211 protein-coding genes, 2 tRNA genes, 3 rRNA genes and 4 pseudogenes (2 of these 220 cut by a window edge) are annotated in these 229,745 nt (G+C 72.9%); 131 read left to right on the top strand and 89 right to left on the bottom strand.

All coding sequences use genetic code 11. The features are described 5' to 3' along the window. A protein-coding gene (locus tag FB558_RS01600; protein WP_142047417.1) for a shikimate dehydrogenase crosses the window boundary here: on the bottom strand, positions 1-794 show its 5' portion. 28 nt of this gene lie to the left of the window's left edge; only the first 794 of its 822 coding nucleotides appear in the window; its start codon is at positions 792-794; the stop codon falls past the left edge of the window. 71 nt (positions 795-865) lie between these two features. On the opposite strand from FB558_RS01600, the gene dprE2 reads away from it, so the two are divergent. Continuing rightward, positions 866-1,603 carry a decaprenylphospho-beta-D-erythro-pentofuranosid-2-ulose 2-reductase gene (dprE2, locus tag FB558_RS01595; protein ID WP_142047415.1) on the top strand — a complete coding sequence of 246 codons (738 nt, stop codon included), beginning with the start codon at positions 866-868 and terminating at the stop codon, positions 1,601-1,603. Between the two features lie 22 nt (positions 1,604-1,625). Here the strand turns inward: dprE2 and FB558_RS01590 are convergent, their stop codons facing one another. Both FB558_RS01590 and FB558_RS01585 read right to left on the bottom strand, forming a co-directional pair. Beyond that, positions 1,626-2,741 (bottom strand): GNAT family N-acetyltransferase, encoded by a 1,116-nt coding sequence (locus FB558_RS01590; protein ID WP_170231152.1) that lies wholly within the window; start codon positions 2,739-2,741, stop codon positions 1,626-1,628. A gap of 100 nt (positions 2,742-2,841) precedes the next feature. Beyond that, positions 2,842-3,324 (bottom strand): DUF309 domain-containing protein, encoded by a 483-nt coding sequence (locus FB558_RS01585; protein WP_142047411.1) that lies wholly within the window; start codon positions 3,322-3,324, stop codon positions 2,842-2,844. 48 nt (positions 3,325-3,372) lie between these two features. Between FB558_RS01585 and FB558_RS01580 the strand changes: the two genes are divergently transcribed. Both FB558_RS01580 and rnhA read left to right on the top strand, forming a co-directional pair. Further along, positions 3,373-4,494, top strand: a complete 1,122-nt coding sequence (locus FB558_RS01580; RefSeq protein WP_142053529.1) for a dipeptidase — start codon at positions 3,373-3,375, stop codon at positions 4,492-4,494. A 23-nt stretch (positions 4,495-4,517) separates the two neighbouring features. Next, positions 4,518-4,970 carry a ribonuclease HI gene (gene rnhA, locus FB558_RS01575; protein WP_142047408.1) on the top strand — a complete coding sequence of 151 codons (453 nt, stop codon included), beginning with the start codon at positions 4,518-4,520 and terminating at the stop codon, positions 4,968-4,970. A 74-nt stretch (positions 4,971-5,044) separates the two neighbouring features. Here rnhA and FB558_RS01570 read toward each other — a convergent pair whose 3' ends face one another. From FB558_RS01570 to FB558_RS01555, 4 genes are all read right to left on the bottom strand, one after another. After that, positions 5,045-5,587, bottom strand: coding sequence for a dihydrofolate reductase family protein (locus tag FB558_RS01570; protein ID WP_142047406.1), 543 nt, complete (start codon positions 5,585-5,587; stop codon positions 5,045-5,047). A 62-nt stretch (positions 5,588-5,649) separates the two neighbouring features. Then, the gene (locus FB558_RS01565; RefSeq protein WP_246106198.1) at positions 5,650-6,687 is read right to left on the bottom strand and encodes a sigma-70 family RNA polymerase sigma factor; all 1,038 of its coding nucleotides are present in this window, start codon (positions 6,685-6,687) and stop codon (positions 5,650-5,652) included. Between the two features lie 10 nt (positions 6,688-6,697). Then, positions 6,698-7,396, bottom strand: a complete 699-nt coding sequence (locus FB558_RS01560; RefSeq protein ID WP_142047404.1) for a response regulator — start codon at positions 7,394-7,396, stop codon at positions 6,698-6,700. Continuing rightward, positions 7,393-8,160 (bottom strand): sensor histidine kinase, encoded by a 768-nt coding sequence (locus FB558_RS01555; protein WP_246106197.1) that lies wholly within the window; start codon positions 8,158-8,160, stop codon positions 7,393-7,395. The genes FB558_RS01560 and FB558_RS01555 overlap by 4 nt, the downstream gene beginning before the upstream one ends. Before the next feature lie 204 nt (positions 8,161-8,364). On the opposite strand from FB558_RS01555, the gene FB558_RS01550 reads away from it, so the two are divergent. The 3 genes from FB558_RS01550 to FB558_RS01540 are packed head-to-tail and all read left to right on the top strand — an operon-like array spanning position 8,365 to position 12,913. Beyond that, a complete protein-coding gene (locus FB558_RS01550) occupies positions 8,365-9,402 on the top strand; it encodes an alpha/beta hydrolase fold domain-containing protein (RefSeq protein ID WP_142053525.1) in 1,038 nt (345 codons plus the stop codon). Continuing rightward, positions 9,399-11,204, top strand: a complete 1,806-nt coding sequence (locus FB558_RS01545; protein WP_142047400.1) for an ABC transporter ATP-binding protein — start codon at positions 9,399-9,401, stop codon at positions 11,202-11,204. The genes FB558_RS01550 and FB558_RS01545 overlap by 4 nt, the downstream gene beginning before the upstream one ends. Before the next feature lie 5 nt (positions 11,205-11,209). Continuing rightward, positions 11,210-12,913 (top strand): ABC transporter ATP-binding protein, encoded by a 1,704-nt coding sequence (locus FB558_RS01540; RefSeq protein ID WP_246106470.1) that lies wholly within the window; start codon positions 11,210-11,212, stop codon positions 12,911-12,913. Between the two features lie 5 nt (positions 12,914-12,918). Here the strand turns inward: FB558_RS01540 and FB558_RS01535 are convergent, their stop codons facing one another. From FB558_RS01535 to FB558_RS01525, 3 genes are all read right to left on the bottom strand, one after another. Beyond that, positions 12,919-13,536, bottom strand: coding sequence for an FMN reductase (locus tag FB558_RS01535; protein ID WP_142047396.1), 618 nt, complete (start codon positions 13,534-13,536; stop codon positions 12,919-12,921). Continuing rightward, positions 13,533-14,624, bottom strand: coding sequence for an LLM class flavin-dependent oxidoreductase (locus tag FB558_RS01530; protein ID WP_142053523.1), 1,092 nt, complete (start codon positions 14,622-14,624; stop codon positions 13,533-13,535). The genes FB558_RS01535 and FB558_RS01530 overlap by 4 nt, the downstream gene beginning before the upstream one ends. Before the next feature lie 69 nt (positions 14,625-14,693). After that, positions 14,694-15,479, bottom strand: coding sequence for an AraC family transcriptional regulator (locus tag FB558_RS01525; RefSeq protein WP_170231151.1), 786 nt, complete (start codon positions 15,477-15,479; stop codon positions 14,694-14,696). 83 nt (positions 15,480-15,562) lie between these two features. Between FB558_RS01525 and FB558_RS01520 the strand changes: the two genes are divergently transcribed. Then, positions 15,563-16,390: an NAD(P)H-binding protein gene (locus FB558_RS01520; RefSeq protein WP_142047392.1), complete on the top strand. Its 828-nt coding sequence runs from the start codon at positions 15,563-15,565 to the stop codon at positions 16,388-16,390. A gap of 359 nt (positions 16,391-16,749) precedes the next feature. Here FB558_RS01520 and FB558_RS43770 read toward each other — a convergent pair whose 3' ends face one another. Together FB558_RS43770 and FB558_RS01510 are read right to left on the bottom strand one after the other, a co-directional pair. Beyond that, positions 16,750-17,025, bottom strand: a complete 276-nt coding sequence (locus FB558_RS43770) for a helix-turn-helix domain-containing protein (protein ID WP_211365964.1) — start codon at positions 17,023-17,025, stop codon at positions 16,750-16,752. Between the two features lie 51 nt (positions 17,026-17,076). Beyond that, positions 17,077-17,150, bottom strand: a tRNA-Leu gene (locus FB558_RS01510). 131 nt (positions 17,151-17,281) lie between these two features. On the opposite strand from FB558_RS01510, the gene FB558_RS01505 reads away from it, so the two are divergent. From FB558_RS01505 to FB558_RS01480, 6 genes are all read left to right on the top strand, one after another. Next, positions 17,282-17,914, top strand: a complete 633-nt coding sequence (locus FB558_RS01505) for an ANTAR domain-containing response regulator (RefSeq protein ID WP_142047390.1) — start codon at positions 17,282-17,284, stop codon at positions 17,912-17,914. A 186-nt stretch (positions 17,915-18,100) separates the two neighbouring features. Continuing rightward, complete coding sequence (locus tag FB558_RS01500; protein WP_142047388.1) at positions 18,101-19,342, top strand: branched-chain amino acid ABC transporter substrate-binding protein; 1,242 nt, start codon at positions 18,101-18,103, stop codon at positions 19,340-19,342. A gap of 79 nt (positions 19,343-19,421) precedes the next feature. After that, a complete protein-coding gene (locus FB558_RS01495) occupies positions 19,422-20,351 on the top strand; it encodes a branched-chain amino acid ABC transporter permease (protein ID WP_246106196.1) in 930 nt (309 codons plus the stop codon). After that, positions 20,348-22,126, top strand: coding sequence for a branched-chain amino acid ABC transporter permease (locus FB558_RS01490; protein WP_142047386.1), 1,779 nt, complete (start codon positions 20,348-20,350; stop codon positions 22,124-22,126). Before FB558_RS01495 ends, FB558_RS01490 begins: the two co-directional genes overlap by 4 nt. Further along, on the top strand, positions 22,126-22,965 hold the full coding sequence (locus FB558_RS01485; RefSeq protein WP_142047384.1) for an ABC transporter ATP-binding protein: 840 nt from the start codon (positions 22,126-22,128) through the stop codon (positions 22,963-22,965). The genes FB558_RS01490 and FB558_RS01485 overlap by 1 nt, the downstream gene beginning before the upstream one ends. Further along, positions 22,965-23,687, top strand: coding sequence for an ABC transporter ATP-binding protein (locus FB558_RS01480; RefSeq protein WP_246106195.1), 723 nt, complete (start codon positions 22,965-22,967; stop codon positions 23,685-23,687). The genes FB558_RS01485 and FB558_RS01480 overlap by 1 nt, the downstream gene beginning before the upstream one ends. A gap of 192 nt (positions 23,688-23,879) precedes the next feature. Here FB558_RS01480 and FB558_RS01475 read toward each other — a convergent pair whose 3' ends face one another. The 3 genes from FB558_RS01475 to FB558_RS01465 all read right to left on the bottom strand — a co-directional run bounded on the left by FB558_RS01475 (position 23,880) and on the right by FB558_RS01465 (position 27,512). After that, positions 23,880-24,242, bottom strand: a complete 363-nt coding sequence (locus FB558_RS01475; protein ID WP_142053516.1) for a hotdog fold thioesterase — start codon at positions 24,240-24,242, stop codon at positions 23,880-23,882. Between the two features lie 222 nt (positions 24,243-24,464). Continuing rightward, on the bottom strand, positions 24,465-25,589 hold the full coding sequence (locus FB558_RS01470) for a winged helix DNA-binding domain-containing protein (protein WP_170231150.1): 1,125 nt from the start codon (positions 25,587-25,589) through the stop codon (positions 24,465-24,467). A 1,044-nt stretch (positions 25,590-26,633) separates the two neighbouring features. After that, the gene (locus FB558_RS01465) at positions 26,634-27,512 is read right to left on the bottom strand and encodes a class I SAM-dependent methyltransferase (RefSeq protein WP_142047380.1); all 879 of its coding nucleotides are present in this window, start codon (positions 27,510-27,512) and stop codon (positions 26,634-26,636) included. A 194-nt stretch (positions 27,513-27,706) separates the two neighbouring features. On the opposite strand from FB558_RS01465, the gene rpsA reads away from it, so the two are divergent. The 5 genes from rpsA to FB558_RS01440 all read left to right on the top strand — a co-directional run bounded on the left by rpsA (position 27,707) and on the right by FB558_RS01440 (position 32,793). After that, positions 27,707-29,179 carry a 30S ribosomal protein S1 gene (gene rpsA, locus FB558_RS01460; RefSeq protein ID WP_142047378.1) on the top strand — a complete coding sequence of 491 codons (1,473 nt, stop codon included), beginning with the start codon at positions 27,707-27,709 and terminating at the stop codon, positions 29,177-29,179. 147 nt (positions 29,180-29,326) lie between these two features. Next, entirely contained in the window at positions 29,327-30,022 is a 696-nt protein-coding gene (locus FB558_RS01455) for a hypothetical protein (protein WP_142047376.1), read from the top strand. Between the two features lie 17 nt (positions 30,023-30,039). Further along, on the top strand, positions 30,040-31,215 hold the full coding sequence (gene coaE / locus FB558_RS01450; protein WP_142047374.1) for a dephospho-CoA kinase: 1,176 nt from the start codon (positions 30,040-30,042) through the stop codon (positions 31,213-31,215). A gap of 100 nt (positions 31,216-31,315) precedes the next feature. Next, positions 31,316-32,083, top strand: coding sequence for an RNA polymerase sigma factor (locus FB558_RS01445; protein WP_170231149.1), 768 nt, complete (start codon positions 31,316-31,318; stop codon positions 32,081-32,083). Further along, entirely contained in the window at positions 32,080-32,793 is a 714-nt protein-coding gene (locus tag FB558_RS01440; protein ID WP_142047370.1) for a hypothetical protein, read from the top strand. Before FB558_RS01445 ends, FB558_RS01440 begins: the two co-directional genes overlap by 4 nt. Position 32,794: 1 nt before the next feature. Here the strand turns inward: FB558_RS01440 and FB558_RS01435 are convergent, their stop codons facing one another. Further along, the gene (locus tag FB558_RS01435) at positions 32,795-33,313 is read right to left on the bottom strand and encodes a ribonuclease FAU-1 family protein (RefSeq protein ID WP_142047368.1); all 519 of its coding nucleotides are present in this window, start codon (positions 33,311-33,313) and stop codon (positions 32,795-32,797) included. 82 nt (positions 33,314-33,395) lie between these two features. Between FB558_RS01435 and uvrB the strand changes: the two genes are divergently transcribed. The 3 genes from uvrB (at position 33,396) to FB558_RS01420 (ending at position 37,411) form a co-directional block, all read left to right on the top strand. Further along, positions 33,396-35,576 (top strand): excinuclease ABC subunit UvrB, encoded by a 2,181-nt coding sequence (uvrB, locus tag FB558_RS01430; protein WP_281288545.1) that lies wholly within the window; start codon positions 33,396-33,398, stop codon positions 35,574-35,576. Between the two features lie 116 nt (positions 35,577-35,692). After that, positions 35,693-36,970 (top strand): glycosyltransferase family 87 protein, encoded by a 1,278-nt coding sequence (locus tag FB558_RS01425; RefSeq protein WP_142047366.1) that lies wholly within the window; start codon positions 35,693-35,695, stop codon positions 36,968-36,970. 48 nt (positions 36,971-37,018) lie between these two features. Then, positions 37,019-37,411, top strand: coding sequence for a VOC family protein (locus FB558_RS01420; protein WP_142047364.1), 393 nt, complete (start codon positions 37,019-37,021; stop codon positions 37,409-37,411). 16 nt (positions 37,412-37,427) lie between these two features. On the opposite strand, the gene FB558_RS01415 is transcribed toward FB558_RS01420, so the two are convergent. Continuing rightward, positions 37,428-38,339, bottom strand: a complete 912-nt coding sequence (locus FB558_RS01415) for a LysR family transcriptional regulator (protein WP_142047362.1) — start codon at positions 38,337-38,339, stop codon at positions 37,428-37,430. A 71-nt stretch (positions 38,340-38,410) separates the two neighbouring features. Here FB558_RS01415 and FB558_RS01410 point away from each other — a divergent pair, with 71 nt between their 5' ends. Beyond that, positions 38,411-39,307: an EamA family transporter gene (locus tag FB558_RS01410; protein ID WP_142047360.1), complete on the top strand. Its 897-nt coding sequence runs from the start codon at positions 38,411-38,413 to the stop codon at positions 39,305-39,307. Here the strand turns inward: FB558_RS01410 and FB558_RS01405 are convergent. Genes FB558_RS01405 through FB558_RS01395 form a run of 3 tightly spaced genes read right to left on the bottom strand, consistent with a single transcriptional unit; the run spans position 39,297 to position 43,336 of the window. Further along, complete coding sequence (locus tag FB558_RS01405) at positions 39,297-40,220, bottom strand: ABC transporter permease (protein ID WP_142047358.1); 924 nt, start codon at positions 40,218-40,220, stop codon at positions 39,297-39,299. The genes FB558_RS01410 and FB558_RS01405 overlap by 11 nt on opposite strands. After that, positions 40,217-42,979, bottom strand: a complete 2,763-nt coding sequence (locus FB558_RS01400) for an alpha/beta fold hydrolase (RefSeq protein ID WP_142047356.1) — start codon at positions 42,977-42,979, stop codon at positions 40,217-40,219. Before FB558_RS01400 ends, FB558_RS01405 begins: the two co-directional genes overlap by 4 nt. 45 nt (positions 42,980-43,024) lie before the next feature. After that, positions 43,025-43,336: an antibiotic biosynthesis monooxygenase family protein gene (locus tag FB558_RS01395; protein ID WP_142047354.1), complete on the bottom strand. Its 312-nt coding sequence runs from the start codon at positions 43,334-43,336 to the stop codon at positions 43,025-43,027. Positions 43,337-43,387: 51 nt separating this feature from the next. Here FB558_RS01395 and FB558_RS01390 point away from each other — a divergent pair, with 51 nt between their 5' ends. Next, positions 43,388-43,780 carry a cupin domain-containing protein gene (locus FB558_RS01390; RefSeq protein WP_142047352.1) on the top strand — a complete coding sequence of 131 codons (393 nt, stop codon included), beginning with the start codon at positions 43,388-43,390 and terminating at the stop codon, positions 43,778-43,780. A gap of 62 nt (positions 43,781-43,842) precedes the next feature. On the opposite strand, the gene ligD is transcribed toward FB558_RS01390, so the two are convergent. The 3 genes from ligD to FB558_RS01375 all read right to left on the bottom strand — a co-directional run bounded on the left by ligD (position 43,843) and on the right by FB558_RS01375 (position 45,762). Beyond that, entirely contained in the window at positions 43,843-44,808 is a 966-nt protein-coding gene (ligD, locus tag FB558_RS01385; protein WP_142047350.1) for a non-homologous end-joining DNA ligase, read from the bottom strand. A gap of 82 nt (positions 44,809-44,890) precedes the next feature. Beyond that, complete coding sequence (locus tag FB558_RS01380; RefSeq protein WP_142047348.1) at positions 44,891-45,391, bottom strand: metallophosphoesterase family protein; 501 nt, start codon at positions 45,389-45,391, stop codon at positions 44,891-44,893. Then, positions 45,388-45,762 (bottom strand): FKBP-type peptidyl-prolyl cis-trans isomerase, encoded by a 375-nt coding sequence (locus tag FB558_RS01375; protein WP_142047346.1) that lies wholly within the window; start codon positions 45,760-45,762, stop codon positions 45,388-45,390. Before FB558_RS01375 ends, FB558_RS01380 begins: the two co-directional genes overlap by 4 nt. A gap of 67 nt (positions 45,763-45,829) precedes the next feature. Here FB558_RS01375 and FB558_RS01370 point away from each other — a divergent pair, with 67 nt between their 5' ends. Continuing rightward, positions 45,830-47,326, top strand: coding sequence for an MFS transporter (locus tag FB558_RS01370; RefSeq protein ID WP_425467960.1), 1,497 nt, complete (start codon positions 45,830-45,832; stop codon positions 47,324-47,326). A gap of 50 nt (positions 47,327-47,376) precedes the next feature. On the opposite strand, the gene FB558_RS01365 is transcribed toward FB558_RS01370, so the two are convergent. Further along, entirely contained in the window at positions 47,377-49,449 is a 2,073-nt protein-coding gene (locus FB558_RS01365) for a S9 family peptidase (protein WP_142047344.1), read from the bottom strand. A 26-nt stretch (positions 49,450-49,475) separates the two neighbouring features. After that, complete coding sequence (locus FB558_RS01360) at positions 49,476-50,672, bottom strand: LCP family protein (protein ID WP_170231148.1); 1,197 nt, start codon at positions 50,670-50,672, stop codon at positions 49,476-49,478. Between the two features lie 224 nt (positions 50,673-50,896). On the opposite strand from FB558_RS01360, the gene FB558_RS01355 reads away from it, so the two are divergent. From FB558_RS01355 to FB558_RS01335, 5 genes are read left to right on the top strand one after another with little or no spacing between them, the layout of a single operon-like run. Then, positions 50,897-51,499, top strand: a complete 603-nt coding sequence (locus FB558_RS01355) for a DUF4178 domain-containing protein (RefSeq protein WP_142047340.1) — start codon at positions 50,897-50,899, stop codon at positions 51,497-51,499. Beyond that, positions 51,496-52,005, top strand: a complete 510-nt coding sequence (locus FB558_RS01350; protein WP_142047338.1) for a DUF2617 family protein — start codon at positions 51,496-51,498, stop codon at positions 52,003-52,005. The genes FB558_RS01355 and FB558_RS01350 overlap by 4 nt, the downstream gene beginning before the upstream one ends. After that, entirely contained in the window at positions 52,002-52,403 is a 402-nt protein-coding gene (locus FB558_RS01345) for a DUF4247 domain-containing protein (protein ID WP_211365959.1), read from the top strand. The genes FB558_RS01350 and FB558_RS01345 overlap by 4 nt, the downstream gene beginning before the upstream one ends. A gap of 31 nt (positions 52,404-52,434) precedes the next feature. Further along, a complete protein-coding gene (locus FB558_RS01340) occupies positions 52,435-52,908 on the top strand; it encodes a DUF350 domain-containing protein (RefSeq protein WP_142047334.1) in 474 nt (157 codons plus the stop codon). Between the two features lie 10 nt (positions 52,909-52,918). Beyond that, entirely contained in the window at positions 52,919-54,484 is a 1,566-nt protein-coding gene (locus FB558_RS01335; RefSeq protein ID WP_142047332.1) for a polyamine aminopropyltransferase, read from the top strand. 12 nt (positions 54,485-54,496) lie between these two features. On the opposite strand, the gene FB558_RS01330 is transcribed toward FB558_RS01335, so the two are convergent. Together FB558_RS01330 and FB558_RS01325 are read right to left on the bottom strand one after the other, a co-directional pair. Further along, a complete protein-coding gene (locus FB558_RS01330; protein ID WP_142047330.1) occupies positions 54,497-55,414 on the bottom strand; it encodes a dihydrodipicolinate synthase family protein in 918 nt (305 codons plus the stop codon). Between the two features lie 6 nt (positions 55,415-55,420). Then, complete coding sequence (locus FB558_RS01325) at positions 55,421-56,581, bottom strand: mandelate racemase/muconate lactonizing enzyme family protein (RefSeq protein WP_142047328.1); 1,161 nt, start codon at positions 56,579-56,581, stop codon at positions 55,421-55,423. Positions 56,582-56,673: 92 nt separating this feature from the next. Here FB558_RS01325 and FB558_RS01320 point away from each other — a divergent pair, with 92 nt between their 5' ends. From FB558_RS01320 to FB558_RS01300, 5 genes are read left to right on the top strand one after another with little or no spacing between them, the layout of a single operon-like run. Continuing rightward, a complete protein-coding gene (locus FB558_RS01320) occupies positions 56,674-57,480 on the top strand; it encodes an IclR family transcriptional regulator (RefSeq protein ID WP_142047326.1) in 807 nt (268 codons plus the stop codon). Then, a complete protein-coding gene (locus FB558_RS01315) occupies positions 57,477-58,742 on the top strand; it encodes an ABC transporter substrate-binding protein (protein ID WP_142047324.1) in 1,266 nt (421 codons plus the stop codon). Before FB558_RS01320 ends, FB558_RS01315 begins: the two co-directional genes overlap by 4 nt. Next, positions 58,732-59,679, top strand: a complete 948-nt coding sequence (locus FB558_RS01310; protein ID WP_142047322.1) for a carbohydrate ABC transporter permease — start codon at positions 58,732-58,734, stop codon at positions 59,677-59,679. Before FB558_RS01315 ends, FB558_RS01310 begins: the two co-directional genes overlap by 11 nt. After that, entirely contained in the window at positions 59,679-60,536 is an 858-nt protein-coding gene (locus tag FB558_RS01305; RefSeq protein WP_142047320.1) for a carbohydrate ABC transporter permease, read from the top strand. The genes FB558_RS01310 and FB558_RS01305 overlap by 1 nt, the downstream gene beginning before the upstream one ends. Before the next feature lie 44 nt (positions 60,537-60,580). After that, the gene (locus FB558_RS01300) at positions 60,581-61,366 is read left to right on the top strand and encodes an SDR family oxidoreductase (RefSeq protein ID WP_142047318.1); all 786 of its coding nucleotides are present in this window, start codon (positions 60,581-60,583) and stop codon (positions 61,364-61,366) included. A 28-nt stretch (positions 61,367-61,394) separates the two neighbouring features. On the opposite strand, the gene FB558_RS01295 is transcribed toward FB558_RS01300, so the two are convergent. After that, positions 61,395-61,619 (bottom strand): hypothetical protein, encoded by a 225-nt coding sequence (locus FB558_RS01295; protein ID WP_142047316.1) that lies wholly within the window; start codon positions 61,617-61,619, stop codon positions 61,395-61,397. A 485-nt stretch (positions 61,620-62,104) separates the two neighbouring features. Here FB558_RS01295 and FB558_RS01290 point away from each other — a divergent pair, with 485 nt between their 5' ends. Beyond that, positions 62,105-63,568, top strand: coding sequence for an HNH endonuclease signature motif containing protein (locus tag FB558_RS01290; RefSeq protein WP_170231146.1), 1,464 nt, complete (start codon positions 62,105-62,107; stop codon positions 63,566-63,568). Here FB558_RS01290 and FB558_RS01285 read toward each other — a convergent pair whose 3' ends face one another. Beyond that, on the bottom strand, positions 63,569-63,985 hold the full coding sequence (locus tag FB558_RS01285) for a RidA family protein (RefSeq protein WP_142047312.1): 417 nt from the start codon (positions 63,983-63,985) through the stop codon (positions 63,569-63,571). A gap of 40 nt (positions 63,986-64,025) precedes the next feature. Between FB558_RS01285 and FB558_RS01280 the strand changes: the two genes are divergently transcribed. Then, the gene (locus FB558_RS01280; protein ID WP_211365956.1) at positions 64,026-64,637 is read left to right on the top strand and encodes a TetR/AcrR family transcriptional regulator; all 612 of its coding nucleotides are present in this window, start codon (positions 64,026-64,028) and stop codon (positions 64,635-64,637) included. A 22-nt stretch (positions 64,638-64,659) separates the two neighbouring features. Here FB558_RS01280 and FB558_RS01275 read toward each other — a convergent pair whose 3' ends face one another. The 3 genes from FB558_RS01275 to FB558_RS01265 all read right to left on the bottom strand — a co-directional run bounded on the left by FB558_RS01275 (position 64,660) and on the right by FB558_RS01265 (position 67,133). After that, positions 64,660-65,001 carry a cupin domain-containing protein gene (locus FB558_RS01275; protein WP_142047308.1) on the bottom strand — a complete coding sequence of 114 codons (342 nt, stop codon included), beginning with the start codon at positions 64,999-65,001 and terminating at the stop codon, positions 64,660-64,662. Positions 65,002-65,025: 24 nt separating this feature from the next. Continuing rightward, the gene (locus FB558_RS01270; RefSeq protein ID WP_142047306.1) at positions 65,026-65,298 is read right to left on the bottom strand and encodes a hypothetical protein; all 273 of its coding nucleotides are present in this window, start codon (positions 65,296-65,298) and stop codon (positions 65,026-65,028) included. Between the two features lie 341 nt (positions 65,299-65,639). After that, complete coding sequence (locus FB558_RS01265; RefSeq protein ID WP_246106469.1) at positions 65,640-67,133, bottom strand: potassium/proton antiporter; 1,494 nt, start codon at positions 67,131-67,133, stop codon at positions 65,640-65,642. 589 nt (positions 67,134-67,722) lie between these two features. Here FB558_RS01265 and FB558_RS01260 point away from each other — a divergent pair. The 3 genes from FB558_RS01260 to FB558_RS01250 all read left to right on the top strand — a co-directional run bounded on the left by FB558_RS01260 (position 67,723) and on the right by FB558_RS01250 (position 69,204). After that, entirely contained in the window at positions 67,723-68,217 is a 495-nt protein-coding gene (locus FB558_RS01260; protein WP_170231145.1) for an SPFH domain-containing protein, read from the top strand. 180 nt (positions 68,218-68,397) lie between these two features. After that, positions 68,398-68,901 (top strand): hypothetical protein, encoded by a 504-nt coding sequence (locus FB558_RS01255; RefSeq protein ID WP_142047300.1) that lies wholly within the window; start codon positions 68,398-68,400, stop codon positions 68,899-68,901. A gap of 12 nt (positions 68,902-68,913) precedes the next feature. Next, positions 68,914-69,204, top strand: a complete 291-nt coding sequence (locus FB558_RS01250; protein WP_142047298.1) for a DUF3040 domain-containing protein — start codon at positions 68,914-68,916, stop codon at positions 69,202-69,204. 124 nt (positions 69,205-69,328) lie between these two features. Here the strand turns inward: FB558_RS01250 and FB558_RS01245 are convergent, their stop codons facing one another. After that, complete coding sequence (locus FB558_RS01245) at positions 69,329-70,003, bottom strand: MBL fold metallo-hydrolase (protein ID WP_142047296.1); 675 nt, start codon at positions 70,001-70,003, stop codon at positions 69,329-69,331. Between the two features lie 150 nt (positions 70,004-70,153). Here FB558_RS01245 and FB558_RS01240 point away from each other — a divergent pair, with 150 nt between their 5' ends. From FB558_RS01240 to FB558_RS01215, 6 genes are all read left to right on the top strand, one after another. Next, positions 70,154-71,380: an ABC transporter substrate-binding protein gene (locus FB558_RS01240; RefSeq protein ID WP_142047294.1), complete on the top strand. Its 1,227-nt coding sequence runs from the start codon at positions 70,154-70,156 to the stop codon at positions 71,378-71,380. A gap of 5 nt (positions 71,381-71,385) precedes the next feature. Further along, the gene (locus FB558_RS01235) at positions 71,386-72,249 is read left to right on the top strand and encodes a branched-chain amino acid ABC transporter permease (RefSeq protein WP_142047292.1); all 864 of its coding nucleotides are present in this window, start codon (positions 71,386-71,388) and stop codon (positions 72,247-72,249) included. Beyond that, positions 72,246-73,229: a branched-chain amino acid ABC transporter permease gene (locus tag FB558_RS01230; RefSeq protein WP_142047290.1), complete on the top strand. Its 984-nt coding sequence runs from the start codon at positions 72,246-72,248 to the stop codon at positions 73,227-73,229. Before FB558_RS01235 ends, FB558_RS01230 begins: the two co-directional genes overlap by 4 nt. Next, positions 73,226-73,984 (top strand): ABC transporter ATP-binding protein, encoded by a 759-nt coding sequence (locus tag FB558_RS01225; protein ID WP_211365953.1) that lies wholly within the window; start codon positions 73,226-73,228, stop codon positions 73,982-73,984. The genes FB558_RS01230 and FB558_RS01225 overlap by 4 nt, the downstream gene beginning before the upstream one ends. Next, entirely contained in the window at positions 73,981-74,706 is a 726-nt protein-coding gene (locus FB558_RS01220; RefSeq protein WP_142047288.1) for an ABC transporter ATP-binding protein, read from the top strand. Before FB558_RS01225 ends, FB558_RS01220 begins: the two co-directional genes overlap by 4 nt. A gap of 74 nt (positions 74,707-74,780) precedes the next feature. Next, positions 74,781-76,121 carry a PP2C family protein-serine/threonine phosphatase gene (locus FB558_RS01215; protein WP_142047286.1) on the top strand — a complete coding sequence of 447 codons (1,341 nt, stop codon included), beginning with the start codon at positions 74,781-74,783 and terminating at the stop codon, positions 76,119-76,121. A gap of 12 nt (positions 76,122-76,133) precedes the next feature. Here FB558_RS01215 and FB558_RS01210 read toward each other — a convergent pair whose 3' ends face one another. Continuing rightward, positions 76,134-76,994, bottom strand: a complete 861-nt coding sequence (locus FB558_RS01210; RefSeq protein ID WP_142047284.1) for an EamA family transporter — start codon at positions 76,992-76,994, stop codon at positions 76,134-76,136. Positions 76,995-77,068: 74 nt separating this feature from the next. Here FB558_RS01210 and FB558_RS01205 point away from each other — a divergent pair, with 74 nt between their 5' ends. Further along, positions 77,069-78,028 (top strand): LysR family transcriptional regulator, encoded by a 960-nt coding sequence (locus FB558_RS01205; RefSeq protein ID WP_142047282.1) that lies wholly within the window; start codon positions 77,069-77,071, stop codon positions 78,026-78,028. Positions 78,029-78,034: 6 nt separating this feature from the next. Here FB558_RS01205 and FB558_RS01200 read toward each other — a convergent pair whose 3' ends face one another. Next, a complete protein-coding gene (locus FB558_RS01200; RefSeq protein WP_170231144.1) occupies positions 78,035-78,445 on the bottom strand; it encodes an OsmC family protein in 411 nt (136 codons plus the stop codon). Between the two features lie 55 nt (positions 78,446-78,500). On the opposite strand from FB558_RS01200, the gene FB558_RS01195 reads away from it, so the two are divergent. Together FB558_RS01195 and uvrA are read left to right on the top strand one after the other, a co-directional pair. Then, on the top strand, positions 78,501-79,754 hold the full coding sequence (locus FB558_RS01195; RefSeq protein WP_246106193.1) for an alpha/beta fold hydrolase: 1,254 nt from the start codon (positions 78,501-78,503) through the stop codon (positions 79,752-79,754). Between the two features lie 476 nt (positions 79,755-80,230). Next, positions 80,231-83,143 (top strand): excinuclease ABC subunit UvrA, encoded by a 2,913-nt coding sequence (uvrA, locus tag FB558_RS01190; RefSeq protein ID WP_142047276.1) that lies wholly within the window; start codon positions 80,231-80,233, stop codon positions 83,141-83,143. Between the two features lie 53 nt (positions 83,144-83,196). Here the strand turns inward: uvrA and FB558_RS01185 are convergent, their stop codons facing one another. The 7 genes from FB558_RS01185 to FB558_RS01155 form a co-directional block, all read right to left on the bottom strand. Continuing rightward, positions 83,197-84,174, bottom strand: coding sequence for an aldo/keto reductase (locus tag FB558_RS01185; protein WP_281288544.1), 978 nt, complete (start codon positions 84,172-84,174; stop codon positions 83,197-83,199). A gap of 46 nt (positions 84,175-84,220) precedes the next feature. After that, entirely contained in the window at positions 84,221-84,649 is a 429-nt protein-coding gene (locus tag FB558_RS01180) for a MerR family transcriptional regulator (protein WP_142047274.1), read from the bottom strand. Between the two features lie 42 nt (positions 84,650-84,691). After that, positions 84,692-85,894, bottom strand: coding sequence for a cytochrome P450 (locus FB558_RS01175; protein WP_142047272.1), 1,203 nt, complete (start codon positions 85,892-85,894; stop codon positions 84,692-84,694). A gap of 19 nt (positions 85,895-85,913) precedes the next feature. Continuing rightward, positions 85,914-86,684 (bottom strand): ABC transporter permease, encoded by a 771-nt coding sequence (locus FB558_RS01170; protein WP_142047270.1) that lies wholly within the window; start codon positions 86,682-86,684, stop codon positions 85,914-85,916. Then, entirely contained in the window at positions 86,681-87,625 is a 945-nt protein-coding gene (locus FB558_RS01165) for an ATP-binding cassette domain-containing protein (RefSeq protein ID WP_142047268.1), read from the bottom strand. Before FB558_RS01165 ends, FB558_RS01170 begins: the two co-directional genes overlap by 4 nt. 11 nt (positions 87,626-87,636) lie before the next feature. After that, complete coding sequence (locus FB558_RS01160) at positions 87,637-88,497, bottom strand: DUF4097 family beta strand repeat-containing protein (RefSeq protein ID WP_142047266.1); 861 nt, start codon at positions 88,495-88,497, stop codon at positions 87,637-87,639. 65 nt (positions 88,498-88,562) lie between these two features. Then, positions 88,563-89,099 (bottom strand): hypothetical protein, encoded by a 537-nt coding sequence (locus FB558_RS01155; RefSeq protein ID WP_142047264.1) that lies wholly within the window; start codon positions 89,097-89,099, stop codon positions 88,563-88,565. A 400-nt stretch (positions 89,100-89,499) separates the two neighbouring features. On the opposite strand from FB558_RS01155, the gene infC reads away from it, so the two are divergent. From infC to FB558_RS01135, 4 genes are all read left to right on the top strand, one after another. Then, the gene (gene infC, locus FB558_RS01150; protein ID WP_246106468.1) at positions 89,500-90,075 is read left to right on the top strand and encodes a translation initiation factor IF-3; all 576 of its coding nucleotides are present in this window, start codon (positions 89,500-89,502) and stop codon (positions 90,073-90,075) included. 74 nt (positions 90,076-90,149) lie between these two features. Continuing rightward, positions 90,150-90,344, top strand: coding sequence for a 50S ribosomal protein L35 (gene rpmI, locus FB558_RS01145; RefSeq protein WP_142047262.1), 195 nt, complete (start codon positions 90,150-90,152; stop codon positions 90,342-90,344). A gap of 50 nt (positions 90,345-90,394) precedes the next feature. Then, entirely contained in the window at positions 90,395-90,772 is a 378-nt protein-coding gene (gene rplT, locus FB558_RS01140; RefSeq protein ID WP_142047260.1) for a 50S ribosomal protein L20, read from the top strand. Further along, the gene (locus FB558_RS01135; RefSeq protein WP_142053505.1) at positions 90,769-91,605 is read left to right on the top strand and encodes a TrmH family RNA methyltransferase; all 837 of its coding nucleotides are present in this window, start codon (positions 90,769-90,771) and stop codon (positions 91,603-91,605) included. The genes rplT and FB558_RS01135 overlap by 4 nt, the downstream gene beginning before the upstream one ends. 5 nt (positions 91,606-91,610) lie before the next feature. Here FB558_RS01135 and FB558_RS01130 read toward each other — a convergent pair whose 3' ends face one another. After that, complete coding sequence (locus tag FB558_RS01130) at positions 91,611-93,257, bottom strand: LuxR C-terminal-related transcriptional regulator (protein WP_142047258.1); 1,647 nt, start codon at positions 93,255-93,257, stop codon at positions 91,611-91,613. Positions 93,258-93,374: 117 nt separating this feature from the next. Between FB558_RS01130 and FB558_RS01125 the strand changes: the two genes are divergently transcribed. From FB558_RS01125 to pheT, 4 genes are all read left to right on the top strand, one after another. Beyond that, positions 93,375-94,250 carry a class I SAM-dependent methyltransferase gene (locus FB558_RS01125; RefSeq protein WP_170231143.1) on the top strand — a complete coding sequence of 292 codons (876 nt, stop codon included), beginning with the start codon at positions 93,375-93,377 and terminating at the stop codon, positions 94,248-94,250. Between the two features lie 14 nt (positions 94,251-94,264). Then, on the top strand, positions 94,265-94,720 hold the full coding sequence (locus FB558_RS01120; RefSeq protein ID WP_142047254.1) for a hypothetical protein: 456 nt from the start codon (positions 94,265-94,267) through the stop codon (positions 94,718-94,720). A 133-nt stretch (positions 94,721-94,853) separates the two neighbouring features. Beyond that, complete coding sequence (gene pheS / locus FB558_RS01115; protein ID WP_142047252.1) at positions 94,854-95,924, top strand: phenylalanine--tRNA ligase subunit alpha; 1,071 nt, start codon at positions 94,854-94,856, stop codon at positions 95,922-95,924. Positions 95,925-95,946: 22 nt separating this feature from the next. Then, entirely contained in the window at positions 95,947-98,460 is a 2,514-nt protein-coding gene (gene pheT / locus FB558_RS01110) for a phenylalanine--tRNA ligase subunit beta (protein WP_142047250.1), read from the top strand. Positions 98,461-98,553: 93 nt separating this feature from the next. On the opposite strand, the gene FB558_RS01105 is transcribed toward pheT, so the two are convergent. Both FB558_RS01105 and FB558_RS01100 read right to left on the bottom strand, forming a co-directional pair. After that, positions 98,554-99,141, bottom strand: coding sequence for a hypothetical protein (locus FB558_RS01105; protein WP_142047248.1), 588 nt, complete (start codon positions 99,139-99,141; stop codon positions 98,554-98,556). A gap of 130 nt (positions 99,142-99,271) precedes the next feature. Continuing rightward, positions 99,272-99,955 (bottom strand): DNA alkylation repair protein, encoded by a 684-nt coding sequence (locus FB558_RS01100; RefSeq protein WP_142047246.1) that lies wholly within the window; start codon positions 99,953-99,955, stop codon positions 99,272-99,274. A 106-nt stretch (positions 99,956-100,061) separates the two neighbouring features. Between FB558_RS01100 and FB558_RS45620 the strand changes: the two genes are divergently transcribed. Continuing rightward, positions 100,062-100,223: a DUF7715 family protein gene (locus tag FB558_RS45620; RefSeq protein ID WP_425468012.1), complete on the top strand. Its 162-nt coding sequence runs from the start codon at positions 100,062-100,064 to the stop codon at positions 100,221-100,223. Positions 100,224-100,226: 3 nt separating this feature from the next. Here FB558_RS45620 and FB558_RS01095 read toward each other — a convergent pair whose 3' ends face one another. Next, positions 100,227-101,186 carry a helix-turn-helix transcriptional regulator gene (locus tag FB558_RS01095; protein ID WP_142047244.1) on the bottom strand — a complete coding sequence of 320 codons (960 nt, stop codon included), beginning with the start codon at positions 101,184-101,186 and terminating at the stop codon, positions 100,227-100,229. 83 nt (positions 101,187-101,269) lie between these two features. On the opposite strand from FB558_RS01095, the gene FB558_RS01090 reads away from it, so the two are divergent. The 16 genes from FB558_RS01090 (at position 101,270) to rrf (ending at position 120,366) form a co-directional block, all read left to right on the top strand. After that, entirely contained in the window at positions 101,270-101,830 is a 561-nt protein-coding gene (locus tag FB558_RS01090) for a DinB family protein (protein ID WP_142047242.1), read from the top strand. A 160-nt stretch (positions 101,831-101,990) separates the two neighbouring features. Continuing rightward, complete coding sequence (argC, locus tag FB558_RS01085; protein ID WP_142047240.1) at positions 101,991-103,010, top strand: N-acetyl-gamma-glutamyl-phosphate reductase; 1,020 nt, start codon at positions 101,991-101,993, stop codon at positions 103,008-103,010. Continuing rightward, positions 103,007-104,197, top strand: coding sequence for a bifunctional glutamate N-acetyltransferase/amino-acid acetyltransferase ArgJ (gene argJ, locus FB558_RS01080; protein ID WP_246106192.1), 1,191 nt, complete (start codon positions 103,007-103,009; stop codon positions 104,195-104,197). The genes argC and argJ overlap by 4 nt, the downstream gene beginning before the upstream one ends. Further along, complete coding sequence (gene argB, locus FB558_RS01075; RefSeq protein ID WP_142047238.1) at positions 104,181-105,074, top strand: acetylglutamate kinase; 894 nt, start codon at positions 104,181-104,183, stop codon at positions 105,072-105,074. The genes argJ and argB overlap by 17 nt, the downstream gene beginning before the upstream one ends. Continuing rightward, on the top strand, positions 105,071-106,240 hold the full coding sequence (locus FB558_RS01070) for an acetylornithine transaminase (protein ID WP_142047236.1): 1,170 nt from the start codon (positions 105,071-105,073) through the stop codon (positions 106,238-106,240). The genes argB and FB558_RS01070 overlap by 4 nt, the downstream gene beginning before the upstream one ends. Next, positions 106,233-107,156: an ornithine carbamoyltransferase gene (argF, locus tag FB558_RS01065; RefSeq protein ID WP_142047234.1), complete on the top strand. Its 924-nt coding sequence runs from the start codon at positions 106,233-106,235 to the stop codon at positions 107,154-107,156. The genes FB558_RS01070 and argF overlap by 8 nt, the downstream gene beginning before the upstream one ends. Next, positions 107,135-107,608, top strand: coding sequence for an arginine repressor (locus FB558_RS01060; protein ID WP_142047232.1), 474 nt, complete (start codon positions 107,135-107,137; stop codon positions 107,606-107,608). Before argF ends, FB558_RS01060 begins: the two co-directional genes overlap by 22 nt. Before the next feature lie 32 nt (positions 107,609-107,640). Then, positions 107,641-109,074 carry an argininosuccinate synthase gene (gene argG, locus FB558_RS01055; protein ID WP_142047230.1) on the top strand — a complete coding sequence of 478 codons (1,434 nt, stop codon included), beginning with the start codon at positions 107,641-107,643 and terminating at the stop codon, positions 109,072-109,074. Continuing rightward, on the top strand, positions 109,074-110,495 hold the full coding sequence (gene argH / locus FB558_RS01050; protein ID WP_142047228.1) for an argininosuccinate lyase: 1,422 nt from the start codon (positions 109,074-109,076) through the stop codon (positions 110,493-110,495). Before argG ends, argH begins: the two co-directional genes overlap by 1 nt. Then, a complete protein-coding gene (locus FB558_RS01045) occupies positions 110,492-111,766 on the top strand; it encodes an aspartate aminotransferase type Ic (RefSeq protein WP_142047226.1) in 1,275 nt (424 codons plus the stop codon). Before argH ends, FB558_RS01045 begins: the two co-directional genes overlap by 4 nt. Beyond that, entirely contained in the window at positions 111,763-112,398 is a 636-nt protein-coding gene (locus FB558_RS01040) for a DNA-3-methyladenine glycosylase (protein WP_142047224.1), read from the top strand. Before FB558_RS01045 ends, FB558_RS01040 begins: the two co-directional genes overlap by 4 nt. A 19-nt stretch (positions 112,399-112,417) precedes the next feature. Next, the gene (locus FB558_RS01035) at positions 112,418-113,416 is read left to right on the top strand and encodes an ABC transporter substrate-binding protein (RefSeq protein ID WP_142047222.1); all 999 of its coding nucleotides are present in this window, start codon (positions 112,418-112,420) and stop codon (positions 113,414-113,416) included. 47 nt (positions 113,417-113,463) lie between these two features. Next, complete coding sequence (tyrS, locus tag FB558_RS01030; RefSeq protein ID WP_142047219.1) at positions 113,464-114,735, top strand: tyrosine--tRNA ligase; 1,272 nt, start codon at positions 113,464-113,466, stop codon at positions 114,733-114,735. A 502-nt stretch (positions 114,736-115,237) separates the two neighbouring features. Continuing rightward, a 16S ribosomal RNA gene (locus FB558_RS01025) occupies positions 115,238-116,758 on the top strand. A 298-nt stretch (positions 116,759-117,056) separates the two neighbouring features. Next, a 23S ribosomal RNA gene (locus FB558_RS01020) occupies positions 117,057-120,172 on the top strand. A gap of 77 nt (positions 120,173-120,249) precedes the next feature. Then, positions 120,250-120,366: ribosomal RNA gene (gene rrf, locus FB558_RS01015) — 5S ribosomal RNA — on the top strand. Together the 16S, 23S and 5S rRNA genes form the textbook arrangement of a ribosomal RNA operon. 55 nt (positions 120,367-120,421) lie before the next feature. Here the strand turns inward: rrf and FB558_RS01010 are convergent. Next, complete coding sequence (locus tag FB558_RS01010) at positions 120,422-121,894, bottom strand: hypothetical protein (protein ID WP_142047217.1); 1,473 nt, start codon at positions 121,892-121,894, stop codon at positions 120,422-120,424. Between FB558_RS01010 and FB558_RS43765 the strand changes: the two genes are divergently transcribed. The 10 genes from FB558_RS43765 to FB558_RS00960 all read left to right on the top strand — a co-directional run bounded on the left by FB558_RS43765 (position 121,814) and on the right by FB558_RS00960 (position 132,793). Further along, positions 121,814-123,199, top strand: a complete 1,386-nt coding sequence (locus FB558_RS43765; RefSeq protein WP_211365947.1) for a hypothetical protein — start codon at positions 121,814-121,816, stop codon at positions 123,197-123,199. The genes FB558_RS01010 and FB558_RS43765 overlap by 81 nt on opposite strands. Beyond that, positions 123,196-124,317, top strand: a complete 1,122-nt coding sequence (locus tag FB558_RS01000) for an HAD-IIA family hydrolase (RefSeq protein WP_142047215.1) — start codon at positions 123,196-123,198, stop codon at positions 124,315-124,317. The genes FB558_RS43765 and FB558_RS01000 overlap by 4 nt, the downstream gene beginning before the upstream one ends. Beyond that, positions 124,314-124,496, top strand: a complete 183-nt coding sequence (locus tag FB558_RS00995; protein ID WP_142047213.1) for a hypothetical protein — start codon at positions 124,314-124,316, stop codon at positions 124,494-124,496. The genes FB558_RS01000 and FB558_RS00995 overlap by 4 nt, the downstream gene beginning before the upstream one ends. A 5-nt stretch (positions 124,497-124,501) precedes the next feature. Then, complete coding sequence (locus tag FB558_RS00990) at positions 124,502-125,299, top strand: TlyA family RNA methyltransferase (RefSeq protein WP_142047211.1); 798 nt, start codon at positions 124,502-124,504, stop codon at positions 125,297-125,299. Then, the gene (locus FB558_RS00985) at positions 125,296-126,213 is read left to right on the top strand and encodes an NAD kinase (protein ID WP_142047209.1); all 918 of its coding nucleotides are present in this window, start codon (positions 125,296-125,298) and stop codon (positions 126,211-126,213) included. Before FB558_RS00990 ends, FB558_RS00985 begins: the two co-directional genes overlap by 4 nt. 65 nt (positions 126,214-126,278) lie before the next feature. Then, positions 126,279-128,108 (top strand): DNA repair protein RecN, encoded by a 1,830-nt coding sequence (gene recN / locus FB558_RS00980; RefSeq protein ID WP_142047207.1) that lies wholly within the window; start codon positions 126,279-126,281, stop codon positions 128,106-128,108. Between the two features lie 159 nt (positions 128,109-128,267). Continuing rightward, positions 128,268-129,452: a putative cytokinetic ring protein SteA gene (steA, locus tag FB558_RS00975; RefSeq protein ID WP_142047205.1), complete on the top strand. Its 1,185-nt coding sequence runs from the start codon at positions 128,268-128,270 to the stop codon at positions 129,450-129,452. Next, positions 129,449-130,384, top strand: a complete 936-nt coding sequence (locus FB558_RS00970; RefSeq protein ID WP_142047203.1) for a copper transporter — start codon at positions 129,449-129,451, stop codon at positions 130,382-130,384. Before steA ends, FB558_RS00970 begins: the two co-directional genes overlap by 4 nt. A 70-nt stretch (positions 130,385-130,454) precedes the next feature. Next, positions 130,455-132,170 (top strand): CTP synthase, encoded by a 1,716-nt coding sequence (locus FB558_RS00965; protein WP_142047201.1) that lies wholly within the window; start codon positions 130,455-130,457, stop codon positions 132,168-132,170. 59 nt (positions 132,171-132,229) lie between these two features. Then, complete coding sequence (locus FB558_RS00960; protein WP_142053501.1) at positions 132,230-132,793, top strand: NUDIX domain-containing protein; 564 nt, start codon at positions 132,230-132,232, stop codon at positions 132,791-132,793. Positions 132,794-132,799: 6 nt separating this feature from the next. Here FB558_RS00960 and FB558_RS00955 read toward each other — a convergent pair whose 3' ends face one another. Genes FB558_RS00955 through FB558_RS00925 form a run of 7 tightly spaced genes read right to left on the bottom strand, consistent with a single transcriptional unit; the run spans position 132,800 to position 141,048 of the window. After that, positions 132,800-133,351, bottom strand: a complete 552-nt coding sequence (locus tag FB558_RS00955) for a DUF1707 domain-containing protein (RefSeq protein ID WP_246106191.1) — start codon at positions 133,349-133,351, stop codon at positions 132,800-132,802. Between the two features lie 34 nt (positions 133,352-133,385). Next, positions 133,386-134,864, bottom strand: coding sequence for a PucR family transcriptional regulator (locus FB558_RS00950; protein ID WP_142047199.1), 1,479 nt, complete (start codon positions 134,862-134,864; stop codon positions 133,386-133,388). Continuing rightward, positions 134,861-135,934, bottom strand: a complete 1,074-nt coding sequence (locus FB558_RS00945) for a DUF917 domain-containing protein (protein WP_142047197.1) — start codon at positions 135,932-135,934, stop codon at positions 134,861-134,863. The genes FB558_RS00950 and FB558_RS00945 overlap by 4 nt, the downstream gene beginning before the upstream one ends. A 14-nt stretch (positions 135,935-135,948) precedes the next feature. Then, positions 135,949-137,052 (bottom strand): S-methyl thiohydantoin desulfurase family protein, encoded by a 1,104-nt coding sequence (locus FB558_RS00940; protein WP_142047194.1) that lies wholly within the window; start codon positions 137,050-137,052, stop codon positions 135,949-135,951. After that, positions 137,049-138,134, bottom strand: coding sequence for an S-methyl thiohydantoin desulfurase family protein (locus FB558_RS00935; protein WP_142047192.1), 1,086 nt, complete (start codon positions 138,132-138,134; stop codon positions 137,049-137,051). Before FB558_RS00935 ends, FB558_RS00940 begins: the two co-directional genes overlap by 4 nt. Then, positions 138,131-139,702, bottom strand: coding sequence for a hydantoinase/oxoprolinase N-terminal domain-containing protein (locus FB558_RS00930; RefSeq protein WP_142047190.1), 1,572 nt, complete (start codon positions 139,700-139,702; stop codon positions 138,131-138,133). The genes FB558_RS00935 and FB558_RS00930 overlap by 4 nt, the downstream gene beginning before the upstream one ends. After that, the gene (locus tag FB558_RS00925; protein WP_142047188.1) at positions 139,702-141,048 is read right to left on the bottom strand and encodes a purine-cytosine permease family protein; all 1,347 of its coding nucleotides are present in this window, start codon (positions 141,046-141,048) and stop codon (positions 139,702-139,704) included. The genes FB558_RS00930 and FB558_RS00925 overlap by 1 nt, the downstream gene beginning before the upstream one ends. A 148-nt stretch (positions 141,049-141,196) precedes the next feature. Between FB558_RS00925 and FB558_RS00920 the strand changes: the two genes are divergently transcribed. The 16 genes from FB558_RS00920 (at position 141,197) to FB558_RS00845 (ending at position 156,112) form a co-directional block, all read left to right on the top strand. After that, entirely contained in the window at positions 141,197-142,183 is a 987-nt protein-coding gene (locus FB558_RS00920) for an LLM class F420-dependent oxidoreductase (protein ID WP_142053497.1), read from the top strand. Positions 142,184-142,371: 188 nt separating this feature from the next. Further along, complete coding sequence (locus tag FB558_RS00915) at positions 142,372-143,433, top strand: DctP family TRAP transporter solute-binding subunit (RefSeq protein WP_142047186.1); 1,062 nt, start codon at positions 142,372-142,374, stop codon at positions 143,431-143,433. A gap of 60 nt (positions 143,434-143,493) precedes the next feature. Further along, a complete protein-coding gene (locus FB558_RS00910; protein ID WP_142047184.1) occupies positions 143,494-144,108 on the top strand; it encodes a TRAP transporter small permease in 615 nt (204 codons plus the stop codon). Beyond that, positions 144,105-145,394, top strand: a complete 1,290-nt coding sequence (locus FB558_RS00905) for a TRAP transporter large permease (protein ID WP_142047181.1) — start codon at positions 144,105-144,107, stop codon at positions 145,392-145,394. Before FB558_RS00910 ends, FB558_RS00905 begins: the two co-directional genes overlap by 4 nt. Before the next feature lie 133 nt (positions 145,395-145,527). Further along, on the top strand, positions 145,528-146,466 hold the full coding sequence (gene xerD, locus FB558_RS00900) for a site-specific tyrosine recombinase XerD (protein ID WP_142047179.1): 939 nt from the start codon (positions 145,528-145,530) through the stop codon (positions 146,464-146,466). 220 nt (positions 146,467-146,686) lie between these two features. Continuing rightward, positions 146,687-147,631: a ParA family protein gene (locus FB558_RS00895; protein WP_142047177.1), complete on the top strand. Its 945-nt coding sequence runs from the start codon at positions 146,687-146,689 to the stop codon at positions 147,629-147,631. A 25-nt stretch (positions 147,632-147,656) separates the two neighbouring features. Beyond that, positions 147,657-148,478 carry a segregation and condensation protein A gene (locus tag FB558_RS00890; protein ID WP_142047175.1) on the top strand — a complete coding sequence of 274 codons (822 nt, stop codon included), beginning with the start codon at positions 147,657-147,659 and terminating at the stop codon, positions 148,476-148,478. Then, entirely contained in the window at positions 148,471-149,121 is a 651-nt protein-coding gene (gene scpB, locus FB558_RS00885; protein ID WP_142047173.1) for an SMC-Scp complex subunit ScpB, read from the top strand. The genes FB558_RS00890 and scpB overlap by 8 nt, the downstream gene beginning before the upstream one ends. A 22-nt stretch (positions 149,122-149,143) precedes the next feature. Then, entirely contained in the window at positions 149,144-149,920 is a 777-nt protein-coding gene (locus tag FB558_RS00880) for a pseudouridine synthase (RefSeq protein WP_142047171.1), read from the top strand. Between the two features lie 191 nt (positions 149,921-150,111). Beyond that, positions 150,112-150,786 carry a (d)CMP kinase gene (cmk, locus tag FB558_RS00875; protein WP_142053496.1) on the top strand — a complete coding sequence of 225 codons (675 nt, stop codon included), beginning with the start codon at positions 150,112-150,114 and terminating at the stop codon, positions 150,784-150,786. Continuing rightward, on the top strand, positions 150,783-151,436 hold the full coding sequence (locus FB558_RS00870) for a lysophospholipid acyltransferase family protein (protein ID WP_246106190.1): 654 nt from the start codon (positions 150,783-150,785) through the stop codon (positions 151,434-151,436). Before cmk ends, FB558_RS00870 begins: the two co-directional genes overlap by 4 nt. 38 nt (positions 151,437-151,474) lie before the next feature. Continuing rightward, complete coding sequence (gene der / locus FB558_RS00865) at positions 151,475-152,881, top strand: ribosome biogenesis GTPase Der (protein WP_170231316.1); 1,407 nt, start codon at positions 151,475-151,477, stop codon at positions 152,879-152,881. 26 nt (positions 152,882-152,907) lie between these two features. Beyond that, positions 152,908-153,570 (top strand): response regulator, encoded by a 663-nt coding sequence (locus FB558_RS00860; RefSeq protein WP_281288543.1) that lies wholly within the window; start codon positions 152,908-152,910, stop codon positions 153,568-153,570. 5 nt (positions 153,571-153,575) lie between these two features. Continuing rightward, positions 153,576-154,688: a sensor histidine kinase gene (locus FB558_RS00855; RefSeq protein WP_142053489.1), complete on the top strand. Its 1,113-nt coding sequence runs from the start codon at positions 153,576-153,578 to the stop codon at positions 154,686-154,688. 93 nt (positions 154,689-154,781) lie between these two features. Then, complete coding sequence (locus FB558_RS00850; protein WP_142047169.1) at positions 154,782-155,822, top strand: alpha/beta fold hydrolase; 1,041 nt, start codon at positions 154,782-154,784, stop codon at positions 155,820-155,822. A gap of 216 nt (positions 155,823-156,038) precedes the next feature. Continuing rightward, positions 156,039-156,112, top strand: a tRNA-Pro gene (locus FB558_RS00845). A gap of 780 nt (positions 156,113-156,892) precedes the next feature. On the opposite strand, the gene FB558_RS00840 is transcribed toward FB558_RS00845, so the two are convergent. From FB558_RS00840 to FB558_RS00830, 3 genes are all read right to left on the bottom strand, one after another. After that, complete coding sequence (locus FB558_RS00840) at positions 156,893-157,963, bottom strand: site-specific integrase (RefSeq protein ID WP_246106189.1); 1,071 nt, start codon at positions 157,961-157,963, stop codon at positions 156,893-156,895. A gap of 86 nt (positions 157,964-158,049) precedes the next feature. Then, the gene (locus FB558_RS00835; RefSeq protein WP_142047165.1) at positions 158,050-158,298 is read right to left on the bottom strand and encodes a helix-turn-helix domain-containing protein; all 249 of its coding nucleotides are present in this window, start codon (positions 158,296-158,298) and stop codon (positions 158,050-158,052) included. Between the two features lie 705 nt (positions 158,299-159,003). After that, positions 159,004-159,819 (bottom strand): DNA/RNA non-specific endonuclease, encoded by an 816-nt coding sequence (locus tag FB558_RS00830; protein WP_211365944.1) that lies wholly within the window; start codon positions 159,817-159,819, stop codon positions 159,004-159,006. Positions 159,820-160,572: 753 nt separating this feature from the next. Here FB558_RS00830 and FB558_RS00825 point away from each other — a divergent pair. Further along, complete coding sequence (locus tag FB558_RS00825) at positions 160,573-160,917, top strand: STAS domain-containing protein (protein WP_170231142.1); 345 nt, start codon at positions 160,573-160,575, stop codon at positions 160,915-160,917. Here FB558_RS00825 and FB558_RS00820 read toward each other — a convergent pair. From FB558_RS00820 to FB558_RS00805, 4 genes are all read right to left on the bottom strand, one after another. Beyond that, positions 160,914-161,243, bottom strand: coding sequence for a helix-turn-helix transcriptional regulator (locus FB558_RS00820; RefSeq protein WP_142047161.1), 330 nt, complete (start codon positions 161,241-161,243; stop codon positions 160,914-160,916). The two genes, FB558_RS00825 and FB558_RS00820, sit on opposite strands and share 4 nt — an antisense overlap. Beyond that, a complete protein-coding gene (locus tag FB558_RS00815) occupies positions 161,219-161,872 on the bottom strand; it encodes a cupin domain-containing protein (protein ID WP_170231141.1) in 654 nt (217 codons plus the stop codon). Before FB558_RS00815 ends, FB558_RS00820 begins: the two co-directional genes overlap by 25 nt. Positions 161,873-161,940: 68 nt before the next feature. Further along, a complete protein-coding gene (locus FB558_RS00810; protein WP_246106188.1) occupies positions 161,941-163,263 on the bottom strand; it encodes a hypothetical protein in 1,323 nt (440 codons plus the stop codon). A 387-nt stretch (positions 163,264-163,650) separates the two neighbouring features. Beyond that, positions 163,651-164,220 carry a PadR family transcriptional regulator gene (locus tag FB558_RS00805; protein WP_246106187.1) on the bottom strand — a complete coding sequence of 190 codons (570 nt, stop codon included), beginning with the start codon at positions 164,218-164,220 and terminating at the stop codon, positions 163,651-163,653. A 124-nt stretch (positions 164,221-164,344) separates the two neighbouring features. Between FB558_RS00805 and FB558_RS00800 the strand changes: the two genes are divergently transcribed. From FB558_RS00800 to FB558_RS00720, 18 genes and pseudogenes are all read left to right on the top strand, one after another. Beyond that, on the top strand, positions 164,345-165,880 hold the full coding sequence (locus tag FB558_RS00800) for a class I adenylate-forming enzyme family protein (protein ID WP_142047157.1): 1,536 nt from the start codon (positions 164,345-164,347) through the stop codon (positions 165,878-165,880). Further along, on the top strand, positions 165,873-168,317 hold the full coding sequence (locus FB558_RS00795; RefSeq protein WP_142047155.1) for a xanthine dehydrogenase family protein molybdopterin-binding subunit: 2,445 nt from the start codon (positions 165,873-165,875) through the stop codon (positions 168,315-168,317). Before FB558_RS00800 ends, FB558_RS00795 begins: the two co-directional genes overlap by 8 nt. Next, positions 168,298-169,077 (top strand): enoyl-CoA hydratase/isomerase family protein, encoded by a 780-nt coding sequence (locus tag FB558_RS00790; protein WP_142047153.1) that lies wholly within the window; start codon positions 168,298-168,300, stop codon positions 169,075-169,077. The genes FB558_RS00795 and FB558_RS00790 overlap by 20 nt, the downstream gene beginning before the upstream one ends. 1 nt (position 169,078) lies before the next feature. Next, on the top strand, positions 169,079-169,954 hold the full coding sequence (locus FB558_RS00785) for an FAD binding domain-containing protein (protein WP_142047151.1): 876 nt from the start codon (positions 169,079-169,081) through the stop codon (positions 169,952-169,954). After that, the gene (locus FB558_RS00780) at positions 169,951-171,168 is read left to right on the top strand and encodes a xanthine dehydrogenase family Fe-S subunit (RefSeq protein WP_142047149.1); all 1,218 of its coding nucleotides are present in this window, start codon (positions 169,951-169,953) and stop codon (positions 171,166-171,168) included. Before FB558_RS00785 ends, FB558_RS00780 begins: the two co-directional genes overlap by 4 nt. A gap of 9 nt (positions 171,169-171,177) precedes the next feature. Next, positions 171,178-172,062 carry a LysR family transcriptional regulator gene (locus tag FB558_RS00775; RefSeq protein ID WP_142047147.1) on the top strand — a complete coding sequence of 295 codons (885 nt, stop codon included), beginning with the start codon at positions 171,178-171,180 and terminating at the stop codon, positions 172,060-172,062. Positions 172,063-172,307: 245 nt separating this feature from the next. Next, positions 172,308-173,375, top strand: a complete 1,068-nt coding sequence (locus tag FB558_RS00770; RefSeq protein ID WP_246106186.1) for a cytochrome P450 — start codon at positions 172,308-172,310, stop codon at positions 173,373-173,375. A gap of 35 nt (positions 173,376-173,410) precedes the next feature. Then, a pseudogene (locus FB558_RS00765) lies at positions 173,411-174,502 on the top strand (MFS transporter); the annotation flags it as partial. Positions 174,503-174,774: 272 nt separating this feature from the next. Beyond that, positions 174,775-175,542: an SDR family NAD(P)-dependent oxidoreductase gene (locus tag FB558_RS00760; RefSeq protein ID WP_142047145.1), complete on the top strand. Its 768-nt coding sequence runs from the start codon at positions 174,775-174,777 to the stop codon at positions 175,540-175,542. Further along, positions 175,539-176,945, top strand: coding sequence for a sodium:solute symporter family protein (locus tag FB558_RS00755; RefSeq protein WP_142047143.1), 1,407 nt, complete (start codon positions 175,539-175,541; stop codon positions 176,943-176,945). Before FB558_RS00760 ends, FB558_RS00755 begins: the two co-directional genes overlap by 4 nt. After that, the gene (locus tag FB558_RS00750; protein WP_142047141.1) at positions 176,942-178,327 is read left to right on the top strand and encodes a UbiD family decarboxylase; all 1,386 of its coding nucleotides are present in this window, start codon (positions 176,942-176,944) and stop codon (positions 178,325-178,327) included. The genes FB558_RS00755 and FB558_RS00750 overlap by 4 nt, the downstream gene beginning before the upstream one ends. Continuing rightward, positions 178,320-178,904, top strand: coding sequence for a UbiX family flavin prenyltransferase (locus tag FB558_RS00745; RefSeq protein ID WP_211365939.1), 585 nt, complete (start codon positions 178,320-178,322; stop codon positions 178,902-178,904). Before FB558_RS00750 ends, FB558_RS00745 begins: the two co-directional genes overlap by 8 nt. Beyond that, the gene (locus tag FB558_RS00740; RefSeq protein WP_142047138.1) at positions 178,901-179,521 is read left to right on the top strand and encodes a VOC family protein; all 621 of its coding nucleotides are present in this window, start codon (positions 178,901-178,903) and stop codon (positions 179,519-179,521) included. The genes FB558_RS00745 and FB558_RS00740 overlap by 4 nt, the downstream gene beginning before the upstream one ends. Positions 179,522-179,538: 17 nt before the next feature. Further along, positions 179,539-180,516 (top strand): LLM class flavin-dependent oxidoreductase, encoded by a 978-nt coding sequence (locus tag FB558_RS00735; protein ID WP_142047136.1) that lies wholly within the window; start codon positions 179,539-179,541, stop codon positions 180,514-180,516. A 591-nt stretch (positions 180,517-181,107) separates the two neighbouring features. Next, positions 181,108-182,046, top strand: a pseudogene (gene ltrA, locus FB558_RS44300) (group II intron reverse transcriptase/maturase); the annotation flags it as partial. A 21-nt stretch (positions 182,047-182,067) separates the two neighbouring features. After that, the gene (locus FB558_RS44295) at positions 182,068-182,469 is read left to right on the top strand and encodes a group II intron maturase-specific domain-containing protein (RefSeq protein ID WP_281288607.1); all 402 of its coding nucleotides are present in this window, start codon (positions 182,068-182,070) and stop codon (positions 182,467-182,469) included. A gap of 301 nt (positions 182,470-182,770) precedes the next feature. Then, a pseudogene (locus FB558_RS00725) lies at positions 182,771-184,027 on the top strand (IS701 family transposase). 539 nt (positions 184,028-184,566) lie between these two features. Further along, positions 184,567-185,631, top strand: coding sequence for an IS630 family transposase (locus tag FB558_RS00720; protein WP_246106185.1), 1,065 nt, complete (start codon positions 184,567-184,569; stop codon positions 185,629-185,631). 183 nt (positions 185,632-185,814) lie between these two features. Here FB558_RS00720 and FB558_RS00715 read toward each other — a convergent pair whose 3' ends face one another. From FB558_RS00715 to FB558_RS00665, 11 genes are read right to left on the bottom strand one after another with little or no spacing between them, the layout of a single operon-like run. Continuing rightward, positions 185,815-186,639: a maleate cis-trans isomerase family protein gene (locus FB558_RS00715; RefSeq protein ID WP_142047132.1), complete on the bottom strand. Its 825-nt coding sequence runs from the start codon at positions 186,637-186,639 to the stop codon at positions 185,815-185,817. Next, on the bottom strand, positions 186,639-189,083 hold the full coding sequence (locus FB558_RS00710) for a xanthine dehydrogenase family protein molybdopterin-binding subunit (RefSeq protein WP_142047130.1): 2,445 nt from the start codon (positions 189,081-189,083) through the stop codon (positions 186,639-186,641). The genes FB558_RS00715 and FB558_RS00710 overlap by 1 nt, the downstream gene beginning before the upstream one ends. Beyond that, positions 189,080-189,634 (bottom strand): (2Fe-2S)-binding protein, encoded by a 555-nt coding sequence (locus FB558_RS00705; RefSeq protein WP_142047128.1) that lies wholly within the window; start codon positions 189,632-189,634, stop codon positions 189,080-189,082. The genes FB558_RS00710 and FB558_RS00705 overlap by 4 nt, the downstream gene beginning before the upstream one ends. Continuing rightward, entirely contained in the window at positions 189,631-190,662 is a 1,032-nt protein-coding gene (locus FB558_RS00700; protein ID WP_142047126.1) for a 2,5-dihydroxypyridine 5,6-dioxygenase NicX family protein, read from the bottom strand. Before FB558_RS00700 ends, FB558_RS00705 begins: the two co-directional genes overlap by 4 nt. Positions 190,663-190,675: 13 nt before the next feature. Beyond that, positions 190,676-191,515: an alpha/beta fold hydrolase gene (locus FB558_RS00695; RefSeq protein WP_170231140.1), complete on the bottom strand. Its 840-nt coding sequence runs from the start codon at positions 191,513-191,515 to the stop codon at positions 190,676-190,678. Next, a complete protein-coding gene (locus FB558_RS00690; protein WP_142047124.1) occupies positions 191,512-192,162 on the bottom strand; it encodes a hypothetical protein in 651 nt (216 codons plus the stop codon). Before FB558_RS00690 ends, FB558_RS00695 begins: the two co-directional genes overlap by 4 nt. Before the next feature lie 5 nt (positions 192,163-192,167). Continuing rightward, complete coding sequence (locus FB558_RS00685) at positions 192,168-192,851, bottom strand: SRPBCC family protein (RefSeq protein ID WP_142047122.1); 684 nt, start codon at positions 192,849-192,851, stop codon at positions 192,168-192,170. Between the two features lie 46 nt (positions 192,852-192,897). Continuing rightward, the gene (locus FB558_RS00680; RefSeq protein ID WP_094932010.1) at positions 192,898-193,761 is read right to left on the bottom strand and encodes an FAD binding domain-containing protein; all 864 of its coding nucleotides are present in this window, start codon (positions 193,759-193,761) and stop codon (positions 192,898-192,900) included. Then, complete coding sequence (locus FB558_RS00675; protein ID WP_142047120.1) at positions 193,758-194,864, bottom strand: PEP/pyruvate-binding domain-containing protein; 1,107 nt, start codon at positions 194,862-194,864, stop codon at positions 193,758-193,760. The genes FB558_RS00680 and FB558_RS00675 overlap by 4 nt, the downstream gene beginning before the upstream one ends. Then, positions 194,861-196,765 (bottom strand): PEP-utilizing enzyme, encoded by a 1,905-nt coding sequence (locus tag FB558_RS00670; protein ID WP_142047118.1) that lies wholly within the window; start codon positions 196,763-196,765, stop codon positions 194,861-194,863. Before FB558_RS00670 ends, FB558_RS00675 begins: the two co-directional genes overlap by 4 nt. Beyond that, on the bottom strand, positions 196,762-197,454 hold the full coding sequence (locus tag FB558_RS00665) for an isochorismatase family protein (protein ID WP_246106184.1): 693 nt from the start codon (positions 197,452-197,454) through the stop codon (positions 196,762-196,764). The genes FB558_RS00670 and FB558_RS00665 overlap by 4 nt, the downstream gene beginning before the upstream one ends. A 317-nt stretch (positions 197,455-197,771) precedes the next feature. Here FB558_RS00665 and FB558_RS00660 point away from each other — a divergent pair, with 317 nt between their 5' ends. Continuing rightward, a complete protein-coding gene (locus FB558_RS00660; RefSeq protein ID WP_094932014.1) occupies positions 197,772-198,464 on the top strand; it encodes a GntR family transcriptional regulator in 693 nt (230 codons plus the stop codon). Positions 198,465-198,527: 63 nt separating this feature from the next. Here FB558_RS00660 and FB558_RS44290 read toward each other — a convergent pair whose 3' ends face one another. Genes FB558_RS44290 through FB558_RS00630 form a run of 5 tightly spaced genes read right to left on the bottom strand, consistent with a single transcriptional unit; the run spans position 198,528 to position 204,192 of the window. Then, entirely contained in the window at positions 198,528-198,944 is a 417-nt protein-coding gene (locus FB558_RS44290; RefSeq protein ID WP_246106183.1) for a hypothetical protein, read from the bottom strand. 44 nt (positions 198,945-198,988) lie between these two features. Next, complete coding sequence (locus FB558_RS00645; RefSeq protein ID WP_142047114.1) at positions 198,989-201,196, bottom strand: prenyltransferase/squalene oxidase repeat-containing protein; 2,208 nt, start codon at positions 201,194-201,196, stop codon at positions 198,989-198,991. Between the two features lies 1 nt (position 201,197). Further along, positions 201,198-202,037: a carbohydrate ABC transporter permease gene (locus FB558_RS00640; protein ID WP_142047112.1), complete on the bottom strand. Its 840-nt coding sequence runs from the start codon at positions 202,035-202,037 to the stop codon at positions 201,198-201,200. Further along, positions 202,037-202,960: a carbohydrate ABC transporter permease gene (locus FB558_RS00635; RefSeq protein ID WP_142047110.1), complete on the bottom strand. Its 924-nt coding sequence runs from the start codon at positions 202,958-202,960 to the stop codon at positions 202,037-202,039. The genes FB558_RS00640 and FB558_RS00635 overlap by 1 nt, the downstream gene beginning before the upstream one ends. Continuing rightward, the gene (locus tag FB558_RS00630; protein ID WP_142047108.1) at positions 202,957-204,192 is read right to left on the bottom strand and encodes an ABC transporter substrate-binding protein; all 1,236 of its coding nucleotides are present in this window, start codon (positions 204,190-204,192) and stop codon (positions 202,957-202,959) included. The genes FB558_RS00635 and FB558_RS00630 overlap by 4 nt, the downstream gene beginning before the upstream one ends. Before the next feature lie 164 nt (positions 204,193-204,356). On the opposite strand from FB558_RS00630, the gene FB558_RS00625 reads away from it, so the two are divergent. Beyond that, the gene (locus FB558_RS00625; protein ID WP_142047106.1) at positions 204,357-205,397 is read left to right on the top strand and encodes a LacI family DNA-binding transcriptional regulator; all 1,041 of its coding nucleotides are present in this window, start codon (positions 204,357-204,359) and stop codon (positions 205,395-205,397) included. 7 nt (positions 205,398-205,404) lie between these two features. Here the strand turns inward: FB558_RS00625 and FB558_RS00620 are convergent, their stop codons facing one another. Beyond that, positions 205,405-205,932: a substrate-binding domain-containing protein gene (locus FB558_RS00620; RefSeq protein ID WP_142053473.1), complete on the bottom strand. Its 528-nt coding sequence runs from the start codon at positions 205,930-205,932 to the stop codon at positions 205,405-205,407. Between FB558_RS00620 and FB558_RS45615 the strand changes: the two are divergent. From FB558_RS45615 to FB558_RS00570, 11 genes and pseudogenes are all read left to right on the top strand, one after another. Then, a pseudogene (locus tag FB558_RS45615) lies at positions 205,864-206,370 on the top strand (beta-L-arabinofuranosidase domain-containing protein); the annotation flags it as partial. The gene FB558_RS00620 and the pseudogene FB558_RS45615 sit on opposite strands and share 69 nt — an antisense overlap. Before the next feature lie 175 nt (positions 206,371-206,545). Then, a complete protein-coding gene (locus FB558_RS43020; RefSeq protein WP_170231116.1) occupies positions 206,546-207,250 on the top strand; it encodes a glycoside hydrolase family 127 protein in 705 nt (234 codons plus the stop codon). A 458-nt stretch (positions 207,251-207,708) separates the two neighbouring features. Then, positions 207,709-208,911, top strand: a complete 1,203-nt coding sequence (locus FB558_RS00610; protein ID WP_246106182.1) for a CaiB/BaiF CoA transferase family protein — start codon at positions 207,709-207,711, stop codon at positions 208,909-208,911. Positions 208,912-208,944: 33 nt separating this feature from the next. Continuing rightward, complete coding sequence (locus FB558_RS00605; RefSeq protein ID WP_094931950.1) at positions 208,945-210,075, top strand: acyl-CoA dehydrogenase family protein; 1,131 nt, start codon at positions 208,945-208,947, stop codon at positions 210,073-210,075. Further along, positions 210,072-211,286, top strand: coding sequence for a CaiB/BaiF CoA transferase family protein (locus tag FB558_RS00600; protein ID WP_094931952.1), 1,215 nt, complete (start codon positions 210,072-210,074; stop codon positions 211,284-211,286). The genes FB558_RS00605 and FB558_RS00600 overlap by 4 nt, the downstream gene beginning before the upstream one ends. Next, positions 211,283-212,398: a zinc-binding dehydrogenase gene (locus FB558_RS00595; protein ID WP_142047104.1), complete on the top strand. Its 1,116-nt coding sequence runs from the start codon at positions 211,283-211,285 to the stop codon at positions 212,396-212,398. Before FB558_RS00600 ends, FB558_RS00595 begins: the two co-directional genes overlap by 4 nt. Further along, the gene (locus tag FB558_RS00590; RefSeq protein ID WP_246106181.1) at positions 212,395-213,501 is read left to right on the top strand and encodes a glycoside hydrolase family 88 protein; all 1,107 of its coding nucleotides are present in this window, start codon (positions 212,395-212,397) and stop codon (positions 213,499-213,501) included. The genes FB558_RS00595 and FB558_RS00590 overlap by 4 nt, the downstream gene beginning before the upstream one ends. Before the next feature lie 76 nt (positions 213,502-213,577). Continuing rightward, a complete protein-coding gene (locus tag FB558_RS00585) occupies positions 213,578-214,741 on the top strand; it encodes a GAF domain-containing sensor histidine kinase (protein WP_094931956.1) in 1,164 nt (387 codons plus the stop codon). Beyond that, positions 214,734-215,375: a response regulator gene (locus FB558_RS00580; protein WP_094931958.1), complete on the top strand. Its 642-nt coding sequence runs from the start codon at positions 214,734-214,736 to the stop codon at positions 215,373-215,375. Before FB558_RS00585 ends, FB558_RS00580 begins: the two co-directional genes overlap by 8 nt. 69 nt (positions 215,376-215,444) lie before the next feature. Next, positions 215,445-216,428: an AMP-binding protein gene (locus tag FB558_RS00575; protein ID WP_142047102.1), complete on the top strand. Its 984-nt coding sequence runs from the start codon at positions 215,445-215,447 to the stop codon at positions 216,426-216,428. 50 nt (positions 216,429-216,478) lie between these two features. Continuing rightward, entirely contained in the window at positions 216,479-217,801 is a 1,323-nt protein-coding gene (locus FB558_RS00570) for an MFS transporter (protein ID WP_142047100.1), read from the top strand. 211 nt (positions 217,802-218,012) lie between these two features. Here the strand turns inward: FB558_RS00570 and FB558_RS00565 are convergent, their stop codons facing one another. From FB558_RS00565 to FB558_RS00515, 11 genes are all read right to left on the bottom strand, one after another. Next, positions 218,013-219,074 carry an Ldh family oxidoreductase gene (locus FB558_RS00565; protein ID WP_211365928.1) on the bottom strand — a complete coding sequence of 354 codons (1,062 nt, stop codon included), beginning with the start codon at positions 219,072-219,074 and terminating at the stop codon, positions 218,013-218,015. 148 nt (positions 219,075-219,222) lie between these two features. Continuing rightward, on the bottom strand, positions 219,223-219,966 hold the full coding sequence (locus tag FB558_RS00560) for a ribonuclease activity regulator RraA (protein WP_142047098.1): 744 nt from the start codon (positions 219,964-219,966) through the stop codon (positions 219,223-219,225). Between the two features lie 38 nt (positions 219,967-220,004). Continuing rightward, entirely contained in the window at positions 220,005-221,282 is a 1,278-nt protein-coding gene (locus FB558_RS00555; protein ID WP_142047096.1) for a TRAP transporter large permease, read from the bottom strand. Next, positions 221,279-221,791, bottom strand: a complete 513-nt coding sequence (locus FB558_RS00550) for a TRAP transporter small permease (RefSeq protein ID WP_170231139.1) — start codon at positions 221,789-221,791, stop codon at positions 221,279-221,281. Before FB558_RS00550 ends, FB558_RS00555 begins: the two co-directional genes overlap by 4 nt. Positions 221,792-221,829: 38 nt before the next feature. Further along, complete coding sequence (locus FB558_RS00545) at positions 221,830-222,852, bottom strand: TRAP transporter substrate-binding protein (protein WP_142047092.1); 1,023 nt, start codon at positions 222,850-222,852, stop codon at positions 221,830-221,832. A gap of 157 nt (positions 222,853-223,009) precedes the next feature. Beyond that, on the bottom strand, positions 223,010-223,726 hold the full coding sequence (locus FB558_RS00540; RefSeq protein ID WP_170231138.1) for a FadR/GntR family transcriptional regulator: 717 nt from the start codon (positions 223,724-223,726) through the stop codon (positions 223,010-223,012). A 445-nt stretch (positions 223,727-224,171) separates the two neighbouring features. Continuing rightward, entirely contained in the window at positions 224,172-225,143 is a 972-nt protein-coding gene (locus FB558_RS00535) for a nucleoside hydrolase (RefSeq protein ID WP_170231137.1), read from the bottom strand. Positions 225,144-225,163: 20 nt separating this feature from the next. Next, positions 225,164-225,886 (bottom strand): aspartate/glutamate racemase family protein, encoded by a 723-nt coding sequence (locus FB558_RS00530; protein ID WP_142047086.1) that lies wholly within the window; start codon positions 225,884-225,886, stop codon positions 225,164-225,166. Positions 225,887-225,908: 22 nt separating this feature from the next. Next, entirely contained in the window at positions 225,909-227,150 is a 1,242-nt protein-coding gene (locus tag FB558_RS00525; protein WP_142047084.1) for a Zn-dependent hydrolase, read from the bottom strand. 41 nt (positions 227,151-227,191) lie between these two features. After that, entirely contained in the window at positions 227,192-229,039 is a 1,848-nt protein-coding gene (locus tag FB558_RS00520; protein ID WP_170231136.1) for a helix-turn-helix domain-containing protein, read from the bottom strand. A 75-nt stretch (positions 229,040-229,114) separates the two neighbouring features. Next, on the bottom strand, positions 229,115-229,745 hold the final stretch of the coding sequence (locus FB558_RS00515; protein ID WP_211365925.1) for a hydantoinase B/oxoprolinase family protein. 1,238 nt of this gene lie beyond the right edge of the window; only the last 631 of its 1,869 coding nucleotides appear in the window; the start codon falls outside the window, past its right edge; it ends in the stop codon at positions 229,115-229,117.

Genomic DNA, 229,745 nt, shown 5'->3' with positions numbered 1-229,745 from the left:
AGGGCCTCGCGCATGGCGGGGACCGGGGGCGTCCGCCCGGTCATCAGCTCCACCTGCGCCACGGCCTGGTGCAGCAGCATCTCCAGCCCGCTGACGACGCGCGCCCCCGCCGCCTCGGCCGCCGCGGCGAACGCCGTCGGCCACGGCGCGTAGACCACGTCGAGCAGGACGGCGCCCGCCCGGACGCCGGTGAACGCGTCTGCCGCACCGCTGGGGAGCGTCGAGACGACGACGTCGGCCGTGGCGAGCTCGGCCCGGGCCCGCGCCGGGTCGAGGAGGGCGTCGCAGACCGTGGGCGTGACGCCGAGGCGGGCGGCCGCCGCGTCCAGCTCGCCGGTGCGGGAGCGGCTGCGCACCAGCACCGCCACGTCGTGGATGCCCAGCTCGCGCAACGCCGCGAGGGTGGCCTGGGCCGTGCCGCCCGCGCCCAGCACCACCGCGCGCCCGCCGGGCGCGGCACCGGCGCCGCGCAGGGCCGCGACGACGCCGGCGACGTCGGTGTTGTCGGCGTAGCGGCGCCCGCCCGCCAGCACCAGCGTGTTGGCCGCGCCCGTGGCGGCCGCGAGCGGGGAGACCTCCCTGGCGACGTCCAGGGCCACCCGCTTGAGCGGCATCGTCAGCGACAGGCCCGCCCACTCGGGCCCGCGCCCGGCGACGAACCCCGCCAGGCCGGCCTCGTCGCACTCGTGCGCGTCGTAGTGCCAGCCGTCGAGCCCGAGCGCGGCGTAGGCGGCCGAGTGCAGCACCGGGGACAGCGAGTGTCCGACCGGATGTCCGAGTACCGCGGCGCGCATGCGCTCAGTATCCCGTGGCGCGCCACGAGGTCCGCTGCGAGGCCGTCGGTGGCCTGTGCCACGCTCGCCGGATGGGGGAGAACGTGCTGGTGCTCGGAGGGCGCAGCGAGATCGGGGTCGAGGTGGCACGGCGGATCGCCCCGGGAGCCACCGTGGTGCTGGCGGCCCGGCGCAGCGCCGAGCTCGACACCGAGGAGAAGGTGCTGCGCGAGGCGAGGGCCGCGGAGGTGGACCGGGTCGAGTTCGACGCCGACGCCGTCGACACCCACCGCTCCGTCCTGCTCGACGTCGTGCGCCGCCACGGGCGGCTCGACGTGGTCGTGGTCGCCTTCGGGATCCTCGGCGACCAGGCCCGCGCCGAGCGCGACCCCGCACACGCGCTGGCGATCGTGCACACCGACTACGTCGCCCAGGTCGCCGTCCTGCTGCAGCTGGCCGCGATCCTGCGCACCCAGGGCCACGGCACGCTCGTGGTGTTCTCGTCCGTGGCGGGGGCGCGGGTGCGGCGGGCCAACTTCGTCTACGGCTCGGCGAAGGCGGGCCTTGACGGCTTCGCGAGCGGCCTCGCCGACTCCCTGCACGGCAGCGGCGTCCGGCTGCTGCTGGTGCGGCCGGGGTTCGTCATCGGGCGCATGACCGACGGGATGACGCCCGCGCCGTTCTCGTCCACCCCGGCCGAGGTCGCGGAGGCCACGGTGGCCGCGCTGCGCGCCGGGCGCGGCGAGGTGTGGGTGCCGGGCGTGCTGCGCCCGATCTTCGCCGTGCTGCGGCACGCCCCGCGGGCCCTGTGGCGGCGGATGCCGCGGTAGCCCCGCCGCCCGCCGACGCTGCTCACGCCAGCAGCTCGTACCAGGCACCGTCCTCGATCGTCCGGTCGCCGTCGATCCCGACCACGCCGTCGCGGGTGAACCGGCCGGCGAGGCGGAAGCCGGCGCGCTCGGCCACGTGCCGGCTCGCGGTGTTGGACCAGGACGCGCCGATCTGCAGCCGGTGTCGGCCCAGCCCGCCCGCAGCCACAGGCGTGACGGCGTGCGCCACGACCAGGTCCAGCGCCCCGCCGACCACCCCGCGCCCCCGGGCGTCCGGATGGGCCCAGTAGCCGATCTCGCCCGCGGTGGGGTTGACGGGGTCGTCGAGCGCGAACACCGAGATGTTCGCGAGCAGCCGGTCGTCGACCGGGTCCGCCACCGCCCAGGTGACGCTGCGCCCGAGCGACTCGTCGAGCCGGGCCGTCAGGACGAACTCCTGTGCCGCCTCCACGGTGTAGGGGTGCGGCAGGCCGGGCAGCCAGTGCCGGGTGCGCGGATCCGCGCAGGCCTCGACGATCCGCGGCAGGTCCGCGGCGGTGTGCGGGCGGAGCCGGACGCGCTCGCCGGTGAGCGTCGGCGTCGGCCACCAGATCGTCCGCGGGGTCATCGGGTCGGTGGCGGTGAGCGAGGCGAACCAGCCGTCCACCAGCCCGCCGCGGCGGGGCACGGCGAGGCGCCGCGTGCCCTCGTGGCGGAAGCCGCAGGCGTGCGCCACGCGCCAGGACGCGAGGTTGCCCGCCTGTGCCCACCAGTGCAGCACCGGCAGTCCGGCCTCGCGGAACGCCCACCGCGCCGCGAGCCGCTGCGCCCGCGCCATCACCCCGCGCCCGCGCGCCACCGGTGCGAGCCCGAAACCGACCGACGGCGGCGGACCCGGGTTCACGTCCAGGTTGCCGGCGAAGCGCCCGTCCGCCTCGACCGCCCAGCGGAACGCCGCGCCGGTGCGCCAGTCGTGCGGGGCCTTCTCCTCGATCCAGCGCCGCGCGTGGCCGGGGCCGTACGGGACGGGGATGCTCGTCCAGCGCACGGTCTCGGGGTCGCGCGCCATCGCCAGCACGCCCTCCGCGTCGTCGGGGGTGTGGGCGCGCAGGGTCACCACGCCGTCGGTCAGCGTCGGCGCGGACGTGGGCAGCGGCACCCGCCGATCATGGCGGAGACGCGCCAGGATTCGCATGACGAACGGCACTTTCGTCGGCTAGGTACCGACGAGAGTGCCGTTCGTCCGGGTGGGAACCTGCTCAGCCGCGCAGGCGCGGGCGCAGGTCGGCCTCGGGGATGCCGGTGAGGCCGTGCGCGGCGATCCGCGTCGCGAGCGCGTCGGCGAACGCGCGGAGCCCGCGGACGTCGACGCCTGCGGGCGGCGGAGCGGCCCAGGACCCGATCCGGTCCGCGGCGCGTTCGAGCAGCGCCGCGGCGCCCTTGGCGTTGCCGCGCTGCGCGTGCGTCAGGCCGACGGCGAGCTGCGCGAGCCCGCGCCACAGCTCCCGCTCCTGTTCCGGCGCGGCCTTCCACGCGGCCTCCAGCACCTCGTGCGCGGGGAAGGGCAGGCCGGCGTCGAGCAGGCGCTGGGCCTCGGTGACGCTCTCGTCGGCGCTGAGCACGAGGTCCTCGGGCACCCGCTCCACGCCCTCGGCGCCGTGGGGGAGCGGGCGGCCCGCCGCGTCGCGGGGGCGGGAGTTGCGGGCCCGTCCCGACGGGTCCCTGTCGCGCGCGATGCTCACGTCCACACCGTGCCACGCGCGGAGCACACTGGCGGTGTGGATCACCTCATGCGCGCCGAGGCACTGCTCACCGCCACCCCGCTCGTCGACGGCCACAACGACCTGCCGTGGGCGCTGCGCCGCGTCGCGGGCCCGGACCCGGCCGACGCCGTCGCCGGGACCGACCTGGTGGCCGGGATGCCCGCGCTGCAGACCGACCTGCCGCGGCTGCGGGCCGGACGCGTCGGGGTGCAGTTCTGGTCGGTGTACGTGCCGTGCTCGTTCGCCGGTTCCGACGCGGTGACGGCCCTGCTCGAGCAGGTCGAGCTCGTGCACCGGCTCACCGAGCGCTACCCGGACCTCGCCCTCGCCACCACGGCCGACGCCGCCGAGGCCGCGTTCGCGCAGGGCCGGGTGGCCTCGCTGCTCGGCGCCGAGGGCGGGCACGGCATCGCCGGATCGCTCGGGGTGCTGCGGGCGCTGCGCCGTCTGGGCGTCCGGTACCTGACGCTCACCCACAACGCGAACACCGAGTGGGCCGACTCGGCCACCGACGAGCCCGTGCACGGAGGCCTGAGCGACTTCGGGCGCGAGGTCGTGCGGGAGATGAACCGGATCGGGATGATCGTCGACCTCTCCCACGTCGCGGCCACCACGATGCGCGACGCGCTCGCCACGACCGCGGCGCCGGTGCTGTTCACGCACTCCTCGTGCCGCGCGGTGAACGACCACCCGCGCAACGTGCCGGACGACGTGCTGGGCGCACTGGCCGCGAACGGCGGCGTCTGCATGGTGACGTTCGTGCCGCGCTTCGTCTCGGCGGCGGTGACCGCCTGGGACCGGGAGCTGGGGGACGCGATGGCGGCGGCGGGCCATGACCACCGCGACGTGGCGGCCCGCAGCGCCTTCGCCGCCGACTGGGACGGCCCGCCGTGCCCGCGGGCGACGCTCGACGACGTGGTGGCGCACGTCGAGCACGCCCGCGAGGTGGCGGGCATCGACCACATCGGTCTCGGCGGCGACTACGACGGCACGGTGGAGCTGCCCGTCGGGCTGGAGGACGTGTCGCGCTACCCGGTGCTGTTCGCCGCGCTGCTCGAGCGCGGCTGGAGCGAGGAGGACTGCGCGAAGCTCGCCGGCCGCAACGCGCTGCGCGTGCTGCGCGCGGTGGACGACGCGGCCGCCGCCTGACCGCGCTGCGATAGCGTGACCCGGTGCCGGACCGCGTCGTCGAGATCTTCACCGACGGTGCGTGCAGCGGGAACCCCGGCCCGGGTGGCTGGGGCGCCGTCCTGCGGTACGGCGCCGTCGAGAAGGAGCTCCGCGGCGGCGAGGTCGGGCCCACCACCAACAACCGGATGGAGCTGATGGCCCCCATCCGGGCGCTGGAGAGCTTGACCCGTCCCGTCGTCGTGCGGATCTACACCGACAGCACCTACGTGCGCAACGGCATCCTCAGCTGGCTGCCCCGGTGGAAGGCCAACGGCTGGACCACCTCGGCCCGGACCCCGGTGAAGAACGCCGACCTGTGGCAGCGCCTGGACGAGGCGGCGTCGCGGCACCAGGTCGAGTGGCTCTGGGTGAAGGGCCACGCAGGCCACCCGGAGAACGAGCGCGCCGACCGCCTGGCCGTCCGCGGCCTGTCGGAGGTTGCAGGCCGCCCCTGACACCTGACGCACCTTGGAGCCGTACTGCTCTTCCCGGGCCCGAGAATCAGCAGTAAGGCTCCAAGGTGCGGTGGTCAGCGCGCGACGCGGTACCAGATGTTGGTCGAGAGCGGTGTGTGGCTCACGTCCATCCGTTCGAGGGCGACGGTCGTGCCGCCCGGGTGGTCGAACAGCCGCACGCCGTCGCCGAGCAGGACGGGGGCGATGCACGTGAGCACCTCGTCGAGGACGCCGGCCTCCAGGCACGAGCGGGCGGTCCGCGCGCCGAGGACGTCCACGTAGCCGTCGCCCGCGGCGGCGCGGGCCGCGGTGACGGCCTCCTGCAGGTCCGTGACGAAGGTGAAGCCCGGCAGCGGCTCCCGCGGCGGGCGGCTGGTGAGCACGAACTGGGGACCGCTCCACCCGCCACCGAAGACCTGCCCCTCGGCCTCGGTGCCCCGGTGCGGGGAATCGCCGCGGAACGTGCGCCCGCCGACGAGGATCGCGCCGGTCCGGCTGATCAGCTCCGTCACCAGCGGGTCCGGCCCGAGGAAGGGCGTCAGCCAGGACATGTCACCGCCGGGTCCCGCGATGAACCCGTCCAGCGACATCGTGACCGAGTACAGCACCTTCGCCATGAGCTACCTCCACAGTGATCGTTGTGCCTGACCCCTGTCGAGACGGCAGGACGCCGGGGAACTCATCGGTCGGGCGGTGCCAGCGCCGCGGGCAGGGTCATGGGCAGCCCGAACGCCGGGAACAGACCGGTGTCGTGGAAGGCGGTGGCCTCCACGACGAGGCCGTCCTCGATCCGCAGCACGGAGACGGCGAAGGCGTGGTGGACGGTGTCGCCGGGGGCGCGCAGGTACGCGGCCGCGGCCGGCTGCGCGTTCGCCCGCACCGGCAGCACCTTGAACCGCCCGACGTAGTGCGGCGCCGTGGGGTCCCAGCTCGTCGCCAGTGCGGCGAGCACCGTGTCGCGGCCGCGGAACCACATCGGCCACGGCGGCATCGAGGTGCGCACGTCCTCGGCGAGCAGCGCCGCGACGGTGTCGAGGTCGGCGCGTTCCACCGCGTCCATGTAGCGGCGCAGCACCGCGCGCTCCTCGGGGGTGGCCCCCGTCGCCGCCGCCCACTCCGCGCGCCGCTCGGGCAGCCGCTCGCGCAGCGTGGCGCGGGCCCGCTGCAGCGCGCTGTTCACCGACGCGACGCTGCCGCCCAGCACCGGGGCGATCTGCGCGGCCCGCCACCCCAGCACGTCGAACAGCAGCAACGCGGCGCGCTGGCGGGGCGGCAGGTGGTGCAGCGCGGCCAGGAAGGCCAGCTCGATCGTCTCGCGCGTCACCGCCACCGCCGCCGGGTCGGCGTCCTCCGACGCGACCGGCTCCCACATCCGGTCGGGGAAGGGCTGCAGCCAGGGGAGGTCGGTGCGGGGCGGCAGGTCGGCGCTCGCGTCCGAGGGCGGCCGCAGGTCCGGTGGCAGCACCCGCCGGCTCCGGCTGTCGAGGACGTCGAGGCAGGCGTTCGTGGCGATCCGGTAGAGCCAGGCGCGGACGCTCGAACGCCCCTCGAAGCTGCTCATGCCCTTCCAGGCCCGCAGGAACGTCTCCTGCACCAGGTCCTCGGCCTCGTCGTAGGAGCCGAGCATCCGGTAGCAGTGCACCCGCAGCTCGCGCCGGTGGCGCTGGACCAGCGTCGTGAACGCGGTCTCGTCGCCCACACCGTCCCCGGCCTGCACGGGCTGCAACCTACGCCGTTCCCCCGGCGTGGCGCCCGCGGACGTGTGGCGCCCGCCGGGGTACCACGAGTCCGGACTCGTAGGCGAGGACGACGAGCTGGGCGCGGTCGCGGGCCTGCAGCTTGGTCATCGCGCGGCTCACGTGGGTCTTCGCGGTGGTCGGGCTGACGACCATCCGCGCGGCGATCTCGTCGTTGGAGAGCCCGTGAGCGACGAGGGCCACCACCTCGCGCTCCCGGTTGGTGAGCAGGTCGAGGTCGGGCGAGGAGAGCGCACCGGGTGGCCGGGCGACGAACTCGCTGATCAGCTGCCGGGTCACCGCGGGCGAGAGCAGCGCGTCGCCGCGGGTGACCACCCGCAGTGCCTGCAGCAGACCGGCCGGGTCGGTGTCCTTGAGGAGGAATCCCGCCGCCCCGGCGCGCAACGCGTTGAACAGGTGCTCGTCGAAGCCGTAGTTGGTCAGCATCACGACCTGCACACCGGCCAGCCGGTCGTCCTCGACGATGCGCCGGGTCGCCTCGATGCCGTCCATCACGGGCATCTGCACGTCCATGAGCACGATGTCCGGCCGGTGCGCGAGGGCGGCATCGACACCGTCCCGACCGTTACCGGCCTCGGCGAGCACGGTCAGGTCGTCCTCCGCGTCCAGGAGGGCCCGGATGCCGGAGCGGATCAGTTCCTGATCGTCGACGAGTACGACGGTGATCATCGACGTCCGTTCGTCGGCAGCTCGGCCACGACCGAGAAGCCCCTGACCGGGCCGGGGCCCGCCACCAGGTGGCCGCCGAGCCCGGTGACCCGTTCCCGCATGCCGATCAGCCCGTGGCCGGGCACCGGCGGCTCGCGGGAGGTGTCGCCGTCGTCGGTGACGCGCACCGTCAGCGCCCCGCGTCGGTAGCGGAGGCACACGGTCGCGGTCGCCTCGCCGGCGTGCCGGGTGACGTTGGTCAGGGCCTCCTGGATGACGCGGTAGGCCGTCTGGTCGACCTGCGGCGGCAGCGGGCGCGCGCGTCCCTCGACCACGACCGTGACGGGCAGGCCGGCGGCGCGAGCCTGCTCGACCAGCGCCGTCATCCGCTCGAGGCCCGCGCCGTTCGCGTCGTCGTCGCGGCGCAGGGTGTCGAGGGTCGCCCGGAGCTCGCGGGACGCGTTGCTGCTCGCCTCCTGGATGGCCAGCAGTGCCGCGGCCGGCTCCTCACCCTTCTTCCGGGCCAGGTGCGCCGCCACACCGGCCTGGACCTTGATCACCGAGATGCTGTGCGTCAGCGAGTCGTGGAGTTCCCGAGCGATGTGCAGGCGCTCCTCGACCGCGTGGCGGCGACCGGCCTCCTCGCGGGTGCGCTCGGCCTCCTCGGCACGCTGCTCGACCTCGCGCACATACGCCCGCCATTGCACGAACGCGACAGCGGAGATCACGCCGGTGGCGAGCCAGCCGGCTGCGTAGAACCGACTCCGATCCCGACCGGTACGCACGGCTGCGGAGCCTACGGGGTGGCTGTCACGGGCCGCATCCTCCGCCGGGAGTGCTCCCCGCGTACTCCCCGCGCAGCAGTCCCGAGAGCTCCCTGCGGCGGGAACGGGGGACGAAAGAGTCATCTCCGGTAGGACTTTTCACGGATTCGGCTCGTGAAGGATCGAATGCAATCAGGCGTGGCAAAGGACTGAATTGCGATGACAATGACAAAATTGCCCGGCACGGAACGGGCGCCGTTGGGCATCCGGCTGCTGCAAGGCCTGAGGAGGGACCTGGACTGGTCGACGATGACGGCCGAGGAGCTGGCCGCCCGGAGCGCCGCGGAGAACCGCACGGTGGCGTCCCGTCCGGCCCGGGTCATCATCGGGTTCCCGGACCGGGGCGCCGTGATCCGGTGGCGGGAGGTCGCGCTGCCCGGCCGCCGGTTGCGGGTCCGGGTGCACCGGCCGTCGCCCGGGCGCCGCGGCCGGGGCGCCGACCGGACGCACCTGCCGCTCGTGCTCCACGTGCACGGCGGTGGGTTCGTGGGCACCGCGGTGCAGAGCGACTGGGTGAACAGCCACCTCGCCGCGCGGCTGCCCGCGGTCGTCGTCTCGGTCGAGCACCGCCTGCTCGCCCCGGGGACCCCGATGTCGGCGGCCGCCGACGACGGCTGGGACGTGCTGCGGCACGTGCTGGAGAACGCCGCGGCATGGGGCGTCGACCCGGCGCGGACCGCCGTATTCGGTGAGAGCGCCGGCGGGCTGATCGCTGCGCTGGCCGCGCTCCGGGCCAGCGCGTCCGGCCTGGCCCTGGCCGCGCAGGTGCTGGTCAACCCCTGCGTCGACCTGACCCCGGCGATGTTCGACCACGCCTCGATCATGCAGCACGCCCACAGCCCGACCCTCACCGTGGCGCGGTTGGAGGTGTTCCGCCGGCTCGCCGTTCCGCGGGGAACGGATCCGCGTGCGGTGTCGCCGTTGCACGCCGACGACCTGGGCGGGCTGGCCCCGGCGCTCGTGGTGGTGCCGACCCTCGACCCGGTGGCCGACCACGGCCGCCGTTACGCCGAACGACTGCGCGCGGCCGGGACGCCCGCGCGCACCGCCGAACACCCCGGAGCGACGCACGCCTTCCTCAGCACGCCGGGTGTGGTGCGCCAGGCCAGGGCCGCGCGCGACCAGATCGCCGGGTTCCTGCGGGATCGCCTGGTGGATGCACGGCCAGGGCGCGACGAGATCGACCAAGACGGGAAGCGATGACCACCACCGAACTCGCCGGGGTGAGCGAGCAGTCCACGCCATCCCCGGATCCCGGATCCGCTCCACAACGGGGCGCGACCTCGCTGCTGCGCCCCCATCTGGGGAGCTTCGCCGCCGTCGTGATCCTGCAGATCATCGGCGCTGTCGCCGGTCTGGCTCCGCTGCTGGCCGTCGTCGAACTGGGTCGCGCCCTGCTGGCTCCCGCCCCGATCGAGCACGGCCATGTCTGGTTCGTCGTGATCGCGGGCGCGGTCGGCCTGCTCGCGCGGCTGTTGTTCACGGCCGCGTCGTCGGGGATCGGGCACGTCCTGGACGACCAGGTGCAGCTGTCGTTCCGCCGAGCTCTGGCCGCGCGGTTGGGGCGGGCACCGATCGGCTGGTTCTCCCGGCGCCGGACCGGTGAGCTGGCCAAGGTCGTCGGCGAGGACGTGAGCGCCGTGCACCCGTTCATCGCCCACGCCCCCGGCGAGCTCGTCGCCGCGTTCGTGGTGCCGCTGGTCTCGCTGGCCTACCTGGTCACCGTCGACTGGCGGCTCACACTGATCACGCTGGTACCGGTGGTCCTGGCGGTGGCGCTGGTCCCCGTGATGATGACGCCGACCCGGCTGCGCGAGCAGGAGGAGTTCGACGCGGCGATGGGACGGATCGCGAGCTCCGTCGTCGAGTTCGTGCAGGGCATCGCGGTGGTCAAGGCGTTCGGTGGAGGCGAGCGCGCCCACCGCAGGTTCCGCACGGCCGTGGACGACTTCGTCGGCTCCTTCTCCCGGATGGTGCGCGGTCTCGCCGGGATCGCGGCGGGGATGCAGCTGGCGCTGTCGCCACCGTTCGTGCTGCTGGTCGTGCTGATCGGCGGTGCCGCCCTGATCACGACCGGTGGCATGGCCCCGGCCGACCTGCTGCCCTTCCTGCTGCTGGGGCTCGGCCTGACCGCTCCGGTGGCGGCGCTCGGCCACGGCTTCGACGACCTGCAGGCCGCCCGGCGCGCGGTCGGCCGGATCCGGGACGTGCTCGCGGTGCCGTCACTGCCGGAGCCCGCGCACCCGGCCGCACCGCAGGGCCACCGGGTGGAGCTGCGCGGCGTGCGCTTCGGCTACGAGACCGACCACGAGGTGCTGCGGGGGATCGACCTGGTGCTCGAGCCGGGCACGGTCACCGCGGTCGTCGGGCCGTCGGGGAGCGGGAAGTCCACGCTGGTCCAGCTCTTGCCGCGGTTCTTCGACCCGACCCACGGTTCGGTCGTCCTGGGTGGTGTCGACCTGCGCGAGCTCGGTAGCCGCGAGCTCTACGAAAAGGTCTCGTTCGTCTTCCAGGACGTCCGCCTGCTGCGTGCGTCGGTGGCGGACAACATCGCGCTGGCGGTGCCGCACGCCGACCTCGACGACGTGGTGCGCGCCGCCCGCCTGGCGAACATCCACGACCGGATCCTCGAGATGCCGCGCGGCTACGAGTCCGTGATCGGTGACGACGCCGGGCTCTCAGGTGGCGAGGCGCAGCGGATCTCGATCGCACGTGCGCTCCTCGCGGACGCGCCCGTCCTGGTGCTCGACGAGGCGACCGCCTTCGCCGACCCGCAGACCGAACACGCGGTGCGCCGGGCGCTGACGAACCGGGTGGGCGATCGGACGGTCCTGGTCATCGCCCACCGCCTGGAGACGGTCGCCGACGCCGACACCGTGGTGGTGCTGGAGAACGGGGAGATCGTCGAGCGCGGCAGGCCCACCGAGCTGCTGGCACAGGACGGGAGGTTCGCCGCCTTCTGGCGATCCCACCGATCCGCGACGGAAGGCGAGGAACGCCCGTGATCTCGATGTTGCTGCGTGTGCTGGGACGGGAGTACGCCCGGCCGGTGCGTCGCACCGTCGCCCTGATGACGATCACCGCGATCGCCGAGGGCCTGTCCTACGCACTGCTGGTTCCCGTGCTGCAGGCTCTGTTCGGGAGCACGCCCGGGGACGCGTGGCCGTGGCTGATCGCGTTCGGGTCCGCGGTCACGGTCTACGCGGTGCTGCGCTACCTCGGCGATCTGTCCGGTTTCCGCGCCGGGACCACGCTGCTGGAGGGGATGTACCGCCGCCTCGGCGACCATCTGGCCCGGCTGCCGATCGGCTGGTACGGCGGCGGCCGCGTCGGGGAGGTGTCCGCACTGGCCGGCGGGGGCGTCCTGCAGGCGATGAGCGTGATCGCACACCTGCTGGCACCGTTCATCTCGGCCGCGGTGACGCCCCTGACGATCGTCGTCGTCATGCTCGCCGTGCACTGGCAGCTGGGGGTGGCCGCGGCGGTCGCCGCACCGGTCGTGGCGGCGGTCCAGGTCTGGACGGGACGCGCGACGGCCGCCGCCGACGCCGAGCGCCACGAGCGTGACCACGAGGCCACCGGGCGGGTCATCGAGTACCTCCAGGCCCAGCCGGTGCTGCGGGCCGGTGGCCGCACCGTCGAACGCTTCCGGTTCCTCGACGACTCGCTGCGGCAGCTCCAGCGGGCGTCCCGTCGGAGCCTGCTGGCGGCCCTGCCCGGCGTCGTGGGCGTGACGCTCGTGGTGCAGGCGGTGTTCACCGTGTTGCTGGTTCTGGGCGCCTACCTCACGCTCGGCGGGGGCATCGGGGCGGCAGAGGTCCTGGCGGTACTGGTGCTGGCTGCCCGCTGCGCGGACCCGCTGCTGTCGCTGTCCGACATCGGCGGCAAGCTCCGCGCCGCGCGTTCCGAGCTGTCCCGGCTCGACGCGGTGCTGCGCACCGAACCCCTGCCGGAACCCCGGGAACCGGTCCGACCGGTCCGCCACGACCTGGAGTTCGAGTCCGTCGCCTTCCGGTACGGCGACCGTCCGGTGCTCGACGACGTGTCGGTGTCCGTGCCGGAGGGACAGCGGCTCGCCGTCGTCGGACCCTCGGGTGCGGGGAAGAGCACGTTGCTGCAGCTGCTCGCGCGGTTCGCCGACGTGGACGCCGGCGCGGTGCGCGTGGGCGGCGTGGACGTGCGCGCGATCGACACCGACGTGCTGATGGCGCAGTTCGCCATCGTCTTCCAGGACGTCTACCTCTTCGACGGCACGATCGAGGAGAACGTGCGCCTGGGCCGTCCCGATGCCGATGCGGCGCAGGTGCGGGCGGCCGCGACCGCGGCGCGGCTGGACGAGGTCATCGCCCGGCTGCCCGGCGGATGGGCGACGAACGTCGGCGAGGGTGGCGCACTGCTCTCGGGTGGCGAACGCCAGCGCGTCTCGATCGCGCGAGCGCTGCTGAAGGACGCACCCGTCGTGCTGCTGGACGAGGTGACCTCCGCGCTCGACCCGCTGAACGAGGCGGCCGTCCACGAGGGCATCGAGCACCTGATGGCGGGCCGGACGGTGGTGATGGTGGCGCATCGGATGCAGACCGTCCGACGCGCCGACCGCATCGTCTTCCTGGAGGGCGGCCGGATCGTGGAGGAGGGCAGCCACGACGACCTCCTGCGCCACGCCGGCCGCTACGCCGACTTCTGGAACACCTCCCTGGCACCTTCCGGCACGTGAGCGCCTCAGCTCCCGTTCAGCAGCTGCTCGAACGGCACCGGGGTGTCGAACGGGTCGGGCGCCGCCGTCGCGGAGCGGCCGGCCACCAGGTCGGCCAGCTCTCCGGCGGCCCGGGCGATGCGGCGGTCCAGCGCCGGGACGCCTGCGCTGCCGCCCGCCCAGTCCTCGGGCGCGGCGAACACCGCGGTGGGCACGACCACCGCGTGCAGGTACGCCATCAGCGGGCGCACCGCGTGCTCGAGCGCGAGGGAGTGCCGGCCCGTGCCGCCGGTGGCGGCCACCAGGGTGGGCTTCCCGTCGAGCACGCCCTCCTCCAGGGCGTCGAAGAACAGCTTGAACAGGCCGTTGTAGGACGCCGAGAACGTCGGCGTGACCGCGACCAGGGCGTCCGCGCCGACCACCGCGTCCACGGCCGGGCGCAGGCCCGGCGCCACGAAACCGGTGAGCACCGCGTCGACGAGCTCGTGGGCGTGCTCGCGCAGCTCCACGACCTCGACCCGCACGTCCTGCCCGCGGTCGGCCAGCGCCCCCGAGGTGGCGGCGGCGAGCCGGTCGGCGAGCAGCCGGGTGGAGGACGGGACGCCGATCCCGGCGCTCACGACCGCGATCTTCCGGGTGGTCATGCCGACACCTCTTCCGTCTCGCGTGCGGTCTTCAGGCTCTCGTGGGTCGGGGCGTCGGGGACGCCGGCCGGGGTCCGTGCCGCGAACTCCTCCCGCAGCACCGGGATCACTTCCTCTCCCAGGATGTCCAGCTGCTCGAGCACGGTCTTGAGCGGCAGGCCGGCGTGGTCCATGAGGAACAGCTGGCGCTGGTAGTCGCCCGCGACCTCGCGGAAGGTCAGCGTCTTGTCGATGACCTGCTGCGGGCTGCCGACCGTCAGGGCCGTCAGCTGCGAGAAGTCCTCCAGCGACGGGCCGTGGCCGTAGACCGGGGCGTTGTCGAAGTAGGGCCGGAACTCGCGCACGGCGTCCTGGGAGTTCTTCCGCATGAACACCTGCCCGCCCAGGCCGACGATCGCCTGGTCGGCCGAGCCGTGGCCGTAGTGCTCGAAGCGGCGCCGGTAGAGCGCCACCATGCGCCGGACGTGCCCGGCGTCCCAGAAGATGTTGTTGTGGAAGAAGCCGTCGCCGTAGTACGCGGCCTGCTCCGCGATCTCCGGGCTGCGGATCGAGGCGTGCCACACGAACGGCGGCACCCCGTCCAGCGGCCGCGGTGTGGAGGTGAAGCCCTGCAGGGGCGTGCGGTGCTTCCCCTCCCAGTCGACGACGTCCTCGCGCCAGAGCCGGCGCAGCAGCGCGTAGTTCTCCACGGCGAGCGGGATGCCGTCGCGGATGTCCTTGCCGAACCACGGGTAGACCGGCCCGGTGTTGCCGCGGCCCATCATCAGGTCGACGCGGCCGTCGGACAGGTGCTGCAGCATCGCGTAGTCCTCGGCGATCTTCACCGGGTCGTTCGTGGTGATGAGCGTCGTGGCCGTGGACAGCAGCAGCCGCTGCGTCCGCGCGGCGATGTAGCCGAGCATGGTGGTGGGGGAGGAGGGCACGAACGGCGGGTTGTGGTGCTCGCCGGTCGCGAAGACGTCCATACCCACCTCCTCCGTCTTCAGCGCGATGGCGACCATCGCCTTGATCCGCTCCGCCTCGGTCGGGGTGCGGCCCGTGGTGGGGTCGGGCGTGACGTCACCGACGGAGAAGACGCCGAACTGCATGCCCATCTCGATCCCTGCCTCCAGTAGTTGCATCTGCAATTACCCGGCCCAACGCAGGGAGGCCGGCTTTCATGCCCGGACCGTGCTCGGCGCCACTCCGCGCTCGCGCTTGAACGCCGCGCTGAAGGTGAACGCGTCGGAGTAGCCGACCCGGCGCGCCACCGCCCCGACCGTGACGTCGGGGTCGGCGAGGTACTCGGCGGCGAGCGTCATCCGCCAGCTGCGCAGGTAGGCGAGCGGTGCGTCGCCGACGAGCTCGCGGAACCGCTTCGCGAACGCCGCCCGTCCCGACCCGCCCCGCGCGGCCAGCTCCTCCACGGTCCAGCGCCGCGCCGGATCGGCGTGCAGCGCCTCGAGCGCAGGCCCGACCACGGGGTCGGCCAGCGCGGCGAACCAGCCCGGCCGCTCGGGCGCGTGCGTCGCGAACCAGGCGTTCAGCGTGCAGGTGAGGAGCCAGTCCAGCAGCCGGTCGGTGACCACCGCCGGCCCGTCGCAGCCGCGGTCGAGCAACTCGAGCAGGACGACGCAGTCCGGGTCGTCGGGCGCGACGACGGCGGCCGGGGGCAGCGCGCTCGTCAGGCGGACCCCGCCACCCCGGGACCGGTACCCGCACACCAGGAGGGCCGCGCCGGCGTCGCCCGCCCGCACGGTCACGGTGGCGCCCGGCTGGATCATCGCGACCCCGCCGGCGGGGAGCCGCTCGCCCGCCACGTCGACCTCACCCGACACCACGCCGCACAGCACCAGCGGCGAGCCCACGGGAACCGCGTACTCCTCGCCGGGGGCGAGCGGGGTGCGCCGCAGCGCGCCCTCGTGGGTCCGGATCCCACGGAGCAGGGTCTCCAGGACCGTCACACCTTCGGAGCATAGACGCGCACGCATCCGCCGCGGACGCGCGAGCATGGTCGTGGGAGGCGTCCCCGAGATCCACTGGTCGCATGGACGCAGATATCTCGGTGCTGGCCGGGAGTGGTAAGTCGGGTCGTCGGGTCGCCGCGGCGCTGCGGGCCGCCGGGCATCCGGTGCGGGTCGCGTCCCGGACCTCGGAGGTCACGTTCGACTGGCTGGACGCGAGCAGCTGGCCCGCCGTGACCGCTGGGGCCGGCGCGCTCTACCTCGTCGCCCCCGGCGACCCCGCCCCGCTGCGGCCGTTCGTGGACCTCGTGCAGGAGGCGGGCGTGAAGCGCGTGGTGCTGCTGTCGGGCCGGAACGCCGACGAGTGGGGAGGCCGATACGGGCACGCCATGGTGGCCGCCGAGGACGTCGTGCGCGGAAGCGACCTGAGCTGGACGATCGTGCGGCCGAACAACTTCATGCAGAACTTCACAGAGGATGTGTGGCACGCTCCGCTGCTCGCCGGCCGGCTCGCCCTTCCCACCGGCGGGGTGCCGGAGCCGTTCATCGACCTCGACGACCTCGCGGCCGTTGCGGCCCGGCTGCTCACATCCGACGGGTACGAGGGCCGGACGTTCGAGCTGTCCGGACTCACTGCCCTGACCTTCGGCGACGCCGTGGCCATGATCGCAGCTGCCACGGGGCGGCAGATCCGGTATGACGAGATCACCCCGGATGCGTACGTCGAAGAGCTGCGCGCCGACGGCGTCGGGGAGGACTGGGTCACCGAGCTGAGCAGCATGTTCGAGGTGCTCCGGGACGGCATCAACGCCGCCCCGGCGCCCGGTGTCGAACAGGTCCTCGGCCGACCGCCGCGGTCGTTCGCCGACTGGGTGGCGCACATCGCACCCACAGGGGTGTGGGACGGCTGAGCCGCGGCTGCGCCGGACGGTTCGCGTCACGCCTTCGGCCCGACGGCATCGTCGAGTGCGGCCACCGCGTCCTTCCGCGCCACCGAGATCGTGTTGTAGCGGGGGAAGCGGTGGGCGATGCCGAGCCGCTCCAGCCCCGCGGCGCTCGACGAGCTCCTGCTGCCAGGGCTCGAGCACGATGGGGCGGGTGTGCTTCTTGCCCGGGCCGTGCTGGGGGAAGAGGCAGATCCAGTGCTTCGTGAAGCTCTTCACCGCAGTGCAGCCTGTGCGCTGCACGACGGAGACGGCGCTGCCGACGGCAGCACCTCGCGCATCGCGTGCTGCACCTCGCGCTGTATGCCCGGCCAGTCGTCGGCGCACTACACCCAGAGGCAACTGGTGCGCTGCGCCGTGGTGATGTGCCCGTCGCCCGGATATGCGCCGAGCAGGTAGGCGTACGAGGCGTCCAAGCCGCGACCGGCGCACAGTGGACAGTCGGCCGAGCGACCAGGGGCGTCGAGATCGGCACGCCGATCTCCCTTGCGCCAATGCGCGACCGTCCGCTCGGGGATCCCGGTGATCCGGGCGATCTCGCGGGTGCTGCTGCCCGCCCGGCACAGCGCGCGGACCTGCTCGACGGAGCGCCGGGAGTGCATGACGGGAGTGTGGCGTGCAGCACTGACAGTCCCGCGCCGCTTCTGCAGCGGTGCCCCCGGTGGGATTCGAACCCACACTGAACGCTGTTTGAGAGCGCAACCTCTGCCGATTGGGTTACGGGGGCGGTGCTGCCGACAGCATAGCGGCGCGACGTGCGCCGTCTCTCACCGGGAACCGCCGAGATCACAATCGCGGCGGGCCCCCGGCCGGTACTCTGAATGGATCACGCAATACCTCCGACAAAGGAGCAACCCTGTGACCCAGCAGGTTTCCGAGCAGGCCACCGAGGACGAGGCCCGACCGGCCGCCGGTCTGCGTGTGCTCGTCGTGGAGGACGAGGCCCTCATCCGCCTCGACCTCACCGAGATGCTCAGCGAGGAGGGCTACGTCATCGCCGGCGAGGCCGGTGACGGCGAACAGGCCGTCGCCCTCGCCCGGGAGCTGCGCCCGGACCTCGTGATCATGGACGTCAAGATGCCGAAGATGGACGGCATCGCGGCCGCGGGCTCGATCGTCGAGGAGAAGATCGCGCCCGTCGTCATGCTCACGGCGTTCAGCCAGCGCGACCTGATCGAGCAGGCGCGGGACGCGGGGGCGATGGCCTACCTCGTCAAGCCGTTCGCGCGCCACGAGCTCGTGCCCGCCATCGAGCTGGCCGTGTCCCGGTTCGCGGAGAAGCGCGCGCTCGAGGACGAGGTCGCCACGCTGAACGACCGGCTCGAGACCCGCAAGGTCGTCGACCGGGCGAAGGGCCTGCTCATGACCCGGCAGAGCATGACCGAGCCGGAGGCCTTCCGCTGGATCCAGCGCACCGCGATGGACCGCCGGACCACGATGAAGGCGGTCGCCGAGGCGATCGTCGACGGGCTCGCCGCGCCCAAGTCCTGACCCCCGCGTCGGGGTGCTCGCCGGGTTGCCGGGGCCGACCTCCCAGGTTGCGTTCCGGTAAAGGAGATCCGAGCAGTGGTGACTCCGCAGTGTGACGTCGCCTAATCTCCGCTCGCTCTCGAGAGGCGAGAGCGGCTCGGGCGCAAGCGGGCACCCCCGTGAGACGCGGCACGGAAGGACAACAGCATGACTCGGAGGCGGACGATCGTCACCGCCGCGATCCTCGCCGGGGCCCTCGGGCTCACGGCGTGCGGTACCAACCGGGAAGAAGAGCCCGGTGCCGGTGGTCAGGCCGCGGGAGGGTGTGACACCAGCCGCGGCACGCTGATCATCGGAATGATCGCTCCGCTCTCCGGTGGCCTCTCGGCCCTGGGGCTCGGTATGCGCAACTCGGCGCAGCTGGCCGTCGACCAGGCCAACCAGGACTGCACGGTGGCGGGCTACGAGCTCGCCTTCCAGCCGGAGGACGACCAGGCCACCCCACAGGTCGCCGGACAGGCGGCCACGCTGCTGGCCTCGGACCCGAACGTCGTCGGCGTCATCGGCACCCTGAACTCGTCCACCGGGCAGACGGTGCAGCCGATCCTCAACGAGCGGTCGATCCCGATGATCTCCCCGGCCAACACGGGTCCCTCGTTGACCCTCGGCGAGAACTTCGCCACGGCCCCGCAGCGGGTGTACGACAACTACTTCCGGGTGGCCACCACCGACCTGGTCCAGGGGCCGTTCGCGGCGAACTACCTGGTGCAGACGGCAGGCAAGCAGCGCATCGCCGTGATCGACGACGGCAAGACCTACGGCGCCAACCTGGCCGAGCAGTTCTCGCTGCAGGCCGAGAAGCTCGGCGCGCAGGTCGTCGCGCGGGAGAAGGTCGGCGAGCGCGACACCGACTTCTCGGGCGTCATCACCGCCATCCGCGGGCAGAACCCCGACGCGGTGTACTACGGCGGCGAGTACCCGGTGGCCGGGCCGCTGTCGGCGCAGCTGGCCGCCGCGGGCCTGGACATCCCGCTGATGGGCGGCGACGGCATCAACGACGACGACTTCGTCTCGCTGGGCGGCCGTCCCGGTGACCTCGCCACCAGCATCGGCGCCCCCGCCGAGACGCTGCCGAGCGCGCAGCAGTTCGTCTCCGACTACGCGGCCGCCGGGTACGCGGAGCCGTTCAGCGCCTACGGCGCGCTCACCTACGACGCCACCAACGTGATGATCCAGGCGCTGGCCTCGGCACTCGCCGAGGGCGAGTACTCCGAGGAGCGGCGGGCCGACATCGTCGCCGCGGTCCAGGCCACCGACCTGGAGGGCGCGAGCGGCCCGGTCTCCTTCGACGAGTTCGGCGACACCACCAACAAGGTGCTCACCGTCTACACGGTCGAGGGCGACGGCTTCGTCCCGGTCGAGGGCTCCACCTCGAGCTTCGAGGGCTGACACCACCGTTCGAGGCACGAGACGCCGGGGGGCGGGGCGACACCCCGCCCCCCGGCGCGTACGTGGAGGGACCACCCGCTTGCTGTCCACGCTCCTGTCGCAGATCGTCAACGGCCTGGTGCTCGGCTCCTTGATCGGGCTGATCGCACTCGGCTACACGATGGTCTACGGCATCATCCAGCTCATCAACTTCGCCCACGGCGAGATCTTCATGATCGGCGGCTACGGCGGCCTCGCGATGTTCACCTACCTGCTGCCGACGTTCGTGCAGCAGCAGTGGTACCTCGCGCTGCCGTTGCTGCTCATCGCGGGCGCCGCGGTGTCGGTCGCCGTCGCCGTGGCCATGGAACGCTTCGCCTACCGCCCGCTGCGCAACGCCCCGCGGCTCGCGCCCCTGATCACCGCGCTCGGGGTGTCCGTGGCCCTGCAGGAGGCCATCCGGGTCTTCTACCCGGGCGCCACCGCCGCGCTGCCCTACCCCAAGATCTTCCTCGAGGGCGCCTACATCGTCCCGATCGGCGACGGCGTGCCGATCCGCTACACCGGCGTGCTGATCATCGTCGTGTCGCTGGCGCTGGCCGTGGCCCTGCAGCAGTTCGTCGACCGGTCCCGGCTGGGCCGCGCCATGCGCGCCACCGCCCAGGACCGCGACGTCGCCCGCCTGATGGGGATCAACCCGGACCGCGTCATCGTCCTGACGTTCGTCCTCGGCGGCCTGCTCGCGGGCGTCGCCGGCATCCTCTACGGCGCCGACCTCGGCTTCATCAACATCGACATCGGCTTCCAGAACGGCATCTTCGCGTTCACCGCCGCCGTGCTCGGCGGGATCGGGAGCATCCGCGGCGCCGTCGTCGGCGGGCTGGTGATCGGGCTGGTGAAGGCGCTCGGCGGGCAGTACCTGCCCGGCGGCACCGCCTACGACTACGTCTGGATCTTCGTCGTGCTCATCGTGGTGCTGGTGTTCCGGCCCCAGGGCTTCTTCGGCGAGACCGAGAGGGTGCGGGCATGACGGCGACCCAGGGAACGCCCGCGCCCCCGCGGCGCGGCCCGCGCCACGCGGCTCCGGAGGCGCCGGCTGGACGGCTGGCCGCCCTCGCCGGCATGGCGACGCCCCTGCGCGTGGCCGGCGGGGTGCTGACGATCCTCGGCACGTACCTGCCGTGGGCCACCTTCGTGCTGAACGAGGGCGCCTACCCCGCGCAGGCCACGCTCGAGTTCTTCACGGTGCCGTTCGGGGTCACCGGGTTCCGGCTGCACCTGCTGCTGTTCGGCATCGCGGCGATCGTGCTGGCGCTGGTGTCGGTGCCGGGCCGGGTCCGCATCCTGCGGGCCATCGGCTGGGGCGTCGTCGCCGTCAGTGTGGTGAACGGGCTCTGGATCGCGGTCTCGGGCGGTGGGCTCGGGGCGATCACGGCCGCCGACGGCGGCATCGCGTTCGGTGCGTTCGTGGCGCTGGTGGGCGGCGTGCTGCTGCTCGTCGGCGCGGCCGCGGGCGGCCTCGAGCCGACGCCGGTGTGGGAGTGGCGGCTGAACCCGTGGCTGGAGCGGGGCCTCCTGCTCGTGGTCTTCGCGCTCCTGCTGCTCCTGGTCTCGGCCGTGCTGACCAGCGGTGGCCAGGGCAGCGCGGCGAACGTCTACGCGGGCGCGGTGTTCCTGTCCTTCCTCGGCGCGGTCGGCGGGCTCCTCGCGGCGCTGCACGCGTCGGGCCTGCTGACGTGGGTCGGCGTGGTGTCGGAGCGGCACCGCGTGTTCAGCGTGCTGGTGCTGCTGGCGTGCGCGCTGCTGCTGCCGTTGACGGGCGCGGGCACCGAGTACTGGATGACGGTCGCGGCGAACATCGGCGTCTACGCCGCCACGGCGATCGGGCTCAACATCGTGGTCGGCCTCGCAGGCCTGCTGGACCTCGGGTACGTGGCGTTCCTGGGCATCGGGGCGTTCGTCGCGGCGAACTTCTCCGGGGCCACCGCGGCGCAGTTCGGGATCGCGCTGCCGTTCCCGCTGGTCATGGTGATCTCGGCGGTCGTCGCGGGCATCTTCGGGGCGATCGTGGGATCGCCCACGCTGCGCGTCCGCGGGGACTACCTCGCGATCGTCACGCTGGCGTTCGGCGAGATCTTCGTGCGCAGCGCGCAGAACAACATCGGCGGGCTCACCGGCGGCTCCAACGCGATCCCCGGCATCCCGCCGGTGTCGCTGTTCGGCACCGCGTTCAACGACGAGATCACGATCGGCGCGCTCGAGCTGCCGCCCGGCGTCCTGTACTACGTGCTGATCGTGCTGATCGTGGCCGCGGTCATGCTCGTGTTCGCGAACCTGAAGAACTCGCGGCTGGGCCGGGCGTGGATCGCGATCCGCGAGGACGAGGACGCGGCGCGCGCGATGGGCGTGCGCACCGGCCCGATCAAGATCCTGGCGTTCCTGATCGGCGCGATGCTGGCCGGGCTGGCCGGGGCGTTCTTCGCGCACAAGACGGCCACGGTCTCCTACGAGAGCTTCCGGTTCCTGGAGTCGGTCACGCTGCTCGCGGCCGTCATCCTCGGCGGCATGGGGACGATCCCGGGTGCGGTGCTCGGGGCGTCGATCCTGTTCGTGCTGCCCGAGAAGCTGCGCGAGTTCGCCGACTACCGGCTCCTGCTGTTCGGCCTCGCCCTCATCCTGATCATGCGGTTCCGCCCGCAGGGGCTCGTCCCCGACGCGCACCGGCGCGCCGAGCTCGCGCCGGAGACGGTGGAGGACATACCGACCGCGGCGATACCCGTGGTCCCGGCGGAGGGGAGGAAGTGATGAGCGAGTTCGCACAGACCACGCCCACCCCCGTCGTGAACGACGTCCCGATCCTGGCCGCGGACGCCGTGACGATGCGGTTCGGGGGCCTCACCGCCCTGAAGGACGTGTCGTTCCTGCTCGGGGAGGGCGAGATCATCGGGCTGATCGGGCCGAACGGGGCGGGCAAGACCACCCTGTTCAACTGCCTGACCGGCCTGTACTCGCCCACCTCGGGCACGGTCGCGATGCGCGGCGACGCGCTGCCGCAGGACCCGGCACGGGTCACCGAGCGCGGTGTCGCGCGCACGTTCCAGAACATCCGCCTCTTCCCGAGCATGACCGCGGAGGAGAACGTGCTGGTGGGCCGGCACGTGCGGATGAAGCAGAGCCCGTTGTCGTCGCTGCTGCACGGCCCGCGGTTCCGCCGCAGCGAGGCGGAGGCCGCGGAGCGCACGGCCAAGCTGCTGGCGTTCGTCGGGCTGAGCCGGTTCTCCGACGAGCTGGCGCGCAACCTGCCCTACGGGGACCAGCGCCGGCTCGAGATCGCCCGGGCGCTGGCCACGGACCCGTCGGTGCTGCTGCTCGACGAGCCGACCGCGGGCATGAACGCCCAGGAGACCGAGGCGACCCGGCAGCTGATCTTCGCGATCCGCGACCTGGGCGTCTCGGTCGTGGTGATCGAGCACGACACGAAGTTCATCTTCACCCTGTGCGACCGCGTGCTCGTGCTCGTGCAGGGCCAGGTGCTCGTGGAGGGCACCCCGGACGAGGTGCGGGGCGACCCGCGCGTCGTCGAGGCCTACCTCGGCGCACCGCCGGACGAGGTCGACGCGCAGATCCACAGGGGAGAGACCTGATGGCGTTCCTGGAGGTCCGCGACCTCACCGTCGCCTACGGCGCGATCCAGGCCGTGCGGGGCGTGAGCTTCACCGTCGAGCAGGGGCAGATCGTGTCCCTGATCGGCAGCAACGGTGCGGGGAAGACCACCACGCTGCGCACGATCTCCGGGCTGCTGCGCCCGGTGGCGGGCGAGATCCTGCTGGCCGGGGAGCCGATCCACCGCCTGCCTGCCCACGAGATCCTCGCCCGGGGCGTGGCCCACAGCCCGGAGGGGCGGCGGCTGTTCGCGCGCATGACGGTGGAGGAGAACCTGCGCCTCGGCGCGTACACCCGCAAGGACGAGGCCGGCATCGTCGCCGACCTGGACCGGGTGTACTCCCTGTTCCCGGTGCTGGGGGAGCGGCGGCGCAACAAGGCGGGCCTGTTCTCCGGCGGCGAGCAGCAGATGCTCGCGATCGGGCGGGCGCTGATGTCGCGGCCCAAGCTGCTCATGCTCGACGAGCCCTCGATGGGCCTCTCGCCGATCATGACGCAGAAGATCCTCGACACCGTCCGCGAGCTGCGCGACGAGGGCACCACGGTGCTGCTCGTGGAGCAGAACGCGCTGGCCGCGCTGGGGCTGTCCGACCACGCCTACGTCATCGACCTCGGCCGCACCACGCTCTCGGGCAGCGGCCGGGAACTGCTCGCCGACCCGCGCGTGCAGGAGGCCTACCTCGGCGAGGGCGTCGCCAGCTAGCTCGCACACCGATTCCGGCGTCGGCACACCGACTGCAGTCGGTGTGCGGAGGCAGAAGTCGGTGTGCGAGCGGCGAAAGCCGGCGCGTCGGATACTGCGGCGCGCGGCCGCGGTCCGTCGCTGACACATCGATTCCGGCGCTCACACACCGACTGCAGTCGGTGTCCGAGCGTCGGAGTCGGTGTGCGAGCGTCAGCCGCGGGGGCGCGGCTCCGTGTCGCGGTGGAGGCAGGTGAGCTTCGCCGTGCAGGTGCGCCTGCCCTCGGCGTCGGTGATGACGATCTCGGTGGTCGACGTGCTGCGTCCGACGTGGATCGGGCGCGCCACCCCGGTGACGACGCCCTCGGTGGCCGAGCGGTGGTGGGTGCACGCGAGCTCGAGGCCCACCGGGAACCGGTCGGGCAGGGCGTGCAGGGCCGACAGCGTCGAGCCGAGCGTCTCGGCGAGCACCGCGTTGGCCCCGCCGTGCAGCAGGCCGAACGGCTGCCGGTTGCCCGCCACCGGCATCGTGCCGACGACCTCGTCGAGCCCGAGCTTCACCAGCTCGACGCCCATGCGCGCGGCGAGCTGCTCGGGGCGGTCCTGGACGGGCAGGTCGGCGGGATCGATCGGCACCCGGGCACCCTATGGCACCCGCGCCCGCGACCCGCGCGACCGGCGGTTCACCGGCATGATCAGCGCGATGTCGGAACGATCGACCGATCCGAGATCGACGGTTGCGCCCCGGCGAGGGCGATGGGCGCGATCCCGGACGGATCATGGGCCGTGCGGGAGGGCTCAGCGCCAGTCGACCCGGACCGTTGCGGCGCCGAGGAGGGCGGCGTAGCGCGCGACGTGGACGTGCGCGGCCTCCCGCACCTGCGCGGGGAGCGGGGCGAACGGACGGACGGTGACCAGCAGGTCGTCGCCCCTGACGTCGTGCTCCCACACCCCGGCCACGGCGCCGTCGACGACCAGGACGGGGGAGATCCAGCCCGCTGTGCGCGACACCTCGCCGGCGCGGCCCGCCGGGATCGCCCGGTCGCGGTGGGAGCGCGGGGCGATCACCCAGGGGTCGAAGCCGGGCAGCAGCACGACCTCGCCCGCCGGAGCGTCCGGGGTGGCGGCCAGTTCCTCCGCGTCCGCGGCCCGCACGACGAACCCGGGCTCCCCGTCGATCTCCACCTGGGTGAGCGCGTCGGCGTGCTCCCGGACCCAGCGCCGCGCCGGGCCGGGCTGCTCACCCCACCAGCGGGCGACGTCGGCCGGGGTGGCGGGTCCGTTGGCGGCGAGGAAGCGCAGCAGCACCTCCCGGTCGGCCTCGGCGGCGTCGACCGGTCGCAGCGGCCGCCCGAGCCAGGCGGCCGGACCGACGAAGGTGACCGCGCCGTCCGCCGCGGGGCCCGAGCAGAGCAGCCCGCGGGCGGCGGCCGGCTTGAGCAGCGCGCCCCAGCCCGTGGAGAGCGGGGCGACGAGCGCCGGGTCGCCGAGCCGCGCACCGATCGCCGCGGCCAGCTCGGCGCGGGTGAGCGGCTCCTCGCCGAGTACCTCGCCGACGGCGTCGGTGATCGCGTGCAGCTGCGCCCCGGTGACGCCGTGCTCGCGCTCCCACGACGGCGGGAAGCGGCGGCGCGACTCCTTGTCGGTGAGCGCGCCGACCCACAGGTCGAGCTCGTCGGCCGGCAGCAGGTGCAGCGTGCCGCGCATCGCCCAGGTGCGCACGAGCGACCGCCGCTCCCAGAGCGCCGCCTGGAGGTCGGGCGGAGCGGCGCTGCGGACGCCGGCGATCAGGGGCGCGCACGACGCCACCTGCGCGTGCAGCCCGCACACCCGCCGGGCCACGGCGAGCGCGTCCGCCGCGGGCTCGACCAGCAGCTGCCGCCGCGCCCGCCACCGCACCACCTGCCGCCACGTCACTCGCACGCGTCGATCCCACCACGCCGCACCGACACCGCACCGCACCACGGCGCCACGGCGCAGTCGGAGGGTCCGCCGCAGACGGTCGCCGTTTGGTCCTGCGGCGCCGCGAGCCGCACGTCAGGGTCCTCGCGACCGCGCTCATGTGCTTCTCGCCGGGGTGATCGCTTCCGCCGATCATGGCCGTTCGCGCGTTCCGCGGAACGCGCCCGTGCGGACCCGGTCGACGTCATGAGTCTTCGGCCGCGGGTTCAGACCCATGGCGTCGATACGGTCAGGGAATTCCCAGTGGGCGGGCCGTTCCCGGCTCGAGGCCACGGCCTTCCGCCTCGGCCCGTGTGCTCGGCGCAGTCGGCCGGTTCCCCTGCCCCCGCCGGTCGGCGAGGTGGCCGGGTTGGGCCAAGTACCGAATATTGTGGTCGGCCGGGCGGCCGTCCCCGACATGGCCCAGGCCTGTTCCGGGCGAGAACGTACCTGCTGGGTGCGTGCGCACCTGGCGGTGGTCCCGTTCCACCCGGTCCTGGTGATCATCGGTGCGGCCCGATGCCCGTCCAGGCGCCCTTGGCCGGCGGAAACGGGACATGTGCTGCAGGGGTGCGGCTCGGGTCCCTGCTTCATTGATCAAGATCGTGTCGATGGGGTTGGCGACGGCACCACAGCCGGATGAGTGGCACCCGGCGGGGACGGGCTCGTCGTGAACCGGCCTGGGCCCGGTCGGGGACGGCCGCCAGAGCGACCACGTCACCCGGTAGTTCTGCCAACAGGGCCACCGTCGACACCGGGGGCGGACACGGCGCCGGGTCGACTGCGAGTGACGGCTCGGCGCGGGGCGGGGCAGTTCGCCTCGAGCCGGGAACGGCCCGCCCACCGCAACCCGCGCCACGGGGCAGGAACCCCCGGGAAGGCGGCCGCGGTGCTCGCGCACCCCGTGTCCTCGCACGCACCCCGATCGAGCCCGCGCCACCCGTCGACGGGGGCGTCGGCGGAGTGCGTGGGCTGAGCACCGGAATCGGCCGCCGCCCGACCGCGTGAACGTCGGTGGACGCCGCTCTAGCGGGGCTTGTGCGTCACGAAGATCGCGGTGCCGGGGAAGAGGGCGCCGCGCAGCGGCGACCACTGGCCCCACACCGTCTCCCGGCCCTCCGGCCACTCCGGCTCCACGACGTCGTCGAGGACCAGGCCGGCGGCGACGACGTCGCGGACGCGGTCGCCGAGGGTGCGGTGGTGCTCGACGTAGGTGGCGCGGCCCGCCGCGTCGACCTCGACGTACGGGGTGCGGTCGAAGTAGGACTGCTGGACGGTGAGGCCGTCGGGGCCCGGGTCGTCGGAGAACATCCACCGCATGGGGTGGTTCACGGCGAAGACCCAGCGGCCGCCGGGGCGCAGCACGCGGGCGACCTCGCGCATGACCCGCTCCGGCTCGGCCACGAACGGGACGGCGCCGAACGCGGAGCAGGCGACGTCGAACGCCGCGTCGCCGAACGGCAGGCGCTCGGCGCCGGCCTGCACGAGCGGGACCGGCAGCCCGGTGGCGGTGCCGAGCGCGGCGGCGTGGCGGAGCATCGCCCCGGACAGGTCGAGCGCCACCGGGTGCGCGCCCTGGGTGCGCAGCCACCGGGCGCAGGGCGCCGAGCCGGAGCCGACCTCCAGCACCCGCCGGCCGCGCACGTCGCCGAGCAGGCGGGCGTCGGCCTCGCGCAGGCCCTCGGGGCACCAGACGAAGTCGGCGTCGCCGATGTCGGGCCCGTGTTCTGCCAGGTAGTCGTCGGCGTCGGCGTCCCACCACAGCCGGCTCGCGCGCTGCGACTCGGCCCCGTCCACGGCCCGGCGCGCCACCCCCGCGGTACCCAGCCGCTCCTCGGCGCTCGCGATCTCGTTCACCGGGGAATCACCGCGGCATCCTCGCAGTTGGGAAGGGGGTACCCGCATTGCCCTGCTGATCGGGCCGCGCGTAGCATGGTACCCGCGGTGTGGTCCACGTCGCGGGTACGTCGCGCGCTTCGATCCGACCACGCATCGCGTTGCACTCCACGATCACGAGCAAGGGTGACAGCACCACGTCACAAGACGTACACCACCTGGCCAGCACCACCAATCCATCCATCACCGGAGCACCCCACTACATGTCCACCGACACCACCGCCGCCCCGACCACCACGCCGCAGGTCGCCGTCAACGACATCGGGTCGGAGGAGGACTTCCTCGCCGCCATCGATCAGACGATCAAGTACTTCAACGATGGCGACATCGTCGAGGGCACCATCGTCAAGGTCGACCGCGACGAGGTCCTGCTCGACATCGGTTACAAGACCGAGGGTGTCATCCCCTCGCGGGAGCTCTCGATCAAGCACGACGTCGACCCGGCGGAGGTCGTGTCGGTCGGTGAGTTCGTCGAGGCCCTCGTCCTCCAGAAGGAGGACAAGGAGGGCCGGCTGATCCTGTCCAAGAAGCGCGCCCAGTACGAGCGCGCCTGGGGCACGATCGAGGCCCTCAAGGAGGCCGACGAGCCGGTCGAGGGCACCGTCATCGAGGTCGTCAAGGGCGGCCTGATCCTCGACATCGGGCTCCGCGGCTTCCTCCCGGCCTCGCTGGTCGAGATGCGCCGCGTGCGCGACCTGCAGCCGTACGTCGGCCGCAAGATCGAGGCCAAGATCATCGAGCTGGACAAGAACCGCAACAACGTGGTCCTGTCGCGCCGCGCCTGGCTGGAGCAGACCCAGTCCGAGGTCCGCAGCGAGTTCCTCAACCAGCTCAAGCAGGGCCAGGTCCGCAAGGGCGTCGTGTCCTCGGTGGTCAACTTCGGTGCGTTCGTCGACCTGGGCGGGGTCGACGGCCTGGTGCACGTCTCCGAGCTGTCCTGGAAGCACATCGACCACCCGAGCGAGGTCGTCGAGGTCGGCCAGGAGGTCACGGTCGAGGTGCTGTCGGTCGAGATGGACCGCGAGCGCGTCTCGCTGTCCCTCAAGGCCACGCAGGAAGACCCGTGGCGCCTGTACGCCCGCACCCACGCGATCGGCCAGATCGTGCCGGGCAAGGTCACCAAGCTCGTCCCGTTCGGTGCGTTCGTGCGCGTCGAGGAGGGCATCGAGGGCCTGGTGCACATCTCCGAGCTGGCCGAGCGCCACGTGGAGATCCCGGAGCAGGTCGTGCAGGTCGGCGACGACTGCATGGTCAAGGTCATCGACATCGATCTCGACCGGCGCCGCATCTCGCTGTCGCTCAAGCAGGCCAACGAGGGCATGACGGTCGACACCGAGTTCGACCCCACGCGCTACGGCATGGCCGCCGAGTACGACGACCAGGGCAACTACATCTACCCCGAGGGCTTCGACGCCGAGACCGGCGAGTGGCAGGAGGGGTACGACGCCCAGCGCGAGGCGTGGGAGAAGCAGTACGCCGAGGCGCACGCCCGCTACGAGCAGCACATCGCGCAGATCCGCAAGACCGCCGAGGCCGAGGCCGAGGCGGCTGCCGACGGTGGCGGTGGCGCCAACTACTCGTCCGGTGGGGAGGCGGCCCCGGCGCAGACCGGCGGCTCGCTCGCCAGCGACGAGCAGCTGGCCGCGCTGCGGGAGAAGCTGTCCGGCGGAGCCTGAGCAGCAACCCTGCGCTGATCGATCCGACGGCCCCGGTGACCACTGGTCGCCGGGGCCGTCCGGCGTCCGGAGGAAGGATTGTCACGGTTCGGTGAGGGGCCGGGCGCGTCGGGTGATATCGGCCCCGTTCGGATCTACCGTGGAGCCATGCGCAGGGCGGGAGGTCACGTCGTCGTCCCGCACGCCGCGCGGGCGTTCCGGGTCGTCGTACTCGGGTTCGTCCTGACCGTCGTGCTCGCCGCGTGCGGATCCTCGTCCGAGGAGCCCACCGCGGTGCCGACGTTCCCGGTGCCTGCCGCCGACGGCGGCCCGTCGGCCGACTCGGCCGACCCCGGCGACGTCGTCCCCGACGACTGCGGGGAGATCCTCGCCGCCGGCGACCTGGAGGCGTTGCTGGGGCTCCCGCTCGGGTCGGTGAAGCTGCGCACCACGATCGGTGTGGCGCAGCCCAGTGTGGGGCGCACCGAGCGCGTCACCTGCTCGTACAACCGCAACGGCGGGCCCAGCCGCTCGCTGCTGGTCATCAACGCCACCGCCTACCGCGACGCCGACGCGGCTGCGGCGCAGTGGCGCGTCAACACCGACGCCGAGTCGGGTCAGCGCAGTGAGGTGCCGCTCGGCTCGGCCTTCGCCTCCCTGTTCGAGAAGGGCGACGAGGCCGTGCTGATGGTCGCCCACGCCACCAGCAACGTCAGCCTCGTGCTCCCGGAGCAGCCGCTCCCGGGCGACCGCAGCCCGCGCGACGTGCTCGTCGACCTCGCGTTGCGGATCCTGCCGGCGGTCACCGTCAACGTCCCGACGGGGCTGCCGGAACCGGTGCCCCAGGCGGGTGCCGCCCGGTGATCCCGTAGCGTGGCGCCGTGCTGCGGGTGGGGCTCACCGGGGGGATCGGTTCGGGCAAGTCGACGGTCGCGCGCCGCCTCGTGGCGCGCGGCGCGGTGCTCGTCGACTCGGACGCGCTCGCCCGGGAGGTCGTCGCCCCCGGCACGGACGGGCTGGCCGAGGTGGTCGCCGCGTTCGGCGACGGGGTCGTCGACGCCGCGGGCGCCCTGGACCGCCCGGCGCTGGCGGCCGTGGTGTTCGGCGACCCGGCCGCCCGCGAGCGGCTCAACGCGATCGTGCACCCCCGGGTCCGCGCCCGGTCCGACGAGCTGATCGCCACCGCTGCGGCGGACGCCGTGGTCGTGCAGGACGTCCCGCTCCTCGTCGAGAACGGGATGGCTCCGCTGTTCCCGCTGGTCGTGGTCGTGCACGCGGAGGCGGAGGAGCGCGTGCGCCGGCTGGTGCACCTGCGCGGCATGCCCGAGGCGGACGCCCGCGCGCGCATCGCCGCCCAGTCCGACGACGCCGCGCGGCGTGCGGCCGCGGACGTCTGGCTGGACAACAGCGGCGGCCCCGGCGACCTCGACGCCGCGGTGGACGAGCTCTGGGAGCGGCGGCTCGTGCCGTTCGAGGCGAACCTGCGGGAGCGGCGGGTCGCCTCCGCGGGCGCGCCCCGGTCCGCCGCGCCGGACCCGACCTGGGCCGCCCAGGCCGCGCGGTTGCGGGCCCGCGTCGCGGCGGCGGCGGGGGACCGGGGTCGCGGCGTGGCGCACACCGGCCCCACGGCGGTGCCCGGCCTGCCCGCGGCGGACGTCATCGACCTGCAGCTCGGCGTCGGCTCGCCCGCCGACGCCGACGCGGTGCGCGACGCGCTGCAGGACGCGGGCTTCCCGAGGCACCCCGACCCGCCCGGCTCCTCCGAGTGGCCGCAGCGGCTGCACGGAGCGGCCGACCCCGAGCGCGCCGTCCGCGTCCACGTCCGCGAGGTCGGTACCCCCGGATGGCGCTACGCGCTGCTGCTCCGGGACTGGCTGCGGGCCGACGCCGTCGCCCGGGAGGAGTACCTCGGCGTCGCGCGCGATGCGCCGGCACGCTGCGCCGACGACCTCGACGTGGCCCGATGGGCGAGTGCGTGGGAGTCGTGGTGTGATGCGGCGCGGCCCCGTGCCGACGCATGGGCCGCAACTTCCGCGTGGGTCCCGTCGTTGGACTGAACGGACGATACAACCGGTAACGGACCGGAGTAGTCCCGCGATGGGGGGACAGAGCGATCTCCGTTCGAGCGAGTGGACAGCGGTCGGGGAGGGCTGGAGGGTGAGCGCAGCGGTGGACCATCGCGCGGAACCCGACGACGCCCTGCGCGACGACGAGGTGCGCCGGACCTTCGGCGCCACGCCCGCCGAGCTGCGGGTCGACTTCGGTGCGCACCTCGAGGCCAACTACCAGCGCCTCGTCGCCCAGCTGTACGCGATCACGCTCGACCCGGGCGAGGCGCACGACGTCGTGCAGGACGCCTACTCGCGGGCCTGGCGCAGCTGGGTGGCGATCGGCCGCACGCCCGACCCGAGCGCGTGGATCCGCCGCGTGGCCGTCCGGTCCACGATCCGGAGCTGGCGGCGCTGGTTCTCCCGCCGCCGCCGGCCGATCGGCACCGGCGCCGACGCGCGCACCCGCGCCCTGCTGGCCGCCCTCGGCAGGCTCTCGCCCGCGGAGCGGCGCGCCGTCGTGCTGTTCCACATGGCCGACTCCTCCCTGGAGGAGATCGCGGCGATCGAGCAGGCGTCGGTGACGCTCGTGCAGGCCCGGCTCTCGCGTGCCCGGCACGTCGTCACCGAGGGTATGGCCGACGTGCTGCAGGACGTGCTGGCCGGGGAGTCCTCGGGCGACCCCGGGTACGAGGACCGCGACGACGGCGGCTCCGGCTACGACGCCTCCCGCGGGGGTTACGCGGAGGGCTACGGTCTCGACGGCCCGGGCTCGGGTGCCTACGGGGCCGCCGAGGGCCATCGCAACGGGTACGGGGACGACCACGCGGAGGGCTGCGGGGCCGACGACCGCGACGACGAGGGAGAACGCCGGTGACGGACGGCTTCGAGCGGGTCACGGACGAGCTGCGCAGGCTCGACGACGAGCTCTCGGCGGCGGTCACGCTGCCCTCGGTGGACACCGTGATCCGCCGTGCCAGCTCGTTGAGCCGCGCCAACACGGCCGCGGCCGCCGCGGTGCTCACGGTCGGTGCCCTCGGCGCCACCACGGCGATCGCCCAGCTCACGGCGCCCCCGGTGCCCGAGGTCGGCACTGCGGCGTCCATCTCTCCCGGCGCCGCTCCGTCCGAGCGGCTCCGGCCGGTCGAGCAGCCGTCCGCGTCGAGCTCGGAGCTCGAGGAGGCGCCGCTCCCGGTCGAGGAGGCGCCGCCGGTGGAGCCGGAGCAGCCGCGCAACGAGCGTGTCGAGGTGCCGCCTCCGGCCGGGAACGCACAGCTCCCACCCCCGCCGGTCGTGGTCCCGCCGCCGCCGGCACCCGGGCCGCCGACGAGCACCACGACCAGGAAGCCGAAGCCGACCGGCACCGAGGGCGGCCAGGACAACGACGACAACGACGACAAGCCGTCGACGAGGCCGACCGAGGACGACCACACCAGCGAGCCCCCGAAGGACCCGGAGCCCTCCGACGAGCCGGACCCGACGAGCGAGCCGGAGCCCTCGGACGAGACGGAGGAGCCCGAGCCCTCGGCCAGCGGGTCGCCCAGCTCGTCCGCGGAGACGTCGACCTCGCGCGGCACCGTCGCCTGACTCAGCCCGCGGCGGGGCGCTCCTTCCACGTCAACGCGATGCCCAGCGTCGCGAGCCAGGCGTCCAGGTCGTGGCCGTGGGAGGCCAGGCCGTCCACGGCGTGGTACGCGGTGTGCATCGCCGCCTCGGCCGCGGCCGGGGCCAGCACGCCCGTGGCCACCGCGGCCACGAACTCGTCCACGTCGATCACGCGGGCGTCGCGGCGGTTGCGCACGACCACGTCGAGGTAGTGGTCGGTGAGCACCCAGCGGTGGCCGTCGCGGCGGATGTCGCAGACGTCGAGGTAGAAGTCCTGGTCGCGGGCGTGCCCGGGGTTCCACCACCAGTCGGTGACGCACAGCCCCAGCTCGGGCAGGAGCCAGCACTGCACCCAGTGCGCCGAGGGACGGCCGACCATCGCGCGGCTCATGTACAGCCCGAACGGGGTCTCCCGGTACTCGTCCACGGTGCGGTCGATGCCCTTGGTGTCGGTGTTGACGCGGGCCGGGACGTCGAAGGTCGCGATCTTCGGCGGGTGCACGGGAGCCGATGCTGCCAGCCCGGGGCCGTGCCCGCCCGGAGTTGGCCCCGGACTTGTCGGTGCGGGCTCGTACCCTGGACGCGTGGCTTTCGCAACTGAGGTTCCCGGCAGCGCCGCCGTCCCGGAGGTGCCGGTGGCGCACTCGGAGTTCCGTCCCGTCGGGGAGATCCCCCGCACGGGCGGCCGCTTCGAGGTCGTCAGCCCGTACCAGCCCGCGGGCGACCAGCCGGCGGCCATCGAGGAGCTGGAGCGGCGGATCACCGCGGGCGAGCAGGACGTCGTGCTGCTCGGGGCCACCGGCACGGGCAAGTCGGCCACCACGGCGTGGCTGATCGAGCGCGTGCAGCGGCCCACCCTCGTGATGGCGCCGAACAAGACCCTCGCGGCGCAGCTGGCCAACGAGCTGCGCGAGATGCTGCCCAACAACGCGGTCGAGTACTTCGTCTCGTACTACGACTACTACCAGCCCGAGGCGTACATCGCGCAGACCGACACCTACATCGAGAAGGACTCCTCGATCAACGAGGACGTCGAGCGGCTGCGCCACTCGGCCACGAGCAACCTGCTGTCGCGCCGCGACGTCGTGGTGGTCGCGTCGGTGTCCTGCATCTACGGCCTCGGCACGCCGCAGTCCTACCTCGACCGCTCGGTCACCCTCGAGGTCGGCGGCACCGTGGAGCGCGACGCGCTGCTGCGCGCGCTGGTCGACGTGCAGTACACGCGCAACGACCTCGCGTTCAACCGCGGCACCTTCCGCGTGCGAGGCGACACCGTCGAGATCATCCCGGCCTACGAGGAGCTCGCGGTCCGCATCGAGTTCTTCGGCGACGAGATCGAGTCGCTGTACTACCTGCACCCGCTCACCGGCGACGTCATCCGCCAGGTCGACGAGGTGCGCATCTTCCCGGCCACCCACTACGTCGCCGGACCGGAGCGGATGGAGAAGGCCGTCCGGCAGATCGAGGCCGAGCTGGAGGAGCGGCTGGCCGAGTTCGAGCGCCAGGGCAAGATGCTCGAGGCCCAGCGGCTGCGCATGCGCACGCAGTACGACATCGAGATGATCCGGCAGGTCGGCTTCTGCTCGGGCATCGAGAACTACTCGCGCCACATCGACGGCCGCGGCCCCGGCTCGGCCCCCGCCACGCTCATCGACTACTTCCCCGACGACTTCCTGCTGGTCATCGACGAGTCCCACCAGACCGTCCCGCAGATCGGCGGCATGTACGAGGGCGACATGTCGCGCAAGCGCAACCTGGTCGAGTTCGGGTTCCGCCTGCCGTCGGCCGTCGACAACCGCCCGCTCACCTGGGAGGAGTTCGCCGACCGCATCGGGCAGACGGTGTACCTGTCGGCCACCCCCGGTCCGTACGAGCTGTCCCGCACCGGGGGCGAGTTCGTCGAGCAGGTCATCCGGCCCACCGGCCTCGTCGACCCGAAGATCGTCGTCAAGCCGACCAAGGGCCAGATCGACGACCTCGTGCACGAGATCCGCGAGCGCAGCGACCGCGACGAGCGCGTGCTGGTCACCACGCTCACCAAGAAGATGGCCGAGGACCTCACCGACTACCTGCTCGAGCTCGGGATCCGGGTGCGCTACCTGCACTCCGAGGTCGACACGCTGCGCCGCGTCGAGCTGCTGCGCCAGCTGCGGCTCGGGGAGTTCGACGTGCTCGTGGGCATCAACCTGCTCCGCGAGGGCCTCGACCTGCCGGAGGTGTCGCTCGTCGCCATCCTCGACGCCGACAAGGAGGGCTTCCTCCGCTCGGGCACCTCGCTGATCCAGACGATCGGGCGCGCGGCCCGCAACGTGTCCGGCGAGGTGCACATGTACGCCGACAAGGTCACCGACTCGATGCAGTACGCCATCGACGAGACCGACCGGCGCCGCGCCAAGCAGATCGCCTACAACGAGGCCCACGGGCTCGACCCGCAGCCGCTCCGCAAGAAGATCGCCGACATCCTCGACCAGGTCTACCGCGAGGCCGAGGACGTCCCGGTCGGCGGCTCCGGGCGCAACCAGTCCCGCGGAAAGCGCGCCGCGGGCGAGCCGGGCCGCGCGCCGGCGGCCAGCTCCGGCATCGTCGCCGGCCGCGACACCGCGAACATGCCCCGCGCCGAGCTGGCCGACCTCGTCCAGCAGCTGTCCGACCAGATGCTCGCCGCGGCCCGCGACCTGCAGTTCGAGCTCGCCGCCCGGCTGCGCGACGAGATCGCCGACCTCAAGAAGGAGCTGCGGGGGATGGACGCCGCCGGCGTCCGCTGATCCGGGCGCTGGTCCGGCGAGCCCGGGCCGCAGGGGTGGGGCGGCCGCGAAGGTCACGGCCGGGCTACGGTGGCGGGGGACCACGACCGGGTGGGCACAGCGGAGGAGGGGACAGCGTGACGGTTGCCGGCGCGTCGACGGCGCGCACGCCGGCCGAGCAGCGGCTGCTCCAGTTGCTCCGCACGCCCTCCCGCGTCCTGCCGGTCACCGTCCCGCTCCTGGCCCTCGTCCTCGCCGGTCTCGTCGCGCACACCGGCGGCCGGCACATCGACCTCGAGGTCTACCGGTTCGGCGTCCAGGCCTGGCTCTCCGGCCAGGACATGTACGGCTCCCTGCCCGAGACGTCCGGCCACATCACGCTGCCGTTCATCTACCCGCCGTTCGCGGCGCTGCTGATGGTTCCGCTGGCCGTCGTGCCGTGGGTGGTCGCGTGGGTCGCGCTGCTCGGGCTCTCGACGTTGTCGCTGGGCGCCACGCTGTACGTGGTCGCACGGAGGCTGTGGCCGTCCGGCGGATGGGGCGGTGCGCTGTCGGTGGCCTCGCTGGCGCTGCCGCTGGCGCTGGCGGTCGAGCCCGGTAAGGCCGTCGACTTCGACGTGCCCCTCGAGGGCCGTCCGGCGCTCGGGCTGGAACCCGTGCTGCAGACGATCGAGTTCGGCCAGATCAACCTCGTGCTCATGGCGCTGGTCGCCCTCGACTGCCTCGCGCCGCACCCGCGGTGGCCGCGCGGCATGCTCATCGGCATCGCGGCCGCGATCAAGCTGACCCCCGCGGCTTTCGTGCTCTTCTTCCTGCTGCGCCGCGACTACCGGGCGGCCGGCACGGCGGTGATCGCGGGGATCCTGGCCACGGGCATCGGGCTGGTCGCGGCGCCCGGCCCCTCGTGGACCTTCTGGTCGGACCCCGCGGGAGGCGTCAGCGGGTCGCCGTTCTTCACCAACCAGACCTTCGAAGCGGTCCTGGTGCGCGCGGGGCTCGACGGGCCGCTGCGCACGGCCCTGTGGCTGCTGCTGTCGATCGGGCTGCTGGCGCTGGCCGCACCCGCGATCCGGCGCGCGCCCGCACCGCTCGCCCTCGTCACGCTCGCGGGCGTCGCGCTGCTCGTCTCCCCGACGTCCTGGTCGCACCACTGGGTGTGGGTGGCGCCCGCGCTCCTGGTGGCCGCGGCCACCGCGTGGGCGAAGCGCTCGACCGCATGGACGGTGGCCACGCTGGCGATGGCCGCGGTGTTCGTGATCGCACCGCACCAGCACGTGCACCCCCGTGGCGGCGAGCAGGAGCTCACGTGGACACCGCTGCAGCAGTTGGTGGACAGCACCTACGTCTGGTTCACGGTGCTGCTGATCGGGCTGCTGTGGCTGGCGCGCCGCTCCTGGCCCCGGCACGCGCGGTAGATCACCAGGCCTACTGCGGGGGCGGCGAGGCGCGGGAGACTGCGTGCCATGGCGATTCCACTCCAGATCACCGTCGACGCCCGTGACCCCGGCCGGCTCGCCGCGTTCTGGGCGGTCGCGCTCGGGTACGTGGTGCAGCCACCCCGGGCGGGGTACGTCGTGCGCGCCTCCGGCGAGGAGCAGTACGCCGCGATCATCGACCCCACCGGCATCGGTCCGCGGCTGCTGTTCCAGCGCGTTCCGGAGCCCAAGACCCTCAAGAACCGCGTCCACCTCGACGTCAACGCCGGGCACGGCGCCACCGACCGGCGGGGTGCCGTCCGGGCGCACGTCGCGCAGCTCGTCGCAGCCGGCGCCACCGTCGTGCAGGAGATGCAGGAGGAGAGCGGCTGGTGGATGGTGCTCACCGACCCCGAGGGCAACGAGTTCTGCCTGCAGTGACGGCCCCGTCGCCTGCTCAGCCGCGCGCGACGACGGCGTCCGCCTCGGCGCGCAGCGCGTCGAGCACCGCGGCCACGGCCGGGCGCTCGGCCGTGCTCGTCCGCAGCACCGCCTCCACCAGGCGCCCGGCGCGCACACCCGCGAGCGGGCGACGGACGAGGCGGCGGCCGCCGCGGTCGTCGGTGGAGTAGCGGGGCAGGAGCGCGATGCCGTGCCCGGCGGCGACGAGCTCCTCGGTGACCGAGAAGTCGTTGATGCGCTGCACGATCCGCGGGCTCGCACCGGTGGCGAGCGCCAGCGACCGCAGCACGTCGTCGACGGGCCAGCCCACCCCGACGCTGATCCACTCCTCGTCGGCGAGCTCGTCGAGCCGCAGCCGCCGACGCCGGGTGAGCCGGTGACCCGGGGGCAGCGCCACGTCGAGCGGCTCGCGCAGCAGCGGCACGACCCGCCAGCGGTCACCGGGCATCTCTGGGGCGGTCTCGTCGCGGTGGCTGACGACGAGGTCGAAGTCGGCGGCCAGCACGGGGACGTCGGCCGGGGTCATGTCGACGTCCCGGCACTGCACGTCGAGCCCGGGCTGGTCGCCGAGCCTGCGCAGCAGCCCCGGCAGCAGCATCCGCGCCCCGGACGGGAACAGCGCCACCCGCACCTGCCCGCAGGGCGCGGTCCGCAGCCGTTCGACGGCGGCCTCGGCGCGGGCCAGTGCCGCGAGCACGTCCTCGGCCTCGGCCACGAGTGCGCGCCCGGCGTCGGTGAGCCGCAGGCCGCGCCCCGCGGGCTCGGTGAGCGGCAGCCCGACCTCCTCGGCCAGCGCCTTGAGCTGCTGCGAGATCGCGGAAGGGGTGAACGAGAGCGCGGCCGCCACCGCGGTGACCGAGCCGCGGTCCGCGAGCTCCCGCAGGACCCGCAGGCGCTGGACATCCATGAAGACAGCCTAAACAGTCGATTCAGATCTTTTCGCTGGTCTGCGGAGACGGCCGCGCGCAGAGTGGCGTCGTGACCACGCGCGACCGCCTGCTGGCCTGCTTCGTCGCACTCCTCTGGGGGGCGAACTTCCTCGCCATCCACGTCGGGCTGGAGCACTTCCCGCCGCTGTTCATGGCCGCGTTGCGGTTCGCCGTGATCGCGGTGCCCACCGTGCTGCTCGTGCCGCGCCCGCAGGTGCGGTTGCGGTGGCTGCTCGGCTTCGGCATCGGGTTCGGGACCGTCCAGTTCGTCTTCCTGTTCATCGCGATGGACATCGGGATGCCGACGGGTCTCGCGTCCCTGGTGCTGCAGGCCTCGGCGCCGTTCACGGTGCTGCTCGGCGCGCTGCTGCTGCGCGAGCGGCTCGCGCCGCGCCAGGGGATGGGGATCGCGATCGCGGTGGTGGGCCTCGCCGCGATCGCGGTGTCGCGGGCGCAGGTGGCCGCCGTGCTGCCGGTGCTGCTGACGCTGCTCGGCGCGCTCGGCTGGGCGTTCGGGAACCTGGCGAGCCGGCTCGCGGCGGCGCCGAACCCGCTGCACCTGACGTTGTGGATGTCGGTCGTGCCGCCGGTGCCGTTGCTCCTGATGTCCTGGGTGTGGGAGGGCCCGGCGGCCGGCTGGGACGCGCTGCGGGCCGCGGTCACCCCGGAAGGGCTCCCCGGCGTCGCCGCGATCGGGTACACGGCGGTGCTCGCCACCGTGGTCGGATCGGGGATCTGGGTGTGGCTGATGCGCCGCTACCCGGCGGGCGTCGTGGCGCCGTACTCGCTGCTCGTGCCGGTGGTCGGGATCGCGCTGGCCGCCGGCGTGCTGGGGGAGCGGCCGAGCGCGGTGGAGCTGGTGGCCGCGGCCGTCATCGTCGGCGGGGTGCTGCTCGGCACGCCCCGCCCGGCCCCGGTGGCGGTAGCCCCTCGGGTCAGCTCGTGATGTCCTTGCGCTGGAAGCGCCAGACCGCAGCCGCCCCCAGCACCAGCGCGTAGGTCAGGGCGGAGAGCACACCGCGGGTCATGTCGCCCCAGTCGACGGTCTCGCCCAGCAGTCCGGCCCACGCGTCGCCGAAGTGGGTGGGCAGGAAGTCGCGCAGCCCCTCGAGCGCGGTGATCTGGTCGAGGATCTGCGACACGATCGACGCCAGCACCGCGCCGCCCACCGCGCCGAGCGGGGCGTCGGTCGACACCGACAGCAGCATCGCCAGCGCCGCCACCCAGCTCAGGTGCACGGCGGTGTACACGGCGCCGGCCAGGACCCGGGCCACGGCGGGCGCGTAGTCGATCGACACCCCCGCCGGGCTGACGAGATCATCCGCGCCGTAGGCCAGGGTGCCCACCACCAGCGCCACGATCGGCAGCAGGAGCAGCGCCGCCACCGACAGCAGCGCCGCCACCAGGGCCTTCTGGCGCAGCAGCCGGGCCCGGGGCACCGGCGCGGCGAGCAGGTAGCGCAGGCTCGACCAGGACGCCTCCGCGGCGACCGTGTCGCCGAAGAACAGCGCCACGACCACCACCAGCAGGAACGACGCCGACGCGAACAGCGCGAACACCGCGAAGTTCACGCCGCTGCCGGTGGCGAGGTCGACGAGGCTGAGCGAGCTGGAGTCCGGGCCGTCCGGGGCCAGCTCGAACGCCAGCCACAGCAGCACCGGCAGCAGCGCCACCAGCGCGAACACCACCTGGGTGCGGCGTCGCCGCAGCTGGCGCTCCAGCTCCACCCGCAGCGGGAGCGTCCGTTCGGGGCGGTACTGGCGCCGGGTCGCTGAGGCGGGGGGCCGCGTGCGGGCGGGTGCCGGGTGCTCCGCGTCCGGCGTCGGCGGGTCGCCGTAGGGCGACGGCTCGTCGTTCACGGCGTCCTGTCCTCTCCCACCAGCTGCAGGAACGCGTCCTCGAGGCGACGCCGCGGACCCGCCGCGGTGACGTCCACGCCGGCCGTCACCAGCGCCCGCACGGCGTCGGCGCGCGGGGTGCCGTTCAGCTCGGCGTGCACGGCGCCGTCGGCGACCTCCACCGAGCGGACCCCGGCGAGGTCGGCCAGCACCGACGCGGCGCGCTCCGGCGCGTCCACGGTGAACGTGGCCGCGCCGCGGCCGGCGATGATCTCGGCGACGGAGCCGTCGGCGACGACCTCGCCGCGGTGCATGACGACGACGTGCGAGCAGGTCTGCTCCACCTCGGCGAGCAGGTGGCTGGAGACCAGGACCGTCCGGCCGCGCGCGGCGTAGCGGCGCAGGACCTCGCGCATCGCGGAGATCTGCGGCGGGTCGAGGCCGTTGGTCGGCTCGTCGAGCACCAGCAGGTCCGGTAGCCCGAGCATCGCCTGCGCGATGGCCAGGCGCTGGCGCATGCCCTGGCTGTAGGTGCCGGTCCGGCGCTGCAGCGACCCGCCGAGCCCGGCGATCTCCAGCGCCTCCTCGAGGTGCGCCTCGGCGGCGGGGCGCCCGGTCGCCTCCCAGTACAGGCGCAGGTTCTCCGCACCGGACAGGTGCGGGAGGAACCCGGGGCCCTCCACGAACGCCCCGATCCGGGCCAGCACCGGTGCCCCGGGCCCGACCGGCGCCCCGAACGCGGTGATCGTGCCGGCGGTCGGGCGCACCAGGCCCATGAGCATGCGCAGGACGGTGGTCTTGCCGGCGCCGTTGGGCCCCAGCAGGCCGAGCACCATGCCCTTCTCCACCGTGAACGAGACGCCCTTGACGGCGCTGAAGCCGCCCGCGTAGGTCTTGGCGAGGTCGCGGATCACCAGCGGCGGGCCGTCGGCGGCCGCGGTGGGCGCCCCGGCCCGCCCTCCGTACCAGCGGGCTCCCAGCCAGGCGAGCAGCGCGACGGCCAGCGCCGCGGCGATCCCGGCGAGCGCGCCGAGCGGCACCGTGCGGGTGATGTCGGTCGCGGCGGGCACGACGGGCACCGTGAGCCCGCCCGTCACCCCGACGCGCCAGGCGGCGGGCTCGACGCCGCCGGTGAAGGCCTGGTCGGTGGTGGCGACCGAGACCGCGAGGCTGTTGCCGGACTCGACGGGCGCCACCACACCGGGCAGCGCGACCGTGACGGTCACCGGCGTGCCGTCGGCGGGCACCGGCACGCGCAGCGGCGCCACCGCCCCGCCGAGCAGGGTGCGCGGGCCGTCGGGGGAGACCTCGACGAGCCGGGCGAACAGCACCGCCTCCGCCGGAGCCGGCTGGCCCGGCACCCGCGACACCGTGACCTGCACGCGGGAGGAACCGGCCACGACCAGCGACGCCTCCAGCGGGTGCGTGGCGAACGTCGCCGACTGCCCCGGGAGGTCCGCCGCGGCCGCCGAGAGCCGGCCCGCCACCGCGCCGAGGGCCGAGCCGATCCCGGGCAGCGACGTGATCGCCGCAGGCGTGCCACCCGCCGGGTGCACGACGGTCTGCGGCGCGCCGTCGAGCGCAAGCGGCGTGCTGAGCAGCGGCGCCGTGCCGGGCAGCCCCGGGTACGCGGGCGCGTTCAGGGTGCGGCTGGTCGGGGTGCTCGCGCCGGCGCGCACGCCGCTGGGCACCTCGTAGGTGAAGCCGGTGCCGGGGTCGTCGCCGTCACCGGCGAGGTGGAACGCGAACCACTCGCCGATGCTCTCCCGGACCGCCGCGCCCGGCGCGGCGCCGTCGTGCCCGCCGGCGAACCACTCGACCTTCACCCGGCCGCCCGCCCCGGCGATCTGGCGCGCGGTGGCGTCGGCCTGGTCGAGCCCGAACAAGGTGTCCTGCTCGCCCTGCACCAGCAGCGTCGGCGCGGTGATCCGATCGGCGACGGAGGCCGGGGACGAGCGGCGCAGCAGCTCCGCGGTGGCGGGGGAGAGCCGCCCGGTGCCGGCGGCCTCGGCGTAGGCGGCGCAGATCTCGGCCGTGAACCGACCACAGGTGATCGGAGGCTCGCCGCCGGGCGGAGCGGCCGCGCCCGGCTCGCCGGACGGTGGCCCCGCGGCCGCGGAGAACAGGATCCCCGCCCAACCGCTCTTGAACACCCCGTCCGGCGCGGAGATCCCGTGCGCCGGCGTGTCGGCAGGCGGCGGCGTCGCGGCGGCCGCGTTGGGGAACAGGGCCTGGCCCAGGTCGTTCCAGGCGATCACCGGGGCCAGCGCGTCGACGCGCGGGTCGTGCCCGGCGAGCAGCAGTGACACCGCGCCGCCGTAGGAGCCGCCGGTGATCCCGACGAGCGGGTCGCCGGGCGCGTCCTGCGTGACGTCCGGGCGCGCGGCGAGCAGGTCCACGAGCGCGCGGGCGTCGGCGACCTCGTGGTCGGGGGAGTTCAGCGCGATGCGGCCCGTGCTCGTGCCGAAACCGCGGGCCGACCACGTGAGGACGACGAAACCGCGCGCCGCCAGGTCGCGGGCGTCGGCGTCGACCGAGGCCTTGCTGCCGCCGAAACCGTGCGCGACCAGCACCGCGGGGGCGGGCGTCGTGGCCGGCAGGTAGAGCGAGGTGTCCAGCGCGACCGGCCCGTCGCTGCCCGGTCCGCCCGCGACCGTGACGCGCTGCTCCTCCACGCGCACCTCCGCGGGAGCGGCCGCGCCCGTCAGCAGGACCGCGCCCAGCACCGCGAGCACGACGCTCAGCGCGAGGGACGGCCGGCCGCGCGGGGTGGGGTGCACGAGACGACGTTAGGCGACACCCCCGGCGCGCCCCTCAGTACGCTCTCAGCCCCCGGCTGGACCCGGCAGCGCGACGTCGTCGAAGTGCTCGACGCGGGGCTGCCCGTCGAGGAACGGGCCGATGTGGCCGCGCCAGCGCTCGAAGTTCTCCGACTCCCGGAAGCCCACGGTGTGCGCCTCGACGCTGTCCCATTCGACCAGCAGCACGAACCGCCCGGGCGTCTCGATGCACCGGGTGAGCCTCGCCGTGCGGAACCCGGGGGTGTCGGCGACGTACCGGATGCCCTCGCGGACGGCCGCGGCGAACTCGTCGGAGGTGCCGGGCAGGACGGTGATCTCGGCGATCTCGAGGACCATGTGGGCATCCTCGCACGAGTGGAACGACGATGATCCGGGCACAGGAGCAGCATGGAGCACTTCACCATCGCCACCGTCGCGGAGCAGAGCGACGACTTCCGCCGGGTCCTCTGGACCGGCGAGCACAGCCAGCTCGTGATCATGACCATCCCCCCGGACGGCGAGATCGGCGAGGAGGTGCACGACGGCATCGACCAGATCCTGACCTTCGTCAGCGGCACCGGCGAGGCGCGCGTGAGCGGCAGGACCAAGAAGGTCGCCGCAGGTGACCTGGTGGTCGTGCCGTCGGGGACGAAGCACAACTTCGTCAACACGGGGCCCAACCCGCTGGTCCTCTACACGGTCTACGGCCCGCCCGAGCACGCCGACGGCGCCGTGCACCGCACGAAGCAGGAGGCCGACGAGGCCGAGGAGTCCGGCAAGGACGAGCCTCCCACCTCCTGACCCCCTCGCCCGCGAGTCTCCCGTTCGGACCCGGCGAGTTCCGCGTTGCGGCCGCGCCGGCGCTACTGCCGGCGCGCCCGCGCGCGCCGCTTGCCCTCGTGCATCGCCGCCACCCGCGCGACGGGGATCGCGTGGCCCTCCTCCAGCACGTCCGCGGGGACGGCCTGGGGCGCGGGCATCCGCTCGCGCCACGGGTCGGAGCCGTCGAGCAGCCCGACCGCGGTGCGCACGGTGAAGTCCCGCGGCGTGATGCGGTCGAGGTCGCCCCACGCCACCGGGAACGACACCGGGACGCCCGGCCGCGCCCGCGGGCTGTAGGCCGCGACCACCGTCGCGCCGCCCGCGCGCGTCGAGTCCACGAAGACCTTCCCTCCGCGGTCCTCCTTGATGTAGGCGGTCGTGGCGACCTCGGGGTCGACGCGCTCGGCCCGGGCGGCGAGCGCGCGGGTGGCCGCGGCGGCGTCCTCGAAGCCGACGCCGGCGTCCAGCGGCACCACGACGTGCAGGCCCTTGGCGCCGCTCGTCTTGACGACGCCCTCGAGCCCGCTGTCGTCGAGCGCCTGGCGCACCAGGTACGCCGCCCGGACGACGTGCGCGAAGTCGTCACCCGCGGGCGGGTCCAGGTCGAGGATCAGCGACGTCGGGTGCGGCTCCCCGACGCGCATGAGCGTCGGGTGGTACTCCACCGAGCGCTGGTTGGCGAACCACAGCAGCGTGCGGCGATCGTTCGCCAGCGCGTAGCGCACCTCGCGGTGCGACGCCTCGGCCCACACCGTCGTCGTCTCGACCCAGTCCGGCGTGTACTTGGGCACGTTCTTCTGCATGAACGGCTCCTGGCCCGGCCGGACCCGGATCACCGACAGGGGCCGCCGCCGCAGCTCGGGCAGGATCCGCTCGTGGACGGCGTCGAGGTAGTCCACGAGGTCGCGCTTGGTGGCCTCGGCGCCGTCGAAGAGCGGCTGGTCGAGGTTGGTGAGCTCCACCCCGTCCCTGGTCTCGACGGTGGTGGCACGGCTCCGTGGCGGCATCGTGCCCTCCTACCACGTCCGCCGCCGCCGGACCAGGTGACGAACGTGCAACTCGCCCTGTCAGGACGGGAGACTCGCGCTGTCAGGGGGGTGGGAGGTGGTGCAGCTGCACCTCGCCGAGCACACCGTCGGCGACGTCGACCGTCATCCAGGTGAAGGTGGGCTGCCGGCGGCGGTCGGTGGGGGAGCCGGGGTTGAGCAGGCGCAGGCCGGTGTCGGCCGTGGTGTCCCAGGGGATGTGGCTGTGGCCGAACACCAGCACGTCGACGTCCGGGTAGGCCTTCGCGCAGCGGCGCTCCCGGCCGGTGGCGGCGCCGGTCTCGTGCACCACGGCGAACCGGACACCCCCCAGCTCGACGCGCGCCACCTCCGGCAGCCGGTTCCGCAGCGCGCCCCCGTCGTTGTTGCCGTACACGCCGACGAGCCGGCGCGCGCGGGCCTCGAGCGCGTCGAGCAGTTCGACCGACACCCAGTCGCCGGCGTGCACGACCACGTCGGCGGCGTCGACGGCCTCCCACACCGGTGCGGGCAGGTCCTTCGCCCGCACCGGCAGGTGGGTGTCGGAGATCAGCAGCAGGTTCAGTGCACGCCCACCAGGTCGACCACGAAGATCAGCGTCTCGCCGGGCTTGATCGCGCCGCCCGCGCCGCGGTCGCCGTAGCCCAGGTGCGGCGGGATCACCAGCCGACGCCGTCCGCCGACCTTCATCCCGGTGACGCCGCGGTCCCAGCCGCTGATGACGCGCCCGGCGCCCAGCGGGAAGCGGAACGTCGAGCCGCGGTTCCAGGAGGCGTCGAACTCCTCGCCGGTGGAGTGGGCGACGCCCACGTAGTGCACCTCGACGGTGTGGCCGGGCGTGGCCTCGGCCCCGTCACCGGTGCTGAGGTCCTCGACCAGCAGGTCGGCGGGGGCGGGGCCGTCGTGCGGGTCGACCTCGGGTCGCTGCGGTGCCACGTGCTTCCTCCAGATGGATGGGGTCGCCCAGAGTGCCAGACCGGTTCCCCGCGGGTAGACAGGCCTCGTGGTCGGGGCCGATGCGCACGCGTCCGTCGCCGGGACGGACGCGCCCGACGCGAACCGGTGGCGTGCGCTCTCGGTGACGCTGGTCGCCGGGTTCATGACCCTGCTCGACGTGAGCATCGTGTCGGTGGCGCTGCCGTCGCTGCAGCAGAGCCTCGGCGCGTCCCCGGCCGCGGTGCAGTGGGTCGTCTCCGGGTACGCGCTGACGTTCGGCCTGGCGCTCGTCCCCGCGGGCCGGCTGGGCGACGCGCTGGGGCGACGCCGGATGTTCCTCGGCGCGCTCGCGGCGTTCGTGCTCTTCAGCGGGCTGGCGGGCGCGGCGCCGAGCGTCGGGTTGCTGGTGGCTGCGCGGCTCGCGCAGGGGTTCGCGGCCGGCACGCTCGCGCCCCAGAACTCCGGCCTGATCCAGCAGCTGTTCTCCGGCGCCGAGCGCGGGCGGGCGTTCGGGTTCTTCGGCGCGACGGTGGGGATCTCGACGGCGGTCGGGCCGATCGCCGGTGGGCTGGTCCTCGCCCTCGCCGACGGTCCGGACGGATGGCGCTGGATCTTCCTGATCAACCTGCCGATCGGCGTGGTCGCGCTCGTGCTGGCGGCCCGGCTGATCCCGTCGGTGGCGCGCGACGACCGGGTCGGGCACATCGACGTGGTGGGCGCGGCCCTGCTCGGCGGCGGTGTGCTCGCGGTGCTCCTGCCACTCGTGCAGGCCGAGTCCGGGGGCGTCGCGCGGCTGTGGTGGCTGTTCCCGGTCGGCGCGGCGCTGGGTGCGGCGTTCGTCGGGTGGGAGCGGCGCACGCTGCGCCGCGGCGGTGAACCGCTGCTCGACCTGCGGCTGCTCACCCGCACGCGCGGCTACGCCACCGGGGCCGGGCTGGGCGCCGTCTACTTCCTGGGCTTCTCCGGCATCTGGCTGGTCTTCGCGCTGTTCCTGCAGTCCGGGCTGGGCTACACGCCGTTGCAGTCCGGGCTCTCGGTCACCGCGTTCGCGCTCGGCTCCGCGGTGTCGGCGGCGGTCGGTGGCCGTCTCGTGGAGCGGTTCGGCAGGCGGCTGACGGTGATCGGCCTCGTCGGTGTGATCACCGGCCTCGTCGCGACGATCGCCGTGGTGCTGCTGGTGCCGCCCGGGTCCCTGATCTGGGCGATGGCCCCGTCCCTGCTCGTCGCCGGTGTCGGCGGCGGACTGGTGATCTCCCCGAACATCACGCTGACGCTGCGCGAGGTGCCGGTGCGCATGGCCGGCTCGGCCGGGGGAGCGCTGCAGACCGGGCAAAGGATCGGCGCGGCCATCGGCACCGCCGCGCTGCCCGGCGCCTTCTACCTGGTCCTCGGGGCCACCGGCCAGAACTACCCGCTCGCGGCCGCCGTGGCGCTGGGCGGGGCCGTGCTGTCGGTGTCGGCCGCGCTGGTCATCGCGGTGCTCGACCTGCGCCACGAGCGCAAGGTGCGGCGGCGGTGCGCGGAGGAGGAGGCCCACACCTACGGGCACGCCGCGCACGGCTGACCGGCCGTGAGTGGATACGAGTGCTCCAGCACCCGTATCCACTCACGACCTCAGGCGCCCAGGGCCTGCCGGAGGAACTGGACCTGCAGCAGGAGCAGGTTCTCCGCGACGACCTCCTGCGGCGTCATGTGCGTGACGCCCGACAGCGGCAGCACGCTGTGCGGGCGGCCCGCCGCGAGCAGCGCCGAGGACAGGCGCAGGGTGTGCGCGGCGACCACGTTGTCGTCGGCCAGGCCGTGCACCAGCAGCAGCGGGCGGGTGAGCGCGGGGGCGTCGTCGAGCAGCGAGGAGCGCGCGTAGGCGTCCGGGTCGGTGTCGGGGCGGCCGAGGTAGCGCTCGGTGTAGTGGGTGTCGTAGAGCGCCCAGTCGGTGACCGGGGCGCCGGCGACGGCCGCGTGGAAGACGTCGGGGCGCCGCAGGACGGCGAGAGCGGCGAGGTAGCCGCCGAAGGACCAGCCGCGGATGCCGACGCGGCCCAGGTCGAGGTCCGGGTATCGCTCCGCGACGCCGTGCAGCGCGTCGACCTGGTCCTGCAGCACGGGTCCGGCGAGGTCGCCGTGCACGGCCCGCTCGAACGCGGGGCCGCGGCCCGGCGTGCCCCGCCCGTCGACGACGACGACCGCGAAGCCCTGGTCGGCGAACCACTGGCTGGTCAGGTGGGCCGCCCGCGCGGCGACCACCCGCTGGGCGTGCGGGCCGCCGTAGGGGTCCATGAGGACCGGCAGCGGGGTCCCGGGCTCGTGCCCGGTGGGCAGCAGCACGGCGACGCGCAGGTCGCGCTCGCCCGCGGTGAGCAGCGCGACCCGCGGCGTCAGGCCGGGCAGGTCGGCGAACGAGGCGATCGTGCGCTCGGCCCCGCCGCGGTGCACGGTGGTGGTGCTGCCGTCGGTGTCCAGGTCCTGCCGGGTCACCACGAGCGTGCCGCCGGCGAGGCGCCCGCTGTGCACCCCGGCGCCGCCTGCGACCGCCGTGACGCCGTCCGGCCCCCATGTCCAGAGCCCGATCGCGGTCGGGTCGTCGCTCGCGCGGAACAGCACCACGTCACCGTCGACGTCGGCGACGTCGCGCACCTGCAGCGACGCGGGCGTCACCGGCTCGCCGTCGACGACCAGCCGCCTGCTCCCGTCGACGTCGCCGACGGTGACGAGCGCGCCGGACTCCGTGTGCGCGGGCACGCCGGGCACGATGTCCACCCAGACCGGGTCGGTCTGCTCGTGCAGGAGCGTCGTGCCACCGGTCGCGGGATCGACGCGCAGCACCCGCAGGGCGCGCTGGTCGCGGGGCTGCACGACCACGAGGAGGCCGTGGGCGTCCCACACGACGTCGGCGAGGTACTCGTCGCGAGCGGCGTCCCAGCGCACCGGCACCACGGTGCCGTCGAGCGCGACCAGTTCGAGGGACACGCCTGCGTTCGGCGTGCCGGCGGCGGGGTAGGCGACGACGGCGGGCGGGCGCTCGGGGTGGGCGGGGTCGGCGATGTGCCACCGCCGCACCGGCGCGTCGTCGACGCGTGCGACAAGCAGCGACTCGCCGTCCGGCGCCCACCAGTACCCGCGCATCCGCCCCATCTCCTCGGCCGCGACGAAGTCGGCGAGGCCGTAGGTGACGTGCGGGCCGTCCGGTTCGGCGAGGGCCGTGGTCGTGCGGGCGGTGAGGTCGTGGACGTGCAGCGCGCCGCCGCTGACGAACGCGACGTGGCGACCGTGCGGGTCCGGCCGCGGGTCGATGACACCGTCGGGGGTGTCGACGAGGCGCGGGCTCAGCCCGCCGGCGAAGTCGGCGACGTAGAGCCGGCCGGACAGGGCGAACGCGGCCGTCGTGACCGGCCGGTCGGTGGCGTAGCCGACGACGCCGCCCGCCTGCTCGCGGCTGCGCTCGCGCCGCGCCTTCTCCTCCGGCGGCAGCTCGTCGGCCCCCGCGGTCTCCAGCTCGCGCGGGTCGGCGACGAGCCGCTCCTCGCCGGTGTCGAGGTCCAGCGTCCAGAGGCAGGTGACGGGATCGGTGCCGCCCCGGCTGCGCAGGAACACGACGCGCTCGCCGTCGGGGGAGACGGTGACGCCGCGGGGGGCGCCGAGGGTGAAGCGGCGGGTGCGGGCCTGTCTGCGCGGGAAGCTGTCGGTCACGGCGGACCAGTCTGCCCGGACGAGGCTCAGTCCACGCAGGGGACGCCGCCCGCGGTGATCGGCGGCGAGGTCGTGGGGGCGGGCGGGAGCAACGTGACCGGCTCGGAGTCGCCCTGGTCCGCGGTGCTGGTGGGCGCGGCCCGCGCGGTGGTGGGTGCGCTCGTGGCCGTCGCCGCGGGCTCCAGCAACTCCCCGACGAACGCGCGCACGGCGTCGGGGTCGACCTCGACGGCGATGCCGTCCACCGGCGTGTGCAGGTCCGGGCGCCCGGTGGGGATGGTGTGGAAGGTGAACTCATCGCCGGTGACGCGGCGCAGCTGGGTGAGGGCCTGCTCGAGGTCCCAGCCCCGGTCGAGCACGACGTAGCGGGTGCCGATGTCGAGCAGGCGCTGCAGGCGCAGCGGGTCGGAGAGGGTGCCCGCCTCCAGCACCCGCCTGCTGAGGCCTGCGGCGAAGGCCTGCTGGCGGGCGATGCGGTCGAGGTCGCCGTCGGCGAGACCGTGCCGCTGCCGGACGAACGCGAGCGCACCGGGCCCGCTGACCAGCTGCTGCCCGGCCGGCAGGTCGACACCGGAGTAGGTGTCGCGGACCGGCGCGTTCAGGCACACGGGCACCCCGCCGAGCGCCTCGGTGAGCTCGACGAACCCGGCCATGCCGATCTCGGCGAAGTGGTCGACCTCGACGCCGGTGAGCTCCTGCACGGTGGCCACGAGCGTGCGCCTGCCGGCCTCCCGGGCGCGCCGGTCGAGCTCGGCGCCCTCGATGCCCTGGGCGAGCAGGGCGTCCTCGGCGTCCTGCATCCCGCGCCGGTACGCCGAGTTGATCTTGTGGGTGCCGCGGCCGCCCGCGATCTCCACGAAGGAGTCGCGCGGGATCGACACCGCCACCGCCTGCGCGTCCGGACCGGCGGGCACGTGCAGCAGGATGATCGTGTCCGTGTGCAGCTGCCCCTCGTCGGGCCCGGCGTGCAGGGCGTCGAGGACGGCGGGTGGCAGCGGCTCACCGTGGGCGTCGGTGCGGGCGTCGAGGCCCACCAGCAGGGCGGTGAACTCCTCGCCCACCGGGGTGGGACGCGGCGTGGGGATCGCCGCGTCGCTCGTGACGGCGCCGGTGTCGACCCGCTGGTGCAGCGACCAGACGAACCCCGCGGCGACGAGCGCAGCGGCGGAGGCGAGCGCGGTGACGGCGCGCACAGCGATCAGCACGGTGCGTCTCGCGTTCATGTCACTCCGGTCGCCAGCGCCTGGATCGGCGCTTCGCCGCGACCGCCCGGGACTCCGCGGCCGCCGACGCGGCCCTTCGCCCAGTCTAGGTGGGCAGCAGGCGGCACGACTGCTCCGAACGGAGCCACGCTCGGTCTCCGGGGCCGTCTCGGGCATTGCGCGTGCCGCCGCGAGGGGACGCTAGGGTCTCGCCGATCAGTCCCGCCGGTCCGAGGAGCCGCGTCATGACCGAACTGCTGCTCGCCCTGCTCGTGATCGTCGTGCTGGCCGGCGTCGTCGTCCTGGTGCTGCGGATGCGCCAACAGTCGCGGGGGAAGACCGCCCCGGGTCGCGTCGACCCCCTCGCGAACGAGCCGGACGTCTACGACCCGCACAAGATCGGTGTGGGCGACATCATCACCTACGCCGGGATCGACCACGTCGTGCGCGGCACGATCGTGCTGTCCGAGGGCGGGATGACCTGGCGCGAGCACCTGCTCGACGGCTCGACCGGACGCCGCTGGCTCACCGTCGAGGACGACGAGGGCGAGCTCGAGATGACGCTCTGGATGCGCCGCGAGGGCACCGGCCTCACCCCCGACGGCGACGTGATCCTCGACGACAAGGTCCACCGCCAGATCGAGCGCGGGCGCGCGACCTACACCGCGGAGGGCACCACGGGCACGCCGCCGAGCGGCACCGTCGACTACGCCGACTACGCCACGGCCGACGGCACCGGCATGATCGCGTTCGAGCGCTGGGCCGCCACGCAGTCCTGGGAGGTCTCGACGGGCCGGTCGGTGTCGCGCGGCGAGCTGACCGTCTACCACTCGGCCCCCGGCGCATGAGCCTGCACGACCTCGATGTCGAGCCGCGGGACGTCCGGGCCGAGGCGCTGGGCCTGCTCCTCGACGCGCCCGCTCCCACCCCGCTGGCGCAGCTCACCCTCGACGACGGCCGCGGCGGCGTCCTCGTGCTGGGTGTGCTCGGCGCCTCGCACGTGGTCACCGCGACGGCCGGAGCCCGCAGGCTCACCGAGCAGGTGTCCTGCGACGCGCTCGCCGCGGGCGGGCAGGAGCTGCCCGAGCGCGCGGAGGCGGGCGGCTACTCGATGACCTCCGCGGTCACGGCGCCGCCACGGGCGGAGTTCGACGCCACCGCGGCGCGGCTGCGCGGCCGCGCGGAGCGGGATGCGCACTGGCTCTGCGGCGCCTTCCCCGGCGGAGCGGGGGCGTTGACCGCGCTCACCGCCGCGGCGCTGCCCACCGGCGGCTGGACCTGGGAGACCTGGCACCTGTACCCCGGCGCCGAGAGGAGCGTGATCGTGACGACGCGGAGCAGGTGGACACCGTGAGCCGGGCGCTCGCCGCGCTCCTCGCCGCCGCCGCGCTGCTGCTCGGGGGCTGCGGCGTCGGCGACGACGTCCGCAACCACCTCGACGACAGCTACCAGCTGCAGAACAGCAGTGGTGACAGCGCCACCTACACCACCACCACGCCCGTCGGCACCACGGCCGCGGCGATCGCCGCCGCTGTGCCGCCTGCGGCGCGGCAGTCCGACGGCGGCGCCGAGTACCTGCGCTACGACGACGACATCGTGATCGTGAGCGCGGCGCCGAACGGCAGCACCGTCCAGGTCGAGGACCTGGACGACCGGTACCGCAGCGGCTACTTCGCCTACCTCGGCCCCGGGTTCAACCCCGGCTCGCCCGCCGGCGGCGCCGTCAGCGGCGGCCCGGGAGACACGAAGTGAACGCGCTCCCCGCACCACCCAGGAGGAACCCGTGCCCGTGACGCACCCCGCCGCACACGCCCTCGAGTTCGGGTCGATCGACGGCGGCTCGCTCACGCAGGGCGTCGCCGCGACGCTGCTGTTCTTCGTCGTCGGCGCCGTCGTGCTGAGCCTGGGTTTCCTCGCGCTCGACCTGCTCACCCCGGGCAACCTGCGGCACCAGGTCTACGTCGACCGCAACCCGAACGCGGCGATCCTGCTGGGGGCGAACCACCTCGCTCTCGCGATCATCGTGGTCACCTCGATCATGACGAGCGCCGACAGCCTCGGCCAGGGTCTGGTCGACTCGGCCGTCTACGGGATCCTCGGCGTCGTGCTGCAGGCCGTGGCGCTGCGGCTGCTCGACGCGTTCGTCCCCGGGCACCTGCGCAACCTCGTCAACGAGCCGCGGATGAACGGCGCGGCGTGGGCGGTGGGCATCAGCCTGGTCGCGATCGGCGCGGTGAACGCCGCCGCCCTGTCCTGAGCGGTCTGTCGTGAGCGGCGCGGCGACGGGCAGGCGCGGGGCGGCCCCACTGCGGTGGGCGCGGCCGCTGCTCCTCGCCGCGGTCGGCGTCTGCGCCGCCTGCGGGCTGGTCTACGAGCTCGTCCTGCTCACGCTGTCGGCGAGCCTCGTCGGCGGCGGCATCACCGAGACCTCCCTGATCGTCGCCGGGTTCGTCGCCGCGCTCGGCGCGGGCGCGCTCCTGGTCAAGCCCTTGCTGGGGCACTCGGCGACCGTGTTCGTGGCCGTGGAGATCCTGCTCGGCGTCGTGGGCGGGCTCAGCGCCGTGACGCTGTACGTCTCCTTCTCCTTCTACGGCACGAGCGCCGCCGTGCTGGTCGGGGCCACTGCGGTGATCGGCATCCTCGTCGGGGCCGAGGTGCCGCTGCTGATGACGCTGCTGCAGTCGGGACGCAGCGGCATCGACGCCCGCACGTCGGGGCGGGTGCTCGCCGACCTCAACGCCGCCGACTACGCCGGTGCCCTGCTGGGCGGCCTCGCCTGGCCGTTCGTGCTGCTGCCGCTGGCCGGGCAGGTCCGCGGCGCGGCCCTGACAGGGATGGTGAACCTGGCGGCCGCGGCCGTCGTCGCCGCGTTCCTGCTGCGGGAGCAGATGGGCGTGGGCGCCCGGCGCGCGGCGACCGCCGCCCTGCTCGCCGCGGCCGTCCTGCTGGGCGTGCTGCTGGTCCGGGCCCATGACATCGAGGTGACGGCGCGGCAGCGGCTCTACGCCGACCCGGTGGTGGTCGCCGAGCAGTCGGCCTACCAGCAGATCGTCCTGACCGAGCGCTCCGGCGACGTGCGGCTCTACCTCGACGGCGACCTGCAGTTCTCCAGCCTCGACGAGTACCGCTACACCGAGGCGCTCGTGCACCCGGTGCTCGCGGCCGACCCGGAGCGGGTGCTGGTCCTCGGCGGCGGCGACGGCCTGGCCGCGCGGGAGGCGCTGCGCCACCCGTCGGTGCGCGAGGTCGTGCAGGTGGACCTGGACCCGGCCGTCCTGGACCTCGCGCGCACCCGGCTCGCCGAGCTGAACGGCGGTTCGCTGACCGACCCGCGCGTCCAGGTGATCGCCGCCGACGCCTTCACCTGGCTGCGGGGGCCGGCCGCGCGCGGCTTCGACGCGGTGGTCGTCGACATGCCCGACCCCGACACCCCGGCGCTGGGCCGGCTCTACTCCACCGAGTTCTACGGCCTCGTGGGCGCGGCGCTGAACCCGGGCGGGCTGATGTCGGTGCAGGCCGGCAGCCCGTACTCGACGCCCACGGCGTACTGGCGCACGATCTCGACGATCGGCTCCGCAGGCCTCGCCGCCACGCCCTACCACGTGCACGTGCCCAGCTTCGGCGACTGGGGTTTCGCCCTGGCCCGGCCCGGCGGGCCGCCGCCCGCCCTGACGCTCTCGGGGCAGGCCCCGCCGATGAGGTTCCTCGACGAGGCCGTGCTGCAGGCGGCGGCGGTGTTCCCCCGGGACCGCCTCCCGCAGCCGCTGCCCCCGTCCACCCTGGACCGCCCGCTCGTGGTGGACGACACGCGGCACGGCTACGTGGGCCGCTGAAAGCGAAATGGGTCAGAACTGCGCCGCGGGCAGCTCCAGCTCGTCGAGCAGGGTGTGCAGGCTCGCGCGCGTGGCCTCGTCGAGGTCGGCCGCAGGGGAGCGCACGGTCGCGGTGTCGATGATGCCGCGCCGCACCAGCACCTCCTTGTGCACGGCCCAGGCGATGCCCGGCTGCAGGCCGAAGAGCACCAGGGGGGTGAGGCGGGCGAACGCGGCGCGGGCCTCGGCGCGCAGGCCCGCGTCCCAGTCGGCGAGCACCGGGCGCAGCAGGTCGGGGAACTCGCACGCCGGCATCGTGCCGATCGCGCCCCGGTGGTACTCCTCGAGCACGAACTGGGCGTTCTGCCCGCCGAGCACCGCGAAGCCGTCGTCGGCCACCGCCGCGGCCAGCGCCTCGACGACCTGGCCGACCTTCGGGGCCGTCGGGGGCGCCTCGACCTTCACCGACGTGACGCCGTCGAGCCCGGCGAGCGTGGCGATGAGCGCGGGCGGCATCGCGACGCCGGTGGCGCCCGGCGCGTCCTGCACCATGACCTCGCAGGACACGGCGGCCGCGACCTCGCCGTAGAAGTCGACGAGCTGCGCCGCGCCGGGCTTGACCAGGAACGGCGGCAGCACCATCAGGGCCTGCGCGCCGCCGTCCTGCGCGGCGCGCGCCTGCTCGAGCGCCACGGCCGTGGAGGTGCCGTTCACCCCGGCCACGACGGGGACGGCGCCGTCGACGACGTCGACGATCGTGGCCAGCACCCGCTCCCGGTCGGCGGTGGTGAGCGCGAACCCCTCGCTGGCCATGCCGAAGGTGGCCACCCCGTCGACGCCGGAGGCCAGCTGGAACCGGGTCAGGCGGGTGAGGCCGGGCAGGTCGAGCGCGCCGTCCGCGGTGAACGGCGTGGCGAGGATGGGCACGAGGCCGTGGACGAGGTGCGACATCGGTGGTCAGGACTCCTGGGCGAGACGGGCCACGGCGTCGGCGTCGACCTCGACGCCGAGCCCGGGGGAGGTGGGCAGGGACGCGGAACCGGCCGCCACGTCGAGCGGCCGGGTGAGGATGCGGGTGCCGACCTCGACCGAGGTCGGCTGGTACTCGAAGGCGGCCAGGTCCTCGACGGCCGCGCTGACGTGCAGGCCGGCCGCGAGCGCGACGCCGAGCCCGACGGAGTGGTGCGGGGCGACCGGCACGTGCCGGGCGGCGCAGACCTCGGCGATCGCCATCAGCTCGGTGATGCCGGTGCGCGCGACGTCGGGCTGCGCGAGCCGCAGCGCCCGCGCGTCCACCCACTGCGCGAACTCGAACCGGTTGCGCAGCGCCTCCCCGACCGCGACCGGCAGCTCCGCGCGGGACACCAGCTCGGCGTGCCCGGAGAGGTCCTCCGGCGCCAGGGGCGCCTCCAGGAACCAGCAGCCGCGCTCGGCGAGCCCGCGGGCGAGCCGTAGCGCCGCGTCGACGGGGTAGGCCCAGTGGGCGTCGACGGCGATGCGCAGCTCCGGGGCCGCCGCGCGCACCGCGTCGACCGTCGCGAGGTCCTCGGTGACGCCGTGGCCGAGGTGCAGCTTGACCGAGCGCGCGCCCCGCCGCACCCAGTCCGCGGCCAACGCCGCGCGTGCGGCGTCGTCGGGGCGGGGGAGGCCGGAGACGTAGGTCCGGAGCTGCTCGCGGAACGCGCCGCCGAGCAGGTCGGCCACCCGGCGGCCGGTGAGCCTGCCGGCGAGGTCCCAGAGCGCGATGTCCACCGCGGCGAGCGCGTCGGCCTGGTGCCCGACGAGGTGCCCCCGCTCGCGCATGAGGTCGCGCAGGCGCACCCACGCGGGCCGGGGAGCCGTCGCGTCGGCGCCCACCAGCACGGGCGCGAGCAGCAGGTCGACCACCGCGGCCGGCACCTCCGGCGCCACCGGGGCGAGCGCCTCGCCCCACCCGCTGGTGCCGTCCTCGGCCGTGACCTGCACCAGCAGCGTCTCGTAGCGGTCGGAGTAGAGGCTGCGCCACGGCTCGCGCACGGAGTAGCCGCCGGGTGGCGTGCTCCCGTCGGGCAGCGCGCCGAGGTACGCGGCCTCGGCGCGCAGCTTGAGCACGTGGGAGGTGACCGCGGCGATCCTCACGGCAGATCCGCGCTTCGGTTGACGCCATGCAACATGTGAGCAAGACTTCCACACAGCGCATGAGCGATGCAAACAGCGGATGGAGCGATGCAGTGTCAGCGGATCAGGGCCTGAACCAGAGCGTCGAGCGGGCCACCTCGGTGCTGGCGACGTTCCTGGACGCGGGCGCCGACCTGCGCGTCTCGGACGTCGCGCAGCGCGCCGGGCTGGGCCAGTCGACGACGTCGCGGCTGCTCGCCACGCTGGAGCAGCTGGAGTACGTGGAGCGGGACCCGGCCACCGCGCTCTACCGGCTCGGCCCCGCCGTCGTCGGGTTGGCCGGGGCCGCGGTGAACCGGCACCCGGTGCACCGCGAGGCCCGCCAGCGGGCGCAGGAGCTGGCCTGCGCGACGGGGCTGGGCGCGAACGTCGCGGTCCGCCGCGGGGCGTCGCTGTCCTACCTGTGCAACTTCGAGGGCCGCCTCGCGCCGCGCTCGTTCACGCTCATGGGCCAGCGCAAGCCCCTGCACGCCACCGGGCTGGGCAAGTGCCTGCTGCTCGGGCTCGGGCCCGCGCAGCGCCGCGAGCTGCTGCCGGACCTGCCCCGCTTCACCGCGCAGACCCTCACCGGCCACGACGCCCTCGACGCGGAGCTGGCGGCGGTCGCCGAGCGCGGCTACGCCGTCGAGCGCGAGGAGCTGGCGCTGGGCCGGGCCTGCGTCGCAGCGCCCGTCCGGGACCACGCGGGCGAGGTGGTGGCCGGGATCTCGATCTCCGGGCCGCTGTCGGCCATCGACCTGCCGGCCCGCGAGGCCGAGCTGGGGCGCCGGATCGTCGAGGTGGCCGACGCCATCAGCGTGGGGCTCGGCTACGTCGGCCCCCGCCACCAGTCCGCCACCCTCGACGGAGTGAGGTCATGACGAGAGGCCGCTTCCGCAGGAGCGTGGCGCTGGCCACCGCCGCGGCCGCGCTGTGCGCGGCGTCCGCGTGCGGCGCTGCCGCCACGGACGACACGCTCGTGCTCGAGTTCCCCTCGTGGCAGGCCGCCGACGAGTCGTTCTCGCCGTGGTGGCGCGAGCTGATCGCGGCCTACGAGGCCGAGCACCGGGGTGTCGACATCGACTTCTACCAGGTGCCGTTCGACAGCTTCGTGGCCCAGCAGACCACGCGGTTCGCGGCAGGCGACCCGCCCGACGTCGTGCACCTACCGGCGAGCAACGCCGTGCAGTTCGCCGCCCGCGGCTGGCTCGCGCCCCTCGACGAGCAGCTCGCGACCACGGACGTGGCGCAGACCTGGAGCCCCCTGCAGGAGCAGATGCGCTGGGACGGGCGCACCTACGGCCTGCTCCTGCTCGGGTACGGCTACGCGCTGTTCTACAACGAGCAGCTGCTCGCCGACGCCGGTGTCGGAGTGCCGACCGACCCGCAGCAGATGCTCGCCGCGGCGCGCGCGGTCTCCGCGCTGTCCGACGACGTGTTCGGCTTCGGCGCCACGACCGTGCAGAACCCGGACAACTACACCGAGATGACCGCCTTCGTGGTCGGCAACGGCGGCGCGTGGTCGCAGCCCGACGGGCGCATCAGCACCGACGACCCCGCGGTGCTGGAAGGCATGCGCCAGTACCGCGACCTGGTGGCGACCGCGCCCCCGGGCATCCAGTCCCAGCAGCGCAACGAGCTGTTCTTCAACGGCCAGATCGCCATGGTGATCGACGGCCCGTTCCTGCTGTCGGAGGTGCAGGGCGCTCCGGAGGAGGTGCGGCAGCACCTGGAGGTGGCCGCGCCGCCGTTCCCGGTCGTGCCCGGCGGGGTCAGCAACAGCCTGCACGTGCCCGCCGACGCCGATCCGGAGACGGCCGCCGCCGTGTGGGACCTCATCGAGATGGCGTCGCGACCGGAGTGGCAGCGCCGCTACACCGAGCTGACGGCCGTGCCGGCGCCGCGGAAGGGGTCGGTCACGGCCGAGGCGCTGGCCGCGACACCGGAGCTGGAGCTGTTCGGGCAGCTCGCCGACCAGGCCGTCGACATCTTCCCCCGGTCGCCGGAGCTCCGCCGCAACCACGGGCGGGTGAGCGACGCCGTCGCCTCGGCCGCCATCCGCCTCATCGCGAGCGGGACGCCGGTCGACGAGGCCGCCGCGACCCTGCGCACCGACCTGGAAGGAGCAGGCGATGACTCCTGACGTGCTGGTCGAGCGCGCGCCCGCGACCGCGCCGCCGCCCCGCAGGGGACGGACCCGCGCCGAGCGCGACCGCTGGTTCGCCTACGGGATGCTCACCCCGACGCTCGCCGCCGTCGGGCTGCTCATGGCCTATCCGCTCTACGTGGCGATCCACCTGTCCTTCCGCGGCGGCGAGATCACCGATCTGCAGAACCTCGGGCAGTACCCGCTCACGCTCGCCAACTACGTCGAGGTCATCACCGACCCGGAGCTGCTCGGCGACATCCGGCGCTCGATCGTCTACACGGTCGGGGTGGTGGTGCCCGCGTTCGCGATCGGGCTCGGGCTCGCCCTGCTGCTGCACCGCTCGTTCCCCGGCAGGCGGATCATCCGGCCGCTGTCGCTGCTGCCGTGGGCAGTGCCAGGGGTGGTGGTGAGCGCGGCGTTCAGCTGGATGCTCGACGGGTCGTTCGGCGTGGTCAACTACTTCCTGCGCTCGCTGGGGCTGATCGAGCAGAACGTGGCGTGGCTGGCCGACAGCCGCACCGCGATGGCGGCGGTGATCATCCCGACCGTCTGGAAGTTCTACCCGTTCTTCACCCTCGTGCTCCTCGCGGCGCTGCAGGCCGTGCCCGAGGACCTGTACGAGGCCGCCCGCATCGACGGCGCGCGCCCCTGGCAGCAGTTCCGCTACGTCACCTGGCCCGCCCTGCGCGCACCGTCGGCGCTGGCCATCGTGATCACCGGCGTCGGGGTGTTCCGCGAGTTCGACTTCATCTTCCCGCTCACCGGCGGCGGCCCCGACGACGCCACCCGCACGCTGGCCATCCGCATCTACAACGAGGCCTTCGAGTTCTTCGGCTTCGGGGTGTCGGCGGCCCTCGGCGTCGTGACCATGATCATCGCCGGGCTGCTGCTGCTCGCGGCGGGCCGGTCCGTCCGACAGGGGTTCATCTGATGGCCGTCACCGCGGCGCGCAGGCGCGCGACCACGCCCCGGCAGTGGGGCCTGCTGGCGGTGGGCGTCGCCGCGCTCGCCGTCCTGCTGTTCCCCGTCTACTGGATGGTGATGACCTCGGTCGTGCCGTCGCAGCAGCTGCTCACGTCCACGCCGCCGTTGGTCCCGCCGGCCGGCTCGGTGAGCCTCGATGCGTACGGCGAGGTGTTGACGAGCCGGCCGATCGGGCGCTGGCTGTGGAACTCGGTGCTGATCACCGTCGGCACCGCCGCCATCGCGGTGGTGATCTCCACGCTGGGCGGCTACAGCCTGTCCCGGTTCCGGACCCGCGGGCAGCAGACGATGGGCTACACGCTGCTGTTCAGCCGGATGCTGCCCGGCACGCTGCTGATCATCCCGGTGTTCGTGATCTTCGCCTCGGCCGGGATGATCAACAGTCTCTGGGCGGTGGTCCTGGTCAACGTCGCCGCCACGGTGCCGTTCACGACCTGGCTGATGAAGGGCTTCGTCGACGGGGTGCCGGGGGAGGTGGAGGAGGCCGCGATGATCGACGGCTGTGGCCGGCTGCGGGCGCTGTGGCTGGTGGTCGTGCCGCTGCTGCGGCCCGGACTCGCCACCACCTTCACCTACGCCTGCATCCTCGCTTGGGGCGACTTCCTCTTCGCCCGCACGCTCATGCCCAACCCCAGTGGCTGGACGATCACCGTCGGCATCGCCTCGTTCATCGGGGAGTTCAGCGTCGACTGGAGCGGGCTGATGGCCGCCGGGATCCTGTCGATGGTGCCGATGCTGGTGCTGTTCGTGTTCCTCGAGCCGTTCCTGGCCCGGGGCATGGCCGCCGGATCGGTCAAGGGCTGAGGAGCGTTTGACCGATCAGGAGCAGGTGAGTAGGACATCGCGTCGTGAGCAGCGGGCGGGTCGCGGTCGTCACGGGGGCCGCGCGCGGGGTCGGGCGCGGGATCGCGCTCGTGCTCGGGGAGGCGGGCGCGACGGTCTACGTCACCGACCGGGAGAGCCGCGGGCACCGGTTCTCGGAGCTGCGCGGCACCGTGGAGGACACCGCCGAGCAGTTGACCGCACGCGGCGGGGAGGGCGTCCCGGTGCCCCTCGACCACATCGACGACGCGGCCGTCGAGGCGTTGTTCGCCCGCATCCGCGCCGACCACGGCGGCCTCGACCTGCTGGTCGCCAACGCCTGCAACGGCAACGCGCTGCCGTTCCGCGGCGGCCCGTTCTGGACGCTCCCGCTGGAGCACTGGCACAACATGGTGGACGTCGGCGTCCGCAGTCATCTCGTCACCGCGTGGCACGCGGCGCCGTTGCTGATCGAACGGCGCGGGCTGTGTGTCCTCACCGGGTACACGGCGGCTGACGACGTGCTGGCCGGGCACGTGTTCTACGACCTCGCCATGCACGCGATCAGTCGGCTGGCCCACTCGCTGGCCCACGACCTGGGGCCGCGGGGAGTCACGGCGCTGGCCGTATCGCCCGGCTTCACGCGCACCGAGGCGATCCTCGCCGCGCTGGGCGACGAGGTCCCGCCGGGCACCGACTCGGTGGAGTTCCCCGGCCGCGCGGTGCGCGCGCTCTGGGAGGACCCGCAGGTGGCGCGGCACGCCGGTCGCACGATCCCGGTGGCGGACCTGGCAGCCGACTACGGCTTCACCGACACGGCGGGCGGCTCCTGACGCGCCGCGTCGGGCCCGCAGGGGGCGGTCAGGCCATGTCGCGGGCCTTCTGGGCGGCGTCGAGCAGGACGGCGCCGAGCTGCTCGGCCTCGTCCACGGTGAACGACCAGCGGTCGGCCATGCTCGTGGGGTCGCCGTCGCCGCCGGTCGGGAGGACGACGACGAGCGTCTCGCCGCCCTCGCGTCCCTCCCGCGGCAGCGCGAGCTCGACCTGGAGGTTCATGGTCAGGGTGGCGTCGTGCTGGATGCGCATGCTCCGACCCTGCCCCGACCGGCCCGGAGCGGCCCGACAGGCGCGACGACGGGTCGTCCACGCGCGGTGACAGGTCGCCGGAGGTGGGAACGGCGTGAAGTCCGGGTTCCACCCGAGGGGGTCGTGGGTCGAGTTCGAACGCAGTAGTGCGTGAGAGCGTCACCACCGGGTGCCTGCGCACCCGGCTGTGGTCCCGTCCCACCCCCGCTCCTCACGCATCTCCGTGGAGGCATTCGTCGCGTTCCGCGGAACGCACCGATTCCGTGATCGCCGAGAATGGCGCGACGATCATCCCGGTGGCGCGGGCACGAGAAGCACATCAGCGCGGCCGAAAACGCCCTGACGTGCGACTCGCATCGATCATGCTGCCACGACCCGGCCCGTCCGCCCGGTCGCGTTCCGCGGAACGCGACCAACGCCAGAATTGTCAGGCCCCGATGCCATCCTCAACGGGAAACACCCGCTCACACCCCCGGAGGATCGCCATGTCGGTCACCGCGCTCCCCGCCCCGTCACAGGCCATGAACCTCCGCGATCTCGAATCGGAGCTGTTGAGCCTGGCGGGCCACATCGCCGCCGCCGAATGCCGGTTCCTGCAAGTGCTGGCCGAGTTCGACGACCGCGACGGCTGGGCCGGGGCCGGGATCCGCTCGTGTGCGCACTGGTTGTCCTGGCGGGCCGGGATGAGCCTGCGCACCGCCACCGACCACCTCCGCGTCGCGCACGCCCTGCAACGCCTACCCCAGATCAGCGAAGCCTTCGCCGCCGGCCGGATCTCCTACTCCAAAGTTCGGGCCCTGACCCGGGTCACCGGCACCGACACCGCCGCCCTCACCCGGATCGCCGCCGCCATCGCCGCGGGGGAACCGCAGTTGCGGCTCCTGAGGGTCGCAGACGCGGAGACCGCGGAACAGGTGCTGCTCAACCTGGCCCTGTCCGGCACCGCCAGCCACGTCGAGACCGTCGTCGCGGCGGTGCGCCGCCGCCACACCCCACCCGCCGACACCGCCGCCCGCCGCAGCCTGACCTGGCACTGGGACCACGACGGATGCCTGGTCCTGCGGGGCCGGTTCACCCCCGACGCCGGCGCCGCCCTGATCGCCGCCATCGAAGCCCAGACACCCGCCCCCACCTCGACCACCCCCACCCTCACACCCACAGCGTCGCTGTCGCCGTCGCCGCCGGATCTGGAGCAGCGGGCGATCGAGCAGGAACCCGGACCGGCCACCGACCGGGTCGCGGCCCGCCGCGCCGACGCCCTCCTCGCCCTGGCCACCGCAGGCCCGGACGAGGTGGTCGAGCGGGGGCAGGCGCAGGTGATCGTGCACCTGGACGCCACCACCGGCACCGCCCGCCTCCAAGGCGGCCCCGAACTCCCCGCCACCACCGCGGAACGCCTCGCCTGCGACGCCCGCGTCCACGCCCTGCTGGACGACCGCACCGGCAACCGCATGTACTTCGGCCGCTCCCGCCGACTCGCCTCACCGGCCCAGATCGCCGCCCTGACTGCCCGGGACGGGGCGCGCTGCCAGTTCCCCGGCTGCACCCACACCCGCCACCTGCACGCCCACCACGTCATCCCCTGGTGGGCACACGGTCGCACCGACATCGACAACCTGATCCTGGTCTGCGCCTTCCATCACGGCGTGATCCATGACCACGGCTACCGCATCCACCGCCTGACCGACCGCTGGCGGTTCCTGCGCCCCGACGGCACTCCCATCCCGACGGCCGGGCCGCCGTTGACCGGCAACACCGAACGCCTCATCGCGATGCACACCCGCGCCGGACTGCGGATCGAGCGCACCACCCTGACCCCGAACTGGTTCGGCGAGCGCCTGGACCCGGAGCCGATCCTGGACGCCCTGCTCCCCCGCCGGACCCCGACCGCGGCTGGAGTGCGTTCCGCGGAACGCGACGCCGCCCCGGGCGGCCCTCGCGTCGCGTGATCAGGCGGCGCCGTCGATGACCGCCGTCGCCTCGACCTCGACCAGCAGGTCGGGCTCGGCGAGCGCCGCGACCCCGATCCCCGTGAGCGGCGCGGCCGGTGTGACGCCCAGCCTCGCGGCGGCCCGGCCGACCCCCTCGGCGAACAGCGGCATCTTGTCGGGGGTCCAGTCGACGAGGTAGACGGTCAGCTTCGCGACGTCGTCGAACGTGGCCCCGACCTCGGCCAGCGCGGTGGCGATGTTGAGGTAGCACTGCTCGACCTGGGCGGCGAGGTCGCCCTCGCCGACCTTGCGGCCCTCGGCGTCGCGGGCGACCTGGCCGGCGATGAACACGAGCCGCGATCCGGTGGCGACCGACACCTGCCGGTAGATGTCGACCTGCGGCAGACCGGCGGGGTTGACCAGGGTGATGGGCATGCCCCATGTATAGCAGGGCAATGTTATGTATCGTCGCGCTGTGGCGAGGACCAGGGACCCGGCGGTCCGCACCCTGCTCGTCGAGCGCGCCGCGCGCATGCTCCGCGACCGTGAACCCCTCACCCTGCGCTCGCTGGTCGCCGGGACCGGGGTGTCGACGATGGCCGTCTACACCCACTTCGGGGGCATGGACGGCCTGTGGAAGGCGCTGCGGCAGGAGGGCTTCACCCGCCTGGCGACGAGGTTCGCGGCGGTGGCGACGACCGAGGACCCGGTGCAGGACCTGGCCGCCCTGGTCGGCGCGTACCTCGGCAACGCACTGGACCATCCCGATCTGTACCGGGTCATGTTCGACGCGACCGTCGACCTCGAGGACCTCTCCGCCGCGGACGCCACCTTGGAGTACCTGGTCCAGGCCGCCCGCCGGGGCCGGGACGACGGCCGCTTCCGGCCCGGCACCGACCCGCTGGAGCTGGCGACCCGGAGCTGGGTCATCGGCCACGGCCTGGTGTCGCTGGTCGCGACCGGGCCCTTGCCCCGCCGGACGCTCGACGGTGGCGCCCCGATGCTGACCGCGCTGTTCATCGGCGCGGGCGACCGCCCCGACCGCTGCCGCGCGTCGGTCGAACGCGGCTGGCCGCCCCCCTTCTGAAGCGCCGCCGTCGAGTGAGGGCTCAGTGGGCGGGGACCGAGACGCAGACCATCGTCGTGTCCTCCAGGGCCTCCACGACGCCGGGCGTCTGCTCGGGCACGTGGACGAACTCGCCTGCGCGCACCGTCACGGCGTCGCTCCCGACGCCCACCCGCAGCGCTCCGCCGAGCACCACCCAGACCTCCGCGTAGGGGGCCGGCAGGTCGGCGCGCGCTCCCGCGTGGAAGAACGCCGGGTAGGCGCTCATCGCCCCGCCGGCCTCCTTGCCGAGGCCGGGCGCGATGAGGATCCGGTCGCCGAAGCGGACGGCGTCGTCGCCGAGCGCCGAGCTGAACACGCGGGCCCGTGGGGGTGGGACAGTCATGCCGGAACCTCTCCCGTGCAGCGGTCAGGCGTCGAGCTCGGCTGCGGCGACGGCGTGCACGGGCGGCGCCTGGAGCCCGAGCTCCCGTGCGATGGCCGGGATCTCGGGGTCCGCGAGGAACCCCTCGTAGTCCTCCGCGTCCCAGTCGAAGACGGACCACGCCCGGTGCGGGTCGTCGGGATCGAAGTAGACCCGGGCGGCCCGGCAGCCGTGCTCCCGCCGCTTCTCCGCGCCGACGGTCTCGAAGACCTCCAGGAACCGGTCCGGGTCGGTGACCCTGGCGATGGTGACGATCACTGCCTGCTCCTCAGCCCGTGGATCACCACGGTAGGACCTCGACTCGGGTCGAGGTCAACCGCGGGCGCCGGTCAGCTCGCGATCCCACCCCTCGGGCAGCAACACCACACCCGGCTCCGAGCGTGGCGTCGGCCCCGTGGCCGGGGTAGGCCCGCGTCTCGTCGGCAGGGTGCCGAACACTCACTCCTCCGGAACCCCGAGCATGACGACGCGAGCCGCTGTCTACTGCCGGATCTCCGAGGACCACGGCAGACCGGGAAGGGAGAGGGCCTTCCTGACCAGATTCCACATCGACGACCGCTCCGCGTCCTGTACGGAGCGGCCGTCGCCGTGCTCGCGCGCTAGCCGCTCGCGTTGCCCCGCTCGCCGAACCAGTAGGCGAGCTTTCCGCGTTTGCTCACGGCACGGAGCCGGCGCTCGGCCGCCTCGCGGGCCGGCGTCGTCGAGACGATGAGCACCTCGTCACCGGTGACGAGCCGGGTTTCGCGCTCCGGTACGAACGCGTGCCCGCCGCGCACGATCAGTGTGACGACCGCGAGCGCGGGCAGTCGCAGCTCGTGCATGGCAACGCCGTGTAGCCGGGACTTGGGTGGGACGGTGAGGGTCAGCAGCACGGCGTCGAGGGTGTCCAGTGGAGCCGCTTCCACCGCGAGCTCGCGGGCGGCCGGGGAGGAGAGCCGCAGGAGCCGCGCGAGCCGGGCAAGGCTCGGGCCTTGCAGGAGGGTGAACACCATGACGGCGACGAACACGATGTCGAGCACTGTGTCGCTTCCGGGCAGACCGGTGACGATCGGGATGGTGGCGAGCACGATCGGCACTGCGCCGCGCAGGCCGGCCCAGGACACGAACACCTGCTGACGCCAGGGAATCCGGAACGGCAGCAGGCAGATGACTACGGACAGTGGTCGCGCGACGAGGGCGAGGAACGCGCCGACGACGAGCGCGGGAAGCAGCTGGCCGGGCAGGTCGCTCGGTGTGATCAGCAGCCCGAGCAGCACGAACAGCCCGATCTGGGCCAGCCAGCCGAGCCCTTCGGCGAAAGAGCGAGTCGCGACCCGGTGTGGGAGTCCGGAGTTACCCATGACGAGCGCGGCGAGGTAGGCCGCGAGGAACCCGCTCGCCTGGGCGGCCCCGGCTGCGGCGAACGCGACGATGCCGAGCCCGAATGCGGTGATCGGGTATAGCCCGGTGGCGGGGAGTGCGACCCGGCGCAGTCCTGCCGCGCCGACCCTGCCGATCACGAGGCCGATCACTCCACCCGCCGCCAGCTGGTAGACGAGGTTGGCCAGGACCCCGACGAGCCCGCCTTCGGCCAGGGGTTGGGTGGCGAACAGCGTTACTAGGATGACGGTGGGTGCGTCGTTGAACCCGGACTCCGCTTCGAGTAGACCTGCGAGGCGGCGGGGAACGGGCAGGTCGCGCAGGACGGCGAAGACGGCGGCGGCGTCGGTGGACGACATGATCGCCCCGAGCAGCAGCGCTATCTGCCAGTCGATGCCGAGCAGGTAGTGCGCGCCGGCGGCGGTGACGCCCACGCTGACCGCGACGCCCAGCACGGCGAGCACGCCGGCTGGGGCGAGTACGGGGCGGACGTCGGACCAGCGGGTCGAGAGCCCGCCCTCGACGAGGATGATGCCCAGTGCTGCGAGACCGAGGTTCTGCGCGAGCTGGGCGTCGTCGAACTGCAGGCCCAGCCCGTCCTCGCCGATCGCGACCCCGAGCGCGAGGAACAGCAGCAGGCTGGGCAGCCCGAGGCGGGTGGCCAGCCGGGTCGCGGCGATGCCCGCGAGCAGGACGAGCCCGCCGGCGAGCAGCACGAGGTAGAGCTCGAACAGGCTCATGGGCCGAAGGCGGGGGGCTGCGTCGGGGCGGCCCGCCCGAGGAGCGGCGACGATGTCTGCGCAGTGTGGGCGCGCGCCGAGAGAACGGGAGTCACGAGAGACACCGGGTCACCCCCCAGGCGTCGATGCCCGCGAACCCACGGCACCTGACACCTCCTCAACCTCCCGACCAGCGCTGACATTACCGGTGCGTGGTGATCGCGGATCCCGGTCAGTCGGGGCATCGCGACGTCCATGATCGCCAGGTCGATGTCCTGGGCGCCGGCGGCATCGACTGCCGCTCGCACCGGAGACCGGTCAGGTTCGCAGGCTCATCTGGTCACCGTCGGCATCCGGCCGCCTCCGTCCATCGGGGCTTACCCCTTCCTCCGACGCTCCGCTGCATATCCGATCCCCCTCGATGTGGGTGCTGGCCCCGATGGTGCGGCCCGGGCCCGCTGCGAAGACTCGGAGCCGTTCCGGTGAGGAGTTCGAGCCTGAGCGGCGGTGGCGTATGGGACCGGGCGGTACAGCCACCGGGATCGGCGGTGAGGTCGCCGTTCCCGGGCTCCAGGTTGCGGCGGTGCTCGCCGGGCTGGGGCTCGTGCTGCTGGTCGCCTGCTCCCTGCGCTCGGTCGGGGTGGCCGAGCGGATGGTGGTCGTCCGGCTGGGCCGCCGGGCGCGACTGCGTGGGCCCGGCCTGGTGGCTGTCCTCCCTTGGCTCGACCGCGGGGTGCGCGTGCCGTTGCGAGCCCAGTGGTACGACGTCGTATCGCTCGATGCCACCACCCGGGACGCGGTGCGGGTCACGGTCACCGCCGCCGCGATCGGCTTCGTGCGGGACGCGATGCGGTATGCCATGGCTTCCTCCCCCGAGCCCGCAGTCGAATGGGTGCTGGAGGCGGAGCTGCGCCGGAGTCTGGCGGAACGTGATCTCGCACAGCTGGCGATCCTGCCGACCACCGGGTTCCCAGAACTGTCCGACGCGGTCTCGGCTCGCACCGGGATATGGGGAGTCGAGATCACCGAAGTCCAGGTCAGCCGGATCGAGACGCCTGTCGACCCCGGTCTCGTCCGGTGGGCGAACGAGCTGGGGTGATCACAGAGCGGCGGCCCATCACCGCGTGGGCGCCGTGCCGCAGCCGCCTACATGCCCACAGGACGCGGAGATGGGTGCTGGACCCCATAGCCACCCGGGTTGACGGCCGACACCCTGATCCCAGGACCATTCCTCCGGTGTCGAACCCTCGGGGCAGGTGAGATGGACAACGATGCCCTGGTGGCCGCGCTCGGCGTGGACGCCGTCGCCGCGGTGCACGGCTACCGGCTGGCCGTGCTCTCCGAGGCCGGGCGCCGGCGGCTACGGTTGGTGAGCGATCCGCTCTCGGGCGCCGTGCAGGGCTCCGCTGAGCCCGGCGGCGTCGACCCGATCGACATCCGGCTGACCTTCCTGCACTGCCCCGGCCGCCCCGAGCTCGCGGGCCGCACGTTGAGCTGGGGGCCAGCGCGCGGGTGGTCGTTGTCCCACCGCGCGGCCAGCGCGCCTCTGAGCTACTACGCCGGCCCCGGGGCCACTCCGTTGCACCTCGTGCCGCCGGTCGAGGAGGTTGTGCGGTGGGCAACCGGTGAGTGCGACGGCCCCGCCAGACCGCCCGTGGGAATCGAGCTCGACGACGACCCGGAGGCGGTTCGCCGACTGCTCAGCTTCATCCACCCGCAACGCCGCCCGAAATCGACTGAAGCGCTCCAGGTAGCTGCCCGGGCACATTCCGACGGCGGATGATCGGAGGTCGACATGTCGCTTTCACGACGCGAACAGCAGATCCTGGCCGGGATCGAGAACGACCTGGGTGAGAAGGACCCCGAGCTTGCCGCAGCGTTCACCCAGGCACGTCCAGGGGGTTCGTTCGGGCAGCGGTTCCCACTGTCGCGGGCTCACACCAGCCTGCTGATCCTCGCACTCCTCACGCTGGTCGTCGTGCATCCGCACGTCCTCGAGCTGGGGGCCGTCGGGCTGGGAATCCTCACCGCAGCGCTGATCGTGCCATGGCTGGTGAGCGCCTCGCGGGCGACGGGGAGGCCCTGACGGCGCGCACAGCTCGTGCAGATCGGCTCCGAGCCGCTGGGCAGGGTTGATCACAACGCGCCGGACGGCGTTGCAGTCGCTGTTCGGGCCGCCTACGCGCAGGCGACCCCGATCGGACGCGGGATCACCACCCGCGCTCGCGCCATTCGCCGAGATGCGGGCGTTCCACGCCGAGCCTCGTGTCGTCCCCGTGGCCGGGGTAGACCCAGGTCTCGTCCGGAAGCACGCCGAAGATCCGCTCTTCCAGGTCGTCCATGAGCGAGCCGAACTCGGCGGGGCCCGCGGTCTTGCCCGGCCCACCCGGGAACAGCGAGTCGCCGGTGAAGACGTGCGGCCGGTCGTCACCGCGGTAGACCAGCGCGATCGAGCCCGGCGTGTGCCCGCGCAGGTGCACGACCTCGAGCTCGATCTCCCCGAATCCGACCGTGTCACCCTGATCCACCAGCTCGTCCATGGGGATCGGCAGCTCGGGCGCGTCGAGGGGGTGCGCGATCTGGCGCGTCTGGAACATCCCGGCAACGGCGCCGAGGGCCTGCCAGTGGTCGGGGTGGCGGTGGGTGGTGACCAGGTGGTTCAGCTCCGGCCGGCTGTCGTCGGCGCCGACGAGGTCGGCGAGCCGGTCGGGCTCGTTCGCGGCGTCGATGAGCAGCGCCTCGTTGCTGGCGCGGCACACCAGCAGGTAGGCGTTGTTGTCCATCGGGCCTACGGAGATCTTGGTGATGCTCAGGGCGTCGAGGTCGCGGCGGATCGCGGCGCCGCCCGGGTCGACGTGGCCGGAGTAGCTGTCGAGGACGTCCACCGGAACAGACTAGTCCGCGGACGGGCTGTCACGATCGGGTCGCGGGGATGTGCCCGGTTCACCCGGGTCGTTGACAGCGGATCCGCCGCTCGACGACGATCCGTCGACGTTCCACCCGGGCGTGACGAGTTCGACGAGGAGCTGTCCGCGATGCTCGACCACCACATGATCACCCGACGGCGGCTGCTCGGCCTGTTCGGGGCGGCGGCGTCCGTCCCGGTCCTGTCGGCGTGCGGCAGCAGCGTGGGCGGCTCCGACGGCGGGGACGCCGGCGGGGGCGGCGGGTCGGTCCGGGTCGGGCTGGTGGTGCCGCAGTCCGGCGTGTACGCGGCGCTCGGCACCGACATGCAGCGCGGCTGGCAGCTCTGGCTCGACGGCAACGGCAACCGCTTCGGGGACTACACGGTCGAGACCGTGATCGCCGACGAGGGCGAGACCCCGCAGACCGGCGTCCCCGCCGTGCAGAAGGTGCTGCAGAGCGACGGCGTCGACGTCGTCGTGGGCCTGGTCAACTCGGCCACCGCGCTCGGCGTGCGGGACGTGGTGTCCGAGGCGCGCAAGCTGCTGATCGTCACCAACGCCGGCGCCGAGGACGTCACCGGAGCGGGCCGCACGCCCTACGTCTGGCGCAGCTCCTTCACCAACGCGCAGGTCGCCGCCGCCATGGGCACGCACCTGGCGGAGTCGGGGTTCGCCGAGGGCGTCTTCGCGATCGCGCCGGACTACGCCGCGGGCACCGAGGTCATCACCGGCTTCACCCGGGCGTTCGAGACGGGTGGCGGCCGGGTGGTCGGCAGCGCGACGCCGCCGTTCGGCACCACGTCGGACTACCAGCCGTTCCTCACGAGCATCCAGAACTCGGGCGCGCGGGCCACGTTCTGCTTCTTCTCCGGGGCGGAGGCGATCACGTTCGTGCAGCAGTACGCGCAGTTCGGGCTGGCCGGTTCCATCCCGCTGTACGGGTCGGGCTTCCTCACCGAGGGCAACGTGCTGCCCCAGCAGGGCGACGCCGCGCTGGGCGTCCAGACGACGCTGCACTACAGCGACCAGCTGGACAACCCGGAGAACGCGGCGTTCGTCGAGACCTACACCGCCGCGCACGGCGAGGCGCCGAGCTGCTTCGCCGTGCAGACCTACGACGCGGCCAACGTGCTGAACCGCGCGTTGCGCACGGCCACCGGCCTGGACGGGGATGCGCTGGTCGCCGCGCTCGGCAGCGTCGGCACGATCGAGGACAGCCCGCGCGGCCCGTGGACGTTCGACAACCAGACACCGCGGCAGAACATCTACCTGCGTCGGGTCGAGAACGTCGGGGGCAGGCTGGTCAACGCCGTGGTGGCCGATCTCGGCCCGCAGAGCCAGCCGGCCGCGGCCTGAGCCCGATGCTCGTCAGCGTCCTCAACGGGCTCGCCATCGGGTTCCTGCTGTTCATCCTGGCCGTGGGGCTCTCGATCGTGTTCGGGATGATGGACGTGCTCAACCTCGCCCACGGCGCGCTGTTCCTCGGCGGGGCCTACCTCGGGGCGGCGCTGTCCGGCAGCTGGGGCGGGTTCCTCGCCGCGCTCGGGATCGCCGCGGTGGGCGGGCTGGTCGCCGGTGGGCTGCTGTCACTGATGACGGCCCCGTTGCGGAGGCGCTCGCACCTGGACCAGGCGCTGCTGACGCTCGGCGTGGCGTTCGTCGTGGCGGAGCTGCTGATCATCACGTTCGGCGACGACCCGCTGTCGGCCGCCGCCCCGCCCGGGCTCGACGGCTCCGTGACGGTGCTCGGTGCGGTGTACCCGACCTACCGGCTCGTGCTGATCGGCGTGGGCGCGGTGCTCGCGCTCGTCGTGCACCTGGTGGTGGAGCGGACGCGGGTGGGCGCGCTGGTGCGGGCCACCGTCGCGGACCGCGAGATGGTCGCGACGCTCGGCATCGACAACCGCCTGGTCACCGCCACGGTGTTCGCCGTCGGCTCGCTGCTGGCCACCACGGCGGGAGTGCTCGGCGGGCCGATCTACGGCGCGCGCCCCGGCCTGGACGCCACCGTGCTCATCCTCGCGCTGGTGGTCGTCGTGATCGGCGGGCTCGGTTCGGTGCGGGGCGCGCTCGTCGGGGCGTTGATCATCGGGCAGGTCGACACCCTCGGGCGCGTGCTGCTCCCCGAGCTGGCCTCGTTCGTGCTGTTCGCCGCGCTCGCGGTGGTGCTGGTGCTGCGCCCGCAGGGCCTGTTCGGCGGGCCGGCGTCGGTGGGCGCCCGGTGACGGCCGTGGACGTGCCCGCCGCCCCGGCGACAGCGCCACGGGCCCCGCGCGGCCGGAGCACCGTGGCCGCGGTCGCCGTGGTCGCCGTGCTGGTCGCGCTCGCCGCGGTGCCGCTGTTCCTCGCCCCGTTCGCCACCACCACGCTCACCCGCATCCTGGTGTTCGCCCTGTTCGCCGCCAGCCTCGACCTGCTCGTCGGCGTCACCGGGCTGCCGTCGCTCGGGCACGCGGCCTACTTCGGGTCCGGCGCCTACGCCGCGGGGTGGGTGTCGATCAACGTGACCGCGGAGGCGCCGGTGCCGCTGCTGGTCGGTGCGGCGGTCGGCGCGGTGGCCGCCGCGCTGACCGGGTGGATCACGGTGCGCAGCGCGGGCGTGTTCTTCCTCATGCTCACCCTCGCGATCGGCGAGACGGTGCAACAGGTCGCGAACACCTGGGACTCGGTCACCGGCGGCGCGAACGGGCTCACCGGCATCCCGGCGGTCCGGGTCGCGGGGGAGCCGCTGACGAACGCCGGGTTCGTCCACTGGTACGTGCTCGCGGTGTTCGTGGCCGGGATCGCGGTGCTCTGGCTGGTGGCGCGCTCGCCGTTCGGCGACGCGCTGCGGGGGATCCGGGACAACGAGCCGCGGATGCGCGCGATCGGCTACCCCACCGCGCTCTACAAGTACGGCGTCTTCGTGCTGGCCGGCGGTGTCGCCGGGCTCGCGGGTTCGCTGCTCGCAGCGCAGGCGCGGTTCGTCGCGCTGCCCGACCTCGGCTTCCTGACGGCGTCGTTCGCGCTCCTGGCGGTGATCATCGGCGGCGCCGGGTCGCTGTGGGGGGCGTGCCTCGGCGCGGCGCTGGTGATCCTGGTGCGGGACGCGCTGGGGCCCGGCCTCGGCGGACACGGCACGCTGGTGCTCGGCGCGGTGTTCGTGCTGGCCGTCTACCTGCTGCCGCGCGGGGTGGCGGGGATCCGCCTGCGGAGGCGTCGGTGAACGCCCTGCGGTGCGCGGGGCTGCGCCGCTCGTTCGGCGCGCTCGCGGCCGTCGACGACGTCGACCTCACGGTGGCGACCGGAGCCCGGCACGCCCTGATCGGCCCCAACGGCGCCGGCAAGTCGACGCTGTTCACGCTGGTCACCGGCACGATGCGAGCAGACGGGGGCACGGTCGAGCTGGCAGGCCGCGACGTCACCCGGCTCTCGGAGGTGGCCCGCTGCCGGCTCGGCATGAGCCAGACGATGCAGCACGCCAGCCTCTTCGGCTCGATGTCGGCGGCGCAGACGGTGCTGCTCGCCGTGCAGCGCCACGACGGGGGGCGCATCGGCCTGCTCCCGCGCCGCCGCCCGACGTTGCGGGCCCGCGCCGAGGAGCTGCTCGCCGAGGTCGGGCTCGCCGAGCGGGGTGACGTCGCCGTCCCGGCCCTGTCGCACGGTGAGCGCAAGCAGCTGGAGGTCGCGCTCGCGCTGGCCTGCCGGCCGTCGCTGCTGCTGCTCGACGAGCCCGCGGCCGGCATGTCGCCTGCGGAGAGCGCCCGGCTGGTCGCGCTGCTCGCCGCGCTGCCGCGCGAGATCACGGTGCTGTTCGTGGAGCACGACCTGGACGTCGTGTTCGCACTCGCCGACGCCGTCACCGTGCTGCACCTCGGGCGCGTGCTGCTGTCCGGCTCGCCCGACGAGGTGCGCGCGAGCGAGGCGGTGCGCGAGGCCTACCTCGGTACCGGCCGGCGCGAGGAGCTGTTCGAGGCATGAGCGAGCCTGCGAGCGAGTCGTCGGCGCCGAGCGTCCTGGAGGTCCGGGGCCTGGTCTCCGGCTACGACCGCGGCACCGTGCTGCACGGCGTCGACCTCGACCTGGCCGCAGGCGAGGTGCTGGGCCTGCTCGGCCGCAACGGGGCCGGGAAGTCGACCCTGGTCATGACCCTGGCAGGGCTCGTGCCGGCGGGCGCGGGCTCGGTGCGGCTCGACGGTCGCGAGCTGGCCGGGCAGCGCCCGGACCGGATCGCCCGCGCCGGGGTGGCGCTGGTGCCGCAGGGGCGGCGGGTGTGGGCCACGCTGACGGTCTCCGAGCACCTCGCGCTCGCGGCCCGGCCCGGCGCCTGGACGGTCGGCGCGGTGCTCGACCTGCTGCCGAGGCTGGCCGAGCGCCGCCGCCACTACGCCGGGCAGCTCTCGGGAGGGGAGCAGCAGATGCTCGCCGTGGCGCGGGCGCTGCTGACGAGCCCGCGGCTGGTGCTGCTCGACGAGCCGTCGGAGGGCCTCGCGCCCGCCGTCGTGGACCAGGTCGCCGGGGTGGTCGCCACGCTGCGCGACGAGGGGGTGGCGGTGCTGCTCGTCGAGCAGGACCTGCACCTGGCCTTCGCGGTGGCCGGGGAGATCGCGGTGATGGAGAAGGGCGTGCTCGTGCACCGCGTGCCGACCCCGGAGTTCCGCCGCGACCCCGCCACCGCCCACCGCCTGCTCGGGGTGGCCTGAGCCGCGGGGTCACGCTGTCCCCCTCCCGAGCGACGTACCCTCCGGGCACACGACGACGGACGGGGCTTGCGGACATGGGCACGGTCAACGGCCTCGCGCTCGAGATGGCCGCGCTGGAGCGCGTGATCGCACGGCTGCAGCTGGTCGGCGAGGTGGGCACCGTGCTCGGCTCGACGCTCGACGTCGACGAGGCACTGCGGCGGCTGGCGCGCCTCGTGGTGCCCCGCCTGGCCGACTGGGTCGTCGTGGACCTCCTCGACGACGACGGCGCCCAGGAGCTGCGGCGCGCCGTCGTCGTGCACCGCGATCCCGAGCGCGCCCCGGAGGGGGCCCACGAGCGGCCGCTCCCGCCGGTGCCCGACGGCTCGGCCTCCTCGCTGGCGCAGGTCCTGCGCGGCGGCGCGCCGGTCCTGCTGGGCGCGGACGAGCTCGCCGCCGTCCCGGACTCGCCGCTGATGGCCGCCCAGCACGGGTTGTTCGACGAGCTGGGCGCCGGTTCCGCCGTGGTCGCCGCGCTGCGCACGCCCCGCCGCGTGCTCGGCGCGCTCACGCTGGTGCGCCGCGACCCCGCGCCGCCCTACGACGCCGAGGACGTCGAGCTGGCCGCGGACCTCGCGCAACGGGCCGGCCTCGCCGTCGACAACGCGCAGCTGTTCGACGCGCAGCGCCGCGTCGCGGAGACGATGCAGCGCCACCTGCTGCCGGCCCTCCCGGACGTCGACCACATCCAGCTGGCCGCCCGCTACCGGCCGGCGCACGCCGTCGCGCACGTCGGAGGCGACTGGTACGACTCGTTCCTGCTGCCCGACGGCGTCACCACGATGGTCGTGGGCGACGTCGTCGGTCACGACCTGCCGGCCGCGGCCCGCATGGCCCAGCTGCGCAACATGCTGCGCGCGCTGGCCTGGGACCGCACGGAGCCGCCGCACGCGATCGTGCGGCGGCTCGACCAGGCGGCCACGCACGTCAGCGACGCGCGGATGGCCACGCTCGTGTTCGCCCGCATCGAGGGCCCGGTGGGCGGTCCGCACCAGCTGCGGTGGACGAGCGCGGGGCACCCGCCGCCGCTCCTGGTCACCGAGGACGGGCAGGCCACCTACCTCGAGGGCGGCGAGGGGATGATCCTGGGGGTGCAGCCGGACGCGGTCCGGCACGACGCCCTGCACCCGCTGCCCGCCCGCGCGACCGTCCTGCTCTACACCGACGGGCTCGTGGAGAACCGGCGCGAGCCCATCGACGCCGGTCTGACCCGGTTGCGCCAGCACGCCTCCGCCCTGGCGCGCCACGACCTGGGCGAGTTCTGCGACCAGCTGGTCGAGCGGCTGGCACCGGACGGCACCGACGACGTCGCGCTGCTCGCCCTGCGCCTGCCCGCCGAGCCGTTCGCCGAGCCCGACCCCGACGTCACGCCGTGACCGTCCCCGCGCTCACGTGGGTGCGGGAACGCTCGGTGAGCGGGCCGGGCGGGCCGATGCGACGGCGCCCGCCGAGGCGGCCGTGATGCAGGCGATCGCGAGCCACCGACCCGGGCCCAGCAGCTCGGCGAGCAGCAGGAGACCGGCCAGTGCGCCGACGACCGGTTCGAGGCTCTCCAGCACGCCGACGGTGCGCGGGGGCAGCCTGCGCAACGCGGCGAGGTCGAGGGAGTAGGGGAGCGCGGCCGAGAGCACCGCGACCGCGAGCCCGACGGCGAGCACCTGCGGTCGCAGCAGGTCGGTGCCGCCCGCCGGGATCCCGAACGGGAGCGAGACGACCGCCGCCCATGCCACGGCGAGGGCGAGGGTGGAGCCGTCGTTCGTCGCGGCGCCTGCCCGGCGGCTCAGCAGCAGGTACGCGCCCATGGCCGCACCGGACCCGAGTGCGAGCAGCACACCGGCGAGCGGGAGCGGCCCGCCCGCGGGGTTGCCGATCAGCAGGACGCCGGCGCAGGCGAGCAGGGCCCACCCGATGTCGCGGGGGCGCCGCGAGCCGGCCAGGGCGACGGCGAGCGGCCCCAGGAGCTGCAGCGACGTCGCGACGCCGAGCGGGAGGTGCGCCAGCGCGGGGTAGACGAGGTTCATGCCCGCGATCGCGGTGCCGAAGGCGACGACCAGGCCGGCCGAGCGGGCGTCGGCGGGGAGGCGGGGTCGCCACAGCGCGAGCAGGACGAGCGCCGCGAACCCGAGCCGCAGCGTCACGACACCGGCGGGCGGCACCAGGTCGAACGCCTGCTTCCCGACGGCCTGGCCCACCTGGACGCTGACCACGCTGCCCAGCACGAGCAGGGACGCGGGTGGGGTGCGGGTCATGACGCCACCGTCCCCCGCCGGCGTATCAACGTCCATCTACGGTTTCTCGGGTCATACCTTGTAGCCTTGGCTGAATGATCGACCTGCGGCGGCTGCACGTCCTCCGGATGCTCGACGAGCACGGCACGGTGACCGCGGCCGCCGCGGCGCTGCACCTCACCCCGTCGGCCGTCTCGCAGCAGATCCGCTTGCTCGGCCACGACGTCGGGGTCACCCTCCTGGAACGGGTGGGCCGCGGCGTCCGGCTGACCCCGGCGGCGCGGGTGCTGGTCGGGCACGCCGACCGCCTCTACGCGGAGTGGGAGCGCGTGCTCGGCGAGGTCGCCACCGCCCGGGCCGGCGCGGCCGGCCTGCGGCTCTGCGCGTTCCCCACCGCGCTCGCCGGCCTGCTCGCCCCCGCCGCCGCCCGCTTGCGCGACGCGTCCCCGCCGCTCGCCGTCGAGGTCACCGAGGCGGGCAACGCGGAGTGCTTCGAGCTGCTGCTCGCGGGGGCCGCGGACATCGCCGTGGTCCTTCCGACGCCGGGTGCGCCCCCGCGCGACGACCCGCGGTTCGACCAGCAGCCGCTGCTGCACGACCCCTTCGACCTGGTGGTGCCCGCCGGGCACCCGCTCGCGGCCGCCGACGTCGTCGACCTCGCCGATGCCGCGGGCGAGGAGTGGGTCGGCGCCGACCGCGGTGCCGACTCCGCGATCGTCCTCGCCGCCTGCAGCGCCGCCGGGTTCAGCCCGCGCATCACGCACGGCGCGGAGGAGTGGAACGGGGTCGTCGCGCTCGTCACGCACGGCTTCGGGGTGTGCCTGATGCCGCGGCTCGCGCCGATCCCCGCGCACCACGGCGTCGTCCGGATCCCGCTGCGGGGCGCACCGACCCGGCTGGTGCTGTCCTGCGTGCGCAGGGGGAGCAGGGGGCAGGAGGCGATCGCGCGCGGGCTGGCGGCGCTCACCGCCGTGGGCGGGTCACCGCCACCGCTGGTCGACGGCGGCGACCAGGAGCACGACGAGTCGGTGCCGCACCGACACACCTACCGGTGACCCGGCTCAGCTCGCGCCCGTGGTCAGCACCGTGCGGATCGTCATCGCGTCCCGCAGGAGCACCGTGACCGGCGTGCTGTCGACGACGCCGGCCAGCTGCTCGCGCAGGTCGGGCCCGACCTCGGCGGCCACCGTGACCTGCCGGTCCAGCATCGGCGGCGTGCTCTGGTACACGCCGACGCGCACGGTGACCGCGCCGGGGTCGATCCGCCAGCGCACCAGGAACGTGCGCACCGACATCGCCGTGCAGGACGAGAGCGACGCGGCGAGCAGGCCGAACGGGGTGGCGCCCGCCGGCTCGGACCCCGCGGCGTCGGGCACCGCGCAGCTCAGCTCCAACCCGTTGACGCTCAGGTCCGCCGCCTCGCTCTCCGGGGTGGGCAGGCGGGCCACGGACCAGACGTTCGGTTCTCCCACCGGGCCAGCGTAGAGCGCCGGGGAACCGTGGTCGCGGCTCGTTCGTCGACCACGTGTGGGGGATCTGCGGGGGAGCGGGCAGGCCGAGGCGTGGGCCCGGCGCCTCGCGGCGGAGCCGTACGGGCACCGGGTGCGTCGACCGGTCACACCCGACGGGCCGGACGAGTTCGACCTGACCTACGTCCGCACCGGCCCGCGTGGCGGCACACCGGTGCTGGTGCTGCCCGGCGGCCCCGGCGTCGCGTCCGTCCTGCCCTACCGGTCGCTGCGCCGGCTGGCCGCGGCCCGCGGCCTCGACGTGATCATGGTGGAGCACCGCGGGATCGGCCTGTCCCGGTGCGACGACGCGGGTCGCGACCTGCCGCTCGTGGCCGTCACCGTCGAGCAGGTGGTGGCCGACCTGGCCGCGGTGCTCGACCACGCGGGCGTGCGCCGCGCCGTCGTCTACGGCTCGTCCTACGGCACCTACCTGGCCCAGGGCTTCGGGGTGCAGCACCCGGACCGCGTTGCCGGCATGGTGCTCGACTCGCCGATGTTCGGCCCGCGGGACCTGCCGCTGGTGCGCGCCCACCAGCGCGGGCTGCTCTGGGACGGGGCGACGGCGGAGACCGCGCGCGTCGCGGCGCTGCTGCGCGCGCTCCTCGCGGACGGGCTGGTGATCCCCGAGAGCGCCGGCGCCGTCGTGCCCGTCGTGTACGAGTTCGGCGGCCCCCGGGTGCTGGGGCGGCTGCTCGACGGAGTGCGGGAGGGCCGCGCGGTCCGCACGTGGGAGTGGGTCGCGAGCCTCGGGCCGCGGGAGGTCGACGGCCCCGGCACCCGCTTCCTGGTGGAGCCCGACCTGGTCGGCGGCATCAGCTACGGCGAGCTCGACTACGGCGCTCCGCCGGACGGGCACCCCCTCGACCCGCAGGTCGTCTTCGCGCCGGCGGCGGCGCGCAACCCACCGTTCACCGGCGAGCCCTACGACCTCCCCACCTCGATCGGCGCGTTCGACTGGCCCACCGCCGTCGTCTCCGGGGAGCGCGACCTGCGCACCCCGCGCCCCCGCGCCGAGGAGGTCGTCGAGCGGATACCCGGCGCCGTGCTCGTGCCGCTGCCCGCCCTCGGCCACAGCGCCCTGGACACCCACGTTCTCGCCGCGCTCCATGTCGCCCACGCCGCGGCCGAGGGCGCTCACCGCCGCCTGCCGGCCCTCGCCCCCCGCATCGCCGCCCTCCCGCGTCGCGGCGCGTCCGGCCACCTGGGCCGCATGATCGCGGCCGCGCTGGCCGCCGAGCGCTGGGCCCCCCGCCACCACCCGGCCGTCTGACCCCCGCCCCCGGCCTCCGGCCCCGGCTGCCGGCCCCCGGCCAAGCCGACAGTCGCTGATCCTTCCCAGCCGTATGCCGTGGTCGTGGGGAGGTCGGTGGTGTGCGGCTCGCGCAGATCATGCCCGGCTGATCCTTCCGAAGCGCGCGCTGTTGTCGTGCCGAGGCGCTGGCGCGCGGCTCGGAACGATCAGTGCGGGGAGATCCTCTCGAGCCGCACGTCATTGCGGTCGGCGCCGCGCTGGTGTGCGGCTCGTGGCGATCAGAAGGGTGCGTCGGCGAGGGGCGGGTGGCAGTGCCGACCCGGTCGACGGCCGTTCGAACGTGCGTGCGATCCTCGTGGTGGCTGCCCGGCTCCCCGGAGCGGCCGCTCGCCGGGCCGCCGGCTGCCGCGCCGGTTCTGTCGGTGGTCGCGCCTAGCATGGAACGAGGGCCTCCGGAAGGCCCTCCACCTCGCATCTGTAGGAGGCTCCCCACCGTGGCCGACCGTCTGGTAGTACGCGGCGCCCGCGAGCACAACCTGCGCGGCGTCGACCTCGACCTGCCGCGCGACAGCCTCGTGGTGTTCACCGGCCTCTCCGGCTCGGGCAAGTCCAGCCTCGCGTTCGACACGATCTTCGCCGAGGGCCAGCGGCGGTACGTCGAGTCGCTGTCTGCCTACGCGCGGCAGTTCCTCGGGCAGATGGACAAGCCCGACGTCGACTTCATCGAGGGGCTCTCACCGGCCGTCTCGATCGACCAGAAGTCCACCAACCGCAACCCGCGCTCCACGGTCGGCACCATCACCGAGGTCTACGACTACCTGCGCCTGCTCTACGCCCGGGCCGGCGTGCCGCACTGCCCCGTGTGCGGGCACGTGATCGAGAAGCAGACGCCGCAGCAGATCGTCGACCAGGTCCTCGCCATGGACGAGGGCAGCCGCTTCCAGGTGCTCGCGCCGGTGGTGCGCACGCGCAAGGGCGAGTTCGTCGACCTGTTCGCCAACCTGCAGTCGCAGGGCTACTCGCGCGTGATGGTCGACGGCACCGTGCACCCGCTCACCGACCCGCCGAAGCTGAAGAAGCAGGAGAAGCACGACATCTCCGTGGTGGTCGACCGGCTCACGGTCAAGGGGTCGGCCAAGCAGCGGCTCACCGACTCGGTGGAGACGGCGCTGCGGCTCGCCGACGGGCTCGTCGTGCTCGACTTCGTCGACCTGCCCGACGACGACCCGCACCGCGAGGTCCGCTTCTCCGAGCGGATGGCCTGCCCCAACGGCCACCCGCTCTCGCTCGATGACCTCGAGCCGCGCACGTTCTCGTTCAACTCGCCCTACGGCGCCTGCCCGGAGTGCACGGGCATCGGCATCAAGAAGGAGGTCGACCCGGAGCTGGTCGTCCCCGACGTCGAGCTGAGCCTGGGAGATGGCGCCATCGCGCCATGGGCGGGCGGGCAGTCGGCGGAGTACTTCGGGCGGCTGCTGGAGGGCCTGTCGCACGCCGTCGGCTTCCGGATGGACACGCCGTGGCGCAAGCTGCCGGCCGCGGCGCAGAAGGCCGTGCTGCACGGCAGCCAGGACCAGGTGCACGTCCGCTACCGCAACCGGTACGGGCGCGAGCGGGCCTACTACGCCAACTTCGAGGGCGTCATCCCGTTCCTCGAGCGGCGGCTCGACCAGACCGAGTCGGAGTCGCAGCGCGAGCGGTACGAGGGCTACATGCGCGACGTGCCGTGCCCGGCCTGCAAGGGGGCGCGGCTCAAGCCCGAGGTCCTCGCCGTCACGCTGGCCCACCGCACCCAGGGCGACCGGTCGATCGCCGAGGTCTCGGCGATGTCGGTGGCCGAGTGCTCGGAGTTCCTCGACGGCATGGTGCTCGACTCCCGGCAGGCGATGATCGCCGGTCGGGTGCTCAAGGAGGTGCAGGCGCGGCTGGGCTTCCTGCTCGACGTCGGGCTCGACTACCTCTCGCTCGACCGCGCGGCCGGCACCCTGTCCGGCGGTGAGGCGCAGCGCATCCGGCTGGCCACGCAGATCGGGTCCGGCCTGGTCGGCGTGCTGTACGTGCTCGACGAGCCTTCGATCGGGCTGCACCAGCGCGACAACCGGCGCCTGATCGAGACCCTCACGCGGCTGCGCGACCTCGGCAACACGCTCATCGTCGTCGAGCACGACGAGGACACCATCCGGGCCTCCGACTGGGCCGTCGACATCGGCCCGGGCGCGGGGGAGCACGGCGGTGAGATCGTGCACAGCGGCACGGTGGCCGACCTCGAGGCCCACGACACGTCGCTCACCGGGGCCTACCTGTCCGGTCGGCGCTCGATCCCGGTGCCCGACATCCGCCGCCCGCGCGACCGCAAGCGCCGGCTCACCGTCGTGGGCGCGCGCGAGCACAACCTGCGCGGCATCGACGTCGACATCCCGCTCGGCTGCCTGGTCTCGGTCACCGGGGTGTCCGGGTCGGGCAAGTCCACCCTGGTCAACGACATCCTCGCCACCGTGCTGGCCAACAAGCTCAACGGCGCCCGCCAGGTGCCCGGCCGGCACACGCGCATCACCGGGCTCGACGGCCTCGACAAGCTGGTGCGCGTCGACCAGTCGCCGATCGGGCGCACCCCGCGGTCCAACCCGGCCACCTACACCGGCGTGTGGGACCAGGTCCGCAAGCTGTTCGCGGCCACCACGGAGGCGAAGGTCCGCGGCTACCAGCCGGGCCGGTTCTCGTTCAACGTCAAGGGTGGGCGCTGCGAGGCGTGCTCCGGCGACGGCACCATCAAGATCGAGATGAACTTCCTGCCGGACGTCTACGTGCCCTGCGAGGTCTGCAAGGGCGCCCGGTACAACCGCGAGACGCTCGAGGTGCACTACAAGGGCAAGACCGTCGCCGACGTGCTCGACATGCCCATCGAGGAGGCGGCCGAGTTCTTCGCGCCGATCAACTCGATCGCCCGCTACCTGCGCACCCTGGTCGACGTCGGGCTCGGGTACGTCCGGCTCGGGCAGCCCGCGCCCACGCTCTCCGGCGGTGAGGCGCAGCGCGTCAAGCTCGCGTCGGAGCTGCAGAAGCGCTCCAACGGCCGCACCGTCTACATCCTCGACGAGCCCACCACGGGCCTGCACTTCGAGGACATCCGCAAGCTCCTCCAGGTGATCAACGGCCTGGTCGACAAGGGCAACTCGGTGATCGTCATCGAGCACAACCTCGACGTCATCAAGACCTCCGACTGGCTCATCGACATGGGCCCGGAGGGCGGCTCGGGCGGCGGCACGGTGATCGCCGAGGGCACCCCCGAGCAGGTGGCGGCCAACCCGGCGAGCTACACGGGGCAGTTCCTCAAGGGCCTGGTCACGCCGGAGGAGCCGGCCGCTCCGAAGGCACCCCGCCGGAAGCGGGCCGCCGCCGCGAGCTGACCGTACGAACGGCACCCTCGTCCGATGGGGCGAGGGTGTCGTTCGTCCAGCGGCTACCCGGCGAGGGTGTCGCGTTCCACCCAGGTCATGTCCGCATACCGGTCGCCCGCGGGGCGCAGCGCGTCGAGGCGGGCGAGGTCGGCGGAGGTGAGGGTGACGTCGAGCGCGCCCGCGTTCTCCTCCAGGTAGCGCACGCGCTTCGTCCCCGGGATGGGGACGACGTCCTCGCCCTGCGCGAGCAGCCACGCCAGCGCGACCTGCGCCGGCGTGGCGCCGTGCGACGCGGCGATCTCCCGGACGGCCCCGACGGTCTCCAGGTTGCGCTCGAGGTTCTCCTGCTGGAACCGCGGCAGGGTGCGGCGGAAGTCGCCGTCGGCGAACGCAGCGGGCAGGGCGCCGGTCAGCAGCCCCCGCCCGAGCGGGCTGTAGGGCACCAGGCCGATGCCGAGCTCCCGGCACGCAGGCAGGACGGCGCGCTCGATGTCGCGGCTGAACACCGACCACTCCATCTGCACCGCCGCGATCGGGTGGACGGCGACGGCGCGCCGGATCGTCTCCGCGGAGCCCTCGGAGAGCCCGAGGTGGCGCACCTTCCCGGCCGCGACGAGCTCGGCCATCGCGCCGACGGTCTCCTCGATCGGCACCGTCGGGTCGGGCCGGTGCAGGTAGTACAGGTCGATGTGGTCGACACCGAGCCGCCGCAGCGAGGCGTCGCACGCCCGGCGCGCGTAGCCCGGGCTGCCGTCGACGCCTCGCGGGTAGCCGTCCTCACCGGTTAGGATGCCGAACTTGGTCGCGAGGGTGACCTCGTCGCGCCGGTCCGCGAGCACGGCGGCGAGGAGCTCCTCGTTGTCGCCGCTGCCGTACATGTCGGCGGTGTCGAGGAAGGTGATGCCGAGGTCGAGGGCCCGGTGGAGGGTGGTGACGGCCTCGCCGCGGTCGGGCGTGCCGTAGGCGAAGCTCATGCCCATGCAGCCGAGGCCGAGCGCGCTCACGGACAGGGGGCCGAGGGCACGGGTGGGTAGGGACACGGATGTCTCCTGAGGTGAAGGGGAAGAGGGGCGGCCGAGCGGCGGGCTACGGCTCGGGGTGGCCGCCGTACGCGGCGATCTTGAACTCGACGGTCTCGAGGGCGAACACGAGCTCCTGGATCTGCGCCCGGATCGCGTCGCGGTGCGCGAGCATCATCTCCCGCCGCTCCGGAACGCTGGTCTCGCCCTCCTCCACGAGGGCGACGTACCGCTGGAGACCGCGGATGGACATGCCCGTCATCCGCATCCGGTTCAGGAAGACCACGCGCGCGTAGTCGGCGGCGGTGTACACCCGGTAGCCCGCCCCGTCGCGGGCGACCGACAGCAGCCCGATCCGCTCGTAGTACCGCAGCGTGTGGGCGGAGACGCCGGTGCGCTCGGCCATCTCGGCGATCGTCAGCGTCGCGCCCTGGTCGGGCACCGCCGCGTCCTGCCTCTTCAGGCGGTCCAGCGCGGCGTCCACCGTTGCGGTCATGCCGACGACGCTAAGCCTTCGAGCGCGCTCCAAGGCAAGCAGCTACCAGGCGACGGGTAGCGCGTGGACCCCGTAGATGTTCGCGTCGGGGCGCGTCGGCACGTCCGCGGGCGCGCAGTCGAGGCGCAGCCCGGGGAACCGGGACAGCAGCGCGGGGAAGGCCACCCGCATCTCCACGCGCGCGAGCTGCTGGCCGAGGCACTGGTGGATGCCGTGGCCGAGGGCCAGGTGCCCGGGTGCGCCGCGGCGCAGGTCGAGGACGTCCGGGTCGGACCAGCGGCGCGGGTCGCGGTTGCCGGCCCCCATCGCGAGCGTCACCGACTCGCCGGCCCGGATCACCTGGCCCTCGAGCTCGACGTCCTCCAGCGCGGCGCGGACGCCGGTGTGCCCGACGGTCAGGTAGCGCAGAAGCTCCTCGACCGCAGGCTCGACGACCCCGGGGTCCGAGCGCAGCACCTCGAGCTGGTGGGGATCGCAGAGCAGGGCGAACGTGCCGAGGGCGATCATGTTCGCGGTGGTGTCGAGGCCGGCCGCGAGCAGGAAGGCGCCGACGCCCGCGAGCTCGTCATCGTCCAGGTCGGTCTCGGTGAGACTGCTGAGCACGTCCTCGGCCGGGCGGGCGCGCTTGGCCCGCACGAGACCGAGCAGGTACTCGTGGAGCGCGCCCATCGCCGCGCCGACCTGCTCGGCCGTGCTGCGACCACCCATGATCGTGAACACGTGGCGCTGGAAGGTGTCGCGGTCGGCGTAGGGCACACCGAGCAGCTCGCAGATGACGAGCGCGGGAACCGGTTTCGCGAACGCGGGCACGAGGTCTGCCTGCGACCCGCCACGCACCATCGCGTCGAGGTGCGCGGCCGCGATCTCCTCGACCCGCTCGGTGAGCGCCTGCATGCGGCGCACCGTGAAGTAGCCGACGAGCGGGCGCCGCAGGCGGGTGTGCTCCGGCGCGTCGATCCCGGTGAGGTCGCCGAGGGCGGCCGGCGGCAGCTCCGCCGGCGCGCCGTCCACCGCCAGCGGCAGGTGCATGAGCTCGTAGCGGGAGCTGAAGCGGCGGTCCGCGAGCACGGCGCGGCAGGCGTCGTAGCCGGTGGCGAGCCAGCCGTCGTGCCCGTCCGGGTAGGTCATGCGGACGAGCGGGTGCCGCTCGCGGATCGCGGCCAGCTCGGGTGGCGGGTCGAACGGCCGATCCGGGTGGCGGTTCGTGGGGAGCGTGGTGATGCGTGGGACGGAAGTCTGAGTCATCGCTGTGGTTCCGATCCGGTCAGGTGCGGTTGTAGCGGCGGATGGCCCAGGCGTAGCTGCCCGCGGCGATCGCGGCGCTCCAGACGAGTGCGGCGACGGCGTGACCGCCCACCGGCGTCCCCATGAGCAGGCCGCGCACGGTCTCGATCACCGGTGTGAACGGCTGGTACTCGGCGAACCAGCGCAGCGCGGTCGGCATGGAGTCGGTGGGGACGAACCCGCTGCCCAGGAAGGGCAGCAGCATCAGCGGCATGGGCGTGTTGCTCGCCGTCTCGACGCTGCGGGTGCTCACGCCGAGCGCGACGCCGAGCCAGATCAGCGCGAACGCGAACACGGCGATCACGCCGAGCGCGCCGAGCCAGCCGCCGACGCTCGCGGCCGGCCGGAAGCCCACCAGCAGCGCGACGCAGGCGACCACGGCGACCGACAGCAGCGTCTGGACCATGCCGGCCAGCACGTGCCCGGTCAGGACGGACGGTCGGAAGATCGCCATCGTGCGGAAGCGGGCGACGATGCCCTCGGTCATGTCCATGGCCACCGAGACGGACGTGCCGCTGACCGAGGTCGCCACGGTCATCAGCAGGATGCCGGGGGTGATGTAGGACGCGTAGTCGCCGCGGTCACCACCGAGCCCGGCGCCCAACGTGCCGCCGAGGACGTACACGAACAGCAGCAGGAAGATCACCGGCATCCCGACGAGCATCAGCGTCATCGAGGGGTAGCGCTGCAGGTGCCGCAGCTGCCGGCGCAGCATCGTCGAGCAGTCCCGCAGCGCGAGGGTGGTGGTCATCGGGAGATCGCCTCCGCAGGCCGTCCGGTGAGGGCGAGGAACACGTCGTCGAGATCGGGCGTGTGCACGGACAGCCGGGCGGCCGTGACCCCGAAGCGGTCCAGCTGGTCGAGCAGGTCGCGGATCTCGCAGGCGGTGCCGCCGCTGGCCACCTGCAGCGCCAACGCGGTGTCGTCCCGGACGGCGCCGGTCAGCACCCGCGCGGCCACGTCGTACCCGGCGGCGTCGGCGAAGACCAGCCGGACGTGGCCGCCGGGCACGAGGCCCTTGAGCTCGTCCGGGGTGCCGCCCGCGACGATCCGCCCGTGGTCGAGCACCGCGACGAAGTCTGCGAGCTGGTCGGCCTCCTCCAGGTACTGCGTGGTGAGCAGGATCGTCACCCCCGTGGCCGCGAGCTCGCGGATCACGTCCCAGAGCGCGCGCCTGCTCCGCGGGTCGAGCCCGGTGGACGGCTCGTCGAGGAAGAGCACCCGTGGTCGGCCGACGAGGCCCATGGCCAGGTCGAGCCGACGGCGCATGCCGCCGGAGTAGGTGGCCGTCGGCTTGCGGGCGGCATCGACCAGGTCGAAGCGCTCCAGCAGGTCGCGGGCCCGGCGCCGGCCCTCGGCGCGGGGCAGGTGGTGCAGGTCGGCCATCAGGACGAGGTTCTCCTCGCCCGTGAGCAGGCCGTCGACCGCGGAGAACTGGCCGGTGACCCCGATCGACGCGCGGACCGCGTCCGGATCGCGGGCGGGGTCGTGGCCCGCGACGCGCGCGGTTCCGCCGTCGGCCGCGACCAGGGTCGCCAGGATGGAGACCGTGGTGGTCTTGCCGGCGCCGTTCGGGCCGAGCAGGGCGAAGATCGAGCCGGCGGGGACGTCGAGGTCGACGCCGTCGAGGACGACCTTCTCGCCGTAGGCCTTGCGCAGGCCGCGCACGCTGATCGCCGCTGGGACGGGCATGCCGGGGCTCCTCATCGGGTGGTGCGGGGCTCGGGGCGCCGGATGACGATGTCGCCGTGGGAGGTGCGGGTGCTGACGGTGGCGACCTCGTCGGATTCGCCGGGTCCGTCGGCCGTGCCGAGGGAGTTCCGGACCCGGCCGAACTTCGTCTGCGCGTCCAGCCGCGCCGCCGTTCCGGGGCGGATGCCGATCTCGATGTGACCGTTGGCGGTCTTGAGGGTGATGTCACCGCGGACGATCTCGTCGATGCGGATGCCGCCGTTGGAGGTCGTGGCCGTCACGGCGGCGAGCGCCGTGTCGATGGCGATGTCACCGTTCGCGGACCGGCAGGTGAGGTCGCCCTCGACCCGGCCGACCTGCGTGGTGCCGTTCAGGTTCTTGACCGTCGTCATGCCGGCGATCTCGTCGATGCGCACGACGCCGGCGGACTTGATCTCGGCGGTCCCGCCGATCCGCCGCGCGGTCACCCGGCCGTTCGTGGTCAGCGTCGCGGGGCCGGTGCGGTCGACCGTGAGGTCGCCCATCGAGGTGGCGAACCGGCAGCGCCCCAGCTCGCCCGTGCTGTGCAGGTCGGCGATCCACGCCTCGCCCTCCACGGTGGAGCCCGCGGGCAGGTCGATCTCGATGTCGAGCGCTCCGGCGTTCCGGGACGGGCCGAGCACGCGCCACGGCTGCGGAGCGTGGATCTCCAGGTGGCCGTCGGCGAAGTCGACGCGGGTCCGCTCCGCGAGCTCGACGTCCTTGGCGCTGGACGGATCGCGCGGCCCGATCGTGAGGACGGTGTCGGCGCGCTCGCTCGCCCGCAGCCGGATGTCGGCGAGCGTGAGCGTGAGCGTGAGCGTGATCGGTTCCGGGGTGGCGAATGTGGGCATGGCGAAGCTCTCCTTCGTCGGAGTGGTGGATGTCGGGCCGGAGTGGCCGGAGAGCGGCGGGTCGGCTAGCGGACCCAGCCGGTGAGGCTCTGGCCGCCACGCGGTGGGCGGCGTGCGGGGGGCCGAGCGGCGTCACCGTGACCGGGCGTGAGCGCCGCCGCGGCTGCGCGCACCAGCCAGGCGTTCACCGACAGCCGCTCGCGGCCCGCGGCCTCCTCGACCCGGGCCTTGAGAGTGTCGGGCAGCCGCAGGTTGATCCGGGTCATCGGACCGTCGTCGACGTCAGGTGGCGCGACGCCGCCGGCGCCACCCCCGGGGGCGTCGGCGGCGTCGTGGTCGGTGGGGGCGGGTTCGTCGGCCGGCGGCGGCGTGACGGCGAAGCCGGGCTCGCGCCCGCGCAGCCGCATCTCGACGGACCCGGGCGCCAGGTCGCGGGTGATCTCGTCGGCAGCCTCGGACAGCGCGTCCAGCAGCACCAGCCGCGCGGCGGACTCCAGCGGGGCGGTCAGCCGCTCGGCGAGCGCCCGTGCGTCCTCCCCGCCGGCATCAGCGGCGACCCCGAGCTCGTAGCGCAGCCGCTCCACGTGTGGCGTCAGGTCCATGTGAGCCATCGTGGCACCACAATGGCACCACGTCAAGCGCCGCCCTCCTCGCACCATGGAGCCGTAGTGCTCTTCAGGGTGGCAAGTAGCAGCAGTAGGGCTCCAACGTGCGAGTGGGGCCGGCGTCGGCCGGGGCGAGGTGGTGCCACGGATGGCACCATGGGGGAGTCCGGGGCGCGTCCGCTTCTGTGGCTGCCGTGGTGCGGCGGGCGTTCGCGAGACCTGTTACCCTTCGGAATGCGACCACCCTGTCTCGCGTTGACACGTGTGTCAGGGCGTACAAGCGGAGCCCCGCTCCCACCCGCCACCTCAGGTGTCCGGGTCCCGGTCCGCCGATGAGCTGCAGGCTCATCGGCTTCGACCGTGTCGGGTCTTCGCTCCGTCGCGCCGGACGACGTCGATACGAGGAGACCCCATCAGCACAGAGACGCGCATCAACGACCGCATCCGCGTTCCCGAGGTCCGACTGGTCGGACCCAACGGGGAACAGGTCGGCATCGTGCGCATCGAGGACGCCCTGCGGCTCGCGCAGGAGGCCGAGCTCGACCTCGTCGAGGTCGCGGCTCAGGCTCGCCCGCCGGTCTGCAAGCTCATGGACTACGGCAAGTTCAAGTACGAGAGCGCGCAGAAGGCCCGGGAGTCCCGCCGCAACCAGCAGCTCACCACGATCAAGGAGCAGAAGCTCCGACCGAAGATCGACAAGCACGACTACGAGACGAAGCGCGGGCACGTCCGCCGCTTCCTCGAAGGCGGCAACAAGGTCAAGGTCACGATCATGTTCCGTGGCCGCGAGCAGTCGCGCCCCGAGCTGGGCTTCCGGCTGCTGCAGCGGCTGGCCGAGGACATCAGCGACCTCGGTACGGTCGAGGCGGCTCCCAAGCAGGACGGCCGCAACATGACGATGGTGATCGCTCCGAACAAGAAGCCGCCGACCCGCAAGGCTGCCGCCGCCCCGGCGGAGGCCCAGCAGGGCTGAGGCCCAGGGAACGGCCAGAACGACCAAACTCGACGCCCCGGGCCGCCGGGGCGTCACCGGTGAACGGAACAGTCATGCCCAAGAACAAGACGCACAGCGGGATCGCCAAGCGGGTCAAGATCACCGGCCGTGGCAAGCTGCTGCGCCAGCAGGCCGGCCTGCGGCACCGCCTCGAGGTCAAGTCGAGCAAGGAGACGCGTGACCTCTCCGGCGTCGTGCCCGTGAACAAGGCCGACGTCAAGCGCGTCAAGAAGATGCTCGGCCGCTGAGCTGAGCTCGGCCCCCTCCCGCTGACCGATCGACGTAAGGACACACCCTCATGGCACGCGTGAAGCGCGCGGTCAACGCTCAGAAGAAGCGTCGCACCACCCTCGAGCTGGCCAGCGGCTACCGCGGGCAGCGGTCGCGCCTGTACCGCAAGGCGAAGGAGCAGATGCTCCACTCGCTGAACTACGCCTACCGCGACCGGCGCGCCAAGAAGGGCGACTTCCGGCAGCTGTGGATCACCCGCATCAATGCCGCCGCCCGCGCCAACGGCATGACATACAACCGCTTCATCCAGGGCCTCAAGGCCGCGGGTGTCGAGGTCGACCGCAAGAACCTGTCGGAGATCGCCATCAGCGACCCGGCCGCGTTCACCGCGCTCGTCGAGCTCTCCCGCGCCAACGTGCCCGCCCAGAACGGGAGCGCCGCCTGAGCGGTCACGCCGCGCAGGCCGAACCGCCCGGCACCGAACGCACGCCCCGCGTCGTCGCAGCCCGCAAGCTGCTGCGGCGCACGGGCCGCGATCGGGCCGGGCGGTTCCTCGTGGAAGGGGCGCAGGCCGTCCGCGAGGCGCTGCGCCACGCCCGCGTCCACGAGCTCTTCGTCACCGACGCCGCGGCCGACCGCCACCCCGACCTGGTCGCCGCGGCTCGGGACGCCGGAGCGCGCGTCGTCCCGGTCACCGACCGGGCCGCGGCCTCGCTGTCCGACACCGTCACCCCGCAGGGCCTGGTCGCGGTGTGCGACCTGCTCGACGTCGCGGTGGCCGCTGCGCTGGGGGAGCGGCCCGCGCTCGTCGCCGTGTGCGCGGGCATCGCCGACCCGGGCAACGCCGGCACCGTGATCCGGGTGGCCGACGCCGCGGGCGCCGACGCCGTGCTGCTGGCCGGTGACACCGTCGACCCGCACAACGGGAAGGCGGTGCGCGCCTCCACCGGCAGCGTCTTCCACCTGCCGCTGGCGCGCGACCGGGACGCCGCCGCGGTGCTGGACGCCTGCCGCGGCGCCGGGCTCACCCTGGTCGCCGCCGACGCGCGCGGCGAGCTGGACCTGCACGAACCCGCCGCCCGCCCGGTGCTCGCCGCACCCGTCGCGTGGATCTTCGGGGGCGAGGCGCACGGGGTGCAGGCCGACCTCGCCGCACGCGCCGACCACCGGGTGCGCGTGCCCATCCACGGGCGGGCCGAGAGCCTCAACCTCGCGACGGCGGCCGCGGTGTGCCTGTACGCGAGCGCCGCCGCCCGGCGGTGGAGCGGCGAGGCCTGAACCCGCTACCGGGGGAGGACCCCGGGTGCCGGCGGTCGCCGGGCGACGTGGGCCGCCGCCTCGGCCCGCGTGCCCAGCCCGAGCTTGGCCAGGATGTTCGAGACGTGGTGCTCCACCGTCCGCCTGCTGACGAACAGCCGGGCGGCGATGTCGCCGTTGGACAGGCCGTGCCCGAGCAGCTCCAGGACCTCCTGCTCGCGGGCGGTGAGCCGGCCGTCGCCGCGGGGCCCGCTGTGTCCGCGCACCCCGAGCCTGCGCAGCAGGCTCGTCGCGGCGTCGGCGTCGCGGGACGCGTCCAGGGACTGGAACCGCGCCAGGGCCGCGCGCGCCTCGGCCAGCGCCAGCGCCGGTTGCCCGGCGGCCAGCCGTGCGGCGAGGACCAGCCGGACGCGGGCCTCCTCCAGCGGCAGCCCCAGCCGGCCGAACGCCGCCAGCGCGCGCTCCAGGTGCCCGATCGGGTCCCCGTCCGCCGCGACGAGGCCCGCCGCGTTCTCGGCGAGCGCGGCGAGCAGTCCCGCGGGCCGGTCGGCGGCCAGGTCGTGCAGCCGGCCCGCGGCCGCGGCCGCCGCTTCCGGGTCGCCGCGGCCGAGGTGGGCGTGGACGAGCAGGAGCAGCACGGGAGCGGTCAGCTCCGACTCGCCGTGCTCGCGCAGGAACCGCCCGATCCGGGCGGCGGCGAGCTCGCCCTCCCCCCGCGCGAGGTGCAGCTCGACCTGTGGCCGGACGGCGTAGCCGTCGTGCTCGGCGTCGGCGAGCAGCTCGGCCGTCTCCGCCAACCGCCCCTGGCGCACCCGTAGCAGCGCCAGCCGGACGACGGCCGACGTCCGCAGCGCGCGGAAGCTGCGGTCGTACAGCTCCAGTGAGGTGAGCAGCTCGTGCTCGGCGTCGACCCAACGACCGGCGGCGGTCAACACCCCGCCGTAGTGGGTGCGGCAGATCGCGCTGATCGGGATCCGGCCGGTCCGCCGGACGAAGCGGTCGGCGAGCGCGAGCCAGTCCTCCGCGCGGCGGACGTCGCAGGTCAGCTCGCAGGCATGCAGCATCTTGCAGTACATGGCGCCGACCGAGACGACGTCGCGCACCTCGCCGGCGGCGACCGCCGCGAGCGCCTCGTCGAGCATCGCCATCCCGGCCTCGACCTCGCCCGCCGCGACGAGGTGCAGACCGCGCTGGCTCATGGCGTCGAAGACGATGTCGACGTCGCCGTGCCGCTGCGCGATCTCGACGGCGGTCGCGAGGTGGCGTTCGCGCGCCGCCGGATCGTCGGTGACGACCGCAAGCGTGAGCTCGATGCGGGCCCGCTCCACGCAGTCGCCCGCGGCCGCGATCAGGCGGACCGCCCGGCCCATCCACCCGCCGGCCGCCGCGTGGTTGCCGTGCACGACGCCGTACAGGTAGCCGACGAACCGGGCGCACATCGCCGCGCGGACGTCCTGCCCCCGGGCGCGGTAGGCGAGGAACGCCCGCTCGGCGGTCTCGATCGCGCCCGCGTAGTCGCCCTGCGTGAACCGTGCCTGGGCGATCCCGTCGAGCGCCTCGGCGGCGCAGCCGGGTCGGTTGGCCCGCTCGAAGCACGTGCGGGCGGCCGCCCAGTCGCCCTCGCCCAGCGCGCGGGTGCCTGCGGCCAGCAGCTCGGCGGCGTCCTCGTCCACCCGTTGATGGTGCTCCCCTCGGACCCGGGCGGGAATGGGTGGATCCACCCATGCCGGGGCCCCGCGCCCAGGCCCACGATGCGCCGGACCAGATCGACGATGTCCGGGAGGCACCCCATGACCGCCACGACGCAGGCACCCGAGGTCGTCAAGGCGCAGCAGCGCGCCGGGTGGAGCGAGCAGGCGCACGAGTTCGCCGCGAAGCACGACCTGATCGAGCGCCACTGGGGGCCGCTCTCCAGCGGGCTCCTGGAACTGGCCCGGATCGCCCCCGGTGACCGGGTCCTGGACCTGGCCTGCGGTGTCGGCGACCCGGCCCTCGCCGCGGCCGAGCGGGTCGGGCCGACGGGCACCGTGATCGCCACCGACATCGCGCCCGGCATGCTCGTCCACGCCGCCGAGCGCGCGGCGGCCGCGGGGCTCTCCCACCTCCACACGCACGAGATGGACGCCGAGGCGATCGACCTGCCCGACGCGAGCGTCGACGCGGTGGTCTGCCGACTGGGGCTGATGCTCCTCCCGGACCTCGACCGTGCGCTCGCCGGCGTGTGCCGGGTGCTCGTACCGGGTGGGCGGTTCGCCGCCGCGATCCCGTGGCGGCCGGCCGACCAGCCGATGCCGCGGCTGATCGACGCGATCCTCGACGCGCTCGGCCTGCCCCCGATGCCGCCGCCCGCCCCGGGCCAGCCCGGGATCTTCAGCCTCGCCGACGCCTCGTACGTGTGCGCCGCGGCGGAGCGCGCCGGCCTCGCCGAGATCCGGATCGAGCCCTACGCGCTCGCGCTCGACCACCGGTCACCCGACGAGTGGCTCGACTTCCTGCTCGCGCTCAACGTGCCGCTGCGCCGGCACCTGGCCGGCGTGCCGGCGGAGCGGATCCAGCAGGTCCGCGGGGCCGCCACCGCTGCGGCCGCCCCCTGGGTGCACGACGACGGGCACGTCCGGTTCGTCACGCACGGCTACTACGCGACGGCCACCCGGCCGGCCCGCTGATCCGGGAGGACGAGATGAGGCGCTTCCTCGCTGTCACGATCGCCGGTGCCGTGCTCGCCGCGCTCGTCGGTCCCCGGGGCCCGTTCGGGCGGTTCTGGGCGCCCGCGCCCGAGTTCCCGCGCGTCGACGGCGCGCTCCGCGCCGGGTTCGTCGCGGAGAACATGCTGGAGAACCTCGCGTTCGGCGCCGGGCTCGCCGTCCTCCTGCTCGGGCGGCGCTGGTTCGTCGCCCGGACCGCGACCGCGGGCGGCGCGACCACCGCCTGGCTGGCCACGGTGTGGCTGCTCGCCTCGTGGATGCCGCACGCCGCGCTGCACCAGCACATCGGGATGAGGCCGGCCGCCCTGCTGCCGGTCGAGTGGATCTTCCACGGCGGCGCCATCGCCGCGATCGGCGCGCTGCTGTGGGCGCTGTCGGGCCGGCGGACGGCGCCCGACGAGACCACGGCCGAGCCGTCAGCCCGGCGGTGAGGGGCGGCCTCCCAGGTTCAGGAAAGCCACGTTCCTGCCCTGCAGGTTCATGAAAGTGGCTTTCCTGAATCTCGGGGCTCGCCCCGGGCCACCAGGTGGGCCCGCTGACCGCCCCGCATACGATGGCCCCACCATGACTGAGAGCACGGAGATCGGGAGCACGGGCCTCGACGTCCCGAGCCCGCTGGACCCCGACGCGCTGAAGGCCGCCGTCGCAGCCGCCGAGCGGGCGTTCGCCGAGGCGTCCGACCTCGCGGAACTGGCCGCCGTCAAGCCCGCGCACCTCGGCGACCGCGCCCCGCTGCTGCTGGCGCGCCGCGAGCTCGGCTCGTTGCCCGGGCCCGACCGCGCCGACGCGGGCAAGCGCGTCAACGCCGCCCGCCAGCAGGCGCAGGAGGCCTTCGACGCCCGCCGCGCCGTGCTGGTCGAGGAGCGCGACGCGCGCGTGCTGGCCGAGGAGGCCGTCGACGTCACGCTGCCCTGGGACCGCACGCCGCGCGGCGCCCGGCACCCGATCACGCAGATCGCCGAGCGCATCGCGGACGTGTTCGTCGCGATGGGCTGGGAGGTCGCCGAGGGCCCCGAGGTCGAGTCGTCCTGGCTCAACTTCGACGCGCTGAACTTCGGCAAGGACCACCCCGCGCGCACGATGCAGGACACCTTCTACCTGGGCGACTCCGAGCAGTCGGACACCGTGCTGCGCACCCACACCTCGCCGGTGCAGGTGCGCGCGCTCCTGGAGCGCGAGCTGCCGGTGTACGTGGTGTGCCCCGGCCGCACGTTCCGCACCGACGCCCTCGACGCCACCCACACCCCGGTCTTCCACCAGGTGGAGGGCCTCGCGGTCGACCGCGGCATCACGATGGCCCACCTCAAGGGCACGCTCGACGCGTTCGCCCGCGCGATGTTCGGGGCCGAGTCGCGCACCCGGCTGCGGCCCTCGTTCTTCCCGTTCACCGAGCCCTCGGCCGAGGTCGACGTCTGGTTCCCGGAGAAGAAGGGCGGCGCCGGCTGGGTCGAGTGGGGCGGCTGCGGCATGGTCAACCCCAACGTGCTGCGCGCCTGCGGCATCGACCCGGAGGTGCACTCCGGGTTCGCGTTCGGCATGGGCCTGGAGCGCACGCTCCAGTTCCGCAACGGCATCCCCGACATGCGCGACATGGTCGAGGGCGACGTGCGGTTCAGCCGCGCGTTCGGCGTCTGAGTCGGCCCGGGAGGGCGAGAGAGTGCGTGTTCCGCTGTCCTGGCTCGCCGAGCACATCGGCGAGGCCACCCCACCGGCCGACGAGACCGCCGAGGCGTTCGTCCGCGTCGGGCTGGAGATCGAGGACGTCCACCGGCCCGAGGCGCTCACCGGCCCGGTCGTCGTCGGCCGGGTCCTGGAGTTCGAGGTCCTGGAGGGGCTGAAGAAGCCCATCCGCTGGTGCCAGGTCGACGTCGGCGAGAAGGTGCGCGGCATCATCTGCGGCGCGTCGAACTTCGCCGAGGGCGACCTCGTCGCCGTCGCGCTGCCCGGCGCGGTGCTGCCCGGCCCGTTCCCGATCTCGTCGCGCAAGACCTACGGCCACGTCTCCGACGGCATGATCGCCTCTGCCAAGGAGCTGGGACTCGGGTCCGACCACGCGGGGATCCTCGTGCTGCCGTCCGGCGCGGGTGAGCCCGGGGACGACGCCCTGCCGCTGCTCGGCGTCGACGACCCGGTGGTCGAGCTCGCCATCACCCCCGACCGCGGCTACTGCTTCTCGGTGCGGGGGCTCGCTCGCGAGCTGGCCGCCTCGCTGGACGTCGACTTCACCGATCCCGCCGCGCGCGTCGACGTCCCGGCCGCCGAGGGTGACGCGTGGCCCGTCGCGCTGCCCGACCCGGGATGCGCGCGGTTCGTCGCCCGCCGCGTCGACGGCGTGGACCCCACCGCCCCGGCGCCGTGGTGGATGCAGCGCAGGCTGCTGGCCGCCGGGATGCGCCCGATCTCGCTGATCGTCGACGTCACCAACTACGTGATGCTCGAGCTCGGCCAGCCGCTGCACGCCTACGACGCGAGCCGCGTCTCGGGGCAGATCGTGGTGCGGCGCGCCACCGCGGGCGAGACCCTCGTGACGCTGGACGACGTCGAGCGCCGCCTCGACCCGGACGACCTGCTGATCACCGACGACTCGGGCCCGATCGGCCTCGCCGGCGTCATGGGCGGGGCGTCCACCGAGATCGTCACGGCCGCGGGCCGGTCCGACGGCACTGCGCCCGCGGACACCGGAGGGCGCATCGACGTCCTGATCGAGGCCGCGCACTTCGACCAGGCCGTGATCGCGCGCGCTGCCCGCCGCCACAAGCTGCCCTCGGAGGCGTCGAGGCGGTTCGAGCGGGTCGTCGACCCGCAGCTGCCCCCGGTCGCCGCCGAACGGGCCGCGCAGCTGCTGGTGGAGCACGGTGGCGGCACGCTCGCCGCGGGACGCACCGACGCGGGTGCCGCGCCGGGGCAGGCGGCCGTGCGGATGCCGCTCGACCTCCCCGACGAGGTCGCAGGCCTGACCTACGCCCGCGGGGCCACCGTGCGTCGGCTGGAGCAGATCGGCTGCGCCGTCGACCTGGTCACCGGCGACGACGGCCGCGCGCAGGTCGTCGCCACCCCGCCGTCCTGGCGCCCCGACCTGGCGCAGGCCGCCGACCTCGTGGAGGAGGTGCTGCGGCTGGAGGGGTACGACGCGATCCCGTCGGTCCTGCCCGCCGCGCCCGCCGGTCGCGGGCTGACCCCGGCGCAGCAGCGCAAGCGCGCCGTCTCGCGCGCGCTCGCGGAGTCCGGGTACGTCGAGGTGCTGCCGTTCCCCTTCGTCGACCCGAGCACATGGGACGCGTTCGGGCTGCCCGCCGAGGACGTGCGCCGCCGCACCGTGCACGTGCTGAACCCGCTCGACGCCGAGCGCGCCGAGCTGGCCACCACCCTGCTGCCGGGGCTCCTGGACACCCTGGTCCGCAACCGCTCCCGCGGCTCGGGTGACCTCGCGCTCTTCCACGTCGGGCAGGTGGTGCTGCCGCACGCCAACCCCGTCCCCATGCCCGACCCCGACGTCGCGGGCCGCCCCGACGACTCCGAGCTGGCACAGATCGAGGCCGCGCTGCCCGCCCAGCCGGTGCACGTCGCCGCGGTCCTCGCCGGCGAGCGCGAACCGCGCGGCTGGTGGGGCCCCGGTCGTGCGGCCGGGTGGGCCGACGCGGTGCAGGCCGCCCGGCTCGTCGCCCAGGCCGCCGGCGTCGAGCTGCGGGTCTCCGCCGCCGCGCTGCCGCCGTTCCACCCGGGCCGTTGCGCCGCGCTGCGCGTCGGGGACTGGATCGTGGGGCACGCGGGCGAGCTGCACCCGAAGGTCGTGGAGGCGCTGGGCCTGCCGGAGCGCACCTGCGCGATGGAGCTGGACCTCGACGCGATCCCGCTCGCCGACGGACGGCCCGCGCCGCGGGTGTCGCCGTACCCGCCGATCGCCGTGGACGTCGCCCTCGTGGCGGACAGTGCCGTGCCGGCGGCCGAGCTGGCCGACGCCCTGCAGGACGGGGGCGGCGCCCTGCTGGAGGACGTCCGGCTCTTCGACGTCTACGCGGGTGAGCAGGTGGGGGAGGGGCGCCGGTCACTGGCGTTCACACTCCGCTTCCGGGCGTCCGACCGCACGCTGACCAGCGAGGAGGCGAACGCCGCCCGCGACGAGGCGGTGGCGCTGGCCGGGCAGCGGCACGGGGCGAGCCTGCGCGCCTGACGGAAGCGGGATTCGCCTGACGAACGGCACTTTCGTCGGCTAGGTAGCGACGAGAGTGCCGTTCGTCCGGGTGGGAACGGGACCACAGCCGGACTAGCCGGGCAGCCGGGACAGCGCCGCCTGCGCCGCCGCGCGCCAGGCGTCGTCGGACGGGGTCTGGGCCGACACCAGGATCGTGACCAGGTACTCCGGGCTCGCGAGCTGCAGTGTGGGTCCGGTGGCGGTGTCGATCACGACGGCCGCCTCGCCGACCCCCCGCAGGTCGCGGCGGCCGGTGCCACCGCCGGCGCGCACGTAGTCGGCCGGGGTTCCTGACCGCACCGCGTAGACGTTGATCATCGCGACCGGCTCGGAGTCCGCGGTGGCCACGCAGCCGGCGCTGACCGATCCGTCCTCCCGCTCGACCGTGCCCTGCTCGGGCGGCTGTACGGCGAGGCCGACGAGGTCGCCGAACTCGCTGGCGTTGAGCAGGCACTCGTCGGGCAGGACGTCGGCGTCGAGCCCGCTGCGCGGACCGGGCGACGCCGCGGGTGGCTCGAGGGCGTCGGGACCGGCGGACGCCCCGGGGGCGGGTGCGGCCGTCGCCGAGCCGGGCACCGTGGTGGTGCAGCCCGCGGCCGCGACCGGCAGGGCGGCCACGGCGACCAGCACCGCCGTCCGCATCCACCACCCCTGCCGCACGCGGCGACGGTAGCCGGGGGACCCCACGCGGCGGGGCCGTTCCGCACGATTGCCCGCCTCCGGGCCTCGCGCTCGCACCGGCGCACGATCGGGAGCGCTGCGCCTCTCAGGACGCTGCGCCGGCCGTGGATCACGGGTCGAGGCGGCGCAGCGCCTCCCGCCGGGAGAGCGGGGAGAGCCCGGGGTGTGCGGCGACGAAGGCCCGCACCCAGGCGGGGTCGGTGCGTGCGTGCTGGCGCAGGGCCCAGCCGATGCCCTTGCGGAGGAAGAAGTCGGGGTCGGCGATGTTGGCCTCGATCGCGTCGGTGAGCAGTGCGGTGTCGGTGGCCGGACCGGCGCCCAGCTGGCAGATGACCGCCGTGCGGCGCAGCCAACGGTCCGGGTCCGTGGCCCAGGAGCTCACGACCGGGCGGAGCTCCTGCCGGTGCGCGCGCAGCAAGGGGCCGATCCGGCGGCTCGCGATCTCGTCGGTGAAGTCCCACCATCCGCCCGTGACGATCCAGTGCCGCAGCAGTGGCACCCACGACGGGTCGAGCCAGCGCGCGTGCCCGCGGTGGCCGGTGAGGGACAGGGCGAGGTAGCGCTCCTCGCGGAACCGCGCGCCGTCCCACAGCTCGCGGACGGCGGCGTCGAGCGCCGCGGAATCGGGCAGCGGGTGCGTGGCCAGCGCTGCGCGGAGGAGCTGCTCCCGGACGGGCTTCGCGACACCGCGGAACGGCATGGCCGACTTCATGTACCGCTGCATCGGACCGGCGGCGGCAGGGTCGGCGTGCGCGGCGAGGTCGGCCCGCAGCCGTCGGACGATCGGGTGCACCCCCTGACGCTACGGCCGGCCCAGAACTGTCGGTGACCCGTGTCGGCGGCCTCAGCTCGCACCGGGCCACCACCACGGCCCGCATCGCGGAGGTGCCGCTGTCGCGATCCGGTCCAGCCTGGAGCGGCAGGGCTGGGACCCGGATGCCGCCAGCGCGGCCGGTGAGGCGCGGGAGCCGGCGGCACTCGTGACCGACTGGCCCGTGGGCACGGTCGTCGAGCGCCGGCTCGACGAACTGTGGGTCCGCGCGTTCGCCGACACCACCTGAGGTTCAGGCCCGGCTCGCGCGGTCGAAGGTGCGTGCCCAGCCGTGCAGGTGGTCGAGGAGCTCGGGTGGTGACACCACCTCGGCGTCGGCGCCGAGCGAGCCGATGATCATGGCGGGCCAGTCGAGCGAGTCGGCCCGCATCCGCAGCCGGCAGCGCCCGTCACCGGCGTCCTCGGCGGTGGCCCACCGGTCCACGGTGGCCCGCACCCGGGCCACCGGCGCGTCGAGGAGCACCTCCACCGACCAGCTGGTCGGTGGCTGCACCACCGACGCCCGCACGAAGGCGGCGGCGTCCTCGGCCGGCAGCGTCCTGGGCATGAACCGGGCGCCGGTGGTGGCCGGGGCGGAGACGCGATCCACCCGGAAACTGCGCCAGTCGTGGCGGGTGAGGTCGTAGGCCACGAGGTACCAGCGCCTCCCCAGCGACACCAGGCGCAGTGGCTCCACGTGCCGCTCGGTGCGTTCACCGGAGGCGGCGGCGTAGGCGAACTCGGTGCGCTCGGTGTCGCGGCACGCCTGCGCCAGCGCCGTGAGAACGCCGGGGTCGGTGCGAGGTGCGTCGCCGCTCCAGGTCACCGGCACGGTCATCGCCCGCAGCGCGTCCACGCGGCGCCGCAGCCGCGGCGGCATCACCTGCACGACCTTCGCGAGCGCGCGCACGGACGACTCGGCGATGCCGGCCACCCCGCCCTGGGCCGCGGCCTGCAACCCGACGGCGAGGGCGACCGCCTCCTCGTCGTCGAGCACCAGCGGCGGAAGCGCGGCGCCCGCGGCGAGCTGGTAGCCGCCGTCGACGCCGCGGTTGGCCTCGACGGGGTAGCCGAGCTCGCGGAGCCGGTCGATGTCGCGGCGCAGGGTGCGCACCGACACCTCCAGCCGCGCGGCCAGTTCAGCGCCCGGCCAGTAGCGGTGGGTCTGCAGCAGGGACAGCAGCCGCAGCGTCCGCGAGCTCGTGTTCGCCATGAGGACATCATCGGCGAATTGAGGTCAGGAAGTGGCACTTGAGGGTTCTAACGTGGTCCTCGACAGCACCGAGAGGAACAACGATGACCAGCACGAGCACCCACCAGGAGGCCACCGTGACCACTGCCGCGACCGGAGAGCGCGCCGACATCCTGGAGGCGCTGGCCGCGCACCGGGGGTTCCTGCGCCAGACCGTGCAGGGCCTCACCGACGAGCAGGCCCGGCAGCGCACCACGGTCAGCGAGCTGACCCTCGGCGGGCTGATCAAGCACGTCGCGGAGACCGAGAAGGGGTGGGTCGACTTCGTCCTCGAGGGGCCTGCGGCGATGGGCGGTGTCGACTGGAGCGGCGAGCCCACCCCGGAGATGATCGAGGCGTTCACGTCGGGGTTCCGGCTGCTGCCGGACGAGACGCTCGAGGGCGTCCTCGCGCACTACGACGAGGTCGCGCGGCGCACCGACGCGCTCGTCGCCGGCGTCGACCTGGACCTCTCGCACCCGCTGCCCGAGGCGCCGTGGTTCGAGAAGGGTGCCCGCCGGTCGGCCCGGCGGGTGTTCCTGCACATCATCGGCGAGACCGCGCAGCACGCCGGGCACGCCGACATCCTCCGCGAGGCCCTGGACGGCCAGAAGACGATGGGCTAGCGGCTGGCTCAGGGCTCCGGAAGCGGGATCCGCATGACGAGCGGCACTTTCGTCGGCTAGGTACCGACGAGAGTGCCGCTCGTCAGGTGGGGAGCCTGACGAGCGGGGGTGTGACGGAACCGGTTTGCATCAGTTTGCGTAGGCGTGCATAGTCATACGCATGGCGCGGGTAGCGGTGGCGGGAGCGAGCGGGTACGCCGGGGGAGAGGTCCTCCGGCTCCTGCTCGCGCACCCGGACATGGAGATCGGAGCCCTCACGGCGGGCGGGAGCGCGGGCACGCGGTTGGGGGCGCACCAGCCCCACCTGCTCCCGCTGGCCGACCGCGTGCTCGAGGAGACGACGGCGGAGACCCTCGCGGGGCACGACGTCGTCTTCCTCGCGCTGCCGCACGGGAAGTCCGCGGAGCTGGCCGCGCAGCTCGGTGACGACACGCTCGTCGTCGACTGCGGTGCCGACCACCGCTTGAACGACCCCGAGGCCTGGTCGCGCTGGTACGGCGGCGACCACGCCGGGAGCTGGCCCTACGGCCTTCCCGAGCTGCCCGGCGCCCGGGACGCGCTGCGCGGCGCGCGCCGGGTGGCCGTGCCCGGCTGCTACCCCACCGCGGTCAGCCTGGCCCTGGCCCCGGCCGTGGCCGCCGGCATCGTCGAGCCCGAGGTGGTCGTCACGGCCGTCACCGGGACGTCCGGAGCCGGCAAGTCGCTCAAGCCGCACCTGCTCGGCGCCGAGGTGATGGGCTCGCTGTCGGCGTACGGCGTGGGGGGCGTGCACCGGCACACACCGGAGATGGTGCAGAACCTGTCGGTGGCCGCGGGTAGACCTGTGAGCGTGAGCTTCACCCCGGTCCTCGCGCCGCTGCCGCGGGGCATCCTCGCCACCTGCTCGGCCCGCACCACCGCGTCCACGGCCGAGGCCACCGAGGTGTACGCCAAGGCCTACGCCGACGAGCCGTTCGTGCACCTGCTCCCCGAGGGCACGTGGCCCACCACCGCCGCGACGCTGGGCGCCAACACTGCGCAGCTCCAGGTGGCCGTGGACGCCGACGCGGGGCGGCTGGTCGTGGTCGCCGCGATCGACAACCTCACCAAGGGCACCGCGGGCGCGGCCGTCCAGTGCATGAACCTGGCGCTCGGCCTGCCCGAGACCGCGGGCCTGCCGGTCACGGGGGTGGCCCCGTGAGCGAGCTCGCGAGCGAACCATCAGCACAGGGCGTGACCGCACCCCAGGGTTTCCGGGCCTCCGGCGTCGTCGCCGGCATCCGCTCCGGCGACGGCCCCGACCTCGCCCTCGTCGTCAACGACGGTCCGCAGCACGCCGCGGCCGGCGTCTTCACCCGCAACAAGGTCAAGGCCGCGCCCGTGCTGTGGTCCGAGCAGGTGCTCACCACCGGGCGGGTCCGTGCGGTCGTTCTCAACGCGGGCAACGCCAACGCCTGCACCGGCCCTGAGGGCTTCCAGACCGCGCACGCCACCGCGGAGAAGGCCGCCGAGCTGCTCGGGTGCGGTGCCGTCGAGGTCGCCGTCTGCTCGACGGGGCTGATCGGCTCGCAGCTCCCGCGCGACAACGTGCTCGCCGGCGTCGCGTCCGCGCACGCCGCCCTGGGCGACGGTGCCGCGGCCGGTCGCGCCGCCGCCACCGCCGTCATGACCACCGACACCGTCGTCAAGGAGGCCGCGCACTCCGACGACGCCGGCTGGACGATCGGCGGGCTCACCAAGGGCGCCGGGATGATCGCGCCCTCGATGGCCACGATGCTCGCCGTCGTCACCACCGACGCCGTGGTCGACGCGCCCGTGCTCGACGAGGCCCTGCGCGCGGCCGTGCGGGTGAGCTTCGACCGGCTCGACGTCGACGGCTGCATGTCCACCAACGACACCGTGCTGCTGCTGGCCTCCGGCGCGTCCGGGGTCGTGCCCGACACCGCGGCGTTCACCGCCGCGCTCACCGACGTGTGCCGGGACCTGGCGCGCCAGATGCAGGCCGACGCCGAGGGCGTCACCAAGCGGATCACGGTGCAGGTCACCGGGGCGGCCACCGAGGACGACGCGGTCACCGTCGCCCGGACCGTCGCCCGCGACAGCCTCGTGAAGACGGCGCTGTTCGGCTCCGACCCGAACTGGGGCCGCATCGCCGCCGCCGCGGGCTACGCCGACGCCGCGCTCGACCCGGACCGGCTCGACATCACGGTCAACGGCGTGCTGCTCTGCCGCGGCGGCGTGGCCGCCGGGAACCGGGCCGACGCCGACCTGAAGGGGCCGGACGTCGTCGTCGAGGTCGCGCTCGGGCTGGGCGACGGCGCGGCGGAGATCCTCACCACCGACCTGTCGCACGGCTACGTCGAGGAGAACAGTGCGTATTCCTCTTGAGGCCCGGCTCGAGCGCGCGGGTGCGAAGGCAGGGGTCCTCGCCGAGGCCCTGCCGTGGCTGCAGCGCTTCCACGACAAGATCGTCGTGGTCAAGTACGGCGGCAACGCGATGGTGGACGAGGAGCTGAAGCAGGCCTTCGCCCAGGACATGGTGTTCCTGCGCCTGGCCGGCATCCACCCGGTGGTGGTGCACGGCGGCGGCCCGCAGATCACCACGATGCTCGACCGGCTCGGCCTGCCGGGGGAGTTCCGCGGCGGCCTGCGCGTCACCACGCCCGAGACGATCGACGTCGTGCGGATGGTGCTCGTCGGGCAGGTCGGGCGGGAGCTGGTCGGGCTGATCAACCAGCACGGGCCCTACGCCGTGGGGCTCTCGGGCGAGGACGCGCAGCTGCTCACCGCCGAGAAGCGCACCGCGCTCGTCGACGGCGAGGCCGTGGACATCGGTCTGGTCGGCGACGTCGTCCACGTCAACCCCGACGCCGTGCTCGACATCGTGAACGCGGGCCGGATCCCGGTGGTCGCCGGCGTCGCCCCGGACGTCGACGGCACCGTCTACAACATCAACGCCGACAGCGCGGCCGCCGCGCTGGCGGCCAGCCTGGGCGCCGCGAAGCTCGTCGTGCTCACCGACGTGGCCGGGCTCTTCGCGAACTACCCCGACCCGGACTCCATCATCAGCGCGCTCACCGCCGACGAGCTGGAGCCGATGCTCCCGGGCCTGGCGAGCGGGATGGCGCCGAAGATGGAGGCCTGCCTGCGGGCGGTGCGCGGCGGGGTGCCGCAGGCTCACGTGATCGACGGGCGGGTGCCGCACTCGGTGCTGCTCGAGGTCTTCACCAGTGAGGGAGTGGGAACGATGGTGGTCCCGGAATGACGACCTTCGACGCGCGGTGGAAGACCGCGATGATGGACAACTACGGCACCCCGCCGCTCACGCTCGTGCGCGGCAGCGGGGCCGAGGTCTGGGACGCCGACGGCAACCGCTACCTCGACCTGGTCGGCGGCATCGCGGTCAACTCGCTGGGCCACGCGCACCCGGCCGTGGTCGAGGCGGTGACGCAGCAGATCGCGACGCTCGGGCACACGAGCAACCTCTACATCACCGAGCCGCCGCTGGCACTGGCCGAGAAGCTGCTCGAACTGGTCGACAGGCCGGGCCGGGTGCTGTTCTGCAACTCCGGCGCCGAGGCCAACGAGGCGGCGTTCAAGATGGCCCGCCGCACCGGCCGCTCGAAGATCATCGCCGCCGAGAACGCCTTCCACGGCCGCACGATGGGTGCGCTCGCCCTCACCGGCCAGGAGCCCAAGCGCACGCCCTTCCTGCCGATGACCCCGGGCGTCGAGCACGTCCCGTACGGCGACGTCGCCGCGCTGGAGGCGGCAGTCGACGCCGACACCGCCGCGGTGTTCCTGGAGCCGATCCTCGGCGAGGCGGGCGCGGTCAACCCGCCGGAGGGCTATCTCGCCGCCGCGCGGCGGATCACCGAGGAGCGCGGTGCGCTGCTCGTGCTCGACGAGGTGCAGACCGGCATCGGGCGCACCGGATCGTGGTTCGCGTTCCAGCAGGCCGGAGTGCTCCCCGACGTGGTGACGCTGGCGAAGGGCCTCGCGGGCGGGCTGCCGATCGGTGCCTGCATCGGCCTCGGCGCGGCAGGCGACCTCCTGGAGCCCGGCCAGCACGGCACCACGTTCGGCGGCAACCCGGTGTGCGCCGCCGCGGCGCTCGCCGTGCTGCGCACGATCGCCGAGGACGGCCTGCTCGAGCACGTCACGCAGGTCGGCAAGGAGATCGCCACGGCGGTCGAGGCGATGGGCCACCCGCTCGTCACCGACGTCAGCGGTGCCGGCCTGCTCATCGGCATCGGTCTGCGCAAGCCGGTCTCGACGGCCGTCGCCACGGCGGCGCGGGCGGGCGGATTCCTCGTGAACAACGCCGTGCCCGACCGCACGCGGCTGGTCCCGCCGCTCGTGCTCACCGAGGCCCAGGCCCGCGAGTTCCTCGCGGCCTTCCCGCACTTCCTGGACGAAGCAGATGGTTAGGCACCTCCTCCGCGACGACGACCTCACGCCCGACCAGCAGGCCGAGGTCCTCGACCTCGCCGACGCGATGAAGGCCGACCGGTACGGCCACCGCCCGCTGGAGGGCCCGCGCCCGGTCGCCGTGCTGTTCGACAAGCCCTCCACCCGCACCCGGCTGTCCTTCGAGGCCGGGATCGCGCAGCTGGGCGGGCATCCGCTGATCGTCGACGCGCGGTCCAGCCAGATGGGCCGGGGCGAGACGGTCGGCGACACCGCGCGGATGCTCTCGCGCTTCGTCGACGCGGTCGTGTGGCGCACCGGCGACCAGTCGCGGATCGAGGAGATGGCCGCCGCGGCCACCGTGCCCGTCGTCAACGCGCTCACCGACCAGTTCCACCCCTGCCAGGTGCTCGCCGACCTGCAGACGATCCGCGAGCGGTTCGGCCGCCTCGCCGGGCTCACGTTGACCTACCTCGGCGACGGCGCCAACAACATGGCCCACTCGCTGCTGCTCGGCGGCGCGACGGCCGGGTTGCACGTGCGGATCTGCGCCCCGGAGGGCTTCCAGCCGGACGCCGGGATCCTGCGGGACGGGAAGAACCGCGCCGCCGACACGGGTGGCAGCGTCGACCTGGTCGCCGACCCGCAGGCCGCGGTCGAGGGTGCCGACGTCCTCGTCACCGACACCTGGGTGTCGATGGGCCAGGAGGAGGACGGGCTCGACCGCACGGCCCCGTTCCGGCCACTGCAGGTGAACGCGCAGCTGCTGGAGCGCGCGGCCGAGGGCGCGATCGTGCTGCACTGCCTGCCCGCGCACCGCGGCGACGAGATCACCGACGAGGTGCTGGACGGCCCGCGCAGCGCCGTCTGGGACGAGGCCGAGAACCGGCTGCACGCGCAGAAGGCCCTGCTCGCATGGTTGCTCCGGCAGCCGTGACCACGGGGACGCGCGCGGCCCGCCAGGCCCGGATCAGCGAGCTGATCCGGGACCGGGCGGTGCACAGCCAGACCGAGCTGCTCGGGCTGCTGGAGGCCGAGGGCATCGCCACCACCCAGGCCACGCTGTCGCGCGACCTCGACGAGCTCGGCGCGCTCAAGGTCCGGGGTGCGTACGTGATCCCCGACGACGGCAGCCCGGTGCGCGGCGTCGAGGGCGGCACCGCCCGGCTGGCGCGGTTGCTGGGGGAGGTTCTGACGTCCGCGGACGCGAGCGGCAACCTGGCCGTCCTGCGCACCCCGCCCGGCGCGGCCCAGTACCTGGCGAGCGCGCTCGACCGCGCCGCGCTGGACTACGTCGTCGGCACGATCGCGGGCGATGACACCCTGATGGTGGTGGCCCGCGAGCCCGTCACCGGCGCCCAGCTCGTCGCACGCCTGCGCGAACTCTAGAACCTGCACGAACGGACAAGGAGCACCATCTCGTGAGCAAGGTCCTGACCTCCCTCCCCAAGGGCGAGCGCATCGGGATCGCCTTCTCCGGAGGTCTCGACACCTCCGTGGCAGTCGCCTGGATGCGCGACAAGGGCGGGATCCCGTGCACCTACACCGCCGACCTCGGCCAGTACGACGAGCCGGACGTCTCCGGGGTGCCCGCGCGCGCGAAGCAGTACGGCGCCGAGATCGCCCGCGCCGTCGACATCAAGCCGCAGCTCGTCGAGGAGGGCCTGGCGGCGCTCGCGTGCGGCGCCTTCCACATCCGGTCCGGGGGGCGGACGTACTTCAACACCACGCCGCTGGGCCGCGCCGTCACCGGAACGCTGCTGGTGCGCGCGATGCAGGCCGACGGCGTGAACATCTGGGGCGACGGCTCCACCTTCAAGGGCAACGACATCGAGCGGTTCTACCGCTACGGCCTGCTGGCCAACCCCGAGCTGCGCATCTACAAGCCCTGGCTCGACGCCGACTTCGTCCAGGAGCTGGGCGGGCGCCAGGAGATGAGCACGTGGCTCACCGCGCACGGCCTGCCGTACCGGGACTCGGCCGAGAAGGCCTACTCCACCGACGCCAACATCTGGGGCGCCACCCACGAGGCCAAGACCCTCGAGCACCTCGACGTCTCCCTCGAGACGGTCGAGCCGATCATGGGCGTCAAGTTCTGGGACGCGGCGACCCGGATCGAGACCGAGGACGTCGCGGTCACCTTCGAGGCCGGCTACCCGGTGGCGATCAACGGCAGGCGGTTCGCCGACCAGGTCGCGCTCGTCCGGGAGGCCAACGCCATCGGCGGGCGGCACGGCCTGGGCATGTCCGACCAGATCGAGAACCGGATCATCGAGGCCAAGTCGCGCGGCATCTACGAGGCGCCCGGGATGGCGCTGTTCTTCATCGCCTACGAGCGGCTGCTCAACGCGATCCACAACGAGGACACGGTCGCCAACTACCACAACGAGGGCCGCAAGCTGGGCAGGCTGCTCTACGAGGGGCGCTGGCTCGACCCGCAGGCGCTGATGGTCCGCGAGTCGGTCCAGCGCTGGATCGCCTCGCTGGTCACCGGCACCGTCACGCTGCGCCTGCGCCGCGGCGACGACTACTCGATCCTCGACACCCAGGGGCCGGGCTTCTCCTACCACCCCGACCGGCTCTCGATGGAGCGCGTCGAGAACGCCGCCTTCGGGCCCGTGGACCGCATCGGCCAGCTCACCATGCGCAACCTCGACATCGCCGACTCCCGCGCCAAGCTGGAGGCCTACGCCGGGCAGCCGCACGAGCAGGGCACGGTGCTGGTCGAGCACGGCACGCTCTTCGGCGAGCTGCCCGCGGGCGGCTTCGACCGGATCGCGGCGGCGGACGAGGCCGCCGAGCACGAGTCGGAGAAGTCCCTCGACGAGGCGGCGCTGGAAGCGGGTACCGACTGATGTCGGGCTCCCAGCTGTGGGGCGGCCGGTTCGCGTCCGGCCCCGCCGACGCCCTCGCCGCGCTGTCGAAGTCCACGCAGTTCGACTGGCGCCTGGCGCCCTACGACGTGCGCGCGTCGATGGCGCACGCCCGCGTGCTCGCGCGCGCCGGCCTGCTCACCGACGACGAGCTCGCGGGGATGCTCGACGCGCTGGCGAAGCTGGCCGCCGACGTCTCCTCGGGCGCGTTCGGACCGGCGGCGGACGACGAGGACGTGCACTCCGCCCTGGAGCGCGGCCTCATCTCCCGCGCGGGGCCGGAGCTGGGCGGCAAGCTGCGCGCCGGGCGCTCCCGCAACGACCAGGTGGCCACCCTGTTCCGGATGTGGCTGCGCGACGCGGCCCGCCGGGTCGGCGCGGGCGTGCTGGACGTCGTCGACGCGCTCGTCGCGCAGGCGCAGGCCCACCCCGACGCGCCGATGCCCGGGCGCACCCACCTGCAGCACGCGCAGCCCGTCCTGCTCTCGCACCACCTCGCCGCGCACGCGCACGCCCTGCTGCGCGACGTGGACCGGCTGCGCGACTGGGACCGGCGCGCCGCCGTCTCGCCGTACGGCTCGGGTGCGCTCGCCGGGTCGTCGCTCGGCCTGGACCCCGAGGCGGTGGCCGCGGAGCTGGGCTTCGACTCGTCGTCCGCGAACTCCATCGACGGCACCGCGTCGCGTGACTTCGCCGCGGAGGCGGCGTTCGTCCTCGCCATGGTCGCGGTGGACCTGTCCCGGATCGCCGAGGAGGTGATCGTCTGGGCAACCGGGGAGTTCTCCTACATCACCCTCGACGACGCCTTCTCCACCGGCAGCTCGATCATGCCGCAGAAGAAGAACCCCGACGTCGCGGAACTCGCGCGCGGCAAGGCGGGCCGGCTGATCGGCAACCTGACCGGGCTGCTGGCCACGCTCAAGGGCCTGCCGCTGGCGTACAACCGCGACCTGCAGGAGGACAAGGAGCCGCTGTTCGACTCGGTCGAGCAGCTGGAGCTGCTGTTGCCGGCGGTCGCGGGGATGGTCGCCACGCTGACCTTCCACACCGACCGGCTCGCCGAGCTCGCCCCGGCCGGGTTCACGCTCGCCACCGACGTCGCCGAGTGGCTCGTCCGCCAGGGCGTGCCGTTCCGGGTGGCGCACGAGGCCGCCGGTGGGTGCGTGCGCGCGGCGGAGGCCCGCGACGTCGGGCTCGCGGAGCTCACCGACGCCGAGCTGGCCGCCGTCCACCCGGCCCTGACCCCGCAGGTCCGCGACGTGCTGACCGTGGCAGGCTCCATCGCGTCCCGGGCGGCCCGTGGTGGCACCGCAGGCGAACGCGTGGCCGAGCAGCTCGCCGAGCTGCGCAGCGCCGTCACCACCGCGCGGCAGGCCCTTTCCGAGACTGGAGGAACACCATGACCACGCCCGGGCTCGAGGACGCCCGCACCGCCTACGAGAAGCTCCAGGCCGAGGGCATGAAGCTCGACCTCACCCGGGGCAAGCCCTCGGCGCAGCAGCTGGACCTCGCGAACCCGATGCTCGGTCTGCCCGGCCCCGAGGACTTCCGCGCCGCGGACGGCACCGACACCCGCAATTACCAGGGGTTGCAGGGTCTGGCCGAGCTGCGGGAGCTGTTCGCGCCGTTCCTGCAGGTGCCCGCCGAGCAGCTGATCGCGTTCGGCAACTCGAGCCTCGAGCTGATGCACGACACCCTCGTGCACGCGCTGCTGTCCCCGCTGCCCGGCGCCGAGAAGCGCTGGGTGGACGAGGAGCGCGTCGTGTTCCTCGCTCCCGTGCCCGGCTACGACCGGCACTTCGGCGTGTGCGAGCGGCTCGGGATCGAGCTGCTCATGGTGCCGATGACCGACGACGGCCCGGACATGGACGTCGTCGAGGAGCTCGTCGCCGCCGACCCGACGATCAAGGGCATCTGGTGCGTGCCGAAGTACTCCAACCCCACGGGCGCGGTGTACTCCGACGAGACGGTGCGCAGGCTCGCGTCGATGCCCACAGCCGCGCCGGACTTCCGGATCATCTGGGACAACGCCTACGCCGTGCACCACCTCACCGAGGACGAGGTGGAGATCGCCGACGTGCTGGCGCTCGCCGCCGAGGCCGGCCACGAGGACCGGCCGTTCGTCGTCGGCTCCACGTCGAAGATCACGCTGGCCGGCGCGGGCGTGGCGTTCCTCGGCGCGTCCGCGGCCAACGTCGAGTGGTGGCTGCGGCTCACGTCGAAGCGCACCATCGGCCCGGACAAGACCAACCACCTGCGCCACGTGCGCTTCCTGCGCGACGCCGACGGGCTGCGGGCGCACATGCGCGCCCACCGCGAGATCATCGCGCCGAAGTTCGCGGCGGTGGAGGAGATCCTCACCCGGGAGTTCGCCCACACCCCCGGCGTGGAGTGGTCGAAGCCCAAGGGTGGGTACTTCGTCACGCTGACGGTGCCGGAGGGCACGGCCACCGAGATCGTCCGGCTCGCGAAGGAGGCGGGGCTCGCGCTCACGCCCGCCGGGGCCACGCACCCGGGCGGCGAGGACCCGCAGGACAGCGTGATCCGGCTCGCGCCGACGTTCCCGCCGCTGCCGGAGGTGGGCAAGGCGATGGAGGGTGTGGCCGTGTGCGTCCGGCTGGCGCTCGCGCAGCGCGGAGCGCAGGCGGAGCGCTCATCGGCACAGCGGAAGTGACGGACCTCCTCTCCCGGGAGGAGCTGGCCGTCGACGTCACGGAGGCGGCCGTGCGGCTGCTCGGCTGCACGGCCGTCGCCGACACGCCCGAGGGTGCGGTGGCGGTCCGCCTCGTGGAGGTGGAGGCCTACCGGGGCCGGGACGACCCGGCGTCGCACAGCTACCGCGGGCGCACCCCGCGCAACGCGGTGATGTTCGGGCCGGCCGGGCACCTGTACGTCTACTTCGTCTACGGCATGCACTTCTGCGCGAACGTCACCGCCCTGGACGACGGCGATGCGGGCGCGGTGCTGCTGCGCGCGGGCGAGGTGGTGTCCGACCTCGGGGTGGCCCGGGTCCGGCGTCCGACCGCCCGGCGTGACGACGATCTCGCCCGCGGCCCGGCCCGGCTCGCGTCGCTGCTCGGCCTGGGCCGCGAGCACAACGGGGTGGACGTGACGGATCCCGCATCCCCGGTGCGGCTGCTCGCCGGGCCGCCGGTGGACCCGGCGCTCGTGCGCACCGGTCCACGGGTAGGCGTGGCGGCCGCGCACGAGCTGCCCTGGCGGTTCTGGCTCGACGGGTCGACGGCGGTGAGCCCGTACCGCCCCGGCCGGGGGGCAGCGGTCACCCGCTCTGGACGTGAGAAGTAGGGCAGCCTAGCCTTCGTCCGTGATCGCACGCGTGCGGGCCTTCTCGGCCCTGCTCACCGCCGCCGTCCTGCTCACCGCCTGCGGGGGAGGGGGCTCATCGGAGGCGGAAGCGCCGGAGGCCGCAGGCGGGGGAGCGTTCCCGGTCACCGTCGAGCACGCGTACGGCGCGACGGAGGTGCCGGCGGCGCCGCAGCGCGTCGTGTCGCTGGGCTACACCGACCAGGACGCGATCCTGGCGCTGGGCGTGGTGCCGGTCGCGATCCGCGAGTTCACCGGCAACCGGCCCGCCGCCACCTGGCCGTGGGCGAGCGACCGGCTGCAGGGCCGGCAGCCCCAGGTGCTGAGCGGCGAGTCGATCAGCCCCGAGGCGGTGGCCGCATTGGCCCCGGACCTGATCGTCGCCGTGTCGGCGGGCCTGTCCCGTGACGAGTACGACCTCTTCTCCCGCATCGCGCCCACGATCACGCAGCCGCCCGGCGCCGATCCGTACCAGACCGCGTGGCAGGACGGGACCCGGCTGATCGGCACCGCGCTGGGGCGCGGGGAGGAGGCCGACCGGCTGGTCGCCGACCTCGAGGCGCGGTTCGCCGCGGTCACCGCCCGGTACCCGCAGTTCGCGGGCCGGAAGGCCGCCATCGCGGCGGCGAGCTCCACGAACGCCGGCTACTTCGTCTGGACGTCCGAGGACAACCGGGGCCGGTTCCTGACGTCGCTGGGGTTCGCCGTGCCGGAGACGTTCGACCAGCTCGCCGGGGACGACTTCTACGCCGACATCAGCAACGAGCGGCTCGGGCTGCTCGACGAGTGTGACGTCGTCGGCTGGCTGGAGATCCCGGGCAACGACAACGCGTCGCTCGAGGCGCAGCCCGGCTACGCCGCCCTGCGCGTCGGGCAGGAGGGCCGCGTGGTCAGCCTCACGCAGGAGCAGGGCGTCGCGCTGTCGTTCAGCAGCGTGCTCAGCCTCCCCACGTTGCTCGACGAGCTGCCCGCGGAGTTCGCGGCCGCCCTGGGCGCCTGACCTGGGTGGCTGAAACGCACTGGCCGCCGTGGGGGAGGATCGTCGGTGTGGGAACGGACATCCTCGACGAGCTGGAGTGGCGCGGCCTGATCGCGCAGAGCACCGACCTCGACGCGCTGCGGCGCGATCTGGGCGAGGGCGTCCTCACGATGTATGCGGGGTTCGACCCGACGGCGGCGAGCCTGCACGCGGGCAACCTCGTGCAGCTGCTCACGCTGCGTCGGTTCCAGCAGGCCGGGGTGCGTCCGATCGTCCTGGCGGGCGGCGCCACGGGAATGATCGGCGATCCGCGGGACGTCGGTGAGCGGTCGCTGCGGAGCGTCGAGACGATCGGGGAGTGGGCCGGCCGCATCCGGGGGCAGCTCGAGCGGTTCGTCGAGTTCGACGACTCGGACACCGGTGCGCTGATCGTCAACAACCTGGACTGGACCGGCAATCAGACCACGCTGGAGTTCCTGCGCGACGTCGGCAAGCACTTCTCGATCAACGTGATGCTGGCGCGCGACACGGTCAAGCGCAGGCTCGCGGCCGACGGGATGTCCTACACCGAGTTCAGCTACCTGCTGCTGCAGAGCCAGGACTACCTGCACCTGCACCGGGAGTACGGCTGCCGCCTGCAGATCGGCGGGTCCGACCAGTGGGGCAACATCGTCGGCGGCGTGGAGCTGGTCCGCCGGGTCGACGGCGAGACGGTGCACGCGCTCACCACCCCGCTGGTCACCGACAACGAGGGCCGCAAGATCGGCAAGTCGACCGGTGGCGGCAGCGTGTGGCTCGACGCGGAGATGACCTCGCCGTACGCGTGGTACCAGTACTTCGTCAACGTCGCCGACGCCGACGTCGTCCGCTACCTGCGGCTGTTCACGTTCCTGTCCCGCGAGGAGATCGACGAGCTGGAGCAGGCCGTCGCGATGAGGCCACAGGCCCGCGCGGCGCAACGCCGGCTGGCCGAGGAGCTCACCACGCTGGTGCACGGCGAACGGCACACGCAGCAGGTGGTCGCCGCGAGCGCCGCCCTGTTCGGCCGCGGGGAGCTGCGCGAGCTGGACGCCGGCACCCTGGACGCGGCCCTGGCCGAGGTCCCGCACGCCGACGTGCGGATCGGCGAGCGGCCCACGATCGTCGACCTCCTGCTGGCCACCGGCCTGGCCGAGAGCCGCGGCGCGGCGCGGCGCACGGTCGGCGAGGGCGGGGCGTACGTGAACAACGCGAAGGTCCCGGACGAGGGCTGGACCCTCGGCGCGGACGACCTGCTCCCGGGCGGGTGGGCCGTCGTCCGCCGCGGCAAGCGCAACCTCGCGGGCGTGCGGGCGGGCTGACGCGCGCCGTCCCGGCCGGTGATCGCCGCGAGCCGTCCGGGTCGGCCGGTGCCGCTCCCGGTTCGTCCGCGGCGCTCGGGCTCGGACGGGCACGGGTGCGGCTGACGGCCCCGGCACCGGCGCTGACCAGGCCGAACGACGACAGGTGACCCCCCGGTTTGACCCCCTCCGACGGGGGTGTGTAACTTTCTCCTCGTCGCCACGGCGGGCAGCACGACAGACCGGGACGGAATCTCCGGCCCAGAGTCAGCCCGCACCACGGCGGCCACCCCGGAGGGTCCGCACCGCAAGGTGCTAGCCTGACGGACGTGGGTCGGGCGGAGGTTGACTCCGCGACCAGAACCACGTACTCTAGGAAAGTTGCCCCGGCCCGGTCCGCGAGGATCGCGATGGTGTGCGGGTGTCTCTTGAGAACTCAACAGTGTGTCGAGCTTTATCATGAATTGGTTTATGCCAGTTTGTTTTAGCCGAGACCCCGTCTCGGTTTTGCTAGAGCCAGATTTAGTTGGAGAGTTTGATCCTGGCTCAGGACGAACGCTGGCGGCGTGCTTAACACATGCAAGTCGAGCGGTAAGGCCTCTTCGGGGGTACACGAGCGGCGAACGGGTGAGTAACACGTGGGTGACCTGCCCTCAGCTCTGGGATAAGCCCGGGAAACTGGGTCTAATACCGGATATGACCTGGCCTCGCATGGGGTTGGGTGGAAAGTTTTTCGGCTGGGGATGGGCCCGCGGCCTATCAGCTTGTTGGTGGGGTGATGGCCTACCAAGGCGACGACGGGTAGCCGGCCTGAGAGGGCGACCGGCCACACTGGGACTGAGACACGGCCCAGACTCCTACGGGAGGCAGCAGTGGGGAATATTGCGCAATGGGCGAAAGCCTGACGCAGCGACGCCGCGTGGGGGATGACGGCCTTCGGGTTGTAAACCTCTTTCGACCGGGACGAAGCGTGAGTGACGGTACCGGTAGAAGAAGCACCGGCCAACTACGTGCCAGCAGCCGCGGTAATACGTAGGGTGCGAGCGTTGTCCGGAATTATTGGGCGTAAAGAGCTCGTAGGCGGTGTGTCGCGTCGGTCGTGAAAACTTGGGGCTTAACTCTGAGCTTGCGGTCGATACGGGCATCACTTGAGTTCGGCAGGGGAGACTGGAATTCCTGGTGTAGCGGTGAAATGCGCAGATATCAGGAGGAACACCGGTGGCGAAGGCGGGTCTCTGGGCCGATACTGACGCTGAGGAGCGAAAGCGTGGGGAGCGAACAGGATTAGATACCCTGGTAGTCCACGCCGTAAACGGTGGGCGCTAGGTGTGGGGGCCATTCCACGGTCTCTGTGCCGCAGCTAACGCATTAAGCGCCCCGCCTGGGGAGTACGGCCGCAAGGCTAAAACTCAAAGGAATTGACGGGGGCCCGCACAAGCGGCGGAGCATGTGGATTAATTCGATGCAACGCGAAGAACCTTACCTGGGTTTGACATGCACTAGACGCGTCTAGAGATAGGCGTTCCCTTGTGGCTGGTGTGCAGGTGGTGCATGGCTGTCGTCAGCTCGTGTCGTGAGATGTTGGGTTAAGTCCCGCAACGAGCGCAACCCTCGTTCCATGTTGCCAGCGGGTTATGCCGGGGACTCATGGGAGACTGCCGGGGTCAACTCGGAGGAAGGTGGGGATGACGTCAAGTCATCATGCCCCTTATGTCCAGGGCTTCACACATGCTACAATGGCCAGTACAGAGGGCTGCGAGACCGTGAGGTGGAGCGAATCCCTTAAAGCTGGTCTCAGTTCGGATCGGGGTCTGCAACTCGACCCCGTGAAGTTGGAGTCGCTAGTAATCGCAGATCAGCAACGCTGCGGTGAATACGTTCCCGGGCCTTGTACACACCGCCCGTCACGTCACGAAAGTTGGTAACACCCGAAGCCGATGGCCTAACCCCTTGTGGGAGGGAGTCGTCGAAGGTGGGACTGGCGATTGGGACGAAGTCGTAACAAGGTAGCCGTACCGGAAGGTGCGGCTGGATCACCTCCTTTCTAAGGAGTCCACCGTGTTGGTGGGGTTGACCGGTCTCGAGTGTTGGGGTTGGTTCTCCTTTCTTCGATAAATGTCGCGCCTGCTGGTTGTGGGGTGTGGCGCTGGGTGGAACATAGTGCTGGTTCATGAGTGCTTGGCACGCTGTTGGGTCCTGAGGGGACACTCGTTGTGGGGTGTGTCTTCTGGCTCCTGACCCGGATCGTCTAACGCATTCCTCGTGGGTGTGGTGGTGGTCGGTGGGGGTTGGGGTGTGGTTGTGTGTTGAGTGTTGCATAGTGGATGCGAGCATCTTGTTGTGAACAAGTGTTTAAGGGCACATGGTGGATGTCTAGGCATCAGGAGCCGATGAAGGACGTGGGAGGCCGCGATAGGCCTCGGGGAGCTGTCAACCGAGCTGTGATCCGAGGATGTCCGAATGGGGAAACCCGGCACCCGTCATGGGGTGTCACCGCCAGCTGAATACATAGGCTGTCGGAGGGAACGTGGGGAAGTGAAACATCTCAGTACCCACAGGAAGAGAAAACAACCGTGATTCCGTGAGTAGTGGCGAGCGAAAGCGGATGAGGCTAAACCTTGGTCGTGTCAAGCCGGCAGGCGTTGCGGCTGGGGTGTTGTGGGATTTTCTCGTGGTGGTGCTGCCGCGCTGCCGAGGTCATTGATTCGTGTTAGTGGAAGACTTCTGGAAAGGGTCGCCGTAGCGGGTGAGAGCCCCGTACATGAAAACACGTTTCGTGGTCTGGAGATTGTTCCCGAGTAGCAGCGAGCTCGTGGAATTTGCTGTGAATCTGCCGGGACCACCCGGTAAGCCTAAATACTCCCTGATGACCGATAGCGGACTAGTACCGTGAGGGAAAGATGAAAAGTACCCCGGGAGGGGAGTGAAATAGTACCTGAAACCGTGTGCCTACAAGCCGTCAGAGCCTCTTTGGGGTGATGGCGTGCCTTTTGAAGAATGAGCCTGCGAGTTATGCTTCGTGGCGAGGTTAACCCGTGTGGGGTAGCCGTAGCGAAAGCGAGTCTGAATAGGGCGTCGAGTCGCGGGGTGTAGACCCGAAGCGGAGTGATCTACCCATGGCCAGGGTGAAGCGTCGGTAAGACGTCGTGGAGGCCCGAACCCACCAGGGTTGAAAACCTGGGGGATGAGCTGTGGGTAGGGGTGAAAGGCCAATCAAACTCCGTGATAGCTGGTTCTCCCCGAAATGCATTTAGGTGCAGCGTCGTGTGGTGGATGCCGGAGGTAGAGCACTGGATGGGCTAGGGGGCCGACAAGCTTACTGAACTCAACCAAACTCCGAATGCCGGTATTTCTAGCGCGGCAGTGAGACTGCGGGGGATAAGCTTCGTAGTCGAGAGGGAAACAGCCCAGATCACCGGCTAAGGCCCCTAAGCGTGCGCTAAGTGGGAAAGGATGTGGGATCGCCCAGACAACCAGGAGGTTGGCTTAGAAGCAGCCACCCTTTAAAGAGTGCGTAATAGCTCACTGGTCAAGTGGTCCTGCGCCGACAATGTAGCGGGGCTCAAGCGCACCGCCGAAGCCGTGGCAACATCACATGAGATCCGCTCATGCTCTTCGGGGTGTGGGTGTAGTCGTGGTGTTGGGTAGGGGAGCGTCGTGCATCCGGTGAAGCGGCCGAGTGATCGAGTCGTGGAGGGTGTGCGAGTGAGAATGCAGGCATGAGTAGCGAATGCAGAGTGAGAACCTCTGCCGCCGAATGACCAAGGGTTCCTGGGCCAGGTTAATCCGCCCAGGGTGAGCCGGGACCTAAGGCGAGGCCGACAGGCGTAGTCGATGGACAACGGGTTGATATTCCCGTGCCCGTGATAGTGCGCCCGTGCTGAGGCCGGTGATGCTAACCATCCGAACCCGCTTTCCGGCCTTCGGGCTGGGTTGTCGGGGGAGCGTGGGACCCGATCCGGTAGTAGGCAAGCGATGGGGTGACGCAGGAGGGTAGTCCCGCCAGGCGGTGGTAGTCCTGGTGTAAGCCTGTAGCCCGACATCCAGGTAAATCCGGGTGTCATCAAGGGTGAGAGGTGATGCGTAGCCGATTGAGGCGAAGTAGGATGATCCCATGCTGCCGAGAAAAGCCTCTAGCGAGTGCTGTTGCGGCCCGTACCCTAAACCGACACAGGTGGTCAGGTAGAGAATACCGAGGCGATCGAGTGAACTGTGGTTAAGGAACTCGGCAAAATGCCCCCGTAACTTCGGGAGAAGGGGGGCCGGTTGCTCTGAAGCCCTTCGCGGGCTAGGGGTGGCCGGCCGCAGAGACCAGGCCCAAGCGACTGTTTACTAAAAACACAGGTCCGTGCGAAGTCGCAAGACGATGTATACGGACTGACGCCTGCCCGGTGCTGGAACGTTAAGAGGACCTGTTAGTCCCTTCGGGGGCGAAGCGGAGAATTTAAGCGCCAGTAAACGGCGGTGGTAACTATAACCATCCTAAGGTAGCGAAATTCCTTGTCGGGTAAGTTCCGACCTGCACGAATGGCGTAACGACTTGGGCGCTGTCTCGACCACAGACTCGGCGAAATTGCACTACGAGTAAAGATGCTCGTTACGCGCGGCAGGACGGAAAGACCCCGGGACCTTTACTACAGCTTGGTATTGGTGCTCGGTTCGGCTTGTGTAGGATAGGTGGGAGACTGTGAAGCGGCCACGCTAGTGGTGGTGGAGTCGTTGTTGAAATACCACTCTGGTCGAATTGGGTGTCTCAACCTCGGGCCATGATCTGGTTCAGGGACAGTGCCTGGTGGGTAGTTTAACTGGGGCGGTTGCCTCCCAAAGTGTAACGGAGGCGCCCAAAGGTTCCCTCAGCCTGGTTGGCAATCAGGTGTCGAGTGTAAGTGCACAAGGGAGCTTGACTGTGAGACTGACAGGTCGAGCAGGGACGAAAGTCGGGACTAGTGATCCGGCACCTCCTGGTGGAAGGGGTGTCGCTCAACGGATAAAAGGTACCCCGGGGATAACAGGCTGATCTTGCCCAAGAGTCCATATCGACGGCATGGTTTGGCACCTCGATGTCGGCTCGTCGCATCCTGGGGCTGGAGTAGGTCCCAAGGGTTGGGCTGTTCGCCCATTAAAGCGGTACGCGAGCTGGGTTTAGAACGTCGTGAGACAGTTCGGTCCCTATCCGCCGCGCGCGCAGGAGACTTGAGGAAGGCTGTCCCTAGTACGAGAGGACCGGGACGGACGAACCTCTGGTGTGCCAGTTGTCCCGCCAGGGGCACGGCTGGTTGGCTATGTTCGGAAGGGATAACCGCTGAAGGCATCTAAGCGGGAAGCTCGTTCCAAGATGAGGTCTCCCACCACCTTGCGTGGTTAAGGCCCCCAGCAGACCACTGGGTTGATAGGCCAGAGATGGAAGCCCTGTGAGGGGTGGAGTTGACTGGTACTAATAGGCCGAGGGCTTGTTCATGACGAGTTGTTTGCATCCACTGTGCGACCCTGAGCACATAATCGCATCCACTATGATTCACATAATTTGATAGTGTTGTCGGTGGTTATGGCGGAGGGGGTACGCCCGGTCCCATCCCGAACCCGGAAGCTAAGCCCTCCAGCGCCGATGGTACTGCACTCGTCAGGGTGTGGGAGAGTAGGTCGCCGCCGACATTCAACGTGTTCAAGTGGGCCCCCGCCAGCAGGCGGGGGCCCACTTTTGTATCCTCTACCGGTGAGTATCGCGGATGGTTCCGGCGATGACCGTTCGCGACGAGATGATCGCGACGGCCGCCGTGGAAACGACGACCGAGGGTCCCGACCGAGTGGCGACGCACCGCGCAGCGGGCGCCGCGGCGAGGTGCGCGGCCGCAACCCCCGAGCCGGTGAGACGCGCTCCGGCTCCGGCTGGAACGGCGACCGCGGCACGGGCGGGTTCCGCCGGAGCGGCGAGGAGCGCCCGGACCGCGGAGCGGCCGACCGTTCTGCGGGCCGGCCGGCGCGCGGCGGCGGACGCTACGGCGAGCGGGCGGCGCCGGGTGGTGCCCGTGGCGCCGGAGGCACGCGGTACGGCGCGCGCCGCGAGGACGGCACCGGTGGTGGCTGGTCGGGTCGCGGTGACCGGGAGGGCCGTGGTGAGCGGCGGTTCGAGGACCGCGGCGGGAGCCGCCCTGCCCGGCCAGAGCGCGGTGGCGACCGGGACCGGCCGCAGGGCGGCGGTCGTCCGGAGCGCCAGGACCGCGGCAGCAGGTCGGATCGACCGGATCGCCGGGAGCGGCCGGACCGCGGCTTCCCGGCTCGTGCCGACCGTCCTGAGCGCCCGGATCGTGGCCGTCCGGAGCGTGGTGGCGGAGATCGGTACGACCGGGGTGACCGCCGGGGCGCGCCGGATCGCGGCGGCGACCGGGGACGGCCCGGGCGGTTCGATGGTCCGGGGCAGCGGCCGCGCGGCGGCGACCGGGACCGGTCCGAGCGCGGTGGCGGAGCGGACCGGCCGGACCGCGGGGAGCGCGGCGACCGCGCCCCACGCGGCGGCGGGTGGGACCGCCAGGGTGGCGGGAGCCGCTCGGGGGCCTACGGCCGCGGCGGTGAGCCGGCGCGCTCCGAGCGTGGCGATGGCGGACGGCCTGGGGAGCGGCGCGGTTCGGGCCCGACCGGTGGGCGGGGTGAGCGGCCGCAGCGAGGCGAGCGGACCGCGCAGGCAGGTGCGGGCGACCGGCGGTTCGGCGGGCGGCCCGACCAGCGGTCCGGGCGGCCTCCGCGCGACGAGGCGGATGCCGGGCGCTCCGACCGGTTCGAGCGGCGGCGCGACGAGGAGCCCCGCCGTGACGAGCGTGCCGGGACCGGTGGCCGGTGGCGCGACGACGCGCGCCCGGAGCGCGGCGGCGATCGCCGCCAGGACCGCGGCACGGCACAGGGCGTGGAGCGCGGGGGATTCCGGGCCGCCGACCGTGCGGACCGGAGCGGTCCGGGGGACGAGCGGGACTCCCGGCGTTCGGGTGGTCGCGGCGACGACCGCCGATCCGCGGGGACCGGGCGGGGCCCGGAGCGGGCGCCGCGGGAGCGGCCGTCGTCCCCCGGGCGCGAACGTGCCCCGCGGGCGGCGGACGCGCCGGGGCGCGTGCCGGAACCGCCGCTGCCCGAGGAGATCACGGCGGCCGGGCTGGACGCCGAGGTGCGGCGGGACCTGCGTGGCCTGCAACGCGACACGGCCGAGAGCGTGGCGCGACACCTGGTGGCGGCGGGCCGGCTGGTCGACGAGGACCCGGAGCTGGCGCTCGCGCACGCCCGGTTCGCGCGGAACAAGGCGTCGCGGATCGCCGTCGTGCGAGAAGCGGCCGGCATCGCCGCCTACCACGCCGGGGAATGGGCGGAGGCGCTCGGTGAGCTGCGGGCCGCCCGCCGCATGGGCGGCGGCCCCGGGCACCTCGCCGTGATGGCGGACATCGAGCGCGCGCTCGGCAGGCCCGAGCGCGCCCTCGAGCTGAGCCGCGGGCCCGAGGTGCGCGAGCTGGACCGGGCGGAGGCCATCGAGCTCGCCATCGTCGCCGCCGGGGCCCGGCGCGATCTCGGGGAGCTGGGCGCCGCCGTCGTCGGCCTGCAGATCCCGGAGCTCGACGCCGCCCGCCGCGACCCGTGGAGCGCGCGCCTGTTCTACGCCTACGCGGACAACCTCGCCGCCGCCGGCCGGGAGGCCGACGCGCTGCAGTGGTTCGTCCACGCCGCCGACGCCGACGAGAACGGCGAGACCGACGCCGATCGCCGGATCGCGGAGCTCACCGGGGAGCCGTTGCCCGAGGACGACATCGCCTTCGGCATCGAGGAGGACCTGCCCGCGGAGGCCGGTTCTGAGGTGGCGGACCCGCAGGCCGAGTCCCCGGACGACCGCGGGCCCGGCGGGCCGGACGCGGGGGGAGAGGGCGACGCCCGCGAGCATCCGGCGGAGGACGCGACAGACGCGCGCGACGCGGATCCGTCGGTGTCCCCGGCCGATGCGGCAACGGGGTCTGCGCCGGCGGCGGCCCCCGCCGACGCCGACCCGGAAACGCCGGACGGCGACGGCGCCTCGGAGCTCGGGTCGATCTCCGAGGCGGACGATGCTCGCGCCGACCAGGATGTTCCCGGCGCCGAGGCAGAAGGGGACGCGGACGCCGAGGCGTTCGCCGACGCGGGGTCCGGGTCGGCATCCGAGACGGGCGGCGACGTGGACGCCGACGCCGACGCCGGCACCGGTGGCGAAGCCGAGGCGGAGTCCGGCGCCGAGCCCACGGCGGCATCCGAAGCCGGCACCGGAAACGGGGCTGACACCCACACCGCGCGCGCCGCCGTCGACTCGGCGGAGCCCGACGCGGCGGACGCGGGTGCGGCTGCCGCCGGCTCTGAGGACCTGACGGCTGCGGACGTCCCTGCCGACGGTGTGGATTCGCCGGCGGGTCCCGACGCGGAAGGCTCCGACACGGAAGGTTCCGACACGGAAGACTCCGACACCGAGGGCCCGGGCCGGTGACCGACCTGCTCGCGCGCCACGACGTCCTGCTGGCCGACCTGGACGGCACGCTCTACCGCGGCCAGGCGGCCGTGCCGGGCGCGGTGGAGGCGGTGCGGGTGGCGGGGCAGCGGGGGGTGCGGACCGTGTACGTCACCAACAACGCCTCACGCCGCCCGGCCGCGGTGGCCGAGCACCTGGAGGAGCTGGGGTTCCCCGCCGGCACCGAGGACGTGGTGGCGAGCTCCCAGGCCGCGGCGTCGCTGCTGGCCGAGCAGCTGCCCGCCGGGGCGCGCGTGCTCGTCGTCGGCACCGAGGCGCTGGTGGCGGAGGTGACGAGCCGGGGCCTGCGGGTCGTCGAGCGGGCGGAGGACGCCGACGCGGTCGTGCAGGGCCACAACCCGGAGACCGGGTGGCGGCAGCTCGCGGAGGCGACCGTCGCCGTGCGCGGCGGGGCGCTCTGGGTCGCGTGCAACGTCGACACGACGCTGCCCACCGAGCGCGGGCCCCTGCCCGGGAACGGCTCGATGGTCGAGGTGGTGCGCCTGGCCACGGGCCGGGAGCCGCAGGTCGCGGGCAAGCCCGGGCCGGCGCTGCTGCACGAGGCGGCACGCCGCTCGGGGGCGCAGCGCCCGCTGATGGTCGGGGACCGGCTGGACACCGACATCGAAGGCGGGCGCGCCGCCGGGATGCCCACGCTGCTGGTGCTCACGGGCGTCTCGGACGCCGCGGAGCTGCTGGCCGCGCCGCCCGCGCTGCGCCCCGACTACGTGGCCGCCGACCTGGACGCGCTCACCGCGCCCGCGGACGACCTCGCGCCGGCCCCCCGGCCCGGCTGGGAGGTGCGCGCGGGGACGTCCGGCGCCCTGGTGCTGTCCGGGGACGGGACCGACCCGGTCGACGCGCTGCGGGCCCTGTGCGCGGAGCACTGGGCCGCCGGAGGCGGGCCCGTCCAGGTCGAGGCGGACGGCCCGGCGGCCCGGGACGCGGTGCGCCGGCTCGGTCTCGGCGCGCCGGACGGCGGCTCGGCTACCGTGGCGAGCAGCGACCCGGCGCCGGACACCCGCCCGGTGCCCGGTACCGGCGACGACACCAGCCACGACACCAGCCACGACCACACGGCGGGAGCGCACAGATGACCGTCCCCACCCCGGGGCCCCCGCCCCGCCCGGCGGACCCGCTCGCGGCCGTCGACCGCGCCGTCGCCGGTCTCGACGGGCTGGCGAACCGCCCGCCCGCAGAGCACGTCGAGGCGTTCGAACGGGTCCACACGGCGCTCGGCGACGCGCTGGCCGCCGGGTCGTCGGGCGGCGCGTGAGCGCGGTGGCCACCCGTGCCCGCCTCGACGCCGAGCTCGTCCGCCGTGGCCTCGCCCGCTCCCGCCAACAGGCCGCGGAGCTGATCGCACAGGGCCGGGTGGTCGTCCGCGGGGTGCCTGCGGGCAAGCCGGCAACCGTCGTCGACCGCGACACCTCCGTCACCGTGCAGCGCGGCGACGAGCGGGACTGGGCGTCGAGGGGCGCGCACAAGCTCATCGGCGCGCTCGACGCGTTCGCCGTCGACGTCACCGGCCTGCGTTGCCTGGATGCCGGCGCATCCACGGGCGGGTTCACCGACGTGCTGCTGGACCGCGGGGCGGCCGAGGTCGTCGCCGTCGACGTCGGGTACGGCCAGCTGGTGTGGCGGCTGCAGAGCGACGAGCGGGTGCACGTGCACGACCGGACGAACGTCCGGGCGCTCACACCGGAGGAGATCGGCGGAACCGCCGACCTGACGGTCGCGGACTTGTCGTTCATCTCGCTGCGCACCGTGCTGCCCGCCCTCGTCGCCTGCACGGCCGAGGGTGGGGAGCTGCTGCCGATGGTCAAGCCGCAGTTCGAGGTCGGCAAGGAGCGGCTGGGAGCGGGTGGTGTGGTCCGCGACCCCGAGCTGCGCGCCGCGGCCCTCACCGAGGTGGCGGCCGCAGCGCGGGCGCTGGGCCTGGTGCTGCGGGGTGCCGTGGCGAGCCCGTTGCCGGGCCCGTCCGGCAACGTCGAGTACTTCCTCCGGCTCGCACGCTCCGGCGCCGGGGACGACGCGGGGGACGCCGTGCTGGCCGCGGCGGTCGAGGAGGGTCCGTGAGGGAGATCCTGGTCGTCCTGCACTCGGGGCGGGAGACCAACCGGCGCACCGCGGCCGCCGTCGCGCACCGGCTCGCCGCGTCCGGCGTGCGGCTGCGAGTGCTCGGCGACGAGTGGGCGGAGGTGCGCAACGGCGACCTGTCCGCCGAGCTCACGCCGCGGGTCGTCGACGGCAGGCCGGGGTGCGCCGAGGGCGCGGAGGTGGTGCTCGTCCTCGGCGGCGACGGCACCCTGCTGCGCGCCGCCGAGATGGCCCGCCCGGTCGGGGTGCCGCTGCTGGGCGTGAACCTGGGCCGCGTCGGCTTCCTCGCCGAGGCCGAGCAGGAGTCGCTGGACGCGGCGCTGGACGCGATCGTCGAGGGTGGCTACTCGGTCGAGGAGCGGATGACGCTGGACGCCGTCGCGCGCGTCGACGGCGAGGTCCTCTCGCGCACCTGGGCGCTCAACGAGGCCACCGTGGAGAAGAGCAGCAGGGAACGCATCCTCGAGGTGGTGCTCGAGGTGGACGGCCGCCCGGTCTCGGCGTTCGGGTGTGACGGCGTCCTGTGCGCGACGCCGACCGGCTCCACCGCCTACGCCTTCTCCGCGGGCGGACCGCTGGTGTGGCCGCAGGTCGAGGCGCTCCTGCTGGTGCCGAGCAACGCGCACGCGCTGTTCGCACGGCCGATGGTGATCGCCCCGGACAGCGAGGTGGCGATCGAGGTCGACCCGGGCGGGCCACCCGCGGTGCTCGACTGCGACGGCCGTCGCACGGTCGCCCTGCCGCCCGGTGCGCGCGTCGAGCTCGCCCGCGGCGCCCGGCCGGTCCGCATGGTGCGCCTGGACGGGCAGCCGTTCGCCGACCGGCTCGTCCGCAAGTTCGACCTCCCGGTGCGCGGCTGGCGCGGGGCGGAGCGGACGCCCGGATCCCACTGAGCGCCGAGCGGGGAAGCGGGGGAGCCTCGCGCCCGCTGTCGGGACGGCGCCGTACGCTGCGGCCCATGCTGGCCGAGATGCGGATCCAGGGCCTCGGCGTGATCGACGACGCGACGCTGGAGCTCGACCCGGGCCTCACGGTGCTCACCGGCGAGACCGGTGCGGGCAAGACGATGGTCGTCACCGGCCTCTCCCTGCTCGGCGGGGGCCGCGCCGAGGCGTCCCGGGTGGCCGAGGGCGCGCGCCGCGCCGTCGTCGAGGGGCGGTTCCAGGCCGACGCCGCCGCGCTCGCCGTCGCCGACGAGGTGGGTGCCGACGCCGACGAGGACGGCACGCTCATCGCCGTCCGCACCGTCTCCGCCGACGGACGCTCCCGCGCCCACCTCGGGGGCCGGTCGGTGCCGGTGGGCGTCCTCTCCCGGCTGGCAGAGGCCACCCTCGCCGTGCACGGGCAGAACGACCAGCTGCGCCTGCTGCGCCCCGCCGAGCAGCGGGCCCTGCTGGACCGCTTCGCGGGCGATGCCGTCGCGGTGCCGTTGCAGCGCTACCGGGCCGTGCGCGCCGAGTGGCAGCGGGTGGCCACCGAGCTCGTCCAGCGCCGCGACGGCGCGCGCCGCCTCGCGCAGGAGGCCGACATGCTGCGCCACGGCCTCACCGAGATCGCCACGGTCGACCCCCAGCCGGGGGAGGACGTCGAGCTGGTCGACCTGGCGCGCCGGCTGGCCGCGGCCGACGACCTGCGCGAGGCCGCGACCGCCGCCCAGGCAGCCCTCGTCGGGGCCGACGACCTCGATCCCGACGCCCCCGCCGCGCTCGCCCTGATCGGCGATGCCCGGCACCGGCTCAGCGGCTCGGGGGACCCGGAGCTGGCCGGTCTCGACGCGCGGCTCGGCGAGGCCCTCGCCCTGCTCGGCGACGTCGGCACGGAGCTCACCGGCTACCTCGACCGCCTCGACGCCGACCCGGACCGCCTCGCGCAGGTGCTCGCCCGGCAGGCCGAGCTGAAGGCCCTCACCCGCAAGTACGCCGCCGACATCGACGGCGTGCGGGAGTGGGCCGACGCCGCCCGCGCCCGGCTGGACGGCCTCGACACCTCCGACGAGGCCCTCGCCGCGCTGGCCGCCCGCCGCGACGCGCTCGCGGGCGAGCTGGCCGAGCACGCCGCCGCCGTCACCGCGGCCCGCACCGAGGCCGCGGCCCGCCTCGCCGAGGGCGCCACCGCGGAGCTGGCCGGTCTCGCGATGCCCGACGCGCGCCTGCACGTGTCGGTCGTCCCGCGCGAGGCGGGGCCGGACTCGACCGACGCGCTGCGGGTGGGTCGCGCGTCGCTGGTGGCCGGCACCGACGGCGTCGACGAGGTCGAGCTGCGGCTCGTCGCGCACGCGGGCGCCGGGCCGCAGCCGCTGCACAAGGGGGCGTCCGGCGGTGAGCTGTCGCGGGTGATGCTCGCCCTCGAGGTGGCGCTCGCCGGCGCCGACCCGGTGCCCACGATGGTGTTCGACGAGGTCGACGCCGGCGTCGGCGGGCGGGCGGCGGTCGAGATCGGGCGCAGGCTCGCCCGGCTCGCGGCGCGCCACCAGGTGATCGTGGTGACCCACCTGCCGCAGGTGGCCGCCTATGCCGACCGGCACCTGGTCGTCGACAAGTCCGGGCGGGGGCGGGGCGGGGCCGACGGCAACGGGCGGGTGCGCAGCATCGTGCGCACGCTGCCCGAGTCCGAACGCATCGTGGAGCTCGCCCGGATGCTCGCCGGGCTCGACGACACCGACACCGGCCGCGCCCACGCCGAGGAGCTGCTCCACGCCGCCCGCACGCACCGGGAGGCCGACCGCGCGGGCGCGGTCCCCGCCCGCAGCCCCCGCAGGAGGAAGCAGGCCGCGCCCCAGCGCACCTGACACCGGCACCCAGACACCGCACCTTGGAGCCGTACTGCTCTCCAGAGGGCCCGAAATACAGCAGTGTGGCTCCAAGGTGCGTTGTCCCGAGGGTGAACCCGTGGTGACCGACCGGCGTGCCTTCCTGGCATCCTGCGATTCCGATGTCACAGTGCGTGCATGAAGCTGTCCGGCCTGTTGCACCGCTCGCGCACGGAGCTGCCCGGGCTGTCCGGCGTCGCCCGGGTCGACCGGCGCACCGACGGCCTGCTCCGCCGGCTCAAGCCGGGGGAGATCGCCGTGATCGACCACGTCGACCTCGACCGCACCACCGCCGACGCGCTCGTCGCGGCGAAGGTGGCGGGCGTGGTCAACGCGGCGCCGTCGATCTCGGGGCGGTTCCCCAACCTGGGCCCGGAGGTGCTCGTCGGCGCCGGGATCGTGCTGGTGGACGGCGTCGGCGCCGAGGCGTTGCGGGAGATCAAGGACGGCAGCCGCATCCGCATCCACGAGGGCGTGGTGTACGCGGGCGAGCTGCGCCTCGCCGAGGGCGTCGAGCAGGACGCCGACTCGGTGGCCGACGCGATGGTGGAGGCGAAGTCCGGCCTCACCCACCAGCTCGAGGCGTTCGCGGCCAACACCATCGAGTTCATGCGCCGCGAGCGGTCGATGCTGCTCGACGGGGCGGGCGTGCCCGACGTCGAGGTCGACCTGTCCGGGCGGCAGGTGCTCGTGGTGGCAGCGGGCTACGACCACGCCGCCGAGCTGGCGCGGCTCGCGCACTACATCCGCGAGTACCGCCCGGTGCTGGTCGGGGTCGGTGCGGGCGCGGACGCGCTGATGCAGGCGGGGCACCGGCCACAGCTGATCGTCGGCGATCCCAACGAGATCTCCAGCGAGGCGCTCACCAGCGGCGCGGACGTCGTCGTGCCCGCCTTCGCCGACGGTCACGCGCCCGGCCTGCACCGGGTGCAGGACCTCGGGGCCGGCGCCGTGACGTTCCCCAGCTCCGCCAACCCGGAGGATCTGGCGCTGCTGATCGCCGCCCACAACGGCGCCTCGCTGGTCGTCACGGTGGGGCTCTCGGCGAGCATGGCGGAGTTCCTCGACCGCGGACGGTCGGGCAGCATCGCCTCCACGTTCCTCACCCGGCTGCAGCTGGGCGGCCTGCTGGTGGACGGGCAGGTGATCGCCTCGCTCTACCGCAGCCGCATCTCGGTCGGCGCGATCCTGCTGATGGTCGGCGCCGCGCTGGTGGCGGTGGCGGCGGCCCTGCTGGTGTCGGACGCGGGCGAGGCGGTGCTCGCGTGGCTCACCCAGACCTGGCTCGGGCTCGTCGACCAGATCAGGAGCTGGTTCGCGTGATCTCGATGCGCTACCACGCGATCTCGATCGCGGCGGTGTTCCTCGCGCTCGCCGTCGGCGTGGTCCTCGGTTCGGCGGGGGTGTCGGACCGCCTGTTGTCGGCCGTCTCCACCGAGGCCGACGACCTGGAGGGCCAGGTGCAGACCCTCCGCGCCGAACGTGACGACCTGGCCGCCGCGCAGCGGGCGTCCGACGAGTTCGCGCAGCGGGTCGGTCCGGCCGCGGTGCGCGGGCAGCTGCAGGGCCGCACCGTGACGCTGGTGACCTCGGGCGCCGACCCGGCGGACCGCGAGGCGGTGCTGGCGCTGCTGGGCCAGGCCGGGGCGACCGCGGGCGGCGAGGTGACGCTGACGCCGGCCGTCGGCGATCCCGCGCGGGCCGACCAGCTGCGCGAGCTGACCTCCCAGCTGCTGCCCACCGGCGCGCAGCTGCCCGCGGCGTCGGACACCGGCAGCCTGCTCGGCGGGCTGCTCGGCGGCGTGGTGCTGGCCCCGGGCGGGGAGCAGCCGGGCCAGCCGATCACGACCCAGCAGGCCGACGCCGTGCTGGCCGGACTCGCCGCCGCGGGGTTCGTCGGTCCGGGTCCGCGCCCGCAGCCCGGTGACGCGGTGCTCGTGCTCACCGGTGGCGCACTGGAGGGCATCGACGGGGGCGACGCCGCCGCCGTGCTCGCGCGGTTCGCCGCCCAGCTCGACCGCTCCGGCGGCGGCGCCGTCCTCGCCGGACGCGCCGGGTCGGCCGAGGCCACCGGCGCCGTCGGCGTCGCGCGTGCCGAGCCGGACATCGTCGAGCGGGTGTCCACGGTGGACGACGTGCACACCGGGGCCGGCCGGGTGTCGGCGGTGCTGGCCGTGCGCGAACAGCTCGACGGCAGCGCGGGTCGGTACGGCACGGCGGCGAGCGCGGCCGACGGGTCGGCGCCCGCCGCCTGATCCGGGTTCACCCGCCCGGGACGCGGGGTCGGCGCCCGCTCCGAAGCGTTGCTCTGTACCCTGGAGTCCCGTGCAGCCTCGCGCGACGCGTCATCTGTTCGTCACCGGCGGGGTCGCGTCCTCGCTGGGCAAAGGCCTGACGGCTTCGAGCCTCGGCCAGCTCCTCACCTCCCGCGGTCTGCGGGTCATCATGCAGAAGCTGGACCCGTACCTGAACGTGGATCCGGGCACGATGAACCCGTTCCAGCACGGTGAGGTGTTCGTCACCGAGGACGGGGCCGAGACCGACCTCGACATCGGCCACTACGAGCGGTTCCTCGACCGGAACCTGCACGGCCGCGCCAACGTCACCACCGGCCAGGTCTACTCGTCGGTGATCGCGAAGGAGCGGCGCGGGGAGTACCTGGGCGACACCGTCCAGGTCATCCCGCACATCACCAACGAGATCAAGGACCGCATCCACGCGATGGCGGAGCCGGACGAGGACGGCGTCGTCCCGGACGTCGTGATCACCGAGGTGGGCGGCACGGTCGGCGACATCGAGTCGCTGCCGTTCCTGGAGGCCGTGCGCCAGGTCCGCCACGACGTGGGCCGGGACAACTGCTTCTTCCTGCACGTCTCGCTGGTGCCCTACCTCGCGCCGTCGGGGGAGCTGAAGACCAAGCCGACGCAGCACTCCGTGGCCGCGCTGCGCAACATCGGCATCCAGCCCGACGGGCTCGTGCTGCGCGCCGACCGGGAGATCCCGGAGGGCATGAAGCGCAAGATCAGCCTCATGTGCGACGTCGACACCGACGGCGTCATCGCCACCCCGGACGCCCCCTCGATCTACGACATCCCGCGGGTGCTGCACCGGGAGGGCCTCGATGCCTACGTCGTGCGGCGTCTGGGCCTGCCGTTCCGCGACGTCGACTGGACGGTGTGGGGCGACCTGCTCGACCGCGTGCACCACCCCGACGAGACGGTGCGCATCGCGCTCGTCGGCAAGTACGTCGACCTGCCCGACGCCTACCTGTCGGTCACCGAGGCGCTGCGGGCCGGCGGGTTCGCCCACCGCTCCCGCGTGGAGATCGTCTGGGTGCAGTCCGACGAGTGCCGCACGCCGGCCGGTGCCGCCACGGCGCTGGAGGGCATGGACGGCATCCTGATCCCCGGCGGGTTCGGCGTGCGCGGCATCGAGGGCAAGCTCGGCGCGATCCGGCACGCCCGCACCCGCGGTGTGCCGACGCTCGGGCTGTGCCTCGGCCTGCAGTGCATGGTGATCGAGGCCGCCCGGACCCTCGGTGGCCTGGCCGACGCGAACTCCTCGGAGTTCGACGAGCGCACCCCGCACCCGGTGATCTCGACCATGGCCGACCAGCGCGACGTCGTGGCGGGCGAGCGCGACATGGGCGGCACCATGCGCCTGGGCGCCTACCCGGCGAAGCTGGGCGAGGGCACCGTCGTGGCGCAGGCCTACGGGGCGCGCGAGGTGTCCGAGCGCCATCGCCACCGCTACGAGGTCAACAACTCCTACCGGGACCGGCTGGAGGAGGCGGGGCTCGTCTTCGGCGGCACCTCGCCCGACGGCAAGCTCGTCGAGTTCGTGGAGCTGCCTGCCGACAAGCACCCGTTCTTCGTCGGCACCCAGGCGCACCCCGAGCTCAAGAGCCGCCCCACCCGACCGCACCCGCTCTTCAGCGCGTTCGTCAAGGCCGCGCTGGGCTACCGGGCCGCCGACCGGCTGCCGGTCGAGCTGCCCGCCCGGGAGCGGGCCGCCGCGGGCGTGAACGGGGCGGCGTCGTGAGCACGCCCCGGCACGAGTTCGCCGTGCAGGCGAGCAAGGACGTCTACACCGGGCGCGTCATGGCGCTACGCGCCGACGAGGTGCTGATGCCCGGGGGGCGCGTGGCCGTCCGGGAGATCGTGGAGCATCCCGGCGCCGTCGCGATCGCCGCGCTGGACGCCGACGACCGGCTGATGATGATCCACCAGTACCGCCACGCGGTCGGGCGGCGGCTGTGGGAGCTGCCCGCGGGCCTGCTCGACGTCCGCGGCGAGGACCCGCTCGCCACCGCGCAGCGCGAGCTGGCCGAGGAGACCGGGCTGGCGGCCTCGGAGTGGGCCGCGCTGGTGGACGTCGCGCCCTCGCCCGGCTTCTCCGACGAGGCGGTGCGCGTCTACCTGGCCCGCGGCGTCTCCGAGGTGGGGCGCCCGGAACAGAAGGACGACGAGGAGGCCGACCTGGCCACGCGCTGGGTGTCGCTGCCGGTGGCGGTGCGGATGGTGCTCGCGGGCACCATCGTCAACGCCACCACGGTGGCCGGCGTGCTCGCCGCGCACGCCCTCGCCGGCGCGCCCGCCGCGGCCCGGCCGGCCGACGCGCCGTGGCCGGACCGGCCCACGCGGTTCGCCGACCGCATCGGCTGACGCGCCTCAGGGGCGCAACGGCCGGCCCCGCGGATCGCGCGGGCTGCCGGCCAGCAGCACGATGCCGTCGATGAACGCCCAGATCACGCCGATGCCGATGAACGACAGCAGCAGCTGCGCCACGCCCGTGGCGACATGGCCGGTGTAGAAGCGACCGACGCCGAACGGCAGCACCAGCTGCAGCACTCCGGCGACGACCTTGTTCTTCTCCGAGTACGGCTGCAGCGTGTCCGGGTCCCGGCCGTATGGCGCGTCCGGGCCCGGCTCCAGGGCACCGGCGGAAGCCACCGGCCCCTGCCACGACCGTCCCTGCTCCGCGGGCCACCGGCTCGTCGATCCCTGGGGCACCGCCATCGTGGCGGCGTCGTGCGGCCGCGGCAGGTCGGCGAACAGCGGCGCGAGGTCGTCGGTGGTGCGCGCGGCGTAGGCCGCGGACATCCGCTCCTCGTACTCCTGCGGGTCGAGCCTGCCCTCGGAGAAGTGCTCGCCGAGCTCGCGCACGGCGGCTTCGCGTTCGTCGTGGCCGATCCGGATCCCGCGCGTCTCGGGCGTGCTCACGACATCGACGGTACCCGGATCGGCGAGCGCCGGCTCAGGTGTGGAACAGGACGCTGCGGCAGGCCAGGTGCAGGGCGAGGCGCTCGTCGGGATCCGCGAGCACCACGCCGAGCAGCTCCTGGGCCCGCGCGACCCGCGCCGCCACGGTGTTGCGGTGCACGCCCAGCACGGCGGCGGTCTCGGTGAGCGAGGACTCGGCGTCGAGGTAGGCGGTGAGCGTGCGGAGAAGATCGCCGGGCTGGTCGCGCAGCGGCTCGAGCATCGAGCGGGCGGCGGGGAGGAACGTGTCGGTGCGGGTCCAGGCGAGCAGGAGCTGCCCGAGCCCCAGCCGGTCGACGTGGACGAAGCAGCCGCTGGCCGAGCGGGTGGCGGCCAGCCGGGCGGCGTCGCCCGCTTCACCGAGCGTCCGCGCGAGCCCGGCCGCGCCGCGCTGCAGGCGGCCGACCCCCATCGCGCTCGGCACGGTCGAGCGCAGCAGCGACTGCGCCCGGCGCGTCGCCGTCGCGTGCCGGTTCAGCTCGCCGGCCCCGGGCTCGTCGGCGAACGTGGACCACGCGCCCCACCCCGATCCCTGCTCGACGACGACCGCGCGCAGGTGGGCGGCGTCGAAGGCGCGAAGCACCTCGGGTCGCGTCGTGACCGGGTCGACGCTGCCCGGCACGTCGATCCGGATGCCGATGTGCCAGCCCTCGAGCTGCCATCCGGCGTCCAGTGCGCGCCGCCGCGTGCCCGGGCCCGGTTCGGCGGCCGCGGCCACGAGCTCCGCGAGCAGCGACATCCGCAGCCGCGCGTCGCGCTCGACCGCGAGGCGCACGTCGGCCATCCGCTGCCCGACGGCACCCGCCGCCACGCCGAGCGCCGCGCGGACGGCAGCGAGCTCCGCCGGGACACCGCGGGGCAGCGCGGTCACGAGGGCGGTGGGATGCGCTCGCTCGCCCCCGACCGGCCGGCTCACCACCTCGCCACGGTCGCCGGGGCCCGGCTCGGTGCCCGCGACCACGCGACCGGAGCCGTCGGCCAGCCACACCGGGCGGCGCCAGGTCCTGGCCAGCTCCGCCACCAGTTCGTCGACGCCGCCGGTGACCGTCGCGCACACGGCCGCGGTGCGCGACACCAGGTCGGCGAGCACCTGCCCGGGCTCGTGCAGCAGGCGGGTGGCCGCGAGCGCCGCGCCGAGCGGGTCCGGGGCGCCCAGCACAGTGACCCCGACCCGGGCGGCGAGCAACCGGCTCGCCGCCCGCAGCGGATCCGTTCCGGGCAGCAGCACGGCAGCGACGCCGGCCGCGGCCGCCCGGCGCAGCAGCGCGTCGAGGTGCCAGTCGTCGCGGTCCCCGGACAGCGCGACCGCGAGCAGGGCGTCGCGGGCGGCCGGCGCGTCCGCGCGGAGGTCCGCCACGGTGTGCACCGCGCGCACCGCGTCGGGCTCGGCGCCGGCCGTGCGCGCGGCGAGGACGACCACGGCGGCCCAGTCGGGGTGCGCGAGCAGGGCACCCAGGGTCAGCGGCGCGGTCACGGGGTCGACCCGACCGGATCGGGGAGCAGGACCGCGTCGCAGTCCAGCCCGAACGCCCGCGGGTCCACCCGGCACAGCCGCTCGGGGCTCGCACGCCACCAGGGCGGGCCGGGCAGCACCGTCACGAGCACGTCGTCCCCGGGGCGCAGGCCGTCGACCGCGATCGGAGCCGCGGTGCGGCGGTCGAGCAGGCACAGCAGGTCCGGGCAGCTCGCGACGGGCTCGCCGTCGAGGACCGCCAGCAGGTACTCGTTCTCGGCCTCCACGCGCAGGACGGCTCCGTCGTCGGCGAGGACCGCCACTCCGGCGCGGCCGAACGACGCGGACGGGTGGCGGGCGATCTCCACCGTGCGGCCCGCGGCCAGCACCCGCCCGCCGAGGGCGGCCGCCACCTCCGCCGCGTCCGGGCGGACGAGCCCGGCGTGTGCCCGGCCGAGCCGCAACGCGCGGGCCAGGGTGCCGGTGCAGGCGTCCGTGCCGGCCCGGCTCGCCGGCACCGGACCCAGTGCGCAGGCCGCCCAGCCCCCACCCTGGGCGACCACCGTGCGCGCGACGCGCTCGAGCACGATCGGGGCGGTGTCGTCCACCAGCACGGTCTGCCCGCCCGGCTCGGCCATCACGAACGGGGGGAGCGGGCGGTCCGCGACGGCGAAGGTGAGCTGGTCGACGCGGGTGAGCGCGCGCCCCATGAGGTCGGCGTCCACGAGCGGGAGCCCGAGCCCGGCCGCGCCTGCCACCGCGATCGCACCGTTGAGCCCGGCCGCTTCGAAGGGCATGAGCGCGGCCGGCTCGACGCCGGTCCACCTGGCCAGCGCGCGGACGGCGCAGGCGATCTCCTGGCCGCTGGGCAGCTTCTCGGTGAGTACGCGGGTGGCCCCGATCATGCCGATGGCCACGACCGGAGCGTCGGCGAGCGTGGCCGGGTCGTGCAGCACCAGCTCCGTGCCGGCGAGCGTGCGGCGCAGCACGTGCCGGAAGGCGTGGGCGTCACCGCCGCCGCCCGAGCCGAGCAGCGTGAGCCCGGCGACGAGCGCATCGACGTCGTCGACCGTGAGCCGCCCCGTCGCCATCGGCAGATGATCCCCTATCCGACCGGCACCGCGTCCTCCACCGGCCGGAACGCGTGGCTGAGACCGAAGCAGGCCGGACCGAACACCGCCAGCGCCTCGGGGGTGCGCATGATCTCCGGCGTCGAGATGCCGACGACCACCACCCGCTGCCCGTACCGCAGCGCCTCGGTCGTGATCGGCTCGCCCGACTCGGCCTCGAGGATGCAGATGAGGTCGGGCACGATGCAGCGCACGACGCCGTCGACCTCGGCCACCAGCGTCTCGTTCTGGAAGGCGGTGCGCAGCGTCGACGCGCCGTCGAAGGAGACGAACCGGGCCCGCCCGCGGGCGAAGCCGTCGACGGTGCGGCGCTCGACGTCGGCGACCTTCCCGGCGAACAGCACGCGCAGGTGCGAGTAGGCGGTGGCGGCGAGCACGTCGGTGAGCGCGGAGATCGGGTCCCGCAGTTGCTCGCGGGCCTCGCGCAGCGCGCGGCCGAGCGCGAGGCCCAGGGAGAGCGTCCGCGGGACCGCCGTGCGCTTCACGTCGGCGCCGGACATCGCGTACTCGGCGATCAGGGCCGCTCCGCCCATGCGGATGGCCGCGCCGCGGGCGAGCCACTCCATGCGACGGTTGTCGTGGCCGGTGTCGATGGTGACGGTCTCGCCGTGGTCGCCCGCCACCACCATCGGCGAGCCGGGCACGCCGTAGACGCCGAACGTCTCCATCTGCAGTTCGGGGAACGCCCGGCCCATCCCGTCCGCGTCGACGACCGGCAGGCCGGTCGTCGCGGCCACGACCAGCGGGATCATCGAGTTGATGCCGCCGCACTCGATCGGCATCGTCGCATCGGCACGCCGGCCGAGGTGGCGCTCGAGCGTGCGCAGCGCGGTGACCGCCTCGTCGCCGCGCGGGATCTTCTCGACCATCACGGTGGGGGCGCCCATCATCGCGGTGGGGACGACGAACGCGGCGTCGTCCACCTCGTCCGGGTCGAGCACCGTGACCGGCCCGTGCGCGCGCATCGCGGCCTCGACCATGAGGCGTCCGATGTGCGGGTCACCACCGCCGCCGGTGCCGAGCAGCGCGGCGCCGCGGGCGAGGTCGGGCAGGTCGGCGGGCGTCAGCTCCCAGGTCATCGGTCCTCCCGGGCGTCGAAGCGCACAGGGTCGGTGTCGTAGCCGAAGTAGCGCGGCCCGACCAGCTCGATCCCGCCGGGGGAGTGCCACCGCTCGTCCGCGGGTGCCGCCAGCACCGAGACCCGGTGCCCGAAGCGCAGCGCCTCGGTGGTGACCGGCTCGCCCGAGTCCGTGTCGAGCACGATGATCAGATCCGGGGTGGTGACCTCGACGACCCCGTCGCGGCGCGCCACCAGGTGCTCGTTCTGGAACTCGAGCACCAGCTCACCCGCCCCCGAGACGACCGCGGTGCCGCGGGCGAACCCGGTGGTCGTCCGCCGCGCCACGTCGGTGACCTTGCCGGAGTGCAGCACCCGCCCGCCCAGCTCGGCGGCGACCGCACCGACCGCGTCGCCGTGCTCGGCGCGCACCTCGGCCACCCGCCTGCCGATCCGGGTGCAGAGGCTCAACGTCCCCGCGACGAGGCTCGCGCGGGCCTGGGCGCCGGTCATCGCGTAGTTCGAGATGATCGCGGCGCAGCCCATCGTGATGGTCAGCGAGCGGGCCAGCGCCTCGGCGGAGCGGTTGTCGACGGACTGCAGCACGCCGACGTTGCCCTTCTCGTCGGCGATCGACATCGGCGTGCACCCGATCCCGGAGAGCGTCTGCAGCACCATCTGCAGTTCGGGGAAGGCCCGGCCCATGCCGTCGCCGTCCACGACCGGCAGACCGAGCTGCGCGGCGGCCACCAGCGGGAACGTCGAGTTGACGCCGCCTGCCTCGATGCAGGCGATGTGCGTGGGGGTGACGCCGATGTGGCGGGCCAGCGCTGCGACGGTGTCCCCGATCCGCTCCACCGACGGGGTCTTCTCGACCATGACGGTGGGCGCGCCCATCATCGCGACGGGGAACACCTGCGCGTCGTCGGGCAGGTCGGACGGCGCCACGAGCGCGACGGGGCCGTGCTCGCGCAACGCCTGCGCGGCGAGCAGCCGCCCGATGTAGGGGTCGCCGCCGCCGCCGGTGCCGAGCACGGCGGCTCCGCGGGCCAGCGCCTCCAGGTCGTCCGCGGTGATCGCCGCGGTCGTGAGCGTGCCGGTCATGCGCGCGGCCCCGTCGGCTGCTCGATCCGCAGGTCCCCGACCGCTTTGCAGCGGATGCGGGTGGCGTTGCCGGGAAGGTAGGGGATCGGCACCTCGTCGAAGTCGACGATCGCGACCGTGGCGGGATCGGCACCGGCCACGACGGCGCGGTCCACCGCCTCCTGGCGCGCCTCGTCGACGGCGGCGTCGCGGCGGCCCGGTTCGATCGCGAAGACCCGGTCCACCTCGCCGCCCACCTGGGCGATCGCCGCGCCGATGGCGTTGGCCACCGCGAAGTGCTCCGGGCGGTGCACCGCGCCGAGGCCGGGGAAGGCGTCGGGCAGCAGCACCGAGCCGCCGCCCACGGCGACCACGGGCAGCGGGTCGGCGGAGATCCGCATGCGGTCCACGACGTCGGCGACGTCGGCGGCGATCCGCTCCAGCGCCGCGGTGACGTCGGCGGCGGCGAGCCCGGCGACCCGGGCCGGGTCGCCGATCTCCACCCGGCCCGCCGCGACGGCGACGTCGGTGGCGGTGAGGACGTCACCGCCGAACACGCGCGCCTGCTCGACGAGCCGGTAGCCGACCGATTCCGGCCCGACGCTGACGTCCGCCCCGCTGCCGCGTACCAGGCTGCCGCCCCCGAGACCGATGCTCAGCACGTCGGGCATGCGGAAGTTGGTGCGCACGCCCGCCACGGTCACCTCGACGGTGGCCTCCCGCGGGAAGCCCCCGGTGAGCACGCCGACGTCGGTGGTGGTGCCCCCGACGTCCACGACCGCGCAGGTTCCGAGGCCGGACAGGACCGCCGCGCCGCGCATCGAGTTGGTGGGCCCGGACGCGAACGTCGCCACCGGGTAGCGGCGGGCGAACTCGACGTCCATCAGCGTGCCGTCGTTCTGGCTGAGGTAGAGCGGCGCCGTGATGCCGTGCCCCGCGATCGAGGCGGCCAGCCCGTCGACGATGCCCGCGGCGAGCTCGCGCAGCGCCGCGTTGATGATCGTGGCGTTCTCCCGCTCCAGGAGCCCGACCCGGCCGATCTCGTGCGAGAGCGACACCGGGACGTCCGCGCCGAGCTCCTCGGCGAGCACCTCGGCGGCCCGGACCTCGAACTCGGTGTTGACCGGCGAGAACACCGACGAGATCGCGACGGAGCGCACGCCGTGCGCGGCCATGTCGGCGGCGTGGCGGCGGAGCTCGTCCTCGTCGAGCGGGGAGATCGGCCTGCCGTCGAACTCGTGGCCGCCGTGGGCGAGGTAGGCCCGGCCCGAGACCGCGTCGACCAGGCGGGCGGGCCAGTCGACCAGCGGCGGCAGCGACGCCGTGGCCGGCAGCCCGAGACGCAACGCCGCGGTGGGCGCGAGGCCGCGGGCCTCCACGAGTGCGTTGATGAAGTGCGTCGTCCCGATCATCACGGCCTGCACGTCGGCGGGCGCGAACGCGTGCCTGCCCTGCAACCCGTCCAGCGCGGTGACGATGCCCGAGGTGACGTCGGGGGTCGTCGCGGCCTTGACCGCGGCGAGCACCCGGTCGCCGTCCATGAGGACGGCGTCGGTGTTCGTGCCCCCGACGTCGATCCCGATCCGCATCAGACTGCCTCCTCCTTCTCTCCTGCGGAGGCGTCGGCGCCGTCCAGGGTCCGGCTGACGCCGATCCCCCGGACGAGGCCGGCCTTGCCCGCCACGACGTAGAGCACGAATGCGGCCACCAGGGAGTTGATGCTGGGCAGGCCCCAGGTGACGAACTGTCCGATCAGCGCGGCGACCACCCAGACGACGAGGGTGGCGGGCACCCAGGTGGGGGCGGACTCCGGGAGCCGGCCCTCGGCCCGTGACCGGTCGAGGTCCGGGCGCCAGATCCGCACGACGAAGTACTCGGCGACCATGATCCCGGCGATCGGCGGGAACGCGACGCCGAGCAGGGTGAGGAAGCCGATGAGGTTGTCGAGGATGCCGCCTGCGGCGAGCAGGCTGCCGACGACACCCAGCGCCAGCGTCACGGCCGCGCGGTTGACGCGCTTGCCGAACACGGTGCCGACGAAGTTCACGACACCCAGCCCGGAGCTGTACAGGTTCCAGTCGTTGATCTTCAGCGTGCCCAGGATGATCACCAGGGTGCCGACCCAGCCGACCGACGACGTGACGATCGTGATGATGTCGTCGGAGCGGATGGCGTGGGCCAGCAGCACGCCGGCCATGCCGATCACGTACTCGCCGAGCGTGACCCCCACGACGGTCTGCTTGACGACGTCGGCGGCACTGCGGTTGAACCGGGTCATGTCCGAGGTGATCACCGCCCCGACGATGAACCCGCCCGCCACCAGGGTGGTGCCCTCCAGCACCGACAGGCTCGGGCCGGCCGGGGCGGAGGCGACGAGCGTGCCGAGGTCGTGGTCGAGCAGCTCGCTCCCGATGGACCAGGCGACGAGCACCACGAACGCGGGCACCGTCAGGTAGGCGACCCACTTCATCGAGGCGAAGCCCCACAGCACGATGAAGGTCACGGCGAGCCCGAACAGCAGCGACCACACCCAGACCGGCAGCACGCCGATCAGGCTGACCAGCCCTTGGGCCGAGACCCCCGACTGGATGCCGAACCAGCCGATCAGCGAGATGCCGATCGCGACCCCGACGACCGCGCTGCCGCCCTGGCCGAAACCGGTCCAGCGCGTGAGCACCGAGGTCTGCAGACCTTCGCGGCAGCCGATGATCCCCACGCCGACGGAGACGAGCTCCAGCACGACCGCGCCGAGGGTGAACGCGAGGAACGCCTCCCAGAAGCCCATGCCGAACCCGAGCGTGGAGCCCAGCAGGAACTGGCTCAGCGCGGACACCTGCCCGAACCGCTGCACCGCCACCGACCACCACGAGTACCGCGCCGACTCGGGCACCCTGGCCAGTGCGTAGTCGTCGACACCCACACGACTTGCGCTCACGGCGACCTCCTCCGGTGTTTGCGGAAAGGTAATCACTGGTCAGGAACCGGTCACGAGGCGGAATGCCCGATTCGCGTGCTGCGATGTGCAGAGTGCACAGACAGGAGATGTCAGAGGAGGAGGGCTAGGGTAGGAGTTCGTGACCGGAATGCGCTTCGGACTGTTCGTTCCCCAAGGCTGGCGACACGACCTCGTCGGCATCGACCCGAAGGACCAGTGGGCCACGATGAAGGGCCTCGCGCAGCACGCCGACGCGGGCCCGTGGGAGTCCATCTGGGTCTACGACCACTTCCACACCGTCCCCGTCCCCACCGACGAGGCCACGCACGAGGCGTGGACGCTGATGTCGGCGTTCGGGGCCGTCACCGAGCGGGTGCGGCTCGGGCAGATGTGCACCTGCATGAGCTACCGCAACCCGGCCTACCTCGCGAAGGTCGCCGCCACCTGCGACGTCGTCTCCGGCGGGCGCGTCGAGATGGGCATCGGCGCGGGCTGGTACGAGCACGAGTGGCGCGCCTACGGCTACGGGTTCCCGCCCGCGCGGGAGCGGCTGCGGATGCTCGACGAGGGCGTGCAGATCATGCGCCAGGCCTGGACCGAGGGCCGGGCCTCGCTCGACGGTCAGCACTACCAGGTGGACGGCGCGATCGTGCGCCCGCTGCCGCTGCAGGAGGGCGGGATCCCGCTCTGGATCGCGGGCGGCGGGGAGAAGGTCACCCTCAAGATCGCGGCGAAGTACGCGCAGTACACGAACTTCGTGGGCGTCCAGGACGAGTTCGTCCGCAAGTCGGAGCTGCTGAAGGGGCACTGCGAGACGGTCGGCACCGACTTCGACGCCATCGTCCGGTCGTCGAACTTCAACGTGGCGATCGGCGAGACCGAGGCCGAGGTCGAGAAGCGGCTGCAGGACATCGTCACGCGGGTGCAGCCCGCCGTCGGCGAGGAGGCGGCGCAGCGGCTGCAGGGCCAGTTCCGCGACTCGCCTGCCTGCGGCACGCCGGCGCAGGTCGTCGAGCGCCTCGGCGCCCTCCGCGAGGCCGGCATGACCTACGGGATCTTCAACTTCTCCGAGGCCGCCTACGACCGCGCGGGCATCGAGCTGTTCGAGCGGGAGGTCATCCCGGCCCTGCGCTGACGCCGCCCCTCCTTGCAGCAAAGCCACTTTTCCTGCCACCTCGTTGCAGGGAAGTGGCTTTGCTGCAACCGGGGCGGCCGCAGGCCCGGGGTGACCTGAACGTTGCCTGCGAGGCCTTCCCAATCCGGATCTCCTCCGCGAGTATCCAGCGGATCGACGCAAGGGTGCGGCGAGGTGGAGGAACGGACATGATCAGACGACACGGGCGTCGTTCGAAGGTCGCGGTGCTGGTGGTCGCCGCGGCCCTGGTCCTGGCGGCGTGCGGCGCGCGTGGTGCCGGTGCCGATGCGGGTGGCGGCGCGGACGGCGGTGAGTCCTTCACGATCAAGTTCTCGCACGTGGTGACCCCGGCGACCCCGAAGGGGCAGGCCGCGGAGCGGTTCAAGGAGGTCGTGGAGGAGCGCTCCGGCGGCCGCGTCACCGTCGAGATCTACCCGAACTCCGAGCTCTACGGGGACAAGGACGAGCTGCAGGCGCTGCAGTCCAACAGCGTGCAGATGCTCGCGCCCGCCAGCGCCAAGTTCACGACCGTGGCCCCCGCGCTGCAGGTGCTCGACCTGCCGTTCCTGTTCGACAGCGTCGAGGACATCCCGGAGGTCGCCTCGCCCGACTCCGCGGTGGGCAAGGCGATCTACGAGAACGAGGCCCTCGCCGCGAGCAACATCAAGGTGATGGGCCTGTGGGACAACGGGCTCAAGCAGCTGTCCTCGAACACGGAGATGCGCACGCCCGCGTCGCTGGCCGGGCTCAGCTTCCGCATCCAGCCCTCCGACGTGCTGCGCAGCCAGTTCGAGAAGTGGGGCGCCAGCTCCACCCCGCTGGCGTTCGCCGAGGTCTACAACGCCCTCCAGCAGGGCGTCGTCAACGGCCAGGAGAACCCGTACTCGAACATCGAGTCGCAGAACATGCACACGGTGCAGAGCCACATCACCGAGTCGAACCACGGCTACATCGGCTACGTCCTGGTGATCAACAACCAGTTCTTCGAGAGCCTGCCGCCCGACCTGCAGGAGGTCGTGCAGTCCTCCGCGGACGAGGCGAGCACCTACAACCGCGAGGTCGCGGCGAAGCTGAACTCCGACGCCCGCACGACGATCGAGCAGGCGGGCACGACGACGATCCTCGACCTCACCCCCGAGGAGCGCCAGGCGTTCAAGGACGCCGTGGTGCCGTCGGTGTGGGAGCAGTACGCCGACGTGATCGGGCCGGAGCTCATCGCCGACCTGCTCGCCGACCAGGCCGCCCAGTAGCGCGCCACCCCGGGCGGGGACGGTCCACGCGGCCGTCCCCGTCTCTCGCATGGAGGTCACGTGCAGCGCTTCGATCGGGTGCTGACCCGCGTCGAGAACATCCTGGCCGCGTCGGCACTGGGCCTGGCGACGATCATCGCGATCGTCGCGGTCGTGCTGCGCTACGGGTTCGGGATCTTCCTCTTCTGGTCGGAGGAGGCGATCATCTACTTGATCATTTACTCGACGTTCCTCGGCGCCGTGATCACGTTGCGGCACAACGAGCACGTCAACGTCGACATCTTCGGCGCGTTCCTCGCCGGGCGCGGGAAGCGCGCGTTCGCCGTACTGGGCGCCGCCATCACCGTGGTCTACCTCGTGTGCGTCGGCGCCTTCGCCTGGCTGCTGCTGTTCGAGCCGTTCTCCACCGCCACCATCACGCCGTCGCTGAAGCTGCCGCTGTGGGTCGTGGAGGCCGCGGTCCCGATCGGCTTCACGCTGATGCTGCTGCGGGCGCTGGAGATCCTCGTGCGGACCGCCCGCGGGACCGAGGCGTTCGCCGAGGGGCACCGCTCGATCCTCGAGGTCGAGGCGGAAGCGGCCGGTGTCGACCGGCGTGACGTCGAGCGGACCCGGGCCGAGCCCGACGACCCGCCGGACCGGCGCCGCGGCGACGACGAGGAGGACGGCCGGTGAGCGAGGCCTCGATCGCGCTGGTCGTCCTGCTGTTCGCGCTGCTGTTCTCCTCCACCCCCATCGCGGTGGCGCTGGGCCTGACCTCGTTCGCGTACTTCTTCTACTACACGACCATCCCGCTCACGCAGGTGCCGGAGCGGCTGTTCAACGCCCTCAACACGTTCCCGCTGATGGCGATCCCGTTCTTCGTGCTCGCCGCGAGCATCATGAGCCGGGGCGGGATCAGCAGGCGCCTGATCGCGGCCTGCAACGCGGTGGTCGGCCAGTTCCGCGGCGGCCTGGCGATGACGGCCGTGCTCTCGTGCATGTTCTTCGCCGCCATCTCCGGGTCCAGCCCGGCCACGGTCGTCGCCGTCGGCACGTTGATCATCCCGGCGATGGTGGCCAGCGGCTACCCGAAGCGGTTCTCGACCGGCCTGATCGCGACGTCCGGCTCGCTCGGCATCCTCATCCCGCCGTCGATCCCGCTGATCGTCTACGGGATCGCGACCGAGCAGTCGATCGGCGACCTGTTCATCGCAGGCGTCCTGCCGGGCCTCGTCGCCGGGTTCATGCTGCTGGCCCTGGTGTTCGTCCTCTCCCACCGGCGCGGTTACGGCACGGGCGAGCACGCCATCGTGATGACCACGGGGGAGAAGCTGCGCGCCCTGCGCGACGCGCTGCTGAGCCTCGCCCTGCCGGTGCTCGTGCTCGGCGGCATCTACGGCGGGATCTTCACCCCCACCGAGGCGGCCGCCATGGCCGTGTTCTACGCGGTGATCGTGTCCGTGTTCGTCTACCGCGAGCTGAAGCTCCCCGACCTCGGCGCGATCCTGCTCTCGTCGTCGCGCACCTCGGCGATGATCATGTTCATCATCGCGAACGGGATCCTGTTCTCCTTCGTGCTCACCTCCGAGCGCATCCCGGGGGAGATCACCGAGCTGCTGCTGGACGCCGAGCTGAACAAGTGGACGTTCCTGCTGCTGGTCAACATCATCCTGCTGGTCGCCGGCTGCTTCATGGAGACCTCCAGCGCGATCCTGATCATCGCGCCGATCCTGCTGCCGATCGGCCTGGAGCTCGGGGTCGACCCGATCCACCTCGGCATCATCATGGTGATGAACCTCGAGATCGGGATGGTCACGCCGCCGCTGGGCCTGAACCTGTTCGTGGCAAGCGGCATGTCGGGGATGACGGTCCTGCAGGTCGCGCGGGCCGCGATCCCCACCGCGCTCGTGCTGCTGGCGGCGCTGTTCCTGGTGACCTACGTCCCGGCGATCTCGCTCGCGTTCCTCGGGGGCGGTTAGCGCCGACCTGACGCAACGAACGGCACTCTCGTCGGCTAGGTAGCAACGAAAGTGCCGTTCGTTGCGTTCACTGGGCCTGGAGCGGTCCCCTCCGGGCGCGTCCTGCGCGCCGCCGCGGCGCGTCCGCGGGAGGATGAGCGGTGTGGGGACGCGACCGGACGACGTCGTCGAGGCGTTCCTCAACCACCTCGCCGTCGAGCGGGGGAGCGCGGAGAACACGCTGCGGGCCTACCGCACGGACCTCTCGCGCTACCTCGAGCACCTCGCCGCGCGGGGGATCGACGACCTCGCCGCGGTGCGCGAGGCCGACGTCACGGCGTTCGTCCCGGCGCTGCGGGGCGGGCCCGCGGGGCTCGCGGCGTCGTCCGCGGCGCGGGCGCTCGCCGCGGTGCGCGGGCTGCACCGCTTCGCCGTGCGGGACGGGCTGGTGCCCGACGACGTCGCCCGGGACGTCGCGCCGCCCGCCCTGCCGGTCCGGCTGCCGCGCACGCTGTCGGTGGACGAGGTCGAGCAGCTGCTCGCGGGGTGCATCGGGGACGGCCCGCCTGCGCTGCGCGCCCGCGCGCTGCTGGAGCTGCTCTACTCCACCGGCGCCCGGATCTCCGAGGCCGTCGGGCTCGACGTCGACGACCTCGACGCGGTGGCGCGCACCGTGCTGCTGCGCGGCAAGGGCGGCAAGCAGCGGATCGTGCCCGTCGGGCGGCCCGCGCTCGCCGCCGTCGACGCCTACCTGGTGCGGGGGCGCCCGGCGCTGGCCGCCCGCGGGCGGGGGACCCCGGCGCTGCTGCTCAACGCCCGCGGGGCCCGGCTCTCGCGGCAGAGCGCCTGGCACGCCCTGCGCGCCGCCGCGGACGCCGCCGGGCTGACCTCGGTGGTCTCCCCGCACACGCTGCGGCACTGCTTCGCCACCCACCTGCTCGCGGGCGGCGCCGACGTCCGCGTGGTGCAGGAGCTGCTCGGCCACGCGTCGGTGACCACCACCCAGATCTACACGCACGTCACCGTCGACACCCTGCGCGAGGTCTACGCGACCTCCCATCCCCGGGCGCTGCGCGCGCCGCGGACGCCCTGAGACGCGCGCTCACCCGATCCGGCCCGTCGTTCCCCCTGCCGTGCCGCGCGCCCGCCGTCCACCCGGCTGCCACCTCTGGGTAACGTGGCAGTCCCTTCGGTCACACTCGGCCGATCGGATGGCCGACACGCGGCGGGGCGCGTTGCCGGTCCTCCGCCCGGGCTCCTACGCTGCGCGGATCGGCCCCGTCACGGGTCGCCCGCCAGAGACCGGAGACCGCATGGACACGCCGCGGCCCTTCGCCCCCCGCACCGAGCCGCTCGACGAGGATCGCTACGACGACGATCACCAGGACGATCGCATGGACGACGATCACCCGGGTGACGAGCCGGACGCGGTCGACGACTCCGTGGGGAGAGACCGCGTGAACGTGCCCGAACCGGCTCCGCTCACCGAACACGGCCCGGCGAGGGTCATCGCGGTGGCGAACCAGAAGGGCGGCGTCGGCAAGACGACGTCGACGATCAACCTCGGTGCCGCACTCGCGGAGTACGGCCGCCGGGTGCTGCTGGTCGACTTCGACCCCCAGGGCGCGCTCTCGGTCGGGCTCGGGGTGCAGGCGCACGAGCTCGACATGACGATCTACAACCTGCTGATGGAGCGCGGGGCGGAGATCGACGAGGTGATAAGGCCCAGCGGCGTCGATGGCATGGACCTGCTGCCGAGCAACATCGACCTGTCGGCGGCCGAGGTGCAGCTCGTCACCGAGGTGGGCCGGGAGCAGGCGCTCGGGCGCGCGATCAAGCCGGTGCTCGACCGCTACGACGTCATCCTCATCGACTGCCAGCCGTCGCTCGGCCTGCTCACGATCAACGCGCTCGCCTGCGCCGACTCGATCCTCATCCCGCTGGCCTGCGAGTTCTTCTCGCTGCGCGGGGTCGCCCTGCTGATGGACACCATCGACAAGGTGAAGGAGCGGCTCAACCCGGACCTGCAGATCCTCGGCATACTGGCCACGATGTTCGACCCGCGCACGCTGCACACCAAGGAGGTGCGCCAGCGCGTGATCGAGGCGTTCGGCGAGCTCGTGTTCGAGGCCGTGATCAACCGCACCGTCCGCTTCCCGGAGACCACCGTGGCGGGGGAGCCGATCACGACGTGGGCGCCCACCTCCAACGGTGCCAACGCCTACCGGATGCTCGCCCGCGAGGTCCTCGCCCGGTGAACCGGCACATGAAGGGCCCCACCGCGTGACGGTCGTCGACGACGACGCGCCGGCGCTCACCCCTGCGCCGCGCCCGCGCTTCCAGGTCCGGCTGCACAACTTCGAGGGTCCGTTCGACCTCCTGCTGCAGCTGATCGGCAAGCACGAGCTCGACATCACCGAGATGGCGCTGCACACCGTCACCGACGACTTCATCGCGCACCTCGCCGCGCTCGGCGACGACGCCGACCTGGACGAGACCACCGAGTTCCTGCTGGTCGCGGCCACGTTGCTGGACCTGAAGGCGGCCCGGCTGCTGCCCGACGCCGAGGTGGAGGACGCCGAGGACCTCGCGCTGCTCGAGGCCCGCGACCTGCTGTTCGCCCGGCTGCTGCAGTACCGCGCCTACAAGCAGGTGGCCGGGCTGTTCGTGGAGCTCGAGGCCGGCGCGATGCGGCGGTTCCCCCGGTCGGTCGCGCTGGAGGAGCGGTTCTCCGCGCTGCTGCCCGAGGTGCTGCTCGGCGTCGACCCGGAGACCTTCGCCGCGCTCGCCGCCTCGGTGTTCCGGCCCAAGCCGCCGCCCACGGTCGGCATCGACCACCTGCACGCCCCGGCGGTGTCGGTGGCCGAGCAGGTCGCGATCCTGCGGGAGCGGCTCGCCGAGCTGGGTGAGGCCACGTTCGCCGCGCTCACCGCCGACTGCGACGGCCCGCTGGAGGTCGTGGCCCGCTTCCTCGCGGTGCTCGACCTCTTCCGGGAGGCGGTGATCGATCTGGCGCAACCCGAGCCGTTCGGGGAGCTGACAGTACGCTGGACACCGTCCACGTCCGGCACCCCGGCCGCCCCGACCCCCGACAGCGATGACTGACACCCCTGCCGATCTCGCCACCGCAGTGCTCGACCTCGTCCCGGACGCGCCCGCCGAGGCCGAGCCCGACGAGCTCACCGAGAACGCCCTCGCCGACGACGCCGCGCTCGACGCCGCGCTCGAGGCGCTGCTGCTCGTGGTCGACGCCCCCACCGACGAGGAGACCCTCGCCCTGGCGCTCGACCAGCCGGTGGCCCGCGTCCGCGAGGCGGTGCAGCGGCTGTCCGCCGCCTACACCGCCGGGAACCGGGGGATCGACCTGCGGCACTCCGGCGGCGGCTGGCGCCTCTACACCCGGGACGCCTACGCGCCCTACGTCGAGCGCTTGCTGCTGGACGGGCAGCGCGCCCGGCTCACCCGCGCGGCGCTGGAGACCCTCGCCGTCGTCGCCTACCGGCAGCCGGTCACGCGCGCCCGCGTCTCGGCGGTCCGCGGCGTCAACTGCGACGGCGTGCTGCGCACCCTGCTCACCCGCGGACTGGTGCAGGAGGCGGGCGTCGACGCCGCCACCCAGGGCACCCTGTTCCGCACCACCGAACTCTTCCTGGAGCGGCTGGGGCTCTCCTCGCTGGAAGAGCTGCCGCCGCTCGCCCCCCTCCTGCCCGACGTCGATGCGATCGACGAACTGCAAGACCGACCGTGATGAGAACCGCCCGATGAGTGACATGACCACAGGGGCGCGCGCCGACAGCGTGCGCCTGCAGAAGGTGCTGGCCCAGGCCGGCGTCGCGTCCCGCCGAGCCGCCGAGGAGCTGATCGCGGCCGGCCGCGTGAGCGTCGACGGCAAGGTCGTGCGGGAGATGGGACGCCGCATCGACCCTGACACCGCCGTCGTGCACGTCGACGGCTCCCGCATCGTGCTGCGCGACGACCTCGTGCACCTCGCGCTGAACAAGCCGCGCGGCATCCTCTCGACGATGCACGACGACCGCGGCCGCCAGTGCGTCGGGGACCTCGTCGTCGAGCGCGGGATCGTCGACGAGCACTTCACCGGTGCGCCGCGCGCGCGGCTGTTCCACGTCGGCCGCCTCGACGCCGAGACCGAGGGCCTGCTGCTGCTCACGAACGACGGCGAGCTGGGGCACCGGCTGATGCACCCGTCGTACGAGATCGAGAAGACCTACCTCGCCGAGGTGATGGGCCAGGTGCCCCGCGACCTCGGGCGCAGGCTGCGCGACGGCGTCGAGCTCGACGACGGGCCGGTCTCGGTCCACTCGTTCCGGCTGGTGGACTCCACGCCCGGCCGGTCGCTGGTAGAGGTGGTGATCCACGAGGGCCGCAAGCACGTGGTGCGCCGGCTGCTCGACGAGGTCGGCCACCCGGTGCAGCGGCTCGTGCGCACCGCGATCGGCGAGGTGCGCCTCGGCGACCAGCGCCCCGGCCGGTTCCGCCCGCTCACCCGCGCCGAGGTCGGAAGCCTCTACCGCTCCGTCGACATGTAGCGGCTGCCGCCGCCCGTGAGTGGATACGAGTGCTCCAGCACTCGTATCCACTCACGACCGGGCGGAGCCCGGCTCGGGCCACAAGGCATGATGGTCGGCGGCCCGCGGACGGCGCGCGGCAGGAACGGGCCGGCGCGGCCCGAGGACGAGGGGGCTTGCGGGTGACCGGGCGGCTGCACGGGGTCGTGGCGATGGACGGGCCCTCGGGCACGGGGAAGTCCACCGTCTCGCGGCGGCTGGCCGCGGCGTGCGGCGCCGCCTACCTCGACACGGGCGCGATGTACCGGGCGCTCACCCTCGCCGTCCTGCGCACCGGGCTCGACGGCGCCGCGCCGGACGCGGGCTCCGTCGCCGTGGCCGCCGCGGATGACCTGGAGTCGGTGACCGACCCCTCGGCCCCGGCGATCCTCCTCGCGGGCGAGGACGTCGAGGCGGAGATCCGCGGGCCCGAGGTCACGGCCGCCGTCAGCGCGGTCTCGGCCGTGCCGGAGGTGCGCACGGCGCTGGTGCAGCGCCAGCGGGACCTGATCGCCAAGGCCGTCGCGAGCCACGGCGGGATCGTCGTGGAGGGCCGCGACATCGGCAGCGTCGTCGTGCCCGACGCGCCGCTGAAGGTCTACCTCACGGCATCCGAGGAGATCCGGGCCGCGCGGCGCGCGTCGCAGGACCGCAAGGCGGGCCGGGGCGGCGACACGGCCGCGGTGCTGGCCGCCGTCCGCAGGCGCGACCGGCTCGACTCCACCCGCAAGACCTCGCCCTCGCACGCCGCCGCGGACGCGCTCGTGCTCGACACCGACGAGCTGAGCGTCGACGACGTGCTGGCGGAGCTGCTGCGCCTGGTGCGCGACCGGGGGCTGGTGACGTGACCCCGCACGCTGCGGCGGATCTGCCGCCCGGCGCGTGGCCATGGCTCCACGACCGCGCCCGGTGGCTCGGGTCGTGGATGTTCCGCCCGTTCTACCGCGTGCAGGTGCACCACCGGGAGCGGATCCCGGCGCGCGGTCCCGTGGTCGTGGTCGCCAACCACAGCGCCTTCGTCGACGGGCCGCTGATTTTCGGACTACTGGGGCGCCGTGCGGTGTTCTGGGTGAAGCAGGAGATGTTCACCGGCCTGGCCGGCGTCGGTCTGCGGTGGATCGGGCAGTTGCCGGTGCGCCGCGGCGAGGCCGACCGGCGGCCGCTCACGGCGGCCGTCGCGGTGCTGCGCGGCGACGGGCTCGTCGGGGTGTTCCCCGAGGGCACGCGCGGCAGCGGCGAGGTCGCGGCAGCGCAGCACGGCGCCGCGTGGCTGGCCCGCACGAGCGGGGCACGGGTGCTCCCGGTCGTGTGCCGGGGCACCCGGCGGCCCGACGGTGCGCGCCGGCGCTGGCGCCCGCGGGTGGACATCGTGGTCGGTGAGCCGCTGACCGTGGCCACCGGTGGTGGACGGGCCGGGCTCACCGCCGCCACCGAGACCCTCCGGGCCGAGCTGGCCGGGATGGTCCGGGAACTGGACGAGCGACGGAACATGACGTGAGTAGGCAGACCGTGAACGGAACCGACGACCGCGCCGCGATGGCGGACCTGGGGCTGGACCCCGACGAGTTCTCCGCGCCCGACGGCGTGCTGGGGGAGGGGCAGGACCCCGAGGAACTGGTGCCGACGCCGGTGCTGGCGGTCGTCGGGCGGCCGAACGTCGGGAAGTCGACGCTGGTCAACCGGCTGATCGGGCGGCGTGAGGCGGTGGTGCAGGACATCCCGGGCGTCACGCGCGACCGGGTCGCCTACGACGCGCTGTGGAACGGGCGGCGCTTCACGCTCGTCGACACCGGCGGCTGGGAGCCCGACGCGCGCGGCCTGCAGGCCGTCGTCGCCGCCCAGGCGGAGATGGCGATCCGCACCGCCGACGCCGTGCTGCTCGTCGTCGACGCGAGCGTCGGCGCCACCGCCACCGACGAGGCGGTGGCCCGGGTGCTGCGGCGCTCCGACCGCCCGGTGCTGCTCGCGGCCACGAAGGTCGACGACGACCGGCTCACCTCCGACACGGCGGCGCTCTGGCGCCTCGGGCTCGGCGAGCCGCACCCGGTGAGCGGCCTGCACGGACGCGGCTCCGGCGACCTCCTCGACGCCGTGCTCGAGGCCCTGCCGGAGACCCCGCGCGACGACGTCGGCGCCGCCGGTGGCGGGCCGCGCCGGGTCGCGCTCGTCGGCAAGCCGAACGTCGGCAAGTCGAGCCTGCTCAACAAGGTGTCGGGGGAGCTGCGCTCGGTCGTCCACGACGTCGCGGGCACCACCGTCGACCCGGTCGACTCGCTCGTCGAGCTCGACGGCGAGGTCTGGCGGTTCGTCGACACCGCGGGCCTGCGCAAGCGCGTGCAGACCGCGAGCGGGATGGAGTACTACGCCAGCCTCCGCACGCGCGCCGCGATCGAGGCGGCCGAGGTCGCCGTCGTGCTGATCGACGCGAGCGACCCCATCGCCGAGCAGGACCAGCGCGTCATCTCGATGGTCGACGAGGCCGGTCGCGCCCTCGTGCTCGTGTTCAACAAGTGGGACCTCGTCGACGAGGACCGCCGCATCGCGATGAAGCGCGAGCTGGAGCGCGACCTCGTGCGCGTGCCGTGGGCGGAGCGGGTCAACGTCTCCGCCCTCACCGGCCGGTCCGTCGCGAAGATCGCGCCCGCGCTGCGCACCGCACTCGCGTCCTGGGACCAGCGGATCCCCACCGGGCGGCTGAACGGCTGGCTGTCCGACGTCATCGCCGCGACGCCGCCGCCGGTGCGCGGCGGCAAGCAGCCGAAGGTGCTCTTCGCCACCCAGGCCCAGACCCGCCCGCCGACGTTCGTGCTGTTCACCTCCGGGTTCCTGGAGGCGGGCTACCGGCGGTTCCTGGAGCGGCGGCTGCGCGAGGAGTTCGGGTTCACCGGATCGCCGGTGCGGATCTCGGTGCGCGTGCGCGAGAAGCGCAGCCGGAAGGGCTGATTGCGGGCGCCCGTTACGCTCGACGGGTGACCGCGACGCCGCAGGGCTCCCCGGTTCGCGTCGTGCTCGCCGACGACGAGCCGCTGATGCTGGCCGGTCTGCGCACCGTGCTGGAGGCCGGCGGATCCGTCGAGGTCGTGGGCCAGGCCGAGGACGGCGCGGCGATGCTCGCTGCCGTCGACGCGCACCGGCCCGACGTCGTGCTCGTCGACGTCCAGATGCCGGGCACCGGCGGCCTGGAGGCGCTGCGCGTGCTCTGCGCACGGCCGGACGCGCCGCCCGCGGCCGTGCTCACCACGTTCGACCTCGACGACTACGTGGCCGAGTCGCTGCGGATCGGCGTGCAGGGGTTCCTGCTCAAGGACGCCGAGCCGGACGCGCTGGTCCGCGCCGTGCGCGACCTCGCCGCGGGCGGTGCCGTGCTCGACCCGCGGATCACCGCCCGCTTGCTGCCGCGGCTCGCGGCGGGCTCGCCGCACTCGCGCCCGTCGCGCCTGGGCGGGCTGACGGCGCGGGAGCTGCAGGTGCTGCGCGGCCTCGCGGCAGGGGAGTCCAACGCCACGATCGGCGAGCGGCTGGGGCTCGCCGAGGCCACCGTCAAGAAGTACGTCTCCGCGCTGCTGGTGAAGCTCGGGGCCGAGAACCGGGTGCAGGCCGCGCTGCTGGCGCAGGGCTGGGGGTTGCCGTGACCGCGATGCGGGTGACCGGCAGGCGCGCGCTGCTCGAGGTGGCGGCCGTGCTCGTCCCGGCCGGTGCGGTGCTGCTCGGCGAGGCGCCGTTCGCCTGGTCGGTGCCGGCCGCGCTCGTCGCGTGCGCCCTGCTCCCGCTGCGGCACCTCTGGCCACCGCTGGGGCTTCTCGGCGGGCTCTGGGGGCTCGCGGGCGGGCTGGGCTGGCCACCCGCGCTCGTCGCGCTCTACGCGATGGGCCGGCGCTGCCGGCACGTCCCGTCGCTCCTGCCCTGGCTGGCGGCGGCGGTCGTCGCGGCCGTCACACCGGTGCTGATGACCCAGGACCTGGCCTGGAACAAGATCGTCCTGACGTTCGGCTTCGTCGGGCTCTACGCGGGCGCACCCGCCGTGATGGGCCTGCTGGTGAGCACCCGCACCCGGCTCACCGAGAGCCTGCGCCAGCTGGAGCGCGCCCGCGAGGACGCGCTCGCGGCGTCCCGCGACGCCGCCCGGGCGCAGGAGCGGTCCCGGATCGGCCGGGAGATCCACGACGCGGTGGGCCACCACGCCACCCTGATCGCCGTCGGTGCCGCCGCGATCGCCGCCTCCACCGGGGAGGACGAGACCCGCCGCGGCGCGGAGCAGCTGCGCGGGCTGGCCAAGCGCGCGCTCGCCGAGATGCGCGCCGCGCTGGGCCTGCTCGACGGCACCGAGCACGCAGCAGGCCTCGCGGAGATCACCGCGCTGGTCGCGGGGTCCCGTTCCGCGGGCGTGGCCGTGGAGCTGGAGCACCGCGGCGATCCCGTCGACGTCGCCCCCGGTACCGGCCGCGCCGCGTACCGCGTCGTGCAGGAGTCGCTCACCAACGCGGCCAGGCACGCCCCCGGTGCCCGGGTCCGCGTGCTGCTGCACCGGCAGCCCGCGCAGCTGCGGGTGGAGGTGACCAACGACCGTTCGCCCCGCGTCCCGGACCGCGCCGCGGCCGGCGGTGGTGCGGGCCTGACCGGCCTGACGGAACGGGTCGCGTCGGTGGACGGCACGCTGTCCGCCGCACCGCGCCCCGACGGCGGGTTCACCGTGAGCGCCACGTTCCCGCTCGTCGCGGCCCCTGCACCCCGCTCGGCCGCACCCGCTTGACCAGCCCTTCGGGCCAGAATAGTTTCATCCGGTAATACCTGCACCCCGGAGGTTCGCCGTGATCGTTGCCGTGTTCGCCCCCGGGCGGTCGTCATGACCGGGCCCGAGGCACCCTACGACGTCCACGAGATCCCGGACTTCACGCTGGCCTGCGGTGCGACCCTGCGGCCCGCGCGGATCGCGTACCAGACCTACGGCACGCTCAACGCGGCCAAGGACAACGCGATCGTCTACCCGACCTGGTACTCGGGCCGCCACTGGGACAACGAGTGGCTGATCGGGCCCGGCATGGCACTCGACCCGGACCGCTGGTTCGTCATCGTGCCCAACATGCTCGGCAACGGGCTGTCGTCCTCGCCGTCCAACACCCCGCCCCCGTGGGACCGGGCACGCTTCCCCTCGATCGCCGTGCGCGACAACGTCGCCGCCCAGCACCGGCTGATCACCGAGGTGTTCGGGATCGAGACGCTCCCACTCGTCCTGGGCTGGTCGATGGGGGCGGGCCAGACCTACCAGTGGGCGGTCAGCCACCCCGAGATGGTGCAGCGGATCCTCCCGTTCTGCGGCTCGCCCCGCACCGCGCCGCACAACCGCGTCTTCCTCGACTCCCTGCGCCACGCCCTGCGCGCCGACTCCGCGTTCGCCGGCGGCTGGTACCCGCCCGACGACCCGCCGGTGCTCGGCCTGCGGGCGTTCGCCCGCATCTACGCCGGCTGGGGCTTCTCGCAGGCCTTCTACTGGGACGAGGTGTGGCGCGAGCTCGGCCACACCTCGCTCGAGGACTTCGTCGTCGACTTCTGGGAGGGCTTCTTCCTCGACGACCGCGACCCGAACAACCTGCTGACGATGCTCGACACCTGGTGGAACGGCGACGTCGGCGCCACCCCCGGCTTCTCCTCCACCGAGGAGGCGCTCGCCTCGATCCGCGCCCGGGCGATCGTCATGCCCGCCGAGAAGGACCTCTACTTCCCGCCCGAGGACGAGCGGTGGGCCGTCTCGCACATGGCGAACGCCGAGCTGCGCGTGATCCCCGGCGTGTGGGGTCACTTCGCAGGCGGCGGCGCGAACCCCGTCGACACCGCCTTCATCGACCGCGCCGTCGCCGAACTCCTCGCCGCCCCCTCCGGCATCTGAGCTACCGGCCGGTACCCCCGAAAGTCGCCCCGGAGGGGAGACCGACGACGGTGGTGCCCGCGCCGTCGTCCCGAAAGACTGGGGCCTCCGCACCGCCGGGCCACCGGCGCGCGGGCGGTCAGGTGCGGCTACCGGGCACGTCGGGGGATGCCACGACCGGCCGGTCGGGGCGGATCGGCGATGCGGTAAGCTGATCGCGCCCCCTCGGGGGGTGGCCGGGACGTGGCGCAGCTTGGTAGCGCACTTGACTGGGGGTCAAGGGGTCGCAGGTTCAAATCCTGTCGTCCCGACGGTCGAGACGGGCGGTTCCTCATCGTGAGGAGCCGCCCGTTTCGTGTATCTAGCTGCGGGAACTCGCCACCGAGCCGTCGTGGTACCGACGCCTTGCAGATCCTCCCGCCAGCCCCTGAGGATCATGGCCTGGTGGTGAGTGACTAACTGAGTGTCTAGCTCCTTCGCCCGTGGGTCGGCGATTCGATCACCTGGGGCCGTTCCGCCGGACCGGCGGATGGGCGGGTGCCGCACGGTCAGATCGACGAAGCTGACCACCCGCTGACAGCGGCGGTGGGATGAGCTCCAACGAGGCGTTGCTGAAGGCTGTAGAGGTGAAGCTGCTGCGCAGCACGCGGTTGCGCCCGGGCACCACCGTGATCCCAGCCGATCTGGCCCATCGACCGATCGGGCTGCGGGCCAGGCCGGTGCGGGGGATCGCCGCGGCCGAGTGCCGGCGGGGCACGCGAGATCAGTGCCCGCCAAGCCCGCGAACGCCGGTGCGGGTTCCGCAAGCAGTGAAGCGATGAACACGGCAGCAAGGCCCAGAGCGGCGCTCTCAGACAAGGTTAGGGGGGTGGCAGCGCACACGCCTGAAATGACCTTGGGGGGCTGGAGTCTGCGTCGGGCACCGGGAGGAGGCCGCGGACGGCGCCACCCGTACCCAGGATCGGGGGAGGGACTGCAGATGCTCGCCGCCGTGGGTCCTGGCCCCAATCTGGGCAAGAACTAGACCCTCGCCGAGTGGCGCCCTCGATGAGAGATCTACACTCGCCTCACCTCGCCACTGCTTGCCGAAGTCAGCCTTCGTTAGGGGAGGGCAACTCGCTGTCGAGTGGGAAGAGAACGTCCATCGCTGTGGTGCCCTCGTCCAGGATGGCCTTCAGCTGATGGCGGTAGACCCGCTCGGTAACCGCAGTGCCGCTGTGCCCGACCAAACGGGAGATGTCCTCGATCCGGATGCCGGACGCCGACAGCAGCGAAACGAAGCTGTGCCGGAGCTCCCGCGGCGTCCAGTCCGTCGGGTCGAGCCCGGCGGCGGCGACAACCCGGCGGAATGACCGCCGCACGTTGTGCGCGTCCAGCGGAGTTCCGTTGCTCGTGGCGAACACCAGGGCGTGGGCGGCCGGGTGGTGTGGCGAGCGACGCTGGTGCTCGCGGAGTGCCTCGACGCAGCGCTGCGGCATCGCAAGGCGACGCCGGGACTTCACGGTCTTGGTGTCGCCGCTCGCCCGGACCGACCGGTAGACGGCGATCGATGGCAGGACGGGAGGGTCGGCGTCCGGCTGTCCGTCGAGGTCGACGTCACGCCAATGCAGTGCTCGCAGTTCCTCGGTGCGGGCGCCGGTCAGGAGGGAGAGCACGACGTAGGCGTGCAGGGGGAACTCGTCCGCCGCAACCAGCACCGCTTCGGCTTGTTCGAAGGTCAGCGACTTCGACGGCCGGCCGTGCTTACCGGTCGGCACGTCGCACAACGCGACCACATTGCGCTTGACCTTGTCGCGTGCCATAGCACGTCGAACCGCGCGGTTGAGGAGTGAATGCATGAGGCGGAGGGTGCGGGTGCTGACCTTGCGTGACCCGGTCAACAGCCACTGGTCGACGTCCTCTGCCGACAAGTCCCGGAGGCGGCGCGCTCCGAGCGGCGGGATGATCTGTGACTCGGCGATCGTCCGGTAATTCGCAATCGTGTTAGGAGAACGGCCGGCCAGCCCGAACGCGAGCCAATCGCGCACGGCGTCGGCCACGGTGTAGGTGTTGGTCTTGACGGTGAGCCCGTCCTCGTGGTCGCGAAGCATAGCGCGGAGCTTGTTCTTCGCCTCGGTCTTCGTCTGGCCGCTCGCCTTGCGGGTGATCCGCTTGCCGTGCACGTTGAACCCGAGGGTCGCAGTAGCAATCCAGCGCTGCCGTCGCTCGTCCCAGTGCAGTCCGCCCTCTCCGCGGCTTCGGCGGGAGGTCACGATGCTGCGCCGAGTCCGTCGGCATCTGCTTCTCGCTCGAGCAGCGTGACGTAATCGCGAATCGCCGAGGCCGGGATCAATCGGGTCCGTCCTTCGCGCACCGATCGGAGCCGACCGCTTCGCAGGAGCTCATAGATGACGCTCCGACCGAGTGAGAGGATCTCCATCGCGTCGGAGACTCGGTAGAGTTCCTTCTTCTCGCCAGCGCCGACTGTCTCGGGACGCTGGCGCGCATGTGCCTTCATCGACCTCTCCAGCAAGGACGGCGGACGGACCAGGCGAAGCCGCCCATCACCCTGCTGGCCCGAGTGCTCGTCGCGTGGTCTGCTGGTAGCTGTCCTATGGTCGCCCACTGCTCTCACGGTGTGGCAGCATCGTCACCGTCGACGAAAATGACGGAAGGAAGCTCCAACTGGCTGTGGACAACTGGCGGCCTCGCTGACAGCGGTCCAGAGTCCGTAGTCGCTTCGGTCGTCTCAAAAGGAGCTCGTGGTCGTCGCTCCGCTATGGGCGTCCGGCTGTGTCGGGCGGGCTCGACCTTCTCGCGGTGATCTTGGCTGGCGGCGGCATCCTTCGGGGCGTGGTCAGGGGACGTGCCTGAACTGGACTCGCGTGCCGTTGAGGCGGCGGCCGGATCCTGGTGTGGCTGAAGCGTGGTCGATCCGTCGCCACCGAGCTGCGCAGCCCGAGACGCCCCGGACCTAGCGACCTGCCCCCGGACACCACGACTTGAAGGGGGTGTGCTGAAGCATCGTTGACAGCAACATGCGGGCGCCCTTGAACCGCTTGTGCTAGCCGGGCTGGTCGGGCAGGCACGGAAACAGCGCACGCCATTGAAGGTTGACGCGGACGTGTCGGACCGCGACGCTCGCAGTGGAAGCCCCGCAGCGGCGGTCGGCTGCGCTTATGCGGGTTGCCTGCATCCGGGTCGTAGAGAGAGCCCAATCGGGTTACAGACCGCGGATGTCAGTGTAGTCCGTTAGGCGGATGGCTTGGTCGAAGAGCGCCGCCGCCGCGGGCTCGGGGACGGGCATCCGGTCGGCCGTCGCCAGTGGACCGAGGTCGAGACCGGTGAGTTCGGCGATCCGGGCGAGGGGGACCTGGAAGGTTCGGAACTCGCCGAGCGGCGGTGGCTCGCCCTCCTGCTGCAGGTCACCGAGCTGGGGGGTTTGATCGAGTAGGTAGCCGGTGGTGCCGAGTGCGCCCTCGGTGCTGAAGCCGCCGATCTTCCAGAACTGCAGTGGGACCTGAAGGCCGCGGTACTGCGGGTCGTCGTCGGCGAGGACCGGGCCGGTGAACACGACGAGCTTGCGGTCGTGGTCTGCGGCGTTGTCGAGTAGGTAGTCCTCGAGGCCGAGCCAGAGCTCGCGGTCTTGGTTGAACGACGACGCCTGGGGTGCGGCATTGGTGTAGAAGAACGTCTCTGACTCGGCCCGCTCGGCCTCGGCCTGCTCGCCCCACACCGGGTCCTGGCGCCGGACCAGGTGGCCGCGGTCGAGGTCGTTGTCGACGTAGATCTCCTCGCCGGCCTGCTGCTCGTGGGGGAGCCGGTCGTCGAGTCGCCAGTCGTCGGAACGTTCGACGTCACGCAGGGTCGCGCCGTCGATCGCGACGGCGGTGGCGGCGGCGAGTCGGCGGTCCGGGCGGTGCAGTGTGGAGAAGTGGGTGTAGGCGAGCGGCGCGGTCGTCACACCGGGTGCGGTGGGCATCGGTGCGCGGACGCCGAGGAAGTCCGGGTTGTAGCCGGTTGAGTGGGGAGTGGGCACGACGGCGACCGTAGGGGCGTGGGGTGAACGCGGGATGTCACCTCGCGTCTCTGCCCGGCCTGCGGTCGGATCGATGCGGAGTCGACGGGACGCCGCCCGAGCCCACAAGATTTGGACACGCCTGGGTCACGTCCCTCAGCGTTCTCCGCAGCTCATCCCGACATCGCGACGGCCGATGCCGTTTGTGGAAACGCTCTCGACCTAAGGCCCACACCGGAGCGACCGTTGGTCGGCTCGGGACGGTCATGGACCTCGGCGACATATCGGCAGGAAGTCGGTGCGGGTAGCGCATAGGCGACGGGAGTTGGGTGGAGCCGTTGCTGAGTTGGCTGGCATGCCCAACATGCGCCGCCCCAGCGATGGGCCCGACTGACGAGTTCGCTGAGTGAAGCTATATCCACAACGCGCCGTGCCATGTTGACTTGGCCCTTCTAGGAAGTCGTCTCCTGCAACACGGCCTCCAGACCGCTGAGCGCGCTCGTCCGGGTAGGGGCCTCCGGCGCGCGGCCGTTGGTTTCGTCGGGCAGCCCGCGCACCGCGTCCTCCAAGCCGACGCGATACAGCAGGGCCCCGCTCAAGGACACGCGCTGACTTATGCCGGTCGTCCACCAGCTGCGCGGATTGGCCAGGACGGTGCGTCTTCCGTGCTTGCCGGAACGCGCCGTCGACGTTCGACTGTGGGGAAGATCAATACCTGCAGCACAGGAGCCGTCGATGTACTGGGACGCCGTCCGACCGCCGGCCCTCGAGCAGGTGTTCACCGTCGAGTGCGGACGCCTGCGACCTGGTGTGCCCGTTGTACGAGCCCGCGGTCGGCTGGACCGGGTTACGGGCGGCGAGCTGCGTCGGGCCGTCGACCGCTGCCTCGAGGCTTCCTCCTGGGCGGTCGTCGTCGATCTGACCGAGGTGACGGAGTTGCGGGTCGGCGCCGTGGCGAAGCTCGCCCGCATGGCCGAGCACGTCCGGACGGACTGCATCGGTCTGCACATTGTGACCAAGGGTGGTGTGGTGGACGGCCTGCTCGCCGGCGGACCGTTCGGTGACCGGCTCGTCATCCACCACAGTATCGCCGCGGTGCAGGGCGCGCTCGGCCGCTAGTTTCCGAAGGGGCTCGCGCGCAGCGTCGCCGAGGGAGGCCGGCCGAAACGTTGCTGGTAGGCGGCCGCGAACCGGCCGGGGTGCAGGAACCCCCAGCGTGCCGCCGCGACCCCGACGGTGATCTCCGCCGGGTCGCCGTCGAGGAGCTCGGCGTGGATGCGGTCCAGCCGGACGTTGCGCAGGTAGGTCATCGGCGGCAGCCCGAGGGCGTGTGCGAAGCGGTCCTGCAGGGTGCGGGCGCTGACGGCGACGGCAGCGGCGAGCTCGGCGATCGTCCAAGGGTGGGCGGGCCGGTCTTCGATCAGCTCCAGCGCCTGGCGAACCACCCGCGGTCGGGAGCGGCTGCGCCGCGGCGCAGTTCCTCGGAGTAGTTGTGCCGGTGGCCGAGCAGCAGCCCGTGGATCACGAGGCCCTCCAGGTGCCCGGCGGCGGCCGGGAAGCGCAGCATCCCGTCGGGCCGGTCCGCCTCCCGTTGGAGGACGTCGAGCGCCGTGAGCCACGTGCTCGCCGCACCGGTGGTGAGGTCCATCGCCACGGCGAACTCGAGCGGTCGCGGCAACGGGTGCCCCAGCAGCTTCTCCAGTTCCCGGTCCACCACCCCCCGCTCGAGCATGAGGCACAGCTGGGTACTACCGGCGCTCCACATGATGTCGGCGGGCGCCCGCGGCATGAAGACCGCCGGTCGCCGGGGGGTCGACTCCACGGGCTCGCGGAGACCGGAACGGGACCGTGTGGTGCCGGTCAGCGGCAGGTTCACGTGGTAGTTGCTCGCTTCGACCGTCAGCGTCCGGATCTTGGGCCCGTACCGCAGGTACCCGGCTGTGACGGCGCCCAGCCGCAGCGCGTTGAGTTGCATGTCCAGCTCGGCTGCACGCTCGAGCACCTCGACCCGGTGCGGCAGGAACACCGCGCCGACTTCCGCGTGCGCCTCGTCGAGATCGACGGTGCGGATCACGCAGCGTCCGGGAAACCGCTCGCCCACGCCTGTTCTTCCCTCTCGTCGCGCTAGGTGATCTTACGGCCTCAGCGCTCGGCCTCATCCCGCTTCGCGCGCCGCCGCTCGCGCTCGCGCGCGCCGTAGGTGGCTTCCCGCACAGCATCCTCACTCTCCAGGCTGGACCCCAAAGCGCCGGCGACGATGCCGATCGAGCTGCCGAGCCACACGAGCTTGAGGTAGCCGCCGGGGCCGACCGGCCGACGCAGGGTGTCCGCCAGGTAGCCAGGATCGATGAGCGCTGCCGCGGCCACGAGCATCACCGTGAACAGCAGCACGTTCATGCACGCCACCCCGATCAGGATGGTCAGGAGCGTGGAGGCGTTGTAGAGCGCGGACTTGGCCCGGTCGGTCGGGTCAGGGGGTCGCTCCCACAGGCGGTTGTACGCGATGATCCAGACCGTCATCGCGCCCACTGCGAGCAGATTGATCAACATCAGGCGGCTCGCCGACAACGACGCCGACATCTCCCAGAAGGACGCGGTCACGATCGCATAGGCGGCAGTCGCGACTGCAGCGGCCGTGGCGCTGGACAGCTGCGGCACCAACCGCCACGGCCGGTTCGCGCGCACCATCCCGTTGAGCAGGCGCAACCGCCCGGGCAGCGCCGCCATCGCGAGTTCGCCGTCGATACCGCGGGCGGCCGGGCCCGCCGCGGATGCGTCGCGTGAGGGCCGAGGCGTGCCGGTGGCCGGGGGAATCGCGCATTCGGTCGGTTCCCGACCGGGTTCGGTCAGCTTCCGGACGAGCCGGAGGGCGAGCCCCCTGGCCCGACGGCGCTGCCCGACGGCGCCGAGGGCGGGCACCGACACGACCCCGGCCCGGGCGTCCAGGTCGAACTCCGCCGCGACGGGCCGAGCGCCCGACCGACGTGGCAGGTCGGTCAGCAGGAGCACGAGGTCCCACTCGCGGGCGCGCCGGTGCCGGGCCGCCAGTTCGGTGATCGGGATTCGGCCGTCCTCGTCGAGCAGAATCGGCTCGCACCTGCTCGTCATCACCCAGTCGAACTCGTCGCTCACCGCCGAGCGCAGTGACGCGGGCAGTTCGTCGACCAGCCACTCCGCGAGCTGGGTCGGCACGCCGGGGTCCGCGAGTACCCCGATGCGCACCCGGGTGCCGGGAGAATCGGGGGGCGCCTCCGTCACGACGGCTGTCCCAGGTTGGTCACAGCGTCGCCGGCGACCGCCGGGACGGCCATGCCGAGGAGGAACACCAGCGTGACAACCGGGTGGGGGAAGTCGTCGGACGCCGATGGCTGACCCTTCCGCGGGATGCCACCACCGACCCCGGTTCCACGCAGAGGAAGAACGGTGCGCGGCGGACGGACGGTACCCGTCCTCGCGCGCGCTCATCGGCGTCGCCCATCGGGTGGGGTTCCCACCAGGGCTTGCTGCCGGAATGGGTAGCGCGCTAACGTTGGGAAACTAAGCCTGGCGAGCACGCCGCTCGATCGACTGTGGTGACCGGTCATCCGACGCGAAGGCAGAGCGCGATCGAGGAGATCCCGGCTTCCGCCAGTCCGTACGCGCCCTCCCGGCCTTCGATGTCGACGAGCCGGACGTCCTCCGGGTCGTGAGCGCGAGGCCGCGCTCCCGTGATCCGCGGCAGCGGACGAGCAGCCGCCGTCCACTACGCGCACACTGATGTGCCCGAGAGAACGCTGTCGGCGATAAGTCGCCTCTGGCTCGGGCGGGGATGACGGGCCCGGGAAAGTCTTGTTCCGAGGCGGCGGAGAGCCTTCAGGGTCGTCGTGCGCGCCGCGCCGACCGGAGCTGCTCGAGGTCGCCCTCAGCGAGCGCCGACCAGAACCGCAGCGCCGCGTGCTCCATCTCCAGCCCGAGTTCCAGGGTGATCATCCGCGGCTGGGCGTGCGGGTCGGCGCCGAACCGCTCGACCATCCCCTCGTAGACCGCGATCCGCTCCTCGTGCTGCTTGATCTGGTCGTGGGCGAGCGCGGGCACGTTCGCCGGGTCGCCGGCCTCGTTGAAGAACAGCTTCAGCTCGGCGATGTCACGCATCTGGAAGTGCTCGTGGGTGGGGGAGGCGAGCCAGTCCTGCAGCGCGGTGCGGCCGGCGTCGGTGAGCGAGTAGGTCTTGCGACGCCGCCCGGTCTCCTCGACGACGAGTTCGAGCAGCCCGAGCGCGGCCAGGCGGTCCGGCTCGGAGTACAGCTGGGCGTGCGGGAAGTGCCAGAAGTAGCCCACCGAGTGGCCCACGGCGCGTTTGAGCTCGTACGGCGTGGACGGGCCGCGCAGCGCGATCATCCCGAGTACGACGTACGACGTCGCGGACAGGCGGACGTCGTCCACTGGCCCTCCTTCTCGTCCTGGGACCCGCGATGGTAGCGGTCCGGACCGTCCGAGTCGTACGGTCCAGCCTTGCCTCCCGTCGGTCCGGATAGTACGGTCTGAAACAGAGCGTCGAGGAGGACGGATGGATCTCGGAACGGTCTTGCGGTGGACCGCCGAGCGCTTCCCGGTGCGCCCTGCGGTGCGCGGGAGCGGCCGGCACCTGAGCTACCGGGAGTGGGACGCGCGCACGGACCAGCTGGCACGGGCGCTCGCCGCCGAGGGGGTGCGGCCGGGCGACCGGGTCGCGCTCGCCCTGGCCGGCGGAGAGCCGCTGGCCAGCCTCCACCTGGCGGCGCAGAAGCTGGGCGCGGTCTCGGTGCCGCTGTCCACGCGGTTCTCGCCGGACGAGTTGCGCTACTGCGTCGAGGACGCCGATGCGCGCCTGATGGTGGCCGACACGGCCAACGGCGAGCGGGCCGCCGCGGCGGCCGCCGGTGGCGCCGTCGTGCTGCGGGAGGCGTCCGAGCTCGACGCCCGGGCCGGCGCCGAGCCCGACCACTCCCTCGGCACCCGCGCCGCCGAGTCGGACACCAGCGTGATGCTCTACACCTCGGGCACGACCGGCCGGCCCAAGGGCGTGCCGCGCACCCACCGCGCCGAGCACTCCGCGGCCGTCGCGCACGCGGTGCAGACGCAGCTGCGCGACGGCGAGGTCGTGCTGGGCGTGATGCCGATGTTCCACACAATGGGGCTGCGCACGCTGCTCGCGAGCATCGTCGTCGGGGGCACGTGGGTGGGGCAGCCCGCGTTCGACGCCGAGGAGTCGGTCGCGCTCATCGCGTCGGAGGGCGTGACGTCGCTGTACCTGGTGCCCACCACCTACTGGTCGCTGCTGCGCACCGGCCGGCTCGCGGAGGCGCGGCAGCTGGACCGGCTCGCCTACGCGGGGGCCGCGATGACGCCGTCGCTGGCCGAGCAGCTGGTGGCCGAGGTCGGGCCGCGCGCGTTCGTCAACCACTTCGGCAGCACCGAGATCTACACGTTCACCATCGGCCCGGACGTGGCCGCCAAGCCCGGGTCGGCCGGCCGGGCGGGGATCTTCTCCCGCGTGCGGCTCGTGGCGCCCGAGGTCGGCGCGCCGCCAGACGCGGTCGTCGCGCCGGGGGAGCAGGGCCAGGTCATCGTGTCGATGGAGAGCCTGGAGGCGTTCGCGGGCTACTGGCAGCGCCCCGACGCGGACGCCAAGTCGATCCGCGAGGGCTGGTACTACACCGGCGACCTGGCCGTCGCCGACGAGGACGGCGACCTGTGGGTGTCCGGCCGCGTCGACGACATGATCAATTCTGGCGGGGAGAACATCTACCCCGACGAGATCGAGGCCGCGCTCGTGCGCTGCACCGCCGTGGACGACGTGTGCGTCGTCGGGCTGCCCGACGAGCGCTGGGGCCACGCCGTCACCGCCTTCGTGGTGCCGGCGAAGGGTACCGATCCGGTCTTCGCCGTCGAGCAGGCGGTGGCGTACGCCCGCGAGGTGCTGCCGTCGCTCAAGCGGCCCAAGCGCGTGGTCGCGGTGGAGTCCGTCCCGCGCTCCGGGGTGGGCAAGACGCTGCGCCGCACGCTCGTCGCCGGGGACTTCGCCCCGCTGGCCGACAGCGCCAAGGAGCCGACGCATGACTGAGCACGAGCGCTGGATGCCCGCCCGCGTCGAGGACGCGCCGCTGGTCACCGGCCGGGGCCGGTTCCTCGACGACATCGACCCGCTCCCCGGCACCCTCGTCGCCGCCGTCGTGCGCTCCACGCAGCCGCACGCCGGGCTGCGGTCGGTGGACCTGTCCCGGGCCCGGGCGCACCCCGGCGTCGCCGCGGTGATCGGGCCGGACGACGTGCGCGCCGCGCTGCGTCCGTTCCCGCTGTCCACCGGGGCCGTGATGCCCTACTACCCGACGGGCACCGACAAGGTGCGGTTCGTCGGCGAGCCGATCGCGGTCGTAGTGGCCACCGACCGGTACACGGCCGAGGACGCCGCCGAGCTGGTGGCGGTCGACTACGAGCCGCTGCCCGTCATCGTGCACCCGCGGGCCGCGCTGGAGGCCGACGCGCCGCTGCTGCACGACGACGCAGGGTCGAACGTCGCCACCGACCGCACGTTCTCCTTCGGCCCGGTGGACGAGGCGTTCGCGCAGGCCGCGCACGTCGTCGAGGGCGAGTACGACTTCCCGCGGTACTCGTCGGTGCCGATGGAGTGCTACTCCGTGATCGCCGACTGGCGCGACGGGTCCGACGGGCCCTCCATCGAGGCGTGGGCCAACTTCCACGGTCCGTTCACGATGGTGCCGGTCATGGCGGGGGCGCTGGGCCTGCCGACGTCACGGATCCGGCTGCACGTGCCGGCCGACATCGGCGGGAGCTTCGGCATCAAGGCGGGGATCTACCCGTACGTGGTGCTCATGGCGCTCGCGTCCAAGCACGCGGGCACGCCGGTGCGCTGGACCGAGGACCGCAGCGAGCACCTGCTCGCGAGCTCCGCGGGCGCGGACCGGGTGATGCGGTTCGCCGCGGCGGTCGCCGCCGACGGCACCGTCACCGGGCTCAAGGCCGACCTCGTCGACAACGTCGGCGCGTACCTGCGCCCGCCGGAGCCGTCCACGCTGTACCGCTGCTTCGGCAACATCACCGGGCCGTACGGAATCGACGCCGTGCAGATCCGGGCACGGGCCGTCGTCACGAACCAGATGCCGGTGGGGCTCAACCGCGGGTTCGGCGGGCAGCAGCTCTACTTCGGGCTCGAGCGCCTGATGGACGCCGTCGCCGACGCCGTCGGCCAGGACGTGCTCGACGTGCGCCGGCGCAACCTCGTCGGCTCGTTCCCGCACGAGACGCCGACGGGCGGCGTGTACGACTCGGGCGACTACGCCGCCGCCGTCGAGCTGGCGGCGAAGAACGCCGACCTCTCCGAGCTGCGCGCCCGCCAGGACGAGGTGCGCGCGGCGGGCGGCTTCTACGGCGTCGGCGTCGGGCTCGTGGTCGACCCGTCCGGCACCAACATCGGCTACGTCGGGCTGGCCACGCCGAGCGAGCAGCGCAAGCCCGGGCGCGACAAGTCCGGCTCCACCGAGCACGTGCGGATCGCCGTCGACATGCAGGGCCTGGTCACGGTGATGCTGGGCAGCGTGCCGCAGGGGCAGGGGCACGCCACCGTGGCCCGGACGGTCGCGGCACGGCGGCTCGGCCTGCCGGTCGAGCAGGTGCGCGTCGTCGTCGACATGGACACCGCCACCACGCCGTGGACGGTCACCTCCGGCAGCTACTCGTCGCGGTTCGCCCCGCTGGTGACGAGCGCGGTCGTCGAGGCCGCCGACCGGATCGCGGGCACCGTCCGCGCGGCCGCCGGGGTGCTGCTGGACCTGCCGTCCGAGGAGCTGGAGCTGGCCGACGGCCTGGTCCGGCACCGGTCCGAGCCGGACCGCGCCGTGCAGTTCCGGCACGCGGCCGGGCTGGTGCACTGGGACCCCGGCGCCCTGCCCCCGGGCACACCCGCCCGGCTGTACGAGGAGGCGGCGTTCACCCCGGCCGAGGCCAAGGCCGCGACCAAGGACGACCGCATCAACTCCTCGCTCTGCTACGGGTTCGTGGCCGAGATCGTCGCGGTGCGGATCGACCCGGACACCCTCGAGATCACCGTCGACCGGGTCTCGTCCGTGCACGACGCCGGCACCGTGCTCAACCAGCAGCTGCTCGACGGCCAGGTGCTCGGCGCGCTCACCCACGGCCTCGGCGGGGCCATGTACGAGGAGTTCACCTACGCCGACTCGGGCCAGCCGACGTCCGGCACGTTCCTCGACTACCTGTGCCCCACCACCGCCGAGACGGGCTACCAGCTGCGCACCGACCACGTGGTGTCCCCGTCGCCGCTCACCCCGCTCGGGGCGAAGGGGTGCGGGGAGGGCTCGTCGATGAGCTTCCCGGTGGCGTTCGCGAACGCCGTCGCCGACGCGCTGCGGCCCGCAGGCGTCCCCATCACCCGGCTCCCGCTGCACGGCGACGTGCTGCACCAGCTGCTGGCCGGGACCGACACAGACAAGGAGCTGTCCTCACATGGCACTGACCGGCGGTGACGTCCTGCTCGACCGCAGCCCGGACGGGCGGATCGCGTACCTGACCCTCTCCCACGGCACGTACACCGTGATCACGTGGGAGATGCGCCAGCTCGTGGCGGAGCGGTTCGCCGAGATCGACCGCGACGGCGACGTGCGCGTGGTGGTCGTCCGGTCCGACGGCGAGCACTTCTCCTCGGGCGGGGACATCGCGGGCTTCATGGAGGTCGACCCGATCGACTTCACCGACCTCGGCCACAACGTCACGGCGGCGGCACGCAGCCCGAAGCCGGTGATCGCGGCCGTCGACGGCTACTGCTTCGGCGTGGGCCTGGAGATGGTGCTGTCCTGCGACATCCGACTGGCCACCCCGCGCAGCCAGTTCGCGCTGCCGGAGATGAACCTCGGGATGATCCCCGGCTCCGGCGGCACGCAGCGGCTCGGGCGGCTGATCGGCCTGTCGCGGGCGAAGTTCCACATCATGACCGCCACGCGGATCCAGGCGCAGCAGGCGCTCGACTGGGGCGTGGTGGCCGGCCTGCACGACGACCGGGACGCCCTGTACGCCGCGGTCGACGAGCTGGCGCTGAAGATGGCCGACTTCTCCCCGTCGGCGCAGCGCACCGCGAAGGAGGTCCTCGACAAGGGCCTCGACGGGCCGCTGTACACCGGCGTCGAGCTGGAGCGGAAGGCCTACTCGATGCTGCGCGCCACGAACGACTTCGCCGAGGGTGTGAAGGCGTTCGGCGAGAAGCGCAAGCCGGCCTTCCAGGGGCGGTGACATGAAGGCCCCGCCGTTCGCCTACGTCCGCCCCGCCACGCTCGACGACGTGCTCGCCGAGCTGGCGGGTGGTGACGCGAAGGTGCTCGCGGGCGGGCAGTCGCTCGTGCCCGTGCTGGCGATGCGGCTGGGCCGGCCCGCGACGCTCGTCGACATCAACTCCGTGTCCGACCTGCACGGGCTCGAGGCGGTGTCCGGGCAGCTGCGGGTCGGTGCCGCCGTGCGGCAGCGCACGGTCGAGCGGGCCGAGCAGGCCCGCGCGGTGCCGCTGATCGGGATGGCGCTGCCGTTCGTCGGGCACCGGGAGCTGCGCAGCCGCGGCACCGTCGTGGGCAGCCTGGCTCACGCCGACCCCGCGGCCGAGCTGCCCGCCGTCGCCGCGTGCCTGGAGGCGACGATCGAGGTCGCCGGCCCGCGCGGGCGCCGGTCGGTGCCCGCCGCCGAGTTCTTCGCCGGCGCCATGACGACGGGCGCGGGTCCGGACGAGGTCGTCGTCGCCGCCCGGTTCCCGACCGCGCGGCCGGGGGAGGGGTTCGGGTTCGCCGAGATCGCGCGGCGGCACGGGGACTTCGCCCTCGCGGGCGTCGCCGCCCGCGTGCGCGTCGACGGCGACGGCGTCACCGACGCGCGGCTCACCGGGTTCGGCGTCTCCGACCGGCCGGTGTCCCGCGACGTCACGGCGCTGGTCCGGGCCGCGGGCGAGCACGAGCCGGAGCTGCGCGCCGCCACCGCCGAGCTCGCCACCGAGGTCGTCGACACCGCCGGGGACGCTCACGGCTCCACCGGCTACCGCAGGCGCCTGTTCGGGGTGCTCGCCGCGCGCGAGCTGGCCCGTGCGGTGCGCCGCGCACGTTCCCGCCAGGAGGTACCGGCATGACGCGGCCGCAGGCACGTCCCGAGAAGGTCGCGGCGGGGGAGTCCGTCGCGATCACGATGACGGTGAACGGCACCGAGGTGACGGTGCACGCGCCGCCGCGCGTGCACCTGGCCGACGTGCTGCGCGAGCAGCTCGGCCTGACGGGCACGCACCTCGGCTGCGAGCACGGCGTGTGCGGCATGTGCACGGTGCTCGTGGACGGCGCGGCGGCCCGGGCCTGCCTGCTGTTCGCGGTGCAGTGCGACGGCGCGGACGTCGTCACGGTGGAGGGGCTGGGCAGCCCGGAGGAGCAGCACCCGCTGCAGCAGGCGTTCTCCGCCCACCACGGACTGCAGTGCGGCTTCTGCACGCCCGGGATGCTGATGAGCAGCTACGACCTGCTCGCCGACGGCCCGCAGGGCACCGCGATCCCGCCCGAGGACCTGCCGGTGGAGATGTCGGGCGTGCTGTGCCGGTGCACGGGCTACCGGGGCATCCTCGCGGCCGTGGCCGACGTCGCCGCGGAGCACCCGGACGGCCTGCCCGGCCCGCGCGCCTGCGGTGCGCGCACGCTGGTCGGCCGCGGGGGCGGGCGCCCGCAGTCGGGGGCGGAGGAGCCGGCCGACGAGCCTCGGGTGCAGGTGCCCGCCGAGGTGCGGCTGCCGACGGGAGCGCCGTCGGTCTCCGTCGAGGTGCGCAGCGAGCTGGCCGTGCCGGTCGAGAAGGCGTGGGAGGTGCTCGACGACTTCCACCGCCTGGCCGCCTGCCTGCCCGGCGCGGAGCTCGTCGAGGTGCTGGCCGAGAACCGCTACCGCGGCCGGGCGACGGTCGCGCTCGGGCCCGTGAAGCTGGCCTTCGACGGGCTGGCGCAGGTGGTCGAGCACGCGCCGGACGCGCACCGCCTGCGGGTGCACGCCCAGGGCGCCGACACCGGGGGCAGCACCACGCAGGCCGACATCCGGCTGCACGCCGAGCCCGCTCCCGACGGCGGCACGGTCCTGCAGGCCGAGGCGGCGCTGTTCCTGTCCGGGCGGATCGCGCAGTTCGGGCGGGCGCTGGCCGGCGACGTGAGCAGGCGGCTGTTCGAGCAGTTCGCCGTGGCCGTCGAGGAGAACGCGCGCACGGGCCGGGCCCCGGCGACCCCGGCGCGGCCGCCCGGTGCGCTGTCGCTGCTCGCCGCGACGCTCGGGGCGCGGCTGCGCGCGGCGTTGCGCCGGCTGCGCCGGACCCGGTAGCCCGCGGCCGTGGAGCTGCACCAGCTGCGCTACTTCGTGGCCGTGGCGCGCGAGGGCAGCATGACGCGGGCCGCCACCTCGCTGTTCCTGGCCCAGCCCACGCTGTCGATCCAGATCCGCAAGCTCGAGCAGGACGTCGGGGCCAAGCTGTTCGAACGGCTGGCCCGGCGGGTGGTGCTGACGGCGGCGGGGGAGGCGTTCCTCGAGCACGCCGAGGCCGCGCTCGCCGAGATCGCACACGCCCGCGACCGGGTGGCGGCGGTCAGCGGGCTGCGCGAGGGCCGGGTGACCGTCGGCGTGCTGCCGAGCGTCGGCGCGTACCTGCTGCCCGGCGTGCTGACGGCGTTCCGCGAGGAGCATCCGGGCGTGGCCGTGCGGATGGTGGAGCACGACGTCTCGCGCGACTTCGAGCGGCTCGTCCAGGACGGTGAGCTGGACATGGCCGTCACGCGGCTGCCCGCGACCCTCGCCGGCCTCGGGTGCCGCACGCTCGTGCGCGAGCCGATCGTGGTGCTGGTGCCGCCCGGCCACCCGCTGCAGGGGCGCGCAGGCGTCGCGCTGCGGGAGCTGGCCGACGAAAACTTCGTCTGCATGCGCGGCGGCTACGGCCTGCGCGACCTCGCCGACGGGCTCTGCGACCAGGCCGGGTTCGCGCCCCGGGTCGTGATCGAGACCGGGCAGCTGTCGATCGTGCACGGCATGGTGCGCAGCGGGCTCGGGGTCGCGCTGCTGCCCCGGCTCGCCGCGACGGGAGCCGAGCACGTCGTGCCCGTGACCGACCCGGACGCCCGGCGGGAGCTGGGCGTCGTCTGGCGGCGCACGGCGCTGGAGTCCCCGCCGGTGGCCGCGTTCCTGGAGCGGCTGCTCGCGGCGGGTGACGCCGGCCGCGGCTGAGGCGCCCCGCTGCCGCGAGCTATGCCTCCCATAGCGCATCGGACGTACCAATCGGACCGTCCGGATCGTACGGTCTGGAGAGTCTCAGCGGAGGTGAGCCAGCGTGGGCGAGAACGGACAGCGCGGTCCCGTGTTCGACCCCCATTCCCCTGACCTGTCCCCGGACCGCGCGTACGAGCTGTACGCGCAGCTGCGGTTCCGGGTGCCCGGTCAGCCGGGGCGAGCAGCACGGCGGGTACTGGGCGGTGTCCCGGTACACCGACGTCAAAGCCGCGGCGAGCGACCACACCACCTACTCCTCGCGCGGCGGGGTCTACGTCCCGGCGGTGTCCGACCACCGGTTCCCGCCGATCGACTACGACCCGCCCGAGCACGCCGCCTTCCGTGCGCTGATCGCCCCGCTCACCAGCGGGGCCGCGGCGAAGGCGATGGAGCCGCACGTCCGGGCCACCGTCGACCGGCTCGTGGACGGCTTCGTCGAGCGCGGGTCCGCCGAGCTCGTCGAGGAGCTCGCGATCCCGCTGCCACTGGACGTGATCACCCGGCTGTACGGCCTGGGGCCGGAGCAGACCGAGGAGATCCGCGCCTACTCGCTGGAGTTCCTCGCGCACGCGTCCGGCCCGCGGGGCCGCGAGGTGATCGACCGCGTGCGCGAGTACTGGATGGCGATGTTCGCCGACCGGCGCGCGCACCCCCGCGACGACTTCGTCACCGGCCTCGTGCGCGCGAACGAGGCCGACGGCCTCGGCGCCGACGACGCCACCTTGGCCAACATGATGTTCATCCTGACCTACGCGGGTCACGACTCCACCGCGCTCGGTCTGTCGAACACCCTGCTCTACCTCGCCGAGCACCCCGAGGTGCAGGAACGGCTGCGCGCCGAGCCCGCGCTGGTGACGAGCACGATCGACGAGGTCCTGCGCTACGAGACGCCGCTGCACTGGTTCCCGCGGCAGCTGACGGCCGACACCTGCCTCGCCGGGCAGGAGCTGCGCGCGGGGGAGCGGGTGCTGCTGCTGTTCGCCTCGGCCAACCGCGACCCGGAGGTCTTCGACCGCCCGGACGACATCGTCATCGACCGCAGGCCGAACCGGCACCTGGCCTTCGGCGCCGGTATCCACACCTGCCCCGGCATGGCGCTCGCCAAGCTCGAGATCAGGGCCGCCGTGGAGGGCCTGCTCGCCCGCGTCCCGGGCTTCCGCGTCGCGGGCGAGGTCGAGCGCACCGATCCCCTCGAGGGCGGCGGGCGGCACCTGGGCGTGCGCCGCCTGCCCGTGACCTGGTCCGACGACGTGACCCGGAGGAACGCGTGACCACCAGCACCCCTGCCGCACCGACGCGGCGCCAGATGATCACGGCGGGCGGCGCCTCCGTCGTCGGCTTCGGCTTCGACCTGTTCGACCTGTTCATCCTCCTCTACGTCGCCTCGACCGTCGGGCCGCTGTTCTTCCCGTCGTCGAGCCCGACGCTCACGCTCGCGGCCACGTTCGCCTCGTTCGGGGTGAGCCTGGTGATGCGCCCGCTCGGCGGCGGCGTGTTCGGGCGCTACGCCGACCGCCACGGCCGGCGCCGCACCCTCATCGTCACGGTCGGCGGCGTCGGCGTCGCGACGTCGGTGATGGGGCTCCTGCCCACCTACGCCGACATCGGCGTCCTCGCCCCGATCGTCTTCATCCTCCTGCGTCTCGTGCAGGGGCTGCTGGTCGGCGGGGTCGTCGCGTCCACCCATACGCTCGGCACCGAGACCGTCTCGCCGCGCTGGCGCGGCATGGTCTCCGGGCTGGTCGCCGGCGGCGGCGCGGCGATCGGCGCGGTGATCGCGTCGCTGGTGTTCCTCGCCGTGTCCGCGGCCTTCCCGGGCGAGCAGTTCGCGGTGTGGGGCTGGCGGGTCATGTTCCTCAGTGGCCTGGCCGCCTCGCTGCTGAGCCTGCTGCTGTTCCGCGTGGTCGAGGAGTCGCCGGTCTGGAAGGCCGCGAAGCAGGAGCCGCAGGCCGCGCCGGCGCGGGCCGCCGACCTGTTCGCGCCCGAGCGGCGGCGCACGCTGCTCACCAGCCTCGCGCTGGTGGTCGGCGGCGGCGCCCAGTACTACCTCACGTCCGGGTACCTGCCGACGTTCTACGCCAGCATCAACGAGGTGCCGCCCGGGCCCCGGGGCCTGCTGCTCGTGTGGACGAGCCTCGCGATCCTGCCGGCCGCGCTGCTCGCCGGGCACCTGTCGGAGAAGTACGGGCGTCGGCCGATCTGCCTCGTCGCGGGCGCGGTCAACATCGTCGCGCTGCCGCTGCTCGCGCTGGCGATGGCCGGCTACGGACCCACCGACACCGGGGCCCTGCTCGGCTACGGGCTGCTGCTGACGGTGCTCGCCAACGCCTCGTACGCCGTGGTGCCGATCTACCTCAACGAGCGGTTCCCCACCCGCCTGCGGGCGACGGCGACCGCGCTGGTCTGGAACGGCGGGTTCGCGATCGGCGGCCTCATGACCACGTTCGTCAGCCTGGCCAGCCCCACCTGGCCGACATCCCCAGCCGGCTCTCGGTCTTCCTGGCCGCCAGCGTCGCGCTGTTCCTGGTCGGCGCGGTGCTCTCGCCGGAGACCCGCGGTGGCCTGGACCGCGACGGGGAGGAGGCGGCGCTCGCGCCGACCACCGCTCCGGCCACTGCACCGACCACTGCCCCGACCACTGCCCCGACCACTCCGAAGGAGGCCTGAGACATGGGAGCCGACGGCAGGACCGTCGTCGTCACCGGCGCGGCGGGCGGGATCGGCGGCCGCTACGTGCACGCCTTCACCGCGTCCGGCGCGAACGTCCTCGCCACGGACGTCGCCGCGGCCACCGGGGCCGGGACGGCGCTGGCGGAGAAGGCGAGCACGGCATCGGCGGGGCGTGCGGTGTTCGTCCCCGGCGACATCACCTCCGACGACGACTGGGCGGCGGTCGTCGAGGCCGCGCGCGCCGAGTTCGGCGGCGTGGATGTCCTGGTGAACAACGCCGCCGTCTACCAGGGGCTCGCGAGCAAGCGCCCGCTGACCGAGCTCACCACCGAGGACTGGGACACCGTGCTGCGGGTCAACGTCCGCGGCTCGTGGCAGGGCATCCGCGCGGTCGTGCCGGCGATGCGCGCCGCCGACGGCGGGCGGATCGTCAACATCTCGTCCACGGTGGCCAGGATGGGTGCCCCGGGGTTCGCGCACTACGTCGCCTCCAAGGCGGCGGTGGACGGGCTCACCCGGGCCGCCGCCCGGGAGCTCGGCGCGCACGGCATCACCGTCAACGCGGTGGCGCCCGGCCTCGTCAGCGACGAGGCCAGCCGCACGCTCAACACAGACGACTACATCGCGACCGCCGCCCGCGGGCGCGCACTCGGCCGGGAGATGGCGCCCGACGACCTCGTCGGCGCCGTGCTGTTCCTGGCCTCCGCGGAGGCCGGTTTCGTGACGGGCCAGACGCTCGTCGTCGACGGGGGCGGGGTGTTCACGTGACCAGCGCGTGGGTGGTCCTGCTCGCCGTCGTGGCCTACATGGTGGTGCTCGCCGGCATCAGCTACGTCGTGCGGCGCTCGTCGCGGACCTCGGAGGGCTTGGCCAACGGCGGCCGGGTGTTCCCGGCGGTGCTGATCGGGTTCCTGCTGATGTCGGAGTTCATCGGGACGTCGGCGACGCTCGGCACCGCGCAGGAGGCCTACGACGTCGGCATCTCCGCGGCCTGGAACGTCGTCGCCCTCGCGATCGGCTTCGTCCTGTTCTCGCTCTTCGTGGCGCGCAGGTACAAGGCGCTGGGGGAGAACACGATCTCCGGCGCGCTGGCCAGCACCTACGGCGAGGGCGTCCGCACCGCAACTTCGGTGATCATGACCTGCGCCCTGCTCATCGTCGCCGTCGCCATCTACGCCAGCGGCGGGGCGATGCTGTCGAGCCTGCTGGGCATCGACCGGGACCTGGCCATCGTCGTCGTCGGCGTGCTCGCCACGGTGTACGTGGTGATCGGCGGGATGCGCTCGGTGGTCTACACGAACGTGCTGCACGCGGTGCTGAAGCTGGCCGCGGTGGGCCTGCTCGCCGTGATCGGCGTGACCCGCGTGGGCGGGCTCGGCGAGCTGCGGGCGGCGCTGCCGGCGGAGAACTTCTCGGTCGACGGCGTCGGCTGGGGCCAGATCTTCGCCTGGCTCATCGCCGGCGTCGGGGCGATCTTCGCGACCCAGTACGTGGTGCAGGCCGTCACGACCGTCGCCGACCCCGGCCGCGCCCAGCGGGCCGGCTTCTACTCGGCGCTGATGCTCGTGCCGTTCGGCATCCTCGCGGCCGTGGTCGGGATGGTCGCCGCCGCCCTGTACCCGGGCATCGACTCCCTCGACGCGCTCCCGACGCTCGCCGTCGACGTGCACCCGTTGGTGACCGCGATCGTCATGTGCGGGCTGGTCGGGGCGATCCTCGGCAGCATCGCGGCGCTGATCATCGGCTCGGCGACGCTCCTGCTCAAGGACTTCTACCGGCCGTTCTTCAACCGCGACGGCGACGACCGCAAGGACGTCGTGTTCCTGCGGGTGGCGACGTTCGGGGCCGGGGTCGTGCCGATCGCGCTCGCGCTGTTCGCCTCGGACGTGCTCGCCGTGACGTTCCTGGCCAAGTCGCTGCGCGCGGCGCTGGCCGTGCTGATCGTGCTGATGTTCTACCGGCCCACCTACGGCAGCAGCCGCGGCGCGGTCGTGTCCATCCTCGCCGCGCTGGTGGCGACGACCGGGTGGTTCCTCGCCGGCGACCCGTTCGGCATCGACAACGCCTACGTCGCCGTCGCCTGCCCGCTGGTGATCATGACGGTGGTGCACCTGCTCGGGAAGCGCCGCGGAACCCCGCAGGAACCCCTCGTGAAGGAGCAGACCGCATGACCCCGCCCGTGGGCTCGTCGCTGCGCGGCTGGCTGGACCACCTGCAGTCCCGCGGCCGGCTCGCCGTCGCGCAACCGGACGTCGACCTGCGCTTCGGCGTCGCCGGCGTCGCCAACCGCCTCGACGGCCGCAGCGCCTCCCTGTTCCCGCGCCCGGGCGGGCATCCGGTCCCCGTCGTGTCCGGGCTGCTGTCGGACCGCGCGTGGATGGCCGAGGCCATGGGTGTGCCGCCGGACGGGCTGCTCGAGCGCTACCGCAGCGCGTGCCTGGAGCCCGTGCCCAGCCGGGAGGTCGAGACCGCGCCGTGCCAGGAGGTCGTCCGCTCCGACGTCGACCTGACCACGATGCTGCCGATCCCCACCCACAACGAGCACGACCACGGCGCCTACATCACGGCGGGCCTGCTGATCGCGCGCCGGCCCGGCACCGGGGTGCAGAACGTGTCGATCCACCGCCTGCAGGTGAGCGGGCCCGACCGGCTCGGCGCGCTGCTGCTGCCCCGCCACACCCTCGCGTTCTTCCAGGCGCAGGAGGCCGAGGGAGCCGACCTGGAGATCGCGATCGTGATCGGCGTCGACCCGCTCACGCTGATGGCGTCGCAGGCCATCGTCCCCATCGACCACGACGAGCTGGAGATCTCCGGCGCGCTGCGCGGCGAGCCGCTGCCCGTCGTCCGCTGCGTCACCAACGAGGTGCGCGTGCCCGCCGACGCCGAGATCGTCCTCGAGGGACGGCTGCTCGCACAGGTCCGCGAGCCCGAGGGGCCGTTCGGCGAGTTCCCGCAGTACTACGGGCCGCGCGCGGAGCGGCACGTCATCGAGATCGACGCGATCACGACGCGCGAGTCGCCGCTGTTCCACACGATCGTCGGCGGCGGGCTGGAGCACCTGCTGCTCGGTGGCATCCCGCGCGAGGCCTCGTTCCTGGCGAGCCTGCGCCGCAGCTTCCCCTGCGTGCGCGACATCCACCTGTCCCGCGGCGGCACCTGCCGCTACCACCTCTACGTCCAGGTGGAGCGGCCCGCACCGGGCGAGGCGAAGAACGTCGTCCTCGGCGCGCTCGGCACGCACTACGACATCAAGCACGTCACGGTGGTCGACACCGACGTCGACGTGCACGACCCCACCGAGGTCGAGTGGGCCGTCGCCACGCGGTTCCAGGCCGACCGCGACCTCGTGGTGGTCGGCGGCAGCCAGGGTTCGAAGCTCGACCCGTCCACCGACGACGGGGTCGGCGCCAAGATGGGGCTGGACGCCACGGTGCCGGTGGACGCGCCACCGATGAAGTTCACGCGGATCGCCGTGCCCGGCGAGCGGGAGCTCGACCTCGACGCGCTCACCGCGCCCGCCCCGGCCGGCTGGGCGGAGGTGGCCCGTGGCTGAGCCCCGCCTGGTCGTCGGGATCTCCGGGGCCTCCGGCGTCGCCTACGGCGTGCGGCTGCTGGAGCTGCTGCGCCCCACGCCGGTGCAGACCCACCTCGTCGTCACCAAGTCGGCGCGCATGACGCTGGCCTACGAGACCGACATGCCGCTCGGCGACCTCACCGCCCTCGCCGACGTGTGCCACTCCAACACCGACCTCGGTGCGCCGATCTCCAGCGGCTCGTTCCGGACGTTGGGGATGGTCGTGGCGCCGTGCTCGGTGAAGTCGATGTCCGAGATCGCCTCGGGCGTGACGACGAGCCTGCTCGCCCGCGCCGCGGACGTCGTGCTCAAGGAGCGGCGCCGGCTCGTGCTGATGCTCCGGGAGACCCCGCTGCACCGCAACCACCTGCGCACCATGGCGGAGCTGACGGAGCTCGGCGCGGTGATCGCACCGCCCGTGCCCGCGTTCTACGCCCGCCCGACGAGCCTGGAGGAGATGGTGGACCACACCGTCGGGCGCGTGCTCGACCTCTTCGACCTCGACGTCGGCGTCGTCCGCCGGTGGGGCGGGACCCCGGCGGAGGTGGCGAGGTGATCGAGCCGCGCCTGGACCACCTCGTGCACGCCGGCCCCGACCTCGACGCGCTCGTCGCCGAGTTCACCGAGCGCACCGGCGTGGCGCCCGTGCTCGGCGGCCGCCACGTCGGCCGCGGCACCCGCAACCACCTCGTCGGTCTCGGCGGGAACGCGTACCTGGAGCTGATCGGGCCGGACGACCCCGCGGTGCGGCCCCTGCCCGAGGTCTTCGGGATCGACCGGCTGACCGCGTCGCGGCTGGCGGCCTGGGTCGTGCGCCCGGACGACCTCGACGCCACCGTGCAGCGGGCGCGCGACGGCGGCTACGACCCGGGGGACATCGCGGCGCTGTCGCGCCGCACACCGGACGGGCGTCTGCTCGAGTGGCGCCTGACCCCCAACCGCGGCGACCGGTTCGGCGGGCTCGCACCCGCGCTCATCGACTGGCAGGACGCCCGCCACCCCACCGCCGACGGCCTGCCGCAGCTGCGGCTGGTGTCGCTCGTCGGGCGCCACCCCGACCCGCCCGCCGTCGAGAGCGCCCTGGCCGCCCTCGACGTGCAGCTGGACGTCACGACCGGGCCGCCCGGCCTGGAAGCGGTGCTCGACACCCCCCACGGCCGCATCACCCTCTGACCGCGGAAGGACTCCGGATGACCAAGCGGACGATCGGGCTGGCGCTCCCGCAGCGCGGCACCTTCTTCGACGTGCTGAGCCTGTCCGAGCTCGTCGAGACTGGCCACTGGGCCGACGAGACCGGGCTGTTCGACTCGGTCTGGATCGGCGACAGCCTGCTGGCCAAGCCCCGGCCGGAGGCGGTGGCGCTGTTCGGGTCGCTCGCCGCGGTCACCCGGAACGTCACGCTGGCCGTGGGCTGCCTCGCCACGTTCCCGGTGCGCGACCCGGTGCTGTTCGCCGACCAGTGGGCCACGCTCGACCAGCTCTCGAACGGGCGCATGCTGCTCGCGGTGTGCACCGGGATCGTGAAGCCGAACGACGCGTCGGCGCGCGAGGGCGCGGTCTACGGCGTCGCCGACGCCTCCCGCGCCGCGCGCATGGAGGAGAACATGGAGATCGTCCGCCGCCTGTGGGCGGAGGACGACGTGACCTTCTCCGGTCGCTACACCTCGTTCGAGAACGTCACCGTGCTGCCCCGGCCCGTGCAGTCGCCACCGCCGATCTACATCGCGTCCAACCCCGTGCCGCAGCCGCTCGCCACCCGTGCGCTGCACCGCGTGGCGCGGGTCGCCGACGGCTGGATGACCACCCGCAAGACGCCGGAGCACCTGACCGTCAACCTCCCGGCGATCAAGGAGTTCCTGGTGGAGGAGGGGCGGGACCCCGACGCGTTCGGCGTCTCCGCGTACCACAACCTCAACCTGGACCCGGACCGCGAGGCGGCCTACGACGAGAGCTACCGCTTCATGCGGGAGTACTACGGGCCGGTCTTCGGCCCGGAGGCCGTCCGGAACTGGACGGCCGCAGGCACTCCCGAGCAGGCGGCCGCCGACATCCGGCAGCTCTACGCCGACGGCGCCACCGAGGTCACCCTGCGGATCACGTCGTGGGACTGGCGCAGGCAGCTCGACCTGCTGGTCAAGGAGGTGCTCCCGCTGGTCCAAGGCGGCTGACGGTCAGCGCACGCGGGCTTGCCGAGTCGGAGATCGCCGTCTGACGGCCGAGATCGGCGTCCGCGAGGTCGTGCCTTGGTTTGAAGCTCGTTGTCGCCTGCCGGTGTGAGTCCGGTCCGGGTAGCTGCCAGGAGGCCCGGTAGCAGGCTGGCGGTCTGGTCTGGAAACGGGTCGGGCCGAAGCCCAGCGTCGAAAGCCCTTGTAGGGGAAGCGAATCAGCGGTCCGTAGCGGGTAGCGAAGCCTGCCGCGTCGTTAGACATTGAGGGAGAGCCGAGCCGAGCGGTTCACGGTGAAGGCCATGGAAGCGGTGAAGAGCCTGGAAGCGCAGCCGCGAAGGACTTCTCGGCGTATGGGGCGCGGAACGTTGAGATGGTGACGGCGGGAACTGGAGAGACCCTCCCCGGCCGAAGCGCCCTGCGATCGGCGTGGACGGCCCGTCCTATAACCGGTGTGGAGCCGGGAAGTGGATCGGGTGCCGGGAGGGAGTCGGAGGCTGCCGTAGTACTGATCGAGCTGTGCGGACAGCACAACCGCCGGTGAGGGAAGGGCCGCTACTTCGTTCATGCGTAGTTCTGTAGGGAGGGGGCCCGGTGAGTGCCGATAAGGCTAGTTTCACCGCCGCGGGATCTGTGAAACTGGATTCGGTCCGTGCCTTGCAGCATGCGCTTTGCCGGTCGGCCAAGGCTGATCCGGGACGACGGTTTCACGCGCTGCGGGACAAGGTCTATCGCAGAGACGTCCTGTGGCGAGCGTGGGTTACGGTGCGCCGGAATGACGGTGCGCCGGGCATTGACAAGATCACCCTGGCTGATGCCGAGGAGTACGGCGTCAGTCGGCTCCTCGGCGAGTTGGCCGAGGACCTGAGGAACGGACGGTGGCGGTCGTTGTCGGCGCGGCGGGTGTTCATCCCGAAGCCCGGCACGGTCGAGCAGCGTCCGTTGTCGATCCCTTCGGTCCGTGACCGCATCGTGCAGGCGGCGTTGAAGACCGTGCTCGAGCCGATCTTCGAGGCTGACTTTCTGCCGTGCAGCTTTGGGTTCCGCCCGAGGTGCTCGGCGCACGACGCCCTGCAGGTCTTGATCGATGAGTCCTGGCGGGGCAGGCGGTGGGTGGTGGAGACGGACATCGCCGACTGTTTTGGGGCGATTCCGCACGAGGAGTTGATGCGAGCGGTCGAGGAACGCGTCTGTGACTAGGGCGTGCTGCGGCTTCTGCGCGTGATGTTGCGCGCCGGGGTGATGCAGGACGGCCGGGTCCGTCGGCCGGTCACCGGCACCCCTCAGGGCGGCGTGGTCTCGCCGTTGCTGGCGAACGTCTATCTGCACCAGATCGATCGGTCCTGGTCAGCAGGCGAGTACGGGGTGCTGGTGCGCTACACCGACGACGCCGTTGTGATGTGCCGTTCACGGGAACAGGCCGAAGCCGCGCTGGCGCGGTTGACGGTGCTGTTGGGCGAGCTCGGGCTGGAACCGAAGCTGGCCAAGACCCGCATCGTGGCGCTGGTCGAAGGAGGCGAGGGGCTGGACTTCCTCGGTTTCCACAACCGGCTGGTGCGTGGGCGGACTCCCCGGTCGGCGCATCTGACCTTCCCCGCCCGTTGGCCCGCACGCAAGGCGGTCCGGCACGCCCGAGACCGGATCCGGTCGATCACCGGCCGGTCCCGGCTGTTGGTGCCGGTCGAGCAGATCGTGGATGAGCTGAACCTGTTCCTCCGCGGCTGGGCCGGGTATTTCCGTTATGGGAACTCGGCCCTCCTGCTCGGCCAGATCAGGAACTATGCCCTGCGCCGGCTGGCGCTGTGGTTGTCGAAACGTGGCAACCGACGCCGAGCCTGGGGATGGGGCATGGTCCAGGTGTTGCGTTCTTCGAATCACCTGGGTCTGATCAGTCTCGATGGGATTGTCGTCCCGCCCAGGCCAATGCGCGCCTGGAAAGCCGAACGCCGCAGGTGAAGAACGTCGGTAAGCCGTGTGCGGGAGAACCGCATGCACGGTTTGACGGGCGGGGACTGGAAACGGAGCGTCGACCAAGGTTACAGCGAAAGCTACCGCGAGGAAACTCTCGGTGGAAGCGCCAAGACCTACCGTCGGACAAACGCCACCGCGCCAGTCCCCGACCCTACGACTTCGTGATCTTGGCGGTGGCCGCCCGGGAACCTGGACGGCCACCGCGTGATGATCATCAGTTGTGTGGACGTCAGAAGATCACGCGGTGGCCGCGGGCCACAGCGTAGAGGCCGGTCTGTGGTCGGCGCTGGAAGGTCAACTCCTCGACCTGATCGCGGACCGCTTCCCGCGCGTTGAGACCCGTCAACGGTTCGCGTGGTTCCTGCGCGGGATGGCGGCAGAGCTGCCGCGTAAGACCTGCTGGAGCATCGCCGAGCACGCCGGGGAGGTCAGCCCGAACGCGATGCAGCACCTGCTCAACCGGGCGGTCTGGGACACCGACGGGGTGGCCGCGGATCTACGCGGCTTCGTCACCGATCACCTCGGCGAACCCGACGTGGTGCTGATCGTGGACGAGTCCGGCGATCTGAAGAAGGGCGAACACGCCGTCGGGGTGCAGTGCCAATACACCGGCACCGCGGGCCGGATCGAAAACGCCCAGGTCGCGGTCTATCTCGCCTACGCCTCCCGCGGCGGGCACGCGTTGATCGACCGTGAGCTCTACCTGCCCCGCAGTTGGGCCACCGACCCCGACCGGCGCACCGAGGCAGGAGTGCCCGAGGAAGTCGAGTTCGCCACCAAACCCGCACTGGCCACCACGATGATCACACACGCGGTCTCGGCCGGGCTCCCGGCAGGGTGGGTCACCGGCGACGAGGTCTACGGCATCGACCCCGACCTGCGCACCCAACTCGAAACCTTCCAGCTCGGGTATGTGCTGGGCATCGGCTGCAACCGCCGCGTCGCCATCTAAGGAGCCCAAGGGGGTGTCCGGATGCGCGTCGACCAGGTCGCCGCCAGCCTGGGCGAGCACTGCTGGACCCGCTACTCGGCCGGGGCAGGGGCGAAGGGCCCACGCTTCTACGACTGGGCATTCATCGCCCTGCACCCCGACGACGGGCCCGGGCACCGCTGGTTACTGATCCGCCGCCACCCCGAGCACGGCGAGCTGGCCTACTACCGCTGCTACGCACCCCAACCCGCACCCTTGACCGAACTGGTCCGCGTCGCCGGCACCCGCTGGCGCATCGAGGAATCTTTCCAGGCCACCAAGACCCTCACCGGCCTCGACGAACACCAAGTCCGCCGCTGGGGCTCATGGCGACGCTGGACTCTGATCGCCATGTTCGCCCACGCCCTACTCGCCGTGTTCGCCGCCACCACCAGATCCCATCAACCCGACGGACTCATCCCGCTGACCTGCAACGAGATCGCCCGACTGATCAACCGGCTGATCGTCCAACCGATCCGCTCACGCACCCACACCCTGCGCTGCAGCCACTGGCGACGCCGACACCAACACCGCGCCCGAACCAGCCACTACCGCCGCCGACCAGCAACATGATCACGATCTACGGCTGTAGTACTAGGCTAAGATCCGCGACGTGCTGACCGCGCCCGCGGCCTCCATGGTGAGTGTTGAAGCGATGACGGCGCCTCGACCAGGCAGCGCAGCGGCTGACCGGTCGGTAGCGCGTGGCATCGTCGAACCTCGCCGATCTTGAGAGGTGGAGTTGGCCGGTCATCTCGTCGAGGGGCGCCGCGATACCGTTCTTCTCTGACGCCCTGTCTACTGATCTGTTCGATCTCGGTGAGCCGTCGTGAATGCGGTCTGGCCAACCAGCCGGACGCATCCATGACCCTTCGACGTCGCCGTCGACCGACCGCAGATCCGCGGCTGCTCGCACCCGGCCGCAACTGGTGCGCCCCTAGTGCGTTGACCACGAACGTTCACCGGGTTGGCGACACGCCGGGCAGCGTCCCGGGCGTGGAGTCGTGGTGATCCCACTCTCGGTCCTGGCGTCAGGGTCGGGATCGGGGGCTGAGGGTCTGATGGCAGAACCAGTCAGAGCGCGCAGGCTCACCGATGAGGAGGGCCAGCGGTTGACCCAGATCGTGCGCCGGGGCGAACACGGCTCGATCCGAGGCCGCCGCGCAATGATCATCATGGCGTCGTCGTCGGGCACCCCGGTCCCCGCGATCGCCCGCCTGGTCGCCGCGGATGAGGACACCGTGCGGGACGTGATCCACGCGTTCAACCAGCGGGGGTTGGCCGCGCTGGACCCTCAGTGGGCGGGAGGCCGTCCCCGCCTGATCAGCGATGAGGACATCGCGTTCATCATCGCGACGGCCACCACCCGCCCGCGCAAGCTCGGGCGCCCGTTCACCCGCTGGAGCGTGCGCAAGCTCGCCGCGTATCTGGCCGAGCACCCAGCCCGGCCGGTGCGGATCGGTCGTGAGCGGCTGCGCCAACTGCTGCGCGAGCGCGGGGTGTCGTTTCAGCGAACCCGGACCTGGAAGGAGTCGCGCGACCCGGACAAGGACGCCAAGCTGGACCGGATCGATGAAGTGACCAGCCGATATCTCGACCGCTGTTTCGCGTTCGACCAGTTCGGGCCGCTGTCCATCCGCCCGTGTCACGGCAGTACCTGGGCGCCGGAGTCGAAGCCAACTCGGCTGCCGGCGACCTACACCCGCAGGCACGGCATCCGCTACGTCCACGGCTGCTACAGCCTCGGCGATGACCAACTGTGGGGCATGTTGCGGCGCCGCAAGGGCGGCGACCACACCCTCGCCGCCCTGAAGTCCATTCGGGCTGCTCGACCCGACGGCGCTCCGATCTACGTGATCATGGACAACTTGTCGGCGAGCAAGACTCCCGCGGTTCGGGTGTGGGCGGCCCGCAACAAGGTCGAGCTGTGTTTCACCCCGACCTACGCCTCTTGGGCCAACCCGATGGAGGCCCAGTTCGGGCCGCTGCGGACCTTCGTCATGGGCGCCTCGAACCATCCCAACCACACCGTCCTGGCCCGCGAGCTGCACGCCTACCTGCGTTGGCGCAACGCCAACGCCCGCCACCCCGACGTCCTCGCGGCCCAACGCCGCGAACGCGCCCGGGTACGCAGCGAACGCCAACAGCGCTGGGGACGGCCCCACGCCGCCGCATGATCAAACCCGGCGAACGTATGTGGTCAACGCACTAGCGGGCACGGGAGGGCGTGGCGGCGTCCGGGCGGCGGGGGTAGGACGGCGGCACGTCGGGCTCCTCGATGTGGCGGTCCCACCCTGCTACCCCGGGACAGGCTTTCCACCGGGCGCCCGCCGTGCCAGCGCCTCCCGGGGCGATACGGGTCAGCTCATCAGGCGACCTGCTCCGGTGATGGCAGGCCGATGGCCAAGCGCGGTGAGCACCTCGAACGCCGTTGCCGTCGCGGCCGTCACGACGGGCAGCCCCAGCTCGTCCTCGACCTGCTGCACCGCGGGCAGCGACGGCATCTGGACGCAGGCCGACAGGACGACGGCCTGCGCTCCCTCCCGGCGCAGACCGCGGGCGATCTCCGGCAGCCGCGCGGGGTCCAGCCGGCCGACGGTCAGGTTGTCGGGCACCTCGAGGGCCACCGCGTCGAGCACTTCGATGCCCTCGGCCTCGATGTACTCGCCGACCATGCGGGTGAGGGGCGCCATGTACGGGGTCACCATCGCGACGCGGTCGGCGCCGATCATCCGCAGCGTGCGCACCAAAGCGCCGGCGCTGCTGACCACGTCGGCCGGGTGCCCGTTGGCGCGCGCGGCGTCCGCGATCACCTGCTCGGACTTCTCGTGCGCGCCGGGTCCCTGCGCCATGACCGCGACGAGGCAGGCGTAGGCGATGACGTCGACGTCGGCGTCCGATACCGCTGTCGCGCAATCGGCCGCCTTGTCGACCATGACCAGCAGCTCTTCCCGGTTCACCTGCTTCATGGCCGAGCGGGCGGAGTGGAAGGTGTACCGGTGCCCGGTGGCCTCGCTCTGCCGGCGGAAGAGCTCGGGAAGCTCGGTCTCCATCGTCGTGTTCGAACTCGGCACGATCAGGCCGATCCGCGACGAGTCGAGACCCTCGGGTGCGGGCTGGTCCTCGCAGGCCACGGCCTCCGTTGCCAGATCGGGTCCCGGTTCGGGGGTGCGGTGCTCGGTCATCAGTATCCAGGTCCTCCGTCGGGGAGATCGCCCGGAGTGGGCGCGAGGTGGTCGTCGGGTCCCTCGGGAGCCGCCCGGTGGGACAGAGCCCGCCAGATGACCTCGGGGGTGACGGGCAGGCTGTCGAGTTCCACGCCGAAGTCGGCGAGCGCGTCGCAGACGGCGTTCGCGACCGCGGCACCGGGCGGGATGGTGCCTGCTTCTCCGACCCCGCGGATCCCGAACGGGGTGACGGGGGAGGGCACCTCGGTGTGCAGGAGCTCGATCGGGGGCAGGTCGGCCGCGGTCGGCGGGAAGTAGTCGACCATCGATCCGTTGAGCAGTTGGCCGGTGTCCGGGTCGTAGCTCAGCTCCTCGGTGAGCGCCGCACCGAAGCCCTGCGCGAGGGCGCCGCGCACCTGGCCCTCGACGACCTGCGGGTTCACCACGGTGCCGGCGTCGTGCACCAGCACGAACCGCTCGACGTCGAACTCCCCGGTATGCGGGTCCACCGACACGCGCGCCGCAGCGGTGCCGTAGGAGTAGGCGGCGTCGGAGGGCTCGAAGTGGGTGGTGGACTCCAGGCCCGGCTCCTCGTCCGGCGGGATGCCCTGGCCGGTGATGGCGACCCCGAACACCTCCGCGAGCGACACTTGCACGTCCGGGTTCTCGCGGTGCCGCACGAGCGACCCGGCGATCTCCAGATCGGCGGCCTCGACCTCCAGCCGCCAGGCGGCCAGCCGGAGTATCTTGCCCGCCAGCACCTCCGCGGCCTGCTTGAGCGCCCCACCCGCCGCGATCATGGTGCGAGAGGCGAAGGCGCCGGTGTTCAGCGGGGAGGCGCCGGTATCCCCGGCGTGCACCTTCACCGCGGCGTAGTCGATGCCGAACACGTCGCTGACCACCTGGGCGAAGGCCGTCTCGCTGCTCTGCCCCATGGTGGAGACGCCGGTGTAGACGTCGATCCCGCCGGACCGGTTGGCGCGCAGCGTAACGCTCTCGTGCGCCCCGAACTGCGACCCGCGCCGGGCCAGGAAGCGGGCGCTGGCGTAGCCGGTGCGCTCGACGAAGGAGGAGAACCCGATCCCGACGAGCCGGCCGTCCGCCCGCGGCGCCGGGGCGGCGGCCCGGTGCTCGGACCATCCGATCGCCTCGGCAGCCATCCGCAGGCAGCGCTCGTAGTCCCCGCTGTCGTACACGGCGCCGGTCGGGTTCTTCCAGGGCAGCTCCTGCGGCGTCAGCATGTTCTTGGCCCGCAGCTCCACCGGGTCGAGGTCCAGCCGGCGGGCGAGCTGGTCCATCAGCCGCTCGTAGGCGAAGTTGACCTCGGGCTGGCCGTAGCCGCGGTAGGCGCCGATCGGCGTCTTGTTGGTGAGGGTGACCCGGCGCTCGGCGTAGCCGTCCTCCACCCGGTACGGGCCGTTGAACACCACGCTCGACAGTTGCGCGGACCCGAACGGCGAGTTCCAGCCGCCGATGTCGGTGGCGTAGACGTTGGTCATCGCCAGGATGCGCCCCTCGGCGTCGGCTGCGATGCGGTAGTCGTGCACCGACTCGCGGGCGTGGGTGGATGCCCGGAAGTGTTCGGCGCGGTCCTCCACCCACTTGACCGGACGGCGCAGCGCCATCGCGTGCAGGCATGCGAGCACGTCCTCCGGGAAGACGCCGAGCTTGAGGCCGAAGCCGCCACCGACGTCGGAGGCGATCGTCCGGATGTCGCCCTCGGCCAGGCGCAGCGACTCCGCGAGCTGCTTGCGGACCAGGTGCGGCACCTGCGTCGAGCAGTGCACCGTCAGCTCGCGAGCGCCGGGCCGCCACTGGGCCAGGACGGCCCGGGTCTCCATGGGCAGGGCGGTCACCCGGTTGATCCGGAACCGGCCCTCGACGACGACGGCGGCCTCACGCATCCGCGCCTCGGGATCCCCGCTGCCGTCGGAGTTCGCGGCCAGCAGGTTCGAGTCGAGCACAGAGGGGTGCAGCACCGGGGCGTCCGGCTCGAGCGCGGCGAGCACGTCGACGACGTGCGGCAGCGGCTCGTACTCGATGTCGACCAGTTCGAGGGCGTCCTCGGCCACGTGCCGGCTGGTCGCCACCACGCTCACCACCGGTTGGCCCTCGTGCGTCGCGATGCCCTGGGCCAGCGCGTAGTAGGGCAGCTGCGGCGCGCCCGGCACCGGCCGGAGCACCGTCATCGGCTCGGTGGCGGCTCGGACGTCCGCGCCGACGAGGACGTGCAGAACCCCGTCCAGCCGCCGCGCCGCATCCGCGTCCACCCGCAGCACTCGCGCGTGCGGGTAGGGGCAGCGGGAGACGGCCATGTGCAGCACGTGCGCCGGCTCGACGTCGGCGGTGAACCGGCCGTCGCCGCGCAGCAGGCGCTCGTCCTCCTTCCGGAGGACGGAGGTGCCGATCACGCCGGTCCGCCGCTCGGTCCCGGCCGGGGCGGGGCGGTCCAGGATGGTCATCGTCGGCCTCGCGTCCCCTCGGTCACGTCGGCGGCGTCGTCGTCCGGGTCGGGCCGGGAGGATCCGGCGAAGTAGCGCTCGATGGCCGAGACGATGGTGGCGTAGCCGGTGCACCGGCAGAGGACCCCGGCGATCTCCTCGCGGATCTCCTCCCGCGTCGGGTGCCCGCCCTGGTACGCCAGCGCCGTCGCGGTCATGAGGAACCCGGGTGAGCAGAACCCGCACTGCAGTGCGTGTTCCTGGCTGAAGGCCTGCTGCAGCGGGTTGAGCCGGTCGTCCTCGGCGAGCGACTCGACCGTCTGCACGTTCCGGCCGTCGAGCTGACAGGCCAGCATCAGGCAGGACTTGATCGCCTCGCCGTCGACCACCACCGTGCACATGCCGCAGGCACCCTGCTCGCAGCCGACGTGGGTGCCCGTGAGCCCCAGCCGTTGGCGCAGGAAGTCGGCGACGTGCAGCCGCGGCGGCACGCTTTCGCTCACCTGCTGACCGTTGACGGTGGTGACCAGTTCGACGAGCGGCTCCGCCCGCCCCACGACGGCGCCGGTCATCGGCGGGCCGCCGGGCGCATCTCGGGCACGGTCAGCTCGCCGTTGTCGACGATGAGCTCGTCGTCGAGGTAGAGGGAGTTGCCGCGCATGGGGATGTCGAAGTGGCACGGGGTGTCGTTCGGCCCGCCGAGCTCGTTGTTGGGGCCGATGGAGAACATGACGTTGCCGTAGAAGCTGCGCAGTTCCATCCCCATGCCGCCGCCGAACTGGGTCAGCCCGTGCCAGTGCGCGCGTTCGTCCAGGCCCCAGCCGACGTGGCTCATGCCGTAGCCGCGGGGGTCGTCGAAGGAGCGGATGTAGGAGGACAGCAGGTCGGCGTCGAGGCCTCCGCGGATGTCGCGGATGAAACCCTGCTCGATGGTGAGTTCCACCGGGGTCTGCACGTAGGTGTTGAACGGCAGGAGTACGTCGCCGGGGGCGAGGACGATCTTCCCGTCGACGCCGTCGTCGGCGCCGCCGGTGAACACGAAGGCTGCGGGCCAGTGGTCCCAGCGTCCGGGTTGGTCGGTGTAGCCGTACTCGCTCATGGTCGGGTAGACGCCGAGGCGGTAGGTGACGTCGGTGCCGTGCGGGCTGGTGATCCGCATGGTCTGGGCCTTGGCCAGCAGCTCGGCGCCGATCTCGACGCGTTCGCGCAGTTCCTTCGTGGGCATGAGCCGGGCCAGTAGCGGGGCGGGTTCGACCGCGGTGAGGATGCGGGTGCCGGCGGCCTGGATCTCGAACTGCTCGGGGCTGAACAGCAGGAACGTGCAGTCCACGACCATGTCCACGGACTTGAGCGCCTCCACCGCCAGCCGGTTGTCGGCCAGCCCGGAGTCGCCGACCGCCCAGGCGCCGGACGCGGAGGCGGGGGAGGGCAGGCGCAGGTGGAAGCCCTGGGCGCCGAGTTTCTGCACGGCCCAGAGGAAGGCGTCGGCGTACTCGGCGCGGTCGGCGCCGCGGGTCAGCACGGCCACGGTCTCGCCCTCGTGCACACCGGAGAGGGTGAGCTGCTGCAGGCAGATCTCGTTGAACAGGTTCTGATCCATCAGATCACTCCGATCAGGCAGGTGAGGTGTCGTGGACGTGAGTGAGCAGGAGCGGACGGACGGTGTCGAGGAAGCCGGACAGGTTGTCCCACGGCACCATGTGTCCGGCGCCCGGGACGCTGTGGATCTCGATGTCCGGGCGGGCGCGGCGAAGGTCGTCGGTGGCCGTCGGGGGCACGACCGGGCTGTCGGCGCCGCGGACCAGCACCGCGGGTGGGGTCACAGCCGCCCAGTGATCGAAGAAGTCCTCGGTCTCGAAACCGGTGTGGGTCTCGCAGACGGCCGTCTCGTCGCAGGAAGCGAGCGCCTGGGCCCGCAGCTGCAGCTCCCGCTCGGGCCACAGCGGGTAGTAGCGGCGAACCTCGTCGGCGGTGGTGCCCCGCTGTGCCTCGTGCAACTGCTGCAGGAACGCCTCGCGAGAGGTGGGGTAGGGGCCGCGGCCGGGACCGGAGACCGGGGGGTCGACCAGGACGAGAAGCCCGTGCCGGTCGGGGGCGTGCCGTGCGGCGTAGGCGGCGGCGATCCGCGCACCCATGGAGTGTCCGACGATCACCGGCTCGCGCAGGTCGAGCGCATCGACCAGACCGGCGACGTCGGCGGCGTAGTCCTGCATCCGGTACGCGCCGGCGGAGGCGCGGTCGCTCTCGCCGCGCCCGCGGATGTCGGGCACGGTCACCCGGTAGCCCAGCTCGGCGAACCGGACCGCCAGGAAGTCGGCGGTGACGGCCGGGCTGGTGATCCCCGGCAGCACGAGCAGATCGCGCGCCCCGGGCTCGCCGTACCGCAGCACGCGGTGCCGCAGCCCGTTGGCCTCGACCACCGCGCTGCGGCCCCGGATCGTGACACCGCTCATCGCCGGCTCCCTTCCGATCCCGCGCCCTGCGCGGGCAACTGGTCGATCGCCCACTCCAGCAGGGGAGCGGCGAGCTCGGTGGCCTGCGGCAGATGCACCCGCTCGGCCATGTAGCGCAGCTTTGCGATCGCCTTGTCCCGTGGGCAGGCCCCGGAGAGCACCCAGTCGCGGGTCAGCCCGGCGAGGGTCTCGAGGAACGACAGCGAGTCGCCCGCCTGCACCGCGTCCGCCCCCTGCAGCCCGCCCACCTCGTGCAGCCCGATCAGCCGGCGGACCTCGCTCAGCCGGACGCCGGACGCGGCCCGGCCGAGCCCGCCCAACCACACGCCGACCGCCTCGGCGGAGCGCAGCGAGTGCGGGTAGAGGTAGAAGGGGTCGTCCCACTCCGTCGTGGCGTGGTCGAGCCTCGGGCCGCCGGGGAACATCCGCTCGATGTCGTGGGTCATCGCCGCGAGCCGCATCTCCACGGTCGCGGCCGGGTCGAGATGTACGAGCCAGTCCCGTGCCCGCATCAGGTGTTCGACCTGGTCGTAAGCCCGTACCCAATCGGCGGCCAGCGCCTCGATCTCGGTGTCGACCGGCACCTGCGGTGCCGTCCAGGGCAGGCCCGTGGGGTTGGTGACCGGACTCGTTGCGGGGCTGGGCACCGGGGTCACCGCCGCCCTCGCCGCGTTCCGGGCCGAGATCCGCGCCGCAGGGCCACGACGGCCAGCACCACCGACACCGCGCTGAGGGCCGCCGCCACCTTGGCCCAGGGATCACCGCCCGGCCGTCCCTCCGGCGGGGGCATGCCGAGGCGTCCGGCGGTCCCGCTCACGGACTCCGGGTACGGCGACCCCGAGGGCGCGAGCGTGCCGGGTGTCCGCGGCTCCGAGGGCGCCGCTGCGGGGCCGCCCCCGAGGGCAACTTCCAGATTGCGGGCGAACTGGGTCGTGACCTTGCCGACCTGCTTGGCGACGACCTTCTGGCCCACGCTGCCCAGCGCGCCCGCCAGCGCGACGTCCCCGTCGACCAGCACGAGGGTGCCCCGAGCGGCCGGCTCGAGCTGGACGTTCGCGGTGGCGCGCACGTTGCCCACGGCCCCGCCGACGCTCTTGCCGGTGGCGGTGAAGGAGATCAGCTTCTCGGGAACCCGTTCGACGATCTTGATCGTCGCCGCGAAGGTCGCGCGCATCGGCCCGACGCTCTGGGTCACCCGGACCTCGATGTCGTCCGAGCTGACCGCGGTGAGCTGTTCGACCCCGGGCATGCACCCGGCCACGGACTCGGGCTGCTCGAAGAACCTCCAGACCGTGGCGACCGGTTGGTCGACCTCGAACGTCTCGCGCAGCTTCATGGAACCTCTCCTCCGCTCGGGGCGGGTCGGCGGGTGGTGGACGGGGTCACCGGGACGGCGCCGCGCGCAGCTCGGCGAGCGCCCGGCGGACGTGGACGGGGACCAGATGCCGGCGGTATTCGGCCGAGGCGCGCACGTCGGTGGGCGGGTCGACGACCTCGAGTGCGGCGGCCGCGGCGGCCTCGAGGTCGGCGTCGTCGAGGGCCGTGCCGGTGACGGCGGCGGCGGCCGCTCCGGCGAGGACTGGGGTGTCCGCGACCCCGCCGAGGCCGATGCGGACGTCGTGCCACCGGCCGTCGGCATCCCGGTCGCCGGTGGTGGCCACGCTGAGCACGGCGAAGTCGTTGTGCTTGCGGCAGACCTCGCGGAAGGCGACGTGGCGCGACTGTGGCGGTATCTCCACCGCGGTGAGCAGTTCGTCGGGCTCCAGCGTGCTCGCGTAGGAGCCGGCGTACAGCTCGGACAGGGGGATCCGCCGCGTCCCGCCCGGCCCGGTGGCGGTCACGACCGCGCCCATCACGAGGCACGCCAGGGCCAGCTCCCCGGTGGGGTCGGCCTGGGCCAGTGCACCACCGACGGTGCCGCGGTTGCGCACCTGCCGGTCGCCGATGTGCCCCACCATCCGCGCGAGCAGCGGGAGCCGCTCGGCCACGAGAGGCGAGCGCTCCAGGGCGGCGTAGCGGACCAGGGCGCCCAGGGTGATCCGGTGCCCGTCGAGCCGGACGTCGTCGAGTTCGTCGAGCTCGTTGATGTCGACGAGTGCCGCGGGCCGCCACAGCCGCATGTTCAGCATCGGCACGAGGCTCTGGCCTCCGGCGAGCACGCGGGCCGCCCCGTCGTACTCGGCCAGGCGGGCAACCGCTTCGGCGACCGAGGTCGGACGGTGGTAGGCGAACGGGGCGGGCTTCACGACGTGCGGCCCCCGCCGCCATGCGTCACGCCGACGCCGGCGAAGCGGGCCAGGACGTGACCGACCGCGGACTTGCGTTCGGTGACGAGCTGCTCGGCCTGGCGTCGGCTCCAGACGGTTTCCGGGCGAACCTGCAGGACGTGCACCTCGCCCGTCTGGCTGACGGCCCATTCGATGTCCTGGGGGGCGCCGCGGTGCCGCTCGATCTCCTTCGCCAGCCGCGCAAGCGTGTCGATCTGTGCGGCCTCGAGGCAGGGCGAGCCGGACACCTCGGCATCGACCGGCACGAGGCCGACGCTGCCGGTGTCGGGGTCGAAGCCGTACTGGGTCTCCTGTCGCTGCACCTCCTGGGCGACGACCTCGAAGGTCACCTTGTCCACGACGTAGCGGCTCGGCGTGATCCCGCCGCTGACGACGCCTTCCCCGAGGCCCCAGCAGCCCTCGATGACGACCTTGGAGCGGTCGCCGGTGACGGGGTCGAGGGTGAACATGACACCGGCCGCCCGTGCTTGCACCATCTGCTGCACACCGACGCAGATGGCGTGGTCGCCGGCAGCCGCGTCCCGTTCGGTGTCGGGGCGGTAGGTGAGGACAGCAGGCCCGAACATCCCGGCCCAGCAGCGCCGCGCGTGGGCGAGCACGCCGTCTCCGGTCCGGATCCACAGGAACGTGTCGTACTGCCCGGCGAAGCTGGCCCCCGCCAGGTCCTCGGACTCCCCGCTGGAGCGCACGGCCACGGGCAGGCCGGTGCTCCCGGTCCGCCGCTCCAGCTCGGCGTAGGACTCGCGGATCGCGGTCTCGAGGTCGGCCGGCATCGGCGCCGCCTCGATCGCGGCGGCGAACTCCGCGCTGAGCTCCTGCACCCGTGGGAGGTCGGCCCCACGGGCCTCGGCCCGGACCTGGCGGGCGCGCTGCGCGAGCCCCGCGGAGTCCAGGAAGTGCCGGTAGGCGGTGGTGGTGATCCCGAAACCGGGGGGCACGGCGAAGCCGTTCGCGGTCATCTCCGCGAGGCTCGCGAACTTGCCACCCAGCAGCCGGTTGCCCACAGCAGTCGAGTCGTCGATCCAGAGCACGAACGGGTGGACAGAGGCGGTGGATGTCATGCGGGCACGTCCTCCACGACGTGGACGACGCCGGTGTTGCCGTCGACCTCGATGAGCTGGCCGGTGCGCAGGGATGTGGTGGCGAAGCCGGTGCCGACGACTGCCGGCAGGCCGTACTCACGACAGACGATCGCGGTGTGGGCCATGATCCCGCCGACGTCGGACACCGCCGCCGACAGCCGGGAGAACACCGGCGCCCAGCTGGGAGCGGTGATCCGGCAGACGAGGATGTCGCCGTCCTGCACCTCGTGCAGCTGCTCGGGGTCGACGATCACCCGCGCCCGGCCGGTCGCCCTGCCGGCCGAGGCCGCGACCCCACGCAGCTCACCGCCGTCGCGGCCCTCGCTGCCGAGCCACTCCTGCACCGACTCCTGGGTGATGCCCCAGAGCATCACCGTCAGCGGCTCGGTGATGTAGTCCGGCGGGACGCCCAGCGCAGGTTGCGGCGGGTGGGCCTTGAGCACCTCCCGGATGCGGCGCCGGCGCTCGATCTCGGGCCGCCAGTAGGTGACCCCGCGGGCCTCCGTGCCGGTGGCCCAGCCGATGTTGAGGTCGTAGAGCGCCGAGTAGATCTCGTTGCGGTGCAGGTAGAAGATGTCCTCGCGGTCGTCGAAGAACCCATGGGCGACGAAGACTTCGCCGAGCTCGCGCACCTTCGAGAAGAACATCGAGTGGTGCCAGTGCTCGACGTAGAAGTTGTGGTTCTCCACGAACGGGAAGACCTGCCGGGCGAGCGCGACCAGCCCGTCGAAGGACTCGCGGTCGGCGTCGGTGGGCAGGTAGCTGCGGTACTCGTCGGTCACCCGCACGCGCTCGGCCAGGATCTCCTCGAGGGGCCGGCGGATGTCCTCGCCGGCGAGCAGCCTCGTGATGTAGCCGCGCAGCGCGGTGAACGGGAGACGCAGGTCGTCGATCCAGGCGCGGTCGCTGTGCTGGTAGCCCGCCCCGGTCGAGAACCAGAACCACGGGTCCTTGGCCTGTTCGAAGGACTCCAGCCACCGCGCGCCTCCCGGGAGCGCGGCGAGCGCGGCGAGCGCGGAGCTCGGGTCCTCCTCGGTCAGCAGCACGTCGGTCAGTTCGAGCTCGACGGCGAGCTCCGCCAGCGCACGGACCTCGTCGTCGGGACGGAAGAGCATGATGTCGATGCCCGAGACCATGCTGGCGATCGTCTGGTCGGTGATGCCCGGGAACGCGGTCTGGCAGAACTCGCGGAACGTGAGGTAGGCGCCGTAGCCGAGGTTGAGCATCTCGAAGTGGTACGAACCCATCTCGAACAGGTTCGTGATCAGCTCGCCGTAGCTCTTCAGCAGGTCGTAGCTGGAGTAGAGGCCGCGGTGCTCGAAGACGCGGTCCGCCGGCTCCATGCCGGGCAGGGGCGCGAACCGGATGGCCTTGAGCCGTTCGATGCAGTCGGTCGCCTTGGCGACCCACTGCTCGTAGATCTCGTCCCAGTTCTCGTAGTAGTGCCCGGCGCGGACGGTGAACTCCTGGGCCCGCTGGGCGATCTCGTCGGCGTCGGTGACCGCGTTGGGGCTGATGTAGAGGTACCCGTTGATGATCCGGTGGTCGATGCCGCCGGCCAGCGGGATCGGCCACACCCGGGTCGACATCTGGCTGACCGCGACCCACCAGTTCTCGGTCATGATCGTGTCGAACGGGTAGAGCGGCTCGGGGTTGTGCATCCCGTCGAAGAACCAGAACTTGCCGTCGTCGAACTCGCGGCGCTCGTCGCACAGCAGCGCGTAGTACGGGTACATGCTGTGCCAGCCCTCCGCACCTGGCGGCGTCTGCACCGCGAACGGGCTGGCGAAGCGCTTCCCCGGCACTGCCTGAGCGGGCGCGTCCGCCGCTCCCGCCGGCACGGGTGGGGCGTCGGTCGGGGTGGGACTGGTGGACGTCATGCGCGCGCCTCCGCCTGGGACGTGGTGGTGGACAGCTGCTCCGGTTCGGGGGGATCCGGCCGCAGGGCTTCGAGGTAGGCGAGGACGTCGTCGAGGCCGACGACGTCGCCGTACTTCTCGTTGATGTCGAACAGGCTCGCGTCGTGCGGGGCCCGCGCCCGGTCACCGACGCAGACATTCGGGACCAGGACCGGGTAGCCGTGCTGCACGGCATCCACGGCGGTCGCGCGGACGCACCCGCTCGTGGTCGCGCCGGTCACGATCACGGTATCGGCCCCCACCGAGGCGAGGTGGCCCGCCAGCGCGGTGCCGAAGAAGGCGGATGCCCCGGTCTTGGTGAGCAGGTGCTCGTCCGGTCGCGGCGACAATCGCTGGTCGATCTCGACCAGTCGGCTCCCGACCTGCAGCGCTGCCATGCCCGGGGCCTTGCGCAGCCAGGCGAGCGCGGCGACCTGCGCAGCGTCGTAGGAGATCGTGGTGAAGACGACCGGGGCGCCTGCGGCCCGGGCCGCGTCGAGCAGGCGCGCGGTCGCCAGCACGGGAGCCGTCATGTCGGCTGCCGTCGGGTACTGCGGATCGGTGAAGCCGTAGGTGAAGTCCACGACCACAACGGCAGGCCGCGCGCCGCGCACCACCGGTCTGCCGAACCCGGCCCGCTCGTAGACGTGGGCCGTCGAAGGCCGATCCACGTTGGTCCTCCCCTGCGTCGTTGGTGCCGGGCCCGAGCGAGACGAATGGCATACTTGTATACCATCTGGGGCCGTACTCGTTCGCGGCTTCCCGGCTTGGGGTGGCTCCACCATGACGGGTGGACCGCCGATCGGGCAAGACCTTCGTCTCGAATCAACGAGCTCGTAACACTCGTGACGAAGTACCGGGCCTGCCCGTCGTTCCCGGGCCGGGCCGCCTGCTGCGTCCACCGGCCCGGACGACCCGGGCGTCTACGATCGTCGGCGGAGGGGCACGCAGATGCCTCGTGGGGGCGGACTCTGGAGACGGCCACGCAATGGATCTTCTGACCGATGACGGCCTGCCCATGTCCCAGCGCAGCAGCGAGGGCGTCGCCCGCATCGTCCGCAGAGCGATCCTCGACGGCCGGCTTCAGCCGGGACAGCCCCTCCGGGAGCGGGCGCTCGCCGAAGAGCTCGGGATCAGCCGCACCCCGATCCGCGAGGCCCTGTTCATCCTGCAGGGAGAGGGTCTCGTCGGGATGACGCCGAACCGGGGGGCAACGGTACGCACCATCACGGCCACCGACATCTCCGAGATCTACTCCGTCCGCACGCTGCTCGAGTCGCATGCCGCCGCACTGGCCGCGGGCCGGATCACCGAGCGGGAACTGGCCGCGCTCGACGAGGCGCACGGCCGGATCGAGCGCCTCAACGACCACGCCACCCCGCAGGAGCAGGCCGAGGCGGACCTGAAGCTGCACGGTCTGATCGCGGACGCGGCGGGCAGTCAGCTGCTGCGCACGATCCTCGGCCAGGTGCACGCCTTCACCGCCACCTACCGCTCCCGATACCCCTACCCGCCGGATCAGCTCCGCCGAGCCAACGCCCAGCACGAGGCGATCATCATGGCGCTGCGCGACCACGACGCGGAGCGCGCCGAGCAGCTCATGCGCGAGCACGTGGGCGACTCCCGCGCGCTCGCGCTGCGGCACTTCACGGAGAACGAGCCGACCCAGGCGACGCGGTAGACGGGGCCGCTGGCTCGTTCGGACGGGTGTCTGCCGGGGCCATCGAACCCAACCCGTCGGCTGCTAAGGGGTGCTTGCCCGCCGCTGCGGGCCGGCGACCTCCTCGGCGGGTCCGGCCCCCGGACTCGTCACACTGCCAAAGCTGATCTTCGACTCGGTCCAGTTCGGCGTCGATCCGGCGATCACGGCCGTGGCGACGATCCTGATGGGTGTCACCGCCGCGCTGGTGCTGCGCACGTCCAGGTCGATGCCCTTGAGGACCTCCTTCTCGTTGGAGGCGTGGATCATCTCCCGCGCGTACCGCGCCGTCGCGGCGAACATCGCCGCCGCATCGGCGGCGCTGCGGCCCTGCACCGAGGCCACCACGATCCCGGCCCGGCGTAGCCGGACCCGGTCCCGCGCGGTCCTGGTGATCTTCACCAGGCGTTGCGCTTCGGTCGGGTCGAGCTCGCGGACGAACACCTCAGGCTGTCGCGTCATCACCCACCTCCGGGCGACAGCCTCCCGGTCACCAAGCCAGTCGATCAACCTGGCCCGGTGACGACGTCGACCGTTCCTGACGAGGCACTAGCTGCTCCGGAACTACTGAGCGGCCCGCTGATCCGCGCCCGCCCGGTCGCCTCCGCCGCCCGGCACCAGGAGCTGAGCCCCGACGTGCCGGCGGCATAGATCCAGCCGAGGCCACCCCACGTGTCGCCCTTTCGGATCAGGCTGTCGTCCACGCCCTGGTCGGCGAACGCGATGCCCTCCGGCTGCATCCCGGTGTCGGCGAAGCCGTAGCAGTCGCCGTCGTGGGCGAGCAGCTGGGCGGTGCCGTGCGCGATGAGGTCGGCGACGCGCGCGAACAGGGGTCTGCCCGTGAGCTCGGAGAGCACGAGCAGGTCGTCGAGGAAGAAGAGGCTGTAGATGTCGGTGACGCCGGTGCCCCAGATTTCGTTGATGCCGCCCCAGCCGATGGAGCGCACGCCATGGCGGTGAAGCCGCGTGCCCGGGCGGGACGGGACGTCCCACAGTGACGTCCAGCTGGCCGCGACCATTGCGGCACGTGCGGCGCTCTCCAGTAGCTCCGGGCGGGACGTGCCGGTGGCGCGGTACAGGGCGAGCAGTGCCCGGCACGCGAGGTGGGCGGCCTCCTTGTCGACGACGTTGGGGTTGTCGAGCGTGCCGCCGCGGTACTCGTCGGGATCGACCTGTGCGTGGCGCACGAACCGGCAGGCGTGCTCTGCCGCGCGTCTGAACCGGTCGGCGCGGTCGGGGAGCGCGGACGCCGCGTGTAGGAGGAACGGAACGGGTACCGCGGTCGCGCTGCGCGCCGCGGGTCCGTCGTCACCGAACCAGCTGCCCTGGGTGATCGGGTCGCCGTCGGGGGTGTACGCGCGGAACCAGGAGCCATCCGGCTGCTGCACGCGCACGAGGAAGTCGGCGGTCCGGCGGACGGCGTCGCGCCAGTGCGGGCGCTCGTCGCCGTGCACACGGTGCAACAGATAGTTGTGCAGCAGGTCCTCGGCCGGCTCGGTGATGAGCCGCAGATAGGTGCCCGTGACGTCGGACGGGGCGAGGTAGTGCAGGAGCGGGCGGTCGCCGCCGATCGGCGGCACCGGAGCGGCCCGCGCCAGGTCGTAGTGGCTGTGGTTCCAGCCGGACGGGGTGGTCATGGTTGCGACGAAGAAGTCGCAGACGCGGCCCCCACGGTCGAGCCATGCTTCCGGGTCGTGCTCGGCCAGTACATGCGCCGCGTCGAGCTGGCGGCCGGTGAACCCGTACTCGAGGATGTCCAACGCGCGGGACATCTCGTGGTTGGCGAAACTCGCGCCGAAGGCGCGGGCCGGTGTCGTGTACCCGCGGTCGGGATCGAAGTTGAGGACGAAACCGGCGCCACCGCCGGACCACTCGCGGTAGGTGCGGGCCAGTCCGTCCCGGCGCAGCCGCACCGCCTCCGCGAGGGTGATGGGCGGGTCGACGGGCTCGATGCCGTGGGCCGCGAGCGCCCGCTCGACCGTGGCCGCTGCCGCGTCGGCGAACGTCGGCATCTGGTCGGCCCAGAACCGGTAGGACACCGTGATCTCGCCCCCGTCGGGGCCGATCGGCAGGTAGGTGCGCGACGGCGTGCCGTCGCTGTCCAACGCGGAGCTCCCCGCGCTGTTGCGGTAGGGCACCCGGGCGTGCAGCGCGTCGGGGGAGAAGCCCACCGCCCCGATGTCGGTGTCCTGCAGGAACTCCTGGCCGCCCGGCGTGCGGACCGGTGCTGTATCCCGGGTCGCGGGTGTGAGCCGCAGGAGGCCCACCACCCGGCCGTCGGGGCGGCGGGCCGTCACCGCCGGGGTGGCGATCCGGTCCTCCGACAACACCGTCTCGGCGTGCCCGGCGTGCTGCTCGGGGGAGTAGACCGCGCCCGGCACCAGCATGCGGAAGCCGTCATTGACGTGCGCCTTCAGTGCCAGCGCCGCGCCCACGGTGCCCGCGCCGGCGCCGACGCGCAGCCGCCGGTGCACTGTGACGCCGTGGTCGTCGGCCGACCAGACATCGCGCAGCTCCCAGTCGCGCTCCGCCACCCGCCACCCCGACCTTCCGACCAGCGCGATGCCTTCGCGTGTGAGGCAGTCGTACCGCGCGAGCACCGGGACGTGGCCGAGGCACTCGGCCGCCACCGGGGTGGGCACACTCACTTCCATGCCCTCGGCCCGCAGGGCGATGCCGTCGCCGCCGCTGGAGGGGAACGGTTCCAATCGCATGTCAGTCCCGCCCCGTTCCCGTGGTCAGCCCGCTGACGATCTGGCGCTGCAGCACCGCGAACACCACAATGATCGGGATCGCGACGGCCGTGGCCACTGCCATCAGGTCGTTCCACCGGGTGCCGTACTGCCCGACCAGCGACACCAGTCCGACGGTGATCGGTTGCATGTTCTCCTTCGTCGTGAGGGTCAGGCCGAAGACGAGCTCGCCCCACGTCAGGACGAACGAGATGGTGGCGACGGTGATCAGGCCGGGCCGGGTCAGCGGCAGGATCACCGACCAGAACGTGCGCAGCTGCCCGCAGCCGTCGATCCGCGCGGCCTCCTCGATCTCGCCGGGGAGGCCCAGGAAGAACGGGCGCAGGATGATGATCGCCAGCGGCAGCGTGAACAGCGTGTTGGCCAGGATCAGCGCCGGGTAGGTGTCCACGAGGTGCAGCTTCCGGAAGATCAGGAAGAGCGGCACCGCGAGGTTGATCGTCGGCAGCATCTGGGCCACGAGCAGCACGAGCACCGCGACCCCGACGAACCGCAGCCGCAACCGGGCGAGCGCGTACGCCGCCGGTGCGGCGAGCACGAGCGTGAGGAGCATCGTGCCGGTGCTGACGACGAGGCTGTTGAGGAAGCCGCGCAGGATCGCCGGGTTGCCGAGCACGGTGTCCCGGTAGGCCTGCAGGACCGGCTGCAGCGGCACCAGCTGCGGGGGCGAGGCGAAGATCGCCGACTGCGTCTTCACCGACGTGGCCACCATCCAGTACACCGGGAACAGGTACGCGACGGTGACGGCGAGGCCGACGAGGGTGAGCGTGCGGCGCCGCCGCCGGGTCGGGGTGCGGGCCATCAGGACGCCTCCTCGCGGCGGATCAGGCGCAGGTAGAACCCGGCGACGACCAGCGAGATCACCAGCAGCACGGTCGCGGCCGCGGCGCCCTGTCCGAAGCGGAACGCCGTGAACGTCGTCTGGTAGGTGTAGATCGGCAGCGTCGTCGTCGCGGCGACCGGACCGCCGCCGGTCAGCACGTACACGAGGTCGAAGACCTTGAACGTGTACACGAACGACAGCAGCAGCACGGTCAGCGCGACGGGCCGCATCATCGGCAGCGTCAGGTACCGGAACCGCTGCCACGCTCCCGCACCGTCGAGCGTCCCGGCCTCGGAGACGCTCTCCGGCAGCCCGTTCAGCCCGGCGAGCAGAAGGATCATGTTGAACGGGATCCCGATCCAGACGTTCACCGCCACCACGCTCACCAGCGCCGTGACCGGCTGGCTGAGCCAGTACTCGCCGTGCCCGAGCAGGCCCGTCCCCGTGAGGACGGCGTTGAGCGCGCCGAAGTCGCCGTCGAGGATCCAGCGCCACACGTTCGCGGAGACCACGATCGGCAGCAGCCAGCCGAGCAGCAGGAGCGCGCGCATCGTCCCGGCGCCGGGGAAGGGCTGGCGGAACAGCAGCGCCAGCGCGAAGCCGAGCGTGAACTGCAGCGCCAGGCTGGCCAGCGTGAAGACCGCGGAGATCAGCAGCGACGGGGCGAACGTCGGGTCGGCGAACAGCGCGCGGTAGTTCGCGAACCCCGCGAAGGGGGCCTGCCCGCGCAGCAGCGTGGCGATCGTGACGTCGTGCAGGGCGAGGTAGACGTTGTAGCCGAGCGGATAGACCAGCGCCAGGACGATGAACAGCATCGCCGGGGCGGCGAAGGCGTAGCGGCCGATCGCCTGCCGCAGGTCCCGACGACCTCGCCCGTGCCTGCGGGCGTCCAGGGGGATCATGCGGCGAGCTTCCCGCCGATGGCGTCCTGCGCCTGCTGCAGCGCGTCGGCCACGGGCGCCTGCCCGGTGAGGGCGGCCTGGATCGCCTTCTGGATGTCCTGCGAGATCGCGAGGTAGTTCTCGCCGTACGCCCGGGGACGGGCGACGTCGAGCTGGGAGGTGAACACGCTGAGGGCGGGGTCGGCGGACCAGTGCGGATCCTCCGACACGGTGCGACTGCTGGGCAGCTGGTTGCTGATCTGCGTGTAGCGGGTGGCGACGGGCAGGGACTTGCAGAACGTGACGAAGTCCCAGGCGAGGTCGGCGTGCGGGGCGCCGGCGCAGATCCCCAGGTCCTCGGCGCCGATCACGGTGGCCGCGGTGTCCCGGCGGGGAAGGGGGGCGACCGCCCAGTCGACGTCGGATGTGGACAGCTCCGGAATCTGCCACGGGCCGTTGACCATCATCGCGGTCTGGCCGTTGACGAACTGGTTGAGCAGGTCCGCCTGGGTCCAGCCGAGCGTGCCGCGGGACATGTGCCCGGCGTCGAGCAGCTCCCTGTAGAGCCCGAGCGCGGCCTGCCCTCCGGTGCCCGCGAGGGTCGGGACGTCGCCGCCCGCCTGCCACAGCCAGGGGAGGAACTGCAAGGTGGCCTCCTCGCTCTGCACCGCGGAGACGGCGAACCCGTACCGGCCGTCGGTGGTGAGCCGGGCGGCAGCCTCCCGCAGCTCGTCCCACGTGGACGGCGGACGCACCCCGGCGGCGTCCAGGACGGTTCGGTCGTAGTAGAGGGCGAGGTCGTTGACCGTGTCGGGGACGGCGAACCGCCGCCCGCGGTACTCCGTGGTCCGCCATGCGGCGGGCAGGATGTCCGCGGCGCCGGACCAGACCGCGATCCGGTCGGTGAGGTCGTCGAGCAGACCGATCGCGGCGAAGGCGGCGACATCGGAGTTGTCGATCGCGAGGACGTCGGGGACGTCGCCTGCGCTCGCCGACTGCAGCACCGTGCGCTTGTACTGGTCGAACGGCACGACCTGGCGCTCGACACGGACGTCGGGGCGGTGCGCCATGTACTGCTCGTGCACCCAGTCGGCGGCCGCGCTGGTGCCGCCCGCGGTCCAGTAGTCCCAGACCGACAGGACGGTGCGCGGGTCCGAGTGGGCCGCGCAGCCCGTGACGGACCCGGCGGTAGCGCCGAGCGCGGCAGCTCCGGCCGCCCCCAGCATCCGCCGGCGGCTGATCCGAGCCACCATCTGACACCTACCCTCGGAAATATGACGGCAAACGTTTGCCGCGCGCGGTTCGGAATGTAGGTCGGGCCGCGGCCGACGGTCAAGGCGGCTCCTTGCGTGCGGCTCCGTGATCAGTACCCTGGGTCCGGGTAGGGTCACGATCAGTCCGGGTCGGAGGGAGGGGCGTGGATCCGCAAGGGGTTTCCGCGCGTGGCCGCGCCGCGACGCTGGCAGATGTCGCCCGGCTCGCCGGCGTCTCCGTCGGCACCGCGTCGAAGGCGCTCAACGGCCGGGGCCAACTGCGGAGCGAGACGCGGTCGGCCGTCGTGGCCGCGGCGGAGAAGCTCGGCTTCACGATGAACGGCGTCGCTCGAGCGCTGCACTCGGGTCGCACCTACACCGTCGGCCTCGTCGCGACCGACGACGTGGGCCGGTTCTACTTCCCGGTCCTGCTCGGCGCGGAGGACGCGCTCGGACCGGGCCGCATCGCGGTGTTCCTGTGCGACACGCGGGGCGACCCGGTGCGTGAGCGCCTGTACGTCGACACGCTGGTCGGGCGCCGGGTCGACGGGTTGATCGTGACCGGGTGCGTCACCGATCCCCGCCCGCCGATCGACGTGCCCGAGGGGGTGCCGGTCGTCTACGCCATCGCGCCGTCAGCTGACCCGCGGGACGCGTCGGTGACGATCGACAACGAGCGCGCGGGCCGGCTGGCCGTGGAGCACCTCCTCGGCGCGGGCAGGCGGCGCATCGGGTGCATCTCCGGGCGGGACGACCAGCGCTCCGCCACGCAGCGGGCCGAGTCGGCCGCGCGGGTGCTCGCCGAGGCCGGACTCGCGCTCACCGGGGGAGCGCCCCGGTACGGGGCGTGGTCGGAGGAGTGGGGTCGACAGGCCGCCCACCAGCTCCTCACCGTCGCCCCGGACCTCGACGCGGTGATCTGCGGCAGCGACCAGGTCGCACGCGGTGTCGTCGACGCCCTGGAGCGCGCCGGTCGGTCGGTACCGGGCGACGTCGCCGTGATCGGGTTCGACAACTGGGACGTGATGGCGACCGGCCGGTCGCCTGCGCTCACCACGCTGGACCCGCAGCTGGAGCTGATCGGGCGCCGGGCGGCGCAGCGGCTGCTCGAGGCGATCGACGGTCGTCCGAGCGGTGGTGTCGAGACGGTCGCGCCCAGCATGGTGTTCCGCGGGTCGACGGGCGTGCCGGTCGCGGGTCCGTAGCCGGGGGTCAGCCGGCGCCGAGAGTCGACTCGCGCAGCACGAGCCGGCACGGTAGGCGTTGGACGCCCTGTGCGGCGCTGCCGTCGATGCGGTCGAAGAGCCGCTGGGCGGCCGAACGGCCGAGCTGCTCGAGGTTCATGTCGACCGTGCTGAGCGGCGGACGGGCGCCGGCCAGTATCGATCCCCAGTTGTCGAAGCCGATCACGGCGACGTCGCAGGGGACCGACCGGCCGCGCTCGCGCAGCGCGTCGAGCACGCCACGGGCCACCTGGTCGCTGCCGCACATCACGGCGTCCACCTCCGTGGAGCGGTCGAGCAGGGAGCGCATGGCCGAGTAGCCCCAGTACTCCGACCATTCACCGAAGAGGGGGGCCTGGCCCGCGAACCGCAGGCCGTGCGCGGCGAGTGCGCTCGCCGCGCCCTCGGCGCGGTCGGTGGCGGCCGCGTACTCCCGGTCGCCGGTGATGTGGGCGATGTGCCGGCGCCCGAGCCCGAAGTCTTCGGCCCTGGCGGGAGCCCCGGGATCGACGGCCATCCCGAGATCGAGACCGCGTTCGTGGAGCTCGCCCGGCTGACAGGCGAGCAGCGCTACCTCGAGATGGCGGCCGAGTTCGTCGAGCGGCGGGGGCACCAGCGGCTCGCGGACATCGAGTTCGGGCGTGCCTACTTCCAGGACGACGTGCCGGTGCGCGAGGCGACGGTCCTGCGGGGCACGCGGTCCGTGCGCTGTACCTGGCTGCCGGGGCCGTGGACGTCGCGGTGGAGACGGGGGACGCCGATCTGCTCGCCGCCGTGGAGCGGCAGTGGGACCCACCATCGCCCGACGGACGTACCTCACTGGCGGGATGGGGTCGCACCACCAGGACGAGTCGTTCGGCGACGACTACGTCCTGCCACCCGATCGCGCGTACTGCGAGACTGTGCGGGAGTGGCGTCGGTGATGCTGTCCTGGCGGCTGCTGCTCGCCACCGGCGATCCGCGGTACGCCGACGTCGCCGAGCGGACGCTGTTCAACGTCGTTGCAACCTCGCCCCTCTCCCGACGGCCGGGCGTTCTACTACATCAACACGCTGCACCCAGCGGCAGCTGGGGCTTCCGGCTTCGCTCGAGGTGGAGACCCCGCGGGCGGCAAGCAGCCTGCGGGCGCGGTGGTTCTCGGTCTCGTGCTGTCCGACGAACGTGGGCGTACGTTCGCGAGCCTCGACACCTACCTCGCGACGGCGGACGAGGACGGTCTGCAGGTGCACCAGTACGCAGATGCGCGGATCTCCACACGGCTCCCCGACGGTCGCGCGGTGTTCGTCGAGATCGGCACGGCCTACCCGGACGCGGGGCGCGTCACGGTGCGGGGTCACCGAGACCGACGATGCGCCGTGGTCGCTACCCTCCGCGTGCCGTCCTGGGCGGCGGGTGCGGCGGTGGTCGACAGGGACGGGCACAGGAAAGCCGGACCCGGGAGCGTCTCGATGCGCCGGCGCTTCTCGGTCAGTGAGGAGATCCACCTGGACCTGCCGGTCGCGCCGCGCTGGACCGCGGCCGATCCGCGCATCGACGCGGTCCGCGGGTGCGTTGCGGTGGAGCGTGGCCCGCTCGTCCTGTGTGCGGAGTCCACGGATCTCCCCGGCGGACCGCACGTGGACCGCGTCCGGGTCGACCCGGACCGGCCGCTGCGGGACGACGGCGCGGTGACGGCGTCCGGCGTGCTGGTCGAGCACACGGACGCGGCATGGCCCTACGGACAGGCCGGGCAGCGCGATCGGGCGGGCGCGCCCGTCAGGATCCCACTGGTGCCCTACCACTCATGGGCGGCCCGCGGTCCGTCGACGATGCGGATCTGGCTGCCGACGGTCTGAGCCGGTTGCGGAGGGGTCGCCTCCCTCGCCCGTGCCCGCGACCTGCGGCCCGCGATCGCGACGAAGTCGCCGACCGGCGGGGAAGGTGCGAGCCGGGGCCCGACGAGGTGATCACGGTCGGCGGCGCCGCAGGCCATGGCTCCACCGGCGGCGACCCCACGCCCGCCGCGCCTGCTCGCGCGGCGACGCACCTGTGGAGGCCAAACCTGGGGTGGCTCTTCCACCGAGGCGGCGCGACGCGCGGCGGGGGATTGGCCGTAGGTGCGTGATCGGCGCGGTGCGTCTCGGACGGCCCGCATCGCCTGGTGCGGCCGATGCTGTAGCGGTGTGATCCCTGCCGGCCGGGAGGCAGACGGCGCGTGAAAGCGACCCCTCCATGTGGAGGTGCACACCCATCGCCGTCCCGCGGAAGGTGAAGCCCGACGCGTTCTGAGAGGACCTCGACGAGGAGGACGAATTTGCCTCACGCACAGACCGGCCCGTCAAGTCCGGTGATTTCCGGGGGCACCGCCGATGACGGAACCGCCCGCCGGAAAGGGCCGCTCGCCGGAGTGCGCGTACTCGACATGACCCGGCTCGCGCCCGGGCCATACGGCAGCATGCTGCTGGCCGATCTCGGTGCCGAGGTGATCGCCGTCGGCGGTGGGAGATCGGGCCTGCCGGTCCCGGCGCTGTCGCGCGGAAAGGAGTTCGTCACGCTGGATCTGAAGACCGGCGAAGGGCGAGCCGTGCTGCAACGGATGGTGGCGGAATCGGATGTCCTGATGGAGGGGTTCCGGCCCGGCGTGGCCGACCGGATCGGTGCGGGCTACGCCGAGCTGAGCGAGATCAATCCGCGATTGGTCTACTGCAGCGTCACCGGCTACGGGCAGACAGGTCCGTGGGCGCAGCGCGCCGGACACGACATCAACTACCTCGCCGTCGGTGGTGCGCTCGGCACCTTCGGTCCGCCCGGCGGACCGCCGGTGCCGCCGCTGAACCTGGTGGCCGACTTCGCGGGCGGAGGACTGCTCGCCGCCTTCGGGGTCGTCGGTGCGCTGTACGAGCGCGAGCACTCCGGGCGTGGCCAGTACATCGACGCGGCGATGGTCGACGGGGTCTTGTCGATGATGGGTATGAACCTCGCTGACTGGGGTGGGCCGTCGCTGCCGCGGCGCGGTGAGGGTGTGCTCGCCGGAACGCACCCCGCCTACCGCTGCTACGCGTGCGCAGACGGCCGGTACGTGGCCGTCGGGGCGTTGGAGAACGCGTTCTTCACGAACCTGTGGCAGGCCCTCGAACTGGGTCCGGTGCCAGACCACATGGACCCGGAGGAGTTCGCGACCATCGAGGTCCGCCTCACCGAGTCGTTCCGGCAATGCACCATGGCGGAATGGGCAGAGTTCTTCTCCGGCATCGACGCCTGCGTTACCCCGGTGCTGGAACCGCACGAGCTCGCCGGATCTGACCAGATTGCGCAGCGCTACCCGGACTCCCCGACCCGATCGGTGCCGGCGGTTCCGCAGTACTCGCGCACCCCGGCGGCAGCTGGCCCGACCGAGACCGCTGACTCGACGGCGCGCGTGCTCGCGCGTTTCGGGATCGGCGACGAGGACGCGCGCAAGGCGATCGGCTCGAGCACGCCCGATGCCGTGCGAGGCCTGCGCTGGCCGCCGATCTGAACTCATCTCGACGATCCCGAGGAGCGAGAACGAATGCAGACCGAGTACGACGACTTTCGCAGCAGCGTGCGGCGGCTCGCGGCCGACAAGGTCGCCCCCCACGCCGCGGACGTGGACGACCAGGAGCGGTTCCCTCAGGAGGCGTGGGATGCGCTGTGCGCGGCGGACCTCCCGGGCCTGCCTTACGACGAGGAGCTGGGAGGTTCCGGTGCCGACCTGCTTTCGCAGGTGATCGCGGTGGAGGAGGTCGCGGCGGCCTGCGCCAGCTCGGCGCTGGTGCTGCTCGTCAACTGGGCGGGCACGTCCACCGTCGTCAGCCAGGGTTCGGACGAGCTGCGTTCCGAGGTCGTCCCGCGCGTCGCGAGCGGCGAGGCCGGAGCGGCGTGGTGCATGACCGAGCCGACTGTCGGCTCGGACCTGTCCGGCATCAGGACGAGCGCGGTACGGGACGGCGGCGATTGGGTGCTGAACGGCCAGAAGCGCTTCATCAGCAACGCGCCCTGGGCCGACTGGTACGCGATCCTCGCCCGGACCGGAGAACGGGACTTCGGCGTCCTCATGGTCCACCGCCACGACCCCGGCATCTCCTTCGGCCCGCACGAGAAGAAGATGGGCATGCGGGGCAGCCCCACCACCGACGTCGCCCTGGACGACTGCCGCGTGCCCGCCCGTCGGGTCGTGGGCGATCCCGTGCAGGGGTACCGCTACATCAACGGCGAGCTCAACGGCAGCCGCGCGCTGATTGCCGCACAGGCGCTGGGGATCGCGCAGGGTGCTTTCGACGCGGCCGTCGCCTATACCGGTCAGCGGGAGCAGTTCGGCCAGCAGCTCTCCCGGTTCCAGATGCTCCGCGGGATGGTCGCCGACATGGCCGTGAAGATCGAGTCGGCGCGCGCGCTGCTCTACGACGCGGTCCGCCTGATCTCCGACGACGATCCGCGTGCCCGGGCCCGGGTCTCCATGGCCAAACTGCTGTGCAGCGACAACGCCATGTCGGTGGCCACGGACGCGGTGCAGCTGCACGGTGGGTATGGGTTCGTGCGGGACTACCCGGTCGAACGAATGATGCGCGACGTCAAGATCACGCAGATCTACGAGGGCACCAACCAGATCCAGCGTCTGGTGATCGCCAAGGACGTCTACGCCGGGCAGGCGCGGGCATGACGCGCGCGCTGGAGGGGATCCGTGTCCTCGACCTCGGCGAGATCATGCAGGGGCCGCTTGCGGCGCAGGTGCTCGGCGACTTCGGGGCCGACGTCGTCAAGGTCGAGCGCGGGGTGGCGGGCGACATGATGCGCTCGCTGGACCGCGATGCCATCGAGGCGGGCGAGCCGTCCTCCTACTACGTGGCGGTGAACCGCAACAAGCGCAGCGTCTCGCTGAACCTCAAGACGCGCGAGGGGCTGGCGGCGCTGCACCGTCTGCTGGAGCGCGCCGACGTACTGGTGCACAGCTACCGGCCGGCCGCGGTGCGCCGCCTCGGCCTGTCCTACGAGGAGCTGGCCGACCGCTACCCGCGGTTGGTCTACGCGTCCGCGTCCGGTTTCGGGGAGACCGGGCCGTACGCGCACAAGGCGGGCCAGGACATGCTCGCGCAGTCGCTGAGCGGGATGGCCCGGACGGTGGGGGACCCCGGTCTTGCGGCGCACATCTCACCGGTGCCGGTGGTTGACTACGCCTCCGGGATGGCGCTGGCCCAAGGGATCCTCGCGGCGCTGCTCGAGCGGGAGCGTTCGGGGCGCGGGCAGCATGTGAGTGTCAACCTCTTGGACACCGCGATGGCGCTGCAGACGCTGGAGAGCGCGTCGATGCTGATGTATGGGCGCGAGACGAACTGGGTGACCGACTGGTACAGCGGTGTCTTCGAGACGAGCGACGGAATGGTCACGGTGCTCGGCCTGTTCCGGGAGAACGCGCTGCACCTGGTGTGCAAGGCGCTCGACCTAGAGGACCTGAGCAGGCGGCCGGAGTTCGGCACCGCGAGCCTGCAGGCGCGCAACAAGGAGCGGGCCAACGAACTGCTGCGCGACGCCGTTCGTGCCTTGACCACCGAGGACGCCATCCAGCGGTTCGACTCCGCGGACCTGCTGTCCGCGCCGCTGCTGACGCTGGACGAGGCGCTGCGCCACCCGCAGGTGCTCGCGAACGGCACGATCACCCGGGTCGAAGTGGCCGGCAGCACGTCGACCCGGATCCTCGGCAACCCGGTCACGCTCTCCCGGACCCCCGCGCGGATCACCCGGGGCGTCGCTGCCGTCGGCGAGCACACCGAACCCGTCCTGCGGGAGTCCGGCTTCGGGGACTCCGACATCAACGCGCTGCGGGCGAGCGGGGCGATTCGCGACCGCGGCGAGCGCAAGGAGGTCACCCCATGAGCCGGCCCAGCGCCATCGTGCTGCACGAGTTCGGCACGGATCTGGAACTCCGCACGTTCCCACAGGCGGTGCCCGAGCCGGGCGCGGTGCTCGCCGACGTCACGCACGCCGGCGTCTGCGGCACCGACATGCACTTGCAGCAGGGGCGGCTGGCGATCCCGCTGCCGATCGTGCTCGGTCACGAGGCGGTCGGGCGGGTCCGCGCGCTCGGTGCGGGCGTGCGCACCGACGCCACCGGCGCGCCGCTGTGCGTGGGCGACCTGGTGTCGTGGGCATCGAACATCCCGTGCGGCGCGTGCACCGCCTGCGGTGCCGACGGCGCGCCTTCGCTCTGCGAGACGCGGCGGGTCTACGGCATCAACCAGGGCTGCGCGCAGCCGCCGCACGTGTCCGGCGGCTGGTCCGAGCAGATCTACCTGCAGCCCGGCTCGACGATCGTGCGGGTGCCCGACGGCGTCGGGCCGGAAGAGGTGATCGCGCTCGGCTGCGCGGGCCCGACCGTGACTCACGCGCTGCGCGACGTTGCGCAGGTGCGCGAGGGGGATGTGGTCGTGGTCCAGGGCAGTGGCCCGGTCGGCATGGCGGCGGCGATGCTCGCCGCGGTCGCCGGGGCGCGCCGGGTGGTCGTCGTGGGCGGCCCCGCGAACCGGCTCGAGACCGCGCGGCGGATCGGCGTCGGTGACGTGCACATCGACATCGGCGCCGAGACCGACCCGCGGGGCCGGCTGGCACGCGTGCTCGCCGAGACAGCGGACGGTCGCGGCGCGGATCTGGTCATCGAAGCCACGGGCGTGCCGTCCGCGGTGGCCGAGGGGATCGACATGGCCCGGCGGGGCGGCACGTACCTGGTGGTCGGCCAGTACACCGACCACGGCGAGACGCCGATCAACCCGCACCACATCACCCGCAAGCAGCTGCGGGTCCTGGGCAGTTGGGCGTTCTCGCCGCAGAACCACGTCGACTACGTGCTGTCGGTTCCCGCGCTGGCCGCCCGCTTCGACCTGCCGGCGCTGCTGACGGCCTATCCGCTCGAGCGGGCCAACGACGCGCTGGCGGACATGCGCGCGGGGCGCACGCTCAAGCCGGTGCTGGTGAACGGGGCACGGACGTGAGCGGGGAGCAGCTGCGGCGGATCGACGACGGGGTGCGTCAGATGCTGTCCCGCGTCAACGCAACCGCGGCCGAGGCCGACACCGGGTTCCCGCACTACGCGGAGACCGCGGGCGGGCGGTGGACACGCACCCCGGATGGGTTCTGGACCGGCGGGTTCTGGGGCGGCCTGCTCGCGCTGAGCGCACTCGGTTCCGGTGACCGGTCCTACGCCGGGCTGGCCGAGGACGTGGCGCGTCGGCTCGTCCCACGGGCGAGATCGGACACCGCCTTCCGCGGATTCCTGTTCTTCTACGGGGCGGGCGTCGCGCAGTTGACCGCGCCGAGCGACGCGGCGCGAGATGCCGCGCTGGCCGGTGCCCGGGGCCTCGCGGCGAGCTTCCACCACGCCGCCGGGCTCATCCCGCTGGGCACGCAGGCCGAGGAGGCCGGCGCCGTCGGGCGGGGCGCCGCGAACATCGACGCCGTGCCGGGGACGGTCGCCCTCCTCGCGTGGGCGGCCGGCGAGCTCGGCGAACCCGCGCTCCTCGACATGGCCCGCCGGCATGCGCAGCGCCACGTCGAGTACTGCGTCCGCTCCGACGGCTCCATCTGCCAGTCGGCGGCGTTCGACGAGCGGGATGGGAGCCTGCTGCGCCGCTACACGCACAAGGGGCGCTCGGACGACAGCACGTGGGCGCGGGCCCAGGCCTGGGCGATGCTGGGCTTCGCGCAGGCGGGCCGGTGGGTGTCGCCGGACTTCCTGCCCACCGCGGTGACCGTCGCGGACTGGTGGATCGAGAACCTGCCGGCCGACCGTGTCGCGCTGTGGGACTTCGATGCCGGCCGCGACGAGCCGCGGGACACCTCGGCGACCGCGATCGCCGCTGCGGCGCTGCTCAAGCTCGCGGCGCTGCTGCCGGACCGCTCGCACTACCGGGAGCACGCGGCGGCGATGGTGGACATGCTGGTTGCCGGCCACCTCACCCCGTCCGGCGCGCTCAGCGGCGGGTGCTTCGACCCCACACGGGGCGTGGCGACCGACAGCGAGCTGGTATGGGGTGACTACTTTCTGCTGGAGAGTCTCCTGGCGCTACGGGGCAGGATCGAGCCCGCATCGCTGTGACCCGTGTTGCCTGTGACCTGTGAGGGCCTGACTCCCGAAACGTAGGGTCGGGCGACGAGGAACGAGGAGACGAGCGATGTCGCTGCCGTCCGGAGGCGAGACCGACGCCGTGCTCGACGAGCTGGCCGTCCGGCACTCCGAGCTGCTCGTGCTGCAGGACGACTCGGTCGCGATGCAGGCGGTCGCGCGCCGTCTGCGGGAGCTCGGCGGATTCGACATGTCGCTGGTCGGCCGCGTCGAGGCCGGCAGGCGGATGGTGCACCGCAGCTGGCAGGGCACCCAGAGCACGGCGCTGCACCGGCTCGTCGTGCCCGAGGGGATCGGCCTGGGTGGGAAGAGCATCGCGCTGCGCAAGCCGGTCTGGGTGCGGGACTACCTCGCGTCGACGACGATCAGCCACGAGTTCGACGAGCTGGTGGACCGGGAGGGCCTGCGCGCCATGCTGGCCGTTCCGATGGTCTACGACGGCGCGGTGCTCGGCGCCGTGTACGTCGGGGTGCGGGAGAAGGTCTCCTTCGGCGACGGGGTGATCGCGCGGGTCGAGCAGGAGGCGGCAGGGGCCTCGATCAGTCTCGTCAGCTCGCACCGCGCCAAAATGCGGACGGACCTGACACTGGACGCCGACCGGCGGCGGCTGGCGGCCGACCTGCACGACTCGGTCAGCCCGGTGCTGTTCCGCATCGGTGCCGAGCTGCGAAGCCTGCGGTCGGTGCAGGACCTTGACCGCATCCGTGGGCGGCTCGACGAGGTCGAGCGCCAGGTCCAGTCGGTGAACGCGGCGCTGCGCACCTCGCTGGCCCGGCTCACCGAACAGCCGGCGGAGCGGCAGCTCGCCGTCGCGATCCAGGAGGACTGCGAGGCGTTCGAGGAGCGGACCGGGATCCCGGCCCGCTATGTTGCGCTCGCCGAGATCCCGGAGCTGCCGCCCAGCAGGGTCGAGGCGCTCACCGGCGTCGTGCGGGAGGCCCTGGTCAACGTCGAGAAGCACGCCCGCGCATGCACCGTGGTGGTGAGCGTCGTGGTCACCGGCAACGCGCTGACGGTGGCCGTCGCTGACGACGGGCAGGGCAGCCAGGACGGCGGCACCGCGCCGGAGAAGGCCGGTCATCTCGGGCTCCCGCTGGCAGCCCGGCGCATGGAGCGCGTCGGGGGCGGGTTGTCGGTCATCGGCAATGAGGACGGCGGCGTCACGGTGCGGGCGTGGGTGCCGCAGGCCAGCGAGGAGGCGACCGATGATTGAGCAGGCCCGTGTGCAGGTGCGGGTGCTGGTCGTCGACGACCACCCGGTGATCCGCGACGGGGTGGAGTTGCTGGCCGCAGAGGACCCGACCATCACCGTGGTGGGCGGCGCCGGCACCGGGCACGAGGCCCTGCAGGTTGCCCAGCAGGTGGCTGCGGACGTGATCCTGCTCGACCTGCGCCTGCCCGATATGCCGGCGCCGGAGTTGGTGACCCGGCTGCGGCGGGTGGCGCCGAACGCCAAGATCCTGCTGTTCACCGCGTTCGCCGACCACGGCGCCATCGACGTGCTGATCGACGCCGGAGCCGATGGATGCCTGGTCAAGGACATCACCGGCGGCGACTTCGCCACCGCGGTGCACCGGGTCGCGCACGGCGTCCGGGTCGTCGACCCGCGGCTGACCGGCCGACACACCTCGGCCACACCCGAACTGCTGTTCCGGGTCGGGCTGACCCGTCGCGAGTACGAGGTGCTCCGATTCGCGGCGATGGGACACAGCAACCCCGAGATCGCCGACGAGCTCGCACTCGCCCGGAACACCGTCAAGACGTATCTGCAGACCGCGATGCAGAAGCTGAATGCGCGCAACAGGGTCGAAGCTATTGCGAAAGCGCACCAGTTGCGGCTGCTCTGAAAAGTTGTGGTCTGACCGGAGTTCTTGTCTAAGGTCGATGCTGTCCGACAAGGCGCGGAGGTGCTGTAAATGAACGGCTGTCGGGTGCGCGAGACGCCGCCGAGAACGAGTTTTGACTCGGTTTTCTACGCCGAGTGGGAGCGGTGGCGAGAAAGGCCCGCAATGGTGTGGGTCCCGCGGGTCGGCCCGCCGCTGCTGCGCACCGTCGGCCATTTCTCGGACATGGCGAGGCGCGTCGCGAACGTGCTCGACGGTCTGGGCGTGACGCCCGACGACCGGATCGCGCTGGCGCTGCCGCCGGTTCCCGAGTGGTGGGAGCTGGCGGCCGGGGCGGCGCATGCGGGCGTTCCCTTCGCGCCGCTGCCCGAAGGTGGCGGCATGCCGGACCTGGTGGCCGCGGTGCGCGCCGTGGCCGCGACGGTCCTCGTGCTCGACGGCGCGCGGTCGGAACTCGTTCAGGCGGTCCGGGAGGGATGTCCCTCGGTGCGCCGGGTGATCCGGGTGCGCGGTCCGTCGGTACCCGCCATGGGTGGTGTCGTGGACTACGGGTCGGCGATCTGGGCCGTCATGCACTCCTCGGACTCGGACCACGACGCCCCTCCGTCCCGCGGTCCGGTGGTGCTGACCCACGACGATGCGGCGACCGTCACCGCGCGCGGGTACGAGGAGATACGCGAGGCGCAGGACCGGCTCGCCGCGCGGCGCTGGACCCGGCCGAAGCCGGACCTGCATTTGAACCTCGTGCCGTCGCACACCCTCGCCGGCGTGGTGTTCGCGCTGTTCGAGCCCTGGTCGGCCGGCGCCGCGATCCTGGTCGACGAGATCGCGGCGGATCTGACGGCCTCTACGGACTCCGGGACCGTCGCACGGGTCGCCGCGCTCGTGGACCGCTTCCCTGTGTCCACCCTGTCCGTCCCTGCCTCCGCGCACGCCGCGCTCGGCGCGGGAGGTGCCGTGCTGAGAACCGACACCGCGCTCGGGCTCGACCGGGCGGAACCGGTCGTGGTCGCGCGGATCCTCCCCGGAACCACGTTGTATCGCACATTCCGATGAACTTCCGGGCGCCCGGCAATGGCCGTCCGACACACGCTGAAGGAGCTCGCATGCCTCTCGTCACGCGCAGTGGGAAAGTGGGTCTGGCCAGTGCCGTCGGAACGACGGTGGAATGGTACGACTTCTTCATCTACGGTACCGCGGCCGGGTTGGTCTTCAACCACCTGTTCTTTCCGCAGTTCGACCCGCTGATCGGCACCCTCCTGGCTTTCGCCACGTTCTCCGCGGCGTTCGTGGCACGGCCGATCGGGGGTGTGCTGTTCGGGCACTTCGGCGACCGGATCGGTCGCAAGTCGATGCTGGTGCTGACCCTCACCATCATGGGGGCGACCACGTTCGCGGTCGGTCTCCTGCCGAGCTACGACACGATCGGCATCGCCGCTCCGATCCTCCTGGTGAGCCTGCGCTTCATCCAGGGGCTCTCGCTCGGCGGCGAGTACGGCGGTGCGGTACTGATGGCGGTCGAGCACGCGCCGGCCGGCCGGCGCGGGTACTACGGGAGCTGGGTGCACATGGGGGTGCCGGCCGGCTTGATGCTCGGCAACGCGGTCTTCCTCGCATTCGGGGCGATGTCACCCGAGAGCTTCTTGCAGTGGGGCTGGCGAATCCCGTTCCTGATCGGTGGCGTCTTCGTGCTCTTCGGGCTCGTGATGCGCCTGAAGCTCGGCGAGAGCCCCAACTTCGCCGCGCTCAAGGAGAGCGACGACGTCGTGAAGCTGCCGATCGCCGTGGTGCTGCGCAAGTACCCGAAGCAGGTGCTGCTGACCGGCGGGGCGTACCTGGCGATCGGCGTGACCTTCTACGTCACCACGGTGTTCGGCCTGAGTTATGGCACCCAGCAGCTCGGCTTCAGCCGCAACGCGATGCTCGTCTTCGTCCTGGTGGCCATGGCTGTGACGTTCTTCGCGCTGCCGGTGTTCGGCAGCCTGTCCGACCGGGTCGGGCGGAAACCGGTGTTCGTCGGCGGCGTGATCGCGATGGGGGCCATGGTGTTCCCGTGGTTCTGGTCGCTCAACTCGGGCTCGCACGTGCTCGCCATGCTCGGCTACGTGCTGGCCTGCGTCGCCTTCGCGGCGTCGTACGGGCCGCTCGCGGCCTTCTTCGCCGAGTCGTTCGAGACCCGGATCCGGTACTCCGGCATCTCCTTCGGCTACACCCTGGGCACCCTGGCGAGCAGCGCGGTGGCGCCGATCGTCGCGACATGGCTTCTCGACGCCACGGGCGGTTACGAGTGGATTGCGTGGTACATGATCGCGATGATCGTGGTTTCGCTCCTCTGCACGCTCGCGCTCACCGAGACCTCCACCGCGGAGCTGCCCGACGGGCACCCTCGCGCACGGGCCGGTGAGGTGTCCCGGTCGACGGCGGATTAAGCCTGCCCGGTGGGCGCTCCGCCTGCAGTTCGGTGGCGGTGCGCGCGCCGCAGACTAAGGTGGGAGCGCTGTCAGCCGCGAAACATCGGTGACGTCCCTGCGTCCCCCCACGGGCAGGTTCCTCACGAGGTCTCCGCTCACCGACAAGCAGGCGAAGATGGACTTTCCGAACTAGCTCCCACGGATGTTGGCGAGCAGGCCGTTGGTTCGCTCAGACGGCCAGCATCTGATGGACGCCGTAGCGCCTGGCCGTGGTGAGTAGTTCTTCGTGGATGGCGGGCGAGAGCCGGATGCCGGCACTTGCGCGGTGGCTGGCTCTGCGGTTCTCCACGTCACCGGGCATCAGCACCTCGGTGAAGCCTTCGGCCGGGGCGCTGTCCCGGGTCTCATGCTCCCGCATGTGCATGCGGTCGAGGAACTCCTCCATCGGTGTCATGGCCGCGATGTCGACCGCGGCGAAGAAGTGGCCGAGCCGCTGCGGTTCGGGGTCGGCGTACATCCGGGGCATGTGCGCGCCGAACCGCGCGCCGGTCAGCACACCAGCGAGTACGTCGATCATCATGGCCAGCCCGGAACCTTTCGGGCCTGCCATCGGTAGCAGCACCCCGTCCCATGCCTGCTTCGCGTCTGTCGTGGGTGCACCGTCCGCGGTGAGCGCCCACCCCTCGGGGATCGGCTCGCCGTTCTTCGCCGCAAGCAGGATCTTCCCGCGCGCCTGCGAGCTGGTCGCCATGTCGAGGACCACGGGAGCGCCGGAACGGGTGGGCGCGCCCATCGCGATCGGGTTGGTGCCCAGCGAGGGTTCGCGGGAACCGAACGGCGCCATCACCGGGGAGCCGTTCGTCGCCGCGATACCAACCATGCCGGCTTCCGCGATACGGGAGACCCAGTACCTGCCGGTGCCGTTGTGGTTGGAGTTGCGGACTCCGACCCAGGCACTGCCGTGCTCGCGAGCCTTGCCGATCGCCAGCTCCACCGCGCGCGCCGACGCCACCTGGCCCCAGCCGTTGCCGGCGTCCAGGAGCGCTGTCGTGGACGTTTCACTGACGATCTCCAGCCGCGTCCTCCGCTCGATCAGGCCGTCATCCAGCCGACCCAGGTAGTCGCTGATGCGGGACACGCCGTGCGATCCCACGCCGCAGAGATCGGCGGCCACGAGGGATTCGGCAACCACGACAGCCTCGGTCTGCGGCAGCCCGGCTGCGACGAGCACCCGGCTGCAGAACTCCTCGAGCCGGTACGGGTCCACAGTGACGCTCTTCTGGTCTTTCACAGAGATCCTCAGGGTTTGCGGAACGGGGCGGGAGGAGACGCCGGCCAGCGCGAGCGTTCTCCGCGCGACTGACACGATCCCTTAGGGGATGTGGACGTTCTTCGTGAGCGCGAGCAGATGCGCGAGTTGTGGTCTCGGCGACGACTTGTCATGCCCGGGTCGCGGGTCGGTCTCGTCGCCACTGCTCGAACTCGGCCAACGTGGCCTCGTTCGGCGGGTAGAGGCCGTTGATGCCGCCGCCCGCGTCGACCTTCGCGAGGATGAACTCCTCCAGGACCTCTTGCTCGTACGCGTCGTGGGCCACCTCCTCGGCCATCGCCGCCGGAATGACGACCACCCCCTCAGCATCACCGACCAGCACGTCGCCGGGCATGACGAGAACGCCGGCGCAGCCGATGGGCACGTTCATGTCGACCGGGTGGTGTATGACGGAGGACGTGGTGGCGTGGGCTGCGCGCACGTAGGTCGAGATCGGCAGCTCGGAGAATCCGCCCAGGTCGCGTAGGGCACCGTCGGTGACGATCCCGGCCGCGCCGCGCCGGGTGATTCGCGTGGCGAGGATGTGCCCGAGCGAGGCGGAGCGGGTCTCGCCACGGGCGTCGATGACCAGCACCTCGTCGGGGCCGATCGCCTCGACGGCGAGCCGCTGCACGTCGGTGCTGTTGTCGTAGTGGACGGCGGAGCCGCGGTCCTCCCGTGCCGGCGCGTAGCGCAGGGTGAACGCGTAGCCCACCATTCGCAGGTCCGGGCGCAGGACCTGCAGGCCGCCGAGGAAGGTGTTGCGTAGACCGCGCTTGAGCAGCTGTGTGGTGAGGGTTGCCGTCGACGTGCCCTTCAGACGTCGGGTCGCCTCCGCGCTGAGGGTATGCGGGCGGGTGGGGTGCTTCTCCACAGGAGTTCTCCGGTACGGGTAGAGGGGTGGGACGGGGATCAGTCCGCGAGCAGGCCGGGCAGCCACATCACCCAGCTGGGGAAGACGACGGCCAGGATCACGACGGCGATCATCGCGGCCATGAACGGCACGCAGCCGCGGGCGACTTCGATGACGTTCGTGCGGCCGATGCCGGCGGTGATGAACAGGACCATCCCGACCGGCGGTGTGACGAGGCCGATCATCAGCACCAGCACCATGACGAGGCCGAAGTGCACCGGGTCCACCCCGAGCGCGGTGACCACCGGCAGCAGCACCGGCGTCAGGATGATGATCAGTGGTGTCGCCTCGATGAACAGGCCGAGGAACAGCAGCAACAAGGAGACGAGCAGCAGCACGACGGTCGGGCTGTCGGTCATGGCGCCGATCACGGTCGCAAGCTGTCCCGCGACCTGCGAGTAGGTCATCAGCCAGGCGAACAGGCCCGCTGCGCCGATCGCGAAGAGGATGACCGCCGAGTTCTTCGCGGAGGTGAGCAGGATGCCCGGCAGCTGTCGGACGTCCAGCTCCCGGTAGATCGCGATGGACACGACGAGGGCATACAGCACTGCGACGCCGGCTGCCTCCGTCGCCGTGAAGACGCCGGAGAGGATACCGCCGAGGATGATCACTGGCATCACCAGCGCGAAGAACGCGTCCCGGAAGGCCTGGGCCCGCTCACGCCACGACCGGCGCCGCTCCTTGGGGAAGCCGTTCCTACGGGCCAGCATCGCGATGACGACCATGAAGAAGAGCGCCATCGCGATGCCCGGCACCGCGCCCGCCGCGAACATCTGGCTGACCGAGACGCCGGCGAGTGTCGCGTAGAGGATGAACGGAATGCTCGGTGGGATCACCGGGCCGACCGTGCTGGACGCGGCGACGACCGCGGTCGAGAAGCGGGTCGTGTACCCGGCGCGCTGCATGGAGCGGATCAGCACCGACCCGGTACCCGCGGCATCTGCCAGAGCCGAGCCGGAGATCCCTGCCATGCCGACATTCGTCACCACCGTGACGTAGGCCAGCCCGCCGCGGAATTGACCGATCGCGCTCTGCACGAAGGTGACGAGTCTGCCGGTGATGCCGCCGGCGTTCATCAGCTCGCCGGCCAGCAGGAACAGCGGGATGGCGAGCCAGGTGAAGTGGTTGAGGCCCTGGAAGACCCGCTGCGGCACCAGTTCGAGGGGTAGCGTACCGGTGGTGAGGATGTAGAGGATCGAGGACAGCAGCATGCTGAATCCGAGCGGAACGCCGAGTAGGAGCAGCACCAGGAATCCGACGAGGAAGACCTCGATCATGACGCAGCACCCTCCTGCCCAGCAGGGGATGCGGCGCCGGGCTCGTCGCCGTCGGGGATGGCGCGCGGGTAGTCGTTCCAGTGGGTGATTCGGTCGATCAGCTGTGGAACGAGGTAGCACGCCATCACCGCGCCGGTGACCGGCATGGCCGCGTAGATCCAGGCGATGGACTGGGCGAGTGCGGGCGAGACAGTGCCCCAGGACAGCTCGGTGAAGACGATTCCGTACCAGACCAGCAGGACCGCGGTGATCAGCAGGCTTGCGGTCGTCAGGAGTCCGATCACCCGTTGCAGCTGTACGGGAAACCGGACGAGCAGGACGTCGATACGCAGGTGGGCATGCTCGTGGATGGCCAGGGCACATCCCACGAAGGTCAGGTAGACGAGCAGGTAGCGCGCGAGCTCCTCGGTCCACGGAACGGGCGATCCGAGGACGTACCTGCTGAATACCTGGACCGCGATGGTGGCGACGAGCCCGATCATCACCGCGATGAGCAGCAGCTCGAGCAACTGGGCGAGTCGTCGTTGCAGCATCAGTGATGCGCGCATCACGCTGCCTCCCGGACCCGCTCGTAGAGGCCGGACTGCCACAGCCCTTCGGTCTCCAGCCGGCGTGCGGTATCGAGGCAGATCTCCTCGAACCGTGCGATGTCGACGTCTTCTACAACGGCCATCCCGTCGTCGCGCAACGCCGCCCGCGCGGTGCTCTCGATGTCCTGGACCGCGCGTTTCTCGAACGTTCCTGCATCCACGACTGCCTGATGGAGCAGATCTTGCTCGGCAGCCGACAGTTGCTGCCAAGTGCGCTCGCTGACGGCCATGAGGAAGGCCGCGTACTGGTGGCTGGTCATGCTCACGTGGGACTGGACCTCGCTCATGGACTGGCTCTCGATGAGCTCGAGCGGATTCTCCTGGGCGTCGACGACGCCCTGTTCCAGGGCGGTGAACAGCTCGCCGAGGGCCATCGGCGTCGGGCTCGCCCCGAGCGAGCGCCACGACTCGATGTAGGTCCGTCCTTCCGGGCAGCGCAACTTGAGACCTCTGAGGTCAGCGGGTTCCCGGATGGGCCGGTTAGCCGTGACCTGTCGGGCGCCCCGGTGCCACCAGTCGAGGATGCGGCCCCGCTTGGCCTCGAGCAGCGCCGCGGCCACCTCACGGCCGATTGCTCCGTGGAACACCGCGTCGAGGTGGGACAGGTCGCGGATCGCGTAGTACATCTGCACGCCGGCGAACTGCGGGGTGAAGAAGCTGATCGGGCCAACACCGGTCAGGGCCATGTCGATCGAGCCGATGTGCAGGCCCTCCCACAGATCCTGTTCCCCGCCCAACAGGCCGTTCGGCTGCGGAAGGATCCGCAGCGTGTCACTACGTTCGGCGACGAGCTCAGCCAGGCGCACTGCGCCGGCGTGACCGGGATCGCCCTCGCTCATGATGTAGCCCAGCCGGAGGAGACGGCGACCGTCCTCGTCGAATGTCGTCCGAGTCCCGCACGCGGCGGTGGCGAGGAGCGCAGCTCCTGCGGCCGTTCCGGTCCAGCGCAGGAGACTGCGCCGGGACAAGCGTCTGATCATGAGCCACCCTTCGTCGTCGTTGTCGTGCGATGGCGTTGCTCGGTCGGGGACATGCCCGTCCGCGCCGCGGGCCGCGTGAGGCCGACAGCGGGCGTGTGTGAGCCGGGCGCGGGCCGTCGGCCGGGGCGCCCTGATCGGTGGTCGTAGAGGAGGAGGTCTAGCCGGCGGGCCTGGTCAGCTCGGCGTCGATCCGCTCCGCGATGTACGTGCGCACCCCGAGCAGGTGCGCGTGCATGAGGTCGCGGGCCTTGACGGGGTCGCCCTCGCGCACCGCCGCGAGGATCTCGTGGTGGTCATGCTGGTCGCGTGGCCGACCCTCGTTGTCGTAGAAGGACAGGACTGCCAGTTGCTCGAAGGAGTACAGCTCCACGTACGACTCGATGGTCTGGGCCAGTACGCGGTTGCCCGATAGGGCGGCCAGCGAGCAGTGGAATCGCATGTTCAGATCGTGCAAGATCTCGTCGTCGCCGCTGAGGTGCTGCTGAGCTCGGCGCAGCAGGACTTCGACGGCGGCTATGGGCGTGCGGTCGTGGGCGGCCGCCGCAAGTCCGGCCAGATGCGGCTCGATGAGCAGGCGCGCGTCGAGGAGGTCGAGCACGGTTGACGCCTCGATCTCGCCGTAGCCCCGGTTCGCCATGACCATGCGCTCGCGTCCGTTGCGGACGTAGATCCCGGAGCCGTGACGGATCTCGACCGCTCCGTTCGCCTCCAGCCGTTGTAGCGCCTCGCGCATCGTCTGGGTCGCCACGTCGAAGCGCTCGGCGAGGGCCTTCATGGACGGCAGCCGGTCGCCCGGCTGCAGCCCGTCCTGCTCGATGAGCCGAAGGGTGTGCCGGCTCAGGGCCTCCACCAAGCCTGTCCGGGGGATCGCCACATGTCCTCCAGTCATCCAATGACTCGATGATGATGGAACACGGGGACTTTCCCGTCAAGGTGGAGCAGCGGTTCTTTCGGAGTCCTCGCCCGGCCGGCTCGGGATCGGGCTGGAGCAGCAGATCAACGGTGATCCGGAAGCTCCGCACCGGGATCCCGATGGGCCGGCTCGCCACGCTGGAGGACGTCGTCGACCTTGCGGTCGTGCTCGCCCCCGACGTCCCGGTTCGGCACCGGCCAGTCGTGGCACGTCGACGGCGGACAGACCCTGCCGTAGCCAGTACTGGCTGGTGCCGACCGCCCTTCGCCGGTGCCGGGCCGCTCGAAGCGGGTGCAGTCGTTAGGCGTGCGCGGACCGGACCGGCCTTCCCGGCCCGATGGCGTACCACAGGGGGAGACCACCGGTGGGCGGCCGCCCCTGTCTTGGCCGCCGCCGACCCGGCTGCTCAGCGGCCGTCGATGATCCGGTCGGCGAAGAGCTGCGTGAACCGCTCGGCGTCCACGTCGACGGCGACGTTCATGTTGGGCGCCTTCTTCTTCGGGATGGTGCGCAGGATGTCGTGGCGGACGAGCAGGTCGCGCGGCACGAGCGTGGGCGCGTACTCCGTGGCCACGTGGAGGCGCGCCGAGGTGATGAGGCCGGGGTCGTACGCGACGGCGACGGTCAGCGGGTCGTGCAGCCAGATGCCGGTGAACTCGGTCGGGATGCCGACGCTGAGGTAGATCAGGCGCTCCTGCTCCGGCCACGGCGCGAGGATCCGTGACACCATCTGCGCCGACCGGCTCGTGGCGGCCTCCATGGCCTCGATGTGCCGCTTCGCCATGGGCACGCGGAGGGTGACGTCGATCGGCACGAGGGTGGTGTTCGCGCCCGAGTTCATGACGATCTTCGCAGCGACCGGGTCGTTGTTGAGGTTGTACTCCTCGACGGGGGAGCGGGTGATCCCCTTCTCGTCGACGACCGGCACGATCACGCCGCCCATGATGATCAAGTGCTTGAGGTTCGTGACGAACGTGGGGTCCTGGCGGATCGCCGCCGCCACGTTGGTCACCGCGCCCAGCGTGCAGATCGTGATCTCGCCCGGGTTCTCCCGGACCATCCGGACGAGGAAGTCCACGGCCGACCCGGGCTCCGGCTGCTTCTCCGGCCGCCCGTCGTCGAAGACGCCCTGGCCCTCGAAGCCGAACATCAGCGCCTCGGCCTCACCGAGCGGATCGCGGATTCCCGCGTAGACCGGCACTTCGGGCATGCCGACGAACTCCAGGATCTTGCACGCGATCTCGGCCCGCAGCGCGGTGTCGCCGTAGCACGTCGTGACGCCCTCGAACCGCACCTCGGGCGAGTTCGCCGCCAGCAGCACGGCGAACGCGTCGTCGTAGTAGGTGCCGATGTCGGTGTCGATGATGAGTCGTTCCACTGCGCCTGCTCCTCCTCCTGTCATCCGGCGGGGATACCCAGCCGGGCGAGACGACCGGGTGCCATTGCGTAGGCGCCGGCCTTGCTCGTGGTGATGCCGTAGCGGTGGCAGGCCTCTGCGAGCGTGACCGCGCAGCCGCACCCGTCCAGCACCGGCACGCCGAGCTCGTCCTGCAGCCGCTTGTCCAGCGGGCCCATGCCGGCGCAGCCGAGCACGATCGCCTCCGCCCCGTCCTCGTCGACGGCGCGCCTGCTCTCCTCGACGAGGACGCGTTCGGCGTGGGCGAAGTCCTGCTCGATCTCCAGCACGGAGAGCGAGGTGGCCCGGATCGAGGCGCAGCGCTGCGACATCCCAGCGAGGGCGACCATGTCGCGGAGCATCGGTATGACGCTGTCGATCACCGTCACGATCGAGAACCGGTGCGCGACCAGGCACGCCATGTGCATGGCGGCCTCGGCGATGCCGATCACCGGCGCGTCGGTGATCTGACGGGCGGCGTGCAGTCCGGGGTCGCCCGCGCACGCGATGACGAACGCGTCGTAGTCGCCGCGGTGCTCGGCGATGGTCTGCAGCATCGCGGCGGCCGCGACGTGGTCCTCCGCGTACGTCTCGATCGACGGCGGGCCCCACGCGGGGTTGATCGCGGTCACCTCGGTGTCGTTCGCGGCGACCGCGCGGCAGGCCTCGCCGATCGCGGCGGTCATGCTCTCGGTGGTGTTGGGGTTGACGACGAGGATGCGCACGGAGCCTCCAGTCTTCGGCCGGTCAGTAGGCGATATCCCGCAACGTGCCGGCCAGGACGGACGCCCCGACGGCGCAGTCCTCGGCCGGGGTGTACTCCTCGGGGCAGTGCGAGCGCCCCTCGACGCTCGGCACGAAGATCATCGCGGTGGGCACGTGCGGTGCCCACATCTGGCTGTCGTGCCCGGCGCCGCTGGGCATCGGGCGCGCCGACACCCCCTGCCCCTCGGCGGCCTCCGCGATCACCTTCTGCAGCGGTTCGTCCATCGGTGCGGGCGCCACGGCCTTGGTGTCGTCGAGGGTGACCTCGAGACCGCGCCGCGTCGCGATCCGCTCGCATTCCTGGCGGATCCGTCCGGCGAGCCGGTCCAGCGTCGCCTCACCGGGATGGCGCAGGTCGATGGAGAACGTGACGCGTTCGGGCACGATGTTCACCCCGCCCGGGTGCACCTGCCACATCCCGCAGGTCGCGACCGCCGGGCGGCCCTCGGCCTCGGCGAGTGCGGTCGCGGCCTGCGTCATCTCGGCGGCGCCCTGCATGGCGTCGAGCCGCAGGTCCATCGGCGTCGCCCCGGCGTGGTCCGCCCGCCCGGTCACGGTGACGTCCAACCAGCGCAGACCGGTGATCGCCGAGACGACGCCGATCTGCGTGCCCTCGTCGTACAGCACCCGGCCCTGCTCGATGTGCAGCTCGACGAACGCCTCGACGTCGGTGCGCCGTGCCGATCCGATCGCGGCCGGGTCCAGCCCGACCCGGCGCATCGCGGCGGCGAGCGTGACGCCGTCGGCGTCGCGCAGGGTGTCGGGCTCGTCGGGACCGATGGTGCCGAGCATCGCCCGCGAGCCGAAGAAGTCCGCGGCGAACCGGCTGCTCTCCTCCTCGCACAGGGCCACGAGCTCGAGCGACCTGCGCGGCCGTCCGCATGTCCGGATCAGCTCCTCGATCGCGGCGAGCCCGGTCAGGATGCCGAGGGCCCCGTCGTACCTGCCCCCGAAGCGCACGGTGTCGATGTGCGAGCCGGTGAGCACCGTCGACGCGCTCTCGGTGCCGGGGAGCCTGCCGAAGACGTTGCCCACCGCGTCGGTGCGGACCTGCAGGCCCACCTCGGTCATCCAGCGCGCGACCAGCGCGCCCGCCGCGCGCCATGCGTCGTCGTAGGCGAAGCGGATCAGCCCGCCGCCGGGCTGCTGCTCACCGACCCTGCCCAGCTCGGTGACGAGCTCCTCCATGCGCCGGGTCGCGACCTTGGGGAAGGGATCGGACACGGGTGTCCTCCAGACTGCTCGTTCGTTCGGGGGTGGGCCGGTCAGTCCCGGCCGAGGGAGTCGGACAGCGCGGCGCTGTCGTGGATGCGCAGGCACAGCTCGAGGGTCAGCCGGTCCTGCGGTGCGGACAGGCGGAGACCGGACAGCTCCTCGAGCCTGCCGAGGCGGTACTGCACGGTGTGCGGGTGCACGGACAGCGCCCGCGCGGCGGCCTTCGTCGCGCCGCCGTGGTCCAGATACGCGCGCAAGGTCGGCAGCATCGACGTGCCCCGGTCGCGGTCGTAGCGCAGCACCGCGCCGAGGGCGTCCTCGCACATCCGCAGCACGTCGGCCGCCTTCGCGCTGCGCAGGATCAGCCGGTAGGCGCCGAGGCTGCGCACGGTGTGCACCGGGTTCGCGTTCCGCACCTGGCGGTGCAGCTCGGCCACGAGTCGCGACTCGGCGAGGGCGTCGGCGAACTCGGTGGGTGTGTCGACCGCGTCGGAGACCACGAAGCTCGCCTGCCACGCCGGGTCCAGGAGCGCGAACCGCTGCGTCGCCGCGCGCAGCCGTCGCCGCAGGTTCTCCTCGTCGTCCGGCCCCGCCCACACGAGGACCACGTGATGGTCGCGCACGGTTGCGGCGAGGAGGGGTCTCCCTCCGATGTCGCCGTCGCCGAGTTCGTGCTGCGCGCACGCCAGCAGGGCCCGTAGCTGCCGGTGGTCGACGGCAGGCTGCACCCGGTACTGGAGGGAACTGTGTTGGAGGCGGCCGACCGCCACGAGGAACGGGCCCTGCGCGCCGCCGGGAGCGACCCCCTGCACGAGCAGCTCGAGGGTGTCCGCCTGCGTGCGGATGCGCCCCTCCTCGCGGGCGCGCTGCTCCACCAGCTCGGTCGCGGCGATGTGAGCCGCCGACGACACGGCGGCGGCGTGCACCTCGTCGGGCGCGGTGTCGCCGAACAGGGCGCACAGGAAGCCCAGGATCTCCGAGCCGCCGGGGATCGGCGCGACGAGCAGGACCCGCCCCGCACCGAGATCGGCGCGCTGCGGGCTCCGGGTCGCCTCGGCCTCGTGCACCGCCGTCCCGATCACCTCGCGGTGCTCGTCGTCGATGTCGCCGACGGTCAACGCGTCGGTGGGCGGTTGTGCGATGCGGACGGCGCGCAGCGAATCGCAGAGGAAGACGCCGGCCCGGCACAGCCGGGCCAGCCGCGCGACGAGCGCGTCCGCCGAGAGCCCCTCCCGGACGATGTCGGCGAGCGCCTCCTGCACCTGGACCCGCCGTTCCAGCTGGTCACGCTGCTCGCTGACGAGCTGGTTCACCGTCTCCAGCCGCATCCGCGCCGCCCGCTCGGACGCGAAGAGCCGGGCGTTCACCATCGCGATCGCCGCGCCCTGCGCCAGCCCCTCGAACAGCCGCAGATCGAACTGGTTGAACACCTGCGGCGTCGAGAAGTTCTCGACGATCATCGCCCCGATCGGGCCGTCGTGGGTCAGGAGGGGTGCGACGAGCGCGCTGTGCGGGTACTCGATCCCGCCCGCCGCGGCGGCGAGCAGCCGATGGCTGGCCGGGGCGAGGTCCTGCTGGGGGGCCAGCGACTCCTGCGTCCGGTACAGCACCGATCTGCGCTCCTGGAACGCGCGTCCGGTGAGGCTCTCGCCAGGTGCCAGCTCGATCTTGTAGATGCTCGGGCCGAAGCCGATGGCGTGGCGCACCACCAGTCGCTCGCGATCGGTGTCGTAGAGCAGCAGCACGCCGGCATCGGCGGCCGGGATGATCCGGATCGCCTCGCGCAGGATCCGGTGGGTCAGCGCGTCGGCGTCGAGCGTCGAGGCCAGCGAGCGGTTGATCTCGATGATCGCCTCGAGCCGGTCGATCCTGGTGGGCTCCTCGGCGTCGTATGGCACCGGGACATCGTGCTCCGCGCGGAATCGGTGCGCACGGCCCTCCGGTGCTGCGTTCAGCAGGACGGACACGACCGGTCAGCCCAGCGTGCCCGAGGGCACCGATGCCCACGGCGGCCGGTGCTCGGCTGCGTCCGCCCCGCGCAACCGCTCCCGCAACGCCGCCGTGGCCTGCTCGTCCACCGCGTTCCCCGCGGGCACGACGCCGTAGCGCGAGCGCGCGGTCTCCTCGCTCAGGTAGCCGTCGAGCAGGTCGGACAGCACCAGCTCGGGGTCGCGCTCCAGCGGGTCGCCGTAACCGCCGCCGCACGGGCTCAGCGTGCGGATGACGTCACCCTCCTGGGCCCTGCGCCCCTGCAGCTTCGAGGGCAGCGCCTCGACCGTGCCGTCGGCCCGCACGAAATCGACACCGCCGGGGGAGCCGTTCTGCCCGCCGAAGGCGCCCCACGGTGCGGAGGAGTTCCCGTCGCCCTCGAGGTTCATCATCCCGGGCGCGAGGAACTCGATCTCGCGCACCGTGCCCATCCCGCCGCGCCACCGGCCCGCGCCACTGCGGTCGGTGCGCAGCTCGTAGCGGCGCACCCGCAGCGGGTAGTGCGCCTCGATGTCCTCGACCGGGTTGTTGCGGGTGTTGGCGTAGAGCGTGTCCATCGCGTCGATGCCGTCGCGCTCCAACATCCCGCCGTAGGCGCCCTCACTGATGTCCATG

Origin of the sequence: Pseudonocardia kunmingensis (genome assembly GCF_006716445.1) — a bacterium.
In the GTDB taxonomy this organism is placed as follows: Bacteria; Actinomycetota; Actinomycetes; order Mycobacteriales; family Pseudonocardiaceae; genus Pseudonocardia; species Pseudonocardia kunmingensis.
This window is presented reverse-complemented; position numbering and strand designations above follow the sequence as displayed.

Coding starts and splice junctions, on each gene's coding strand:
- dprE2 (WP_142047415.1), top strand. CDS start 866: ATGGGGGAGAACGTGCTGGTGCTCGGAGGGCGCAGCGAGATCGGGGTC.
- FB558_RS01580 (WP_142053529.1), top strand. CDS start 3,373: ATGCGCGCCGAGGCACTGCTCACCGCCACCCCGCTCGTCGACGGCCAC.
- FB558_RS01570 (WP_142047406.1), bottom strand. CDS start 5,587: ATGGCGAAGGTGCTGTACTCGGTCACGATGTCGCTGGACGGGTTCATC.
- FB558_RS01560 (WP_142047404.1), bottom strand. CDS start 7,396: ATGATCACCGTCGTACTCGTCGACGATCAGGAACTGATCCGCTCCGGC.
- FB558_RS01550 (WP_142053525.1), top strand. CDS start 8,365: ATGACAAAATTGCCCGGCACGGAACGGGCGCCGTTGGGCATCCGGCTG.
- FB558_RS01545 (WP_142047400.1), top strand. CDS start 9,399: ATGACCACCACCGAACTCGCCGGGGTGAGCGAGCAGTCCACGCCATCC.
- FB558_RS01540 (WP_246106470.1), top strand. CDS start 11,210: ATGTTGCTGCGTGTGCTGGGACGGGAGTACGCCCGGCCGGTGCGTCGC.
- FB558_RS01535 (WP_142047396.1), bottom strand. CDS start 13,536: ATGACCACCCGGAAGATCGCGGTCGTGAGCGCCGGGATCGGCGTCCCG.
- FB558_RS01530 (WP_142053523.1), bottom strand. CDS start 14,624: ATGCAGTTCGGCGTCTTCTCCGTCGGTGACGTCACGCCCGACCCCACC.
- FB558_RS01520 (WP_142047392.1), top strand. CDS start 15,563: ATGGACGCAGATATCTCGGTGCTGGCCGGGAGTGGTAAGTCGGGTCGT.
- FB558_RS43770 (WP_211365964.1), bottom strand. CDS start 17,025: ATGCACTCCCGGCGCTCCGTCGAGCAGGTCCGCGCGCTGTGCCGGGCG.
- FB558_RS01500 (WP_142047388.1), top strand. CDS start 18,101: ATGACTCGGAGGCGGACGATCGTCACCGCCGCGATCCTCGCCGGGGCC.
- FB558_RS01490 (WP_142047386.1), top strand. CDS start 20,348: ATGACGGCGACCCAGGGAACGCCCGCGCCCCCGCGGCGCGGCCCGCGC.
- FB558_RS01485 (WP_142047384.1), top strand. CDS start 22,126: ATGAGCGAGTTCGCACAGACCACGCCCACCCCCGTCGTGAACGACGTC.
- FB558_RS01480 (WP_246106195.1), top strand. CDS start 22,965: ATGGCGTTCCTGGAGGTCCGCGACCTCACCGTCGCCTACGGCGCGATC.
- FB558_RS01475 (WP_142053516.1), bottom strand. CDS start 24,242: ATGGGCGTCGAGCTGGTGAAGCTCGGGCTCGACGAGGTCGTCGGCACG.
- FB558_RS01465 (WP_142047380.1), bottom strand. CDS start 27,512: ATGCGGGTACCCCCTTCCCAACTGCGAGGATGCCGCGGTGATTCCCCG.
- rpsA (WP_142047378.1), top strand. CDS start 27,707: ATGTCCACCGACACCACCGCCGCCCCGACCACCACGCCGCAGGTCGCC.
- FB558_RS01455 (WP_142047376.1), top strand. CDS start 29,327: ATGCGCAGGGCGGGAGGTCACGTCGTCGTCCCGCACGCCGCGCGGGCG.
- FB558_RS01420 (WP_142047364.1), top strand. CDS start 37,019: ATGGCGATTCCACTCCAGATCACCGTCGACGCCCGTGACCCCGGCCGG.
- FB558_RS01415 (WP_142047362.1), bottom strand. CDS start 38,339: ATGGATGTCCAGCGCCTGCGGGTCCTGCGGGAGCTCGCGGACCGCGGC.
- FB558_RS01395 (WP_142047354.1), bottom strand. CDS start 43,336: ATGGTCCTCGAGATCGCCGAGATCACCGTCCTGCCCGGCACCTCCGAC.
- FB558_RS01390 (WP_142047352.1), top strand. CDS start 43,388: ATGGAGCACTTCACCATCGCCACCGTCGCGGAGCAGAGCGACGACTTC.
- ligD (WP_142047350.1), bottom strand. CDS start 44,808: ATGCCGCCACGGAGCCGTGCCACCACCGTCGAGACCAGGGACGGGGTG.
- FB558_RS01360 (WP_170231148.1), bottom strand. CDS start 50,672: ATGAACGCGAGACGCACCGTGCTGATCGCTGTGCGCGCCGTCACCGCG.
- FB558_RS01355 (WP_142047340.1), top strand. CDS start 50,897: ATGACCGAACTGCTGCTCGCCCTGCTCGTGATCGTCGTGCTGGCCGGC.
- FB558_RS01350 (WP_142047338.1), top strand. CDS start 51,496: ATGAGCCTGCACGACCTCGATGTCGAGCCGCGGGACGTCCGGGCCGAG.
- FB558_RS01330 (WP_142047330.1), bottom strand. CDS start 55,414: ATGTCGCACCTCGTCCACGGCCTCGTGCCCATCCTCGCCACGCCGTTC.
- FB558_RS01315 (WP_142047324.1), top strand. CDS start 57,477: ATGACGAGAGGCCGCTTCCGCAGGAGCGTGGCGCTGGCCACCGCCGCG.
- FB558_RS01310 (WP_142047322.1), top strand. CDS start 58,732: ATGACTCCTGACGTGCTGGTCGAGCGCGCGCCCGCGACCGCGCCGCCG.
- FB558_RS01305 (WP_142047320.1), top strand. CDS start 59,679: ATGGCCGTCACCGCGGCGCGCAGGCGCGCGACCACGCCCCGGCAGTGG.
- FB558_RS01295 (WP_142047316.1), bottom strand. CDS start 61,619: ATGCGCATCCAGCACGACGCCACCCTGACCATGAACCTCCAGGTCGAG.
- FB558_RS01290 (WP_170231146.1), top strand. CDS start 62,105: ATGTCGGTCACCGCGCTCCCCGCCCCGTCACAGGCCATGAACCTCCGC.
- FB558_RS01285 (WP_142047312.1), bottom strand. CDS start 63,985: ATGCCCATCACCCTGGTCAACCCCGCCGGTCTGCCGCAGGTCGACATC.
- FB558_RS01275 (WP_142047308.1), bottom strand. CDS start 65,001: ATGACTGTCCCACCCCCACGGGCCCGCGTGTTCAGCTCGGCGCTCGGC.
- FB558_RS01250 (WP_142047298.1), top strand. CDS start 68,914: ATGTCGCTTTCACGACGCGAACAGCAGATCCTGGCCGGGATCGAGAAC.
- FB558_RS01240 (WP_142047294.1), top strand. CDS start 70,154: ATGCTCGACCACCACATGATCACCCGACGGCGGCTGCTCGGCCTGTTC.
- FB558_RS01235 (WP_142047292.1), top strand. CDS start 71,386: ATGCTCGTCAGCGTCCTCAACGGGCTCGCCATCGGGTTCCTGCTGTTC.
- FB558_RS01220 (WP_142047288.1), top strand. CDS start 73,981: ATGAGCGAGCCTGCGAGCGAGTCGTCGGCGCCGAGCGTCCTGGAGGTC.
- FB558_RS01215 (WP_142047286.1), top strand. CDS start 74,781: ATGGGCACGGTCAACGGCCTCGCGCTCGAGATGGCCGCGCTGGAGCGC.
- FB558_RS01210 (WP_142047284.1), bottom strand. CDS start 76,994: ATGACCCGCACCCCACCCGCGTCCCTGCTCGTGCTGGGCAGCGTGGTC.
- FB558_RS01205 (WP_142047282.1), top strand. CDS start 77,069: ATGATCGACCTGCGGCGGCTGCACGTCCTCCGGATGCTCGACGAGCAC.
- FB558_RS01180 (WP_142047274.1), bottom strand. CDS start 84,649: ATGACCGCAACGGTGGACGCCGCGCTGGACCGCCTGAAGAGGCAGGAC.
- FB558_RS01175 (WP_142047272.1), bottom strand. CDS start 85,894: ATGACTCAGACTTCCGTCCCACGCATCACCACGCTCCCCACGAACCGC.
- FB558_RS01170 (WP_142047270.1), bottom strand. CDS start 86,684: ATGACCACCACCCTCGCGCTGCGGGACTGCTCGACGATGCTGCGCCGG.
- FB558_RS01165 (WP_142047268.1), bottom strand. CDS start 87,625: ATGCCCGTCCCAGCGGCGATCAGCGTGCGCGGCCTGCGCAAGGCCTAC.
- FB558_RS01160 (WP_142047266.1), bottom strand. CDS start 88,497: ATGCCCACATTCGCCACCCCGGAACCGATCACGCTCACGCTCACGCTC.
- FB558_RS01155 (WP_142047264.1), bottom strand. CDS start 89,099: ATGGACCTGACGCCACACGTGGAGCGGCTGCGCTACGAGCTCGGGGTC.
- rpmI (WP_142047262.1), top strand. CDS start 90,150: ATGCCCAAGAACAAGACGCACAGCGGGATCGCCAAGCGGGTCAAGATC.
- rplT (WP_142047260.1), top strand. CDS start 90,395: ATGGCACGCGTGAAGCGCGCGGTCAACGCTCAGAAGAAGCGTCGCACC.
- FB558_RS01125 (WP_170231143.1), top strand. CDS start 93,375: ATGACCGCCACGACGCAGGCACCCGAGGTCGTCAAGGCGCAGCAGCGC.
- FB558_RS01120 (WP_142047254.1), top strand. CDS start 94,265: ATGAGGCGCTTCCTCGCTGTCACGATCGCCGGTGCCGTGCTCGCCGCG.
- pheS (WP_142047252.1), top strand. CDS start 94,854: ATGACTGAGAGCACGGAGATCGGGAGCACGGGCCTCGACGTCCCGAGC.
- FB558_RS01095 (WP_142047244.1), bottom strand. CDS start 101,186: ATGGCGAACACGAGCTCGCGGACGCTGCGGCTGCTGTCCCTGCTGCAG.
- FB558_RS01090 (WP_142047242.1), top strand. CDS start 101,270: ATGACCAGCACGAGCACCCACCAGGAGGCCACCGTGACCACTGCCGCG.
- argC (WP_142047240.1), top strand. CDS start 101,991: ATGGCGCGGGTAGCGGTGGCGGGAGCGAGCGGGTACGCCGGGGGAGAG.
- FB558_RS01070 (WP_142047236.1), top strand. CDS start 105,071: ATGACGACCTTCGACGCGCGGTGGAAGACCGCGATGATGGACAACTAC.
- argF (WP_142047234.1), top strand. CDS start 106,233: ATGGTTAGGCACCTCCTCCGCGACGACGACCTCACGCCCGACCAGCAG.
- FB558_RS01060 (WP_142047232.1), top strand. CDS start 107,135: ATGGTTGCTCCGGCAGCCGTGACCACGGGGACGCGCGCGGCCCGCCAG.
- argH (WP_142047228.1), top strand. CDS start 109,074: ATGTCGGGCTCCCAGCTGTGGGGCGGCCGGTTCGCGTCCGGCCCCGCC.
- FB558_RS01045 (WP_142047226.1), top strand. CDS start 110,492: ATGACCACGCCCGGGCTCGAGGACGCCCGCACCGCCTACGAGAAGCTC.
- FB558_RS00995 (WP_142047213.1), top strand. CDS start 124,314: ATGACCGTCCCCACCCCGGGGCCCCCGCCCCGCCCGGCGGACCCGCTC.
- recN (WP_142047207.1), top strand. CDS start 126,279: ATGCTGGCCGAGATGCGGATCCAGGGCCTCGGCGTGATCGACGACGCG.
- steA (WP_142047205.1), top strand. CDS start 128,268: ATGAAGCTGTCCGGCCTGTTGCACCGCTCGCGCACGGAGCTGCCCGGG.
- FB558_RS00960 (WP_142053501.1), top strand. CDS start 132,230: ATGGCGCTACGCGCCGACGAGGTGCTGATGCCCGGGGGGCGCGTGGCC.
- FB558_RS00945 (WP_142047197.1), bottom strand. CDS start 135,934: ATGGCGACGGGGCGGCTCACGGTCGACGACGTCGATGCGCTCGTCGCC.
- FB558_RS00940 (WP_142047194.1), bottom strand. CDS start 137,052: ATGACCTGGGAGCTGACGCCCGCCGACCTGCCCGACCTCGCCCGCGGC.
- FB558_RS00935 (WP_142047192.1), bottom strand. CDS start 138,134: ATGACCGGCACGCTCACGACCGCGGCGATCACCGCGGACGACCTGGAG.
- FB558_RS00930 (WP_142047190.1), bottom strand. CDS start 139,702: ATGCGGATCGGGATCGACGTCGGGGGCACGAACACCGACGCCGTCCTC.
- FB558_RS00920 (WP_142053497.1), top strand. CDS start 141,197: ATGCGCTTCGGACTGTTCGTTCCCCAAGGCTGGCGACACGACCTCGTC.
- FB558_RS00915 (WP_142047186.1), top strand. CDS start 142,372: ATGATCAGACGACACGGGCGTCGTTCGAAGGTCGCGGTGCTGGTGGTC.
- xerD (WP_142047179.1), top strand. CDS start 145,528: ATGAGCGGTGTGGGGACGCGACCGGACGACGTCGTCGAGGCGTTCCTC.
- FB558_RS00895 (WP_142047177.1), top strand. CDS start 146,687: ATGGACACGCCGCGGCCCTTCGCCCCCCGCACCGAGCCGCTCGACGAG.
- scpB (WP_142047173.1), top strand. CDS start 148,471: ATGACTGACACCCCTGCCGATCTCGCCACCGCAGTGCTCGACCTCGTC.
- FB558_RS00880 (WP_142047171.1), top strand. CDS start 149,144: ATGACCACAGGGGCGCGCGCCGACAGCGTGCGCCTGCAGAAGGTGCTG.
- cmk (WP_142053496.1), top strand. CDS start 150,112: ATGGACGGGCCCTCGGGCACGGGGAAGTCCACCGTCTCGCGGCGGCTG.
- der (WP_170231316.1), top strand. CDS start 151,475: ATGGCGGACCTGGGGCTGGACCCCGACGAGTTCTCCGCGCCCGACGGC.
- FB558_RS00855 (WP_142053489.1), top strand. CDS start 153,576: ATGCGGGTGACCGGCAGGCGCGCGCTGCTCGAGGTGGCGGCCGTGCTC.
- FB558_RS00850 (WP_142047169.1), top strand. CDS start 154,782: ATGACCGGGCCCGAGGCACCCTACGACGTCCACGAGATCCCGGACTTC.
- FB558_RS00835 (WP_142047165.1), bottom strand. CDS start 158,298: ATGAAGGCACATGCGCGCCAGCGTCCCGAGACAGTCGGCGCTGGCGAG.
- FB558_RS00810 (WP_246106188.1), bottom strand. CDS start 163,263: ATGAGCGCGCGCGAGGACGGGTACCGTCCGTCCGCCGCGCACCGTTCT.
- FB558_RS00800 (WP_142047157.1), top strand. CDS start 164,345: ATGGATCTCGGAACGGTCTTGCGGTGGACCGCCGAGCGCTTCCCGGTG.
- FB558_RS00795 (WP_142047155.1), top strand. CDS start 165,873: ATGACTGAGCACGAGCGCTGGATGCCCGCCCGCGTCGAGGACGCGCCG.
- FB558_RS00790 (WP_142047153.1), top strand. CDS start 168,298: ATGGCACTGACCGGCGGTGACGTCCTGCTCGACCGCAGCCCGGACGGG.
- FB558_RS00785 (WP_142047151.1), top strand. CDS start 169,079: ATGAAGGCCCCGCCGTTCGCCTACGTCCGCCCCGCCACGCTCGACGAC.
- FB558_RS00780 (WP_142047149.1), top strand. CDS start 169,951: ATGACGCGGCCGCAGGCACGTCCCGAGAAGGTCGCGGCGGGGGAGTCC.
- FB558_RS00760 (WP_142047145.1), top strand. CDS start 174,775: ATGGGAGCCGACGGCAGGACCGTCGTCGTCACCGGCGCGGCGGGCGGG.
- FB558_RS00750 (WP_142047141.1), top strand. CDS start 176,942: ATGACCCCGCCCGTGGGCTCGTCGCTGCGCGGCTGGCTGGACCACCTG.
- FB558_RS00735 (WP_142047136.1), top strand. CDS start 179,539: ATGACCAAGCGGACGATCGGGCTGGCGCTCCCGCAGCGCGGCACCTTC.
- FB558_RS00715 (WP_142047132.1), bottom strand. CDS start 186,639: ATGACCGAGCACCGCACCCCCGAACCGGGACCCGATCTGGCAACGGAG.
- FB558_RS00710 (WP_142047130.1), bottom strand. CDS start 189,083: ATGACCATCCTGGACCGCCCCGCCCCGGCCGGGACCGAGCGGCGGACC.
- FB558_RS00705 (WP_142047128.1), bottom strand. CDS start 189,634: ATGACCGGCGCCGTCGTGGGGCGGGCGGAGCCGCTCGTCGAACTGGTC.
- FB558_RS00700 (WP_142047126.1), bottom strand. CDS start 190,662: ATGGATCAGAACCTGTTCAACGAGATCTGCCTGCAGCAGCTCACCCTC.
- FB558_RS00695 (WP_170231140.1), bottom strand. CDS start 191,515: ATGAGCGGTGTCACGATCCGGGGCCGCAGCGCGGTGGTCGAGGCCAAC.
- FB558_RS00685 (WP_142047122.1), bottom strand. CDS start 192,851: ATGAAGCTGCGCGAGACGTTCGAGGTCGACCAACCGGTCGCCACGGTC.
- FB558_RS00675 (WP_142047120.1), bottom strand. CDS start 194,864: ATGACATCCACCGCCTCTGTCCACCCGTTCGTGCTCTGGATCGACGAC.
- FB558_RS00670 (WP_142047118.1), bottom strand. CDS start 196,765: ATGACGTCCACCAGTCCCACCCCGACCGACGCCCCACCCGTGCCGGCG.
- FB558_RS00660 (WP_094932014.1), top strand. CDS start 197,772: ATGGATCTTCTGACCGATGACGGCCTGCCCATGTCCCAGCGCAGCAGC.
- FB558_RS44290 (WP_246106183.1), bottom strand. CDS start 198,944: ATGACGCGACAGCCTGAGGTGTTCGTCCGCGAGCTCGACCCGACCGAA.
- FB558_RS00645 (WP_142047114.1), bottom strand. CDS start 201,196: ATGCGATTGGAACCGTTCCCCTCCAGCGGCGGCGACGGCATCGCCCTG.
- FB558_RS00640 (WP_142047112.1), bottom strand. CDS start 202,037: ATGGCCCGCACCCCGACCCGGCGGCGGCGCCGCACGCTCACCCTCGTC.
- FB558_RS00635 (WP_142047110.1), bottom strand. CDS start 202,960: ATGATCCCCCTGGACGCCCGCAGGCACGGGCGAGGTCGTCGGGACCTG.
- FB558_RS00630 (WP_142047108.1), bottom strand. CDS start 204,192: ATGGTGGCTCGGATCAGCCGCCGGCGGATGCTGGGGGCGGCCGGAGCT.
- FB558_RS00620 (WP_142053473.1), bottom strand. CDS start 205,932: ATGGCCGTCGATCCCGGGGCTCCCGCCAGGGCCGAAGACTTCGGGCTC.
- FB558_RS00605 (WP_094931950.1), top strand. CDS start 208,945: ATGCAGACCGAGTACGACGACTTTCGCAGCAGCGTGCGGCGGCTCGCG.
- FB558_RS00600 (WP_094931952.1), top strand. CDS start 210,072: ATGACGCGCGCGCTGGAGGGGATCCGTGTCCTCGACCTCGGCGAGATC.
- FB558_RS00595 (WP_142047104.1), top strand. CDS start 211,283: ATGAGCCGGCCCAGCGCCATCGTGCTGCACGAGTTCGGCACGGATCTG.
- FB558_RS00585 (WP_094931956.1), top strand. CDS start 213,578: ATGTCGCTGCCGTCCGGAGGCGAGACCGACGCCGTGCTCGACGAGCTG.
- FB558_RS00580 (WP_094931958.1), top strand. CDS start 214,734: ATGATTGAGCAGGCCCGTGTGCAGGTGCGGGTGCTGGTCGTCGACGAC.
- FB558_RS00575 (WP_142047102.1), top strand. CDS start 215,445: ATGAACGGCTGTCGGGTGCGCGAGACGCCGCCGAGAACGAGTTTTGAC.
- FB558_RS00570 (WP_142047100.1), top strand. CDS start 216,479: ATGCCTCTCGTCACGCGCAGTGGGAAAGTGGGTCTGGCCAGTGCCGTC.
- FB558_RS00555 (WP_142047096.1), bottom strand. CDS start 221,282: ATGATCGAGGTCTTCCTCGTCGGATTCCTGGTGCTGCTCCTACTCGGC.
- FB558_RS00545 (WP_142047092.1), bottom strand. CDS start 222,852: ATGATCAGACGCTTGTCCCGGCGCAGTCTCCTGCGCTGGACCGGAACG.